Consider the following 181,852-nt stretch of genomic DNA (forward strand, 5'->3'; position numbering starts at 1 on the left):
GCGCCCGGGAAATCCCGAGCGCCTAATCGATTGGCTTGCGCGTCCCGAAGGACAGCCGAGATTACGCCGCCGCTTGGGCCTTAACCAGCTCACGCTTCACTTTGAGCGCACCCGCCGACAGCTTTTCGTCGCTGGTCTTGAGCAGCCAGTTATCCAGCCCGCCATTGTGCTCGACCGAGCGCAGCCCGTGGGTCGACACGCGGAACTTGAAGCTGCGATCCAGCTTTTCGCTCATCAGCGTGACGTTCTGCAGGTTGGGCAGAAACACGCGCTTGGTCTTGTTGTTGGCGTGGCTGACATTGTTGCCAGTCATGCGGCCCTTGCCGGTCAGTTCGCAGATGCGAGCCATGGTCTGTCTCTTCTCGTAAAAATCGGGTCTAAGCTCGGGCCTAGACAGGGAAAGCGGCGCGCATAACGGGGCGGACCCGAATCGTCAAGCAAGTTGCGCGGCTGCGCTGCCCCGGCTAGCCCGGCGATGATGACGATCTGGCCGCTTCCCTTGCCGATGCAACGTGCCCTCGCCGCCGCGCGGGCGGCCGCGCAGGCGGGCGAGGTGCCGATTGGCGCGGTGGTGGTCAAGGATGGGGTGGTGATTGCCGAGGCGCATAATTCCCCGCGCACCGATCGCGATCCTACCGCCCACGCCGAGATTCTGGCGATTCGCCGCGCGGCGCAGGTGCTGGGCGATGAACGGCTGAGCGATTGCGAGCTGTGGGTCACACTCGAACCCTGCGCGATGTGCGCCGGTGCCATCCAGCATGCCCGCATCGCCCGCCTCTACTACGCCGCGAGCGATCCCAAAGGCGGCGCGGTGGAACACGGCGCGCGGGTGTTCGACCAGCCGCAATGCCTGCACCGGCCCGAAGTCTATAGCGGCATTGGCGAGGCCGAGGCGGCGGCAATGCTGCGCGGGTTCTTCAAGGAGCGGCGGTAGAGCATCGTGCTGAAAAGTGGGAACCGGTTTTCAGCTTTTTACGATGCGACAACAAAGGCCAATGTTTCACGTGAAACATTGCGAATACGCCAGTCGAGACAGGGTCTAGCAGGGGTCTAACCGCAGCCTAGACCAGCCTATAACCCCCGCCAGATTTTCGCCGCCGCCCCATCCTTCGCCCCCCATCGCGCCGCCGGGCAGCGCACCGGGCGGAAGGTCTTGGCGTAGCATAGCCGCACTTCCTCCAGCCAGCCGCGTTCGTTCAGCTTAACGCCGATGGCGCTTTCGGGAATGCCCGGATTGGCATCGGCAAAGGCGGCGCGGATGCGGCCTGCGGTGAGGCTGTCTTCGCGGCTGATGCGGTCGTAATCGGGGATGCGTAAAGACTCCCACAGGATGCGCGTGACCTTGAGATACGCGTCAGGGCGTTTGACCATGCAGCTGCCATGCTTGGCCCACGCCCGCGCCACGAGCTGCGGTGAGGGCATCATGCACAGCGCGCTGCGCACCTGCGCCGGGGTCAGCGCCGCGCCCGCATCGCACCATTGCGGCCAGCTTTGCCCGCTTTCGGGCCACAGCCCATGCACCACGAGGCCGAAGCTGCCGTTGCTGCCCGAACATTGTACCGCATGGGCGCGGGCATCCTTGCGCGGTTTGCAGAACTCCGGGCTCCAGCTGAGTGCAAGCGTATAGCCCGTGATCGGCATCACCCGGCGCGGGCCATCGGGCGCAATGCGCGGAACGGTGCTGACCTGCGGCGCGCGGCATTGATAGGCCTGCGCGTGGGCGATGGACGCACTTGTGGCCAGAAGCATCGTCATTGCGAGGAGCCGCAGGCGACGAAGCAATCCATCGACCGATGCGTTCCGCAGGGCCCCCGGTTCATGGGTCGCCGCGGGGCTGCGCCCCTCGCGATGACGAGGGGCTGTGGGGACGTTATTCGAACACCGCAACCTCATCGCCTCCCTTGTGGGCAAACCAGCCACGCGCGTCCGGAGCAAACAACAAGATGACAGCCACCAGAAAGGCCATCCTCGTTCCGTAGAGATTCCAGAAATCGAGCAGGCTCATTTCCATCGTCATGGGCAGGCGAGCGGTGTCGAGTTGCATCAAGAAAGTCAGCGCACCCCACGCCGTCATGATGGTGATCAGCCAGCGCGCCACCCTGCTGCCGAACAGCCAGATCGCCACGACCGGAATGCACAGGATCGTGAACTGCGCCGACAGCAAGACGATCATTTCATCACGCGAAATCTCGGTTCCGAAGAGGATAATTTGATGACGATGCAGCTTTGTCAGGTTGTCAGCCAATTGCCATGCCCCCACGCTCAGGAAGGTGACGGCAAAGACATTGATCGGCCAAGGCCGCGACCCCTTGCGCCACTTCATACCGGCTTGAAATCCAGCCCGATATCCGCCGCAGGCGCGCTTTGCGTCAGCCGCCCGACCGAGACGTAATCGACCCCGCTCGCGGCCTTGGCTGCGATTGTTTCAAGGTTTACTCCGCCGCTCGCCTCGGTCGGCACGCGGCCTGCGACCAGCGCCACGGCCTCGGCCAGCGTTTCGGGCGACATATTGTCGAGCAACAGGTGGTGCGCGCCTGCTGCCAGCGCGGGTTCGATCTGGTCGAGCCGGTCAACCTCGCAGATGATCCGCGCCACGCCAGCATCGCGCGCGCGGGCCACCGCCTCACCAACGCTGCCCGCCACCGCAACGTGATTATCCTTGATCATCGCCGCGTCCCACAATCCCATGCGGTGGTTCTGCGCGCCGCCCTGGCGGGTCGCGTATTTCTCCAGAAAGCGCAGTCCGGGAATGGTCTTGCGGGTATCGAGCAGGGTGCAGGCGGGGTTGCCATCCGGCCCGCGCATCGCGGTGACATAGCCTAGCGTCATGGTGGCAATGCCCGACAGGTGCTGCACGATGTTCAATGCGCTGCGCTCCGCCGTCAGCAGCGCGCGGGCCTTGCCTTCGATCCGCATCAGATCGGTGCCGGCGGGCACCTTGTCACCATCATGCGCGAGGCATTCGATTGTGCAATCGGGGTCGAGGTGACGGAAGAATGCCTCGGCCAGCGGCAGGCCTGCAACGACAATCGCATCGCGGCTGTCCATCACGCCCGAAAACCGCGCATCGGCGGGGATCACGCTCTCCGAAGTGACATCGCGTCCGCCGCCGGGCAGGCCTTCTCCAAGGTCTTCGGCCAGCGTTTCGCGGATGAATTTGGCGAGGTCGAAACCGGGGAGGGTGAAGGTCACAAAACAACTCCGCTCGCCCTGAGCCTGTCGAAGGGCTGTCTTTCACTTTGTTAGAAGGAAAAGCGGTGCTTCGACAAGCTCAGCACGAACGGGGTTGGGGGTCAGTGAACAAATCTGGCCACCACATCCCGGTAAGACCGCGAAACCTTCACTTCCGCGCCCGATTCCAGCACCAGAAAACACTCACCATTGGTGTGTGGCTTCACCTGCCGCACCAGATCGAGGTTGACGATGGTCGAACGGTGCACCCGCTGGAACTTGCGCGGGTCGAGCCGCCGTTCGAGGTCCTTCATCGTTTCGCGCAGCACCAGCGAATTGTCGCCGGTGGAGATGATCATGTAATCGCCCGCCGCCTCGATATGTTCGATGGTGTCAACTTCGACCCGGAAGATCTGGCCGCGATCCTTGATGTTGATCAGCTTTTCAAAGCGATCGGCGCTTTCAGGGGTGGAGGAGGCAGTATCGACGAAATCGGCCGCCCGGTCAGGCGCAACTTCGGCCAGCACATCGAGCAATTGTTCGGCATCTTCGGCCGATTTCTTCTCGGCAAGGCGATGGCGTACGCGTTCGATGGTGTCGGCAAGCCTCTGTTCGTCAACCGGTTTCATCAGGTAATTGACCGCGTTGGCTTCAAACGCGCGGATCGCGTGTTCCTCATAGGCGGTGACGAACACGAACAGCGGGGGTTCGATCTCCATCACGCCCTTGACTACCGAAAACCCGTCAAATCCGGGCATCTGGATATCAAGGAACACCAGATCGGGCTTTTGCGTCTTGATCTTGCGGATCGCCTCACGCCCGTTGGCGCAGGTGTCGATGATCTCGACATCTTCAAACGCGGCGAGCCGCAATTGCAGGCCCTGAACGGCGAGCTTCTCGTCGTCGACGAGGATGGTTCTGATGGTCATGCTGGGGTTCCGAAGTTGCGTTGCGGGGGGGTGATGGCGATGACGTTGTCGCTCGTGCTGGCAGCAGCGGATACCGCCGCTGGCGCAGAGCGAGATTGGGGTTGGGCGGCGTCTTGCCTGATGAATGGAATCTCGATCATCACCGTAAAGCCGCCGCCGGCTTCCGAGCGCGTTTCGAACAGGTGATTTTCGCCGTAGGCCTGCCGCAGGCGGTTGCGGATATTGGCAAGGCCAACCCCGGTGGAGACCGGGCGGCCCGGCACCGGGTTGGCATCGATAACCGCCCGCAAATCGCCATTATCGCGCGTCAGATAATGCAGCGGCTCATCCACGCCGGGGCCGGTATCTTCAACCGTCAAGCGCAGCCGATCACCGATCACCCGAGCGGTGAGCGAGATGCGCGCGCCTTCTTCCTGCGCGCTGACCGCATATTTGATCGCGTTTTCGACCAGCGGCTGCAACAGCATCGATGGCAACCGCGCCGACAAGGCGGCGTCATCAATGTCGAAATGGGTGCGCAGGCGTTCTTCAAACCGCATCCGTTCGATGTCGAGATAGAGCTGCAGCGTCTCGATCTCCTGCTCCAGCGTCACCTGACTGCCGGGTTCCGCCACCAGCGTGTGGCGCAGAAAGCCCGATAGCCGGGTGAGCATCGCATTGGCAGGCCCGGTCTGTTTGAGCAGCACCAGCGTGCTGATCGAATTCAAGGTGTTGAACAGGAAATGCGGGTTCAACTGGTAACGCAGCATCGCCAGCTGCGCGGCGGTTGCCTGCGCTTCGAGCCGTTCGAGCCGGTCAGCCTGCTGTTCCACGGTGAGGAAGAAATTGATCGCGTAATACAATGCGCTCCACCCGCCCAGCAAGGTCAGCGGCAGATAGAGCAAGCCGATCAGCCGCTGCGCAAAGGTGGTCTCGCGGCTGGCGGCGTAATAGATCCCCTGCACCCATGCATCGATCGAGGCGTGCAGCACCACCGCCACCAGCAGCACCAGCGCGGTCAGCCCCCAGGTGACAAACGGCTGTTGCCGGATCAGCTGGCGATAGATCACCGACAGGATCAGGCTGATCGAAAAGCCGGTGATGGTGGTGACAAGGATCAGCGTCAGCAGATCGAGCGGCTGGCCATTTGCCAGCGCCGATGCCGCGCGCAGCAGAAATGCCGCGCCCCAGCCAGCCAGCTGGAGGTTCCAGAACGCCCGGTTCTTGCTCGCAAAGAACGGCGCAGCCTGGATCTGGAGCACTGCCATAGCCGGAACGTCCTAAACGATTTCGCGGCGGTCCGCACCGCAAATCGCGGCGGCGGGCGCGGGCCAGCCACGGTTGGGCGCAGCGATCATTTGCCGGGCTTGGCCGCAAGGCCGCCTGAAGGGTCGATCTCGCGGCGGAAATGCCTTGCCCAATCAGCCCGGCCCTCGCGCGCCATGGCCTCGGCGATGATCGGCAATTCGGCGGCGATGAATGCCGCGCGCTCGTCCCAGCCATCGTGTTTGCGCACTATCAGGAACCCGGCGGCGTGCCGTGATCCCCAGCGGGTCATGAAGGTGACGGCGGCGGCGGGGTCATAGCCCGCATTGGCGAGCAGCCACGGGATCAACCGGTCGGCTTCGCGTTCGATGCGGCGCACATGGCGGCGGCTGCGCCCGTTCCGATCAAGCCACGCGTCATGCCCCAGCACATTATGCGCCAGTTCATGCGCGACCACGCCGGCGAAAACTGCTTCGTCATAGGCGAAAGCGGGAAAATCAATGCCGATCACCACGCGCGCGCCGTCAGCCACGGCGGTCTTGCCTTCGCCCATAAGTTCGAACCGGGTGGTGCACACCTCAACCGGCTGAACGCGCGCTTCGCTGCCATCGGCAAAGCCAACCGCGATGCCGCCATGTTCGGTCAGCATCGCGTCGATATGATCATGCGCCCACACCAGTCGCTGCCAATCCATCGCCGGGCCTGCTGCGGGCCATTGATTGGGATCGAGCCGTTCGAGCCGGGTGATTTCACGGTTGCGGGCAAAGGCACCCGCTCGCGCGGCGGGCGATCCGCGTGCGGCGGTCTGCACCGCAAAGTCACCGTTCAGGCCGATCGCCGTCCGGGCAATCGCGGGCGCGCCGTAACTTGCCATGTCCTGCAATTGCAGCCCGATGGATGGCACCAAGCGGGGGCAGAACCCGGCATTGCCGCGCACCAATTGCCAGCCGACGTCTTGCAGGCGCTGGTCGGCGTCCTGATAGTGAGCAATCGCAGCGCGTTCAGCGGCGTAATCGATCGCGGCCGATTCAGATTGAGCCGAAAGCGGGGCGGCAAGCAGCGCGGCCCCGATTAGCCCCCCAGCCACCCCCCGGCTGGCGCGCATCAGCCCGCCTTGTCCCCGGCAATCGCAGCCTTGAGCTTATCGTAACCCACCGCACCGCTAATCGGCTTTCGCCCCGCAATCCATGCCGGGGTGCCGGTGAAACCGAGCGACTGGGCGAGATCGTAATTGCGCGCGATCTCGGTCGTCACAGCCTGCGACGCCGCATCCGCCTGCGCGCGCGCCATATCCAGCCCCGCCGCCTGCGCAGCCGCGGTAACATCGCCGGTGCTGAACATCGCGTCGTGAAAGGCGCGGTATTTGCCTTGCATTCCAGCGGCAAGCGCCATGCGCGCGGCCTGTTCACTGCCTTCGAAGATCGGCCATTCGCGCACCACGACCATAAGATCGGGATCTTCGGCCACCAGCCGGTTCACATCCTTGAGGCTCGCCTCGCAATAGGGGCAGTTATAATCGGTAAACTCGACCAGCACCTTGCTGCCCGACGGGTTGCCGATCACCACGCCGGGGAAGGGGGTGAACAGTTCTGGCCCCATATCGGCCAGCCGCTTTTCAGCCTCCTGCGCCTCATAGGCTTCGACCATTTGCGGCAACATATCGGGATTGCCGAGCATGAACGCGCGGGTGCGGTTATCGGCGAGGCCGGAATAAGACCACACCGCCGCGCCCGCAAAACCGAACACCAGCGCCAGCAACGCCGTCAGCAGGGTATGACGCAAGGTCGAAGGCGCGGCGTGGTTCGTTTCAGGCAGGGGCGTGGTGGACATCGGGTTTCCGTCAACAACAGGGGGTGGTCATCAGCCTAGCGCCGGTCGCGCAGCTGTTCCAGTTCGCTGCGCGCCTGCAGGGCAATATCCTGTGCGCGGATCCAGTCGGCTGAACCATAGGGCAGGTTCGCCTCGGCCGCCTGCGCGTTTTGCAGGGCCTCGGGATAGCGGCGGCTCATCACCTGCTGTTCGGCGCTGGCCAGCCGCGCGCGCGGAATATCGCCGCGCGCGGCATAGACCACGCCCAGCTGATACCAGGCGAAGGGATTGTAGCGATCTTTCTGCACCGCCGCGCGCAGCACGGTTTCCGCCTCGGCGAAATTGGCTTCATCCTCGGTCGCGATCAGCGCATGGCCCAGCATTCCAGCGATCAGCGGATGGGCGCGGGTGATCTCGGTCGCGCGGCGCAGCGGGACGAGCGCATCACGCGGGCGCCCGGATTCGAGCAGCACCTGCCCCTTGAGTTCGAGGAACCACGGATTGTCAGGCTCGGCTGAAAGCAGCGCATCGGCCTCGGCCAGCGCCATGTCGACCTGCGCATCCTTGTGGTAGGCGTAGGCGCGCGCATAGCGGGCGGGAATGCTGGTGTCGCTCGGCGGGAAATAGGTCAGCGTGCGGCGCGGTTCGGCGAGAAAACCGTAAAGCTTGGCGCGGGCACGCATGAAGCGTTCCTGCAATTCAGGATCGGGGGGAACGCCCCACGCCGGGTCTTCTTCCAGCAGTCCGCGCAAGGTCTGAATCCGGTCGCCCGACAGCGGGTGGGTGCGGGAATAGGCGGCTTCATCCGACTGGCTATAGCCCCGGCGAATCTCGTTGCCGCGCAGCCGTTCGAAGAACTTGAGCATGCCGCGACCAGAAATACCCGCTCCCGAAAGGTAGCGCGCCCCGGCAAGATCGGTCGAAGCTTCCTGATTGCGATTATAAGCCAGAAAGCTGCCCATCGCGGCCTGCTGCCCAGCCATCACCGCACCCAGCGCTGCATCGCTCGATCCGGCCAGCGCCGCACCAACCCCCAGCAACAATGACAGGATGGAGATGTTGGTCGCCGCCTTTGTCCGCTCATTGAAGCGGATCACGTGACCGGCGGTGATGTGGCCCAATTCGTGCGCGAGCACGCCCTGCACCTCGTTGGCGGTTTCAGCTTCGTTGATCAGGCCCGAATGGACATAGATTGCCTGCCCCCCGGCCACGAAGGCATTGATCGAACCATCATTGATCAGCACCACGTCGACATTGTCGGATTCAAGCTCCGACGCTTCGACCAGCGGGGCGACCATGTCGGCCAGCAATTGTTCGGTTTCGGCATCGCGCAGAATCGATTGCGCCGCGACCGGCTGAAACGCGGCCAGCGCGCTCGCCAGCAAAGCGAAGACGTAAGCGACAAGGTTAGGGCGACTGCGCATGCTGCCATACCTACCGCGTTTCTGCCTGAACTCAAACTGAAGCGGTTCGCAAGGTGAACCGGAATGGCCGGAAAGCGCCCTAGGTTCTGCGCCTAGCCAAACAGCTTGCGCGCCGCGCGTTCGATCTGCGCGATGTCTTCGGGCACTTCGGCGAGGATTTCCGCGCAGCCGGTTTCGTCACGGCGGATCAGCGCCAGTGCGAATTCGGGGCCTGCGCCGTCGAGTTCTTCGAGCATGATCGCGTCGAGCGCGCGCAACTGCTGCGCCAGTGCCTCACGCACGGCGGCGGGATCGTCAACCGGCTTGCCCTGCTCTTCGCGGCGCATCCGGCGTTCGGCCTTGACCACCGCTTTCACCCCGCCTTCGGTTTCGGCAAGGAAATCGGCCAACCGCCCGCGTTCAAGCCCGATCCGATGAGCATGGGACAGCACGGCGGCATATTCGGTCAACCGGGTCTTGTCGTAATCATGCCCGAACACCAGCTTGACCACCGGGGTCATCGGCGCACGTTCCTGCACCGTCAGCCCGCTTTCGGCGACCAGTTCGGCATAGTCATCCGGCGCAGCCTCGGCGGCGAGCGCGAAGTCGTAAGCGCGGCTGACCGCAGCATAAAGCGCGCTGCGGCTGCGGTCTTCGGTGGTGTCAGCGGTGCGCGCCAATTCGCGCGCCGAAGCGAGGCAATCGTAAATCCCGGCATCGGCTGGCAGTTCTGCGACGAAAGGCGCGTCATCATCATCGTCATCGGCGGCGATGGCGGCGTAATCCGTATCAACGCTGGCATCGACATAGGGATCAAGCGCGAACTCCGAAGGGTCGATCGCCTTTTTGACCGGCGGTTCGATATAATCGGCGAGGCTGGCAAAGCTGTAGCCGGGGCTTTCGGCCTCGCCTTCGTCCTCGTCATATTCCTCATCATCGTCGTCAAGGCCGAAGTGCCTGAAATCGGGCTGCGGCAGGTCGGCAGGGGAGGCATCCTCCGACGGCGCAGCATCAAGCGGCGCGACATTGGCGAAATCATCGTCACCATCATCCGCATAATCGCTGGAAAGCTCGTCAGAAAACTCGGATACAAACGCAGCAGAGCCGGTTTCGGCGGGCATATCGTCGGCTTCGTGCGCGGGAGAATCCGCCCAATCGGTGACGGGATCAGCGGCGCGTAGCGGCTGTTCGGAGTCCACTTCCAGATCAGCCCCCAGCTCCAGCGCCTGGTCGATTTCGAGCAGCAGTTCATCAGCGGTCAACTGGTCAGCCATTTCTTTCCAGTTGATCACGCCATAGATGAAATCGATCGTTTCATCATCGCTCGAATAGGGCAGCAGGATGCCGCGATACAGGATCGCCGCGCCGCGTTGATTGACGAATTCGGCTTCGAATCCGATCGGGGCCTGATTGGCGAGGATCTGCATGTAGTGATCGGTAATGCGGCTCAGCAACGAGCGCGGCGGCACGTCCGAAAGACGGTTGATCGCCTTGCCGTCAGAACTGCATTCGCGCGCCAGCGTTTCGCCAACGAAACGCACCACCGGATCATCAATCCCCAGCGAGAAATCGAGCAGCACGCTATAGGGGCCGAAATCGGGCAGGTGCGCCGGTTCAAGATCATCGATATTGGGGAACATCCGTTCACCCAGCAGGCTCGCCCAATGATTATAGGCGCGCACCTGCATCCGGCGTTCGTCCTGCCCGATCGCTTCGGGCGGCGACACGCGGTTGCTTGCCGGTTCGGCGCTTTCCTCATCGGATGCGTCCCAGCTCCGATCAGCAGAATCGCCGTGGTCGAAGGTGCCGCGCAGAGTGTCCATGGCTGTCATTCGCCCCTTGTGTGAACAATTACCCGGCCGTTGTGGCGCGGCGTGGTAAACATCACGTTAAGCGATCGGCGGATTTGGCGGGGTTAATAGGCCCTGACCCTAGAGAAAATCCTGACCCTAGAGGAAATAACGCATCCTGATGGAGACGCGGCTGAGGCCTTCTTCAATCTTGAACACCGCATCCTTGAATTTGGGCGGCGCCATCCTGACCGGTGCATCGCGCGAAAAGCCATAGCCTTCCTTAGGCATCATCCCCAGCGCGCGGTCGGCCTTGCCATTGTCATTCTCGTCATGCAGCAGCGCGATCGCATAGTCGCCGGGCTTTACCCCGGAAAAGCGGATCTCGATTGTCTCGCCGGCTGGCACCACCGTGCGGTGCGCGGTCGGATCCTTGATGCATTTGGGGAATATATCTTCGCGGGTCGTCATGCAGGCGCGCACCACGCCTTTGGTTGACCTGAGATCGGTGACGGAAATCACCACATCGCCCGCCAGCGCGGGGCCTGCCGCGGCAAGCGCGCCGCCACCAGCCAGCATCAGCGCTATGAGCCTCATCAAACCGCCGCCTCGCGCCCATGTCCGGCCGCTGCGACGATCCGCTGCGATAATCCCTTGTCGGTGCCGCACAAACGGTCCCAGACGCGGAAATATAGTCCGAAATTGCATCCATATTCCTCATGATGGCGTTCGTGATGGCTGGCCGTTATCAGCCACTTGCCCAATGGCGAATGAACAACCCAGCGCGGAAACATTTCCCACCCCATGTGATTGGTGACCCCCATCACCGTCGCCACCGTCAGCACCAGTCCCAGCATTGCGATATTGATCGGCACGAAAAACACCAGCAGCGGCACCACCACCGCGCCGGTCAGCGCCTCGATCGGGTGAAAACTCATCGCGGTCCACGCGGTTGGCGGGCGGCTTTGGTGGTGGACGGCATGGGCGATGCGGAACCAGCGCGGCTGATGCATCCAGCGGTGTGCCCAGTAAAAACAGGTGTCCTGCACCGCGAGGTAGATCAGCACCGACAGTGGATGATACCACCATGGCAGCGCGGCGAAATCGGCGGTGATGTGCGTCCATCCGAGGTGCTGCCAGCCCCACAACACGATCCCCGCCGGCGTGCCGTAAATCGCTGCCGACAGCATCGACCAGCGCACTTCGCGCATGATCTGCTGCCCGCGCCCGGCATAGAGGCCAGGCCGCACCCGCGCGGTGATAAAGGCGAACAGCCCGCTCGACAGCATATAGCGCAGCGCGACGATCAGCGTCACGGCGCAGCTGACGATCAGCAGCGCAAGCGGGACGGGCAGATCAGGCGGAAGCATGACGGCAGGCTATGGAACAAATCGCTGCGGCGCGACACAATAATATCAGCCGCGCACACCGGTTGCCGCGGACAGCGGGTCGATCAGCCCCGCGTGCCGCCGCATCGCCATCCGCGCCAGCCGTTCAACCTCGACCTTGCGCCGCGCCGGGGCCAGCGGAGCCAGCGCGGCCGGGCGCAGGATTTCGGCATCATAGCCATCGGCAACGATCACGCCGCAGGTTTCGGGCCGGTAAGCCTCGCTCTCCAACGGGCTGCGATCCAGCCCCGGCGGCACCCCCCAGAAGAACCGATCGCAAAAATCGAGGTAATCGGGCCATTTGGTGTCGCCCAGCAGATCAGCCCGCGCAACCTTGATCTCAACGATCACCACCAGCCCCTTGGCATCGATCCCCATCAGATCGGCGCGGCGACCATTGCGGATCGGCACTTCGCCCAGGCACCAGATATCGTTGCGCGCGAACAGCCGCCCGATCCCGCGCGCGACATCGCCAGCGGTCAATCCCGCCAGCGGCGGCGAATCAGCGGATGAAGAATGCGCACCAGCCATGGCGGCAAAATGGAACAGAGTGGGAACGCAGTCAAGCCGGACAGATTTGCGTCAGCCATCCCCATCGGTATGCAGCACCGCCAGCAGCGCGCCGCGTGCGGCATGGAACTCGCGCCACAGCGCCAGCGCCGGGGCGCCGGTGTCCTGCCCCCGGTCAGCAAGCGTCGCCAATGCAGCCATTCCGCTGCCCAGCATCGCCGCGACATCCTCGATCCCTTGGCTCAGCAAGGTGTGCTGCCATGATTTGGCGTTGGCGATCAACTGGCCAAGCGCAGGGGTAATCTGCGCAGGTTCAGCAGCGATTCGGGCGAGCTTTGCCAGCTCCTGCGCCTGCCGGTGGAGGGCAAGCCACTCCGCCTCGATTGCCGCCGCGCCAGGCAGGGCCGAATCTATTCGGGGCAAGGTCGTTTCGGGCGGGAGCGTAGCCATCGGGTAAATCTAACCGCCGCACCTTGCCGATTGGTTAAGCCGGGCCGTGCCAATCCTGCGCCCAGACGAGTCTGGCCGCCGCAAGGGAACAATTGTGTAGCGCCGCGCCCACGCTATTGCTAAGCGCCGCGCCCACAGGCAAAATTGCCGCGCGACGCATGGCCCATGCACCCGTAGCTCAGCTGGATAGAGCGCTGCCCTCCGAAGGCACGTGTCAAGGCCGGTTTTTCGGGCATAAATATTTTCAAACTTCTGTAAACAAGTGATATTTTATACTTGGTGGGGTTGCGCTCAGCGCAAGATGTGTCCGCCGTAAGCAGGCTGTAAGCACATCCAGCGGGCGGCTGCTTTGAACGCGTGCGAGCAGGCACGGATCGCCTCGGTCAACTGAATGAACCTTTAGGTTTCCAGCGGGTCGTCGGAAGTCGTTGACCAACAGGCCCCGGAACGGCTAGTCGGGCGTCGCGAAGCACCCGTAGCTCAGCTGGATAGAGTGTCGCCCTCCGAAGGCGAAGGTCACAGGTTCGAATCCTGTCGGGTGCGCCAATCAATTGAAATATATGGAGAATTGCACTCTCTGGTGCGTTCCGGGTTGTCAGGTTGCAATGTTGTGCCTCAACGATGGAACCGCTCTTAAGGCGCTCTACTTCGACAGGTGCGTTGCAATCCCCGCCAAGATGGCAACGGTAATCTGCAATCACCTAAGGAAGAATGATCAACGGCCGACTGCGCTCCGCAGTAAGGACGGGTCCTCTTTTGGGAAAGAGTCAGCGTAGCCGCTGAGAGTTATCATGACCGCTGCTGGGCAGTTTGTCGCATTGCCGCTCCTATCCGCGAATAGGCCGAAGCCGCCTGTCGGGATTCAAGTACTCGCCGCAGGGCTCCCTGTGGCGCAAATAAAGCGGGAAGCAGGCGCGAGCCAAGACCCGACGATGATACGCGTGCGGATCGCCTTGCTGTGAACGAGGGTGCTCGATTGCTGTGAGATTGCATATGCCAATCGACACAGCGGTGAGGCATGCCATCCCGCGTTGTGGTTAAGGTGGCCCATTAGATGCAAATTTCAGGAATTTCGTGATGACAGACCAGCAGCAGGATCACTGGGAACGGGTTTATACTGAAAAGATGCCCGGCGACGTGAGCTGGTTTCAGCCCGAGCCGAGCGACACTCTCGCAGTGCTCACCCGCTTTGCAGTGCCTACCACACGTGCCTTCATAGATATTGGGGGCGGTGCGTCGAACCTTGTTGATGCACTCCTGGCAAGGGGGTGGAGCGACCTGACAGTGGTCGATATCGCTGGATCAGCGTTGAAAGCATCACAAGACCGGTTGGGCGATGAGTCAGCATGCGTCCTATGGGAGATCGCCGACATCACGGCCTGGCACCCTGCGCGCCGCTATGGTGTCTGGCACGACCGGGCGGTGTTCCATTTCCTGACCGAGCCCGAGCAGCAGGCGGCCTACCGTCAGGCTTTGCTGGCCGGCACGACGACTGATACACTGGTCATCATCGCCACCTTTGCGCCAGATGGCCCGGAAAAGTGCAGTGGCCTGCCAGTCTGCCGGCATGATGCTGCCAGCCTCGCGGTGGCGTTGGGCAGTGAATTCTCCCTAGTTGATGACTGGCGCAGCGAACACCGCACTCCTTGGGGCGCAATCCAGAAATTCAATTGGTGCGTTTTCCGGCGAAACACCGGCTGAGTCTGTCGCATGCAGACAGAACAATTGCTGCTCTGCATATTCCGCAGAACTGTGTAGCCCCGCAAATCCAGCGTGCTTCCTTAGCCTGGTGCACGGCTAACCGTAATGGCAGCAAAGAGGTATGCGGCCTATGGCAGCATCTACATCCTATCGGCGCTGGACTGGTTGTGAATCGCAGAAGGGGTCAGGCCTGACCGTAGGGACGCGATCGGAGTCTGCATTTGCCTGCTTGGCACCTCGGCTATCCTGTGGGGATCTGCCCGACCTGAAAAAGTTCATGCAGTGACAGTGGCTATTCCCCAAACCGTCGGCTATCTCTGGAACGTGCGCATCGTTTTCGCCCTTTTCGCCGCCATGGCGTTGCTCGTGTCCGGCATCCACGCCGGGCCAGCGGAGTCGCACGAGGGCGATCCGCAACATTTCAGCGCGCATCATGCCGACCAGCACGACGAAGGCAGTTCCTCGCAGCCGGATGCAAGCGATCAGTATGGTTCGCACCATCACTGCCCCAGTTTTGCAGCGGTTGATATGGACCCGTGTCAGGATGCTGACTTCGTTGGCAGTGAGCGGTTCAAGCCTGCGGCCATCAAACCACTTGGATCGACCATGCGCGCACCGCCGCTAAACCCTCCCAAGCCCTGACTGCCTTCACCGCGTGCTGGAAAGACACGCGTAATCTAGCAGTTAGCCAAGGGATGTTTCCCAATGAATACGAGAATTTGTGCGACCCTGCTTGCAGGGGTCGCAGGGCTGTGGTCAGCTGGGCTTTCAGCTGAGCCGCTGACGCTTGAGGCCGCGATTGACCGTGCCGTCGGCGCCTCGCCTGAGGTTGTTGCCGCACGGGCATCGGTCGAGGGCGCAAGAGCCGGGATCACGCAGGCCGGGGTCAGACCCAACCCTGTCGTGACGCTTGAGACGGAAGATTTCGCCGGAACCGGTCCCTTCAACGCCTTCGGACAATCGCAGGTGACGCTCACTTATGAGCAGCGCATCGAACGCGGCAACAAGCGCGATGCACGGCTCGCCTATGCAGCGCGCGGGCTCGATCTGGCCGATGCGCAGGCTCGTCAGCGGCGGTTGGATCTGGCCGCGCAGGTGCAGCGCGCCTTCATCGACGTGCAGATTGCCGATCAGCTCGTCTGGATCGCCGGTCGCCGGCTGGAGACCGAGCGCGAATTGCAGGTCGAGGCGCTCCGCCGGGTGCGTGGCTATCGTGACCCGCTGTTCGTCGAGACCCAGATGGCCGCGCGAATCACCAGCGCGGAACTGGCGCTGGAGCAGACCAAGGCCCGTGCGGATGCGGCGCGCGCGCTGCTCGCGTCTTACTGGGGCGGCGATGGCGCGGCGCTGGAAGTGGCCGAGGGCATCGAGAAGCCCGCTTCTGTGAAGCCAACTCTCGCGCATGTCGATGCCTCGGTGCGCGAGGCAGCTGTGGCACAGGCGAGCGCCGGGGTGGTGCTCGAACAATCGCGCGCGCGGCAGGATTACACCGTCGGCGGCGGCGTGCGCTTCCTGCGCGAGACCAATGATGCCGCCCTGGTCGCCTCTGTATCGATCCCACTCGGGCGGTTCGACCGCAATCAGGGCAACATCGCGCAGGCACAGGCGCAGCGGCAGCGGATTGAAGCCGAAGCTGAAGCTGACCGTCTCGCCCGTCTGCGGCGGCTCGCCCAGTTGCGGGCGCAGGCCAGTGCGGCAGCAGCGCGCGCGGATGGCCTGATGCATCAGGTCTACCCGCAAACGGTCAAGACACTCGAACAGGTGCGCGAGGGCTATAATCGCGGCGGCTTCCGCTTTTCCGATGTGCAGGATGCGGCCGATGCGACCGTCACCGTGCAGCAGCAATGGGCCGAAGCGATGACCGAATTCCGCGACGCCCAATCCGAAATTGACCGACTGACTGGCCGCTTCGACGGGGCCGCGGAGACACTTCCATGACTAACATACACATCCTCGTTCGCCTCGCGCCGCTGGCGTTTTTGGCGGGAACGCTCGCAGCCTGCGGCTCTGATCCGCAGCACGCCGAAAACGGCGAGGCCGAAGCCGCCGAAGCGCCCAAAGGCCCGCATGGCGGCAAACTGCTGACCGATGGCACGCTCGGCCTCGAAATCACGATTTTCGAGACCGGACAGGAGCCGCAATACCGCGTCTATCCCTTCCTTGACGGCAAGCCGCTTGATCCGGCCAAGGTCGACCTCGCCATCACCCTTTCGCGCCTCGGCGGCAAAGTGGATCGCTTCGCTTTCAAGCCCGAGGGAGACTTTCTTGCTGGTCAGGGCGTCGTGGGCGAACCGCACAGCTTCGATGTCGAAGTGGTCGCTGCGGTCAATGGCAAACGCAGCAAGTGGAGCTACCAGAATTACGAAGGCCGCACTACGATCACCCCTGAGGCGGCCGAGCAAGGCGGCATCAAGGTGGAGGCAGCCGGGCCTGCCACCATCGGCGACGAACGCGAGCTTTACGGCACGGTCGAGCTCAACCCTTCCGCCCGCTCTGAAATCCGCGGACAATTTCCGGGCCGGGTCGTCTCGGTCACCAAGCAGGTTGGTGATTTTGTAAAGCAAGGCGAACTGCTGGCCCGGATCGAATCTTCGGAAAGCTTACAGGTCTATCCGGTCTATTCCACCGTCAGCGGTGTGGTGGCTGAACGCGGTGGAAACCCAGGCAATATGACCGGCGGGGAGCCGCTTTTCGTCATCACCAACCCTTCTGCGACCACGGTAGTTTTCAACATATTCCCCCGGGATCTGGGCATTGTGCGTCCCGGTATGCGTATCACCGTGGCGTCGCAGGACGGGCGCGAGGTCGGCACTTCGACGCTTGGGCAATATCTGGCCGAAGGCAATCCGCAGGCGGGAACCGCGCTGATCCGTGCCGCAATCCCCAATCGCGGGGGGTGGATCCGGTCTGGCATGGCGATGCGCGGGCGCTTGATCGTCAACGAGCAAAGTGTTCCGCTCGCGGTCCGAACCGTGGCTATCCAGCCCTTCCGCGACTTTCAGGTGGTCTATGCCCGTTATGGCAATGCCTACGAAGTGCGGATGCTGGAACTCGGACGCAAAGGTGCCGAATTTACCGAGGTGCTCGCGGGGATCGAACCCGGCACGCCCTATGTCACGGCAAGCTCCTTCCTTGTGCGCGCGGACATCGAAAAGTCCGGCGCGAGCCACGACCATTAAGGAAAGACCAGATCATGCTTGAACGTATCGTCGGACTATCGATCCGCCAGCGCTGGTTTGTCCTTGCCCTTGTCGCGCTGGTGAGCGCGCTGGGGGTGTGGAGCGCCCTGCGCCTTCCCATCGATGCCGTGCCGGACATCACCAATGTCCAGGTGCAGATCAACACCGAGGCTGAAGGCTTTTCGCCGCTGGAGTCAGAACAGCGCATCACCTTCCCGATCGAGACCGCCATTTCCGGTCTCCCGAAGCTCGAATACACCCGTTCGATCTCGCGCTACGGCCTGAGCCAGGTGACGGTTGTGTTCGAGGACGGCACCGACATCTATTTTGCGCGGCAGCTGGTCAATGAACGCATCCAGCAGGTGAAGAGCCAGTTGCCAGGCGGGATCGAGCCGCAGATGGGCCCAATCGCCACCGGGCTTGGCGAAATCTTCATGTTTGCGATCGAGCCCGAGCCGGGCGCGCGCAAGCCGGATGGCAGTGAATGGACGCCAACCGATCTGCGCACCCTGTCAGATTGGGTGGTGCGCCCGCAATTACGCACCATACCGGGCGTTGCCGAGGTGAACACCGTCGGCGGCTATGAACGGCAATATCATGTCACCCCTGATCCGGTGCAGCTGGCTGCGCTCGGCCTGTCGCTAACCGACGTGGTCGAGGCGCTGGAACAAAACAATGCCAATCGCGGCGCGGGCTATGTTGACCGCGGCGGGGAACAGATCCTGATCCGCGTGCCGGGTCAGGCAGTTAACGAAGCCGACCTCGGCACAATCGTCATCGCCACCCGAGGCGGCGTGCCGATCCGCGTATCCGACGTGGCAGAGGTCACTATTGGTTCTGAACTGCGCACTGGTGCAGCGACCGAAAATGGGCGCGAGATCGTGCTCGGCACAGTGCTGATGCTGACGGGCGAAAATCCGCGCATGGTGGCACAGGCTACTGCCGATCGATTGAAGCAGGTCACCGCCTCATTGCCCGAAGGCATCGTCGCGCACCCGCTTTACGACCGCACGGAACTGGTCGAGCGCACGATTGCCACCGTCGAGAAGAACCTCGCCGAAGGCGCCTTGCTGGTGGTCGTGGTGCTGTTCCTGCTGCTCGGCAATTTCCGCGCCGCGCTGATTACAGCAGCGGTGATTCCCGTGGCAATGCTGATGGCGCTGACGGGGATGTTGGCAACGCGCACCTCGGCCAATCTGATGAGCCTCGGCGCGCTCGACTTCGGTCTGATCGTTGATGGGGCGGTGATCATCGTCGAGAACTGTCTGCGGCGTCTGGGAGAACAGCAGCACCGCCTGGGCCGCCTGCTCAACCGGGACGAGCGGTTCGGGCTGGTCGCTTCGGCCAGCGCCGAGGTAATCCGGCCCAGTATCTTCGGGATCATCATCATCACAGCAGTCTATCTGCCGATCTTCGCGCTCGAAGGGATCGAGGGCAAGACCTTCCATCCGATGGCGATCACCGTGGTGCTCGCGCTGACCGCAGCGATGATCCTGTCGCTCACGCTTGTGCCTGCCGCAGTCGCCATGTTCGTGACCGGCAAAGTCGAGGAGAAGGAGAACCGGGTCATGCGCTGGCTTTCCACGCGCTACGCTCCGCTGCTTGAAAAGGTGCTTTCCCGTCCCAAGCCCGTTGTTGCAGGAGCAGTGCTGCTGATTGCGGTGGCGGGCTTCGGGGCGACGCGGCTTGGCTCGGAATTCATTCCGCAGCTCGATGAAGGCGATATCGCCATGCACGCGCTGCGCATTCCGGGCACCAGCCTGTCGCAGGCGATCAAGATGCAGGAAACACTGGAGGAGCGCATTCGCCAGTTCCCGGAGGTGGAGCGGGTGTTTGCCAAGATCGGCACGCCCGATGTCGCCACCGATCCGATGCCCCCTTCGGTCGCGGACAACTTCATCATGCTGAAGCCGCGGGAGGAATGGCCCGATCCGCGCAAGCCTCGCGAACAGCTCATCGCTGAACTAAATGCGGCCGTCGATCTGATCCCCGGCAACAATTACGAGTTCACTCAGCCTGTCCAGATGCGTATGAACGAGCTGATTGCCGGGGTTCGAGCAGATGTCGCAGTCAAGCTGTTTGGCGATGATCTCGATCAGCTGATTGCCAGCGGGCAGGAACTCGAAGAGATCGTTGCCAGCGTTCCGGGCGCGGCAGACGTGAAGCTCGAACAGGTGACCGGCCTTCCGGTGCTCTCGATCGTTCCCAAGCGCGACATGCTGGCGAGCTATGGCGTCAGCATGTCAACGGTGCAGGATATCGTCTCCATCGCGACCGGAGGGCAGCAGGCGGGCCAGATCTTCGATGGCGACCGGCGTTTTCCGGTGGTGGTGCGCCTGCCCGAGGACCTTCGCACCGACCTTGACCGCTTGACCAATCTGCCCGTCCCGCTGCCCAATGGTGCCTCGGTGCCTTTGGGCGAGCTGGCGGATATTACGCTCGCCGCCGGGCCAAACCAGGTCAGCCGGGAAAACGGCAAGCGGCGTGCAGTGATCACCGCCAATGTCCGTGACCGCGATCTCGGCAGCTTTATCGATGAATTGCAGGGCAAGGTCGACAGCGATATGGAACTGCCCGCTGGTTACTATGTCGAATATGGCGGAACATTCGAACAGTTGCAGTCTGCGGCCACCCGCCTGTCGATCGTCGTGCCGCTGGTGCTGCTGCTGATCTTCGGCCTGCTCTACACCCTGTTCAAGTCGTGGCGCGATGCGGGCGTAGTCTTCACCGGCGTGCCACTGGCTCTGACAGGCGGCATTGCGGCGCTGCTGCTGCGCGATATTCCGTTCTCGATCTCCGCCGGAGTGGGGTTCATCGCTCTGTCCGGGGTAGCGGTGCTGAACGGGGTGGTGATGCTATCGTTCATCCGGGATCTGCGTGAAGGGGGTGAAAGGCTGGCCGAAGCGATCCGGCACGGGGCGCTTGTGCGCCTGCGCCCGGTTCTGATGACCGCTCTGGTCGCCTCATTGGGCTTTGTGCCCATGGCGGTGAATGTCGGCGCCGGATCGGAAGTGCAAAGACCGCTCGCCACCGTGGTGATCGGCGGGATCATCACCTCGACGATCCTGACCCTCCTCGTGCTTCCGGCGCTTTACCTGCTGGTGAATCGCCGGAAAGAGGAGAAGGCCAAGTCGGAACGCGCAGATCCCGCAGGAGTAAGCGCAGCATGAGTGTGAACCATCCAATGGAGTAAGCAGGCAAGCGAAAACCGCGGCGTAAACAGGGTTACGCCAGCGCAAATTGGAATCAATGCAAAATACGGTAAAACAGTGCTTTAGCGTAGATTTTCGTAGTCTGACGTACTCTTTTTGTACCCGCTGCCGAAGGCAGAGGTCACAGGTTCGAATCCTGTCGGGTGCGCCAAGGCCGTGTCCGCCACCCCTTTCGGGAATTTGGTCTTCTCTGCCGGCCGGCCGGCGCGCCAATCCAAAAAATTCGGGGTGGCCCGCCTTTGCCCCTCTCCCTAAACCTCTCCGCATGACCACCGCCCTCGACACCCTGACCGACAAGGAACGCCAGACCCTGCGGCTGATCCTGCGCGGGCATGATGCCAAATCCTCGGCGCGAGAATTGGGGTTGTCGGTGCACACGGTCAACGAACGGCTACGCGATGCGCGGCGCAAGCTGGGTGTAACCAGCAGCCGGGAAGCGGCGCGGCGCTTGCTGGCGGAGGAGGACGAGACCCCCGAATTGCTGGGGGACAAGCCTTTGAGGGATGCTTTGGCGACCCCTCCCGATGCACCAGTAACGGCATCCGCTACCCGGCGGTGGGTGAGGCTCGGCCTCGCCCTTACCTCGATCGGAGTGCTTGCCATGTCGCTGATTCTCGCCGCCCTGTTCCTGCCTGCCTCACCGCTGTCGTTGCTTGCCCCTGCCCCTGTGGTGCCAGTCGCCGCCGAACCTTCGGCCAGCGTCGCCGCGCGTGCCGCCGAGGATTTCCTGATGCTGGTCGACGAATCGCGCTGGGCTGAAAGCTACGCCGCCACCAGCGCGCAGTTCCGCCGCCTCAACACGCTTGCGGTTTGGAGCGAAGTGTCCGAGCGCGTGCGCCCGCCGCTCGGCAAGCTGTTGACCCGCGATCTGATCGCCAACGAATACGTCCCCGCTCCGCCCGAAGGCTACCGGCTGGTCAAGTTCCGCTCGATCTACGCCAATGGCACCGCGCAGACCGAGAGCCTGTCGTTGGCGTGGGAGGATGGCGCGTGGAAGGTGGCGGGCGTTGTGTTTGATTGAGGTGATGGCGGGAGCCGACGGCAAACCCGCCGCCCACCTCAATACATATGCTGGCCGCCGTTGATGCTCATGGTCGAGCCGGTCGTGAAGCCGCCGTTTTCGCTCGTCAGAAACGCCACGCCGCGGGCGATTTCTTCGGCCATGCCGAGGCGGCCGACCGGGATTTTCGCCACGATTTTTTCGAGCACCGCAGGCGGCACAGCGGCGACCATGTCGGTGTCGATATAGCCTGGCGCAATCGCGTTGACAGTCACCCCGAACTTCGCGCCTTCCTGCGCCAAGGCTTTGGTAAAGCCATGAATTCCGCTTTTCGCCGCAGCGTAATTGACCTGCCCGTATTGCCCCGCCTGCCCGTTGATCGAGCCGATGTTGACGATCCGCCCCCAGCCCCTTTCGCGCATTCCGGGGAAGGTTGCCTTGGCCATGTTGAAGCACCCGCCGAGGTTGATGCGCATGACATCGTTCCAGTCGTCAAAGCTCATCCTGTGAAGCGTGCCGTCGCGGGTGATCCCGGCGTTGTTGACGACGATATCGACCGGGCCATGATCGGCGGCGACTTGGGCGCAGCCCGCCATCGCCGCTTCGTGATCGCCCACGTCCCACTTGTAGGCAGGGATGCCGGTTTCCGCTGTGAAGGCTCGCGCCTTTTCCTCATTCCCGGCGTAATTGGCGATGACCGTATGGCCCTGGCGTTGGAGGCGTTTGCAGATCGCCGCCCCGATTCCGCGCGTTCCTCCGGTAACGATGGCAACCCGGCCCATGGCATTCTCCCTTGTTTGCAAGTCTTATGACAAGCAATCTAGCGTTGCCGTAGCGTAAGGGGAAGCGGGGAATAGCTATGCGCGAAAACCGGGGTCAAACGGCGTGCAAGAGGGGGGCAAGGCCCCGTCAAGCAGGGGTCAAACAGGGGTCTAACTGGCACCTAGCCGCAGCAAGCGCGGGTCTGGCAAAGGATCTGAACCAGTCAGCCGCGCTGACCAGCAATTTGCAGCCGATCAGAACTTGATCTGGGTGCCGACGTAGACCGCTTGGCTATCCTGCACCGAATTGGTCAGCGGATCGAGCCGTTCGCGTTGCTGCGAATAGCGCACGCCAGCGGTCACGTTGAGGTTGGGCGAGAGGCTGAAGCTGCCACCCACATCCACGGTCTGCGTGCCAATCGAATCGAGTGTGTTGGGTGATCGGCCCACGATTGGGCGGTCTTCCAGTTCGATCCGCGGCTGCAGGCGGCTGGGCTTCTCATCCGCTTTGGGGCGTGATGGTTCGAACTGCGCCAGATCGGGCAGGCTCATGCTGTTGACATTCGCGCTCAGATCGACCGTGCGGGCAAAGCTTTTGTAACCGCGCGCCGATCCCAGTTGGAACCGGCTGGTATCAAGCGCGGTCAGCCCGATCCCGCGGCCGGGGGCTGCATTAATCGCCTTGCGCACCGAAATCGCCTGCGCGTTTTCATCATCCACCCGCACCGCGACTGTCACCGTGCGCTCGCCCGAGATCGGGGTGGCGCTGGCGGGAGTGAAGCGGATGCCGCGCGCCCGGGCTTTTTCAGCGACGCGGGCGGCAAGTGCAGGATCGACCGATGCCGGGGTGAACACATCAAGGCCCATCGCCGCCAAAGATGCAGCGCGGGCTTCCGCACCCGAACCGGCCAGCGCCAGCCCGGCGCTCGGCAAGCCCAATGCCAGCACGCCGCACAGCACAACCAGCGGCAGCGAATGCCGCGCCTTTGCTGTCCTGTCTGGCCGTGCCTTCATAATTTTGCCTGAACCCCCGTGTAACCCCAACCGGCTTTCACCAGACCATATGCGACATTAACCGAAGCTGAGTCGCATTGGGACCGTTATGATGTGATAGTCTGACATTGCAATGTTGCAATGGTCTTACCGTGCGCGGGCGGATTCCCCTGAACACTGTGGCGCGATACACACAGCAGGCAATGCGGCGCGCAGGTTCAGCGCGGGTAAAGCCGCCGGGCGCCTTTGTCAGCCGGTCTGCGGCGGATGATGCTTGCCGCGCAGGCGTTGAGGGTTATAGAGCGTCACCACGACAGATGATGAGGATTATTCGGCTGTGACACGTGCCAACTCCGCCCTTTTCCGCCCGGCCCTGCGCCGCACCCTTCGCGCCGCGCTGATTGGCGGGACGCTGTTTGCGCTGGCCGCGTGCGGCGGCAGCGATCGCCCGCGCACCGAATTGCAGGCCGCGCAGATCAACACCATCGGGGTCAACGCCTATTTGTGGCGCGCCGCGCTCGAAACGGTCAGCTTTGCGCCGCTGCTGCAGGCGGACAGCGCGGGCGGGGTGATTGTGACCGATTGGTACGCCAACCCGGCCAATCCCAATGAACGGGTCAAGATGACGGTGACGATCCTCGATCAGGATCTGCGCGCTGATGCGCTGCGGGTGGCCGCTATCCGGCAGGTGTCCGACGGCGGAAACTGGGTGGAAGCCCCGGTGCAGGCCGCTACCGTGCAGAAGCTGGAAGACATCATCCTGACCAAAGCCCGCGATTTGCGCCGACAGGCGCTCGCTTCCTCCTGAGACCTTTCGCCCAAGGCCACTGCGTATGACCGACATTCGTATTGATCCGTCCGTCATTGACGGTCGGGGGCGGTTCGATCCGTCCACCGCAGACGGACGCTGGCAGCGCGCCTGGGATGCGGCGGGGACATTCACCGCCGATTCGGACAGCACAAAGCCCAAAAGCTACATCCTTGAAATGTTCCCCTATCCTTCGGGGCGCATCCACATGGGCCATGTGCGCAATTACACCATGGGCGACGTGCTGGCGCGCTATCAGCGGATGCGCGGGTTTGAAGTGTTGCACCCGATGGGGTGGGACGCTTTCGGGATGCCGGCCGAAAACGCGGCGATGGAAAAGGGCGTGCACCCCGGCGGCTGGACGCGCCAGAACATCGCGCAGATGAAGGCACAGTTGCAGCGCATCGGCTTCGCGCTCGACTGGTCGCGCGAGATTGCCACCTGCGATCCCGAATATTACGGCCACGAACAGGCGCTGTTTGCTGATCTGTACGAAGCGGGCCTCGTGTATCGCAAGGAAAGCACGGTCAACTGGGATCCGGTCGACATGACCGTGCTCGCCAACGAACAGGTGATCGACGGCAAGGGCTGGCGTTCGGGTGCCGAGGTGGAAAAGCGCAAGCTCAACCAGTGGTTCCTGAAGATCACCGATTTTGCCGAGGACTTGCTCGCCGGGCTGGAAAGCCTTGAGGATTGGCCCGAAAAAGTGCGGCTGATGCAGGAAAACTGGATCGGCAAGTCACAGGGGCTGGAGTTCAGTTTCGACCTGTCAAACGGGGATCGCATCCCGGTTTACACCACCCGCCCCGATACGATTTTCGGCGCGAGTTTTGTCGCGGTGGCCGCCGATCATCCAGTGGCACAGGCGCTGGCGATGAACAATTGCGACGTCGCCAGCTTCATTGCCCGCTGCAAAAAGGGCGGCACCACGGCGGCGGAACTGGAAACGGCGGAAAAGCTCGGCTTTGACACTGAAATTTCCGCGCGCCACCCGCTCACCGGGGCAGACCTGCCGGTCTATATCGCCAATTTCGTGCTGATGGATTACGGCACCGGCGCGATCATGGGCGTGCCGGGGCATGACCAGCGCGATTTCGATTTTGCGACCAAATACGCCCTGCCAATTACCCGCGTGGTGGCGAACGACCCGGCACGCGCGGACGACCCGTTCAAGGGTGAGGCGGAAGCCGGCGACGGGGTGATCGTCAATTCCGGTTTCCTCAATGGCATGAGCGTTGACGATGCCATTCAGGCGGTGATTACCCGCGCCGAGGGCGAAGGCTGGGGCACCGGGCGCACCGTGTGGCGGCTGCGCGATTGGGGTGTTTCGCGCCAGCGGTACTGGGGTACGCCGATCCCGTTCATCCATTGTGAGGCGTGCGGCGTGGTGCCGGTGCCCAAGGATCAGCTGCCGGTGACGCTGCCCGATGATGTCAGCTTTGATATCCCCGGCAACCCGTTGGAGCGCCACCCGACGTGGAAGCACGTGGACTGCCCCAAGTGCGGGTGCGCCGCGCTGCGTGAGACCGATACGCTCGATACCTTTGTGGATTCCTCGTGGTATTTCCTGCGCTTTGCCAGCCAGCCTGCCGACCGTCCGTTCGACCCGGAAGAGGTCGCCAAATGGATGCCGGTGCAGCACTATATCGGCGGGATCGAACACGCGATTTTGCACCTGCTCTACGCCCGGTTCTGGACGCGGGCGCTCGCACACATGGGGCAGATCGCGGTGAAGGAGCCTTTCGCGGCGCTGTTTACGCAAGGCATGGTGACGCATGAGACTTATAGCGCCATCGAAATTTCTCGTGTCCGTCCGTTCGTCCCCGGTCAATACCAAGATTCTGAGCCACTCGAGTTCAAAAAAGTTGGCGATCAATGGATTGATGTTTCGACTGGGGAGCCTGCTCGAGAACGTGTTGTTTACTTCAGCCCCGATCAAATTCGTCGAGAAGGCAACAAGGCTTTCATTAAATTCAGTGGTGAAGAAGTCGACATCGGCCGCGTCATCAAGATGTCGAAGTCGAAGAAGAACGTCGTCGATCCCGATGCGATCATCGCCCGCCACGGGGCGGATGCGGTGCGGTGGTTCATGCTGTCGGATTCGCCGCCGGAACGCGATCTCCCGTGGTCCGATGCGGGGATCGAGGGCTGTGCGCGCTTCGTGCAACGGCTGTGGCGGCTGTTCAACGCCTATGACGCGGGCGCGACGGGCGAAGACAAGAGCCTCGACCGCAAGGCCCACCAGACCATCGCTGCGGTTGCCGCCGATATCGAGGCGCTGGGCTTCAACAAGGCTGTCGCGCGGATTTACGAGTTGACCGGCGCGGCTGAAAAATCCGCACCCTCGGCCAGCCGCTCCGCCGCGATCCGCGCGCTGGTGCACATGGTCGCGCCGATGATGCCGCATCTGGCCGAGGAAGTCTGGGCAAAATTTATTTATCCTACTGAAAAGTCGAAATTTATTTCAACCATGAGAGACGAGTATTCAGAACTCATCGCCGATGCGCCGTGGCCCGCAGTCGATCCCGCACTGCTGGTCGATGATGAAGTCACCATCGCGCTGCAACACATGGGCAAGCTGCGCGATACCATCACCGCGCCCAAGGGAGCGTCGAAGGACACGCTGGAGGCGCTGGCGCTGGCCTCGGCCAATCTGCAACGCTCGATTGATGGCGCGGCGGTGCGCAAAGTGATTGTGGTGCCCGATCGTTTGGTCAATATCGTTACCTGATGCGCGTTGCTCTCGCCCTTTGTGCCGCCCTTGCCGTGTCCGCCTGCGGCCTGTCGCCGATGTATGCGGGCGGCGGGACTTCGGCGGTGGCGCAAGGGATCGCTGCGGTTGATGTGCCCGCGATTGACGGACGCGACGGGTGGCTGGTCAAGAACGCGCTTGAAGCGCGGCTGGGCGCGGCTGGGCACACCACGCCTGCCTACCGCCTTGACGTGCGGCTTGATGATGCGCTTGAGGCATTGGGCGTGCTCAACGATGATACGATCAGCCGCGAACGCCGGATCTTGCGCGCGCGCTATCAGCTGATCGATCTGGCTACGGACACGGTGCTGCTGGATGCGACCGCCGAATCGGATGCCGGGATCGACGTGGTGAGTTCTGAATATGCTACCATCGCTGCCGAACAGAAAGCGCTTGAAAACCTTGCCGTCGATGTGGCTGACCGGATCGTGACGCAGGTTGCGCTGACGCTGCGCAATCGCGCCGCAGTGAGCCAGTGAAGGCCAAGAACAGCGATTTCGCTCGCGGCCTGCCGCCCGGCACGCAGGCGGCGCGGATGTTCTTCTTCTGCGGCCCCGATGAAGCCGGGGCGAGCGCGGCTGCCAATCGCATCGCCGCCGCGCTACCCGACGCGGGCGACCGGGTGGAACTGACCGGAGCCGATCTCAAACGCGATCCCGCGCTGCTGGGGGACGAGGCGCGCTCCACCTCGCTGTTCGGCGGGCAGCGCCATATCTGGGTGCGCGCCAGCGGAGACGAAGCGCATGATGCGCTGCAAATCCTGATCGAAACCGCCGATGCAGGCGCGGGCGCGGCGGCTCCGGTGCTGGTGATCGCGACATCGGCGACCGACAAATCGCGCACCGCCAAGCTGCTTGAAAAGCGCAAAGATGCGATGGTGGCGATGTTCCACCCGCCCGATCTCGGGTCGGTCGCAGGCGCGGTGCGGGGGATGGCGGACGCGGCGGGCCTGCGGCTGGGCGGCGATCTGGCCGAACGGATCGCGCGCGGGGCCGGGCTTGATGTGCGGCTGGCACAGTCCGAAGTCACCAAGTTGGCGCTCTATTGCGATGCCGATCCGCAGGCTCCCAAGCCCGCCAGCCTTGAAGATCACGCCGCGATTGGCGCGGCGACCGAGGAGGACGGCTTTGCCCCGCTGGTCAACGCGGTGCTGGGCGGAGAGGTGGGCCGGATCGGCGGGGAGGTGCGGCGGATGCGCGAGCTGGGGCTGAACCCGGTCGGCGTCGCGCTCGCGCTCGAAAGGCGCGCTGCGCAATTGGCGCAGATCGCGGCGAAGATCGGCACCAATGGCAAGATCCCGTCGCTCGGGCCAGGCGAGAAAATGCAGCTCGGCATCTTCTTTCGTGAAGAGCGCGCGATCATCCAGCAATTTGAACGCTGGACCCAGCCGGCCGCACGCGGCGGGCGCGAAACCCGGCTCGACCGGCTGATCCCGCGACTGATCGGATTGCACCGCACGCTGCTTGCCAATAGTCAGGCGGCGGAGCTGCTGCTGGCGCAGGAACTGACCGAAATCGCCCGATTTGCCGCGAAACGATAATTAGTTGTGACGAATTGCACGTCGCTGTTGCTCAGACCTTTCCAATCCCCTGTAATTGCCCCTAAGTAATTTCCCTAGGGTTCGTGCCGATTGGAAGCCATCCTGATGAATCAGGTCACGCCGCAACTGATCAGATCAGTGCGGAATGATATTGGTGAAAACAAGATTCCGCCATCGCTGGAGCGGCGGCGGCTGCGCGCCTATATCCTGATGCTCGTGGCGGATGGCGCGCTGCTCAATCTCAGCTTCGCGCTCGCTGCCCTGCTGTGGGAAGGGCGCTGGTGGGAACCGCGCGCGATGTTGGCGGCGCAAGCGATGTTGCCGGTGTTTTTCACCATCGCGCTCTATAGCGGAACTTATGGCGTCAGGGCGCTGTCCGATTGGCTGTTTGCTGCGCGCAAAGTGTTGATCGCGCTGACAATTGCGGCGGCGCTTATCAATTTCCTCGGCTTTTATACCAAGACCAATGAGGATTTTTCGCGCGCCGCGGTGACGCTGGGTTTGGTGTTCACCGCGATCCTGCTGGTGGGGTTCCGGCGATTGGTGGCGGTCGGAATCGCGCATCTCTGGGGCGGACGGATCATCAACCAGTTGGTGATCGATGACGGCGGATCGGGCTTCGCGATGAATGATGCGGTCACGATCGCGGCGGCTGATTATGATCTGGATCCCGCCAGCCATGATCCCTTCATGCTCGACCGGCTGGGCAAATTGCTGCGCAATCAGGACAAGGTGGTGGTCAGCTGCCCGCGTGAACGGCGCGGTGCCTGGGCATTGGTGCTCAAATCGGCGGGGGTTCATGGCGAGATCGTGAGCGAACCCGCCCATGCGCTCGGCGCGATCGGCGTGCATCATTACGACGCGCTGGATCGCACCACGCTGGTGGTGTCGACCGGTCCGCTGGGACTGCGCAACCGCATCCTTAAACGCGGGTTTGATGTGGTTGCAGCATTGGCAGGGCTGATCGCGCTGGCGCCGCTGATGATCGTGGTCGCGGTGCTGATCAAGCTGGAAGATGGCGGCCCGGTGCTGTTCATTCAGCGGCGGCTGGGGCGCGGCAACCAGTTTTTCGATATGCTCAAGTTCCGGTCGATGCGCGAAGAACGGCGCGATCCCTATGGTGATCGGTCAACCGCGCGCGATGATGAGCGGATCACCCGGATCGGCGCCTTCATGCGGCGCACCAGCATTGATGAACTGCCGCAGCTGATCAATGTGCTGCGCGGCGATATGGCGATCGTCGGCCCGCGTCCGCACGCAATCGGCAGCCGTGCGAACGACAAATATTTCTGGGAGGTCGACGCCGCATACTGGCAGCGCCATTCATTGAAACCGGGTCTGACGGGGCTGGCACAGGTGCGCGGCCATCGTGGCGCAACCGAGGTCGAGAAAGACCTTACCGACCGGCTGCAATCCGATCTGGAATATATTGCGGGCTGGTCGCTTCTGCGTGATATCGGCATCGTGATGCGCACCATGATGGTGCTGCGGCACGATAATGCCTATTGATCGGCGGGGGCGGCTGGTTCCTTTTTCGCGTCGCTCCGCTGCGGCACGGTGAAGGTGCCGTTCACCCGGCCATTGCGATCGCCGCCTGCCGCGCTGCCGTCCACGCTTGAAACGCCGCTTTCAAGATCGATCACCAACCGCCCGCCGTTGAGCGTATCGGTGCCGCGGCGCAGGCGGACATTGCCGGCCATGGTGATGATCCGCCGGTTAAAATCATAGATCGCATTATCGCCGCTGGCGCGTTCGTTGCCGCGCGTGACAATCACCCCGCCGGTCGCGGTAATGCGTTGCATTTCGAGCGTGCCGACATCGGTGTAATTGACCAGCATCCGGTTCGACTGGATGGTCAGATCGGCCTGGGTAACGGTGACACCGCCGCTCAGCAGCACCCGGTTTTCGCGGTCGAGCCATTCGATCCGGCTCGCCTGCGTGCTGACCGGCGCGCGCGAATCATGCGCGGCAATGCCTTGCGCGTGCAGCGCCATGCCGCCCGCCAGCGCGGCGGTCAGGGCAAAGCCGCCGATCCCCCAGGCTAGGGCGATGTTACGAAGTGACGCGCGGGAAGTAGGCTGGGTCATTGCGGTATCCTCAACTGGCCGGGGATCATGGTAACGCGCGCGTCGCCTTCAAGCAAAATCTTGCGGGTGGCGAGGTCGGCACGGATCGACCGGGCCGAAAACTCACCCGCCGGGAGCGTGCCCGACACGCCGTCATCCCCGCGCATCTCGCGTGTCCTGAGATCGATCGACACCCCCCGCGCGATCATCGAATAGCCATCGGCACCAACAAGGCGCACCGCGCCATCGATTGCCATGGTTTCGTTTTCAATGTCATAGGTGCCGCCCGGGGCGCTCAATCGCGCTGGCCCTTCGGTCAGCAGCAATTGCGCGACCAGATCCTGCATCCGTACCAAACCTTCGGCGCTGGATGCCTGCACCGCTTCGCCCGCCATTACCGAAAATGGCCGGCCCTGATCGTCACGCCCGCGATACATCGCATTATCGACGCTGAGCCGTTGATCGATCCGCGCGACCTTGTTGCGATCCAGCAGGAAACTGACTTCGCCGCGCGGGCCGAGCGGCGTGATCACCATCAGCGCCGCAACCACCCCCACCGCCATCGGCAGCGCGCGGGCGAGGAAACGCACCATCCGGTCGTGCGATCCGCCGGGCGCCGCGAAATGCTGGCGCCGGCCGCGCAGTTCGCGGGCCTCGGTCGTTTCAATGCGGGGTTTGCCGGTCACCATCGGTCAGGTTTGCGATCCGCGCGCTTACATGTGGCTGAATATGTCGGTTTCCGCCCAGCCTGCCACATCGAGCAACGCGCGGGTGGGGAGGAAATCGAAACACGCCTGCGCCAGCGCGGTGCGCCCTTCGCGTTCCAGCCGCAGGGTCAATTCATCGCGCAGCCGGTGGAGGTAGCGCACATCGGACGCCGCATAATCGCGCTGCGCATCGGAAAGCACCGGGCCGCCCCAATCGCTCGATTGCTGCTGTTTCGAGATATTCTCGCCCAGCAGTTCCTCGACCAGATTCTTCAATCCGTGGCGATCAGTATAGGTGCGCACCAGTTTGCTGGCGATCTTGGTGCAGAACACCGGCGCGGCCATCACGCCAAGGTAGTGGTGGATCGCAGCCAGATCGAACCGGCCGAAGTGATAGATTTTCACCCGCGAAGGATCGCTCAACAGCGCTTTCAGATTGGGCGCATCATAGCTGCTGCCGGGGTTGAAGCGCACCAGATGTTCATCGCCCGAACCATCGGACAATTGCACCACGCACAGCCGGTCGCGGGTGGTGATCAGGCCCATCGTCTCGGTATCGATGGCAATCGCGCTATTGCCTTGGAGCACGCCGGGGGGGAGGTCTTCTTCGTGGAAATGCACAGTCATAGGTGCCGCCCTACGCCGATTGGGGAAAGAGGGGAAGGGCAGAGTGGCGCGACTGCTTATACCGGGTGTAGCAGGGGTGGATGATGGCAGCCGAAACGATCCCCGATAGCTGGCGCAGCGTGCTTGAACCCGTGCTGGCAACCCCGGAGGCGCGGCGGCTGGGCGGATGGCTCACGGCGGAAGAGGCGGCGGGTAAACAGGTTTATCCGCCGCGCGGAACCCGCCTCGCCGCGCTGGCGCTGACCCCGCTGGATGACGTGCGCTGCGTGATCCTGGGGCAAGATCCCTATCACGGGCCGGGGCAGGCGCATGGGCTGGCGTTTTCGGTGCAGGACGGGGTGCGGGTGCCGCCCTCGCTGGTCAATATCTATAAAGAGCTGGAGGCTGACCTTGGCCTGCCGCGCGCCGCGACCGGCGATCTGACGCGGTGGGCGCGGCAGGGCGTGCTGCTGCTCAACAACACGCTGACGGTTGAGGCGGGCCAAGCGGGCAGCCATGCGGGGCGCGGGTGGGATGCGATCACCGATGCCTGCGTCGCGGCGGCGGCGCAGCGCGATGCGCCGACGGTGTTCATCCTGTGGGGCAGCCACGCGCGCAAGAAGGCGAGCCGCATTCCGGCGCTGGCGCGGTCATCACAGCATCTGGTGCTGACGTCGGCCCACCCCAGCCCGCTATCGGCGCATAACGGCTTCTTCGGCTCGCGCCCGTTCAGCCAGACCAACGCTTTTCTGGAACAGCACGGACGCGGGGTGATCGACTGGGGGTTGTGATTACCCTGCTCTTGCGCACTCGATGCAGGTTGTCACCGCGGGGCTGTGTTCCAGCCGGGCGGGCGCGATGTCATCGCCGCATTTGAGGCAATAGCCGTATTCGCCTTCGTCCATGCGGCGCAGCGCCTCGTCAATCCCGCCGCGCTCGGCCTTGCGCCGCCGCGCCTGCGCCAGCGCCATCGCCTGAATCTGCATCGCATCGATGCGCGACAGCCTGCCGACACTGTCCTGATCCAGCGTCACCGGCGCGCGGCCTTCTGCCGACATGGCATCTTCAGCCAGCAGCTCTTCGCGCCGGGCGAGCAGTTTTTCGCGCAGCCGGGCGAGGTCGAGCGCCATGTCAGCGCACAAGCAGAACCGGCACGCGGACGGTGCGGATCATCGTGGTGGTCGTGCTGCCGACGATCAGGGTGCGGATTGGCGAATGGCCATAGGCACCCATCATCAGCATCGCGCCGGGCGTCTGTTCGACCACCTTGGCGATAACGGCTTCGGGCTTGCCGGGTTCAAGCGTGGTCGTGACGTCACGCCCCGCCCCCAGCCGCGTCGCTGCATCTTGCAATGCGCGGCGGTGGGTTTCGGTGTCGGCATCGGCCATGACGATATTGACCGGCATCCCGGCGAACAGCGTCGATGTGACCAAACGGCCCAGCGCGCGTTCGGCAGCCGGGCTGCCATCATAGGCAAACACGATGCTGCGCGGCTCGGTCACTTCGCGTGAGGCGACCAGCACTGGCTTGGTGCTGGCGCGCACCACGCGTTCGAGTTTCGAACCAATATGGCCGGTGGCAAATTCGTGGCTCGCGCCGCGCTTGCCAATCACCACAACGCGGGCGCCTTCTTCACGTTCAAGGATCGTTTCAACGATCCCGCCGTGCCGGTGCAAGGTGCGCACATCAAAGGCGCCCGCTTCGCGCAGGCGTTTTTCCCCGGCGGCGAGCAGCACGCGGCCGCGCTCCACCTTCAGCCGCGCATCGGCGGCTTCCAGATTGACCAGTTCTTCCATCAGGCTGGTCTTGACCCCAAGGCCAATGGCCCCGGACCGATCGCCGCGCGCGGCCACCGCATCGCTGCGCTGAACGACGTGCAGCAGTTCAACCGGCATGGCCAGCCGCTTGGAAGCCCAGGCGGCGAGATCGCAGACGCTGTCGGCATAGCTTGATGCGTCGATACAGGCGAGGACGTGTTCCATGGTCATGATCCTCTCAATGCGCTCCGGGCTGCGTTTGTGCGCCCGGCTTGTCGTGGATGGCATAGCGGTCGATCATCGCCGCGCTCGCCAGGTTAAGCCCGATCACTTCGACTACGGTGCCTTCGCGGCGGAACTTCAGGATCGCCTTGTCGAGGGTTCCCACCGCAGAGATATCCCAGAAATGGGCTTGTGACACATCGATCACCACGTGGTCGAGCACTTCCTTGAAATCGAAGGCTTCGACAAAGCTGTCCGACGATGCAAAGAACACCTGCCCTGATACCTGATAATGGCGGGTCAGGCCGTCAGCCGATAGCTGCGATTCCACCGTGAAGATGCGCTTTACCTTGCTGGCAAAGAACAGCCCCGACAGGATCACGCCCGCCAGCACGCCTTGCGCCAGATCGTGTGTCCACACGGTGATGACGACAGTGACCACCATCACGATGGACGACTGCCACGGATGATGCCGGATGTCGCGGATTGATCGCCACGAAAACGTGCCGATTGCCACCATGATCATCACCGCCACCAACGCGGCCATCGGGATGATCGCCACCAGCGGCCCCAGCACCACGATCAGGAACAGCAGGAACGCGCCCGATACAAAGGTGGATAGCCGCGTTTCGCCGCCGGACTTCACGTTGATCACCGATTGCCCGATCATCGCACAGCCGCCCATGCCGCCCAGAAATCCGGTGAAGAAGTTGGCGATGCCCTGCCCCTTCATCTCGCGCTGCTTGTCGGACGGGGTATCGGTCAGATCATCGACAATCTGCGCGGTCATCATCGATTCCAGCAGGCCAACCGCCGCCATCGTCAGCGAGTAGGGCAGGATGATCTGCAGCGTTTCCAGCGTGAACGGCACATCGGGGATCAACCAGACCGGCAGCGACGACGGCAATTCGCCCATATCGCCCACGGTGCGCACATCGAACCCGGTGTAAAACACCAGCGCGGTCAGCACCACGATCGCAATCAGCGGCGATGGCACGGCCTTGGTCAGGTATGGCAGCAGGTAAATAACCGCGAGCCCGCCTGCGACCAGCGCATAGGTCATCACCGGCACCCCGATCAATTCGGGCAGCTGCGCCATGAAGATCAGGATCGCCAGCGCATTGACAAACCCGGTGATGACCGAGCGTGAGACATATTGCATCAGCACGTTCAAACGCAGGAAGCCGGCAATCAGCTGGATCACGCCCATCAGGATGGTGGCGGCGAACAGATAATCGACGCCGTGGTCGCGCACCAGTGGCAGCACCAGCACCGCGATGGCGGCGGTCGCGGCCGAGATCATGCCCTGCCTGCCGCCGACCAGCGAGATGATCACCGCAATCGAGAACGAGGCATACAGCCCAACGCGCGGATCAACCCCGGCGATGATCGAAAACCCGATCGCTTCCGGGATCAACGCCAGCGCTACGACAATCCCGGCCAGGATGTCGCCGCGCGGGTTCGAAAACCACTCGCGTTTGATGGTATCAAAATTTGGCATGAATGACCTTGTATCGTTATGACGCTCTGCAACGCCCGTTACGCAGACCCGGTGGGCCGCGTCGCGGGATGCAGATCAGGGGAAAGGTTTGTCCCGGGGATAGGCGCCGGGCTGAGCCACCCGGCAGATGCCGGGTCCAGCGAATGTCGCCGCGCGTTAGGCCAAGTGGCTCTATGCTGCAAGTGCGAAGATAAACAAAAAGGGGTGCCGCCTGCACGCGGGCAGGCTAATGCCCGTGGCCATGAACCCGATGTTTGAAGAAATTGACTGGCAGCAGACTCCGATCGGAGAACTGGCGCTGCGGCGACGGCGGCTGAGCAGTGACGGCGAGGATATCTGGGAAATCAAGCTCAACGAAGGCTACCTGATGTCGAGCCAATTCGTCGATGGCGAGATTGCGCTGGCCGATCTGGCGCTGGCGATGACGCGCGGCGATGATCTGGATGTGGTGGTTGGCGGGCTGGGGCTGGGCTACACCGCCGAAGCCGTGCTGCGCGATAGCCGGGTGGCAAAGCTGATCGTTGTCGATCTGATCCCCGAGGTGATCCAGTGGCACCGCGATCACCTGTTGCCGCTGGGCAAGATCGTGGCCGACGATCCGCGCTGCATCCTGCGTGAGGGGGATTTCTTTGCCTTGGCCGGAGCGGCTGAGGGGTTTGATCCGGCCCAGCCGCAGCAGCTGCACGATGCGATCCTGATCGATATCGACCATTCGACCACCCATCTGATCAAGGACACGAGTGCGGGTTTCTACAGCGCCCCCGCCATCGCCGCGATCACGGGCAAGCTGAAGCCGGGCGGCGTGTTCGCGCTGTGGTCAACCGATGCCGAAGATGCCGATTTCGTCGCCGCGCTCAGCCAGAGTCTGATCGATGTGCGGGTGGAGCGGGTGGAGTTTGCCACCCCCTATCGCGAACAACCGGCGTTCAATCTGATCTATCTCGGGCGGCGCCCCTGATCAGACCAGTGCCCACGTGCCCTGCGGCAGATCATCCAGCGTCCATTCGCCAATGCTCCAGCGCACCAGCCGCAAGGTTGGATGACCGACCGCCGCTGTCATGCGGCGCACCTGGCGGTTGCGCCCTTCGGTGATCGTCAGCCGCAGCCAGCAATCCGCCACGCTCTTGCGGAATCGTACCGGCGGATCGCGCGGCCACAGATCGGGCGGATCGATCAGGTCGGCCTGCGCCGGACGGGTCGGCCCATCTTTCAGCGTGATACCCTTGCGCAGCCGGTCAAGCGCGGCGGCATCGGGAATGCCTTCAACCTGCACCAGATAGGTTTTGGGCAGTTTGAACCGCGGATTGGCGATCCGCGCCTGCAACGCGCCATCATCGGTCAGCAGCAGCAATCCCTCGCTATCGCGGTCAAGCCGACCTGCGGGATAGACACCCGGCATGGCGATGAAATCGGACAAGGTCGCGCGCGCGCCATCGCCCGCCTGATCGGTGAATTGCGACAATACGCCAAACGGCTTGTTGAAACGGATCAGCGTCATGCGCAATCGCGCGGTGATGGGCTGCGCTGCGCGATCATGCGCGCGGCCAGCACCAGCGCAAAGGTGGCGAACACGCACCATAACGCCATCCACCACAATTGTTCGGGCAGGGTGATCCCCCGATCGATCAAGGCCCCCGTCAGTCCCGGCCCGATCGCGGTGGCCAGCACCATGCCCGATACGATCAGCGCCCGGATCGAACCCAGATGCGCGGTTCCGTAAATCTCGGGCCAGATCACCCCGAACAAGGTCGAAGTCAGCCCGTAGCTGATGCCGAACAGGAACATGAACAGATAGATTCCGGACAGCGCGGTGATCGATGCCGCCGCCAGGCTGGCGATGAATATCGGCCCAAGGAAAAACGGCAGCAGGCGCACCGCTCCGAACCGATCAACCAGATAGCCGCACACCAGCCCGAACCCTACCGTGGTTATCGCCATCAGCGGGAATGCCCCGGCAAACGCCAATTGATCATAGCCGCGAACCGCGATCAGATGCCCTTGATGGAAGAAGATCGAGGTGCCGATGAACGGCGGGGCGAGCAGGCCCAGCAGCAGCAGGTAGAACACCGGATCGCGGATCACTTCGCCGCGTGTCCAGTTGCGCCGCCCTTCGGCATTGGCCTGAGTGATTTCGGCCTGTTGGGGGATACGCGGCCGGGCCAGCAGGCCGACAATCACCGGCATTCCCACCAGCAGCAGCACAGCCGCCGCAGCGCTCCACGCCCCTTGCCAGCCGATGGCCGCGGCCACCACCACGAACAGCGCCGGCAGAACTGCCTCGCCCGCCTGATGCCCCGGCACCACCAGCGACATCGCCCGCCCGCGATTGGCCACAAAGCCGCGCGCGGTTTCGGTCTGGGCAATATGCGTCATCATCCCCTGACCCAGCAGACGCAGCAGAAACAGCGCGACCATAAAGCCGAGGATATGGGGCGACCATGCAGCCAGCAGGCAGGCAGCGGCCAGCCCTGGAATCACGAATGCTGCAACCACTGCGCCGCGCATCACATCCATCGATCGGCCGATCCACGGCAGCATCGCCGCGCTTCCCAAAGTTGCCGCCATGTAGAGCAGCCCGAATTCACCGCCAGACAGATCGAACCGCGCCTGAAACGCCGCGCCCGACAGACCGATAAAGAAGGTCTGCCCGAATGATGAAAACATCGAAAGCAGAAAGCCCGCCGCCAGCCAGCGGGCGTTGTGGCGCATGAATTGAAGCATGGGTTTGCCCTATACCGAAGTTCGATGAGCCCCGCCTCATCGGACTTTGGTTAAGCCCGTGCGGCGCTTGAGCAATTCCAGCGCGTGATGCGTTAGCATCTCAGCGCGCTGGTATTACGTCACGGACGCGCCCGGCAACAGGAAAAACCGCTGATGGTGACGGAGGCTTAACCGTTGTTATCATAAACGGTTGCCATGGCTGCTTTTCTTAACACGGGCGGGCTCAGGCTGCGCCAGAAAGTCCACGCTGTCGTGGTCAATGATAATGGCGAATTTCTGCTGGTTCGCCCGCACGGCTATCGCGACGGCGAATGGACGCTGGCGGGCGGCGGCGTGGAGCAGGGCGAAACTGTGCATCAGGCAATGCGCCGCGAAATTGCCGAAGAACTTGGGCTGGCGCTCGAAGAGGATTTGGAACAGCTTCCGGTCAGCAACCGCTTTATCTACACCGCCGAACACAAGGCCAAACGCGCGCTCGATCACGATGGTCAGGAAGCCGCGATGTTCGTGGTGCGCCTGCCAAGCGGCGCGTCAATCGCGCTGCAAGCCGAAGAAATCGCCGAAGCGCGCTGGTTCACCCGGGCTGAGGCTTTGGCAGCCTTCCCCGTCAAGAAACAGCGCGACATATTCGCGGCGTGCCTCGCATCACTCGCGGCCTGACCAGCGTCCTTGCGGATTAACCCGCCGCCAGCAGGCTGGCATTGCCGCCCGCCGCGGTGGTGTCGATGGTCATCACCCGTTCGGTCGCGAACCGGGCGAGGTAATGCGGCCCGCCCGCTTTCGGCCCGGTGCCTGACAGGCCCTCGCCGCCGAAGGGCTGGCTGCCCACCACCGCGCCGATCTGGTTGCGGTTGACGTAGAAATTGCCGACCCGCGCGCGGGCTTGCACGAACCGCCGGGTTTCCGCGATGCGGCTGTGCAGGCCGAGCGTGAGGCCGTATCCGCTGGCGTTGATATCCTCGATCACCTGCGCCAACCCGTCCGAACGGAACCGCGCGACGTGCAGCACCGGCCCGAAATGTTCGCGGGCAAGATCGCGGATCGAACCGAGTTCGACTATGGTCGGAGCGACAAAGCACCCCTTGGCTGTTTCAGGCGGCAGCGTCAGGCGCGTGACCTTGCGTTCGCTCGCCTCGCAGCGCGCGACGTGGCGTTCAAGCCGCGCCTGCGCATCGGGATCGATCACCGGGCCGACATCGGTGGCGATGTTGGCCGGATCACCGATGGTCAGCGCTTCGAACCCGCCGCGGATCATCTCCAGCATCTCATCGGCAATGTCGTCTTGCAGATACAGCACCCGGAGCGCCGAACAGCGTTGCCCCGCGCTCTGGAATGAGCTCGCCAGCACATCGCGCACCACCTGTTCGGGCAGCGCCGAGCTATCGACGATCATCGCGTTCTGCCCGCCGGTTTCGGCGATCAGCGTGGCAATCGGCCCGTCACGCGCGGCCAGTGTCCGGTTGATCGCCTGTGCCGTTTCGGTCGACCCGGTAAAGGCGATTCCGGCCAGCCGCGGATCGGCGGTGATCATCTGGCCGACGTGGCCCGCGCCGGGCAGCAGTTGCAGTGCTTCGGGCGGAATGCCTGCTTCGTGGCACAGTTTGACCGCGAAGGCGGCGATCAGCGGGGTCTGTTCGGCGGGCTTGGCGATCACGCTGTTGCCCGCTGCCAGCGCGGCAGACGCCATGCCGATGAAAATCGCCAGCGGGAAGTTCCACGGGGAAATCGTGGCAAACACCCCGCGCCCGTGCAGGGCAATGGTGTTTTCCTCCCCCGTCGGCCCCGGCAGGATGGTGGGCTCGCTGAATTGGCGGCGCGCCTCGGCGGCGTAATAGCGCAGGAAATCGACCGCCTCGCGCAGTTCGAGCACTGCGTCCATCAAGGTCTTGCCCGCCTCGCGCTGGCATAGCGACAGGAATTCGGCGGTGTGCGTCTCGAACAGATCGGCGGCTTCTTCGAGCAGTAGCGCGCGCGCTTCGCCGCCCAGCGCATCCCAGCCGGGCTGGATCGCGGCGGCGCGGGTGAAGGCGGCCTCAACCTCCTCGGCGGTGGCATCGCGGCGGGTGCCGACCACGCTGGCGAGATCATGCGGCATGGTGATCGGGGCGGTTTCGCCGGGGGTGGCCGCCGGGAAGGTCGGCTCGGCCCGCCACAGCGCCCCGTCGAGCGACGCCAGCTGCGCCTGCAACGGCCCGAGCACGGTGGGATCGGACAGGTCGATCCCGGCGCTGTTCAAGCGGCTGCCGAAAATGTCCTTGGGCAGCGGGATCGCCGGATTGCGGCGGGGGCTGAGCGCGGCGAGTTCCGCGACCGGATCGCCGACCAGTTCTTCGGCCGGGATATCGGCATCACCCATGCGGTTGACGAAGCTGGTATTGGCCCCGTTTTCCAGCAGGCGGCGCACCAGATAGGCGAGCAAGTCCTTGTGCCCGCCAACCGGCGCATAGATCCGCACCGGGGTGGGATTGTCGCCCTCGATCCGGCGCAATGCCGCGTAAACTTCCTCGCCCATCCCATGCAGGCGCTGGAATTCAAATGCTTTTGGCTGGCCTGCCGCGTCGCAGCCTGATGCCTCGGCCATCTGTTTGATCGCGGCGATGGTATAGGCGTTGTGGGTGGCAAACGCGCTGTGCAGCACGTCGCCGTGTTCAAACAACCGCGCGGCGCAGGCGAGGTAGGACACATCGGTCGCCACCTTGCGGGTGAACACCGGGTAATCGCCATGGCCGCCAACCTGCGACAGCTTGATCTCGCTGTCCCAGTATGCGCCCTTGACCAGCCGCACGAACAGGCGGCGCCCATGCCGCCGGGCGAGCTTGCCCGCCCAGTCGCACACCGCCACGCCGCGTTTCTGATAGGCCTGGATGGCCAGGCCAAAGCCGTCCCAGCGGCTGCCATCGGGGCGGGCGAACAGTTCATCATCAGCCACCAGCGCCTCGATGATATCAAGGCTGAGTTCGAGCCGTTCGGCCTCTTCGGCGTCGATGGTGAAGTGGATGTCGGCATCGCGCGCGCGCAGCGCCAGCGCCTTGATCATCGGCACCATTGCCGCCGTGGCCGCATCGGCGTGGAGGAACGAATATTTGGGGTAAAGCGCCGACAGTTTCAACGAAATCCCCGGTGATCCGGTGATCCCGGCCCCCGCCTCCCGCGTCAACCGGGTGAGCGCGGCGTCATAGGCCTGCCGGTATTTCTCGGCATCGGCAAAGGTCATCGCCGCCTCGCCCAGCATATCGAAACTGTGGGTGATGCCAGCCGCGCGTTCAGGCGCGGCGCGTTTCAGCGCCTCGTCGATGGTGCGACCGAACACGAACTGCCCGCCAAGGATCTTCATCGCCTGCATTGTCGCGGAGCGGATCACCGGTTCACCCAGCCGGTTCATCGCGCGTTTGAGCACGCTGCCCATGCCGCGTTGATGGGCTTCGGGCGGATCGAGCACCTCGCCCGTCAGCATCAGCGAGAAGGTGGCGGCATTGACAAAGGTGGAGGAACTTTCGCCGAGATGGTCGCCCCATTCGATCTGCCCGATCTTGTCGCGGATCAGCGCATCGGCGGTGGCGGCATCGGGCACGCGCAGCAGCGCTTCGGCAAGGCACATCAGCGCGATGCCTTCATCGGTGTCGAGCCCGTATTGCTGGAGGAATGCGTCGATCCCGCTGGCCTTGTGGGCGCGCGCGCCTTCGATCAGATCGATCGCGAGCGCGGCCGCGCCGCCATGCACCTGCGCCGCCGGGGCGGCCTGATCCAGCCGCTCGGCAATGCAGGCCTCCTCTTCCAACCGATAGGCGCGGCGCAGCGCGGTGCGGTCGATCGGGGCAAAAGCAGGGGCGGTAGCTGTACGGTTAGCCATAAATGATATCACCTGAAACGAGTCGGGTCACAAATCCGCGCCTTGGACGCATGGCGGCGGCGCTTCAAGGCTAGTGTTTGCAGGCAGAACTCCCGGCGCGCTGCTTGATCGCGTGGCATCGCCCGGTTAGCCTGCGCTTCATCACAGGGGGTCACGCCAATGCGAATGTTCTGCTTTCATTGCCGCGATGGCGAAGATGGTGGCCGCCTGCGCGCGATCCACCGCCCGGCGCATCTCGATTTCATCCACGCCAACGCCGATCATTTCGTGATCGTCGGCCCCCTGAAACGCGCCGACGGGTTGATCATCGGCACGCTGCTGATCGTCAAAGCCCAGGACGAAGCCGCCGCGCGGGCGGTGCTCGCGGGCGATCCCTACCTTACCGGCGGGGTCTGGCAGCTGATCCGGGTTGACGAGTTCACCCCGCTGCTGGGGGATTGGGCCTGATTCTAGAATGGCTGGACCGTGCGCTAAACCGGCACCGCCGCGCTGCCGCGCCCGCCGCGCAGGTGGTATTCCTGCGTTCCCCGGTGCAGCACATTATCGACATCGATCACCGCCGAATTGGCATAGGTGAACCCGGCGGAAAGATTGCGATACAGCCGGTCAAAATCGCGCTCCACCGTCTGGCGGTAGAGGTCGTCGAAACTCTCGATCACGAAATAGGTCGGTTGCAGATCGCTGATCACGTAATCGGTGCGCATCACCCGGTCGACATTCAGCATGATGCGGTTGGGGCTTTGCGCCTCGACCGCAAAGCGCGCCTCGGTCGGCCCGGACAATATGCCCGCGCCGTAAGCGCGCACGCCGCCTGCTTCGGCAATCAGGCCAAATTCAACCGTGTACCAATACAGCGCGCCCAGTGCTTTCAGCCGGTTGTAACGCATCGCCTTCCACCCGGCGCGGCCATATTCCTGCATATAATCGGCATAGGTGGGGTCGGTCAGCATCGGCACATGGCCAAACACATCGTGGAACACGTCGGGTTCCTGAATATAGTCGAACGTGTCGCGCGTGCGGATGAAATTGCCAGCGGGAAAGCGGCGGTTGGCAAGGTGCCAGAAGAACACGTGATCGGGGATCAGCATCGGCACGGGAACCACGCTCCACCCGGTGAGCGCGCCGAGTTCTTCGGACAGACGGCCGAATTCGGGCACGCCCCCGCGCCCCAGGTCGAGCCTTTCAAGTCCGTGCAGGAACGCCGCGCAGGCGCGACCGGGCAGCACCTCCATCTGGCGCGCGAACAGATCGTCCCACACGGCGTTATCTTCGGCGGTGTAGGCGGTTTGCGCAGGCTCCAGCCAATCCGCGCCGACATGCTTGGGCTTCGCCAGCGGCGCGGTAAAGACATCGCCCGCCATTTCGGGCAAGACGGTGTAATCAGGGGCAAGATCGGTGAGCGTGGCCATATTGTTTCATATGATACTACCACGCCAGTGCCGCAAGGACAATTGAGGAGGCGAGCATGGGGATGAAGCGCAAGGATTATGAAGCGGCGCTCGAACCGCTGACCCATGAACTGGTGAGCATGGCGCGCTGGGCCAAATGTTGCGGCGCGCGGATCGTGATATTGTTCGAAGGGCGCGACACGGCGGGCAAGGGCGGCGCGATTACCGCGGTGCGTGATAAGCTGAACCCGCGCCAGTGCCGCACCGTGGCGCTATCCAAACCGAGCGAGGACGAGGCGAGCCAGTGGTATTTTCAGCGCTATGTCGCGCACCTGCCGCACGCGGGCGAAATCGTGCTGTTCGACCGCAGTTGGTATAACCGCGCGGGCGTGGAAAAGGTGATGGGTTACGCCAGCGATGCGCAGGTCGATGCGTTTCTGGACGCGGTTCCGGTGTTTGAAAAACTGCTGACCGATGACGGCATCCTGCTGTTCAAATACTGGCTGGCGACCGATCAGGAACAGCAGGAGGAACGCCTGCGCGAACGGCTGGATGACCCGCTCAAACGCTGGAAACTGTCCCCGATCGATCTCGCCGCGCGCGAGAAATATGATACCTACACCGCAGCGCGAGAGGCGATGCTGGCGGCGACCCACACCAAACACGCGCCGTGGCGGATCGTTGATTTCAACGATCAGCGGCGCGGACGGCTGACGCTGATCCGCGATTTGCTCGAACGGGTGCCGGATACGCATGAGGAGCCGCCCGCGATCGATTTTCCTGAACTGGGGCGCAAGCCTGCCACGGAGAAATACGGCGTGCTCAAACCGATTGCGGATTATCCGGTGGGTTAAAGCGCCGCGCTCGCCCCCGTCACCTGCCGCCCGTCATCGGCAAAGGCGGCGAGATCATAGCCCGCGTCGTTTTTGCGCAGCACCAGATGCAGCGGCTCGCCTGCCATCGCGGGGGACAGCCCGCGAAACTGGAACGTGTGCAAGCGGTTCTCACCCAGTTCCTGCGCCGCCAGTTGCAGCAGCAGGCTCGCGATCAACGGCCCGTGCACCACCAGCCCGCGATAGCGCTCGACGGTTTGCGCATAGGGCGCGTCGTAATGGATGCGGTGGGTGTTGAAGGTCAGCGCGGAATAGCGGAACAGCAGGCGTGCGTCCGGCGTCAGGCTGCGGTGCGCGTCCCACCCGGCGGGATCGAATTGCGCCTCGCCCAGAGCGGGCGGCGATAGCGGCGCATCGGCGCTTGCGGCATCACGATAGACCAGCGTCTGCGTTTCGATCACCGCGATCGTGCCGTTCGCGCGCGTGGTATGCTCGACATCGACGAAGGCGAGGCGGCCCGATCCGCCCGGCTTTTCGCTCACCGATGCGACGCAGCTGACCCGCTCAATCACTGACCCGATGGCGATGGGCGCGACGAATTGCATCTTCGAGGAGGCCCACATCCGGCGCGGCATGGGGAAGGGCGGCAGGAAACTGTCCGCGCTATTATCGCGCGCCGGGTGGCCATCCTCGCCCAGATTGGCGGTCGGCGCGTCCGGGGTGCACAGCGCAAAGTGGATGCCCAGAGGCATGATCGCCGGGCGGGGGCGCGGCAGGTCAAAGGTCGCAAGCCAGCGCGCCGCCAAGCTTTCATCCAGCCGGTCGCTGGCGCGAACCTCCCGCCCGATCCACGCGTCGAAACTCATGCTGCACGCTCAAACACCGCCGCGATCCCCTGACCGCCGCCGATGCACATTGTTTCCAGCCCATAGCGCGCCCCGCGCCGATGCATTTCGTGCGCCATGTCGGCAAGGATGCGCCCCCCGGTCGCGCCGATGGGATGGCCAAGGCTGATGCCCGATCCGTTGACGTTGAGGATGTCGCGGCGCGAATCGTCCTCGCTCCAGCCCCAGCCTTTCAGCACGGCGAGCACCTGCGGGGCGAAGGCTTCGTTGAGTTCGACCAGCCCGATATCGTCCCACGAATACCCGGCCCTCGCGAACAGGCGCTCCACCGCAGGCACCGGGCCGATCCCCATGCGCGACGGATCACACCCCGCCGCTGCCCAGCCGCCGAACCACAGCATCGGGGTGAGGCCGAGCTCCTCAAGCTTGTCTTCGGCCACCACCAGACAGGCAGACGCTGCGTCGTTCTGCTGGCTGGCATTGCCGGCGGTGACGATGGCGGCGGGGTCGCGTTTGATATCAAGCGCCGAAAGCTTGCCGAGCGTTTCCATGCTGGCATCGGCGCGGTACCCTTCGTCGTGATCGAAGATTACCGGATCACCCTTCCGTTGGGGAATTGCGACCGGCACCAATTGTTCGGCAAACTTGCCGTCGGCCCACGCCTTGGCGGCGTTCTGGTGGCTGCGCACCGCGAAGGCATCGGCGGCCTCGCGCGAAATGCCGTAATCCTTGGCGAGGTTTTCGGCGGTTTCGATCATCCCGGTAATCACGCCGAAGCGTTCGATCGGCTGGCTCATCACCCGCCCCCGGCTGAGGCGATCATGCAGCGTGATGTCGCCCATCCGCGAACCGCCGCGCGCGGCGAGCGTGTAATGTTCGACGTTCGACATCGATTCGACGCCGCCCGCAACCACCACATCGGCCATCCCGGTCTCGACCATCATCGCTGCCGTCGCCACCGCCTGCACGCCCGATCCGCAGCGGCGATCAAGCTGGAATCCCGGCACTTCGATCGGCAGTCCCGCCGCCAGCCATGCCCAGTGGCCAATCGCCGGCGCTTCGCCATTGCCGTAGCCTTGCGAAAACACCACGTCATCGACCCGCGCCGGATCGATCCCGCTGCGTTCCATCAACGCTTTCAGGATTACCGCGCCCAATTGGCCCGCGTTAAGGCTGGATAGCCCGCCGAGGAACTTGCCCACGGGGGTGCGCAGCGGGGTGCAGATGGCGGCTCTTCTGGTCATGGTCTGTCCTAAATTGTGGTTTTGTCACTCAATGCCACCGTCCCGGCATCGACCAGCTTGGCAATAGCGCCGGGCGATAGCCCCAGCCGCTCGGCCAGCACCTCTTCGGTATGCTCACCCAGAAAAGGCGCAGGGGCAGGGTCGCCCGCGTCGCGCCCCGGCAGGTTGGCAAAGCTGCGGGTGGCGGGATAGTCGAAGCCGCTGGGGTTGGCGGGCGCGGAGCCGAACAGCGGGTTGTCTGCCACCAGCGCCGGATCATTGGCGGCTTCGTAAGCGGTGCGATAGCGTTCGAAGGTGCAGCCCTCGGCCGCCATGCGCGCAGCCAGCGCGGCGTAATCAAAACCGTCCGCCGCCTGCTGGAACAGCGCGAACAGCGCGGCGCGGTGCTGGAACCGGGGCGTATCCCCGTCGGCAAAGCGCACGCCCAGTTCCGCCTCCAGCGCGGCGATACCCTGCTGCAATCCGAATGCCGTGACCAGCCCGCGCCACTGCTTGGGCGTCAAAGCGGCGACCATGAAGCGCACCCCGTCGCGGCTGCGGAAATCGCGTCCGAACGCACCCCAGATCGCATTGCCCAACCGTTCGCGGTCCGCGCCGCGATAGAGCATTTCCGCCATCGCACCCGAATTGGCGAGCGTGCCAATCGCCACATCGCCCAGCGGCACGCGCACCTCGTTGCCCTCACCCGTGCGGCCCCGGTGGTGCAGCGCGGCGAGCATGGCGAAGGCGCAGTATGCCCCGGTGATGAAATCCCACGCGGGCAGCACCTGATTGACCGGCGGCGCGGTTTGCGCGTCCCAATCTTCCGGCCCGCACATCAGCGGATAACCCGAAGCGGCGTTGACGGTGAAATCCATCGCCTGACGCCCATCGTGCCAGCCCATGATCCGCAGCGAGATCATATCGGCGCGGCGCGCCTGTAGTGCCGCGTGGGCAAGAAAGCTTTGTTCGGGCAGGTTGGTGATCAGCTGGCCCGTGGTCGCCGCCAGCTCCACGCACAATTCGCGCCCCGCGCCCGATTGCAGATCGAGCGCGACCGATTTCTTGGCGCGGTTGAGGTTTTCCCAGCTGAGCGAGCGCCCCTCTGCCGTCAGCAAATAGCGGTTGTAATCCAGCCCGCCCGCCGTGTGATCAACCCGGATCACCTCCGCGCCCATCTGCGCGCAGTATAGCCCCGCCGTGGGCGAGGCGACGAAGCTGGAAACTTCGATGATCGAAAGGTCGGAGAGGAGGTTATACATCAGTTCCTCCCCGTTTCGGGGAGGGGGACCATCCGCAGGATGGTGGAGGGGATTCGCCGCCCGGGCCCCGCTATCGGAGAGTCCCCTCCGTCAGCCGCCTTCGGCGTCTGCCACCTCCCCGTTTCGGGGAGGATCAAGAATCCCTCCATTCGCGCAGCATGTGCTTGGCGATCTGGAGTTGCAGGATCTGCGTGGTGCCTTCGTAGATGCGGTAAATGCGGGCATCGCGGAAGAAGCGTTCGGCGTCATATTCGGCGAGGTATCCCGCGCCGCCGTAAATCTGCACCACCCGGTCAACCACCCGGCCGCACATTTCCGAGGCAAACACCTTGAACGCGGCGGCCTTGACCAGAATGCTTTCGCCCCGGTCGGCCCGCGCGGTGACATCCGCCATCATCGCTTCGGCAGCGTAAATCTCGATCTCGCTGTCGGCCAGCATCTGCTGGATCAGCTGGAAATTGGCGATCGGTTCGCCAAATGCTTTGCGTTCATTGGCATAACGCAGCGCCGAATCGAGCGCGCGGCGGGCATAGCCGGTCGCCGCCGCGCCGACCGAAATGCGTCCATTATCAAGGCTCTTCATCGCGAAGACAAAGCCCTTGCCGGTTTCCCCGCCGAGCAGTGCATCGCCCGGCACGCGCACATCATCGAGCATGATGTCGGAAATGTGCGATCCGCTCTGGCCCATCTTCCTGTCGGGCGACCCGGTCGAAACGCCCGGCGCGTTCATCGGCACCAGAAAGGCGGAAACGTGCGCGTTTTTGGGCAGGGCTTCCTTGTTGGTGCGCGCCATGATCAGCGCGACATCGGCGTGGGGGGCGTTGGTGATGTAACGCTTGGTGCCGTTGAGGATCCAGCCATTGCCTTGCGCGTCGGGCACGGCGGTGGTCTGCAATCCGGCGCTATCGCTGCCCGAACCCGGCTCGGTCAGGCCGAAACAGGCGATCTTGCCCGCGGCGATCTGCGGATACCATTCGGCCTTCTGCGCTGCGGTCGCACCGTTTTTCAGCGCGCTGGCAAACATCCCGACATTGATCGAGAAAATCGACCGATAGGCGGGCGCGGCATAGGCCATGATGTTCACCACGCGGGCATATTGCGCCGTGTTCAGCCCCGCGCCGCCATATTCTTCCGGCACTGACAGACCGAACAACCCCATCTCGCGCATCTCGTTCAGGATATCTTCGGGCACGCGATCTTCGGCGATCACCTGCGCTTCGGCCGGGATCAGCCGTTCACGGACATAGCGGGTGAGCTGCTCGGCAAATTGTTCGAACACGTCCTCATCCATACCGGGATTAAACGGTGCGGGAATTGTGGCAGAGACATTCATGGTGTTCATTGTCCTTGGGCGGCGGCGCTCTCGCGTTTCACGACAGGCGCCGGATCATTGCTGACTGGCATTGTCGCCTGCGATTTCGGCAGGGGCCGGTTCGGCTGGGATGGCCTCGGGCGGCAGGCGGCGTTGATCGAGCATCGCCGCTGCCTTGTCGAGCGCCCTGGCCTCGCCTTCGCTGACTCCGCCCGGCGCGCTCGCCCGGTCGCCGCCGCAGGCAGCAAGGGCAAGCGCGAGGCCGAGCGCGATCAGCAGGCGCGGTGCCATTAGTCTTACTCGCTGGCCGCTTCGGCCGCAGCAGCAGCTTCTGCCGCAACATTGGCAGCGGCATCAGCGGCTTGTTCCGCCCCGGCCTCAACTTCGGCGTCAGTGGCAGGCGCATCGGTCGCGGTGGCGTCAGGATCGGCCACGGCCTCATCGGTCACTGCGCTCAACGCTTCGTCAGCGGGCATTTCCACCGTGTCGGCGCTGGCTTCGGTCGAGGCATCATCGGCGCTGCCACAGGCACTCAGCAACAGCGCGGCACCGCCAAGGGCGGCCAGTGGGGCAAAGGTTTTCATCAGTGTCTCTCCTCAGATAGGGTTACGCGCGGGCCGGTGCCCGCAGCCTTGATCAGGGGTGTAGCCAAGCCGGGGGGGCAACGCCAAGTGGCAAATGGTGCTTTAACCATTGGCGGGTAGGATTGCAGGCATGAACTACGCCCGCTCCTTTGCCTTGCTGGCCCTTACCGGGGTTGCCGCGCTGCCCACCGCGATGCTGGTCGCCCAGCCTGTTCCCGGTGCCTTTACCGTGGTCGAAAGCGGGCAGAGTTTCGCCACCTTGCAGGACGCGGTCAACGCCATCGGCAACACCCGCGCCACGATCAGCATTGCGCCCGGCACCTATCGCCAGTGCGCTGTTCAGGAACAAGGCGTCATCACCTATGTCGCGGTTGAACCGGGAAGCGTGACTTTTGCGGGCCGATCCTGCGAGGGCAAGGCCGCGCTGGTGCTGCGCGGCACCGGGGCCGAAGTGCGCGGGATCACCTTCAGCAATCTGGCGGTGGCCGATGGCAATGGCGCGGGCATCCGGCTGGAACAGGGCGCGCTCAATGTCGCCTATGCCCGGTTTGAAAACAGCCAGCAGGGCATTTTGACAGGCGATGATCCGCAGGGGCGCATCTATATCACCCGGTCAACCTTCAGCGGGCTGGGCACCTGCGAGAACTCCGCAGGCTGCGCGCATTCGCTGTATATCGGCAATTACGGATCGCTGACGGTGCGCGAATCGCGGTTCGAACGCGGCACCGGCGGGCATTATCTCAAGGCGCGCGCTGCCGAGGTGGTGATCGAAGGCAACAGCTTTGACGACGCAAACGGGCGCGCCACCAATTACATGATCGATCTGCCCGCGGGCAGCGCGGGCCGGATCGCCGACAACTGGTTCGTGCAGGGGCGCGATAAGGAGAATTATTCGGCCTTCATCGCTCTCGGCGCGGAAGACCTGCTGCATTCGTCCGACGGGCTGGAGGTCGTGAACAACGAAGCGCGTTTCGTCCCCGGCCTGCAGCGCCAAAGCGTATTCTTCGCCGACTGGACGGGTTCGCGGATCGTGATGCAGGGCAACAAGCTGGCCGCCGGGCTGAAGCCATACGAACAGCGTTAACGCTTGCACCTCCGTTGGGGTGGCGTATGCTTCACCCATGACGAAAGCCCGCTCGATCAACCGCTTGTCGTTAGCCGCGCTGTGTCTAGCGGCGGTCGCATTGCTGCTAGGCGTACAGGCACGCGCGGATAGCTGGGCAATGCCCGAGACCGAGACGACGCTCTCCGCCAACGGCCAGTTCCGCTTCACCGTCACCCCCGCCCATATTGGCAGCCAGCTCGACTATTTCCGCGGGGAAGTGGCGGCGGAGAAAAGCGGGATGCCGGTGGAGCGCCCCGCGCCGCTCGGCTTGCTTGAAAAGCGCGATGCGCGGGACAAGTGGCAGCCGGTGTGGGCCGGGCCGCTCGCCAACCCGGTGGCGCCGGTCACCGTGCTGGTGGCCGATAATGGTCGCCATGTCGTCACCTTCGATAACTGGCACAGCATAGGCCACGGCGAGCATGTGGTCGTAATCTACGGGCCGGAGGGCGCGCTGGTGCGCTCGCTCAGCCTGACTGATCTGGTGCCGGAAGATTACATGATCGCCCTGCCGCGCTCGGTCAGCTCGGTCTACTGGAGCAAGGGTGAGGGCTTTTCAGCCGATGGTGCCAGCGTCGTCATCCCCGTGGTGGTCCCGCATGGCGGCGGGCTGGGGGAGGATGTGGAGACCGTCCCCTTCACCATCGCGCTGGCTGACGGGGCGGTGACCTTGCCCCCGGCGGCGCAGTGGGAGTCTGCGCTGGCCGCCACTGCGGCAGTCAGGGCGGCGATGATCGCGGCGGAGGCGAAGTGGCTCGCCGAGCGCAAGGCCCCGCTCACGCCGCCGCAGGGTTGTGAGGAGCAGGATTGGCATGAATACCTGCGCGAGGCGCACGGGCGGCTCAGTACCGAGCCGCCGTTCGAACTTTCGACTTCGACCACGGTGTTGTTCCCGCGCGACCATCCCCGCTACCGCGAATCCGTGAAGTGGCTGCGCGATGAAGTGACAGAAGTTCTGGACTTCCCCACCGACGCCGCCTTCGCCGCGCCCTGCGATCCGGATGGGCTGGTGGCCGCCTTCGCCAAGGCGGCGGCGCGCGTGAAACCCGGGGCAGCGGTCAATTCGACCTTTTGGATCGCCGCGCCTGAGCCGCAGTTCGCCGCCATCGCCCGGCTCGCCACGCCGACGGGAGCGAAGACAGTCTGGATCGACCCAGCCGCCGCCATCCCCCAGCGCCCCGATCGCATCCCCGGCACGCCCGAACATGATGCGGCGATGCAGGCGTGGCAGGACTCGCTCGACGCGGATTTCGGGGTGGACTAGATCAGCAAATGCCCGGACCGGTCGCGCTTGGTCGCCAGATAGCGGGCGTTGTGCGGGTTTTCGGGGAGCTGATGCGCCACCCGTTCGCTCACCGTGATCCCGGCGGCTTCCAGCGATGTCACCTTGGCCGGGTTGTTGGTCAGCAGGCGGATCGTCGTCGCCCCCAGCAGTTCGAGCATCCGTGCCGCTACCGGGAAATCGCGCGCTTCATCGGGCAGGCCGAGCCGTTGGTTGGCCTCCACCGTATCGAACCCCTGATCCTGCAAGCGATAGGCGCGCAGTTTGTTGATCAGCCCAATCCCGCGCCCTTCCTGCCGCAGATAGAGCAGCACGCCCCAGCCGCCTGCATCCTTCGCCTCATGCGCCATTGCGTGCAGCGCGCCGTCCAGTTGCGGGCCGCAATCGCATTTGAGGCTGCCGAGGATGTCGCCGGTCAGGCATTCGGAATGGAGCCGCACCAGCGGCTGGCGGTCGCCGGTCTGCCTGCCGATGATCAGCGCGACGTGTTCGCGCAAATCGGCGGTGGATCGGAAGGCGACGATTTCGGCATCCTCGCTGGCGCTGACCGGCAGACGCGCGCGGGTGATGATCCGCAGCGCGCCGGCGTTCGCATAGGCGGCAAGGTCAGACGGGGCGACCGCAACCGCCTCTCCCGCGTCCGCCGGATCGACCAGAAAGGCGGGCAGGATTCCGGCGATCCGCGCCAGTTCGAGCGCGGCGCGCGCGCTTTCCTCCCACGTCAGGGTCAGCGCCTTGAACGGGCCTTTCAACGGATTGCCCAGATCAAGCGCGGGATCGGCAATCGGCAGGGCATCGCGCAAGTCGAACCGTTCTCCGCCCGCAATCAGCACCGGGGCGTGCGGGGCAGCGGCATCGCGCTGATTAGCGAGTTTGAGCGTCGCCGCGCGCGCCGCCGAAATCAGCATTTGCGGCGCGCTCGCCGCGCTGGCGATGGCGGTTTCGACCGGCAGCAAGGTCGGCCCGCCCGCAAACGCCAGCGGCCAGCCGTGGCGCAATGCGTCAACCGCCTGCGCTGCGCGGCGGGCTGGGGAGGGCGGCTCGCTCAGAGGTCAAACTCCGTGATCAGCGGCACGTGGTCGGATGGCTTTTCCCACCCGCGCGCATCCTCCAGCACCCGGTGCGCGCTCGCCTGCCGGGCAAGGGTGGGCGAGGCCCACATATGATCGAGCCTGCGCCCCTTGTCGTTCTCCTGCCAACCGGGATTGCGATAGCTCCACCAGCTGTAATAGCGCGCCGGGGCGGGCACGTGTTCGCGCCCCAGATCGATCCAGCCGTGGGCGTCCTGAAACCGCCCCAGCGTCTCCACCTCTACGGCCGTATGGCTGACGACCTTGAGCAATTGCTTGTGGCTCCACACGTCGCTTTCCAGCGGGGCTATGTTGAAATCGCCGACGATCAGCGTGGGGCGGTCAAGCGTGTCTGCCCAGCCGGTCATGCGCCCGAGAAAATCGAGCTTTTGCGCGAATTTTGGGTTTACCTCACGGTCGGCCACGTCGCCGCCTGCGGGCACATAGACGTTTTCGACCCACAGATCCTTGCCCAGCACTTCCACCCCGATGTGGCGCGCTTCGCCATTGGCCTGCCAATCGTGGCGGGTGACTTCGCGGATCGGCACGCGGCTGACCGTGGCTACGCCGTGATAGCCTTTCTGCCCGCTTACCGCCTGATGGGTGTAGCCGAGGTTCGCCAGTGCTTCTGCAGGGAACAGGTGGCTCTCGCACTTGATTTCCTGCAGGCACAGGATGTCGGGCGCGGCTTCGGTGAGCAGTTTTTCGATCAGTCCGACGCGCAGGCGGGCCGAATTGATGTTCCAGGTGGCGACAGAGATCATGGGGGCGGACTTAAGCGGCAATCATCCAACATTCCAGCTTTCACTTTATTGTCGCACGAAGGCGCGATAGGCCGCAGCAACTTCAACGGAGCCCTCTATGACCCGCACCATCCTTGCCGCCCTGTTGCTCACCACCGCGACCGTCCCCGCCTTTGCCGAGGAGGCCCCCGCCGAGCCGCGCGCCAAAAACGTCATCCTGTTTATCGGCGACGGCATGGGCATTTCCACCATCACCGCCGCGCGCATCTACGAAGCGCAAAAGCGCGGGGAAACGGGTGAGGAAAACCAGCTGAGCTTTGAAAAGTTCGATCATGTGGCGCTGGTCAAGACCTACAACACCAATGCGCAGGTGCCCGATAGCGCGGGTACGGCCACCGCGATGCATTCGGGCGTCAAAACCCGCATCGGGGTGCTCGGCATCGGGCCGGACGCGGAAAAGGGCGTGTGCAAGGATGCGCTGGCGCACCCGCTGCCGTTGCTGGGCGAAGAAGTGAAGCGGCGCGGGCTGGCGCTGGGCATCGTCACCACCACCCGGCTCACCCACGCCACTCCGGCCAGCGTCTATTCGCGCAGCGCCGACCGCGACTGGGAGGCGGACGCCGCAATCCCCGACGATCAGCAGGGGCAGGGGTGCAAGGACATCGCGCTGCAACTGGCAGAGGCTGATTTCGACGTGGCGCTCGGCGGCGGGACGGCGGTGTTTTACGGCAAGGACAAGGGCGGAATGCGCGCCGATGCAGCGGCTGATCTGCCCGGCGCATGGGCGGCGCGCAGCGGCGGGGTGGTGGTGAAAGACGCCGCCAGCCTCGTCGCCGCGCCGATGGACAAGCCGGTGCTCGGCATTTTCAACCCCAGCCATCTGACCTTCATGGTCGATCGCAAGCCCGATTCGCCCGAACCGACCCTGACCGACATGACCGCGCAGGCAATCGCGCGATTGCAGGCCGATCCTGACGGGTTCTACCTGATGGTCGAAGGCGGGCGGATCGATCACGCGCATCACGGCGGACAGGCGGGCTATGCGCTCGAAGAAGCGGTGGAGTTTGCCCGCGCGGTGCAGTGGGCGGTGGATCACACCGATCCGGCCGAAACGCTGATTCTGGTCACCGCCGATCACAGCCACGTGTTCACCATCGCAGGCTATCCACGGCGCGGGAATGACATTCTCGGGCTGGTGGTGGCACCCAAGGGGCGCGGTGAGGATGGCGGTGACGGGCTATCGCCGGTGCTGGCTGCGGATGGCAAGCCCTATACCACGCTCGGTTATGCCAACGGCCCCGGCGCGCTGCGCGGCGAGCGGACGGTACCTGAAACCGGGGTCGCGGCAAGACAGCAGGCGACCGTGCCCACCGGCGCGGAAACCCACGCGGGCGAGGATGTCGCGCTGTTTGCCACCGGGCCGGGAGCACAGCGCGCGCGCGGGGTGATTGAACAGAACGTGATCTACACAATCATGCGCAAGGCGCTGGGTTGGGAGTAACCCGCAAACAAAACCCCCGACCCGGGGGCGTTGGGTCGAGGGTTCCATTGAGCGTTCGTCACGCTTGTACAAAGCGGTCTTTGCGGAAGGGAGGGCAACAGGGGGGAAACCCACCTTCGAACCGCCTTGTTGACAACAATTAACCGTTGGCGCCTTTCACTGACATGAACACAGCCCCGTTTTGGTCGTTTCCATACAACTGTTCGTCGACGTGCTGCCTATCCGGGGCGACGAGCTGAACGGCGCGGATCGCGGAAGGTGAAGGCGCTGTCTGCCACCGCGATGCCGTAACGCTGGTTGGATAGCTGCACCCGCGTGCGGTGATTCTGCGCGTCCAATGCCACCCAATGGGTCAGTTGCAGTCCCCCCGGCGCGGCCGGATTGCGCACGAAGATCATGTTGATCATCCCGAATTCGGGCTTTTTGGGATCGCGCACTTCAACGCTGAACACGTCAGGGTTGCCGGTCGGGACCAGCTTGCCGAACCGCTTCACATCGCGTTCGGGGTCGAACAATGCGCCGAGCGGTGAATTCTTGATCGGCCAGCGTTCCACCTGGTTCACTTCGTAATCGACGACATAGAGCGACCTGCCGTTCGAAATGACGAGAAAATCGGCGTCCTTGCCGTAATCGAAGCGGATTTTGCCGGGGCGCTTCATCGTCATCACCCCGCGCATGGTGTTGCCAAGCCGATCAGTCTGGGTGAAATCGGCGCGCATCGTGCTGATTTCGCGCAAGGCACCCACCACCCGGTCGAGATCGGCGGAGGCATCGGTGGCAGATTGCGCGGCGAGCGGCGGGGTGATTGCGGTGGTGCCAGCCGGGGCAAGACCAAGCGCCAAAGCCCCGGCCCCAAGACCAAGGATGAGCGCGCGCGCGGATGTTTGAAGCTGTGTCATGCCAAGCCGCCTAAGGCCGCCCGGTTGAACTGTCGATGAATTATCGCGCCCGCCATTATGCGGCGGGCACAGCCAGATCTTACTTGATCTTGGCTTCCTTGAACTCAACGTGCTTGCGCGCCACCGGATCATATTTGCGGAAGCTCATCTTTTCGGTGATGTTGCGCGGGTTCTTTTTGGTCACGTAAAAGAAACCGGTGCCCTCGGATGAGACGAGGCGGATCTTGACGGTGGTGGGCTTCGCCATGGCGGGTTCCTGTCAAATGGGTCGGCCCGCGAAGATGCGCACGGGCTTGAAAAATAAAATAGCGGCGCGCCCGGAAAGCCCGGCACACCGCCACACGGGCGGGCCATTGGGCGAATCAGGGGGAAAAGTCAAGGCGGGAGCTTACCCCGATAGTGACTCAGTTCAGCCCCACCGCCATGGCCGTTTTACCGTGAGGAAAATATGTCCACGATGAAGGTGCAGTCAGCGACGGGGCCCACGATAGCCTTCAGCGTTGCGGTATGAACCGATGCACATGTTGCAATAGGGTTGCAATAGGTATGCCACGCCGCTGGCTGGTTGAGCGAACCTTTGCATGGCTGGGCCGGTGCAGGCGATTGGCTGAAGACTGGGAGAAATCCATCGGAAGCTCAACCGCATGGGTGCACATCGCCTCAATCCGCCTACGCGCATACCGTAACGCAAGATATTGCTATGCTTGATGAACTTTCGAAGCGGGCGCTCAGCATCTCAGCGCGCTGGCATAAGTGACCCATATAATGGTTTACCGACTTTGAACCGCCCCGTAGACAAACATGATGGAGTATAATGCTTTAATCATTGCGCTTATCGGGTTGCTTGGGGTGGGGTCGCAATGGGTTGCCTGGCGCACCGGCTGGCCCGCTATTGCGCTGATGCTGGCGGCGGGGGTTATCGCCGGACCCGTGCTGCGCCTGATTCATCCTGAAGAGACATTTGGCGAACTGCTGGAACCGATGATATCGATAGCAGTGGCTCTGATCCTGTTTGAAGGCGGGCTAAGCCTCAATTTTCGAGAATTGCGCAAAACCGAAGGCGCGGTGACTCGGCTGGCTGTGATCGGCATTCCGGTGGCTTGGACGCTGGGCGCGGTGGCCTGTTATTATATTGCCGGGCTTGTCTGGCCGGTGGCGATCCTGTTTGCAGGCATCCTCGTAGTCACAGGGCCAACGGTGGTCACACCGTTGCTGCGGCAAAGCAATATCGCGCCGCGGCCGCGTGCAATTCTGAAATGGGAAGGTATCGTCAACGATCCGTTTGGCGCACTGTGCGCGGTGTTGACATATGAATATTTGCGGCGGGCCGAACAGGATCCCTCGCTACTGGGGACCATAGTGGCGATGCTGGGCGCGGCTGTGGTTGCCGGCCTGATTGGTTATATCGCTGCGCGCGCCATCGCATGGACGTTCCCGCGCGGCCATGTGCCAGAATACTTGAAGGCGCCTGTGCTGCTGGTGGCAGTGATCGGCACATTTGTGGCATCAAATGCGATCCAGCAGGAAACCGGTCTTTTGGCGGTCACGGTCATGGGAATGGCGCTGGCCAATATGCGCTTCCAAAGCTTGCGCGAAATTCAGCTGTTCAAGGAAAACATTACGGTTCTGCTATTGTCGGGCGTGTTCGTGCTGCTGTCTGCGTCGCTCAATCTTGAGGTTTTGCGCCAGTTCGAATGGCGCTTTTTGGCATTTATCGCGGTTTTGCTATTCATCGTGCGTCCGGCTGCGGTGCTGACCAGCATGGCCTTTTCCCGCGTGCCGTGGAATGAGCGTTTGCTGATCGCGTGGATCGCCCCGCGGGGGATTGTTGCTGTGGCGATTTCGGGCCTGTTTGCGCTCAGGCTTGATGCGCTGGGCTATGGCGATGGTGGGATTCTGGTCACGCTGTCGTTCGCGGTCGTGATCGTGACGATCCTGGCGCATGGCTTCACGATCAAGCCGCTGGCGCGCAGGCTGAAGGTGAACAGCGTTTCGGGCAAGGGCTTATTGATTGTTGGCGCAAATGAATGGAGTTCTGCCTTGGCCAAGGAGGTGCGCAAGCTGGATATCCCGGTGACCGTCGCCGATACTCGCTGGCACAAGCTTGCGCCGCTGCGACAGGCCGGAGTTCAGACCTATCACGGTGAGATCCTATCCGAAACGACGGAAGACCGACTTGATCTGGGGCAGTTTCAGGTGCTGGTTGCGACATCCGATAACGAAGCCTATAACACCTTGGTATGTCAGGAATTTGGACGGGATTTCGGGCGCGATAAGGTATACCAGCTGGGTGAGGCGCGTGATGATGATGATGATCATCGCGCGCTTCCTGGTGCGCTGCGGGGGCAGGCCATGTTCGAAGCTGGGTTGGGCGTTGACGACGTGTTTGCCTGTCATGCGGCGGGATGGAAGTTCCGTAAGACTAAGCTGACCGCGCAATTCGATTTCGAAGCCGCTCGCGCCAAGCTTCCGCAAGGGGCCGAGCTGTTGTTTTTGCTCCGTGCCGATGGACAATTACACTTCTTTACCCATGCATCGCGCCCGTCAGCCGATACCGGTGACATTGTGGTGTCCTACGCCCCCCCCAGCGCGCCCGAAGCGCGCGGTGCCCGGGCCGTAAAACCGGAAAAACCAGTCACAGGAGAGTCGCCTTTATGACGCGCCGCAAACACTGGGCAACCGCTTTAGCACTGGTTGCTGCCCTTGCCGCCTGTCGTCAGGATCCCGGATCATCGCCTACGCCTGAGCCCACGGACGATCCTGCCGCGCAACCGGAACCCGCGCCGCACGCTTCGTCGGCCAAATCGATTTTACGCCCGTCAATGGCCGCGACTGAAAAGGCGCCGCTGGCACCGATTTCACGAACGATCACCTTCGGGTTTCAGGCCAATGGCCTTGACGATTCGGCACGCAGCACGCTCGATCAGTTACTCGAAACCGAGGAATTACAGGCTGGCGGGAGGATTACCTTGCGCGGTCACAGCGACTCCCGCGGATCGGATGAAGACAATCGGCGCGCGTCGATTAAACGTGCTGAAACCGTGCGCGATTACCTTATCGAACACGGCGTGGATAAAGCGCGTATCACAGTTATCGGCTTGGGAGAGGATCGCCCGCTCGAACCCAATTCTCTCGCCGACGGGAGCGATAATCCCGCAGGCCGCGCGCGTAACCGCCGGGTCGAGATTGCAGTGAGCATTCCTGAGCCGAAATTGCCGGTCGATGATTCGACGCAAATCCCTGTTTCCGAAGAGGCGAAGTCACCATCCTCTGCGCCGCCCGCATCAACGCCATCGTAATCTTCGGGCTACGGTCACAATACCAGCAGTGTCGTGCACTTCTGATGCGTCACGCGTGTGCTGCCGCGCAGGTTGGCGGGCGATGTTTGATATTGTCGATCCACACAGCCACCACGTTGCTGATAGCCTACCAAAGCTCCAAGGCCTCGCCGCCTCTGCTGAAAGGCAGGGGCACCTGTGTGGCCGGATCGATGCAATTTCGGAGACCGAGGACGAATACCGCGCGCTTGACATGAAATCCGCTCAGATCCGTCAGGTGGTGCGGAGCACCCCGCTGATATCACCAATCGGCGCTGCTGGGTCGCCCGCGATTGGCCTTCACTGTCCCGCGCACCTTCTTGCCCTTCAACCGTTCGGTCTTGCCCACCCGGTTGAGCCGGGTTTTCGCCCGCCGCTTGGGTTCGGTCTGCGCGTCCTCCAGCAGCGCGGTCAGCTTGGCGCGGGCGTCGGCGCGGTTGGCTTCCTGCGTGCGGTTGGCCTTGGAGGTGATGATCAGATCGCCATTGCCCGCGAGCTTCGATCCCGCCAGCGCCCGCAGCCGCGCGAACACCGGCGGGGCAAGCCGCAGCGCGTAGATATTGACGCGCAGTTCCACCTCGGTCGCGACCTTGTTGGCGTTCTGCCCGCCCGGCCCCGACCCGGCGAGGAAGCTTTCCTCGGCCAGCCGCAGCGCGCGCGTTGTTAGCGGTTCGGCGTCTGGTTTGGGCGCATCGTCATCCATCTTGCGCCCCCAGCGCGGCGAAATCGGCGGGCAAGGGTGCGCGCGCCTCAATCGGGGTTTTGCCGGGGCGGGTGACGGTGAGGCTTTCGGCGTGGAGCATGGTGCGCGCAGCCCCCGGCACCGATCCCGCGCCATAGACCGGATCGCCCAGCAGCGCAGCGCCCAGCCCGTGGAGCGCATGGACGCGCAACTGATGCGTGCGGCCGGTTTCGGGGCGGAATCGGATCAGGCTGTACGGCCCCAGTTCCTGCACCAGTTCCCAGTGCGAAACCGCAGGCTTGCCCTTTTTCGCCGGGATCATCCGCCAGCCGTCTTCGGCCGAGCTGATCTTGGTCAGCGCGAGTTCGATGGTGCCTTGCGTCCCCACCGGATGGCCCGCCAGCACCGCCAGATAGGTCTTGCCGACCAGCCGATCCTCAAACGCTTTGTTGAACCGCGCCAGCGCCTTGGGATTGCGGGCGAGCAGCAGGCAGCCGCTCGTGTCGGTATCCAGCCGGTGCACCGCCACCGGACGCCGCAGGAACCCCATTTTCAGATTGTCGAGATGGTCATCAAGACACACCCCGCCGCGCTTGGGCCGATCAACCGGCAGGCCCGCAGGCTTGTTGATCACCAGCGCTTCGCCGTCTTCGTAGAGAATTGTGATGTCAGGCATGATTTTCCAATAACCGTTCGTGCTGAGCTTGTCGAAGCACCGCTTTTGTCTTCGAGGGTGGTGCTAGAAGTGAAATACGGCCGTTGACCCTGCGCGTCAGCTTCGCTTCCGACAAGCTCAGGGCGAGCGGAGCGGGGTTTAGATCAAGGTGGCCCGCATCAGCCCGCGCAGGCCATTGCCGAGCCAGAAGCCGTGTTGCAAATCATCAAGAGTAAGTTGCGCCTCGCGCGCGCGGCCGTCTGCGATCAGGTTTTCGCGCAGCACACCGGGCAGCAGGCCGAGCGCGGCGGGCGGGGTCAGCAGCGCGCCGTCCGGCCCATCCACGAACAGATTGGTGAAACTGCCCTCTGTCACCAGCCCATCATCGCGCACCAGCACCGCCTCAGCCGCGCCCATACTGTGCGCCGCTGCCAGCGCATCATCGTAAAACCCGCGATCGGAAGTCTTGTGCATCAGCCGCCAGTCCCCGGGATCAATCGGATGGGGCAACGCGGTGACCTTGACCGGCTTATCCAGCGGCGCGGGCAGCGGGGCGGGCAGCGGCGCTGCCTCCAGCGCGCTTGCCCCGCTGCGCGCCACCAGCAGCCGCAGCCGCGCGGGCGCATCGAGTTCAAAGCACAACGCCTGTATCTGGTTGCGCACCGCATGGCGATCAAACGCAAAGCCGAGGATTTCCGCGCTGCGTTTCATCCGCGCCAGATGCAGTTCGAGCAGGGCGATGCCGCTGTCGGGTGCAAACCGCATCGTCTCGATCAGGTCGAACGCGGGTGCGGCAAGATCGGGCGATGCACGGCGCACGAACCCGGCCTTGACCTCGCATTCGCGCCGTTCGGACAGCGCATCGCTATCCGCCACAATCGCCGAGCCGATGCCGAGCACCGCGCTACCCTGACCATTCTCGACCGGGGTGAGGCGCAAGGTGCGGATCGCGACATTGAAGGCCGCGTTGCCATCATCGTCGATCCGGCCAATCGCCCCGCAATAGGCCCCGCGCGCGTCGCGCTCGATTTCGCCGAGCAGTTCCATCGCCCTGATCTTGGGTGCGCCGGTGATCGATCCGCACGGGAACAGCGCGCGCACCAGATCCATCGCGCCCTTGCCGGGGGCGAGCCGCGCGCGCACGGTTGACACCATCTGGTGCACCGTCGGGTAACTTTCTACCGCAAACGGCGCATCCACCACCACGCTGCCCGCCTCGGCCACGCGGGCAAGATCATTGCGCATCAGATCGACGATCATCAGGTTTTCGGCGCGATCCTTGACCGACGTGGCAAGGTCTTGGGCCAGCGCGCGGTCTGCCGCCGGATCGGGGCTGCGCGGGCGCGTGCCCTTCATCGGCTTGACCTTGGCCTCATTCCCCGCAAGCGCCACGAACAATTCGGGCGAAAAGCTCAAAAGCCAGTGCGAGCCATCGAAAATCAAACCGCCATAACCCGCCGCCGCCGCCCCGCGCAGCGCGGCATAAAGCCCCGCCGGGTCGCCGCGATAGGAACCGGCGAGCAGGTAGGTGAGGTTTGCCTGATAGATATCGCCCGCCAGGATCGCCTCACGCAGAGCCGCGAACGCCGCTGTGTATCCGCCGGGCGACAATTGCGGTTCCAGCGGGCCGATGCTGCCCGTGCCTTGCGAGCGCGCCGCCAGCCAGCCGGGCACGTCAGCCGCGGCAATCGGCGTCGGTGCGTCAAACAGCCCCAGCCACACCAGCGGCCCCGCCGCGCCGCTGCGCGCCGCCGCCAGCCCCGCCAGCCTGCCTTCGAGCGCAAGGCCCGCTTCATAGGCAATATACCCCGCCAGCGATCCGCCGCCCGCCTGCCGCGCCGCCTCTGCCGCGTCGAGCGTGATTTCAACCTGATCGGGACGGGCGGCGACAAACACCTTGCGCGGGCTTTCGTACAGCAATGCATCCGCCGCAGCCGCTCCGGCGCGGGCATCATCAAGCAGGACAAACGGCGCAGGGCTAACCATGGCGCGACCCATAGCCCAATTCGCCGCCAAGTCGAGAACTTGACCGCCGCCGCGCGGCCCTGCACATCACCCGCGAACAGGCAATTTCAGGGACGGGCAATGACGGATATGGCAGGCGACATCTATCTGGGGCTGGGCGGGGACGGATCGCGCCAAGCGCTCGCGCTGAGCCGCTCGAACCGCCACGGGCTGATCGCGGGGGCGACCGGCACCGGCAAAACCGTGACCTTGCAAGGCATCGCGGAAAGCTTTTCCGCCGCCGGGGTGCCGGTGTTTGTCGCCGATGTGAAGGGCGATCTGTCGGGCATCGCGATGCCGGGTTCGTCCACCTTCAAACACGCCGCCAGCCTTGAGGCGCGGGCCAAGGAATTGGGCATCAGCGATTATTCCTATGCCGATAATCCGGTGATTTTCTGGGATCTGTTCGGCAAGCAAGGCCACCCGATCCGCACCACGATTTCGGAAATGGGGCCGCTGCTGCTGGCCCGGCTGCTCGATCTGAACGAGACGCAGGAAGGCGTGCTGCAGATCATTTTCCGCCATGCTGATGAAAACGGTCTGCTGCTGCTCAACTTCGCGGATCTGCAAGCCGTTCTGCAATGGGCGAGCGAGAACGCCGCGGAATTGTCGGGCAAATATGGCAATGTCACGCGGCCTTCGGTTGGGGCAATCCAGCGCCAGCTGCTCAGTTTCGAGGCGCAGGGGGCGGGCAATTTCTTTGGCGAACCCGCGCTGGAAATCGACGATTTCCTGCAAGTTGACGAACAGGGGCGCGGCTATATCAATGTGCTTGCCGCCGATCAGCTGATGCGCAGCCCCAAGCTTTACGCCACGTTTCTGCTGTGGCTGCTGGCCGAATTGTTCGAAAGCCTGCCCGAAGTTGGCGACCCGGAAAAGCCCAAGCTGGTGTTCTTCTTCGATGAAGCGCACCTGTTGTTCGACGATGCGCCCAAGGCGTTGATGGACAAGATCGAACAGGTGGTGCGGCTGATCCGGTCAAAGGGCGTGGGGGTGTTCTTTGTCACCCAGAACCCGATTGATATTCCTGAGAAAGTCGCGGGCCAGCTGGGCAACCGGGTGCAGCACGCCTTGCGCGCCTTTACCCCGCGCGATCAGCGCGCGATCAGGGCGGCGGCGGAGACCTTTCGCGTCAACCCCGATCTGGACGTCGAAACGGCGATCACCGAGTTGAAGGTGGGTGAGGCGCTGGTTTCCACGCTCGACGAGAAGGGCGCGCCCACCATCGTCCAGCGCACCCTGATCAAACCGCCGCGTTCACGCCTTGGCCCGGTGACGCCGAAAGAGCGCGCGATCATTCAGTCCGTCAGCCCGCTGGATGGCAAATATGATACCTTGGTCGACCGCGAAAGCGCCGAAGAAGTGATCGCCGCCAAAGCAGCCGATGCCGCCGCCACTGCGGCTGAAGTTGAGGAGCGCGGCGAGGCGGACGTGCGCGGGCAGCCTCGTAAAAGCCCCAATCTGTGGGGCAAGGCGATGTCGCGCGGGGCCAAGGTTGCAATGGGCGGCGCGGCGGGGATGGCGGCGTCAAAAATACTCGGCAAGAAAAGCCGGTCGAACCCGGTGGCCTCGGGCGTTACCTCAGCCGCCGGATCGATCGCGACCGATCTGGCTGGGCCAATCGTGGGCCGGTTTGTGCGCAACCTGATCGGCGGGCTGATGCGCTGAACCTGCACCCGCCCAGACCCGATGTTTCACGTGAAACATCGCGGAACGTGGGGTCTAGGCGGGGTCTGGAGCGACCTAGGCAGGGTCTAGCCCGCCTTGATCGCGCGCATCAATTTTCGGCCGCAGCAACCATGCAAAAGGCGTTCAGCTTGTTGCCATCGGGATCGCGGAAATAGCCTGCAAAAAAGCCATCATCGCCGCGCGGGCCGGGCGCGCCTTCGTCGCTGCCGCCGTGAGCCATGGCGATATCGTAGACCGCATGGACATCCTCCGGCGTTTTCACTTCGAGCGCGACCATCACCCCGTTGCCGACCGTGGCGGGCTGGCCATCGAACGGCACCGTCGCCGCAATCCCCGGCGCGCCGCCCCATTCGCCCCAGGCGATGAAGCTTTCCGTGTCCATCATCCGCCCAACCCCGAAATGCGCGGCCAAGGCGTCATAAAACGCCGCCGCGCGCGGCAAATCATTGGTGCCAACCGTAACGTAACCGATCATATCTGTTCTCCCATCCCCCGCGCCGCCCGCTGCGACTCGCCTATGTCGGAACAATACCAGAACATGCGCGGGTGTCGATGGTATTGTTCTGATCGGATGTTCGGCGCAATCGATGAATGACCGCTCGCGATAAGGCAGCTTTCAAGAGATTTTTGGCATTTTCGGCCTTTCCGGTATCGACCCCGCTTAGGACATTCGGTTGGCCTCTGATAAAGACTGCCGATGCTTTACAGGACAACCGCGGCGCTTATCCTAATCTTGGCCCTGAGCGGGTGCTCTTCGGTCTATGACGTTCGAGCAGTAGTGATCGACGGCAAGGTCGCATTCGTGCCGACCGACACCGACATCTGGGGCGAACCCGATTGCATCTACTCGATCTCGGTCTCAGCGGCGGACGGGCCGTCCACGAACCCCGAAGAAGGCGACAGCCTCGGGATGGTTGAGAATGGGATGTATTGGCATGAGAGCTTCGCCGTCACCTCGTGTGAAAATCCATTCCCGGTTGTCTACGGCGAGCCGCTGAAAGGCCCTCCGTTCCGGGAGAACGATGAGTATGCGGTAAAGGCGAAACCGCTCCGCGTAGGAGTAGTCTATGAGGTCACCACGGTCAGCGAGGGGTCTGCCTCCGGCGTCGGAAAGTTCATGGTGACGGAGCAGCGCAGGGTCGTGAACCTGCCTTATAAATGAAGCGACGAACGCCCGTTTTCCACCCACGTCCAGCCATTGCGAGCAGGGCGGCGTTGTCCTGAAACCTGCCGTGCCGCTATCGTCATTTGCCGGCAGAAACGGGCGTTCATACCACCTCACCACCAGCGCTACAGCGCCGCCGTCTCACGCTCCAGCCACGCCAGATCCTCGCCCGCAAGCTGCGGGGCAATCAGCGCGCGCACCTTGGCGTGATAGGCATCGACCCACGCGATTTCGTCTGCGGTGAGCAGTTCTCGCGCGATCAGCTTGCGGTCCAGCGGCACGAAGGTCAGCGTTTCGAACCCGAGATAGCGGCCTTCTGCGCCTCCAATTTCGCGTTCTTCGACCAGCACCAGATTTTCGATCCGGATGCCGAATGCGCCCGATTTGTAATAGCCCGGTTCGTTCGACAGGATCATCCCGGCGAACAATTCCTGCCCGGTGCCCGCCTGCCCGCCGCCCGGCTTGGCGATCCGCTGCGGGCCTTCGTGCACGCCGAGGAAGCTGCCGACCCCGTGGCCGGTGCCGTGGCCGTAATCAACGCCCGCTTCCCACAGATATTGCCGCGCCAGCACGTCGAGCTGCCCGCCGCAGGTGCCTTGCGGAAATACTGCGCGGTCAATCTGGATGTGGCCTTTCAAGACACGGGTGAAGCGGTCGCGCATTTCGGCGGTTGGCTCGCCCAAACCATCGGGCGTGCCGACCCACACCGTGCGGGTGATGTCAGTGGTGCCGCCGCCGGACTGATCGGCATATTGCCCCCCTGAATCGACCAGATAGATCGAACCCGGCGGGATCGGGATATTGCTGTCCGCGTCGACCTTGTAATGCGGCAGCGCGGCGTGACCGGCGGCGGCAGAGATGGTGTCGAACGACAGATCGCGTAGGCCCGGATCCATCGCCCGAAACTCGGCGAGCTTGGCGGCGGCGGTGAGTTCATCCACCCCGCCCTTTGGTGCCTCCCCTTCGAGCCAGCGCAGGAAGCGCGACACCGCCGCCCCGTCGCGCGCCTGTGCATCGCGGTGGCCCTGTTGTTCGCAATCGTTCTTGATCGCTTTGGCAAGGATCGTCGGATCGCGTTTGAAGGTGAACTGCGCGCCCCCGGCTCGCAGCGCCTGCGCGATCCCGACCACCGCGAAATCGGGATCGAGGCTGACGCTTTTGCCCGCCAGTTCGCCCGTCAGCGCGCCTTCAAACGCGGCGCGTTCGCGCACCGTTACCGCGTTGCCTAGGTGGCGGGTGAGTTCGGGCGTGACTTTCTCTGGCGCGATGAACAGTTCGGCGCTGCCGTCCTTATGCGCGATCACATAGGACAGCGCGACGGGCGTATGCGCCACGTCTTGCCCGCGAATGTTGAGCAGCCACGCAATCGAATCGAGCGCCGGGATCACCACCGCATCATGGCCTTCCTTCGCCAGCCAATCGGCCACCAGAGCGCGCTTTTCCGCCGAGGATTGCCCGGCGCGCGCGTCATCATGCACCATCGCCGCCGCAGGCGAAGGCGTGGGGCGATCCGCCCACACTGCGTCAATCGGGTTGTTTGTTGCGGGCACCAGCGTGATGCCGCGCGGGTTTACCTGACGTTCCAGCGCATCGACCCAGCCCCAGGTGTGCAGCCACGGATCATAGGCGACCTTCGCGCCCCCTTCGTCTTTGGCAGCGCACACCTCGGCCAGCCATCCGGCCAGCGTGTCGGCGGGCACGCTTCTGTAATCGAACAGCTTTTCATCAACCTGCTGGCGCACCTGCACGGTGTAGCGCCCATCGACGAAGATAGCCGCATGATCGAGCGTCACCGCAGCGAACCCCGCCGATCCGCCAAACCCGGTCAGCCAGTTCAACCGCTGAGCGTAATTGCCGACATATTCGCTCATATGTTCATCGCTGATCGGGATGATGAACCCATCTACCCCGCGCCGCTTCAATTCTGCGCGCAGGGCGGTAAGGCGGGCTTCGTGAGTTTGCATCAGCATCGGTTCAATCCTCAGGCGTGGGCGCAGGCTCTTGCCGCGCGGGAATGTATCGTTAGAACCGCCAACATAGGCCCAACCGGGCTGTGTTTCCACCCAGACCTAAGACGGGGACTGCCGCCAATGACCACAAGGATCAGCAAGCGCGCGCTTGCCATCGCGCTTGCCGCCACCACCTTTGCCCCTGCTGCCGCCATCGCCGCCCCCAACGAGGAACAATCCCGCGTGACCACATCTGCCGCCGCACCTGCTACCGTTACCGAGATCAAGCCGCCCGTCGCTGAAAAGCGCGCACACACCTACACCCACCACGGGATCACCATCGAAGACCCCTATGACTGGCTGTATGACAAATCCTATCCGGTGGTGGATGATGAGGACGTGCTGGCCCACGTGAAGGCGGAAAACGCCTATTTCGAAGCGAAGATGGCAGCCCAAGCCCCGCTGACCGAGGCGCTGTTCACCGAAATGCGCGCCCGCATCAAGGAAGACGACAGCACCGTTCCGCAGAAGGATGGCGAGTTCCTCTACTGGAGCGAGTTCGAGGAAGGCGCGCAATATCGCAAGCATTGGCGCAAACCTGCGGCGGGGGGCGAGGCGCAGCTACTGCTCGATGAAAACAGTCTCGCTGAGGGCCTCGAATATTTCCGCCTTGGCGCAGCCTCGATCAGCCAGAACGGGCGGTTTCTCGCGTTTTCCACCGACACTTCGGGCGGCGAACGCTACACCGCGCGGATCAAGGATCTGCAGACCGGCGAGTTGTTGCCCGATGAACTCACCAACCTGCGCGGCGGGCTGACCTGGGTCGCGAATGACACCGCGCTGGTTTACGGCCCCTCGACCGAGGAATGGCGCACGCTCGAAGCCAGGCTGCACGTGATCGGCACCCCGGTTGAGCAGGACGTGACGCTCTACAAGGAAGAAGACCAGTCCTTCGGCGTCGGGGCGGGGCTATCGGCGCAGGAAGACTGGCTGATCATCGCCACCGGCGACAATGAAACCAGCGAAGTGCGCCTCGTCCCGGCTGCCAATCCAACGGCTGAGCCGATTCTGGTGAAGGCGCGCAACAAGGGCGTCGAATATTCGGTCGATGTCAGGGATGGCGAATTGTGGGTGTTGACCAACGACGATCACATCAACTTCCGCCTCGCCAAGGCTGATCTGAAAACGCCCGGCGATTGGCAAACGGTGATCGCGGGTTCGGACGAGTTTTATCTGACCGAATTTGACCTGTTCAAGGATTTCTTCGTCACCGAAGGGCGATTGGGCGGGCTCGATCAGATCCAGCTGCGTTCCTACGCCGATCCGGCCAACATCACCCCGATCACCTTTCCCGAGGCAAGCTATACTGCCGGTCTTTCGGACAATCCCGAATATGCGGTGAGCAAGCTGCGGCTGTCCTATCAGAGCATGGTCACGCCCAGCACCGTCTATGATTACGACGTCGCGACGGGCGGGCTGACGACATTGAAGACGCAGGAAATCCCCAGCGGTTACGATGCCAGCCTCTACACCACGCAGCGCCTCACCGTGCAGGCGCGCGATGGGACGATGGTGCCGGTCAGCATCGTGATGCGGAAAGACCGCGCGGACATCCTCAAGAAGGCCGGGATCGAAGGGCCGGGGCCGCTGCATCTTTATGCTTACGGCGCCTATGGCTACGCCATCCCGCCGGGCTTTTCGACCACGCGCCTTTCCCTTGTGGATCGCGGCTTTGCCTATGCCATCGCGCATATTCGCGGCGGCGATGATCTGGGGCGGCGCTGGTATCTGCAAGGCAAGCTGTTCGAACGCGCCAACACCTTCAACGATTTCGTCGACGCAGGCCGCGGGTTGATCGCGCAGGGCTACACCGCGGAAGGCATGGTCACGGCGAGCGGCGGTTCGGCGGGCGGCGAGTTGATGGGCGCGATCATCAACCAAGACCCCGCGCAATATGGCGCGATTGTCGCGCACGTGCCGTTTGTCGATGTGCTGAACACGATGCTGAACAAGGATCTGCCGCTGACGCCGGGCGAGTGGCAGGAATGGGGCAACCCGATCACCGACAAGGCGGCGTTCGCCTATATCCTGTCCTATTCGCCCTATGATCAGGTGGCGGCGCGCGATTACCCACCGATGCTGGTGACAGCGGGGCTGAACGATCCGCGCGTGACCTATTGGGAACCCGCCAAATGGGTCGCCAAGCTGCGCGAACTCAAGACCGACGACAATCTGCTGCTGCTGAAGACCAACATGGGCGCAGGCCACGGCGGACAATCGGGCCGTTGGAACAGCCTCAAGGAAACGGCGGAGGAGTTCGCCTTCATCCTGTGGCAGATGGGGATGGCGGGGGAGCGGTGAGTAAACCCGCCCACTTCACCCGCACCTTCGTGGCCGCACCGCAGCACATCGATGAGCTCGGCCATGTCAACAACACGGTGTGGGTGCAGTGGATTCAGGATCTCGCCACCGCGCACTGGGAAGCGGCGGCGCGGCCCGAAGACAAGGCGGCGTTCTTCTGGGTCGTGGTGCGGCACGAAATCGATTATCGCGGCAATATCGCCGAGGGCGCGAGCGTTACCGGCACGACGTGGATCGAAGGCCCGGCCCAGGGCGCGAAATCGCTGCGGCGCGTTGAGTTCACCGATGCGGGCGGCAAACGCCTCGTCAGCGCGGCGACCAGCTGGGCGATGATCGACCGGGCGAGCGGGCGGCTGGCACGGGTGCGGCCCGAGGTTCTCGCGCCGTTTCAGGCCGATTAGGCAGCCTTGTCCGCGGCCCTGCGTTTCCGGCGGTTCTTGGGAGCGGTGTTGAATACGGTCAGGCGCGCATAGGCAAGGCGGTTGCGGCCAGCCGCCTTGGCTTCATACATCAGCGCATCGGCACGGGCGTAGAAATCGCTGAACGCCATCTTGTGGCGGTCGCCATCGGCCAGCACGATCACGCCCATGCTGGCCGTCACCGGCAGGCTAAGCCCTGACACTTCCGTGGCAATGCGCTGCGGGATCGCCTGACGCAAAGCCTCGGCGCGTTCCAATGTGCGTTCACCGCGCAGCAGCACCACAAATTCCTCGCCGCCCAATCGCACCGCGATCGAGTTCCGGTCGCCTTCAGCGCGCAGCGCGCCCGCACAGGCCACCAGCGAGGCATCACCGATCTGGTGGCCATGCAGATCATTAATCGACTTGAACCGGTCAAGATCAACCAGCGCAAAGGTATGGAAACCCTGCGCCAACAGCTGATCAAAGCGCGCTTCGATGGCGCGGCGGTTCATCAACCCGGTGAGCGAATCGCGGGTCGAAAGCTGTTCCAGCATCCGCGCCTCGGTCAGCGCAGCGTCACGTTCGCGCCGCAGCGCCAGGAAACGGTCGGCGATGGCGAGGCTGATCACCACCACTTCGATCCCCACCGCGATGTAAAGCATCTGATCAAGGCTTGGCGGGCCGACATACCAGCCCAGCCCACGCAGCAGACGTTCGGCCGTTGCGATGATCACCGGCGTCCACGCCATTGCGATAAAGCGCGCCGAACGGCTGCCGCGCAGCAAGGCTTCGGCCACGGCGGCGCTGATAATCACCAGCACCGGCAGGAAGGCGATCAGATAGGCCTGATCGTCAAACGGCTGGGTCGCATCGAACTGAAAGGCAAAGAACCCCGGGACGATGATGGTGAAATAGCCCACCATGATCGTGATCCGGCGCATCAGCCGCGATTGCGCGCCGCGTTCAAGGAAGGTGGCAAGAAAGATCGCCGACAACCCTATCCCGATGGCCGAGGAAAGCGCGGTGATGATCGCCATCGCCGCCACCGGCACCGTGACAAACGCGGTTATCAGCCCGCCTGCAAAGGTCACATAGACCATCATCGCGGCAACCATCATCGCGTGCAGAACCACAAATTTTTCGCGCAGCACGATGAAGAAATTGACGTCGAACAGCAGCGGCAGAACCAGCATCCCGACCACGAAAGCCAGCAGCAGCATATTGGTTTGCGACCATTCGGCCCGTGACTGATCATGGGTGATCCGCGCTTCGGTTAGCAGCGGCACCGAATGCGGGCCTTCGATCCGCACCATCAGCAGGCTTGTTTGCGGGGTAATTTCGGGCAGCGGCAGCTGGAACACAGGGCCTTCAGGAAAGGGTTGGCCATCGGCCTCGGCAAAGCGCGCTGTCCGCATCGTGCCATCAGTATCGAGCGCGTGGAAGGTGATCGCGTCGAACCGCGCAATCCGGCTGAAAAACTGGCGCGGCGGCAACGCACCTTGCCAGCTATCCGCCTCAAACCGCAGCCAGACTGCGGGCGAACCTGCGCGCCAGCCGTTATCCGAACAGGTCCACGAAGCACGCGGCACCATCGCTTCGGCGGTCTCGTCAAGCGATGTCGCGGCATGGCAGGCAGGCGCGAAGCTGGGCAACGTCCGATCCTCCGCCGACGCCGGTCGGGCGACGAACATCGCCAGCAGCACAGCTGCGATACACAGTCGGATCAGAAGGCGCAGTCTTGCCATGCCGCGGTGCCTATCATCCAAGCTCTTACGATGCTGTTAAGTCGCCCCGCCATTTCGGAGCAAATTTCGCCGCAAGTCATGCGGTTGCGCCATATCAATGGGCTGGCTTGATCGCCCCGGTTTTCGTCATATAGCTGTCATGTTTCAGGCCTACCGCGCCAGTATAGGAACGATCAGGATCAATCATGACACAGCACCGCATCACATCATTTGCCAAGTTCGGCACTGCCATCGCGCTGGCAAGCCTTGCGCTTTCCGCCTGCGATTCGGGCGGTGGCAGCGCGCGCAATTCGGTTCATGCGGTTGGATCGTCGACGGTCTATCCCTTCGCCAAGGTGGTGGCGGAGAATTTCGCCCGGTCGAACCCCGGATCGCCGCTGATAGAATCGACCGGCACCGGCAATGGGATCAAGCTGTTCTGTTCCGGCCTTGGCCCCAACACCCCCGACATGGCCCATGCCTCGCGCCGGATAAAGGCTTCCGAATTCGAAGCCTGCGTTGCCAATAACGTGACAGAGGTCATCGAATTGCAGGTAGGGCTCGACGGGATCGCCTTTGCTTCGGCCAAGGGCGGGATCATGCTCAACCTGTCGCCCAAAACAGTTTACGAAGCGCTTGCGGCCAAGCCCTATGGCAAGCCGCAGACCACCAAAACCTGGAAGGATGTCGACCCGTCGCTGCCGGCCGACCCGATCATCGTGTATGGCCCGCCCAGCACATCGGGCACGCGCGATGCGTTGAAGGAACTGGTGCTCGAAGTTGGTTGCGCCACCAACCCGGAAATGAAGGCGCTCAAGGACAGCGACGAAGACAGCTACAAGCAAATCTGCACCGAAGTGCGCAGCGATGGCGGCTATGTCGATCAGGGGGAACAGGATAATCTGATCGTCCAGAAGATCATCGGCAATCCGCGCACGGTCGGCATTTTCGGGTTCTCCTATCTCGAAGAAAACAGCGACCGGGTGCAGGGGCTGCCGATGAACGGGGTCGATCCGACCTATGATAACATCTCCAGCTTTGCCTATCCGGGCGCGCGCCCGCTGTATATCTACGTCAAGAAAGCGCATATGCGCGCGATCCCCGGCCTTGAAAACTTCATGCAGGAATGGGTCAAGAGCTGGGGCAAGGATGGCCCGTTGGCGAAGATCGGGATGGTGGCGATGCCGCCCGAAGCGATGCAGGTGAATGCCGCCAAGGTCAGCGAGCAGCCAATCCTGACCAAGGAAGAACTCGCCGCCAAATAACCCGCAGTTGCGGCGCGTGTGCGGACCGGGTAATCTGCCGTGATGAGCGCGCGCAAGATTGCCCTGTGGCACACCGCCGGCCTGATCGACGCGGAGACGCGCGACCGGTTGCTCGCCTATGAAACCGCCCATTCCCGCCCGCTGGCATTATGGGCGGTGTTCGGGATCGGCGCGCTCGCCATCGCCTTGGGGCTGGTGTCGGTGGTGGCCGCCAATTGGGAGGACATCCCCGGCCAAGTGCGGCTTGGCGTCCACCTTGCGCTGATTATCGCCGGATTGGCGGCGCTGTTCTGGCGTGAAGCGCGGCTGGCGGCAGCATCGCCGTGGGCGGTGGAGGCGCTGTTGTTTGTCACCGCCGCGCTGGGCCTCACCTTTTTCGGACATCTGGGGCAGGTTTACCAGACATCCTCGCCGCTGTGGAAACCGCTGGCGGTGTGGCTGGCACTGTTCGCGCCGTTATTGCTGATGATGGGCCGCAGCTGGCCAGCCGCGCTGGCGGTACTGGGCGGCAGCGTGTGGTGCGCGTGGGAATATGCCACCGCCAGCACAGATTATGGTGTGATGCGCGATCCGGGCACGGGGCGGCTGTTGTGGCTGGCATTTGTCACCGCACTGCCGGTGGGATTTGCGCCCTTGGCGGCGTGGCTTCGCGCCCGCGGCGCCCGGCCTGATTTCTGGCGGCGGCTGGAGCAGCTGGCATTGGCCTATGCCGTGGCCGGAGCGTCGTTTGCGACTTTCATCGCCAGCATCGGAGAGTTCGGTGATACCCGGATGTTGAGGGATCTGGCGAGCATGGTGATGGGCGGCGCGGTTGCGGTGCTGGCGGGGCTTGGCGTGGTGCTGGCGCGGCCGGGCATCTCGGGCCAGATGGCGGGCGCGATCATTGCCGGCGCGGGGCTGGCGCTGCCGCTGGCTTACGGCGCGAATGATCTGACCGTTCCCGCCGCCGCGCTGTTCATGGCGCTGTGGGTCGGGATCGCGGCTGCGGCACTGACGGCGCATTGGCGCGGCGTGTTTCAGCTGGCGGTGGCGGTCATCGCGCTGCGTCTCATCATCCTCAGCTTTGAATTGGCGAGCGACCTGTTGCTCAGCGGTGCCGGGCTGATCATGGCGGGCCTGTTGATCCTCGGCATCGCATGGGCCGCAGTGCGGGTGTCGCGCAACTTCGCGCCGAAGAATGAAGGGGTGGGCGCATGAACCGCCTGACGCGCTTGGCCGCTGTCGTGCTTCCGCTGATCGGGCTTGCGGGCGTGTGGGGCATGGGCGACCATACCTACCGTCAGGGCACCGAATGGGAGGTGCCGATCCAGGGCTATGACCCGCGCGATTATCTGCGCGGGCACTATGTCGAGTTCAGCTATGATTGGCCGGGGCTGGGTGGATGGCGCGATGCCGGGCCCGAAATGCTGTGCCTTGCAGGTGCGGCGCCTGACCTTGTCAGCGTGACAGTGGCCGAGACGGCGGCTGAACGTGCCGCCTGCGATCATCCGCTGCGCGCCGATCTTTCGGGGGTCTATAGCTGGGATGCGCTGATGCGCGGACGCCTGTATGTCGGGCAAGACCGCGCGCTGGCGCTGGAGGAGGAACTGCGCAACCGTGACCAACGCGGGATCGTCACCATCCGCCAGCGCGAGGATGGCAGCTTCACGCCCATCGCCATCCGCTTCCGTCCGCTGACCCCCGCCGAACAGGCTGAACGCGATGCGCAGGATCAGCCGCCCACCATGCCGCCTGCGATTATGGTTGGATCTAGCGGAAATTCTCGCCCGTAGCGGCGATCCGCACCTTTAGCCCCGCCTGACAGATGTTCTGGATTTCGATCCCGGGATGGGCGTTGACCTCGATCACCAGCGGGCCGTCATTGACGTCAAGCACGATGTCCGCGCCGCAATAGCCCAGCCCCACGGCGGGGCCGCACCTTGAGGCGAGCTCCAGCACCCGCTCCCAGCCCGGAATCTCGAACCCGATCAGATTGACGCCGGTATCGGGGTGATGCGTGATCGGCGTGCCTTTCACCACCGCGCGGGTAATTTTGCCGGTGACCATGTCGATCCCCGCCCCAATCGCGCGCTGGTGGAGGTTGGCCTTGCCATCGGATTCAAGCGTCGGCAGCCGCACCATCGCCATCAGCGGGGTGTAATGCAGGCTGATGACGCGCAGATCGGGCAGGCCTTCGGGCACGATGCTGGCCAGCGCCGGGTCAGCGATGATCAGCGGTTCGATCAGCGCGGCATCCTCCGCTGCGGAATCGCCCGAAAAGCCGCCATCAACCACCTTCTGGATGTGATGCATCACCGCTTCTTCGGTCAGCGGCGCGCCCGATCCCTTGAACCAGGTATTGCCTTCGCGGCGCACCGCCAGGAGAATGCCGTCACCCTGCGATCCGCGTGCGGGCTTGATCGCCCAGGCATTGGGCATGTCGCGGCTCGGCTTGAATTCTACCAGTTTCTGGTGGGTGTCGATCACCGCGACCGTGCCGGTACAGGCGATCCCGGCGGCCTCCAGCGCCACCTTGGCTGCCACCTTGTCACGCGCCCGCTCAATCGCGCTGCGCGGATTATATTTCTGGATCAGCGCGTTGCGCATATTGATCCCGAGAATTTCGTCGATACGGGCAAGCTGCGGGGGGCGCAGTTTGCTGAGCGCGTCATAATTCACCGTCTTTTTGCGTAACAGCCCGAACATATCAAACATCCTCTGCCGTCCGGATGATCCAGGCGTTGTGGATCAGCGGCCGCCCGGATGCGTCAAGACGAGGCGCAAACTGCGCCTCCTTGTTGGGTTTGATCGGTTGCGGAACCCGCCTTCGCCGCCCGGGGGTGAGATCCGCTGGCGAATCGATCACCCAAACGCCGTGGAGCGGAGGTGCGCGTTCCAGCGCTTCCTCCCGGCTGATCGGTTCAAGATCAAGTTCGAGCTGGTCCGGGTTGGCCTTTTGCCGCGCCTGCCGCCGCCGTTCGAGCCAGATCGGCGCAAACCGCCCGATTTCCGAAAGCCGCAGGCCGCGATAGCGGCCAAGCACCGCAATCGCGACACCTGTGAATGCCGGCATCAGCAGCGGAGACCATTCGATCAGCGCCATCGCAAAATCCGATACCATCACGAATTGGATGACCACCGCCAGAATGAAGGTGTTGAACGCCATCTTCGCCGCTGGTTTCGGCCCGTCCTTGTCCCATTGTTTGAACCAGCGTTCGACAACCAGCGCACACACGATCACCGGGAAGGCATCGACCTGCAGCTGGGTATCGAGGATCATCAGCAAGGCCACCAGCACCAGCACGATCAGCGAAATCAGCACGCCCAGAAACCCGACGCGTGTCATCCGCAATTTGAGCAAGGTGGGGGTGACAATCATGCCCGCCAGCACCGACGATCCCAGCACCACCGGCCCCATCACCGGGCCGATTTGCAGGAACGCCAACGCGATCAGCATCGGGGTGAACAGCCCGAACGCCTTCAATCCGATAAAGCTGCGCGCCAGCACCACCAGAAATGCGCCCAGCGGCAACACCATCAGCAGGTTCGATGGCTTCAGCCCCCAGATCGCCTGCGACGTCGCCACCCCTTCGAACGAGGATGGCAGGGCAAAGAAGGTTGAAGTATTGGCAAGGCCAAGCGCCACCAGCGCCGCGATGATCGCGCCGACAGCTATGCCTATGTAGAAAGGGCGCCTGACCTGCGGGGTCGCGCGCTTCCATATCTGGCTGAGTCTGGAGATCAGCTCAGAATGCATATCCAACCGATAATGACAGCCGATAACCCTCGCGTTCGCGGGCAGGTTCGTTGCTGCCGGCAAAGATGTATTTAGCCTCAGCCTCGATGCGCCACTTGCCCGGCCACCACAGCAGTTCGACTTCGGGGGCGACAAGTTTGTCGCGGCGCGGTTCACCATTATCGGTGAGGCGGTTGTCGAACCGGGTGCGGATCACTTCGATGGCCGGGCGCACGCGCAGATCGGGGGTGATCGGGCGAGTGTAGGCAACCCCGGCGGATTCGCGTTCAAAGCCGCGCCGCAGATCATCGGATTTGATCGATTCCGCGCGCAGATCAAACGCCAGATAGTGGTAACGCCCGAACCGGCGGCGATATTCCGCATCAACGCGCGGGCCTTCACCGGTGGTTTCGGCCAGCGCGCCATTTTCATATTCCCGCTCGCGCCAGGTGCCTTGCAGCCTGACGCGGTGCTTGCGATCGGATTCCCACGTCAGCCGGGCAGAACCCTGCCATTCATCGGTGTCGTTGCTTTCCACCGAAACCATGTCATCGAAATGGCGGGCCTGAAGCTGGAGTTCCCAGTCCTTTTCGATATCGGTTTGGACGGTCGCGGTGAACCGGTCGCGGGCAATGTTGCGCCGCGCTTCGCCAAGCCGGAATACCTCGATCCGGTCGGCTTCAAGCCGCAGCCGCACCCCGCGCTTTTCCAGCGCCACCCCAACCTGCCCGCGCACACTGATCGCCTCGCCATCGACGACCAGATCACTATCGCGGGTGGTGGTTTCGGCGCTGACCGTCTGCACTTCGATCCGCGCATCGGGTTCAAGCCGCCAGCCCCCATCTTTCGCCGAAGCAGGGTCGGCAACCAGCACAGCAAACAATGCGGCCATCAGACCGCCGAGCGCGCGCATGGATTGAATCATTGATTTAGCCCCCGTTGACTTACGTGGGGCTACGGCAAGGGTGTTTAGGAATTCCTAACCACGGTCATAAACCATAGTTGGGATCGCTTCCTTGAACGCAAAAGGGGCGGAAGGCCGCTATCGGCCCTCCGCCCCTCATGCCCAAGGTTGTGGCTTGGGCCATGACTTTGGGTCGGGTATTCCGATCAGAAGCGGGCGGACACTTCCACCCCGTAAAACTGCGGTTCTGCCGGGATGAAGGTGGGAATGCCAAACGCGCCGCCGGTATTGCCCGCGTCGAGCAGGTATTTCTTGTCGAATGCATTGCGGATGAAACCGGCAATTTCATAACGATCATCGCCAAAGCTGACGCCGGCCCGCGCATTCACCAGCGTTACCGCCTTTTGTGAGATCAGCGGATTGTTCGGCACTTCGAAGAAGATGCGGCTGCGATGCGTGACGCTGGGCGTGGCGAAGAAGCGCATACCGTTGCCCATGTCATAATCGACGCTGAAACCGCCCGATGCCTGAAATTCGGGCTGCAGGCGGAACCGCGCGCCCGAAAACGCGGGCGAGAACGCGCCGTCCTTGTCGATGCCGCCGTCGATATAGCCGAAATTGCCGAACAGTTGCAGCCAGTCAGTAGCCTCGACCAACAATTCCCCCTCTACCCCAAGGTTCGAGGCGCTGCCCGCGCTTCGCGTCACGAAGGTTCCGGTCGGGTTGCCGCCCGCATCAACTTCCGCCACGCTGACCTGAAAGCCTTTGTATTCCTGATAATAGACGCCCAGTGATCCCGAAACGGGGCCGCTGGCCAGCTTGATCCCGCCTTCGTAGTTCCACACCGTTTCTTGCGGAACGTCAGTCCGGTTGGGGACGACATTGGCCCCGTCGCGCCGCGCACCGAGCTGCACCACTGGCGAACGGCGGCCCTTGGAAATGGTGGCGAACACGTTGACGTCATCGTTGATGCGGTAAAGCGCGTTGAAGCGCGGCAGCCACGCCGTAAAGCTGTCCTTGGCGGTGAAGGTCTGGCCGCCTGTATCGATCTGGCCGGGGATCAGCGGGGCACCGCTCAGTACGCTGTTTGGGACATTGGCAAAGAAGCCCGATTCGCGATCTTCATCAAGGAAGCGCAGGCCCGCGGTCAGCTCCAACGCATCGGTGGCGATCCAGGTGGCGTCGGCGAACACCGAATAGGCTTCGTTGCGGCCCTGATTTTCGAACACCGAAGCGTAGGGGATCGCCTGAAAAGCGCCTGACGTCAAAAGGCCCGTGACTGCCGTTGACGGGACAGAACCGTCTGCCGCGACACAGGGGATGCCGGGGATCAGCGGCGCACCGAACAGGCCCGACAGGCATTGCAGGAACAGCCCTTCCTCGGTCGCGAAGGGCACGTTTTGCGCGCCATCCTCGATGAAGATGTTCCACCCCGCGCTCGCGCGCAGAGCGCTGCCCTGATAGGTAAAGCGGCCTTCGTGGCTGACCTGCCAACCGTCGGCGATCTCGGTGAATTCAAGGAACGGGGCAGCCGTGCCATCGGCGTCGAACACTTCGCGGCTGTCGAATTCGCGGTAGCCGTTGACGGTGGTGAAGGTCCAGTCGTCGGCGAACTGGTATTCGGCGGTAAGGTTGAGGTCGTACACTTCGCGGTTCAGGCCCAACTGATCGTCACCCAACACTGCCGCGCCCGCCGGATTGCCGCCAAGATTGGCGTCCTCGAACGCATTGGCCGGGCCACCCGGTGCGCCTGCGAAGGCCGGGAAGGTGCCCGAAACGAACGGGGTGCCGCCATTGCGCTGCTGGTCATAGGTGGCGATCAGATCGAGCGTGAAATCGGCGGTGGGTGCGTAGCGGATCGATCCGCGCACGCCGAACTGATCCTGCGCATAGAGTTCTTCTTCCTGCGCCGGGTTGAGGTTTTCGATAAAGCCATCGCGGGTGCGCCATTCAAACGCGATGCGCGCGGCCAGCACGTCCGACCCGGCGTTCAGGTGTCCGCCGAGCAATGTCTGGTCGAAATTGCCATAGCCGCCGCGGATCTCGCCTGAAAACCCTTCGCGCGGGCGGGCCGAGACAAGGCTGATCGCGCCCACGGCGGATGCGGTGCCGAACAAGGTTGCCTGCGGGCCTTTGATCACCTCGACGCGTTCGAGATCGTAGATCGCCTGATACGACCCGCGCGAGCGCGAGATGTCGACGCCGTTGTAATAAAGCGTGACGCGCGGGCCTTGCTGCGAGGAGCCGCTGTCCGAAGTGATGCCGCGAATGACAATGCCAGGGTTATTGGCGCTCTGTTCCTGAATCAGCAGGCCGGGGACGTAATTGGAAAGCTCATCCAGATCGGTAACGCCCAGCTGCCTGATCCGTTCGCCGCTGGTGGCGGTGATGGTGATCGGCACGTCCTGAACGCGCTGTTCGACCTTTTGGGCCGTCACAACAATCTGGTTGCCGTATGTCTTTTCATCAGCCGCCGGGCCTTCGGCATCTTGCGCAAACGAGGTCTGAGAGGTGGTGGCAAGCGCGCCAGTCAACGAGGCGGTAAGCGCGATCAACGAGACGCGCGAAAGCGGGGTGCGGAGCATCTAAGCAGGCCCTTCTTGGTGGAGAGAGGCCTTGCCCGTGGCAGGTGTTGGTGACGCGGCGGCGACGGTGTGATGAAGTGCGCGTTACAGCGGATTTACAGTTCCAAGACGTTGCATTCCTGCATCGCCCTACCGATCGACCTTACAGCGGATTGCCATCCCGATCGCGGTAAATCTCGCGACGGCCAACATGGTTGGCGGGGCCGACAAGACCGTCTTCCTCCATCCGCTCGATCCACTTGGCCGCAGTGTTGTAGCCAACCCCCATCTGGCGTTGGAGCCACGAACCCGATGCCTTCTGGTTTTCGATGACGATCTGGCAGGCCTGACGATATTTGCGTTCTTCGGGGTTGTCGGAAGCGGTGAATTCATCCTCGAACCCGAACCCGCCGTCTTCGGGTTCTTCGGTCACGGCGTCGACATATTCGGGCGCGCCCTGACCGCGCCAGAAATCGGCGACGGCTTCCACTTCCTCATCCGAAACGAACGGGCCGTGGACGCGCACCATCGCGCCGGTGTTGGGTTTGTAGAGCATATCGCCCTTGCCCAGCAGCTGTTCCGCACCCTGCTCGCCCAGAATCGTGCGGCTGTCGATCCGGCTGGTGACTTTGAAGCTGATGCGGGTCGGCAGGTTGGCCTTGATCACCCCGGTGATGACATCGACCGAGGGGCGCTGGGTCGCCATGATCAGGTGGATACCCGCCGCGCGTGACTTCTGGCTGAGGCGCTGGATCAGCACTTCGATTTCCTTGCCGATCGTCACCATCAGGTCGGCGAGTTCGTCAACGATCAGCACGATCTGCGGGAGCGGCTGGTAATCGAGCTGTTCTTCCTCGAACATCTGTTCGCCGGTTTCAGGATCGAACCCGGTCTGCACCCGGCGGCCGAGCGGCTTGCCCTTGGCGATCGCGGCGCTGACTTTTTCATTGAAGGAATGGATATTGCGGCTGCTGACCGCGCTCATCATCCGGTAACGCCGCTCCATCTCCTCGACCGCCCATTTCAGCGCGCGCACCGATTTGTGCGGCTCTGTCACCACGGGGGAGAGCAGGTGCGGGATATCGTCATAGGTCTTGAGTTCGAGCACCTTGGGATCGATCAGGATCAGGCGCAATTCGGACGGCGTGAAGCGATACAGCAGGCTCAGCAGGATCACGTTCAGCCCGACCGACTTGCCCGATCCGGTTGTCCCCGCGACCAGCAAGTGCGGCATCGCGGCGAGATCGGCGATAATCGGTTCGCCCGCGATGTCCTTGCCCAGAATGATCGGCAGGCTGCCCTTGGCCTCGGCAAAATCGGCGCAGGCGGCGAGTTCTTTCAGCATCACCATCTGGCGATCCTGATTGGGTAGTTCGATGCCCATGACGGTGCGCCCGGGGATCGGCGCAACGCGCGCGGAAATCGCGCTCATGTTGCGGGCAATGTCTTCGGCAAGGCCAATTACCCGGCTGGCCTTGATCCCCGGCGCGGGTTCCAATTCGTACATCGTCACCACCGGGCCGGTGCGCACGGCGGTAATTTCACCCTTCACGTTGAAATCATCGAGCACATTTTCGAGCAGCCGGGCGTTGCGTTCCAGCGCCATCTTGTCGAGCTTTGGCGCTTTATCCGCGGGCGGTTCGGCCAGCAAATCGAGGCTGGGCAGGTTGTAGGCGGCGAACATATCGGCCTGCGCGGTCTTGGGGGCCAGCGCGCGTTTTGGCGGGGCGGAGGGATCGCTGATTTCGGGCGCGCGGCGCGGGCGGTCATCGGCCGGCGGCGTTGCACCTTTGGCAACGCGGCGCGGGCGGACGGCGGGGGCATCATCGTCATCCCCGGTGAACGCCAACGCGGCGGCGCGCTTGCGACCGGGCAGCGGCAGACGGCGCAGCATCCCGCCCAGCGATCCGCCGCCAAGGAAATCGGGCAGGCTCAGTAACATCCGCCAATCGATCGCGAAGATCCGGGTCAGCAATGCCACCCCGACCGCGAGGCAGACAAACGCCGCGCCAAAAATCACCCAGCCCTGCGCCTCAGCGCCGAACCGCGCCGCCACCGCCTGAATCGCGCCAGCGCCAAGCAACCCGGCCAGCCCCCCCGCCTGCGCGGGCAAGGTGCCGCCCGGCGACTGAAAAGCGAGCGCCAGCACGGCGGCGATCAACGTCATCGCGATCAGCAACAGGCCCGTGGGCAGCCACCACGGCGTGGTTTCGGGCGCATCGCCATTCTCCACATCGCGCCACAGCTTGCGCGCCGAGATATACAGCAGCGGCAACAGCAGCACGCCGGGCAGGCCGAAAATCAGCAAGACCCGGTCGGCCACCCATGCGCCGGGCGCGCCCATCCAGTTGGCGACCTGCGCCGGATCAGCGGCGGTCGACGGGCTGGGGTCGGTCTGGGTGTAGCTGATGAGCGCCAGCGCAAGGAACACCGCTGCCGCCAGCAGCAGCCCCGCGCCTGTCATCTGCGCAAGGCGCCGCAACGACCGGCGCAGACCTGCGCGCCATTCGGCATCGGTCTTGCGACCGGTTTTGCTGGGTAGGGCCGCGCGGCTGGCCATGTGTTTGTCTCCTGCGTGGAACACATCATGAATCCTACGCGAGTCCGGGTCAAGCGATGTGCGACGGACCGTGCTCTCAACTCAACCCATCAATAGCCGCCCAGCGCCGCCAATCGAGTTCGCGGGCACGCTCTGCCGTCATGCCGCCAAGCGCGATCACCGGCATTTCGGCCTGCACGGCGAGTTCGCGAAACTTTTCGGGGCCAAGGCATTCGTCGCCGGGATGCGAGCGGGTCGGGAAGACGGGCGACAGGAACAGGCCGTCGGCCCCGGCGCGGTTGGCAAGCAGGATCTCGCGTGCGTTATGCGCGGCGGCAAGGCGCAGCAGGCCAGGGAGCTTGTCGAGCTTTTCCGGCGGGCCGTAGATTCCATCCGCGCCCCATTCCTGCGCCAGTTCGGCCGGACCGGACAGGATCACCAGATGATCGACCGTGCGCGCGGCTGCGGCAAGTGCATCGAACCGCTGGTGGCGGGCCTTGTCGTCAAGATGGTAGTGCCTGAACACGAAGGCATTGCCGCGCGGCAGGTGTGCGAGCGCGTGCTCCAGCACCGCGTCATTGCGTTCATCGCTCAGCAGCCACAGGGCGGGCAGGGGATTGGCGCGCGTCATCGACCCGCTATAGAGCGGCACCATGAATAATGCAGCCTCCCGCCTCGAAACCGTCCGCGCCAATATCGCCAAGGTGTGCAAGCCCGCGCGGCGCACACCTGCGGATGTCACGCTGATCGCGGTCAGCAAGACCCACGGCCCCGAAGCGATTGTCCCGCTGATCGCAGCGGGTCAGCGCGTGTTCGGCGAAAACCGGGTGCAGGAAGCAGCTGCCAAGTGGCCTGCCCTGCGCGCGGAATATCCCGATATCGAACTGCACCTGATCGGCCAGTTGCAATCGAACAAGGCCGAAGAAGCGGTCGCGCTGTTCGATTATATCCATGCGCTCGACCGGCCGAGCCTGCTCGCCGCGCTGGCCAGGGCGATGGACAAGGCGGCGCGACGCGTGCCGTGTTTCGTGCAGGTCAATATCGGGGATGAACCGCAGAAGGGCGGCTGCCCGATCAGCGAACTGCCCGCGTTCATTGCCGCCGTGCGCGCCGCCGATGTGCCGCTTGCCGGGCTGATGTGCATCCCGCCCGCCGACACCGAAGCCGCGCCGTTTTTTGCGTTGCTGGCGAAGCTGGCGGCGGATCATGGGCTCACCGGCCTCAGCATGGGGATGAGCGGCGATTATGAAACCGCAGTGATGCTGGGTGCAAGCCATGTGCGGGTGGGCACCGCGCTGTTCGGCGCGCGGGGGTAATCCGCCTCAAGCAGCGCAGCGGTAGGCGACAAAAAAGGGCGCCCCGTTGCCGGAGCGCCCCTTGTTGCGGGTGATTACAAACCGCTTAGAACTTGCCGCGCACGGTCACACCGTAAGTCCGCGGCTCGGCCAGGAATGCCGAGAAGGTTTGCTGCGGTGCGACGAACGGCGTGTTGAAGGCAACCTGCGTGTAATCCTTGTTGAACAGGTTTTGCGCCCAGCCTTCGATCGAGAACCGGCCTGCGATATTGGTCAGGCCGATGCGTCCGTTGACGATGATGAAGCCGTCCTGCTCCTTGCCGAACAACAGATCGGAGCCGGTGTTGAAATCATCGACCATGCGCGCGTTGAAGAACACCAGCCCGCGCAATCCGTCGCTCGTCAATTCCGGGGTCCACGAAACGGATGCAGTGGCGGTAACTTCCGGAGCATTCGAAAGATTATCACCCGGCAACAGACGCAAGGCGGGGTCAAGCGGGGCACCGGTATCATCGCCGATCAGGTCATTTTCATAACTGGTATCGGAATAGGTCAGGCCCAGGGTGAAGCCCAGATCGTCCGTCGGATTCACCGTTGCTTCGATTTCGAAACCTTCGGCAACCACGCCGGGTTTGATCTGGTCAAGCGCACACGCGCCAGTCGCTGCGCTCGCGTCCCGATCAGCACCGCCCAGGTTGGTTCCGCAAGAATTGACATTCTGAACCAGAAACACCGATCCGTTGAAGGTGTTCAATTGGAAATTACTGAATTCCTGACGGAAGGCTGCAAAACTAATGCCGAATTCACGAGTGGAGTATTTCGCCCCGATTTCATAGGAATCGACTTTTTCTTCGCCAAATTGCAGATTGCCGACATTCAAATTGGACACATCAAGGAAGACGGGGTTCGCCAGCGCAGACCGATCAAGGTTGAACCCGCCCGCCTTATACCCGCGCGAGTATGACCCGTAGGTCATCAGATCGGGTGTCGGTTTCCAACTGAGCACTGCAGTGCCGGTAAATTCATCTTCGTCACGCGAATCGGAGATATTGACCCCGTCGAGTTCGGAAGTGGAATTGCCCTGGCACGACAGAGCAATCAGGCCGCCGGCGAGGCCAGCCAGTGCAGGCACGCCCAAAAAGCCGTTCATCAGCGCCCGGTTCGCCGGGCAGATGGTGTTGTCGTTACTGAAGGCGCCGCGCAAATCCTTGCTTTCGTCGGTGTAACGAAGGCCCACAGTCAAATCGACAGTATCGGTAAGGTGGACGATATTGTGGGTGAAAATCGCAAAATTTTCACTCGTCTGGTTAAATACATCACCAGTACCGCCAGCATCGCTGATGCTGCCAAGGTTGTTGATCGCCGCGACGAAAGCCGGTGTCGCAGCGCCAAATGCGCCCGCTCCGTTATTCGCACCAGTCAGCGCGGCCATGTTCGGGCCAAAGCAATTTTGCGCGGACGGGTTTACCAGTGCCGGGTTGATGGCGATAGCAATGCGGCAGGCTACAAACGTGCCATACTGAGTGCCAAACCGCAGGTTATCGCGCGTTTCCAGCTTTTCGTGCGAATAAAATCCGCCCACGAGCCAGTCGATCCTGTCGTCAAACAGGGTGCCGTTGAACCGCAATTCCTGGGTGAAGGTCTTGAACTGACGCGCGCCTGCATCTTTGCCGGGCGCCCGAAACAGAATGTCAACCGTCGTATAGTCAGTGTCTGACGCCTGGTTGTTTTCAAATTCGCGATAGCCGGTGATGGACGTCAACTTGATCGGGCCCAAATCCCAGTTGATTTCACCGGAAACGCCGTAATCTTCGGTCTTGCCTTCGTAGGAACGCCCGGCGGTGGGGAAAATATCGCGGTTGAAAGTGTCTTGTGTCAGGCCGCGCGGATCCTGACCCAGCGCCAGCAAAACTGGTACGATCGGGTTGCTCGTGCTGGTCAGGGCAGCGCCGCTGGTGGGACGAGTAAATGGATCAAATCCCGGGCTGATGGTTGCCAGCGGAGCAAAATCAGGCTGGACGAAAGTGGCCGCGCAGCACGCCTCGGTCTTCCTGGAATAGTCGCCAACCAAACGGAGGCTGAAATCGCTGGTGGGTTCGAACAGCACCTGCGTGCGAACCAGATAGCGATCCCGGTTGTTGATATCGGTATTGTTGGTGAGATCCTTGAAAAATCCATCACGTTCAAAAAACACGCCATCAATGCGCGCGGCCACAGTATCGCTGAGCGGCGCATTGACCCCGCCTTCGAGGCGGATGGAATCAAAGTTCCCGTAACTTGCTGCGCCATAGCCACTGAAATCGAATTCTGGCGGCGCGGTATAGATATTGATCATACCCGCCGTTGAGTTGCGCCCGCTGAGCGTGCCCTGCGGGCCGCGCAGGATTTCAATCCGGTCAATCGGGCCAAGCTCGCTCATCGCGTTGCCCGAACGTGACCGGTAAACGCCGTCGACAAACACCGTGACCGAACTTTCAAGGCCGGGGTTGTCGCCCACAGTGCCGATACCGCGAATACGCGCCGATCCATTGGCTTCGTTGCCGGTGGACGACACCAGCAGCGATGGTGCCACCTGGGTCAATTCGCGAATGTCAGTAACGCCCGATTTTTCAAGCATATCAGCCGAAATGGCCGAAATCGCCACGGGGACGTCAGCCAGCGATTGTGAGCGCCCTTGCGCGGTCACGACGATGACGTTGCCTGAATAAGCATCGCTATCTTCTGCGTCGGCATCCTGCGCCAACGCCGATTGTGGCGCCAGAACCATGCCGGCCCCCAGCATCGCAATTGCGCGAAGTGACGTGATACTTTTCATAAATTACCCCTCCCTTGAGAATTTTGTTCTTTGCGTATCGAAATGCAACCGAGACATCCGCAACGCAAACTATTACTCAGCCGCCCGGCAAATTTTCCGGCACCTGTTGCTTCTATGCCTCTTCCATCTCCGCTTGCCGGCGATCACTCGCCGCGTCGAGCAGTGCCGCTTCGATATCGGCCAGCCGTTCGGGCGCTTTTACCTTTTCGCCAGTCAGATCGGTGACATAAAACGTATCCGCTGCCGCTTCGCCATAGGCGGTGATATGCGCCGAATGAACGATCAGGTTGGCCTTATACAGCGCATGGGCGAGGCGGTTGAGCAGCGCCGGACGGTCGCGCGCGGTCACTTCGATCACGGTGAAATTGTTCGACGCGTCATTATCGAACCCGACGCGCGGGGCGACATCGAAGGCGCGCGCGCGCGAATGGGCGAGCGGGCGCGCCGCCAGCTTGGGCACCAGTTCGATCCGGGCGAGCAGCGCGTCGCGGATACCCTTGGCGATGCGGTCCATCTGCGCGGCTTCGCGGAATGGCTGACCGTGCTGATCCTGCACCAGAAAATTGTCGAAAGCATAGCCGCTTTTGGCGGTGTGGATGCGCGCATCGATGATATTTGCGCCCGCCACGTGGATGCCGCCCGCCATGCGGTAGAACAGCCCCGGATGGTCAGCCGCGATCACGCTGACGCGGGTTGCACCGCGCGTCTCGTCAACCTCGCAGTGGATCGAAAGTTGTTCGCCCGCCGCGCGCGCGGCATCATATTGGGCAAGGTTGCTGGCGATGATGTCTTCGGGCTCGGCAATCCAGTAGGCATCGCCCAGTAGCGCACCCGCGCTGTCGACCAGATCATCGCGATCGCCCAGCAGCCGAGCGACCGCATCTTTCCGGGCGGCGACCCGCTGTTTGCGCCCGGTGCCCTTGTGGCCCAGCCGCAGGCGTTCCTGGGTGGCATCGTAAAGCTCACCCAAAAGCTGCGCTTTCCAGCTGTTCCAGGTGCCCGGCCCGACCGCGCGGATATCCACCGCGGTCAGGATCGCGAGATTGCGCAGCCGTTCAAGGCTTTGCACCTCGCCCGCGAAATCCTCGATCGTCTTGGGGTCGGTCAGATCGCGTTTCTGCGCGGTGCGGCTCATCAACAGGTGTTGCAGAACCAGCCAGGCGACCAGATCGGTTTCCTTCTGGTCGAGGCCAAAGCGCGGGCACAGCCGGTGCGCCACATCCGCCCCCAGCACCGAATGATCGCCGCCGCGCCCCTTGGCGATATCGTGCAGCAGCACCGCGACATACAGCGCCCGGCGCGAGGCGAGCTTGGGAAATTCGCGGGTGCCTCGCGGGTGATCGGCGGCGAGCAGCCCGCGTTCAATCTGGCTCAGCAGGCCGATCGCGCGGATGGTGTGTTCATCGACCGTGTAGTGGTGATACATATCGAACTGCATCTGCGCATTGACGCGCCCGAAATCGGGCACGAACCGGCCAAGCACCCCAGCCTCGTTCATCCAGCGCAGCGCAGGTTCGGGGTCTTTGCGTCCGGAAAGCAGGCTTAGGAACAGCGCATTGGCGCGCTTGTCACGGCGCACCTTGCCATCGATCAGCTTGGCATCGCGGCCAGCAAGTCGCATGGTTTCGGGGTGCACTTCCAGCCCTTCGGCCTCTGCCAGTTGAAACACTTCGACCAGCCGCACCGGGTCTTGTCGGAACCAGTCATCGCCCGGCGCGCGCAATCGCCCGCCGTCGACGACATAGCCCTTGAATGCGCGCTTGCGCTGTGTCCACCCGGCAAAGAACCCGGTGCGCGGGCGTTTTTTGGCGAACTCCTCGTCAAGATGGGCCAGGAACACGCCGGTCAGGCTGCCGACCCGTTTCACCTGCAGGAAGTAATACTGCATGAAGCGTTCGACCGCGCTTTTGCCGGGGCGATCAGCAAATTGCATCCGTTCAGCCACGGCGCGTTGCAGATCGAAGGTCAGGCGATCCTCAGCCCGGTCGGCAAGGATGTGCATATGGCAGCGCACCGCCAGCAGAAACCCTTCGGCCCGGCGGAAACTGCGATATTCGGATGCCGTCAGCAGCCCGACGTCGACCAGTTCGGCGGCACTGCCGACGCGGTGGACATATTTGCCGATCCAGTAGAGCGTTTGCAGGTCGCGCAGTGCGCCTTTGCCTTCCTTGATGTTGGGTTCGACGACATAGCGGCTGTCGCCCATCCGTTTGTGCCGCGCGTCGCGTTCGGCCAGTTTCTGGGTGAGAAACTGGCGCTCGCTGCCCTTGACGACCTCGCCCCAGAACCGCGTGCGCAGTTCTTCGTAAAGCACCTGATCGCCCCACACCAACCGCCCTTCGAGCAGCGCGGTGCAGATGGTGAGATCATCCTTCGCCATCCGCATCGTGTCGATCACCGTGCGGCTCGAATGGCCCACCTTTAGGCCCAGATCCCACAGCAGATACAGCATCGCCTCGATCACCTGTTCGCACCACGGCGAACGGCGCATCGGGGTGATGAAGGCGATGTCGATATCTGAATGCGGCGCCATTTCGGCGCGCCCGTATCCGCCCACCGCCAGAATCGCGAGCCGTTCAGCCGCAGTGCGATTGGGGACGGGGTAGAGATGCGTGGTGACGTGATCGTGGATCACCCGCAGCAGTTGATCGGTCAGGAAGGAATAGCCGCTGGTGACATCGTGCCCCGCCGATGGCGCTGCCGCCAGCCTGCGCACGAGTTCGGCGCGGCCATCGTCAAGCGCGCGGCGCAGCGCCTTGACGATATCGCCGCGCGCCCCCTCGCCGCCCGCCGCAAACAGCGCGGCGACCTGCTCTGCCAGGGCGCGCCGGTCAATGATCGCGCGCTGATCGGGGACACGCCGGGGCTTCATGCCAAGGCGCTCTGCATCAGCCCGCCGACCCGGCGTTTGGTAATGCGACCCGCACAGATCAGCGGATCAGGCCGTCGCCGTGGCATTGGTATAACGCGCCTTGACTGCGCGCTTGTCGATCTTCTGCGTGCCGAGCCGGGGTAGCGCCTCGTCAGTGATCCATATCTGATGTTCGAGCGGCACCTTGAACGGCGCGATCCGTTCGAGCAGGAAGGCGCGCAGCTGTCCGGGGGTGATCGCGGCATGACCATCCTTCATCCGGTATACCGCCGCCGGGACTTCGCCAAAGCGTTCATCGGGCAGGCCGAATACCGAACATTCGCCGACATCGTCATGCGCATAGATCGCGTCTTCCACCTCGATGCAGGTGATATTCTCGCCGCCGCGGATGATGATGTCTTTCTTTCGGTCAACAATGAACAGGTAGTCGTCTGCGTCGAGATAGCCCAGATCGCCGGTGCGGAAGAAGCCGTTGTCGGTAAAGGCCGCCGCGGTTGCTTCGTCATTCTTCCAGTATCCGCGGAAATTGGCGACCGATCGGATGCAGACCTCACCCACTTCACCATTGGCAAGTTCATTGCCCGCATCATCCAGAATGCGCAGATCGACCATCGGTTTTGACGGGCGCCCGGTTGAACCCGGCTTGGCGAGGTAATTTTCGTTGAAATTGCCGCAGCCGATGGCGTTGGTTTCTGTCAGACCATAACCGAGCAGCGGGAAGGCACCGGGGAAGGCTTCCTTGATCCGGGTGACGTGTTCAACCGGGCGCGGCGCACCGCCTGCGGCGAAGCTCTTGCACGCCGACAGGTCGTAATTTTCGCGGTCGGGGTGATTGGCAATTTCGTAGCTCATCAAAGGCACACCGACGAAATAGGACACCTTTTCCTCTGCCATCAGCCGGATCGCTAGCCCTGCGTCCCATTTCGGCATCAGCACCAGCTTGCGCCCGATCGCGAAGCTTTGCAGCATCAGCGGCACTTCGCCCGTCACGTGGAACAGCGGCACCGCGACCAGTGCGCAGGGCTGATCGCTCAACACGTCGCCCTGGCTTTCCAGATGCACCTTGGCCATCGCGCTTTGGCAGACATAGTTCATGATGGCGTTGACAACGCCGCGATGATCCGACCACGCGCCCTTCGATTTGCCGGTCGAACCCGAGGTGTAGAGGATGGTGGCCATGTCATCCGGGCCAAGCATGCCCAGCATCGCCATCGCCGCGCTGGTGCCTTCGGGCACGCGCCAGATCTGCGCAAGCCCTTGTGCGGGCTGATTGCTGTGAGTGAACAGCGCGAGCGCAGCCGGATGATCGCGCCCTTCAAGCCGTGCGGCGCGGCCTTCATCGGCCAGCACCAGTTTGCATTCGGCCAGATCGATTGCGTAGGCGAGCTCTTCTCCCGACGAAAAGCCATTGAGCAGCGTCGCGCAGCCGCCCGCCATGATGATCCCCATATAGGCGATGATCCAGTTGGCCGAATTGCGCGCGGCGATACCCACCCGGTCGCCCTTTTCGATCCCGTGATCGTGCACCAGACTTTCCGCCACGCAAGTGGCCGCCGCATAGGTATCGCCAAAGCTGAGCCGCACATCGCCATCGACGAGAAACAGTGCATCTTTGTGTTCATTGGAGAAATACGCAAAATAATGCGCCAGTGTCGGCGGAGCGGCGACGAAGGCAGGCATTTCCACGCCGTCGCGCACAAATGGCGCGGTGGCAAACGGCTGGCCCGGTGCGGTCAGGCCGGTAACGATCGCTTCAAGCGCATTGTCCAGTGGGGTGGGCATGCGGTGTCCTTCCTCTCTCATTTATAAACAAGTCCGGGCGCACATGGAGTGCGTCCCGGGCTGCGTGTCCCAAGCCTTGGTGGCAACCGAGCGCCCCTTCCCCTGCCCCGCGCGCTGTGCCAGAAGCGCCAACGCGGCAAGGGCCATGTCCGGCCCGCCGATACGACTTTCCATTGTCATTAAGAGGTTCGCCCCGTGCTGTCACTACTTGCCGTAAGCGGCGCTGCCGATCCGATCTACTGGGCAGAGCTGGGCCTGCGGCCGGGGATCGATCTGGGGTTTTTTACGCTGCGGTTCTATTCGCTGGCATACCTGATCGGGGTGATCTTTGCCTATTGGCACACATCAAAGATGCTCAAACAGCCCGGCGCACCGATGGCGCAGCGCCATGCCGATGATCTGTTTTTCTATTGCACGCTGGGGGTGATTATCGGCGGGCGGCTGGGCTATGCGGCGTTTTATACAGGGGGGGACACCGGCATCCCCAGCGCCTTCACGGATTTTTCGGGCGATGGTTTTGTCAGTTGGAAATTGCTGCGTTTGTGGGATGGCGGCATGGCGTTTCATGGCGGCCTGCTGGGCGTGGCGGCGGCGATGGCGTGGGTATCATGGCGCGACCGGCTGAATTTCATCCGGGTGGTGGATTATGTCGCGGTTGGCGTGCCGATGGGGATGCTGCTGGGGCGGCTCGCCAATTTCATCAATGGTGAACTGTGGGGGCGGGTGACCGACGTGCCCTGGGCGATGGTGTTCCCCGCCGCCGATGAACTGCCACGCCACCCCAGCCAATTGTATCAGGCCGGGCTGGAAGGGCTGGCGCTGCTGATCATCATGATGCTGCTGTTCTGGAAAACCCGCGCGCGCTATCGCCCCGGCCTGCTGGCGGGGGTATTCACACTCGGCATCGGAATGGCGCGCTTCGTTAACGAGTTTTTTCGTCAGCCTGATGCACAACTGGCTGACTTTGCCGCCCGGACCGGGCTATCGATGGGCCAATGGCTGACTATACCGCTGATACTGACTGGATTGATTGTCGTGTTCTTCGCGCTGCGGAACAAACCGCTGGCGAGCGGGGGCGTGCAACCGACCTGACCGCCGAGCCGGGGGCTGGCGGTGCGCGCGCGTGGAAAAGCGCGCTACGGCTGATCGATCCCGAGCCTGAGGCTGATCGCGAAGCGGCGCGCGCGGCGGCAGAAGCAGCCGCCCGCGCCAAGGCGGACGCCGAAGCCAAGGCGCTTGCCGAGCAGCAAGCCCGTGAGCAGGCCCAAGCCGAGGCGGAGGCCAAAGCAGCTGCCGAAGCGCAGGACAAGGCCCGCCGCGAAGCCAAGGCCAAGTTAGAAGCCGAGGCGCGCGCCCGCGCCGAACGCGAAGCACGCGAACGGGCCGACGCCGAAGCCAAGGCCAAGGCAGAAGCCAAGGCCAAGGCAGAAGCAAAAGCTAAGGCGGACGCTGAAGCCAAGGCTGCCGCCGAAGCCAAGGCTAAGGCAGAGGCCGAAGAAAAGGCACGCAAGGAAGCCGAAGCAAAGGCCAAAGCAGCGGCCAAAGCCAAGGCCGAGGCTGAAGAGCTAGCTCGCCGCAAGGCCGAAGCTGAGGCCAAGGCCGCCGCCGAGGAACAGGCTCGCCGCGAAGCCGAAGCGCGCAAACAAGCCGAAGCCGAAGCGCGCGCCAAAGCCAAGGCCGTCGCAGAAGCAAAAGACCGCGCGGCAGCCGAGGAGAAAGCGCGCCGCGCAGCCGCGGCGCGCGCTGAACGCGAGGCTCGCGAAAAGGCCGCTGCCGAAGCCAAGGCCGCTGCTGAAGCCAAGGCCAAGGCCAAAGCCAAGGCCGAAGCAGAAGCCAAGGCCAAGGCAGAAGCCGAAGAGCGTGCTCGTCTGGAAGCCGAAGCTGCCGAAGCCGCTGCCTTGGCCGCCGCCCAACAAGCCGCCACCGAAGAACAGGCCCGGCTCGAAGCCGAAGTCGCCGCGCGCGCCAATGTTGATGTCGGCAAGACCCTGCGCCGCCTGATCCGCGAAACCGGCCCGATCAGCCTTGCGCATTACATGGGCGAAAGCAACGCGCGCTATTATGCCAGCCGTGATCCGCTTGGCGATCAGGGTGATTTCATCACTGCGCCCGAAGTCACCCAGATGTTCGGTGAACTGGTCGGGCTATGGCTGGCGGATCTGTGGGTGCGGATGGGCAGCCGCAAACACATCCACTATGTCGAACTTGGCCCCGGTCGCGGCACGCTGGCGCGCGATGCGCTGAGCACGGCGGCGCGCTATGATTTCGTGCCGCAGGTGCATTTTGTCGAAACCTCGGCGACCTTGCGCAGGCTCCAGCGCGAGATATTTCCCGGCTGCCATCACCACCACGACCTTTCGACCTTGCCCGATGATGCCCCGCTGCTGGTTGTCGCCAACGAATTTTTTGATGCATTGCCGGTGCATCAACTGGTGCGCTCGGCCGACGGCTGGTTTGAACGGGTGGTCGGGCTGGAAGGCGACGCCTTCACCTTTGGCACAGGCAAGGAGCGGATGGATCACTTGGTGCCATCAGGCTGGGCGCGCGCCAGTCAGGGATCGATGATCGAAACCAGTCCGGCGGCCGTAGCGGTGATGGGCGAGCTTGCGCAGCGCCTGACCAATCAAGGCGGGGCGGCGCTGATTATCGATTATGGCCAGACCGAATTGCGCGCCGGATCGACCTTGCAAGCGCTCAAGGCGCATCAGAAGGTCGATGTCTTCGCGCATCCGGGTGATGCCGATATCACCGCGCATGTCGATTTCGAACTGCTCCAGCAGATCGCCCGTCAGCACGGCGCTGACGTGATGGGGGTGCAGATGCAGGGCGAATGGCTGCGACAGATGGGGATCGATACGCGGCTGGAAGCGCTCCAGCGGCGCAATCCCAAAGAGGCAGACAAGCTCAAACGTCAGCGTGATCGGCTGGTGGAATCAACCCATATGGGCACCTTGTTCAAAGTGCTCGGTATGTGCGGGCGGCGCTGGCCGTTCGGGGTGGGGTTTGAATAAGACCCTGATACTCGGCCTGCTCTAAAGACCCGCTTTTACCGCCAATTGTGCCGCCGCCGCCTTGGGCGTCATTTTCGCCGCATCCTCACGGTCAACCGCCAGATTGGCCTCGCGCATCGCCTCAACACTGATCGCGCCGATCAGCGGGGTTAGCGCGGCGATCACGCCTTGATCCTGCGCAATCCGGGGCGACAGCATCAGCATCGCGTCATAGCTCGGCAGCGCGCCCTTGGGATCGGCCAGCACCACCAGCCTGTCAGCCGTGATCCGCCCGTCAGAGGTATAGGCGCTGATCACATCCGCCTCGCCCGATTGTAGCGCATTATACATGAACGTCGGCGCGAAATTGCGCGTTCCGGCGAAGCGCAAGCCATAGGCATCGCGCACCGCGATCCATTCGGGCCGCTCGAAAAACTCCGGGTCGCCGCCCACCGTCAGACGCGGCGCGACGGCGACCAGGTCGGTGAGCGAGGCCACCCCCAATTCCGCCGCCCGATCTTCGCGCATGGCAAAAGCATAGGCGTTTTCAAACCCCAGACGGCCCAGCACCCTGACCCCGTTGGTGCGCCACTCCCATTCGCGGATGGTTTCATACATCGCCTCACGCCCCGGATTGTCCGCGCGTTTGAGGTAATTCGTCCAGACCGTGCCGGTGTAATCAACCGAGATATCGATGGCGGAGGACGCGACCGCAGAATGCACCACCGCGCTGCCCAGCCCGTCGCGATATTCGACCGCGTAACCCGCCGCCTCCAGCCGAGCGCCGATCAATTGGGCGAGGATATATTGTTCTGAAAACTGCTTGGACGCGATCACGATGCGGCGATCATCACTGCCCGCATTTTGCGCCCACAGCGCGGCGAGGATGCCCAGCATTACCACCGCCATCCCGCCAAAGGTCATCCAGCGCGAACGCCTGGCCAGCCCGACCTCGATCACCCACAGCAGGTTATCCGCCGCCAGCGCCAGCCCCGCGCTTGCCACACAGCCCGCCAGCACCAGCGCCCAGTTCTGGGTTTGCAGACCCGCGAAGATCGGATCGCCAAGGCTCGGCTGGCCGATGGTGGTGGCGAGAGTTGCTGCGCCAATCGTCCACACGCTCGCGGTGCGGATGCCCGCCATGATGAAGGGCGCGGATAGCGGCGCTTCGACCAGCGTCAGTTTCTGCCAGCGGGTCATGCCCACCCCGTCTGCCGCCTCCAGCACGCCGGGGTCGAGATTGGCCTGCGCCGTAACCGCGTTGCGCAGGATCGGCAGCAGCGCATAGAGCGTCAGCGCCATCAGCGCGGGCAGGAACCCCAGTGTCGGCAGGCCTTGACCGAACACCGCGCGCAAGCTGAGCAGCAGCGGGAAGAACAGCGCCAGCAGCGCCAGCGCGGGGATGGTTTGCACCAGACTCGCCAGCCCCAAGGTGATCCGCGCCACCACTGGCGAACGGCTGGCCCACACTGCCATCGGCAGCGCAATCAGCATGGCGAGGCCAATCGCGCTGGCCGAGAGCACCACGTGCGCGGCGAGCTTGTCACCCAGACCGGGGAGGATGTCCCAGATATCGCCCATCAGGCACCCCTATCCTTGGGGCCTTCCATCGCGGCGAGGCGTTCGGCCTGTTCGCGTGGGACAGCGACGAGACCCTGCGCCACGTCGCCGCCTTCCCCCGCCAGCAGCGCACGCGGGGTTTCATCGGCGACAATCCGCCCGCCATCCATCACCAGCACCCGGTCCGCCAGCAGCAAGGCCTCGGCCATGTCATGCGTCACCATCACCGTGGTGAGGCCCAGCGCCCCGTGCAATTCACGCACCTTGTTGCCGAGCGCCGCGCGGGTGACGGGATCAAGCGCGCCGAAGGGTTCATCCATGATCAACAGTTCCGGTTCCCCCGCCAGCGCCCGCGCCACCCCGACCCGCTGGCGCTGCCCGCCGCTGAGTTCATCGGGCATCCGGCACGCCATCGCGGGCTCGAGTTCGACCAGCTCCAGCAGTTCGGCGATCCGTTCAGGTGGCAGTTTCTCGCCCGCCAGCCTTGGCCCGATGGCAATGTTTTCGCCAACCGGGAAATGCGGGAACAGGCCCACCCCCTGAAACACATAACCGACCCGGCGGCGCAGGCGCGCAGGGTTGAGGGCGCTCACATCCTCGCCGCCGAACAGCACCCGGCCTTCGGTTGGCGCGACCAGCGTGTTGACCGTTTTGAGCAGCGTCGACTTGCCCGATCCCGATGCGCCCACCAATGCCACGAAACTGCCCGCCGCGATGTCGCAGGTAACGCCGCCGACCGCAGTGATATCGCCAAAGCGGCAGATCACACGATCAAACAGCAGAATGGGCGCGGCGGCAGTCATCGGCGCGGGGTTAGCGGTGATCAGGCGATTGTGCCAGCTTTGCCCGATTGGCCTTTGCAGCGCTGCTTGCTATGCGCATTGCCAGAACAATCATTACGCAGCCGGGAACAAATCATGCGCGCCACCCCCGATTTCGACTTCCAGCTTGGCGAGGCCGCCGAGATGATCCGCGACACCACCGCGCGCTTCGCCGATGAACAGATCGCGCCCTTGGCTGACCGCACCGACCGTGAAGACCGTTTCCCGCGCGAATTGTGGGAGCCGATGGGGGCATTGGGCCTGCACGGCATCACGGTTGAGGAAGAATGGGGCGGGCTGGGGCTGGGCTATCTCGAACACGTGATCGCGGTGGAAGAAGTCAGCCGCGCCAGCGCCAGCGTCGGCCTCAGCTACGGCGCGCATTCCAACCTCTGTTTGAACCAGATCCGCCGCTGGGGGAATGACGAGCAGAAGGCGAAATACCTGCCCAAGCTGATCTCTGGCGAACACGTCGGCAGCCTCGCCATGTCCGAAGCGGGCGCGGGGTCGGACGTGGTTTCGATGAAGCTGAAGGCCGAGGAAGTTCAGGGCGGGTATGTGCTCAACGGCACCAAGTTCTGGATCACCAACGCGCCCGAGGCCGATACGTTGGTGGTCTATGCCAAGACCGATGGCCACGCCGGATCGCGCGGCATCACCGCCTTCCTGATCGAAAAGGGCGACGAGGGTTTTGCTATCGGCCAGAAAATCAGCAAGGTCGGCATGAAAGGCTCGCCCACGGCAGAGCTGGTGTTCAGCGATTGCTTCATCCCCGAAGACCGCATCATGGGGCCGCTGAACGGCGGGGTCGGCGTGCTGATGAGCGGGCTGGATTACGAGCGCGTGGTTCTGGCCGGATTGCAGCTCGGGATCATGCAGGCCTGCCTCGACACGGTGATCCCCTACCTGCGCGAGAGGAAGCAGTTCGGGAAGCCGATTGGCTCGTTCCAGCTGATGCAGGCCAAGGTTGCCGACATGTATGTCGCCCTGCAATCGGCCCGTGCCTACACCTATGCGGTCGCCAAGGCGTGCGATGCGGGTCAGACGACGCGGTTCGATGCGGCGGGGGTGATTTTGCTCGCGAGCGAAAACGCCTTCAAGGTGGCTGCCGAGAGCGTGCAGGCGCTGGGTGGGGCAGGCTACACCACCGACTGGCCGGTGGAACGCTATATGCGCGACGCCAAGCTGCTCGACATCGGCGCGGGGACGAACGAGATCAGGCGAATGCTGATCGGGCGAGAATTGATTGGAGCAGCAGGATGAGCGACGACGACTACGTTTACGACGAAGCGAGCGGGGAGTGGATGGCTGCGTCCGAACTCGCCGCCAAGCGCGCCGCGGAGGACGCGGTCGAGGTGCGCGATGCAGTCGGCAACCTGCTCGCCGATGGCGATGCGGTGACGCTGATCAAGGACTTGGAGGTCAAGGGCGCGGGCCAGACGCTCAAGCAAGGCACCCTGATCAAATCGATCCGCCTGACCGGCGACGCGCAGGAAATCGACTGCAAATATCCCGGCATCAAGGGCCTTGTGCTGCGCGCCGAGTTTGTGCGGAAGCGGTGAGCGGAAGCCAAACCAAGCTTGTCACCCTGAACTTGTTTCAGGGCCCATCGCGCAAACTGGAACAGTTGTTGCGGGTGGAGAAATGGATGCTGAAACAAGTTCAGCATGACGGAGAAAATTCGACATGACCGCCCCCACCCTCACCACCAAACTCGACCGTGAAAGCCCCGAGGCGAAGGCCCGCTTCGCGCATAACCTCGCGCTGGCGCAGCAGCTTCGCGCCGCCGTGGCCGAAGCCGCGCTGGGCGGGCCGGAGAAGCATCGCGAGCGGCATATCTCGCGCGGCAAGCTGCTTCCCCGCGAGCGGGTGGAGCGGCTGCTTGACCCCGGTTCGCCGTTCCTCGAAATCGGGCAACTCGCGGCGAACGGGATGTATGAAGGTGACGTCAACGGCGCCTCGATCATCTGCGGGGTGGGGCGCGTGTCGGGCCGCCAGTGCATGATCGTGTGCAATGATGCGACCGTGAAGGGCGGCACCTACTACCCGATGACGGTCAAGAAACACCTGCGCGCGCAGGAGATTGCGCAGGAGAACCGCCTGCCGTGCATCTATCTGGTCGACAGCGGCGGGGCGAACCTGCCGCATCAGGCGGAGGTCTTTCCCGATCGCGACCACTTCGGGCGCATCTTCTTCAATCAGGCGAATATGTCGGCGCTGGGCATTCCGCAGATCGCCTGCGTGATGGGGAGCTGCACCGCAGGGGGCGCATACGTCCCCGCCATGTCGGACGAGAGCGTGATCGTGCGCAACCAAGGCACGATTTTCCTTGCCGGCCCGCCGCTGGTGAAGGCTGCGACGGGCGAGGAGATCAGTGCCGAGGATTTGGGCGGTGGCGATCTGCACGCCAAGAAATCGGGCGTGGTCGATCATTTGGCCGAGAATGACGAACACGCGCTCACCATCGTGCGCGATATAATCTCCCACTGCGCCCCCGCGCAGGCGGGGGCCTCCCGCGGGTTGCACGAGATCCCCGCCTCTGCGGGGATTCACCCCGGGATCAAAGACCCCCGCCCGCCAAAGTTCGACGCCGAAGACCTCTACGCCCTCATCCCCGATGATGTGCGCGCGCCCTATGACGTTAAGGAAGTGATCGCGCGGCTGGTCGACGGCAGCGAATTCCACGAGTTCAAGGCGCACTACGGATCGACGCTGGTGTGCGGCTTCGCCCATATCTGGGGGATGCCGGTCGCGATCCTTGCTAATAATGGCGTGCTGTTCAGCGAAAGCGCGGTCAAGGGCGCGCATTTCATCGAACTCGCCTGCCAGCGCCGCATTCCGCTGCTGTTCTTGCAGAATATCAGCGGCTTCATGGTCGGCGGGAGATACGAAGCGGAAGGCATTGCCAAGCACGGGGCGAAGCTGGTGACCGCCGTGGCCACCGCGACCGTACCGAAAGTCACCGTGGTGATCGGCGGCAGCTTTGGCGCGGGCAATTACGGGATGTGCGGGCGGGCCTATTCCCCGCGCTTCATGTTCACCTGGCCCAATGCGCGCATTTCGGTGATGGGCGGGGAGCAGGCGGCGAGCGTGCTGGCCACCGTCCACCGCGACGCCGACAGCTGGACCCCCGATGAAGCCGAGGCCTTCAAGGCCCCGATCCGCCAGAAATACGAAGACGAAGGCAACCCCTACTACGCCACCGCCCGCCTGTGGGACGACGGCGTGGTCGATCCGGTGCAAACGCGCGATGTACTGGGGCTTGCTTTTGCGGCGTGTCTTGAGGCACCAATTGCAGAAGCGCCCCGCTTTGGCGTGTTTAGGATGTGAGGTTTCCGCGTCCGCTCGTCACCAGCGCAAGGGAACCCGTTCCCCTTTCAAGCGCTGGTTCCATAAACAGCAACGGGAGGACAGCATATGGCACTCAACCCCAAGCAGACCGAATTGTGCGAAACAAACACGCATGATTTCACCGATCTCAGGGCGGTCTTCATCAACTGCACCCTAAAACGCGATGAGAATGCCTCGCATACCGGGCTTCTGATGCGTGTGGCGCAGCACATCATGGAGAAGAACGGGATCGCGGTCAGCACAGTCCATCCCGCTTCGTTGCGCATAGCCACCGGCGTGCAACCGGACATGACCGAGCATGGCTGGGAGCATGATGACTGGCCGCAGGTATGGGAAACAGTGGCGGCGGCCGACATCGTTGTTCTGGGCACGCCCATCTGGCTGGGCGAAGAAAGTTCACTGTGCCGTCTGGTTATTGAGCGTCTTTATGCCATGTCGGGAATGCTCAATGAAAAGGGGCAGAGCATTTATTACGGCAAGACAGGCGGCGCGGTGATTACGGGCAACGAGGACGGCATCAAGCATAGCGCGATGACAATCCTGTATGCGCTTCAACATCTCGGCTTTGTAATTCCGCCGCAGGCCGATTGTGGCTGGATCGGCGAGGCAGGGCCTGGCCCCTCTTATGGTGATAAAATCGGAGACGAAACGATCGGCTTCGACAACGATTTCACCCAACGCAACACGACAATTATGACTTGGAATCTGATGCATCTGGCCCGGATGATGAAAAATGCAGGCGGCATTCCCAACCACGGCAACAATCGCAAGGCATGGGAGGCGGGCTGCCGCGCGGATTTCGAAAATCCCGAACACCGCGCATAAGCGGCGAAAGGCAAGCCGTCAGTCGCTTGAATACCTCTCGCATTCCGCAACGTAACTGTTAGTCAGAAACGCTAGCGAAGAGGGGTCAGGCACTTGCTACACGACGAAATCCGCAAGGTCGGCTGGCTATCGCGCATTGTGCGCCGGATCATTCTCGTGATCTATCACCTAAGAGGCTGGAAGATCGACGGCGGCCTGCCCCGCCACCTGAAAAAATACGTGATCGCGGGCGCGCCGCATACTTCCAACTGGGATTTCGTGTTCTTCACCGGCGCGACACACGAAGAAGGTATCAAGCCCAACTTCATGGGCAAGCACACGCTGTTCACCGGCATCATGCGCAACTTCATGCTCGACATGGGCGGCATCCCGATTGATCGCCGCAAAAGCACCAACGCCACCCAGCAGGTTGCGGCCGAATTCGCCGCCCGCGATGAACTGGCGCTGGTGATCGCGGTCGAAGGCACCCGCAAATCGGACGGCAAGTGGAAATCCGGCTTCTACCACATCGCGCGCGCGGCCAATGTCCCGATCGTCCCCGCCTTTGCCGATAATGCCAACCTGATCGTCAGTTTCGGCCCGCCAATGTTGCCGACCGGCAATTATGGCGAGGACTTGCTGAAAATCGCCGAGTGGTTCCGCGCAAAGCTGCCCGATTACGAGCGGTTCAAAGTGCTTGAACAGCAGGCGCGCGATATTATCGCGGGCAAAAACGATGTTTGAACTGCCGGAAACCGCGCTAATCGACCAACCGCCCTGTTTCGCCGCACAAATGGCAAGTCGCGCCCTTTAAGCCTGCGTCCGCTTCGCCTATGTTGCATCCCAGCAAAGGAGGCGCGCTGACCCATGGCTCTCAACCCCACCCTACGCGAGGAAGAGCGTGAGCGGATTGCGCGCCATGTGCTCGATCTGGTGAAAGAGCGCGGATCAGAGATTCCGTGGACTATCGCCATGGCCGAAAGCGGGCTGACCCGCGCACGGTTCGAAGCCCTGTTTGCCGATTATGACGATCTGTTCGATGCGATCGCGCAGACTTGGCTCGCCCCGCATATGGCGGTGATGGAGGAGGTGCTGGCAAGCAATCTCCCGCCGCCGCGCAAGATGTTCGAATTCTTCCGCCGCCGCTTCACCATCTCGCAGGCGCGGTTCCGCGAAGACCCCGAACATTTCACCATTCTGTGCGAAATGGGCGCGGCCAATTTTGAAAAGGTGCGTTCCTATGTCGATCTGGCCGATCACTACCTGTGCGAGCTGATTGCAGAAGCCCAGGCCGAAGGGTTCTTTGCGGGGCTGGAAATTGATGAGGCGCTGTCGCTGATCAACCAGATGATGTCCAACTACACCCTGCCCGATGCGCTGATCTATCTCGGTGAGAAGCTGACCGAGCAGAAACTCGCACGAATCGTCGACACGATGTTTATCGGATTATCGGGCGAGACTGGCCCGGATGCTTCGGGTGTCAACACGCTGAAAGTGGCGTCGTTCTGAAAGCGCCCTAGTCCCGGCGGAACTGCAGCACATTGGCGGGCAGTTTGCGCGGCGGCGGACGCAGGCGCTGTTCGGCGAGCGCATATTTGAGCGCCGCGCCCACCATCAGCGCCGATACCAGCAGGATCGCCGCCGCCCAGAACCAGTGAGGCAGGCCCATTTCCGCAGCGATTTGTCCGGTGTCTGACAGTATCGATTGCCCCTCGATCACGGCCTGTTCGGTGAACAGGTAATGGAAATCGCGCAGCATGCTCATCGCCCCCAGCACACCTAAGAATTGCAGGGTAAAGCGCACGAACCCAGGCGATGCGCGCCATGCAACCAGCACCAACACCGCCGCCACCAGCGGCAGCATGGTATAACCGACTGGCGACCGCACCCAGATCGCCACGCTCGCCAGAATCGCCGCCGCCGATAACCACAGCACGGGGCGCCACAGCCGCGGATGCGCGCTGGCGACGATCAGCAGGGCTCCGACCGCGCTCGGCGCCAATGGCCCGCCTGCCGCAATTGCGGCGAGCGTGAAGCGCGAGGCATCAGCCGCGACCTGGCTCTGCGCGACGCCCGAGCCGCTGGCAAAGATCATCAATTGCTGAAATTGCTGCCCCAGCGCCAGCGCAGTCAGCCCATGGCCCATTTCGTGAAACCAGGTTGTCAGGATGGCGAAGGGATAGATCAGATAGGTGCCAAATGGCAGCGCAGGCAGCATCACCACCACCAGTCCGGCCAGCACCAGCCGACCGACCGCTTCACCCTGACTGCCGGGGGTAACAAGCGATCGCATCGGCCTCAGCCAGCCTCGGCAGGCGCGGGCCCTGCGTCCTTGTCTTCGGCATCCGGAACCCGCCCGGTCACATCGACCGTGATCCGCAGCGCTTCCTCGTCCTCGTCACGCTGTTCGCGCAGGATCGACCAGCTGGCCAGAAACAGTCCGGCCACCAGCGGGCCTAGGACAATTCCCGAAAAACCCGCCATGCTGATCCCACCCAGAGTCGTGATGAGGACGATCCAGTCAGGAATACCAGTGTCGCGCCCGACCAGTATCGGGCGCAGCACATTATCGGCCGAGGAGATGATGAAGAACCCGGTCAGCAGCACGAACAGGCCCTGCCAGTAATCACCGATCAACAGCAGGTATAGTCCCGCCGGCAACCACACCGCGCCCGATCCGATCACCGGAACCAGCGCAAAAATCGCCATGATCACCCCGAACAACAGCGCCGATGGCACGCCCGCAATCATCAGCGTGATCGTGCCGAGTGCGCCCTGCACCAACGCCACCACGCCGGTGCCCTTGATCGTCGCGCGCACGATCCCGAGGAATCGTTCAGCCAGACGTTCGGCAATGCTGCGCTCAACCGGGATCGCCCGCATCACCGTGCGTCCGATCCGCTCGCCATCGCGCAGCAGGAAATACATCACATAAAGCGCAACGCCGAACGACAGGAGGAAGCCGAGCGCGCCGCTGCCGATCGAAACCGCCTGACTGGCAATCATCCCGGCGCTTTCGCTGAGCAATTCCTGTATCCGCGTCTGGACATTCGCCATGTCGGCCCAGCCGCTGCGGTCGATCGCTTCCTGCGCGGTTGACGGCAGCGCGCCGTAAACAGAATTGAACAGCGCGGCCAGATCCACCGGTTGCTGCTGCAAGGCGGCGACCAGTCTGATCGCTTGCTGCGCCACCAGCGCGGCGATCCACAGCGCGGGAACCATCACGACGAAGAAAATCACCAGCAGCGATACCCCCGCCGCCGGATTGCGCCGCCCCCCCATTCGCCGCAGGATATTGCGATATAGCGGCTGGAACATGATCGCTGCCAGCCCCGCCCACAATAGCGGCTGGGCAAACGGCAAGATGATGACCGCCATCAACAGGCTGACCACCGCAAGGATTATCAGGAAGCTTGCGTGCTGCAATTCCTCGGTGCGGTGCGGCTGTTGATTCATGGCCTTCGGTTCGTTCCCTGTAAGTGCCTAAACGTCGAGGTTCGCCACGTTGAGCGCATTATCCTGAATGAATTCGCGGCGCGGTTCGACGACGTCACCCATCAACCGGGTGAAGATTTCGTCGGTGACATCGGCATCCTCGACCTTGACCTGCAACAGCGCGCGGTTGTCGGGATCGAGCGTGGTTTCCCATAATTGTTCCGCGTTCATCTCGCCCAGCCCCTTATAGCGGCTGATCGAAAGGCCCTTGCGACCGGCGGCGAAGATCGCATCGAGCAGCTGCGTCGGGCGGCTGATCGAACCGTCAAACGTGGCGGCAGGCGCGGGGGCGGCTTCCTCAGCCTCTCCGGCCAGCGGATCATCGCTGGCGGGCGCCGCTTCCGGCTCGTCAGCGGCGGCATCGCCTGCGCGCACCAGTTGGACGGGCGAGGCGTAGGCATCGGCCTGCGCCGCGGCGAGCCCGTGGAGCTTGTGGGCCTCGGTGCTGGACAGGAACCGCGCGTCGATTTCGTGCACATCAGTGACCCCGCGCCACAGGCGTTCGAAAATCACCGAGCCATCGTCGCGTAGCGATGCGCTCCACCGGGCTTCACGGTCGCCTGCACCCAGTCGTCCGGCGGCACGGGCTAGTGCCGCAGTCAGCGCCTCTCCCGCCAATCCGGGTTCGAGCGCGCCGACCAGCGCCATCTGTTCGACAATTCCGCTATCATAACGGCGCGGCACGAAGGTCAGCAGGTTCTTCAATCGCAGCGCCTGATCCACCAGCGTGCGCAAATCCGCCCCGCCGCGTGCGCCGTCTGCGGTTTCCAGCACCCGGCCTTGCAGTCCGGCATCGACCAGATAGCGATCGAGCGCAGGCTGATCCTTCAGGTAAACCTCGCTACGCCCCTTGGCGACCTTGAACAGCGGCGGCTGGGCGATGAACAGGTGCCCGGCGCGGATGATATCGGGCATCTGGCGGTGGAAGAAGGTGAGCAGCAGCGTGCGGATATGCGCGCCATCGACGTCAGCGTCGGTCATGATCACGATCTTGTGATAGCGCAGCTTTTCCAGATTGAATTCATCGCGGATGCCGGTGCCCATCGCCTGGATCAGCGTGCCGACTTCCTTGGACGAAATGATCCGGTCAAACCGCGCGCGTTCGACATTCAGGATCTTGCCCTTCAATGGCAGGATCGCCTGCGTTTTGCGGTCACGGCCCTGTTTGGCGCTGCCACCGGCAGAATCGCCTTCGACCAGGAACAGTTCGGACTTGGCGGGATCGCGTTCCTGACAATCGGCCAGCTTGCCGGGCAGGCTGGCGATGCTCATCGCGCCCTTGCGGCTCATTTCGCGGGCGCGGCGGGCGGCTTCGCGCGCGGCGGCGGCGTCGATCACTTTCTGGATGATCGAGCGCGCATCGGCCGGATTTTCCTCCAGCCATTCGCTCATCTTCTCACCCATCAGCGCTTCCAGCGGCTGGCGCACTTCGGAGGAGACGAGTTTATCCTTGGTCTGGCTGCCAAATTTGGGATCGGGCAGTTTCACGCTGACAATCGCGGTCAGGCCTTCGCGCATATCCTCACCCGACAGGCTGACCTTCTCCTTCTTCAACATCCCCGAACGCTCTGCATAATTATTGAGCGTGCGGGTCAGCGCGGCGCGGAACGCGGCTAAGTGCGTGCCGCCGTCGCGCTGCGGGATGTTGTTGGTGAAGGCGAGCACGTTTTCGTAATAGGAATCGTTCCATTCCAAGGCGACATCGATCCCGATGCCGTCTTTTTCCGCCGAGACCGAAATCGGTTCGGGGATCAGTGCCTGCTTGTTGCGGTCAAGATATTTGACGAAAGCCGCGATCCCGCCTTCGTAATAAAGATCATGTTCGAGCACGTCCTCGTGGCGCAGATCGCGCAGCTTGATCCGCACGCCCGAATTGAGGAACGCCAATTCGCGGTAACGGTGTTCGAGCTTTTCGAAATCGTACTCGGTAACGTTCTTGAAGGTGTCGTGGCTGGCCTTGAAGGTGACGCGGGTGCCTTTTTTGAGGCCATTGTCATCGCCATTGCTGGCAACCGGCGGCGCATCGCCGGTGACCACCAGCGGGGCGACCGCATCGCCATGTTCAAACCGCATCCAGTGCGACTTGCCTTCGCGCCAGATCACCAGTTCGAGCCATTCGGATAGCGCGTTGACCACCGACACGCCGACGCCGTGGAGGCCGCCGGAAACCTTGTAGGCATTGTCGTCAGAGGTGTTTTCAAACTTGCCGCCGGCGTGCAGCTGGGTCATGATGACTTCGGCGGCAGACACGCCTTCTTCGGTGTGCATCCCGGTAGGAATACCGCGCCCGTTATCTTCGACAGACACCGAACCATCGGGGTTCAGTTCGATCAGCACGAGGTCACAATGGCCTGCCAGCGCCTCGTCAATCGCGTTGTCGCTGACTTCGAACACCATGTGGTGCAGGCCGCTGCCATCGTCGGTATCGCCGATATACATGCCGGGGCGCTTGCGCACTGCGTCAAGGCCCTTGAGGACCTTGATCGAATCCGCGCCGTAGTCACCCATTTGCTTCTGGTTCATAGGTGTGCTGGCGGGACTGTCGGGAGGGGTTTCGCTCATACCGATCATATAGGCACGAGGGGGCCATTCCGGAAGCCGCAGTGGCCGCTTTCATCCACAGGCGAATTCGTTATGACAGCCTCGAAGTTATCAGGGAGTGCTGACATGAAGAAGCCGATTACCGCCCTTGCGGCTGCCGCTCTGGTCGCTACGCCGCTGGCAGCACAGACGCCAACCGGCACCATGGGCGATTTGCGCCCCGATCAGCAGCAGTTCTTTGCTCTTTACAAGGAGCTGGTTGAAACCGACACCACGGTGTCCAGCGGCAGTTGCACCCAGGCATCGGCGCAGATCGCCACCCGGCTCAAGGCAGCCGGTTTTGCCGATGACCAGATCACCCAGTTCTCGGTTCCCGAGCACCCCAAGGATGGCGGGCTGGTAGCTGTGCTGCCGGGGACGTCAAAGTCGCTCAAGCCGATGCTGCTGCTTGCTCACATCGACGTGGTCGAAGCCAAGCGCGAGGATTGGGTGCGCGAACCGTTCAAGCTGATCGAGGAAGGCGGCTATTATTACGCGCGCGGGATCGCCGATGACAAATTCATGGCCGCAGCCTGGGCCGACACGATGATCCGGCTGAAGGAGGCCAACGCCAAGCCCAAGCGCACGATCAAGCTGGCGCTGACCTGCGGCGAGGAGACCGACACCGCATTCAACGGGGCGCAGTACCTGTCCACCAAAAAGCGCGACCTGATCGATGCCGCGTTCGCACTCAACGAAGGCGGCGGCGGGCGCACCGATGGCAAGGGCCATCTGCTGGTCCAGACCGTGCAGGTTGGCGAAAAGGTCTATCAGGACTACAAGCTGGTGGTGACCAATCCGGGCGGGCACAGCTCACAACCGGTGCCCGACAACGCTATCTACCGGCTGGCGGCGGCGCTCGAAAAGATCGGTGCGCACGAATTTCCGGCCGAGCTCAACGACACCACCCGCGCCTTCTTCGCCAAGGCGGGCGCTTTGCGGCCCGATGCACTGGGCAAGGCGATGGTCGCGCTGACCGAGAACCTCGACAACCCTGAGGCGATGGCGCTGGTCAACCAGGACAAGGCGATGCATTCGATGCTGCGCACGACCTGCGTAGCGACGATGATCGAAGGCGGGCATGCGGTCAATGCGCTGCCGCAGCGGGTCGAATCGAACGTCAACTGCCGTATTTTCCCCGGCCATAGCCCCGCCGAAATCAAGGATCAGCTGGCCGCTGTGGTCGATGACAACGCGGTCGCGATTTCGTTTGCGCGGGCTGACAAGCCGATCGCCACACCCCCGCCGCTCGATCCCGCAATCACCGGTCCGATGGAAGCGCTGGCGGCGAAGTATTTTCCCGGCGTGCCGGTGATCCCGGCCATGTCGACCGGAGCGACCGATGCAGTTTACATCGGCAGTGCGGGGATCCCCACCTACGGCGTTCCCGGCGCATGGGGCGATCCTGACGGCAATGGCGCTCATGGCCTCAACGAACGGCTAGAGGTCAAGGCGGTCTATACCGGACGCGATTACCTGTTCGACCTGGTCAAGGCGTTGGCGAATCCGAAATAGGCGGGTGGTTCACTCCGCCGGTTTGGCGGGTGGCCAGTTGAACGGTCGCCCAAATGCTTCGCGAAAATGCACCTTTCCCTGCCAGATCGTGGCGTCGAACAGCGGCATCATCCCGGCGCGGGTGGCGGCGTCGAACTGGGTTTCGTGGCACTGCGCAGCGGCGCTGGCGGCGGCGAGATCGGCGGGAGTGTAGGCGATGCTTTCGGTCAGCAGCGCAGGGTCGGTGGTGGCCCATTGCGCCATTTCGGGCACCGGCGGCAAGCGTCCGGCGGGGATGCCGACATAAAGCAGCTTGGGGCGGGTCGCGGTGGGCATGGCCTGCACGACCTGTGTGGCAAGCGCGCTCACCATGCGGTGGTCGGCGTGCCCATAGCCGCCATCGGGCCCCCAGGTGAGGATCAGGTCAGCATCGGCGACCTGCGCGGATATTGCGGCAACGAGCGTGTCCGCTTGGGCCACCCTTCCGCGCGCTTCCTGCCATAGCCGCCCGTCACCCCAGCCAAGGTTGTCCACCACCGACACCCCCAGCGCCGTGGCTGCGCACTGCGCCTCTTGGCGGCGGATCTTCGCTAGCTGTTCGCCCGGAGCAAGATCAGAAACGCCCGGCCCGGCATCGCCCGCAGTGGCATGGATGATGGTGACAAAATGACCCTGCCGCGAAAGCGCAGCGAGCGCAGGCGCCATCGGCAGTTCGTCATCAGGGTGCGCCAGCACGGCGGTCACCCGCAAATGCTCGGCAACCTGTTCCTGCGCGCTTCCCACTGCCGGGGCTGTTACCAATGCGGCCAGTGCTGCCACTATTGCTTGCCGGATCATCCTCACCCTCCTTCCAAACCCTTTGCGCTTGGCTTTGGCCCGGTTATGCAGATTTGCATGAACACAGCAATCATGACCGCCCACCTCGCCGAACCCTTCGGCTCCTTCCCCGATATCCTGATGGAATGGTCGCAGATCAAGGGGGATGACCTCGCCCTGATCGACGAGCGACGCGAAGTGCATTGGGCCGAACTGGCTGGGCTGATCGAGCGGCTGGCGGCGCGGCTGGTTGAGACCGGATTGCAGCGCGGGCAATCGGTGGCGATCCTTGGCACCTCCAGCGTTGAGTATGCGCTGGTGTTCCTCGCCGCGGTGCGCGCGGGCGGGGTGGCTGCGCCGCTGACGACCAGCGCCTCGCCCGAACAGCTTGAAGGTATGGCGAAGGACTCAGGCGCGATCCATCTGTTCATCGACGCGGCCAAGTCAGCGGAACTCGGCCCCGATTTCATGGCCGACCTGATCCGCGTGCCGCTGGAAAGCATCGATACGTGGATGGCCCCGCCGGGTGCCCGCGCGCCCGCGTTCACGCCCGACCTCAAAGACCCGTTCAACATCATCTATTCCAGCGGCACCACCGGCATTCCCAAGGGCATCGTCCATTCGCACCAGATGCGCTGGCGGCAGTTTGCGACGACTGGGCTGTCGTTTCTGGAAGCCGGGATAGCTGTCCGCTCGCTCGCTTCGACCCCGCTCTATTCCAACACCACGATGGTCGCGTTTCTGCCGGTGCTGCTGGCGGGCGGCTGTGTGCGGGTGATGGGCAAATTCGATTGCGCCAAATGGCTCGCCCATGCGCAGGCTGACCGCACCACCATCACCATGCTGGTGCCGGTGCAGTATCAACGGCTGATGGATTTTGCGGATTTCGACAGCTTCGACCTGTCGGCGCTCCAGCTCAAATATTGCACCTCCGCCCCCTTCCCGGCGGAATTGAAGCGCGAGGTGCTGCGGCGGATGCCGGGCGCGCTGATCGAGATTTATTCGATGACCGAAGGCGGCGTCGTCTGCCTGCTGGCGTGCCACGAATTCCCCGACAAGCTCCACACCGTGGGCCGCCCCGCGCCGGGCAGCGAGTTGAAGGTTCTTGATGACGATGACCGCGAAATGCCGCCCGGCACGCCGGGCAACCTTATCGGCCGCAGCCTGACCATGATGAGTGGCTACAAAAACCGCCCGGACAAGACACAGGAAGCGCAGTGGATCGATCCTGCCACGGGTGAGGCGTGGATGCGGATGGGCGATATTGGCCGGGTGGACGCCGATGGCTTTGTCGAACTGGTGGGCCGCGCCAAGGACATGATCATCTCGGGCGGGTTCAATATCTACCCCAGCGATCTTGAGGCGGAATTGCTGAAAGAGGCGGGCGTGGTCGAGGCTGCGGTGGTGGGCGTGCCGTCACGCAACTGGGGGGAAAGCCCGGTCGGCTTCGTCGTGCTGAACACTGGCGCGGGCGACTGCGATGCGATCATGGCGGCGGTGAACGCGCGGCTGGGCAAGACCCAGCGGCTCGCTGCGCTCTACACCATCGCCGAAATGCCGCGCAGCCACATCGGCAAACTGCTCAAAAGCGAGCTGCGCGAAGAAGCCGAGCGGCTGGTTGGAGATGCGTTTTGAGCGCCCGCAAGTGCAGCATATATCGCTCGATTAGACGTCAACCATAAAATGCAAGCGGGTTGACGGAGAGCCAATAATTTGCAGACTGCCGACGGGGTTATCGAAGGGGACAAAGCTTTCCACAGATAGGAATTGTAGATGAGGGCATATTCAATTCTGGCCGCTTCCTGCGCGGCATTTGCACTAAGTTCGTGCGGGCCATCTTTCGAGGGGCCGCAATCTGAAGACATCGATCAGTTTCTGGAAATGGAACTGCCCGAAGGCATTGATGCACAGGACATAGAAATTCAAGCATCGCAAAATGTGGGTGACGAAATAGAGCCAATCTATCGTTCGCGCGTAAAGATGAATCTGGTGCTCGAAGAAGACTTCGCGGAAGTGGTGGATTATGTCGGAGAACGCCCGGTTATCAAGATAACCAAGCAGAAGGGCACTGAAATTCCAGCTATATTATTCACGCGGGGCGAACCAATCGGCAGCGATGACTGGAAGGTTGAAAGAGAGAAATTGGAGTTCAAATTTTTTGACGGAAATCCAGTAAGCGCATTTGAAAACCCGATCATTAAGGGATCAAGCGAAGAAAAAACCGCAGTTGAAGCAGCCAAGAAACAGGCTGCGGAAGAAGAGCGCGAAGAGAAGGCCAAGATCGCCGCCGCCCAAAAAGCTTTTGTCGGTAACTGGAAGGCCAGCCAGCCGTTAATGACATATGGATCGGTTTATTCCAGCAATGGCGTCCAGGTCGGGATCAGTTTTAACCTAGGACCCAATACTGATGGATTCGGCAAGGGAACGGGTTCGGTCTATGACTTCAATAAACCATCGGTCGCGGCACGAAGCGACGTGACTTATACGGTCAATGATGATGGTAGTCTTGCGACAGTCACTTTCCTCTCCCGCGCACAACACGAGGCCGTGCCTTGGTATATTTCTCAAGATACGAGCTTCAACCTGACGTCCGACGGCAATGTCACAGTGGGCGGCTATGGCCGCTGGTCCATCAAGCTGTCGAAATAGTGTGCGATGTCCGGGTTGGTTAAAGCCGGTTGAGACGCGGCCACTATTCTAGGGGGGAGGGGGTGGCCGCGTCTCTTTCGCTGCGTGCCCGAACCCTGAGGTGGCGAGCAATCGACTGGGCAGGATGGCCGAGCGAGGGGGAGGGCTGGCCAATCCTGCCGGTCAGGCAGGCGGGCAGACAGGCCGTATCCGGCCAACGCTGCCGAGCGATCATCTCGCAAAGAGAAGGCCGGTTTGGAGAGAGGGGCCCGGCACCCGATCGCTTACGGTTTCAAATGGTGTTCGATTGCATCGAATTCAAATGCGAAAACGCCAAGCTTAGTTGCATGAAGCGCAACAACAGTGTGGTAATACCTGTTGCGGCGCGGACGTTGTGCAGCGTGTCCATCGATGCGCTTCGACAGCGGTGCAAAATATTCCGTCCGCAGCGCAGCAGCGCTGGACAGCGCGGGCTGCCCTGCCGTAATTCGCGCCCATGAACCCGCACCCTTCCCATCCTGCACCCGGCGATTCCCCTGCTTCCGCCAATGTCGTCTCGGATTGCATTCTGATCGTCGATTTCGGGTCGCAAGTGACCCAGTTGATCGCGCGCCGCGTGCGCGAGGCCGGGGTCTATTCCGAAATCGCCCCCTTCACCCAGGCCGAAGCGGCGTTCCACCGGTTGAAGCCCAAAGGGATCATCCTGTCCGGCTCCCCCGCCAGCGTGCCCGATGATGGCAGCCCCCGCGCGCCGCAGATACTGTTCGATGCGGGCGTGCCGATCCTTGGTATTTGTTATGGCCAGCAGGTGATGAGCCATCAGCTCGGCGGCGAAGTGCGACCCGGACATGAGACGGGAGAAGGCGGCGAATTTGGCCGCGCCTTCCTAACTGTAACCGCCGAATGCGCGCTGTTTGACGGGCTGTGGGGTGTGGGTGAACGCCATCAGGTGTGGATGAGCCACGGCGACAAGGTAACGCAGTTCGCCCCCGGTTTCGAGATTGTCGCCACCTCCGACGGCGCGCCATTTGCGGTGATCGCTGACGAAGCGCGCAGGTTCTACGGCACCCAGTTCCACCCGGAAGTCGTCCACACCCCCGATGGCGGCAAGCTGATCGCCAATTTCGTGCGCCATGTCTGCGGGCTGGCGGGCGATTGGACGATGGCCGAATTCCGCAAGACCAAGATTGCCGAAATCCGTGCGCAGGTTGGCGACAAGCGGGTGATCTGCGGCCTGTCAGGCGGGGTCGATTCGGCGGTCGCGGCGGTGCTGATTCACGAAGCGATTGGTGATCAGCTGACCTGCGTATTTGTCGATCACGGGCTGATGCGCATGAACGAGGCCGATCAGGTCGTCACCCTGTTCCGCGATCATTACAACATCCCGCTGGTGCATGTGGAGGCGGAGGAGCTGTTCCTTGATGGCCTCGCGGGTCTTACCGATCCCGAAGCCAAGCGTAAGTTCATCGGCAAGACCTTCATCGACGTGTTCGAGGCCGAAGCGAAGAAAATCGGCGGCGCGGATTTCCTCGCGCAGGGCACGCTTTACCCCGATGTGATCGAGAGCGTCAGCTTCACCGGTGGGCCGAGCGTCACGATCAAAAGTCACCACAATGTCGGCGGTCTGCCCGAACGCATGAATATGCAGCTGGTCGAGCCTTTGCGCGAATTGTTCAAGGACGAAGTGCGTGATCTGGGGCGCGAATTGGGCCTGCCCGATGCTTTCGTTGGGCGTCACCCCTTCCCCGGCCCCGGCCTCGCGATCCGCATCCCCGGCGAAGTGACCAAGGATCGCTGCGATATTCTGCGCAAGGCCGATGCAATCTACCTCGAAGAAATCCGCAACGCGGGGCTTTATGATGCAATCTGGCAGGCGTTTGCGGTGCTGCTGCCGGTCAAGACCGTGGGCGTGATGGGCGATAGCCGCACCTATGATTGGGTCTGCGCACTGCGCGCCGTCACCTCCACCGACGGAATGACAGCGGACGTGTTCCCCTATGACGCCGGGTTCCTGACCCGCGTGGCCACCCGCATCGTCAACGAGGTCAAGGGCATCAACCGCGTGGTGTATGATTACACCAGCAAACCGCCGGGGACGATCGAGTGGGAGTAGCGCGCCGCATTGCGTTCCCCCCTTTCGGCAAAGCGAAGAATCGCATATCGCTTGCACCAATATCCTGTTTGAGAGGTTTTTGCCTGTGATGCAGACTCTTCGTTCCATTGCTCTGGTCGCGGCGCTCACGCTCGGCCTGTCCGCCTGCACTGAACAGGCCAGCGCGCCCGCTGCCGAACAGGTCGCCCCGCTGACCGAAGGCGTATGGACGCTTGATCCGGCGGATTCGCGGCTTTCTTACGTCAGCATCAAGGCGGGCGAGATTGCTGAGGCCAACCGGTTTGATTCGCTGGCGGGCAGCGTTGCGGCCGATGGCACGGCGACGCTCGACATTGATCTGGCCTCGGTCAACACCGGGATCGACATCCGGAACGAACGGATGCGCGAGATTTTCTTCGATGTGGCGGGCAATCCCAAAGCGGTGGTGACGGCAAAGCTTGACCCGGCAGCCTTCGCAGCGCTGGCGGTCGGCCAGTCGATTACCCGTCCGTTGACGGCAAGTGTGGCGATCAAAGGTGTCGAGCAGGAAATCGAGACCGAAGTGCTTGTCACCCGCGTTTCGGCGGACCGCGTCACTGTGGTGCCGACCGCGCCGGTGATCATCAGCACCGACATGTTCGAACTGACCGATGAACTGGGCGAATTGCGCGCGCTGGCGCAGTTACCCTCGATCACGCCTGCGGTTCCAGTAACCTTCACGCTCTCGTTCACGCGTTCCTAAGAGGCAATTTTATCGCAGCTGACGTTACGGCGCGCAGCATTGCCGCGTGCGCTTGTCAAAAGCGGGGTTGAAAGCCTCCGCCAAACAGGCTTGTGTCCTACCCCAATGCAGCCTTGCACGGGAGAGCACACGCCATGAAAACCGCCATCACCGAAATGTTCGGCATCCAGCATCCGATTATTCAGGGCGGGATGCACTATGTCGGCTTTGCCGAAATGGCGGCGGCGGTGTCCAACGCGGGCGGGCTGGGGATCATCACCGGGCTGACGCAGGGCTCGCCAGAAAAGCTCGCGAACGAAATCGCGCGCTGCAAGGACATGACCGACAAGCCGTTCGGCGTGAACCTCACCATCCTGCCGACCCTGACCCCGCCCGATTATCCGGGGTTGGTCAAAGCGGTGATCGACGGCGGCGTGAAGGTGGTTGAAACCGCCGGGCGCAACCCGGTCGACCTGTTGCCGCATTTAAAGGATGCGGGGATCAAGGTGATTCACAAATGCACCAGCGTGCGCCACAGCCTCAAGGCGCAGGATATCGGCTGCGATGCGGTGAGCGTCGACGGGTTCGAATGCGGCGGCCATCCGGGGGAGGACGACGTGCCCAATTTCATCCTGCTGCCGCGCGCGGCCGATGAACTCGAAATCCCATTCGTTTCCAGCGGCGGGATGGCCGATGGCCGCAGCCTGATCGCCAGCCTTGCAATGGGCGCGCAGGGGATGAACATGGGCACCCGCTTCATCGCCACCAAAGAGGCCCCGGTGCATGACAACGTGAAGCAGGCGATTCTCGCCGCGAGCGAACTGGACACGCGGCTAGTGATGCGCTCGCTGAAGAACACTGAGCGTGTGCTCAACAACGCCGCTGTCGAACGGCTGATCGTCAAGGAAAAGGAACTGGGCGATGCCATCACCATCCAGGACATCTTGCCCGAAGTCGCCGGGGTTTACCCGTCGATCATGATGGAAGGCGATATGGACAAGGGTGCGTGGAGCTGCGGCATGGTTGCCGGGCTGATCCACGATATCCCGACCTGTCAGGAACTGATCGACCGGATCATGCTTCAGGCCGAGGAAATCATCGCCCGGATGCAGGCGATGGCGCGGGGTTAGAGCAACCTCGGGTCAACCTTCGCCGGGCACATCCGCCTTGACCCGAGTATAGGGCACGAAATCGTCGAAGAAGACGACGCCGGTGAAAATGCCGCTAAAGGGATCAAAGGTGGTCGCGTTATCGACCCGGCATAGTTCGCCAGAAATGAAGCGGTTGATCACCAGCGTGTCGTTATCGTCAATCTGCTCGGGCGCATCGGTGCGCTGGACATAGATCGTGTGGCCCCGGCCATAGACGTAAGCGGTGCGATCAATGGTCTGCATCTGCGCGGTGCGCTGGGTGCGGATGCAGCTGACCGGCTCGCCTGCGACCCGGCCTTCGAGCAGCTTGGCGAGCCGCTTCTCGCCCTTGGTCATCGGCGCTGGATCAGCCTCTGCCTCAACTTCCGGTGCGCCCTCGGTCTGGGCGGCGACGGGCCAGGCGAGGCCAAGCGCAAGTGTGGCGGCGAGACCGCCGATCATGGCGCGGGAACGGACAGGCAAACGGGGCATCGCACAATCTCCTTGCAGAGTTAGCGGGACAATACCGCTGCGTGCCTGAACCGGCGCTGAGCGAAATCAGGCGCGCGCCGGACTGGCCCCCGCAGCTATATCGGGCAAGGCCGTCTGATCAGCGCCGTCGGCCGGGCCGCCGCGCAGTACGAACCGGCGGTCGCAATAGCCGCAATCGACATAGCCATGCTCGTCAATCTCAAGGAAGACGCGCGGGTGGCCCAGCGCCGCCGGACGATAGCCAGCGCCGCCGCGGATGCCGCTGGAACCATCGCAGCTCACACGCCGCGTATCGACCAGCAGGACTTCAGGTGGGGGAATGTTCATGGAACCAGCCGATACAGGGCGAAGGCGCTGAGTTCAATTGCCTTTGAAAGGCAGCTTGCCTAGGGCTGATCCCATGACCGCAGCACCCGCCATCCGGATTGAAAACCTCGTCAAACGCTATGCCCCGGCCAAGGGCGCAAACGGCACGACGATAGAAGGCAAGCTGGCGCTGGGCGGGGTCAGTTTCGATGTGCCCGAAGGGTCGATCTTCGGCCTGCTCGGCCCCAATGGCGCAGGCAAATCGACGCTGATCAACATCCTTGCCGGGCTGGTCAACAAGACCAGCGGCGCGTGCGAAATCTGGGGTTTCGACATTGATCGCAACCGCCGCAATGCCAGCCGATCAATCGGGATTGTGCCGCAGGAAATTGTGTTCGACCCGTTTTTCACGCCCTATGAAGTGCTGGAAAATCAGGCGGGGTTCTACGGCGTTCCCGGCGCGTTTCGGCGCAGCGAGGAACTGCTGGCGGCGGTGCGGCTGGCGGATAAGCGTAACGCCTATGCCCGCACGCTGTCGGGCGGGATGAAACGGCGGCTGCTGGTGGCCAAGGCGATGGTGCATTCGCCGCCGATCCTGGTGCTGGATGAACCCACCGCCGGGGTCGATGTCGAACTGCGCCGCCAATTGTGGGAGCTGGTCAGCGAGCTGAACCGCGAGGGGGTGACCGTGGTGCTGACCACGCATTATCTCGAAGAGGCCGAGGAATTGTGTGATCGCATCGCCATCATCAACCACGGGCAACTGATAGCGAACAAACCGACGCAGGAACTGATCGGCATGGCGCGCGAAAAGATAGTTGCGGTGACTGTAGCCGATGATCTGGCCGCCGCGCCCGCGCATGAGGCGTTTGTGAAGGCCAGCTGGGACGGTGCCCGCGCAGTTGAAGTGACCTATGACAAGGATCGCCTCAGCGCCGGACAAGTGCTCGCGATCTTGCAGGAACAGGGGCTTACCATCGAAGACGTCACCACCCGTGAGGCGGATCTGGAAGATGTGTTTGTGCAGTTGACCGGCACCGCTGGCTGAACCGCGCGGCAGCCCGACGGCGGCCTCAGTCCTCGCGTTTGCGCCAGTCGCGGTGTCCGTGCCGCTGAACCGGCTCCCCGCAATGACGGCAGGTGCCGACATAGTGCCGCCCGTCCCAGGCCACCTCACGGCGCAAGGGCTGGTGGCGGCCCACCCGGCATCCGAAAAATGAAAATACGGACACGACAGCCATGCTCCGGTGAGAAAATCGTAACAGCCAGCAGGCGTGTTTAGCGATGATCGACCGCATCAGACACTGCTGATGCGCGGGGGTCATCAGGACAAAACAGCAGGCTGCACTGCTACCTTCGCATGATCACTACCTTTGGTTCCTTAAGCCTGTGTTACAAAGCATCGCGCTTGCTCCACGCAGCGTTGCGCGTCATGGCACGGACATGACAAAGCAGGATGCAAGCGGGCACGCGCATGACGTGGTGGTTATCGGTTCGGGCGCGGCCGGGCTGACGGCGGCGTTGGCGCTGGCGCAAACGCGGCGCGTGCTGGTGCTGGCCAAAGGCACGCTCACCGGCGGATCAACCGCCTGGGCGCAAGGCGGGATCGCCGCCGTGCTCGATACTGGCGACACTTTTGAAAATCACGTGCGCGATACGATGGTGGCGGGCGCGGGGCTGAATGACCGCGCGACGGTCGAATTCGTGATCGAGCGCGCGCCGCAATCCATCGACCGCCTGTGCGAATTGGGCGTGCCGTTCAACCGCGATGCTGATTCGCTCCACCTGACGCGCGAAGGCGGCCATTCGCACCGCCGCATCGTCCATGTCGATGATGCGACCGGCTGGGCGGTGCAATCGGCGCTGCTGGCGGCGGCCAATGCCAATCCCAATATCACCCTGCTGCCGGGCCGCACCTGCATTGACCTGATCACCGATCGCCACCGCGAACAGTTTTCGGCCGCCGGGCGCGTGTGGGGGGTCTATGCGCTCAACGAAGAAACCGGACACGTCGAACGCCATGTCGCGCGCGCGACCGTGCTGGCGAGCGGGGGTGCGGGCCGCGTCTATCAATTCTCGACCGCGCCGCGCGGCGCGACCGGCGATGGGATTTCGATGGCGTGGCGGGCGGGCGCGCGGGTTTCCAATATGGAGATGATGCAGTTCCACCCGACCTGTCTTTACAGCCTTGAAATCAAGAACTTCCTTATCACCGAAGCGGTGCGGGGCGAAGGTGGGCGGCTGATCAACCCGCGCACCGGGCAGCGGTTCATGGAGCTATATGATGCAGAGCGCATGGAGCTCGCCCCGCGCGATGTCGTCGCCCGCGCGATCGATGCCGAGATCAAGCGCCACGGGCTCGATTACGTCCATCTCGACATCAGCCATCAGCCCGCCGATTTCGTGCAGCGACACTTCCCGACGATTTACGACAAGCTGCTGACCATCGGCATCGACATGACCATGGCGCCAATCCCGGTGGTGCCCGCGCAGCATTACACCTGCGGCGGGGTGGTGGTGGACTTGGCCGCGCGCACCGACATGCCGGGCCTGTGGGCGGCGGGGGAATGCACCGAAAGCGGGCTGCACGGCGCAAACCGGCTGGCGTCGAACAGCTTGCTCGAATGCTTCGTGTTCGGCGAGGCTGCGGCGAAGGACATCCTTGCGCGCTGGGACACATTGGAAGCGCCGCCCGCGATCCTGCCGTGGGACGAAAGCCGCGTCACCGATTCGGATGAGGAAGTGGTGATCAAGCAGAACTGGACCGAAATCCGCCGCTTCATGTGGAATTATGTCGGCATCGTGCGGACGACCAAGCGGCTGGAACGCGCCGCCCACCGCATCGCCCTGCTGCGCCGCGAGGTGGATGAATATTATGGCAGCTTCCGGGTGACGACCGACCTGATCGAATTGCGCAACCTGCTGCAATCGGCGGAACTGATCGTGAAATCCGCGCTTGCCCGCAAGGAAAGCCGCGGGCTGCACTACACGCTGGATTATCCCGAACTGGCGGATGAGCCGAAGGATACGGTGCTGGTGCCCTAATGCGCGAACCCAATTGCAAACCCCAAACTTCAAATCCGTTCGCCCTGAGCTTGTCGAAGGGCTGCTTTTCCCTTCAGAGCCTGGGCTGAAAGAAAATGCGGTGCTTCGACAAGCTCAGCACGAACGGATGTAGGGGAATTCGGACAGGGTTCATCTGTGCGGCGGTAGTAGCGCGCGCAACATCTTTCAAAGGGGCGCCGCGATGACGAAGTTTCTGGGTTTGCTTTGCCTTGCCGCCCTGATCCCCACCGCAGCGACCGCCCAAGACTCCGCCCCCAGCGAAAACTCCATCGTCGTCACCGCGCAGCGTTCGGGCGCGCCGATGTGGACGATTGATACGCCCACCGGCACCATCATTCTCGTCGGTGAGATCCGGGCGATCCCGAAAACGACCCCGTGGCAGCCTGACCGGTTAAAGGATGCAACCGGGCAGGCGCAGCGCGTGATCCTTGGCGCGCGGCCCAAGATTTCTCCGGGTGATATCCTGCGGCTGATGTTCAGCGGCTCAAAGTTCACCAAGCTGCCCAAAAAGACTGTCGCCAGCGATTACCTCGACGACGCGCAATGGGCGCGGCTGGAGGCGCTGGGTGAGGCGCACAAGGAAGATTATGCGCGGCAGAGCTTCCTGTTCACCTCATTCGAGATGCTGCGCAAGGAATTGCGCTTTAACCGCGACACCGCCGATGATGCGTCGGACGTGGTGAGCAAGGCGGCGGACAAGGCGAACGTCCCCACCACCCGCGCCGCCACTTTGCGCGGTGAGGATATTATCGACAACCTCGCCGATGCGCCGCCTGCCGCGCACATCCGCTGCCTGACTGCGGCGATGGATGCGCTGGAAATCGGCTCCGATATTGTCGAACAGCGAGGGAGCGACTGGCGGCGCTATGATATCCCGGCGGTGATGGCGAACCCGTTGGAACAGGCGTTGGGACAGTGCTGGCCTTGGGCAGACGAGACGTTGGGCAGCGAATTGCGCACCATCTGGGTCGACAATATCACTGCGGCACAAGGGCAACCGGGAGTGACGCTCGCGGTGGTGCCGCTGCGGGTGCTGGCAGAGACCGACGGCGTCCTCGACCGGCTTTCCGCGCAAGGCCTCGACATCAGCGGCCCGGCGTGGAAGTAATCGCGTAACGACAACAAGCGCGAGAGGCCACGTCACCTATGCCGACCATCACCACGCCGAACACCCGCATCGAAATCTTCTATGAAGACCACGGGAAACCCGAAAACGAGGCGATCCTGTTGGTGATGGGATTGGGCGCGCAATTGACGCTGTGGCCTGATGAACTGGTTGATGCGCTGGTGGGCGATGGGTTCCGCGTGATCCGTTACGACAACCGCGACATCGGCCTCTCCCAGAAGATGGAAGGCGCACGCGCACCCTCGCTCGCCACGCAGGTGCTGCGCAAGAAGTTTGGCTGGCCTGCCAAGGTTCCCTATACCCTCACCGACATGGCGCATGACGGGATCGGACTGCTCGATGCGCTGGAGATCGACACCGCGCATGTTGTGGGCGCATCGATGGGCGGGATGATCGCGCAGCTGATGGCGGTGCATCATGGCCCGCGCCTGCGTTCGCTCACCTCGATCATGTCGACCACCGGCAATGGCAAGCTGCCACAGGCCGAAAAGCACGCGATGGACGCGCTGGTCGCGCCCTTGGCCGCGATGGATGAAGAAACGCTGGTGGCCCACGGGCTCAACATCGCGCGCAATATCGGCAGCCCCGGCTTTCCGTTCGATCCGCAGCAGCAACGCGAAAAGGTGCTGCGCAATGTCCGCCGTAGCGTCTATCCCGCAGGCCTGCCGCGCCAACTGGCCGCGATCATCGACGATGGCTGCCGCCGCTCGCGCCTCGCCGATGTGCGGGTGCCGACACTGGTGCTGCACGGCGAGGATGATCCGCTGGTCAAGCTGGCGGCGGGTGAGGATACCGCGCGCCACATCCCCGGCGCGCGGCTGGTAACGATCCCCGGATGGGGCCACGATATCCCGATGCCGCTGATTGATCGGATTGCGGGTGAGATCGTCACCCACGCACGCGGTGTTTGAGGTCGGCGGGGATTGGGGTGGATACGGCAGAGTCGGGACGACCGGGATCAGGCCGGAAGCGCAAGGTGCTTCGCGCCGAAAACCGCCTGCCAGCTTTCGATTTCACCCACCACTGCATCATCCACCGCGTGCAGGAGTTCGGCGGCGGCTTCATAGCTGAGCGCCGTGTCGGTGCCTGACAACAGCAAACCGATGCGCGTTTCGACCTCACCCAACCGTTCTGCCGCCGCGCGCGAAATCGCTCCGAACCGCTCGAAATCGCCGAAATAGCGCACCCCGGCGATATTCGCGCCGAGGGTTGGAAAGGCGACGCCAAAGAAGGTGAAGAGCGGCGAAAGGTCGCTCGCCCAGTCTGTGGGTGCCACGCCCGCGAGTGCCGCGAATTTGAGCAGCAGATAGGCCAGAACCGAAATTACCGCGAGCAGAAAGCTGGCCCCCGCCAGCCGGTCAAGCCGGTGGTGAACGCGTTCCAGCCGCGCGGCCTTGACCTCATGATAGGCGCGCTGGGCCGCGACATGGGGAAGCACTACTCCTTCAAGGCAGGCGCGCAGATAGGCGCGGGTCAGACGGATTCGGGGCAGACCGGCTTCACGCAGCGCGTGGCGAGCGAAATGTTCGGGCCATTCGGCTTCGTGCCCGCGTCCGCCTTTTCGTGGCCAGCGCCCCGTCGGGCGTGACACGCCGAGCAGCAGCAGGCCGGGCGCGTGGCGCAGATATTCGGCAACCCGCCGCATTTCGAACCAGCGCCGGTGCCAGCCAAGGCGCGATCCGGCAAGCGTGATAACCAGAATCCCCGCCAGCAGCAGCAGTTCGGCCGAGGCAAACACCCATTTCACCTCCGCAAGGCCGAACGGGTAGAAGGCTAGGCCGATGATCACCGCCAACGCGGCGAGCACGAAGTTGACGCACATGCCGCTGCGATAGGCATCGGAAAGACGGCTGGCGATGCCATCAGCCCGGGCGAACATGGGCAGCAACACTCCGCGCAGCCGGGCTACGAGCAGAGGGTCTGCGCCCGGCGCCGCCTCCGCCGCCGCCAGCAAACCGGCTGCACTGCCGGTGCTGATGGCATCGGGTGCCTCGTATTCGATCCGCATCCGGCCGGGGATCAGGGTGCCTTCGCCAAACACCCGCTCGATCAGGCGATAGAGACTGAAGGCGAAACTGGAGCGGGCGCGCCACTGTTCGCGCCTTGGCCCCTGCGGGTGCCAACCTTGCGCCACCATCGCGGCGCGAATGGTCGCCTCAAGCCGCGCCTGTCGCACCGCATCGGGGGCGTTGTTGCGTTCGGGATGCCCAAGCTCCTCTGGCCGGGTCAGGATCGACCATTCTTGCGGCGCGGTCGGATCAATCAGCAACACCGGTGTGCCCATTTCCAGCGCGCTGATGATCGTGTGGCCGGTGCCGCCCGGCAGATTGGCGATCTTGCCATCCCACACCGCGACCACAAGATCGGTGCGTTCGATCATCACCCGCCCGGCGAGCGCGACATTGCCCGAAACAAGCGCTTCATAGGAGCGGGCCGCGTCGCGGTCTTGCGGATTGGTGAGGGTCGCCAGCAACAGCGTTTCGATCTGCGCATCGCGATCGGCCAGTTCGAACAGATGCGCGCGCGCCGTGATCGACCGGATTGCAGCGGCATGCGCCTCCACCTGCGGATCGGCGGCCGGCTGCCCGCGGCATAGCGCGGCGGCATCGGCCGGGGTCGTCGGATGGGCGTTGATCGCAAGGTTGAGATCGGCCCCGAACGGCATCGGCACCACCAGTTCCCACCCGCGCGCCAGCGCCAGTTCGCCAGCCACCTGATCGGTGCCGTCAACCAGCAGGCTGTGCAGTCGCACCGCGCCCTGATTGCCGCGGAGGCCTGCCGCGATCCCCTCGATCCGTGCGAACAGCCTGGCCAGCGCATCCGTGATCGCTGCGCTATTCGCGGAAAATGCAGGATTGGTGGCGCGGTGGCCGGTGACCCCCAGCGCAAGCCGCGGCTGCCATTCGGCGTCGGGATCTGCAAAAGGCGATGAGGGCATAGGCGGTCTGTCCTTCTTTGCCGGACAGGCCGGATGGGGCAACCTTAACGTGTAGTCTTGCACGCTTACAAGGGGCGATGCGCGCCTGCCCACGGTTTGACGGGACGCGCAGGAGGGCGCATTATTCCGTTGGGGAATCGGGGGGCGTGCGGTGATAGGACGGATTGCGATAGTGATGGGCGCGTTGCTGGCGCTGGCGGTTCCCGCAGCGGCGCAGGCGCAGGTGCCGCACGATTATCCGTCAAGCAGTGAAGGTTGGTACCGCGCTGATCCGGACCGACCGGAAGCTGAGCGCGCACGCGACGAGGCCGAAGCCGCGCGGGCCGAAGCTGCCTGCGATGCGGGCGACCTTACCGGATGCGCCGCGTTGGGCCGGGCATACCGGGATGGTGCGGGCAGGCCGCAGAATCGCCCGGTGGCCGAATTGCTGTTCCGTCAGGCCTGCGACGGAGGCCAGGCAGAAGGCTGCTTTGCGCTGGGCGCGCAATTGCGAATGGTCGACAATACCGGCGCGCAGGACGAAGGCATGATCGCGCTGCGGCGCGGCTGCACCCTCGGCGCGTCTGAGGCCTGTGACGCGCTGGCAGGCATCATCGCCTCCGAGAACGAACGCGTCGAAGAACTGCAATCGCGCATAAACGATTGCCGCGCGGGGGACGTCCAGTCTTGCGACCTGTTGGGCGGGCGCTACGCTGACAAAACAGAGGATTTGACGCCTGAACTGCGCGATACGCTCAATCGCGGCTGCAACGCGGGGGCGGCCTTTGCCTGCCAGACGCTCGGCAGGGCGGTATTCGCCGAGGGTCGCGGGCTGCCAGAACACCGGGTCGAGGCGCAGGCCCTGTTCGACCGGGCCTGCGCGAACGATCGCGATTTTTGTACCATAGCGCAGCAGATCCGCGACCGGCCCGCCTTGTCCGCCGGTTGCGCAAACGGGGGCATGGCCGATTGCGCCGCACTCGGACGGATTTACACTGCGGAATGGTCACCGCTGCATTCGCCGGCCGAAGGATTGGGGCTTCTTGGGATGGCGTGCGAGGGGGGCGAGAGCGAGGTTTGCCGCGATGCGGCGCACATGGCGCTCATCGACCCCTCACCCGAAGCTGCGGCCCGGGCGGAACAGTGGTATGCCATCGGCTGCAATGGCGGCATTGAGGGCGATTGCGTGACTCTCGGCCTGCGCCTGACAGACGAAAACCGCCTGTCGGAAGATCGTGCGCGCGGCTACGCCTTGCTTGTTGACGCGTGCGAACGCGGCCTGCCCAGACTCTGCGACGAATTGTACAAGCGCGCCGGGTCTGATCCCGAAGCGCCGCTGCTGGCAGCGGACGACCGCTTTGGCCCGCCGACCGAGCCGACCGACCCGGCCGAAGAGGCCCGCCGGGTGGCGGAATCGCTCGCAATCGAGGCGGAGAATGCTCGCTTCGATCCTTGCCGATATTCGTCGGTAAATTTCCGCGGCGCGGTCTATCTCGATACCCTCTGCGATACAGTGCGCCGGGTCAGCAGAGGTTATCAGCTTCGGCCAGGGCAGGCGCCATGGCAGGCGTTGCTGTGGCGCCCGGCCCAGATGGGTGGGCAAAACCTCGCACCCGGGCAGCGGGTGGCCTGCGGCGGGTCGCTGATCGCTGAGGGCTGGGTGCTCACCGCAGCCCATTGCATCACGGACAAGGACGGCAAGTCCTTGATCGGATCAGGGCACCGCATCCGGCTCGGGGTCTATAACCCACAAGCCGACGAGGGGGTCAGCTACCCGATCCTGCGCGCCGTGGCGCATCCCCGCTATCACCAGCCGAGCCGCGCCTTTGATATTGCGCTGATCCGGTTCGACCAGCGCGCGGGAGAGAAAGGCGCGGCGACCAATGCCATCGCCCGCATCCGGATCGATCCGCTGCCGCTCGACCAGCGCAAGATCAATGCCGGGATGCCGGTCTATACCTATGGCTGGGGGCTGACCGAGTTCAGGGGCCAATCGAGCGATCATCTGCGCGGCGCAAGGATGCACCTGGAAGATCCCGAGGCCTGCACGAAGCGCACCGAGTTCCGCGGATCACTGCTCAATGCCGTGCTGTGCGCGGCAGCGCCCGACCGTTCGCAAGCCTGCGACGGAGACAGCGGCGGCCCGCTCATCTCTTATGACGACGAACGCCGCATTCCCACGGTGATCGGGGTGGTCAGCGCCGGCGAGAAATGCGGATCGACCGGGGTTCCCAGCCGTTACACCCGCGTGGCAAAGGTAAGCGAATGGATCGCTGACGTCATGGCAGGCCGCACGCCCGCGCGGCGACGGTAGCCTTGTGCGGCCCGGCAGCACGCCAGGCCGCACGAAGTCGAACCTTATTCAGCGGCACCGTCCGCCGATGACGCGGCAGGGCCGATCGGATTGCTGTTGGTTTCGGTTCCTTCGGCAGCAGCGGCCGCCGCCTCAAGCGCCGCAGCGTCTTCGTCTGTCGTGGTTTCGTCAGTCACGGCATCACCTTCGGCCGTGCCGGTTTCTTCGGCCACATCTTCGGACACGGGCTCGGTCGTTTCGCCGTTGCATGCAGCCAGCCCCAACGCCGCGCCGGCCAGAACGGCGGCAGTCATGATCTTCTTCATGGTATTTCCCCCTCGATTGCCCCGGATGGGCGGCAGAGAGCTATCACGAGGTTAGTTGCAAAAGCAATTCATCAAACCGTCGCTCTCCCCTCAGTGGATCAAGCAGCGGGTCGTTCGGTGCCCACAACAGACCCGGATCGGTCGCACTCAAGGCTTTTTCCAGAAGCGCCAGCGCCTTATCCGCCTCACCGCGCTGCGCATGCACCTGCGCCCGCTGGTATCGGCTGTCCTCGTATTCGGCCACCAGCGATGCAAGCGCCGCGTCCGAACCTGCCGCATCGCCAACCCGGTGCGAGGCAATCGCGATAGCGGTGAGAGCATAGGCCTTCCCCTGCTCCGCCTTCGCAGCGACCAGCGCGCCCGCTGCATCGCCCTGCAACAGGCGCGCGATGGCCATGGCGAACTGCGCGCTTGCAATGCTGGGATTGAGTTCGACCGCGCCCTGCATATGCTTGATCACGCTAGCATAATCGCGTGCAAACAGGGCAATATACCCGGCCGTGCGGAACGCCCGCGCATTGAGGGGATCGAGTTCGAGCACCTGCGCGATCATCCGCACGGCGAGCGCCCGGTCGGTGCCATAGGCATGAAAACTCGCCGCTGAGCGCAGCACATCGGCATCGCCGGGAGCAAGGCGCTGGGCGGCCTGATAGTGCGGCAATGCCGCTCCCGGTTTGAGCTGGCCATTGGCGAGCGCAAAGCCAAGCGCGAGATGCCCCCGCGCGAGGCGCTGTTCGAGCGCAAGCGACCGTTCGGCCGCGGCAATGGCATCGGAAAACAGCTTGCGCGATTCCTCGCCATCGCTGGCGGCATTATTGGCGATCGCCGCAAGCATCGTCGATCGCATGGCGTGGGCTGCGGCAAAGTTTGGATCTTCGGCGATCGCCGCTTCGAACTGGATCAGCGCCGCCCGGTCGGTCGCTGCCCCGGCAGACAGATCATAAAGTGCATGACCCCGCAGGAACGCTTCGAAAGCGGCAATATTCTCGGTTCCGCCGACATCGCGCTGGGCCGCGATACTGGTCTTCAGTTCATCGTCCGAAGCCACCGTTGCCACCAGCGATGTGGCCACGGTTTCGGCGATTTCCGACTGGAGCGCGAAAACATCCTCCACCGCGCGGTCATAGCTTTCGGCCCAGCGCACCAGCCCGCCATTGATCTCGACCAGCTCGGCCGAAACGCGCATCTGTTCCGAATCGCGCTGCACGCTGCCGCGCAGGATGTGATCGACGCCCAGTTTGCGGCCGATGGCGAATTCGTCCTCGCCCGCGATCGCGCTGGAGGACGTTGGCGCAGCGACCTTGAGCCGCGGGTTGCGAACCAGCACCGCGCGCAGTTCATTCGACAGGCCGTCGGAAAACCACGCCTTGCTCTTGTCTCCGGTCAGATTGGAAAAGGGCAGAACCACCATCGACACCGCGCCAGCCGCAGCCGGGGTGAACAGGCCTATGGCCCAACCTGCGGTGATTGCCGCCGCTCCGGCAAGTCCCGTTCCGCCGATCAGTGCGGCCCGCCGCGACAGCACAGGGCCGCTGACGGGAATGGCCGCGGCCGCCAGCGGGGATACGGGCGCGGGGCCGGGTGCGGTTTGGCCTGCCTTGGAACGCACCGCCGCAAGGATACGCTGCGCTTCTTGCGCCGCCGGATCGCCCGACCAACCCGCGATGTCAAGCAATTGGAACTGGCGAAAGCCCAGCGGTGCCATGGTGCCATCGAGCGATAGCGGCACGAGGCATCCGCGCTCGCGTCCGCGCTGGGCCTCGTCGCGGACCCAGTGCGAGACAACCGACTGTTGCGACCACAGCACCACTACGCAATCAGCGGATTCCAGTGCCGTTTCAGTGGTGACAAGGTAGTTTTCGCCGCCTTCGAGCTTGCCATCCCACCACACGTCGAAACCCGCAGCCTCAAGCAGCGTGATGACCGGACGCGACCGGTCGAGATCGACGCGCGAATAGCTGACGAAAACCGACGGGCGCTGCCCGTTCCGCGTCTCATCAGCGTCAATCCTGCCCACCATTGCGCCGCCCCTGTTTTTCCCTTCCCTATCAATACATCGAAAACCACCGCCGCGCCAAGCAATCAGCGACTACTGCGTCCCGCCGCTGGCGATTGACCGGGGCTGGGGAGAAGCTGTCATCGTCACCCCAGCGAAAGCTGGGGCCCAGGGCCGCAAGTGACAGTGCTCGCCGCGTGAGAACCCAGCTTCCGCTGGGATGACTGATGGTAGCAGATTTTGGCATCGCGCCGTGTTGATTGGAATGACCAGGAAAGGGTGGTTAGCTGCCTTGCTCAGCAGCAGCCCGAGTTTGTGACAGAAACAAAGCAGGTAGCGGCCCGAGAACAGCTAAAGCACTCACAACAACGATGACAGGATCGGGTTGTCCGATAATTACGAACAACCAGATTGCCGATACGGCGAGCAGGTTGCCGGCCCTAAGCCAGATCGAGCCAGCCAACCTGCGACAAAGTCCGTTCGCGAGACACAAGGCTGCGAGCGGCGTGAGAAATGCAGCCCAGAAGGCCAAGAGCCAAACATCTTCCGGCTCTTCGGCGTAACGGCTCATTCCATGCGCCATTGAACCGATTGCGAGGAGCGCAGCAAGACACAGCGTGACGCCCAGCACCAGGTTGTAACCGCGGATGAGTGTCATCGCACGAATTTACCTTGTTCCACGATTTCCGCAACGGGGTAGCACCCGAAGGCAGCTTTCGGTGCTCAAATCACGAAAGCTGCCTTCGTTCCATCAGCGCGGCAGTTCGCTGACCCCCATCAACGCTTCATCGACGCTGCGTGCGCATTGGCGGCCTTCGCGGATGGCCCATACCACCAGGCTTTGCCCGCGCCGCATATCGCCGCAGGCGAAGACGCCGGGAACGCTGGTGGCATAGCTATCAGTATCGGCATCGACATTGCCGCGCGGGCTGAGCGCCACGCCTGCCTGTTCGAGCAGCCCGGCCTTCTTCGGCCCGACGAAGCCCATCGCCAGCAGGATCAGATCGGCGGGAATCGTGAATTCACTACCCGCAATTTCCTGCATCTGGCCGCCCGCCCATTCAACGCGGACGCATTCCAGCCCGGTCACCGCTTCGCCGTCGCCGATCACGCGTTTGGCCAGCACCGCCCAATCGCGCTCCACGCCTTCCTGATGGCTTGACGAGGTGCGCAGTTTCATTGGCCAATCGGGCCAGGTCAGCGCCTTGTCTTCCTTTTCCGGGGGCTTGGGCATGATTTCCAGCTGGGTGACGCTGGCGGCGCCCTGCCGGTTTGATGTGCCCACACAGTCGCTCCCGGTATCACCGCCGCCCAGCACCACCACGTGCTTACCAGTGGCGAGCAGGCTTCCGCGCGGGGCAGCGCGCAGCTCATCGTCGCCCGCAACGCGCTTGTTCTGCTGGGTCAGGAACTCCATCGCCAGCCGCACGCCGGTCATTTCCGCGCCGGGGATGGTCAGCGGGCGCGCATCTTCCGCGCCGCCGGACAGCACCACTGCATCAAAGTTTTCCTGCAAGCTCTTGAACGAGATGTCGACGCCGACTTCCTTGGAGGTTTTGAACGTCACCCCCTCGGCTTCCATCTGCTGGCACCGCCGGTTGATGAGGTGCTTTTCCATCTTGAAGTCGGGGATGCCGTAACGCAGCAAGCCGCCGATGCGGTCGTTCTTTTCGAACACCGTGACGCTGTGCCCGGCGCGCGCGAGTTGCTGCGCACAGGCCAGCCCCGCCGGGCCGGAGCCGACCACCGCCACCGATTTGCCGGTCTTGTGCGCGGGTACCTGCGGGCTGACCCAGCCTTCTTTCCACCCGCGATCGATGATTGCGCATTCGATCGATTTGATCGTCACTGGCTGATCGACGATGTTGAGCGTGCAGGCCGCCTCGCACGGGGCGGGGCAGATGCGCCCGGTAAACTCGGGAAAATTGTTGGTAGAATGGAGCATCGCCAGCGCGCGCTTCCAGTCCGCTTCGTAAACAAGGTGGTTCCAGTCGGGGATCAGGTTGTTCACCGGACAGCCGTTGTGACAATAAGGAATCCCGCAATTCATGCAGCGCGAGGCCTGGCCCGCCAGCGTGCCTTCATCCGGCTGGATGATGAATTCGCGGTAGTTCTTCAACCGCTCCTGCGGATCGAGATAATCCCGCTCGCGGCGGTCCAGCTCGAGAAATCCGGTTTCCTTGCCCATTGTAATGTCTCGTTCCTGAAATCTATTCTGCCGCGACGCTGGCGGCTTCGTGGCGTTCCGCTTCCAGCCGCTTCAGCGCTGCCGCATAGTCGCGCGGCATGACCTTGACGAAGCGCGTCAGCGCCGCATCCCAATTGGCCAGCAATTCACCCGCCAGCTTGCTGCCGGTGTGGAGTTGATGGCGCTCGACCAGAATGCGCAGGCGTTCGGCATCGTGACGCAGCATGTCGCCCATGCCGAAATCATTGACCGAGCGCGGACGCTGCGTGGGGCGGCCCGTTCCTTCCTCGGCATCGGGAGCCGCCGAAATCGGCAGCAGATCGACCTGTGCGTGATTGACGAGGCTGGAGAAGTCGCCGTCCGGATCATAGACATAGGCGACCCCGCCGCTCATCCCCGCAGCGAAATTGCGTCCGGTCTTGCCCAGCACAACCACCACGCCGCCGGTCATGTATTCGCAGGCGTGATCGCCTGCGCCTTCGACCACGGCCAGCGCGCCCGAATTGCGCACGGCAAAACGTTCACCCGCGACGCCGTTGAAATATGCCTCGCCTGCCACCGCGCCATAAAGCACTGTGTTGCCGACGATGATGTTGTCCTGCGCGGCGCGCGGCGCGGTTTCGGGTTGGCGCACGATGATGCGTCCGCCCGATAGCCCCTTGCCAACATAGTCATTGGCATCGCCAACCAGATCGAGCGTTACCCCGTGGGCGAGCCACGCGCCGAAGCTTTGCCCGGCCACCCCGGTCAGATTGATGCGGATGGTGTCGATCGGCAGGCCTTCATGGCCATATGCCTTGGCAATTTCGCCCGATAGCATTGCGCCAACCGTGCGGTGGACGTTGCGCACGGTGCGGGTGATCTGCACCGGGGTTTTGGTATCAATCGCGCTGCGGCAATCGGCGATCAATTGATTATCGAGCGCGCCTTTCAGCCCGTGATCCTGCGTCGCCACGTTGCGCAGCGACGCGCCGTTCTTCAGTTCCACCTGGTGGAGGATGCGGCTAAGGTCGATCCCGCGCGCCTTCCAGTGGCGCTGCATCCGGCTGGTGTCGAGCCGGTCGACCCGGCCCACCATCTCGGCCACCGTGCGGAACCCCATTTCGGCCATGATCGCGCGCAGTTCTTCAGCGACGAAGAACATGTAATTGACCACGTGTTCGGGCTGACCGGTAAAGCGCGCGCGCAGCACCGGGTCTTGCGTGGCAACGCCGACCGGGCAGGTGTTGAGGTGGCATTTGCGCATCATGATGCACCCGGCGGCGATCAGCGGCGCGGTGGCAAAGCCAAACTCGTCCGCGCCGAGCAGCGCGCCAATGGCGACATCGCGGCCGGTGCGCAGCCCCCCATCGACCTGCACCGCAATGCGGCTGCGCAGGTCATTGAGCAGAAGCGTTTGCTGGGTTTCGGCAAGGCCGATTTCCCACGGACTGCCCGCGTGGGTCAGGCTGGTCAGCGGCGATGCGCCCGTCCCGCCGTCAAAGCCCGAAATGGTGACATGATCCGCGCGCGCTTTTGACACGCCCGCCGCGACCGTTCCCACGCCGACTTCGGACACCAGCTTCACCGAAATCCGTGCGACGGGGTTCACGTTTTTCAGATCGTGGATCAACTGCGCCAGATCCTCGATCGAATAGATGTCGTGGTGCGGCGGAGGCGAAATCAGGCCCACGCCCGGGGTCGAATGGCGCACCGCGCCAATGCGCTTGTCCACCTTGTGGCCGGGCAATTGCCCGCCTTCACCGGGCTTTGCGCCCTGCGCCATCTTGATCTGGATATCGTCCGAATTGACGAGATATTCGGTGGTCACGCCGAACCGGCCAGAGGCGACCTGCTTGATCCGGCTGCGCATCGAATCGCCATTGGCCAGCGGGGTAAAGCGGAATGGTTCCTCCCCGCCTTCGCCGGTATTTGAGCGCCCGCCGATACGGTTCATCGCGATGGCAAGGGTTGAATGCGCCTCGTGGCTGATCGATCCGAAGCTCATCGCCCCGGTGGCGAAGCGCTTGACGATTTCAGCTGCCGGTTCAACCTCATCAAGCGGGATTGGCTGGTCGGCTTTCTTGAATTCGAGCAAGCCGCGGATTGTCAGCAGGCGTTCGGATTGTTCATTGATGCTGGCGGCAAATTCTGCGTAATTTTTCGGGTCATTGCCGCGCACTGCATGCTGCAATTGCGCGACGTTTTGCGGGGTCCAGGCGTGTTCTTCGCCGCGCAGGCGGTATTGGTAAATCCCGCCAGCATCGAGCATCCCGTCATACAGCGGGTTGTCGCCGTAAGCCTGCGCATGGCGGCGCAGCGATTCTTCGGCGACTTCGGCCAAGCCGATGCCTTCGATGGTGGTGGCGGTGCCGGTGAAGAACTTTTCGATGAAGGCGGATGACAGCCCCACCGCATCGAAAATCTGTGCCCCGCAATATGACTGATAGGTTGAAATGCCCATCTTGGACATGACCTTGCGGATGCCCTTGCCCACGCCCTTGATGTAGTTCTGCTGCACCTTGGCGGGCGTCAGATCAGGGTGCCGCTTGGCGCGCAGCGCTTCGAGCGTTTCAAAGGCGAGGTAGGGGTTGATCGCTTCCGCGCCGTAGCCTGCCAGCACGCAGAAATGATGCACTTCGCGCGCTTCGCCGGTTTCGACCACCAGCCCGGTCTGCATCCGCAGGCCTTGGCGCACCAAGTGATGATGCACCGCTGCGGTTGCCAGCAATGCGGGCATCGGCACGCGGGCCTCGCTCTGCGCGCGGTCGGACAGCACCAGGATATTGTGATCCTGCAGCACCGCTTCTGTCGCGGCCCAGCACATTTCCTTGATCGCCAGTTCGAGGCCATCAGCCCCGCTCGCGGCATCCCAGGTGATGTCGATGGTGGCGCAGCGGAACGCGCCGTCGAGCGCCTCTTCGACCGAGCGGATCTTGGCCAGATCTTCGTTGGTGAGGATCGGTTGATCGACCTCCAGCCGCTTATGCGTCCCGGCGTCGCGGCCTAGCAGATTGGGGCGCGGGCCGATCATGCTGGTGAGGCTGGTCACCAGTTCTTCACGGATCGGATCGATCGGCGGGTTGGTGACTTGCGCAAAGTTCTGCTTGAAATAATCATACAGCAAGCGCGCACGGTTCGACAGCACCGCGATCGGCGTGTCGGTGCCCATTGACCCAATCGGATCATCGCCGTTCACCGCCATCGGCTCAAGGAAGCGGCTGATGTCTTCCTGCGTGTAGCCGAACGCCTGCTGGCGCTCCATCAGCGTCGTTTCTTCGGGTGGGATGGCGGCAAGTTCGGGGACGATATCGGTGATGTCTTCCAGCTTGTACTGCGCCTGTGCCAGCCACTTGGCATAGGGCTGGGCATTGGCGAGGTCGGCCTTCAGCTCGTCATCTTCGATGATGCGGCCCTGTTCCAGATCGATCAGCAGCATCTTGCCGGGTTGCAGCCGCCATTTGCGCACGATGTCTTCTTCAGCAAATGGCAACACGCCGCTTTCCGATGCGAGGCAGACGATGTCATCCTTGGTCACGCAGAACCGCGCAGGCCGAAGGCCGTTGCGATCCAGCGTCGCGCCGATCTGGCGGCCATCGGTAAAGCATACTGCGGCCGGGCCGTCCCATGGTTCCATCAGCGCGGCGTGATATTCGTAGAACGCCCGGCGCGCAGGCGTCATCAATGCGTTGCCGCTCCACGCTTCGGGGATCAGCATCATCATCGCGTGGGCAAGCGAATATCCGCCCGCGATCAGCAGTTCGAGCGCATTATCGAGGCAGGCCGTGTCGGATTGCCCGTGCGGGATGATCGGCCACATTTTGTCGAGATCGGGGCCGAGCAGGTCGCTTTCCATCGTGCGGCGGCGCGCGTTCATCCAGTTGACGTTGCCGCGCACGGTGTTGATTTCGCCATTATGGGCGATGAACCTATACGGGTGGGCCAACCGCCAGCTGGGGAAGGTGTTGGTGCTGAACCGCTGATGCACCAGCCCCAGCGCCGATACGCAATCTGGATCGCGCAGATCATCGTAGAAACTGCCGACCTGCGTTGCCAGCAGCAGGCCCTTGTACACCACCGTGCGGGTGGAACAGCTGGGGAGATAGGTATCGGTCAGACCGGGCAGGCCGTGCTTTTCGGCGAGCTGGGCGAGCGGGTTCTGCACCTGTTTGCGGATGGTCAGCAGCTTGCGTTCAATGGCGTCCTGATCGGCACAGTCCGGCCCGCGTGCGATCACCGCCATTTCGATCACCGGCATTGATGCGATCACCGCCGCGCCGAGGCCATCTATCGTGGTTGGCACAGCGCGCCAGCCGACAAAGCGCTGGCCTTCCTTGGCGGTGAAGGTTTCCATCCGCGCCTTGACGAAGGCGCGCGCCGCATCGTCCTGCGGCAGGAAGCACATGGCGATCCCGTATTCGCCCGGCGCGGGCAGATCGTGTCCCTGCGCGTCGGCCCATTTGCGAATCAGCGGATCGGGAATCTGGATCAGCAGCCCCGCGCCGTCCCCCAGCAGCGGATCGGCGCCCACCGCGCCGCGATGATCGAGCTTTTCGAGAATCTCCAGCGCCTGCGCGATGATGGCCTGACTTTTTTCGCCCTTGATATGCGCAACCATGCCGACGCCGCAGGCGTCATGTTCGTTGGCGGGGTCATAGAGACCCTGGGAGGAGGGGTATCCCATGGCAAAGTCCGATCTGTCAGATGTCGACAGGTGCGTATGGTGGCGAAACGCCTGACGCACGCTTGGCGACGATTATTCCGGACAAGATTTACCGCAGGCGGCCTACCTCACCCGATTTCGGGCTTCTCATGCCGACGCGAAGCGGGTTTGGCAATGGCTTTGCGTGAAGTATTATTTCTCGCAGAGGTATTCAAACTATCATTAGATTGCGTAACCTGCATCAGCTCGCCGGATTGCTTGCAGCTTTTGCGCCTATTACCCGGTTCAGGCCGCGCCGCGCAGTCCTTGCAGCCGGGCGATAGCATCGCGCAGCGGCTCACCCTCAGGGGCCGCGCCGCGCTCCCCGCTCAGCGCCGCCAGCGCCTTCATCGCTTCGGCCAATGCGGCTTCGCGGGCGGCGATGTCGTGGCGGTTGCCCGCTGTGCCGGGGGCAGTGGTGCGGTGTTCGTGCAGTGCGCCAGCAAAGCGTTCAACCATCTGGATAACGCTCAATTCCTGCACTGGCATCGCGCGCAGACGCGTTAGCGCGGTGGTGCCGGGGTTCGCGGCTGGAGATGGGAGTGTGGCCACCTCCGACTTGGGTGAGGGCTGGACAGGTTCCGTTTCGACGTGGGGTGCAAGCGTGGCCGCGTCATCCGCGATCGGTGCGGGCGATTCTTCAACCCACACCGCGTTACGGCCCGGCAGTTGCGCGAATTCCGCCAGATCAAGCGCGCGCGGCGGCGGCAGTGCTAACACCGGCGCGTCTGCGACAGGAGAGGGCGCAGGCACAGGCGGGGCAAAGGGCATGGTCTCCAGCGGTTCGTCCAGGCTGGCGCTGCCAAGTTCGTGCTTGGGATCAATCGCGCGGACATGGCTTGCCGCGCGCGCGACGAGCGAGGGCGCATCGGCGCCGGCCCGTTCCGCACGGCTGGCGCGGCTGGCAATCATGAACAGCGCGCCGCCAAGCAGCAATGCGCCGCCGATAGCCAGCACGATCTGCGCCTGCTGTCCAAGCAGCATCAGAACAGTGCCTTTGCTGAACTGTGCGATCAGGACAGGGGGCATGACCATAATCGAAAGTCCGGCCAGCGCCGCCCCCCAGACACCAAGCATTGGTGCAAAGGCCGGATGCGACGACAGCTTGCGCGGCCTGCGCTGCGTCGGTTGATCCTGCTGCCCCGTGGTCATTTGCGTGTCATCCCGCTGCTTGCGATGCGGCGCGTGCGCCGGACGTGCTGTTGTTTAGGCTCCGGGCTAACAAAAGATGGTAAACAGAAAGATAATTATGCGCATTGGCGGCCCAATCATGGTGAGCGCGCACATGGGCCTCGGCGCGATTGCGCATTGCGTCCCATCCTTCGCGCGCATCCAGCAGGCCTGCGAGCGCCGCAGCGCAGGCGGCGGGATCATCGGGCGCGAACAAGGTGCCGGTATCGCCATCGTTGATCAATTCGCGGTGCCCCCCCACGCTTGATGCGGCCACCAGCCGCCGCTGCGCCATCGCTTCCAATGGCTTTAACGGGGTGACCAGATCGGTCAGCCGCTGCGCCTTCCTCGGATAGGCGAGCACATCCACCAGCGAATAATAGCGTTCCACCTCACCATGCGGAACGCGTCCGGTGAAGATTACCACTTGTGGATCGGGCAGGGCCGCCGCCGCCGCGCGCCACGCGGCGTCCATCGGCCCCGCGCCCACCAGCAGCAACCGGGCCTGCGGGTGCGATTGCCTGAGCAGCGGCATCGCGGCGATCAGATCATCGACGCCTTCATAGGCATAAAAGCTGCCTATATAGCCGATCACCGGGGCTTCCGGGTCAAGTTCGAGCGTCCCGGCCAGCGCATTGTCGTGCGGAATTGGCTGGCCGAACAGCGACAGGTCAACGCCGTTGCGCATCACTGTGATCTTGCCCGGCGCAATGCCGCGCCGCGCCAGATCATCTTTCAACCCTTCGCAGATGGTGAACAGCGCATCGGCGGTTTTCGCCACCCGCGTTTCCAGCGCGCGGGTGAGGCGGTATTTGATGCTGCCTTCGCTGCCGGTCAGGTTGCCGACCGCGGCATCTTCCCAGAAGGCGCGGATTTCATAGACGAACGGGATCCCCAGCGCGCGCGCAGCACGTTGCGCCGCCGCGCCGCATAGCGCGGGCGAATGGGCGTGGATGATATCGGGCCGCCAGTCTGCCGCCAACGCGCGGATTGCGCGGTCAAGCGCATTGATTTCGCCCAGCTCGCGCAGTGCCGGCGGGCCTGCGGGAAGGCCTGCGGTGCGATGGAAGGTGAGGCCATCGGCAATCTCGGGCGATCCGCCGCCAGCAGCCTCAAGATTATGCCGCTGCCCGGTAATCCCCCGCACCTCCAGCCCCAGCCCTTGCTGCGCCTTCAAAATCGCGCGGGTGCGGAACGTGTAGCCGCTGTGGAGCGGCAGCGAGTGGTCAAGGACATGGAGCACGCGGGTCATGGCCCCAGCGCTTACCGCAGCTGTGCTTAACGCCGCGTCAACTGCATCGGTATAAGGATGAGGGGTATCGCGGCCCGGAGCCACCTGAGATGATCGATTATTTTGCGCTAGCGCTGGGTCATGGTCTGATTGCCATTGCGTTGCTGCGGCTGGTGCTGCGCGATGGGCTGGATACCGATCCGCTGATCGAACAGATGACATCCGACACCAAGGCCAATCGCAAGGCGAATAGCGGGACGGCCCGCAACGCCGCGCGCCGCGCGCGCAAGCCTGATGACCCCGCGACGCAGCAGCACGGCGATAGCGCGTAACCCATGCTCGACCTCGCCTTCCTTGCTTTCATTGGATATGTGCTGGTGCTCGGCATCCGGCGCCCGTTTCTGTGGGTGCTTCTGTATGTCTATATCGACATCCTCGCCCCGCAGCGGATCGGCTATTCGATCATTGCCAGCCTGCCGGTTTCGCTGATCGCGTTTGCCGCTGCGTTTGGCGGATGGCTGGCGCTGGATCGCAAACAAGGCGCGCGCTTTACCACCCGGCAGGGGCTGATGCTGGCGCTGCTCGCCTATTGCTGGTGGACCACCGGAAACGCCGATTTTCCCGCCGAGGCCGCAACCAAGTGGGATTGGGTGTGGAAGGCCTTGCTGTTTGCGATCTTCCTGCCGTTAACGCTCACCACTCGCGCCCGGATCGAAGGGCTGGCGCTGGTGCTGGTGCTGGCGATTGCCACCATCGTGATCGGCACGGGGATGAAGACCGTGCTGGGCGGGGGCGGGTATGAAAACCTCAAATTCTTCGTCAACGACAATAGCGGCATCTATGAAAGCTCAACCCTGGCGACGGTTGCGATCGGGCTGATCCCGATGATCTGGTGGTTTGTGCGGCATGGGACGGTGTTTCGCCCGCACTGGGCGGTGACGGCGTTCGCGGCGGCGCTGACCTTTGCCTGCCTGCTGGTGCCCATCGGAACCGAAGCGCGCACCGGATTGCTGTGCATCGCCGCGCTGGGTGTGCTGATGCTGCGTTATACCCGCCACCGCCTGCTGTTCATCGCCGGGGCAGGGGTGCTGGGCCTCACCGCGCTGCCGTTCCTGCCGCAAAGCTATTACGAACGCATGGCCACCATCACCGCGCCGGGCGGCGATGAAAGCGCATCGACCCGCGTGGCGGTGTGGCAATGGACGCTCGATTACGTCGATGAAAAGCCATTTGGCGGCGGGTTCGATGCCTATCGCGGCAACCGCTTTTCCTATGTCATGCCGGTTAAAGAGGTCGCCGGAAACACCACCACCTTGGAATACAAGGAAGTGGTCGATGAAGGCCGCGCGTTCCATTCTTCGGTGTTCGAGATGCTGGGCGAACAGGGCTGGCCGGGGCTTGCTATCTGGCTGGCGCTGCACGGGCTGGGGCTGTGGCAGATGGAGCGCATCCAGCGCCGCTGGCGCGGGCGTGAGGATGAGGCGGAACGCTGGATCGCGCCGTTTGCGGCGGCCTTGCAGATGGGCGCGGTAATCTATCTTGTCGGCGCGCTGTTTCAGGGGATTGCCTATCAGCCGGTGATGCTGATGCTGGTCGGTTTGCAGATCGGGCTGCATTCCTATTGCCAGCGGATCGATTCGGCGCGGGCGTTGCTGGATCGCAGCACCGCGTGCAAGCAGGCGGCCGGCGGCAAGATGCGCGGTGCCGTAACGGCATAATCGCCGCCGTTGCGCTCCCCCCGATGATGCGCCATGACACTGCCGCACAAGCAGCGCGGCGGGCACGGGATCTCGTCGGCGCAAACGCGAAGGAGGAGCCCGATGACCCCGCAGGAATTGGCCGCCAAGGTTGGCGAGAATATCGGCACCAGCCAATGGGCCGAAATGAGCCAGGAACGCATCAACCAGTTCGCCGAGGCGACCGGTGATCACCAGTTCATCCATGTGAACGAAGACATGGCGAAGATGACCCCGTTCGGCGGCACCATCGCCCACGGCTTCCTCACGCTGTCGATGATCCCCTACCTCAGCGCGAACAGCGATATGCCGCGCATTGACGGGATCAAGATGGGTGTGAATTACGGCGGCAACAAAACCCGCTTCATCGCCCCTGTGCGATCGGGCAAGCGCATTCGCGGCCACTGGAAACTTCTGGAAATGGTCGAAAAGCGCCCCGGCCAGTGGCAGCAGACCGCCGAAATCACCATCGAGATCGAAGGCGAGGAAAAGCCTGCGCTGATCTGCGAATGGATCACGCAGTTCTTCGTTTAAGGCCTGTGTGAGCCCGATGTGTGTTCCCGCGAGAGCGGGAACTTCATTCGGGACGGCGCAGACGCCAGAGGCCTCCGCCCACGCGGAGGCACACCCTCTAGAATAAAGGAATACCTCCCATGTCACGTGAAGCTGTTATCGTTTCCACCGCCCGCACGCCGATTGGCCGCGCATACAAGGGCGCCTTCAATGCCACGCCCGGCGCCACGCTTGGCGCCTACAGCCTCGCCCCCGCGATTGAACGCGCCGGGATCGAAGCGGGCGCGATTGATGATGTGGTGTGGGGCACGGTGCTGACCCAGGGCACGCAGGCGGGCAATATTGGCCGCCAGGTCGCGCTGCGCGCCGGTTGCCCGGTGACGGTGTCGGCCCAGACCATCGACCGCCAGTGTTCATCGGGCCTGATGGCGATTGCCACGGCTGCCAAGCAGATCATCGTCGACAACATGGATATCGTCGTCGGCGGCGGGCAGGACTCGATCTCGATGGTGCAGACGCCGGAAATGCGGGTGTCGCCCGACCGTTCGCTGATCGCGATGCACAAGGATGTGTATATGCCGATGCTTGGCACGGCGGAAACCGTCGCCAAACGTTACGGCATCAGCCGCGAATCGCAGGACGAATACGCGCTCCAATCGCAGCAGCGCACGGCCGCCGCGCAGGCTGCCGGATATCTCGATGCTGAAGTCGTTCCCGTCACCACCACCATGGCGGTGAAGGACAAGGAAACCGGCGAAGTCAGCCATGTCGAATTCACCCTGACCAAGGACGAAGGCAACCGCCCGTCGACCACGCTCGAAGGGCTGCAATCGCTTCAGCCGGTGATGGGGCCGGGGATGTGCATTACCGCAGGCAATGCCTCGCAATTGTCGGATGGTTCGTCGGCCTCAGTGCTGATGGAAGCCAAGCTGGCCGAACAAAAGGGGCTTCAGCCCTTGGGCCGCTATGTCGGCATGGCGGTGGCGGGCACCGAACCTGACGAAATGGGCATCGGCCCGGTCTTCGCGATCCCCAAACTGTTGAAAGCCACCGGCCTGAAAATGGACGACATCGGCCTGTGGGAGTTGAACGAGGCCTTCGCGGTGCAGGTGCTCTATTGCCGCGACAAGCTCGGCATCAATAACGATATCCTCAACGTCAATGGCGGCTCGATCTCGATCGGCCACCCCTATGGCATGACTGGCGCACGCTGCACCGGTCACGCGCTGATCGAAGGCAAGCGTCGCGGTGTGAAATATGTCGTCGTCACCATGTGCATCGGCGGCGGCATGGGCGCGGCAGGCCTGTTCGAAGTTTTCTGAGGGAAGGGTTTCTCAGCAAGAATAAAGAGCGGCGCGGGGGGCGACTCCCGCGCCGTTTTCCGTAAGCATTTCAGCGCGCTGGTATTACGCCTCCAGCTCGATGTCCCAATACAACCAGTCGCGCCAGGTTTCGTGGAGGTAATTGGGCGGGAACAGCTTGCCGTGCTGCTGCAATTGCCAGCTGGTCGGGCGGATCGGGGTGCGGTGCACGGGCATCGCCGCCTGTTTCGGGGTGCGCCCGCCCTTTTTCATGTTGCACGGCGCGCAGGCGGTGATGATGTTTTCCCACGTGGTGCGCCCGCCCAATCGGCGCGGCATCACGTGATCAAAGGTCAGATGATCGTGGCTGCCGCAATACTGGCACTGAAAGCGATCACGCAGGAACACGTTGAAGCGCGTGAAGGCGGGAAATTCGCTGTGCTTCACATATTGTCTGAGCGCGATAACGCTCGGGATTTTCATGTCGAGGTTGGGCGAATGCACCTCGCGTTCGTAGCTGGCGACAATATCCACCCGGTCGAGAAACACCGCCTTGATCGCCGTCTGCCACGGCCACAGGCTGAGCGGGTAATAGGACAGCGGGGTGTAATCGGCATTCAGCACCAGCGCCGGGCACGCCGACAGGTTGCGCGCCGGATCGCCGTCCGCGCTGCGGAACTGGGCCGCCTTTTCGATCAGTTCGGCATTGAACACGGTGCGCGTTCCTCCCTGATTGACTGGATCATGGCGTGCCAATCTAAAGAGTCAAACCCATGACAGGATGACTATCCACAGTGGCCTCCTGTGGACAGGCGGTGGGCAAATCTGTGGATGACGCAAGGTTATGTCCTGTGGCATGGCTGGCGCGATGCAGAATTGCGCCCCTTTGGTGACCCGGTTTGCGCCAAGCCCCAATGGGCGGCTGCATCTGGGCCATGCGCTGTCCGCGATCATCGCGCATGATCTGGCGAGGGCCAGTGGCGGGCGGTTCCTGCTCAGGATCGAGGATATTGACGGGCCGCGTTCACGCCCTGAACTGGCGGAGGAATTTCGCCGCGATCTGGCATGGCTGGGGCTGGAATGGGAAGAAGTGTCCGCGCAATCGACCCGGCTGGAAAGCTACGCCGCCGCCGCCGAAACGTTGCGCGCGCGCGGACTGCTGTATCGCTGCACCTGCACCCGCAAGCAGATCGTCGATGCCGGGGCGCAGGCGGGGACAGATGGCCTGATATATCCCGGAATCTGCAAGCATAACCCGCCTGACCCGGAGCTGCCTTCGGCGTGGCGGCTCGATGCAGACGGGGCGCTGGCGCAAACCGGCGCGCTGGTGTGGGAGGATGATTTTGCCGGGACAATCCCGGTCGATCTGTCCGGGCTGGGCGACGTGGTGCTGGTGCGCAAGGATCTGCCCGCCAGCTATCACCTTGCCGTCACGCTCGACGATGCGGCGGACGGCGTGACGCTGGTGACGCGCGGGGCCGATCTGTTCGCGGCGAGCCACGTCCACCGCACGCTTCAGGCGCTGCTCGGCCTGCCCGTGCCGCGCTGGCACCACCATGCGCTGTTGACTGACGGGGAGGGCCTGAAACTCGCCAAGCGGCGCGGTTCGCCAGCCTTGGCCGAACGGCGGTTGGCAGGCGAGGATGGGCTGGTGCTTGCCGCGCAATTGCGCTTGCAGCATTTGCGGCTTGGAACCTGACGCGCAAACGGCCATTATGCACCCATGAACTATGTCCTTGTGCCCGTGCTGCTCGTCCTGATGGGGCTTGTCGTCTTTTCGCTGATCCGTGGGATCATTGCCTTCCTCAAGACGACCAGGATCGATCTTGAAACCGGCGAGGGTAAAACCGCCACTGATATGCAGCTCGCCCAGAACAAGGCGATGTTTGCGCGGATCAAATATCAGGCACTGGCAATCGTGGTGGTGGTGATCATCCTTGCCGTCGCGCGCTGAGGCCTATGGTCAAGCTCAACAAGATTTACACCCGCACCGGGGATGATGGAACGACCGGGCTGGTCGATGGATCGCGCCTGCCCAAACATGCAGCGCGCATGGAAGCGATCGGCGCCGTTGACGAGGCGAATGCGGCGCTGGGTTTCGCCTTGCGCAAATTGAGCGGTGCGCCTGCCGATAGCGTGTTTCGCATCCAGAACGATCTGTTCGATCTGGGCGCCGATCTGGCGACCCCTGCGGAAAATGACGATTTTTCGCCAACAGACATGGTGCTGCGGATTGTGCCATCGCAGGTTGCATGGCTTGAAGAACGGATCGACGCGCTCACCGCAGTGCTTGCGCCGCTCACCAGCTTTATTCTCCCCGGCGGGACAGAGGCGGCTGCGCGGTTGCATCTGGCGCGCACCGCGACGCGCCGCGCCGAACGCGCGATGACCGCGCTGGCCGCAACAGAGCCGACCAATCCGGCGGCGCTGCGTTATATCAACCGGCTTTCGGACTATCTGTTCGTGTTGGGCCGCGCCGCCAATAATGATGGTAAGGCGGACATAAAGTGGGTTCCCGGCGCCAATCGCGATTGAGAACGCAGCTAGTCAGGCCGCACCTTCCCCGCTAGGGCGAGCGCTTTGCTGCACTTGCGAAGGAATACACCATGCGCAATATCGCCGTCATCGGCGCCGGTCAGATGGGAACCGGCATCGCTCAGACTGTCGCCGCCCAAGGCATGAAAGTCATGCTGTCGGACGTTGACCTCGCCCGCGCTGAAGCGGGCAAGGCCACTGTCGAAAAGGCGCTGGTCAAGCTGATGGGGCGCGGCAAGATCGAAGCGGGCGAGGCCGAGGCGCTGCTCGCCCGCATCACCCCGGTTGCCGATTACGCACCGATGGCCGAGGCCGATCTGATCATCGAAGCCGCGACCGAGCGCGAGGAAATCAAGAACGCGATTTTTCAGGCGGCGGGCAAGGTGCTTTCAGCCGATGCGATCATGGCATCGAACACATCATCGATCCCGATCACCCGTATGGCCAATCATTCGCCCGATCCGGCGCGCTTTATCGGGCTGCATTTCTTCAACCCGGTGCCGGTGATGGGGCTGATCGAGGTGATCCCCGGCCTTGCCACTGCGCAGGCCACCACCGATCGCGTGACCGAATTCGCGCGCGAACTGGGCAAGGAAGTGGTGCTGAGCCAGGATGAACCCGGCTTCGTCGTCAACCGCATCCTTCTGCCGATGATCAACGAGGCAGTGTTTGTGCTCGGCCAGTCGACCGCGGGGATCGAGGATATCGACAAGGGCTGCCGGCTCGGCCTCAACCACCCGATGGGGCCGCTGCAACTGGCGGATTTCGTGGGCCTGGACACCTGCCTCGATATTATCAACGTGCTCTACATGACCACCCGCGACACCAAATATCGCCCCGCGCCGCTGCTGGTAAAATATGTCGAAGCCGGATGGCTGGGCCGCAAGACCGGGCGCGGGTTTTACGATTACACGGGTGAGGCGCCGGTTCCCACGCGGTGATGCCCGCGCTTGGTCAGCGCTTGTTGGCGGGCAGTGCGCGCTTCCATTGATACAGCAGGTCGAGCGCCTCTCGCGGGGTTAGTGCATCCAGATCGGCGGCGCGCAATTGCTCTGCCAGCCGTTGTTCGGGCGACGCCTGCGGTTCGGGGCGCAGCGCGGCGAACAGCGGCAGATCGCCCAGCCCGGCGGCAATCCCTCCGGTGGCTTCGCGGGTGGCCTCAAGCTTTTCAAGCACCGCCTTGGCGCGTTCCACGACAGCATCGGGCACCCCGGCCAGCCGTGCGACCGCAAGGCCATAGGAACGATCCGCAGGGCCTTCGGCAAGTTCATGCAGCAACACCAGATCGCCCTGCCATTCACGCGCGCGGACATGGTGCAGCGATAGCGCCTCACAAGTCTCCGCCAGCCGCGCGAGTTCGTGATAATGGGTGGCGAACAGGCAGCGGCAGGCGATGCGCGAATGCACCGCTTCGGCCACCGCCCATGCCAGTGCCAGGCCATCATAGGTCGATGTGCCGCGCCCGACTTCATCAAGGATCACGAAACTGCGCTGGGTCGCCTGCGCCAGAATCGCGGCGGTTTCGACCATTTCGACCATGAAGGTGGATCGCCCGCGCGCCAGATTATCCGCCGCACCAACCCGGCTGAACAGGCGGTCGACCAGCCCTACGCGCGCCGCCGTGGCCGGGACAAAGCACCCCGCCTGCGCCAGCAGCACGATTAGTGCGTTCTGCCGCAGGAAGGTTGATTTACCGCCCATGTTCGGCCCGCCGATCAGCCATAGGCGGTTATCCTGAGCCAGAACACAGTCGTTGGCCACAAACCGCTCGCCCGCCTGCGCCAACGCGGCTTCGACCACCGGATGCCGCCCGCCGGTGATGGTAAGGCCCGTGTCTTCGGCAATCTCCGGCCGGCACCAGTCGCTTTCGGCCGCGCGTTCGGCATTGGCGGCAGCGACATCGATCCGGGCGAGTGCGGCAGCGGTCGCGGCGATGCTTTCACGTGCAGCGGTGATTTCGGCCACCAGCGCTTCGAAATGCGCTTCTTCGGCAGCCAGCGCATGGCCGCCCGCTTCGGCGATGCGTGCGGCTTCCTCGTGCAATGTCAATGAATTGAACCGCACTGCGTCCTTCATCGTCTGGCGATGGGTGAAGCCGCTATCGGGTGCCATCAACCGGTCGGCATGGCGCGCGGCAACCTCGATGAAATAGCCGAGCACGCCGTTGTGGCGAATCTTGAGCGTGGCGATCCCGGTTTCGTCGCGGTAGCGGGCCTCCATCGCGGCAATTGCGCGGCGCGCATCGCCCGATGTGGCGCGCAATTCATCAAGCCCAGCGTCATAGCCATCGGCGATATAGCCGCCATTGCTGCGTTCGGTCGGGGGCGAGGGCACCAGCGCGCGGCCCAGCAAATCGGTCAAAGCGCCGTGGCCGGTCAGGCGGGCGAGCATATCATCGAGCAGCGCGGGGCGATCAGGCGCGCCCGAAAGCCAGCGATGCAGCCGCATTGCCTCGCTCAGCCCATCGCGCAATTGACCCAGATCGCGCGGGGAGCCGCGCCCCGCCACCACCCGGCCAAGCGCGCGGCCCAGATCGGGGATCGCGCGCAAGCCATCGCGCAATTGCGCGCGCTCAATCGGGCGATCACGCCAGAATTGCACCAGCGCCAGCCGCGCTTCGATCGCGGCATGGTCGAGCAGCGGGGCGGACAGGTCTTCGGCCAGCAAGCGCGATCCTGCGCCGGTAACGCAGCGATCCACCGCGCCGATCAGGCTGCCGTTGCGCCCGCCCGAGGTGGATTCGAGGATTTCGAGGCTGGCGCGCGTCGCCTCATCCATCGCCATCCCAGCCTCGGCGGTGCGCCGCACCGGGGGTAGCAGCAAGGGCAGGTTCCCGCGCCCGACATGGTCGAGATAGGCGATCAATCCGCCTGCCGCCGCCAGCATCGCGCGCGAAAAGTCTCCAAAGGCATCCAGCGTCGCCACCGCGTGCAGCGCCTTGAGCCGATCTGCCCCGGCATCGCTGGCGAAGGTGCCGCGCGGGCGGAAAATCGCCTCGTCCGGCCCATTTGCCCAATCTTCGGGCACCACCACTTCGCTTGGGCCAATCCGCGCCAGCGCCGCGCCGAGCATTTCGGGCGCGCATTCCTCCAGCACCATTGCGCCGGTTGAAACATCGCAGGCGGCGATCCCGATTGATCCGCGCAGTTCCGTCAGCGCCACCAGCACATTGGCGCGGCGCGGTTCGAGCAAGGCTTCTTCAGTCAGCGTGCCCGCTGTCACCAGCCTGACAATCGCGCGGCCCACCAGCACCTTCGATGATGGCGTGCCTTCGCGCTTGGCGCGCGCCTTGGCTTCGTCGGGCGTTTCGATCTGTTCGGCAATCGCCACCCGGCAACCCGCCCGGATCAGCCGCGCAAGATAGCTTTCCGCCGAATGCACCGGCACGCCGCACATCGGGATCGGCTGGCCATCATGTTCGCCGCGCGTGGTCAGCGCGATATCGAGGATTGCCGCCGCGGCCTTCGCATCTTCGAAGAACAGCTCGAAGAAATCGCCCATCCGGTAGAACAGCAGCGCGTCGCCCGCGTCCTCGCGCAGCGCGAGGTATTGCGCCATCATCGGGGTGGGTTTGGATTCGGTGGGCGCGGCCATAGCTGCATTGCCTAGACACCAGCGTTGCGATTCGGAATGTCTGCCCTTACGGATGTCCCCGGAGTTGCGTCATTTCCGCCCTTTCGCGGTGCCGCCCTCCTCGCTAAGCGGGGCGCGGATTTCGCCAAGCGCACACAAAAAGGGATCAGGCACCATGGCCGAAGAGAACAAGGGTGGCTTCACCACCCGCGAGGCATTGTTCTATCACGAGACGATCCGGCCGGGTAAGCTGGAGATCGTCGCGACCAAGCCGATGACCTCGCAGCGCGATCTCAGCCTTGCCTATTCGCCGGGCGTCGCTGCGCCGGTTGAGGCCATCGCCGCCGATCCCGCGCTGGCCGCGCGCTACACCGCCAAGGCCAATCTGGTCGCGGTGATCACCAACGGCACCGCGATCCTTGGCCTTGGCAATCTCGGCGCGCTTGCCGCCAAACCGGTGATGGAAGGCAAGGCGGTGTTGTTCAAACGCTTTGCCGATGTGGATTCGATCGACATCGAACTCGATACCGAAGACCCCGAAGCCTTCGTCAATGCGGTCGCGCTGATGGAGCCGACCTTTGGCGGCATCAACCTTGAAGATATCAAAGCGCCCGAATGCTTCATCATCGAAGCCGCGCTGCGCGAACGCATGAAGATCCCGGTGATGCATGATGATCAGCACGGCACCGCGATCATCACAGCGGCGGGCCTGCTTAATGCCTGCCACCTGACCGGGCGCGACTTCAAGGACGTGAAGGTGGTGGTCAATGGTGCAGGCGCGGCGGCGATTGCCTGCACCGCGTTGATCAAGGCGATGGGTGTGCGCCACGATAATGTGATCATGTGTGACCGCACCGGCCCGATCACGCCGGGCCGCGCAGACGTGGATCAGTGGAAAAGCGCCCATGCGGTCGCCACCACCGCCACCAGCCTTGAAGAAGCCTTGGTGGGCGCGGACATCTTCCTCGGCCTGTCAGCGGCCGACGCGCTGAAGCCCGAATGGATGCGCAAGATGGCGGACAGGCCGATCATCTTTGCGATGGCCAACCCGGTGCCCGAAATCATGCCTGACGCTGCCAAGGCCGTGCGCCCCGATGCGATCATCGCTACCGGGCGCAGCGATTTTCCCAATCAGGTCAATAATGTGCTGGGCTTTCCGTTCATCTTTCGCGGCGCGCTGGATGTGCAGGCGACCACCATCAACGAAGAGATGAAAGTCGCTGCAGCCGAGGCGATTGCCGAACTCGCCCGACGCAGCGTGCCCGAAGAGGTCGCGTCCGCCTATGGCAAGAACCAGAAATTCGGCACCGATTACATCATCCCCGCCCCGTTTGACCCGCGCCTGATCGAAGTCGTGTCGTCCGCCGTGGCCAAGGCAGCGATGGATTCGGGCGTGGCCCGCGCGCGGATCGACGATTTCGACGCCTATCGCATCCAGCTGCGTTCGCGCCTCAACCCCACCACCTCGGTGCTGAGCGGGGTTTACGAAGTCGCCAAGGCCAACCCCAAACGCATGGTTTTTGCCGAAGCGGAAGAAGAAGTGGTGCTGCGCGCCGCGATCCAGTTCCGCGATTTCGGCTATGGCACGCCGATCCTCGTGGGCCGCACCAAGGCGGTGGTCGACAAGCTGCATCAGCTTTCGGTGTCCGATCCCGGCAGCTTTGAAATCCAGAACTCGGCCGATAGCGAACACGTGCCCGCGATGGTCGATTTCCTCTACAAGCGGCTGCAACGGCGCGGCTTTACCGAACGTGACGTGCGCCGGATGGTCAATCAGGAACGCAACGTGTTTGCCTCGCTGCTGGTGGCGCTGGGCCACGGGGACGGGATGATTACCGGCATGACCCGCACCTTTGCGCAAACCGTGCGCGAGGTGAACCTGGTGCTCGATCACAAGGACGGCGCGGTGCCGTTCGGCGTTCACATGATGATCGGCAAGAACCACACCACCTTCCTCGCCGATACCACCATCAACGAACGCCCCAACGCAGCCGAACTTGCCCATATCGCCCGCGAAACCGCAGCGGTTGCGCGGCGCATGGGGCATGAACCGCGCGTTGCGTTCCTCAGCTATTCGACCTTCGGCAACCCGTCGGGCCAATGGCTGGGCAATATCCGTGAAGCGGTGGCGATCCTTGATCGTGAGGAGCCCGGCTTTGAATATGAAGGCGAAATGGCCCCCGATGCCGCGCTTAACCCCAGGGTGATGGAACTCTACCCGTTCAGCCGCCTGTCCGGCCCGGCCAATGTGCTGATCATGCCGGGGCTGCAATCGGCCAACCTTTCGGCCAAGCTGCTGCGCGAACTGGGCAGCAACGCCACCATCGGCCCGATGATGATCGGCATGGAAAAGCCGGTGCAGATCGTGCCGATGACCGCGACTGTGCCCGATGTGCTGACGCTGGCGGTGCTGGCGGGCGCGGGGGTTGTGGGGTAAATACGCCCCCGCCCTAGGCGGCGAGGCGCCAGCGGTAGGTTACGTTTACCCGATCGGACAGCAGCATAAAGGGCATCCACACCGCGATGCTGATTGCCACCTTCTGGAGGTTGCCTTCTAACAGGCTGACCAGCGGTTCCACCACATTCGCTGGCAAAGACCCGATCTGCGAAATCTGGTTCGCGATCATGATCTGCATGACCATATCGGTCAGCCACACGAACAACAGCATCCGCGGGAACAGCGGGATGTTGCGCAGCGCCATGACAAAGGCGACCATGTAGAAGAAGTTCATCACGATCACGTCGAGCGCCATCACCACGAACATCGTCATCGCCCAATCGGGGGCCAGCGCGCTCATCGCGGGGATTGCGAAGAAAAATTCGCCGCTGCGGATCACCACGTTGATCATCAACCCGATCAGCAGCGATGCGAGGAAGCCGACCGGGCCGAACATCGGATGCTGGCTGGCTTCAGCCGGGCTGACACGCCGCCATTTGCCGATGAAGGACAGGTGGAAATCAGGCCGTTGGCGCGCATATTCGCTGGAATAGGCGCTGCGGGCGATCAGATAGCCTGCAATCGGGGCGATGATGATCGCGCCATAGACCAGCAGCATCGGCACTGCGTCTTCGGCGTGATCCACCGGGGTGGCGGAAAAGGTCATGCGCAGCGCGGCGGCGATGCCGGCAAAGGCCACCCATCCGGCGGCGAGCCACACCATGTTGCGCGTCAGGAACGGCGGGATGGCGATGCTGCGCTGATAGAGCGAGTGGCTCCACCCGGCAAACCAGCTGCGAAAAGAACGGGATATTGCGTCCACGTTAGCCAAGGTTTCCTCCGACCGGTTTTTCACCCCGTTCCCGATTCGCGAATCGGCGCGGTGGCCGATGGTGATTCGGGGTGGGAGACAAAAACCGGTTTAAAATGAAACACCTTCCGAACGGTTAATTGATACATTAACCTTGCGGGTTAACGAAGGGATTTGTTAACTTATTGTTAACTAACCAACTTCATTTTATGGTTGAAAAAGCGTTGACCCCATGCCGCAAACCGCAGCATTATAAGGGCGTTCGGGGGGAACTGAACACACGGGATCACGGTCAACGTGCTCCTGCATAACAAAAAAATGGTCGTGTATCCCGTAACGGGAAGTTTCCTTCGGCAGGCGTCCCGCCGGCGAGACCGGTCTGGCGTGTTTTCAATCGGCCATGTTGGCCACTGATACGTAAGGACTGTACCATGACTAACCTGATCAAGAATTTCCTTAACGACGAAGCCGGCGCTTCGGCTGCTGAATATGCTCTGATTCTGGCGATCGTCGGCAGTGCTATTGCTCTTGCCGCTGTCACCCTTGGGGATGCGATTGCCGAAGCAATGGACGATGCTGCTACGCTGATCAAAGAGCCCCCTGCAGCCCCTGCGCCCTGAGAATAATGAAATAAGGGTCCATGCGGCAACCGCTGCATGGACCCTTATTCGATTTGTTTTTTGATTGGGGGGCGGCAGTTGCAAAACCGGAACATCTTTATCGTCATCGGCGCTTTGGTGATCGCCGCCTTTGCCGTATTTCTGGTCAATGCCTATCTGACCGGCGTTGAACAGCGGGTTGAAAAGCAGGCAGAGGCGCAGGAGTTGACGACTATCGTCGTCGCGACCCAGCCGCTCGATTTCGGTGATCCGCTCACGCCTGAAAATGTCAGGCTCCAGAATTTCCCCGCCACTTCGGTGCCGCAGGGCGCGTTTACCACCATCCGCGGCGCGCTCGCCGATAACCGCGTGGCGCTGCGCCCGATTGTGCCGGGCGAACCGGTGCTGGCTGACAAGGTCAGCGGCGCCAGCGGCAGAGCCGTGCTCGCCGCCAAACTTCCCGAAGGCATGCGCGCTGTCGCGATCCCGGTAACAGACGTGACCGGGGTTTCCGGATTCGTGCGCCCCGGCGATACGGTGGACGTGTTGCTGACCCGCCAGATCCCCGGTGACGGGGCAGAGGCCGCCGATCTGATGTCAGACATCATCCTTGAACGGGTCAAAGTGCTCGCCATCGATCAAATCGCCAACGAAGGCGCAACCGAAGCGCAGGTGGGCAAAACCGCCGTGCTGGAAGTCGATCCGCTGCAGGCCCAGCAACTGGCCATCGGCACCAAACTGGGCACGTTAAGCCTGGCGCTGCGCAATGTTGAATCGCTGGAAGAAGCCAAGGGCCGCACCCTGACCAACCGCGATGTCGGCAATTCACGCCTTTATATCCGCAAACGCCCGACGCAGCAGGCATCGGCAATGGCCCGGCCCGCCGCGATGGCGCAGCCCGGCAGCCCGATGGCGCGGCCAATGCCCAGCGGGCCAAGCATGACGATTTATCGCGGGGTTGAAGGCCAGGCCTACCCGGTCAACCTTCTGGGGGGGAGATAGGGATCATGAAGCATATTCTGGCAGCAGCCCTGCTGGCATCAGCCGCGCTGGTCGCGGTTCCTGCGCAGGCCCAATCTTCGGGCGCGGACATTCACGCCGGCGAAATCGAAGTGGCGATCAATAAAAGCCAGATCGTCACCGCCGACCGCGCGATTGATCGCGCAATGATCGGCAGTGAAGCGATCGCCGATGTCCTGCCGGTGTCCGACCGGTCAATCTATATCCTCGGCAAGTCAGTCGGCACGACCAGCCTGACGCTGTATGACAAAGCCAATCGCGTGATCGCGGTGATGGATATCTCGGTCGGCCCCGATGTCGATGCCTTGCGCAACCAGTTGGGCCAAATGTTTCCCGGTCAGACAATTGATGCGCGGCTGACCAATGGCAAGCTGATGCTGTCCGGCACGGTCAAGGATGCAGGCGTCGCCAGCCGCGTGGCCCGCCTTGCCAGCGCATTTGCGGGCGATGACGTGATCAATATGCTGTCACTCGGCAGCCCGCAGCAGGTGATGCTGGAAGTCCGCTTTGCCGAAGTGAACCGCACGGTCGGCGAAAAGCTCGGCGTCAGCGGCTTTGCCAACTCGCTCGGCGGCAGTTTCCGCGGCGTAACCGGCGGCGGTGCCTCTGCGCGCTCGGATGGGTTGGGGGGCAATCAGCTCGGCATTGATCCGATCCTCGACCAGTTCGGCATTTTCAGCGCGCTGTTTTCAATCGGCGATGTCGATATCGAAGCCTTCCTCAACGCGCTTGAAGAACAGGGCATGTCGAAAACCCTGGCAGAACCGACACTGGTTGCGCTGTCGGGTGAAAAGGCATCCTTCCTTGCGGGCGGCGAATTCCCGATCCCGGTTGTGCAGGGCGGCAATTCCGGCGGCGGGGGCGGCGGCACGGGTGGTCAGGCGATCACGGTGGAGTTCAAATCCTTCGGCGTCAGTCTGGGTTTCACCCCGACCGTGCTGGGCGACAATCTGATCAACCTGATTGTGGAGCCGGAAGTCAGCTCGCTCGACCCGTCGGCTTCGGTGACGATCAACGGCCTGACCATTCCGGGCCTGCAAACCCGGCGCGCGTCGACCACGCTGGAACTGCGCGACGGGGAAAGCTTTGTTCTTGGCGGGCTGCTGCGCACCGAATTCCAGACCAATGTCCAGCAACTGCCGATCCTCGGGTCGATCCCGATCATCGGCTCGCTGTTCCGGTCAACTCAGTTCCAGAAGGGCGAAACCGAACTGCTGATCGTGGTCACGCCGCGTCTGGTGCGGCCGATCCGCCCCGATCAGGTGCGGCTGCCAACCGATCGCGTGGCCGATCCCGATGCGGTTGAAACGCTGTTGTTCGGTCAGGATTACAAGCCGCAGACGCTGCCACCAAGCGCGCCTGCGGGGCAACCGCGCACTCAGGGAGACGGCTATGAATACTGATCGCATTGTTCTGGCCATCGCGGGCAGCGTGTTGCTGACCGGCTGCGCGACCTACGGCAATCTTGACGGGGCCTATGATCCCGAAGCGTTTGGAGAGGCGAACCGGCAGACCTATGCCGCGATGGTCGTCAATCCCGAACCGGTTTACACCGAAGACGCGACCCACAGCGGCGAAAAGGCGGCGGATGCGATTGATCGTTATCGCGAAGATGCGGTCAAGCTGCCCGAACGCCTGTCGACTTCGGAAGTTCCCGAAGGCGGATGAGGCAGAGGGGCAGGTCCATGATTGCAAAGCGACTCTTCATCGATTTTGCAAAGGCGCGCGATGCGGCGATTGCCCCGCTATATGCGCTCGCGTTGTTCGGGCTGATCATGATCGCCGGGGTCGGCTGGGACTATAGCCGCATGGCGACGATGGACAGCGAGCTGCAGAACGCCGCAGATCAAGCCGCGCTGGCCGCTGCGACGCAGCTGACGGGTGTGACGGGGGCTAGGGCCAATGCGACGGCAGCTGCCACAAACTTCCTCGCCACCGCGGGCAGCGCCTGGGCCAACGAAACCAAGCTGGCCAATGATGAAGGTGGCCGGACGGTCGGAGGACTGACATTCGAATTTTTCCAGAGCTGGAACCACGCGACCGACGTTCCCGGCCCGGCGGCGACCACCGATGCCAATGCGCGCTATGTCAGGGTGACTGTCGGTGGACGCGAGGCATTTTACGCGCTGACCGCGATTGGCGGGCTGGCTTCGTCCGGCCTGATGGGTGCCAGCGCGGTGGCGACGCTCGAAGCTTCCGCGTGCAACGTCCCGCCGCTAATGGTCTGCGCGCCTACCGGCAATTCAGGCTGGCCGACGGCCAGTGACATCGGCAGCGCGGTCGACATGCGCGAAGGCCCGCAAAACGCTGAGAATTTCACGCCCGGCAACTTCGATCTTCTCGATATCGACTATGACAGTCTGTCACAGAACGAACAAAACCGGACGTTGGGGCTGAATTCGGATCTGCTCGGTTGCACCGGAGAGCAAATCACAACGGAGCCAGGCCGGCGCGTTCCCCAGAACACTGCGATCAACACCCGCTTTGGCATATATCCGAACGGCAACAACTTCGCTTGTCGCGCCAACGGGGATTTCTGTCCCGGCGACGTGACCCGCAACGATTTGGTGCGGCAGGTGACGGTGAATGGCAATGGCAACAACGCGACCTGTGAGAATACCGCTGGCGGCGATCTGATACCCTTTACAGATATCCCCGGCGGCGCTGTGCCCAAGCAAGGCTTCCCGCTTGATACGTGCCAGACGCTCGGCCTCGCCGGATGCCTCAGTTTCGGGGATGGTGCATGGCCGGTGGACACCTATCTGAACGATATCCACGGCACCACATCGGCATCGATCCCCGGTCTGGATGCGGACGGGAACGGGAAGATTTCGCGCTTTGAAGTCTATCAGTGGGAACGCCAGGTCGCGTCGCGGACCGCGCCGCGTGAACTGGCCCGTGTTAACACCACATCGCCGACCAGAACCACGCTCTATTGCTCTGCCCCGCGCCCGATCGAAGGAACGCCGGTTGTGCCTTCGCCCACGCAAAAGGATCGCCGTATCCTGACCGTGGCGGTGGTCGACTGTGCAGGCCAAGGTGGCCGGTTTGATGTCAACACCTTCAGATTTGTGGACATGTTCTTGCTTGGCCCAATGACTGGCCAAACGGGTTCGTCAGAGCTCAAGGCGGAAATCATGGGCCCGGCACGGCGCGCCGACGGTGGCAGCGGGTTCCAGAACTTTGGCCGCAAGAAACCGGTGTTGGTGCAATGATCCGCCGTTTCACCCGAAACCGCGTGGGAACCGCCGCGACCGAGTTTGCGCTGACGTTGCCATTGATGCTGGCGCTGATTTTCGGATCGATGGAGGCCGGGCATTTTTTCTGGACGCAGCACAAAATCGTCAAATCGGTGCGCGACGGCGCGCGCTTCGCCTCGCGGCTCGATGTCGAACGCCTGTGCGCTGGCGATGCCACGCTGCTGGCGGAAATTCAAAACGTCACGGCAACGGGTCAATACGCAACAGGCGGCACGTCCAAAGTCCCCGACTGGGAGTCAGCGGATGTCCAAGTTGTTATAGAATGCGATGAATTCGTTGACACCGGAATCTATGCCGATCTTGGTGAGGGAGGCCCGATGGTTACTGTCGATTCAGGCCCGGTCGCCTATCCTTCGATCCTTTCCGGGCTGGGCTTTATCGATGACACGATCAACCTCTCGGCCAGGTCGAGCGCGGCGGTGATGGGCATATGAAGCGCCTTTTGATCATGTGGCGCGACAGGCAAGCCGCCTCGGCAGCGGAATTCGTGCTGGTTCTGCCCGTGGCGCTGCTGCTGCTGTTCGGCATCATCGATGTCGGCAATTACGCATGGACGCTCAACGAGTATGAAAAGGCGACCCAGATGGGCACCCGTCATGCGGTGGTCAGCAATATGGTTTCGCCGGGGCTTCGAGACGAGCTCTATGTCGGTAAGCCGTATTGCGGCACCCTCCCCCTGCGGGCTGGCGACCGGATTTGCCGGGAAGCATTGGGCGCGCTCGAATGCAGCAGCACTGGGTGCCAGTGCGTTGGCAACTGTCCGGGCAACCTTGCTGTTGATTCAGCCGCATTCACCGCTCTGGTTACACGTATGCAGGCCATTCAACCCGACATAACACCAGGGTCGGTGCGTGTCGTATATCAGGGATCAGGGCTGGGTTTTGCAGGGGATCCCAACAAGCCTGAAATTGCCCCGCTTGTCACCGTACGAATCGTAGATGCGACGTACACGCCCATCAGCTTGTCGCCTTTCGGCACCACAGTTCCTTTACCGGACTTCTCCTATACTTTGACGCTCGAAGATGGAGAGGGTGACCCTCCCGTCTAGAGCTGAAATGGATAACCACATGACCAAGTCTGAAACTCTCACCCTGTTCCGTCGCCTGCCAACGCGAATGTGCGCTTGCGTGGTGGCGTCAGAGGATGAGTTGGCGCATCTGGAAAGCCAATTCCCCGAACAGTTCCGGCAGATTTTCACCAGCGTTGCCTTGCCAACCAACGCTGCGCTCCCCGCGCTTCCCGTAACGCAAAGCACCGTTCTGGTGATCGAGGTCAATCCGGGGCTGCCCGGCTCGATCGGGCGTATCGAACGGGCGCGCTCCCGATATCCCGACCTGCCGATCATCGCCGCGGTCGAAAGCCTTGATCTCAGTAAGGTTCGCACGCTGATGCGGCTGGGCATCAAGGATGTGGTCGCGCTGCCCTTCAACGCCGATGAACTGCTTCCGGTCATCATCGACCTTAGCACCCAGTTTGCTAATCAGTCGGCCGGTCTTGCCCCGATGCAGGCAGTGGTTCACTCGTCCGGAGGGATTGGGGCCAGCACGGTCGTTTCGCATCTCGCGGCCGCGATAACCGAACAGAACGAAGACGCGCGCTGCTGCATTGTCGATCTCGATTGCCAATTTGGTGAGCAGGCCAGCCTGTTCGGCGTCTCGCCCAGCACGAGTGTGGTTGATTGCCTTGATGCCGGCGACCGGCTCGATTGGGACATCATTGCCAATGCCGTGACCAACGTCCGGCCCAGGATCGACCTGCTGGCCGCCCCGCGCGACATTCCGCCGCCGGAAACGATCGATGCCGACCAGTTGCTCAGGCTGCTGACGATGCTGCGGCAGAATTACGATCACGTGCTGCTCGATTTCCCGGCCGGGTGGACGAACGCCGGTCTGTCGGCCGCATGTGCATGCAACCGCCTGCTGCTGGTCGTGGATCAATCGGTGCGCAGCATCAGCCGGGCAAGCAAGACCATCGCGCTGCTCGACAGCGTGGATGTCGCCCCAGGCAATGTCACACTGGTGGTCAATTGCGCTGAAAAACGCCTGTTTCAGGTTATCGGCGCGCAGGCCGTCGGTGACACGCTAGATCGGGAGATCGCCGCCGTCATTCCGCTGGTGAAAACCGGCCTGCAAGAAGCGCAGGTTCGCGGCTTCCTGTTCAGCGAAGAGGAGCCCCGCAGCGCCTTTGCCAAAGCCTTTGCCCAGCTGGCCGAAACTGATTTTTCGGACGGTGAACAGTCATGAAATGGTCCGTCAAGAAGACTGGCATTCAGACCGAACAGCCGATTGATCCGGAACAGCCTTATGTCGCCCCGGTTACTGAGGCCGCGCTGTTCCACGATGAGGCGCAGGCCGCCTTGCTTGAGCTGAAGATTTCGATCCACCGTTCGCTGCTCGACAAGATCAACCTTTCCGCGCTGGACAAGCTACCGCGCCCGACCATCCGCGCAGAAGTCGCCGAAATCATTGGCGAGATTCTGGCCGATCAAAAGGAAAAGCTGAACCGCGCCGAACGTGAAGCGTTGGTCGATGATGTGCTGGACGAACTGCTTGGCCTTGGCCCGCTTGAACCACTGCTTCAGGACGAATCGATCACCGATATTCTGGTGAACGGCCCCAAGACCGTGTTTGTCGAGCGTTTCGGCAAGCTGGAGCGCGCCGCGACGATGTTTCAGGATGAACGCCATCTCATGCGGATCATCCAGAAAATCGTCAGCGCGGTCGGTCGCCGGATCGATGAATCCTCGCCATTCGTCGATGCCCGGCTGGCAGACGGATCGCGTGTAAATGCGATTGTCGCTCCGCTTGCGGTTGATGGGTCGCTGCTTTCCATCCGCAAGTTCGCGAAGAAGCGGATCGGCATGGATCGCCTGGTCGAATTCGGAAGCCTTACCCCGGCAATGGCGGATATCCTGCGCGCGGTGGTCGCCATGCGCCGTAATGTCCTGATCAGCGGCGGCACCGGTTCGGGCAAGACCACCCTGCTCAATGCGCTGTCATCATTCATTGATGGCAGCGAACGCATCGTCACCATCGAAGACAGTGCCGAACTGCAGTTGCAGCAAGAACATGTGGCAAGGCTGGAAACCCGACCCTCCAATATCGAGGGTAAGGGTGAGATATCCCAGCGCGATCTCGTGAAGAATGCGCTGCGTATGCGCCCAGACCGGATCGTGGTCGGCGAAGTCCGGGCTGGCGAAGCATTCGATATGCTTCAGGCCATGAACACCGGCCATGATGGATCGATGACCACTGTCCATGCCAACACACCCCGCGATGCGCTGGCGCGTGTTGAGCAGATGATTGGCATGAGCGGTATCGACATGCCGGCCCGGTCGGCCCGCGCACAGATCGCATCGGCAGTCGATGTGGTGGTTCAGGTCGGCCGCCTGTCGGATGGTCGGCGCAAGGTGATGAGTGTCTCGGAAGTGACCGGCATGGAAGGCGACACCATCACGATGCAGGAAATCTATCGCTTCAAGATGACGGGGCGGACCGAGAATGGCGACGTTCTGGGTCGGTTCGAAGCGACTGGCATCAGGCCTAAGTTTGCCGCCGATGCGGCGACTGCCGGGATCAACCTCAGCGCCGATCTGTTCCGCCCTGAACACGGGGCAGAGACAGCATGACAGATGCCTTTCTGAGATTGGGAATCCTGCTCGCGCTGTTCGCGACAACCTTTATCGTGGTGCAGGCGGTTCTCAATGTGGCCTGGGCCCGCCGTTCGCGGTTGAATACCATCAATCAGCGCTTGAAGTTGATCAGTGAAGGCCGCAGCCGAGACGAGATCATATCGGTTCTTCGGAAGAACACAGGTAGCGATTTTTCCGCTTTCCCGCAGCCGTTGGCCAGTTTGTTGGCGGCGCTGGAACGTTCGTTGCGTGCCGCCGGAGTGCCATTTGCAACCAGTCTGGTCGTTTTTGCAATGGCGGTTGCTTTCGGACTGCTGGTTGCCGTGATCGGAATCGCGGCGGCGATGAGCGGTTTCACCATGTCGGCGGGCACAGTTCTGCTGATCGTCACGCTGTCCTTTTGTGCTGCCGTGCTGCTGCCCGTGCTGGTGGTGAACGCCTTGGCGCAAAGGCGTCGCAAGCGGATGGAAGAACAGTTCCCGATCAGCCTTGATGTTTTCATCCGCGCGCTGCGTGCAGGCCACCCAGTGGCTTCGGCCATCGATCTCCTCACCCGGGAAATGCCCGATCCGATAGGCAGTGAATATGGCCTGGTGGCGGATGAGGTGTCCTACGGAGCCGAGCTTGCTGACTCACTCTCGAATATGGCGGAAAGGTGGGGGCTTGAAGATATACGAATGTTCGTCGTCTCACTGTCGGTGCAGAATGAGACCGGCGGTAATCTGGCTGAAATCCTTGAAAATCTTGCGTCTGTCATTCGCGCCCGCGCCAGCCTGTTCCTCAAGGTTCGTGCGTTAAGTTCGGAAGGCAGGATGACAGGGTGGATATTGACGATCCTTCCGGTCGGAGCTTTCCTGTCGTTATTTGTTGTAAACCCAGCCTTCTACCTCGATGTTGCAGATGACCCGGCCTTTATCATCGGCTTTGTTGGCCTTATTGTGATGTATGCCATTGGGTTTGCGACGATCCGCATAATGATCAACATCAAGGTCTGACGGCGATGATTGATCTTATAGCAAGCAGCCCCGTCATAAAGACTGCCGTATTGTTCGGCATCTTTGCGGTCATTGCATTTTTTGCCTTTGTCGGTTTGAATCTCGCGCTCCGCCGGCGCGATGAGCGGATTGCCCTTGAAAAACTGGTTGCCGTGCGGCCGGATCAGGGCTTTTCCGGTAGTCTGCGGAGCGACCGGAACACCAGTGCTTGGGCACGCATGGCCCAGAGGATCGAACAAGCCGGGCTGAGCCTCGCTGACTCCAAGGATGACCGCCTCAGCGCCAAGCTTAAGGAGGCAGGGTATAGCAGCGCCTCGGCACCCCGTATCTTCACCTTGATCCGGCTTACACTGGTGTTTGCGCTCCCCGCGATTGTGCTGACGGTGATGTTTTTCACGGTTGAAAGCCCAGGATTGGGTGCAATTTATGTAGTTGGTTCTGCATTGGGATTGGTCGGTCTTTTTCTGCCGAATCTCGTCGTCAGCGCCAAAGCCGATCGCCGTAAACAGGCCATTGTGAATGGCTTTCCCGATTGCCTTGATCTGATGCTCGTTTGTGTCGAGGCGGGGCTAGGGATTGAGGCGGCAATGGATCGCGTTGGCCGTGAGGTCGTGCAGGCGCATCCGCAGGTTTCCGAACTGCTTTCCGCCACCGGGCTCCAGCTGCGCGCAGGGGCATCGCGCGCGGAGGCTTTCCGAAGCCTTTCCGAAACCGCAGGCGTGGATGAAATCCGGTCGTTTGCGACGCTGCTGATTCAGTCGGACAAGCTCGGTACGAGCTTGGGCAGCACACTTCGCGTCTATGCAGAAGAAATGCGCGAGAGGCGCAGAATGCGCGCCGAGGAAAAGGCGCACCGGCTACCAGTTCTGATTTCAATACCCCTGGTGGTTTTCATGTTGCCGGTGATGATCGGGGTGCTGATGCTGCCCGCCGGCATACGGGTTGTCCGTGAACTTGCTCCAGCATTGACAGGAGGATAGCGATGAAAGTTTGGGCTATAGTCGGCGCGACATTGTGTCTGGCAACTGCGGGATGTGCATCACTCGATTTCACCCCGCGATCCAAGACCGCGCAGCAGACCGATATGAGCGCATATTTTGCTGAACGCCTTGAGGTTGGCCGCGCCCATCTGGCGGCGGGTCGCCCGACCAAGGCGATCGAAGCCTTCCGGCAGGCTTCCTACAATCATGCGCTGGCACCCGAGGCATTCAATGGGATGGCAGTGGCCTATTCCACGCTGGGCCGTGACGATGTCGCCCGGGATCTTTTTGTACGGGCGGCCGAGCTTGACCCGACCGATCAACGCTATTGGCGGAACCTTGCGCGGGTGGACGAGCGGATCATGCTGGCCAAGCAGACTCCGCGAGCAGTATCCCCCGCAGTCGAAGCTACGGTGGTTGCTCCAACTGCTACGGCGGCGGCGGAAGAAGATGATGTGCCGCAGGCGCGCCCATTGAGAATGGCCAAGGCCAAGGAAGTGTTCATCCGCACACTCCCGGCCAGCCAGGCTTCGGGGGCCAAGGTTCCGGAAAAGAAGCTGGAAGGCGCAATCGTCAGATCAGCTATCTTGGTAACCGCGCCGAGGCCGCGATCCAATTATCCGATCCGGATCAACGTGACGCCGACCCGGAAGATTGCTGCCGCATCGCGGCAGACCGAAGGCACAGCATCGCTGCCAATCCGCATCTTCCTCAACAAAAATTGAAGTTGATCGGCTGACCCGTGCCTCCTTTCGAGACCTTTGCCTTTCTGCTGTTGGCCGGCCTCGCAGGGTTTGGGGCCTGGACTGATATTGCCAACCGGCACCTTTCCAACTGGCTTAGCCTTGCGACATTGGTGGCCGGGTTGGTGTTTGCCGCGATTGGCGTAACGCCTACCGATTTCCTGAGCCATCTTGGGCATTTCGCCGTCGCCTTGGCGATCGGTCTAGCGCTGTTTGCCGGGGGTGTCTGGGGCGGGGGTGACGGCAAGTTCTATGCAGCGGTCGCAGCATGGTTCCCGATCAGCCTGTTTTTCAATTTGATTTTCGCGATCTCGATGGTTGGTTTGGCAATGCTGATCGTTATGTTGATAAAATCCCGAGGGCGCCTGTTTCGCAAGGACACAAAGGGTGTGCCCTACGGCGTTGCGATTGGCATGGGGGCGCTGGTCGCGCTTGGGCAGCAGATTTGGTAAAGCGTCACCTCTTTCACGGATTGCGCCAGATGGCGCGGACAGGTGCGATCGTCGCGCTGTCGTTCCCGGCTTACCTTTCCGCAGAGGATGCTCCAGCCTCCGTGAGTAGTGCGCCGTCTGCCGACAGCGAACGAGCAGACGCGATCAGTCCAACCTATTCACCGATCAGCATTGCCACACCGGTAGGGAAAATAAGCCTAGCAAAGGCTGGCGACGAACTGGGTGAGCGACGGTTTGAGGCCAGGAGTACCGCGGCAGGTGCAAGCGTCGTGTCATTTTCAAGAACTCGGCCGCGCCGGAACGCCAGCGGAATGCCATTGATCGGCTATCCGGCAGGGCTCCCATTGAACAATGGTCGGCTTTCCAGCGGTTTCGGCTACCGGTTCCATCCGCTTTCCGGACGTTATCAGCCCCATGCAGGGGTTGATCTGGCTGCGCCGATGGGGAGTCCGGTGGTCGCAACGGCTGACGGAATAGTCGGGTTGGCCGGTTGGATGGGAGGCTATGGCCTGACGATCCAGGTCGACCACGGAAAAGCTATCCAGACCCGCTATGCTCACCTTTCAGCGACGTCAGTAACGCCGGGTCAAAGTGTCAAGCAGGGGCAGATCATCGGATTTGTCGGTTCGACGGGCCGGTCAACTGGCCCTCACCTCCATTACGAGGTTAGAGTCTCTGAAGTGGCAATCGACCCCCTGAATTGACGAAGGCAATTTGCGGGCGCTTAAGCAATTCCAGCGCGTGATGCGTCAGCATCTCAGCGCGCCGGTATAAATAAGCGAGCTCAATCCCCGGCCATATCACCCGGCGTGCCCAGATGGGGGGCTTCATGCGTGGCCCAATCGGTATCGGCTGTCGGTGGTGCGGGCCGGCCGGCCGGGCCAGCCGCTTCGGACGCTTCACCCAAGCGCAGGCGGTGGAGGTGCACCTTGGCGATCAAGTTCGCTGAAATCGGCGCGGTCACGAACAGGAATACCGAAACCAGAAATTCATGCGTGGTCCACTCACCGCGCACCAACTGGAAATAGGCCACCGAACCGAGCAGCATCCCGCCCAGGCCCAAAGTTGTCGCCTTGGTCGGGCCGTGCAGCCGCTCCATCAGCGAAGGCAGGCGCACCAGCCCCCAGCTTCCAATCAACGCAAAACTGCCGCCGATTACGATCAGCAAACTGACAATAACCTCGGCGAGAGACAGCGGCACGCTCATTCGATGATATTCCCGCGCAGCAAAAACTTGGCATAGGCGACGGTACCGACAAATCCGACCATCGCCAGCAACAGCGCGGCTTCGAACGATGAGCCGCTGCCACCTGCAATTCCGGCGAGCACGATGATGCCGATGATGTTGATCACCATCGTATCAAGCGCAAGGATGCGATCCGTGACGCCCGGCCCCTTGAGCAATCGCCAAAGGTTCAGCGCCAGCGCCAGGCCGAGCGCCGCAAAACCAAAGCCGAGGGCATATTCGATCATACGAAGATCCTCATAAGCCGGGCCTCGTAGCGCAATTTGACCTTGGTGATCTCGCTCGCCGGGTCGGGCGCGTGGAGCGCGTGGACGAGCAGATATTTGCCACAAGCCGACACATCGCTCGACACCGTTCCGGGGGTGAGGCTGATCGTCCCGGCGAACACTGTAATCGCTTCAGGCGAGGTCAGTTCAAGCGGTATCGCCAGCCACGCCGGGCGCAAATCGCGATTGGGTTTGAACAGGATAATCGCCGCAACCTCGAAATTGGCGATGATGATGTCCCACACTACAAGCCCGAAATAAACAAGTGCGGACAGGTAGCGCACCTTGGGACGTCCCGGCCACCACGGTGCGGTGAACAACGGGATGACAAAACCCAGGACCAACCCCAGGAACAATGCGCCAAAGGTGAGGTCGCCCACCATCACCATCCACATCGCCACCAGCAATACGCTGAGGCCTGGATGCGGCAACAGACGGCTCATTGCGCAACCTCACCCAGCACTGCGCGGGCGGATAATGCCGGGTCGAGCGCCTGCGCCGCGGCGGCGTTGGCATAGGTGCTGGCCCAACCCGCTCCGGCGGATAGCGCTGCCAGCAGTGCCAGCGCAATCGCAGGTGCGACAAGATCGGCGCGTGTGGCGGCAGGCGCAGTCGCCTCGCCACTTTGTCCCTGTTTCCAGAACAGCGTGCTGCCCACGCGGGCAAAGCCGATAATTCCGAACAATGTCGTGACCAGAATTACCCCCCACGCCCAACCCCAATCGGGCAGGGCAGTCACCGATTTCAGGATCATCAGTTTGCCGATGAAACCTGATAACGGCGGCAGACCGGTTGCCGCGATGGCAGCGAGCATGAACATCAGGCCCACTGCGCTACGGTCGGCAAAATCAGGGCCGGGACTGGCATTATCAGCAAACCCGCCTCGCCGTCTCGCAACCACGTCGGCTACCAGAAACAGCGCCGCCGCCGCGATTGTCGAATGGACGAGATAATAGAGCGCCGCTCCCAATGTTGCCGTCTGCCAGCCCGCCACCGCGATCAATAACGTACCGGTTGATCCGATCACCAGATAGGCAGCCTGTTCGGACAGGCTGCGGGCCACGAACACGCCTGCAAAGCCGATACCTGCGCTTACCATCGCTGCCGGAAGCAGATAAGGTGCCGGAACCCAAGCCGCAGCGCCCGCGCCATCGCCAAACACCTGCGGTACAACCCGGATCAGCGAATAGACGCCGACCTTGGTCATAATCGCAAACAGCGCCGCCACCGCCGGGGTAGATACGGCGTAGGTCCGCACCAGCCACAGATGCAGCGGCGCGACCGCCGCTTTCAGCGCAAACACGCTGACCAGTAGCAGCGCGGCAATGCGCAGCAGGCCCTGATCCTCGGGCGCCAGTGCTGCCACTCGTAGCCCCATGTCGGCCATGTTGAGAGTGCCGGTCAGCGCATAGAGCAACCCCAGCGCGATCAGGAACAGCGATGACCCGACAAGGTTGACGACCACATATTGCACCCCGGCCTTCAACCGCGCCGGACCTTGCCCGTGCAACATCAGCCCGTAAGAGGCGATCAGCAGCACTTCGAAAAAAACAAACAGGTTGAACAGGTCGCCGGTCAGGAACGCGCCGTTCAATCCCATCAGCTGGAACTGGAATAGCGGGTGGAAATGCCAGCCCTTACGGTCAGCGCGAGTCACCACCGCGTGCAGCAGTGCGATCAGCGCGAGGGTAGCCGCCAGCACCAGCATCATCGCCGCCAGCCGGTCTGCCACCAGAACAATGCCGAACGGCGCGGGCCAATTGCCCAATTCGTAGGCGAGGATGGTCCCGTCGCTGACCTGTGTCATCAGGGCGATCGCGGATGCCAGCATGGCGATGCACGACACCAGCGAAATGTTGATGCCCAGCGATCGCCGCCGCCGCATCACCAGCAGCGCGAACGGCGCGGCAAGCGCTGGAATCGCAACCGGCAGGATCGGTAGATGATCGGCGAGCGTCACGGGTGCTCCCCATGCGTGTCATCACTGGCGAGGCCGTCCTGCGCATCGCCTGTCACCGTGTCACCATCAACATGGTCGCTGCCGCTTTCAAGGAAGCTGCGCAGCGCCAGGATCACCACGAACGCGGTCATGCCAAAGGTTATGACAATTGCGGTTAGGGCCAGCGCTTGTGGCAGCGGATCGGTATATTCGGCCACTGCCTTGTCCCAGATCGGTGGACGGTTCAGCACCAGCCGTCCTGACGCAAACAGGAACAGGTTGACCGCATAGGACAGCAGCGTGAGGCCCAGCACCACCTGAAACGTGCGCGCACGCAGAGCCAGAAAGATGCCACCCGCCACCAGCACCCCAATCGCGCTCGCCACCAGAAATTCATAGGTCATGGCGCGTCCTTTCCGTCCGCCAACGTGGCGGCATGGGCCCGGGCGGCACGCTGCGCGATATGGCTCAGTTGTGCGAGCGCCAGCATCACCGCACCGAATACGGTCAGGAACACGCCGACATCAAACAGCATCGCGCTGGCCAATTCAAACTCGCCAATCAGCGGCAGTGTGAAATAATCGAAGGTCGATGTAAGGAAGTTCGCTCCAAACACCACTGCGCCCAACCCGGTCGCCATCGCAGTCAGCACGCCCCACGCGATCAGGCGATGCTCGCTAAACCGCCGCCGTGCATCCGACCAATCAAATCCGGCAGCAAGATATTGCACCAGGAACGCAATCGCCACCACCAGCGCCGCGATAAAGCCGCCGCCAGGCTGGTTATGGCCACGCAAGAACAGGAATATCCCCACCGTCAGCGTCAAAGGCAGGACGATGCGGCTGGCCATGAGCAGCATCATCGGGTGGCGTTCGGGCGAATGCGGCATGTCTTCGCGCCAGCGCCGCAACCGCGCGCCTGCTGCGCCGACTGCCGTGGTATCCAGAAGCGCAAAAATGCCCAAGCCAGCGATGCCGAGCACAATGATCTCGCCCAGCGTATCAAACGCGCGGAAATCGACAAGGATGACGTTGACGACATTGGTGCCGCCCCCGCCGGGCTTGGCATTGGCGAGGTGATAGGCCGCAATGCTCGCGCCCGGATCGCGGGTCAGCATCGCCCATGCCACCCCGCCGATCAGCACACCGCCCACAATCGCCAATGCGCCATCGCGCCATTTGCGCGGCGCAGCCGACAATAGTGGCGGATCTTTGGGCAACAGGTTGAGCGCCAGCAACAACAGCAGGATGGTAACGACCTCGACCGAAATCTGCGTCAGCGCGAGATCAGGCGCGGAAAACCGCACGAAGGCAAGGCTGACGATCAGGCCGATCACGCTGATGTAGATCAACACCCGGAAACGGTTGCGCGAATCGTTCACCACCGCGGCCGTCGCCGCGATCAACAGCACCCAGGCAATGATTGCCGGGGCCGAGGCGGGCAGGCCTAGGCGCGTGCCAGTGAACACCCCGCCCCCGGCCATCGCCCCATCGATCACCAGCGCGATAATCACGACGAAAATCGCCAGCAGCATCCGCTGCAACGAAGGTGTGTGCGTCGTGACAATGGCCTTGCGCACCCAGATGTTGGCAAAGTCTAGCGTGGCTTCGAATATGCGCTTGGCATCGGGCAGGCGGGCGCGTTCCCACATTTCCAGCAGGCGCGCGTGCTGCCACAACAGGAGCACACCGCCCGCCACTGCGATGAGGCTGAGGATCAACGCAAGGTTGACGCCATGCCACAGCGCCAGATCAAATTCAGGCGCCGCGCCGCCGATCACCGCGCCCGTCACTGCACCCACCAGCGGCCCGGCCAGCAACATCGGGACCAGCCCCAGCAGCACTGCCAGCAGCGTCAAGGCAGCAGGTGCAGCCCACATACCAAAGCCCGGATCATGGGCGCGCGCGTAAGGCTCGGCCTCGCGTGGGTGGCCGAAAAACAGATGTCCGGCCAACCGCAGTGAATAACCGACCGAAAGCGTTGCCCCGATGGTTGCCAGCAGCGGCACCAGCCATGGCAGGCCTAGGAGCACCAGATCGGGCGTCTGATACAGCATCAACTCCTTCGATATGAACCCGCCCAGCGGCGGCAGCCCGGCCATTGATGCGGCGGCAAGGGTGGCGATCAGCGCGGTAATCGGCATCACCTTGGCGAGTCCGCCCAGCCGCCGGATATTGCGTGTGCCGGTTTCATGCTCGACGATCCCGGCGCTCATGAACAGCGCGGCTTTGAATGCGGCGTGGTTGAGGATGTGCAATACCGCAGCCATCGCCGCCATCTCCAGCGAGAACCCCAGCAACATCACCAGCAGGCCCAATTGGCTGATGGTGGAATAGGCAAGGATGCTTTTCAGATCATGCCGGAATAGCGCCACGCCCGCGCCAAACACCATCGTGGCGAGGCCGACGCTACTGACGATCACGGTGAAAGCTTCGGTCCCCGCCAGCACCGGCCACAACCGCGCCAACAGGAACACACCTGCCTTCACCATCGTTGCAGAATGCAGGTAAGCGCTGACCGGGGTGGGCGCTGCCATCGCGTGGGGCAGCCAGAAATGAAACGGGAACTGCGCCGATTTGGTGAAACAGCCCAGCAAAATCAGCCCTAACATCACCGGGTAAAGTGGCGAAGCACGCACCACATCGCCGCGCTCAAGGATTGTTGCCAGATCAAACGATCCCGCGATCAGCCCCAGCAGCACCATGCCACCAATCAGCGCCAAACCCCCACCGCCAGTAATCGCCAGCGCCATGCGCGCGCCCTGCCGCGCTTCGGCTTTGTGCTGCCAAAACCCGATCAGCAGGAACGACGACAGGCTGGTTAGTTCCCAGAACACCAGCAGCAACAATACATTGCCCGCGATCACAATGCCCAGCATCGCGCCTTGGAACAGCATTAGGCTGGCAAAGAACCGACCGGTCGCCTCTCCCGCATAGAGATAGAAATGGGCGAAGATCACCACCAGGAGGCCAATGCCTAGGATCAACCCGCCAAACAGCAGGCCGAGCGGATCGACCATCAGCGTCAGATCCAGCCCCAGCGAAGGCACCCATTGCCACGATGCAGACGGAACATCGCCGCCGATCACCGGCCCAGCCAGCATCACCAACAGGCCGAGGCCAAGCGCACTGGCCCCGCCCGCAATGCCCGAATGCACCGCGCGCGAAGCGTCGTGCAGCAGCGCAATCACCAGCGCGGCAAGAAACGGCAGCGCCACCAGCGTAATAAGCGTCAATGGTATCGCCATTGGCGGCCCCGGTGGTCCTTCCGTCCGAAAAATGCGTTCGCGATTGCGTCTGATGCGCGTAGCCCCGCGACAAACATGGCGCAAGGACAACCCATCTTGTTTGTCACCTATCGGCCCTCTGGCGTTCCCGCTATCCAATGCCTGCGCTTGGCCTGCCCCAACCAAAACTGTGCTTGTCTTGCGCGGTTCTGCGTGTAGCTGCAAATTATGCGCAGCCTGACCCATCTTGAACGGCTCGAAGCCGAAAGCATCCATATCTTGCGTGAAGTCGTGGCCGAGGCGGAAAAGCCGGTTATGCTTTATTCGGTAGGCAAGGATTCAGCGGTGATGCTGCATCTAGCCAAAAAGGCGTTCTACCCAGCGCCTCCGCCGTTTCCGCTGCTGCATGTCGACACCACCTGGAAGTTCAAGGACATGTATGCCTTGCGCGAAAAGGCGGCGCGCGATGCCGGGATGGAGCTGCTGGTCTATCACAACCCCGAAGCCAAAGCGCGCGGGATCAACCCGTTCGAACACGGCCCGCTGCACACGGATATGTGGAAGACGCAAGGGCTGAAACAGGCGCTCGACCTTCACGGATTTGATGTTGCCTTCGGCGGCGCGCGGCGTGATGAGGAAAAAAGCCGCGCCAAAGAACGCGTGTTCAGTTTCCGCACAGCACACCACGGCTGGGATCCGAAAAATCAGCGCCCGGAACTCTGGAACCTTTACAACACCCGCAAAAAGAAGGGCGAAAGCATCCGGGTGTTCCCGATCTCAAACTGGACCGAACTCGACATCTGGCAATATATCATGGCCGAAAATATCGAGATCGTGCCGCTGTATTTCGCCGCCCCGCGCCCGACTTACGAATATGAAGGCGGGCTGTTCATGGCCGATGATCTGCCCCGGCTGGAGCAGGCGATGGGCCACAAGCCCGAAATCACCACGCGATCCATCCGGTTTCGCACGCTCGGCTGCTTCCCGCTAACCGGCGCGGTTGAAAGCACCGCCTCTACCCTGTCCGAAGTCGTGCAGGAAATGCTGCTCACCACCACCAGCGAACGCCAGGGCCGGGTGATCGACAAGGACGGCGGCGACGCCAGCATGGAGAAGAAAAAGCAGGAGGGCTACTTCTGATGACCACGCCTTCTTCGTTCCAGACCGATGCACTGATCGCAGAGGATATCGACGCCTATCTCACCGCGCATCAGAACAAGAGCCTTCTGCGGTTCATCACCTGCGGCAGCGTGGATGATGGCAAGTCCACCCTGATCGGGCGTCTGCTGTATGATTCCAAGATGATCTTCGAAGATCAGCTCGCCGCGCTCGAAAGTGACAGCAAACGCCACGGTACCCAAGGCGAAGAGATCGACTTCGCGCTGCTGGTCGATGGCCTTGCGGCGGAGCGCGAACAGGGCATCACCATCGACGTCGCCTACCGCTTCTTCGCCACCGAAAAGCGCAAGTTCATCGTCGCCGATACGCCGGGGCATGAACAATATACTCGCAATATGGTGACCGGCGCTTCGACCGCCGATCTTGCGGTGATCCTGATCGATGCGCGCAAGGGGGTGTTGCAGCAAACGCGGCGGCACTCTTTTCTCGTCCACCTGCTCGGCATCCGGCACGTAGTGTTGGCGGTGAACAAGATGGATCTGGTCAGCTATGACCAGACGGTGTTTGACGCAATTGTGGCTGATTACCGAGCGTTTGCGACCAGCATCGGGATAGGCGCCTTCACCGCGATCCCGATTTCGGGTTTCAAGGGCGATAATATCACGGCTTCGCCCTCGGCCAACACCCCATGGTATGATGGCCCGGCGCTGATCGAGCACCTTGAATCGGTGGAGGTGGACGCCGCCGCCGCGCAAAGTCAGACGTTCCGAATGCCGGTGCAGTGGGTCAACCGCCCCAACCTCGATTTTCGCGGTTTCGCCGGATTGATCGCCAGCGGAACCATCCGCGCTGGTGATGCGGTGCGGATCGTGCCGTCGGGCAAGACCAGCACGGTCAAATCAATCGTCACCTTTGCGGGCGAACTGGACGAAGCGGTCGCGGGCCAGTCGGTCACGCTGACACTGGCTGATGAGGTCGATTGCAGCCGCGGCGATGTGATCGCGGCTGCGGGCGATCCGCCGCAGGCATCCGATCAGTTCAGCGCAACTCTGGTGTGGATGGACGAGGAGGCGTTGAAGCCGGGACGCGGCTATTGGCTCAAACTTGGCACGCAAACCGTCACCGCGACGGTTCAGCCGCCCAAATACGAGATAGACGTCAATAGTCTCGAACATCTGGCGGCCAAGACGCTGGGCCTCAACGCCATCGGCGTGGTTGAATTTGCCACCGATCGCCCGATCGTGTTTGAGCCCTATGCGGAAAGTCGCCAGCTGGGTGGGTTCATCCTGATCGACAAGTTCACCAACGCGACCGTCGCTGCGGGGATGATCGCCTTCAGCCTGCGCCGCGCCGATAATGTCCATTGGCAGCCGACCGCGATCACCCGCGATGATCACGCGAGCATGAAGAACCAGCGGCCGCGTGTGCTGTGGTTCACCGGGCTTTCGGGCAGCGGCAAATCGACCATCGCCAACGAAGTCGAAAAACAGCTGTTCGTGATGAACCGCCACACCTTCCTTCTGGATGGCGACAATGTCCGCCATGGTCTCAACCGCGATCTGGGCTTTACCGAGACCGACCGGATCGAAAATATCCGCCGCGTGGGCGAAGTGGCGAAGTTAATGGCGGATGCTGGGCTGATTGTGCTCACCGCGTTCATCTCGCCGTTCCGCGCCGAACGCCAGATGGTGCGCGACATGCTGGAGCCTGGTGAGTTCATCGAAATCTTCGTCGATACGCCGCTGGAAGTGGCCGAAAGCCGCGATGTGAAGGGCCTCTACAAGAAAGCGCGCGCCGGGCAGCTCAAGAACTTCACCGGGATCGACAGTCCCTATGAAGCACCCGAAAATCCCGAAATCCGGGTCAATACGGTGGATATGACACCCGAGGAGGCGGCACGGTTCATCATTCAGCAGATCTTGCCGCTCAAATGAGCAGTGGGGCAGGATTGAGCGACGGCGAATTGGCAGCGCGGTTGGCGCAGGCTGCGGGGCATTTGCTGGTGGATGTGCGGGACAGCGGGCTGCTTGCCGGCAAAGCGCTTGGCGCGGCAGGCGATGCGACGGCCAACCAGTTTTTGTGCCACGCGATCCGCGCCGCCCGGCCCGATGATGGCCTGCTGTCGGAAGAGGAAAAGGACAACGCCGCACGCCTGACCCAAAGCCGGGTGTGGATTATCGATCCGGTCGACGGCACCCGCGAATATGGCGAGGCCCGCGCCGATTGGGCGGTCCATGTCGCGCTTGCGGTTGATGGGGTCGCGGTGCTGGGTGCGGTGGCGCTGCCCGGACTGGATGGCGGGGTGGTGCTACGCTCGGACGCGCCGACGCCGCTTGCTCCGATGGCCCCCCAACCGCGTTTTGTCGTCAGCCGCACCCGGCCCGCGCGCGAAGCCGAGGCGGTGGCTAATGTGCTTGGCGGAACGCTGGTGCCGATGGGCAGCGCGGGGGCCAAGGCGATGGCGGTGGTGCGCGGCGAGGCCGAGGTCTATCTGCATTCGGGCGGGCAGTACGAATGGGACAGCTGCGCGCCGGTTGCCGTAGCGCTGGCACACGGGCTGCATTGTTCGCGGATCGACGGATCGCCGCCGGTTTACAATCAAGCCGATACCTACATGCCCGATCTGTTGATCTGCCGCCCCGAATGGGCGCAGAAGGTGCTGGCTGAAGTCGCCAAGCTCAGCTGATCAATCGCCTTCGAATTCCATCAGCGCGCTGACCGCTATCCCGGCATCGCGTAGCCGCGCTGCACCGCCAAGGTCAGGCAGGTCGATCACGAACAGCGCCGCTTCGATCACCGCGCCCGCCTTGCGCAGCAGCTGCGCCGAGGCCAACGCCGTGCCTCCGGTGGCGATCAGATCATCGACAATCACCACTTTCTGCCCCGGCTCAATCGCGCCCGGGTCCATTTCCAGTCGATCGGTGCCGTATTCAAGCGCGTAGTCGATGCTGATGGTCGCGATCGGCAGTTTGCCCGGCTTTCGGACAGGCACGAAGCCGACACCAAGCTGCACCGCCACTGCCGCGCCGAAAATGAATCCGCGCGCTTCCATCCCCGCAATCTTGTGCGCGCCTGCCACATCAGCCCACTCGGCAAGATGATGCACGCTCGCCGCCATGCCCCGGGGGTGGCCGATCAGCGGGGTGATATCGCGGAACTGGATGCCATGCTGGGGGAAATCGGGAACCGTGCGCACCAGCGCCTTGAGCTCTGCGGGAGAGAGATGCGGAGGTGTCATGTCAAAAGGCCCCTTTGCGGCACGTTAAAAGCAGAACGCCCCACCATCCGCAGGGGACGATGGGGCGTTCTTGGCGTTTACATTGAACGGGAAGACTTACTTCTTCTTCGGCTTCATCCCGGCCCAGATCTGCTTGTACGACAGGAATGCCAGCGCTGTTGCGAACAGCAGGAAGCCGAGCACAAACCAGCCGGTCTGCTTGCGCTCGACCAACGAAGGTTCTGCCGTCCAGGTCAGGAACGCTGCAACGTCGGTCGCCATCTGCGGAATGGTCGCCTCGGTTCCATCAGCATAGGTTACCTGGCCGTCAATCGCGAGCGGCGGAGCCATCGCGATATTGACGTTGGGGAAGTGCTTGTTGAAATACAGGCCAGCCGGGGTTTCAAAACCGACCTTGGCGGCCTTTGCAGCATCAGGCTCTCCATAACCGGTCAACAGGTCATAGACGTAGTTCGATCCGTCAGGCCGGGCCTTGGTAATCAGCGAAAGGTCGGGCGGGATGGCATTGTTGTTGGCTGCTGCGGCGGCGATCGCATTGGGGTAAGGCATCGGGAAATGATCGGTCGGATTACCCGGACGGGTGGTGTTTTCACCAGTGTTCGGATCGATCCCCGGCACCGTCCAGCTTTTCGCTTCGGCTTCTACTTCCGCTTCGGTGTAGCTGAGCTGCCGCAGGTTGCGGAACGCCACGAACTTCAGGCTGTGGCACGCCGAACAGACTTCTTTGTAAACCTGATACCCGCGCTGCAGTTGGGCAACGTCCCAAGTGCCAAGCGGGCCGTCAAACGAGAAGCCGTCTTCAGGCCCGACGCCATGTTCATAGAAGGCATAGGAAGGCTGCTGTTCCGGTGCAGGGCCGAATGCGAAGTTCATGAAACCTGGCACCAGCGACCACAGCACCAGCACCGCAGTGATGGCGAGGCCGGCGATGATACCTCCGAGGCGAATAGTCATGACCGAACTCTTTCTGGTTATCGGATCAAATTGCGTGAGAACTGCCCCGACCGATTACTCGGCCGGCTTATCCTTGCCGGTCACCGCTTCGGTGATCGAGAAGGGCAGCGGCTTAGGCACTTCGATCTGGCTTACAATCGGCAGGATCACGAGGAAGTGCAGGAAGTAATACGCCGTGAATATCTGGCTGAACATGATGTAGGGCTCTTCCGCGTGAGCACCGCCAAGATAGAACAGCGCTGCCATGGTCGGGATCAAGCCGAACCAGAAGAATTTGCGGAACAGCGGGCGATAGTGGCCCGACCGTACCGGGCTCTTGTCCAGCCACGGCAGGATAAACCACACCAGGATCGATCCGAACATCGCGATCACGCCGAGGAGTTTCGCCGGGATCAACACAATGCCGGTAAACGGGATGGTGAGATCGCCCGTGAAGGCGCGCAAGATCGCGTAGAAGGGGTAGAAGTACCATTCCGGCACGATCAACGCCGGGGTTGAGAGCGGGTTGGCCTCGATATAATTGTCCGGGTGCCCGAGTGCGTTGGGCAGGAAAAATACCATCAGCGTGAAGAAGATGAGAATCACGCCCAGCCCGAAACCATCCTTCGCCGTGTAGTAGGGGTGGAACGGCACGGTGTCCGATTCCTGCTTCACTTCCACACCGGTCGGGTTTGACGAGCCGGGGATGTGCAGCGCCCAGATGTGCAAGATCACAACCCCAGCAATCACAAACGGCAGCAGGAAGTGCAGCGAGAAGAAACGGTTGAGCGCTGCGTTATCAGGAGCAAACCCGCCCAGCAGCCAAACCTGCAGCGGCTCACCCACGATCGGGATGGCGCTGAACAGGCCGGTGATCACCTGCGCCCCCCAGAAGCTCATCTGGCCCCACGGAAGCACATAACCCATGAAGGCGGTTGCCATCATTAGCAGGAAGATCACCACGCCCAGCAGCCAGATCATCTCGCGCGGGGCCTTGTAGGATGAATAGAAGAACCCGCGGAAAATGTGCAGATAGATCACAATGAAGAAGAAGCTTGCACCGTTGGCGTGGGCGTAACGCAGCATCCAGCCGTAGTTGACGTTGCGCATGATGTGTTCGACCGTGCTGAAAGCAACCCCGGCATTGGCGGCATAATGCATCGCCAGAACAACCCCGGTAACAATCTGCACTACCAGGAAGAACCCGGCGAGCACGCCGAAATTCCACATGTAGTTGAGATTGCGCGGCACCGGATAACCGGCGCCAACCGCATTGTAGACGAGACGCGGAAGCGGCAATTTCTCGTCAAGCCACTTGGTGAAAGCGGATTGCGGCTCGTACTGCTTTGCCCAGGCGAAACTCATAGCGTTCTCTCGAATTGATCGATGTTACGGATCGGATAGGTGTTCATTGTCATTCTGTTATGCGGGATCAGCCGATGCGGACTACGGTATCGGACGTGAACTCGTATTCAGGCACTACCAGATTGAGCGGTGCCGGGCCTTTGCGTATGCGCGCTGCGGTGTCGTAATGCGAACCATGGCAGGGGCAGAAGTAGCCACCATATTCGCCGCGGTTCTCGCCTTCGCCTGCGCCCAACGGCACACAGCCCAGATGGGTGCAAACGCCCATTGTAATGAGCATGTCTTCATGCCCTTCCTTGGTTCGCTCAGCCAAGCTCTGCGGATCGCGCAGAGTAGAAATATCAACCGCGTTGGCCTCGTCTATCTCTTCCGCCGTGAGGCGGCGAACAAACAGCGGCTGCTTGCGGAACATCGTCTTGATGGCCTGCCCCGCCTCGATCGCACTCACATCGACTTCGGTGCTGCCCTGCGCCAACACGTCGGCCGAGGGGCTCATCTGGCTCACCAGCGGAAACAGTAGCGATGCCCCGCCTACGCCCGCTGTGCTCAATGCAGCGATGTGAATCCAGTCGCGACGGCGGATGCCATCTGCGCCTTCCGTCATTTCCGAGGCACCTGCGGGAGTGGTCGCACCGCTCATTTCAGCCATCGTCAAATACCCTGCTCGTGTTGCCGCGCGGTTGTGATGCCTTGCGCAGCGTGGTGTTCCAGATCCGAAAGCTGGCGCCTCCGGCTTGATCTGCTTAATTGGTCCCTGCTCCGGACAGCATGAGCGTTTGCTACCCAACCCACCCAGAACTCGCGGGGGCAATTAACGGCAATCGCTCAAAAATCCAACTGTGTTTTATTCAAGGCCTGTTCGTCAGTGTGCAAACTCGCATCAGGGAAGGGCTATCATGCTGATTTGTCTTCCATAATTACCTTCGCCCACTTGGGTCGCGCGGCGGTAGGAATGGTAATGCGCAACGTCGCAGAGCGTATCTCGGCCGATATCAGCAATTTTATCAATGCCAGCATCGGTCAATTTTGTGACGATGTGGCCTGGAAGATCAAAATACCAGCGCACAATGCCTTCACGCTCCGGTGCGGGCGCAAAAAAGCGGTTCGCGGCGACATCGAATTGCGCGCGGAAAGCGGCGTCAACTTCGTAGCTGGCCTGCGCGATGGTCGGCCCGATCACTGCTGCGATTGCATTTCGCCGCGCGCCAAGGCGCTCCATCGCGGCGACGGTATTTGCAATCACTCCGCCCACCGCGCCGCGCCACCCGGCATGGGCCGCGCCAATCACCCCTGCCGCGCGGTCAGCCAGCAAGATGGGCGCACAATCAGCGGTAACGATGCCTAGCACGATGCCGGGCTTGGCAGTTACAACCGCATCGACCACCGGGCGACCTTCGGCAGCATCATCCCAAGCATAATCCACTACCACAACATCGGGCGAATGCACCTGATGCGGCGCGGCCAGCCGCCCGCCAGGCAGTATCGCATCTGCCGCTTCCGCTCGCAGCTTTCGCACATCCGCAGCATCGCCCGGCCCGCCAAAGCCGAATTGATGCGCGCCGCCTGCACTGCCGAAAAAGCCGTGCGGGATGCCTTCCAGCAGCACTGAACGCTCGATGGCAAAGGGGGGCATCTCAGCCATCGAGGCTGCGGCTGACCTGTTCAAACGTATCGCGCGAGAGGTTTCCTGCCGCCGCGATCCGCTCAAGCTCGCCCTTCATTAACGCCGCGCGCACCGACTCGATCCGCCGCCAGCGCCCGAGTGACGGGACAAACCGCGCCGCCGTTTGCGGGTTGATCGGATCCAGCGCGAGGATCACGTCCGCCACCATCCGATAGCCTTCGCCGCTGGCTGCATGGAAGCCCTTGGGATTGCCCGCGAACGCCATGTGCAGAGAACGCACCCGGTTGGGGTTCTTCATGGTGAAGTCCGGGTGTTCGGCCAACTTGCGGACCTGCGCGATCACATCGGGGTGGAGCGAGAGCGCTTGCAAAGTGAACCACTTGTCCACCACCAACGGGTTGTGCTGGTAGCGATCATAGAACGCCGCCAGCTTCTCTTCGCGCGCGGGATGATCGAGCCCGCACAGTACCATCAGCGCGCCTTGCCGGTCGGTCATGTTGTCCGCCGCGTCATATTGCTGCGCGGCAAGCGTGGCGGCGCGCGCCGGATCGGCGGCCGCGATCAGCGCGAGCGCCGCAGTCTTGACCTTGCGCGCACCCCGTCCCGCCGGATCATCGAGCGTGACCGCCGAAGCGCGCGCGTGAAGCGCCAGCAGATCATCTGCCAGCGCGACGCCGATGGCCGCCTTCAACCCTTCGCGTGCAGCGTGGATCGCGCCGGGGTCGGCCAACCGGTCGCCTGTGGCCATGACTTCGAACAGGTAGTTTTCTGACGGCAGCACCATCAATTCACCGCGCATCGCATCATCGAGCGCGGTGTCAGCGATGCTCGACCGGAACGCGCCGATGATCGCCGCCTCGCCTGCGGCCTTTTCGTCGACCGACAATTCGCCGCTCGCGATTCCGACGAGGTGACTGACAGCGAGTTCCTGCAAGGCTTCGGAACGGGCGAAGGGATCGTCATCCTGCGCGGCGAGGAACACGAGGTCTTCGCGCACCAAAGCTCGATCAATCACCACCGGGGCGGTGAAGCCGCGGTTGATCGACACCACCGGATCGGGCCCGGCGAGCGGGAGGGTGAAGGTCTGCTCCGCGTCGGTGAGCACGATCAACTGTTCTGCCCCCAGCATGCCGCCCCGCGAATGCACGACCACCCGCAGCGGGATTGGCATCGGCGCCTTGTCGGGCTGGCCGGGGGTGGGGGGCACGGTCTGCCTGAGCGTCAGTGTCAGCGTGTCACCATTCAGCGCCTGCGACACTACCACACGCGGCGTGCCGGCCTGTGAATACCACCGGCGGAACTGGGTGAGATCAAGCCCCGCTCCGTCTTCGATCGCACGCACGAAATCCTCACAGGTCGCCGCCTCGCCATCGTGGCGATCGAAGTAGAGATCGGTGCCTTGGCGGAACCGCTCCAACCCCGCCATCGTCCGCATCATGCGGATGACTTCGGCACCCTTGTTATAGACGGTGGCGGTGTAGAAATTGCTGATTTCGCGGTAAGAGTCGGGCCGGATCGGGTGGGCAAGCGGCCCGGCATCTTCGGGGAACTGCGCGCCGCGCAGGATGCGCACATCCTCGATCCGCTTGACCGCCTCACCCTGCATATCCTGCGAGAACAATTGGTCGCGCAGCACGGTGAAGCCTTCTTTCAGCGAAAGCTGGAACCAGTCGCGGCAGGTCACGCGGTTGCCCGACCAGTTGTGGAAATATTCGTGCGCAATCACGCCTTCGACTGCGTCAAAGTCGCCATCTGTCGCGGTATCGGGGTCGGCCAGCACGTATTTGGTGTTGAAGACGTTGAGCCCCTTGTTCTCCATCGCTCCCATGTTGAAATCGGACACGGCGACGATGTTGTAGAGATCAAGGTCATATTCGCGCCCGAACACGTCCTCGTCCCACTTCATCGCTCGATGGAGCGATTCGAGCGCATGGTCGGTGCGCGCGAGGTCATCGGCCCGCACCCAGATGTTGCATTCGACTACGCGGCCCGATTGTGTGGTAAAGGGTCTGGAATTGGCCACCAGATCGCCCGCCACCAGCGCGAACAGATAGGACGGCTTGGGCCAGGGATCGTGCCATTCAGCCCAATGGGTGCCATCGCCGTTCACACCCTCGGCCACGCGGTTGCCGTTGCACAGCAGCACCGGGAATGCCGATGCGTCGCCCGCCATCCGCACGGTATAGGTCGACAGCACATCGGGCCGGTCGGGGAAGAACGTGATGCGGCGGAAGCCCTCGGCCTCGCACTGGGTGCAGAGCATCCCGTTCGAGGCATAGAGGCCCATCAGCTGGGTGTTCGCGGCAGGGTCGATGGTGGTGACGATTGCGACCGTGTGCTTGTCGCCGGGCAAGGTGAGAACGAGATCGGGGCCGTCCATCTGCCAATCCGCAGGCGCGCCGTCGATGGTGGCGTTGAGCGCGGAAAGGCTGTCGCCGTTGAGGCGCAGTTCGCGGCTGGGTTCGGCGGCGGGGTTGCGTTCGACCGTCAGGGTCGCCGTGACCTGCGTCGCCTCAAGCCCCAGCTGGAAGTCGAGATGCGTCGTCGGCACGCGCCACGGGTATGGTCGGTAATCCTCGCGGCGGATCACCGGGGGATCGTGCGGGGTCGGCGCGGCATCCGCGAGTTCGGGGTTGCCGTCTGGGGTGGTGGGGGTGGTTGCGATATCCATGCCGTGCCCTTTACCCGTTCGTGTTGAGCGTAGTCGAGACACATTCGCCCGACCTCTCGACTTTGCTCGGGGCGAACGGCAAGGTGAGAGGCATGAGCAATCTCCTGATCTTTGGCCTCGGCTACACAGCTACGCGCATTGCCGCTGCGATGCGGGAGCGCGGGTGGCGAGTCGATGCTACGGGCCGCAATGGCAACCTCGAATGGATGGATGCCATTGCCGTGCTTGAGCGCATGGACAAGGCGACGCATATCCTATCTTCGGTTCCGCCAGACCGGTCATCCGGGATCGATCCGGTGCTGGATTTCTACTATGACCAGTTCGAGGGGCAGTGGTTAGGTTACCTCTCGTCGACCGGTGTTTACGGCGACAGACAAGGCGCATGGGTGGACGAGGCGACGCCCACAATTGCGCAATCGGGAGAGGGCCGAAGGAACGCCCGCGCCGAGGCTGACCTCGCATGGCTGAACATGAGCGCGCGGGTGTTCCGGCTGCCGGGGATCTACGGGCCGGGGCGCAGCGCGCTCGACCGAGTGAAGGAGGGTAAGGCGCGGCGGATCGATTTGCAGGGGCAGGTGTTCAGCCGCGTCCATGTTGATGACATTGCCAGCGCCGTCGTCGCCGCGCTGACACAGGACGCACCGCCGGGTGCCTATAATATTGGCGACGATCTGCCGTGCAGCGGCAATGAAGTGACCGAACACGCCTGCCGTTTGATGGGCGTGGCGCCCCCCCCGCTGGAGACGCTGGCGAACGCAAACCTCTCGGAAATGGCGCGCGGATTCTACATGGAGAACCGCCGCGTCGCCAACGGCAAGGCCAGGCGGGTGCTGCGATGGCGACCGCAATTCCCGACCTATGTCGAAGGATTAGCGATCCTCATCTAATTCGTTATTGCGAGGTGCCTAGCGTCATTTCCCTTTGCGATGGGGAAACCGGCGAACCTATGAGCACGCTCATCATCGGCGGCGGTTCTATCTCACGCGAACCGGACGAAACGCGGGAAGCCTTCGAAGCGCGGGCTACAGCGGGCGCGCCAGCCGCCATTTCCGTGCCTGCCAATGGGCGGGCACTTGTGCCGGGGAAAACCCCGCAATGGGCGCAAAGCGCGCTGGTGCTGCGAAAGCTAAAGGCGAAGCATGGGGACGGCTGTTAGCTAGGCATCAAGCACGAAACACAGCTTGGTCGGGCCAGCCGCAAAGTGCGCCATAGGAAACCCCGCTTAAGGTCTTCACGGCAGACCAACCGAAGACCTGAGTCTGTCAAAGACTTGATCTGTTTTACAACGTTCGTCCTCGACCCCGAACCAACCCACGCAATGTGGATATTCGCTTACCTGACGGGCGCTGGTTTGAATCAGAAAGCCAAGATGCACGAAAAAGCAGGAGAGAATTACGCTAACGATAATGGCGGTTTGCTGTCCACACGTCATGTCATTTATCCTATGGAATGTTAACTAGTGGATTGACCGGAACGAAAGAGTCCATTTAGGGATTCCCAGAGGCTTGCCGACGTGCGATTCAGGGAGGATGCGCGATGGTATCACTTTCT

General features: G+C 62.8%; 160 protein-coding genes, 1 tRNA gene, 2 pseudogenes and 1 other annotated feature. Of the genes and pseudogenes, 80 read left to right on the top strand and 83 right to left on the bottom strand.

The window, feature by feature from the left end; genetic code table 11:
- Positions 1–61: 61 nt before the first annotated feature.
- Positions 62–349 carry a 50S ribosomal protein L28 gene (gene rpmB / locus ABIE62_RS08060; protein ID WP_354325056.1) on the bottom strand — a complete coding sequence of 96 codons (288 nt, stop codon included), beginning with the start codon at positions 347–349 and terminating at the stop codon, positions 62–64.
- 129 nt (positions 350–478) lie between these two features.
- On the opposite strand from rpmB, the gene ABIE62_RS08065 reads away from it, so the two are divergent.
- The gene (locus ABIE62_RS08065) at positions 479–934 is read left to right on the top strand and encodes a nucleoside deaminase (RefSeq protein ID WP_354325301.1); all 456 of its coding nucleotides are present in this window, start codon (positions 479–481) and stop codon (positions 932–934) included.
- A gap of 137 nt (positions 935–1,071) precedes the next feature.
- On the opposite strand, the gene ABIE62_RS08070 is transcribed toward ABIE62_RS08065, so the two are convergent.
- The 13 genes from ABIE62_RS08070 to ABIE62_RS08130 form a co-directional block, all read right to left on the bottom strand.
- Positions 1,072–1,755, bottom strand: a complete 684-nt coding sequence (locus tag ABIE62_RS08070; RefSeq protein ID WP_354325058.1) for a ribonuclease T2 family protein — start codon at positions 1,753–1,755, stop codon at positions 1,072–1,074.
- 115 nt (positions 1,756–1,870) lie between these two features.
- Positions 1,871–2,323 carry a hypothetical protein gene (locus tag ABIE62_RS08075; RefSeq protein ID WP_354325059.1) on the bottom strand — a complete coding sequence of 151 codons (453 nt, stop codon included), beginning with the start codon at positions 2,321–2,323 and terminating at the stop codon, positions 1,871–1,873.
- Complete coding sequence (nadC, locus tag ABIE62_RS08080) at positions 2,320–3,192, bottom strand: carboxylating nicotinate-nucleotide diphosphorylase (RefSeq protein WP_354325060.1); 873 nt, start codon at positions 3,190–3,192, stop codon at positions 2,320–2,322. Before nadC ends, ABIE62_RS08075 begins: the two co-directional genes overlap by 4 nt.
- 101 nt (positions 3,193–3,293) lie before the next feature.
- Positions 3,294–4,100, bottom strand: a complete 807-nt coding sequence (locus ABIE62_RS08085; RefSeq protein ID WP_354325061.1) for a LytR/AlgR family response regulator transcription factor — start codon at positions 4,098–4,100, stop codon at positions 3,294–3,296.
- On the bottom strand, positions 4,097–5,347 hold the full coding sequence (locus ABIE62_RS08090) for a sensor histidine kinase (protein WP_354325063.1): 1,251 nt from the start codon (positions 5,345–5,347) through the stop codon (positions 4,097–4,099). The genes ABIE62_RS08085 and ABIE62_RS08090 overlap by 4 nt, the downstream gene beginning before the upstream one ends.
- An 86-nt stretch (positions 5,348–5,433) precedes the next feature.
- A complete protein-coding gene (locus ABIE62_RS08095; RefSeq protein WP_354325065.1) occupies positions 5,434–6,450 on the bottom strand; it encodes a M48 family metalloprotease in 1,017 nt (338 codons plus the stop codon).
- Positions 6,450–7,175 carry a DsbA family protein gene (locus ABIE62_RS08100; RefSeq protein WP_354325066.1) on the bottom strand — a complete coding sequence of 242 codons (726 nt, stop codon included), beginning with the start codon at positions 7,173–7,175 and terminating at the stop codon, positions 6,450–6,452. Before ABIE62_RS08100 ends, ABIE62_RS08095 begins: the two co-directional genes overlap by 1 nt.
- Positions 7,176–7,210: 35 nt before the next feature.
- Complete coding sequence (locus ABIE62_RS08105) at positions 7,211–8,578, bottom strand: M48 family metalloprotease (RefSeq protein WP_354325068.1); 1,368 nt, start codon at positions 8,576–8,578, stop codon at positions 7,211–7,213.
- 92 nt (positions 8,579–8,670) lie between these two features.
- Positions 8,671–10,380 (bottom strand): PAS domain-containing protein, encoded by a 1,710-nt coding sequence (locus ABIE62_RS08110; protein WP_354325070.1) that lies wholly within the window; start codon positions 10,378–10,380, stop codon positions 8,671–8,673.
- A gap of 126 nt (positions 10,381–10,506) precedes the next feature.
- On the bottom strand, positions 10,507–10,944 hold the full coding sequence (locus ABIE62_RS08115) for a DUF2141 domain-containing protein (protein WP_354325072.1): 438 nt from the start codon (positions 10,942–10,944) through the stop codon (positions 10,507–10,509).
- The gene (locus ABIE62_RS08120) at positions 10,944–11,717 is read right to left on the bottom strand and encodes a sterol desaturase family protein (RefSeq protein WP_354325074.1); all 774 of its coding nucleotides are present in this window, start codon (positions 11,715–11,717) and stop codon (positions 10,944–10,946) included. The genes ABIE62_RS08115 and ABIE62_RS08120 overlap by 1 nt, the downstream gene beginning before the upstream one ends.
- A 45-nt stretch (positions 11,718–11,762) precedes the next feature.
- The gene (locus ABIE62_RS08125; protein WP_354325076.1) at positions 11,763–12,266 is read right to left on the bottom strand and encodes an MmcB family DNA repair protein; all 504 of its coding nucleotides are present in this window, start codon (positions 12,264–12,266) and stop codon (positions 11,763–11,765) included.
- Between the two features lie 51 nt (positions 12,267–12,317).
- Positions 12,318–12,695, bottom strand: coding sequence for a hypothetical protein (locus ABIE62_RS08130; RefSeq protein ID WP_354325078.1), 378 nt, complete (start codon positions 12,693–12,695; stop codon positions 12,318–12,320).
- Between the two features lie 469 nt (positions 12,696–13,164).
- Between ABIE62_RS08130 and ABIE62_RS08135 the strand changes: the two genes are divergently transcribed.
- The 7 genes from ABIE62_RS08135 to ABIE62_RS08165 all read left to right on the top strand — a co-directional run bounded on the left by ABIE62_RS08135 (position 13,165) and on the right by ABIE62_RS08165 (position 21,808).
- Positions 13,165–13,241: transfer RNA gene (locus ABIE62_RS08135), tRNA-Arg, on the top strand.
- 531 nt (positions 13,242–13,772) lie between these two features.
- On the top strand, positions 13,773–14,396 hold the full coding sequence (locus ABIE62_RS08140) for a class I SAM-dependent methyltransferase (RefSeq protein WP_354325080.1): 624 nt from the start codon (positions 13,773–13,775) through the stop codon (positions 14,394–14,396).
- A 288-nt stretch (positions 14,397–14,684) separates the two neighbouring features.
- Positions 14,685–15,038 (top strand): hypothetical protein, encoded by a 354-nt coding sequence (locus tag ABIE62_RS08145; protein WP_354325082.1) that lies wholly within the window; start codon positions 14,685–14,687, stop codon positions 15,036–15,038.
- Between the two features lie 63 nt (positions 15,039–15,101).
- Positions 15,102–16,334 carry a TolC family protein gene (locus ABIE62_RS08150; RefSeq protein ID WP_354325084.1) on the top strand — a complete coding sequence of 411 codons (1,233 nt, stop codon included), beginning with the start codon at positions 15,102–15,104 and terminating at the stop codon, positions 16,332–16,334.
- Positions 16,331–17,575: an efflux RND transporter periplasmic adaptor subunit gene (locus tag ABIE62_RS08155; protein ID WP_354325086.1), complete on the top strand. Its 1,245-nt coding sequence runs from the start codon at positions 16,331–16,333 to the stop codon at positions 17,573–17,575. The genes ABIE62_RS08150 and ABIE62_RS08155 overlap by 4 nt, the downstream gene beginning before the upstream one ends.
- Positions 17,576–17,589: 14 nt before the next feature.
- On the top strand, positions 17,590–20,745 hold the full coding sequence (locus tag ABIE62_RS08160; RefSeq protein WP_354325087.1) for an efflux RND transporter permease subunit: 3,156 nt from the start codon (positions 17,590–17,592) through the stop codon (positions 20,743–20,745).
- 307 nt (positions 20,746–21,052) lie between these two features.
- Positions 21,053–21,808, top strand: coding sequence for a helix-turn-helix domain-containing protein (locus tag ABIE62_RS08165; protein WP_354325089.1), 756 nt, complete (start codon positions 21,053–21,055; stop codon positions 21,806–21,808).
- A gap of 38 nt (positions 21,809–21,846) precedes the next feature.
- Here ABIE62_RS08165 and phbB read toward each other — a convergent pair whose 3' ends face one another.
- Both phbB and ABIE62_RS08175 read right to left on the bottom strand, forming a co-directional pair.
- Positions 21,847–22,569 (bottom strand): acetoacetyl-CoA reductase, encoded by a 723-nt coding sequence (gene phbB, locus ABIE62_RS08170; protein ID WP_354325091.1) that lies wholly within the window; start codon positions 22,567–22,569, stop codon positions 21,847–21,849.
- Between the two features lie 234 nt (positions 22,570–22,803).
- Positions 22,804–23,562 (bottom strand): hypothetical protein, encoded by a 759-nt coding sequence (locus ABIE62_RS08175; RefSeq protein ID WP_354325093.1) that lies wholly within the window; start codon positions 23,560–23,562, stop codon positions 22,804–22,806.
- Between the two features lie 352 nt (positions 23,563–23,914).
- Between ABIE62_RS08175 and ABIE62_RS08180 the strand changes: the two genes are divergently transcribed.
- From ABIE62_RS08180 to ABIE62_RS08200, 5 genes are all read left to right on the top strand, one after another.
- Positions 23,915–24,349: a DUF3576 domain-containing protein gene (locus ABIE62_RS08180; protein WP_354325302.1), complete on the top strand. Its 435-nt coding sequence runs from the start codon at positions 23,915–23,917 to the stop codon at positions 24,347–24,349.
- A 25-nt stretch (positions 24,350–24,374) separates the two neighbouring features.
- Positions 24,375–27,080 (top strand): leucine--tRNA ligase, encoded by a 2,706-nt coding sequence (gene leuS, locus ABIE62_RS08185; RefSeq protein ID WP_354325095.1) that lies wholly within the window; start codon positions 24,375–24,377, stop codon positions 27,078–27,080.
- Positions 27,080–27,580, top strand: coding sequence for an LPS assembly lipoprotein LptE (gene lptE / locus ABIE62_RS08190; RefSeq protein ID WP_354325097.1), 501 nt, complete (start codon positions 27,080–27,082; stop codon positions 27,578–27,580). The genes leuS and lptE overlap by 1 nt, the downstream gene beginning before the upstream one ends.
- A complete protein-coding gene (locus ABIE62_RS08195) occupies positions 27,577–28,641 on the top strand; it encodes a DNA polymerase III subunit delta (protein WP_454184728.1) in 1,065 nt (354 codons plus the stop codon). Before lptE ends, ABIE62_RS08195 begins: the two co-directional genes overlap by 4 nt.
- 105 nt (positions 28,642–28,746) lie before the next feature.
- On the top strand, positions 28,747–30,150 hold the full coding sequence (locus ABIE62_RS08200) for a sugar transferase (RefSeq protein ID WP_354325098.1): 1,404 nt from the start codon (positions 28,747–28,749) through the stop codon (positions 30,148–30,150).
- On the opposite strand, the gene ABIE62_RS08205 is transcribed toward ABIE62_RS08200, so the two are convergent.
- The 3 genes from ABIE62_RS08205 to ABIE62_RS08215 are packed head-to-tail and all read right to left on the bottom strand — an operon-like array spanning position 30,144 to position 32,041.
- On the bottom strand, positions 30,144–30,728 hold the full coding sequence (locus tag ABIE62_RS08205; protein ID WP_354325100.1) for an LptA/OstA family protein: 585 nt from the start codon (positions 30,726–30,728) through the stop codon (positions 30,144–30,146). The two genes, ABIE62_RS08200 and ABIE62_RS08205, sit on opposite strands and share 7 nt — an antisense overlap.
- Complete coding sequence (lptC, locus tag ABIE62_RS08210; protein ID WP_354325102.1) at positions 30,725–31,396, bottom strand: LPS export ABC transporter periplasmic protein LptC; 672 nt, start codon at positions 31,394–31,396, stop codon at positions 30,725–30,727. Before lptC ends, ABIE62_RS08205 begins: the two co-directional genes overlap by 4 nt.
- Positions 31,397–31,420: 24 nt before the next feature.
- Positions 31,421–32,041, bottom strand: a complete 621-nt coding sequence (locus ABIE62_RS08215) for a ribonuclease D (RefSeq protein WP_354325104.1) — start codon at positions 32,039–32,041, stop codon at positions 31,421–31,423.
- An 83-nt stretch (positions 32,042–32,124) separates the two neighbouring features.
- On the opposite strand from ABIE62_RS08215, the gene ung reads away from it, so the two are divergent.
- The gene (gene ung, locus ABIE62_RS08220) at positions 32,125–32,811 is read left to right on the top strand and encodes a uracil-DNA glycosylase (RefSeq protein ID WP_354325306.1); all 687 of its coding nucleotides are present in this window, start codon (positions 32,125–32,127) and stop codon (positions 32,809–32,811) included.
- Here ung and ABIE62_RS08225 read toward each other — a convergent pair whose 3' ends face one another.
- The 3 genes from ABIE62_RS08225 to ABIE62_RS08235 are packed head-to-tail and all read right to left on the bottom strand — an operon-like array spanning position 32,812 to position 35,501.
- Positions 32,812–33,150 (bottom strand): TraR/DksA family transcriptional regulator, encoded by a 339-nt coding sequence (locus ABIE62_RS08225; RefSeq protein ID WP_354325105.1) that lies wholly within the window; start codon positions 33,148–33,150, stop codon positions 32,812–32,814.
- Position 33,151: 1 nt separating this feature from the next.
- A complete protein-coding gene (locus ABIE62_RS08230) occupies positions 33,152–34,003 on the bottom strand; it encodes a universal stress protein (protein ID WP_354325107.1) in 852 nt (283 codons plus the stop codon).
- A 13-nt stretch (positions 34,004–34,016) separates the two neighbouring features.
- Positions 34,017–35,501 (bottom strand): SulP family inorganic anion transporter, encoded by a 1,485-nt coding sequence (locus tag ABIE62_RS08235; RefSeq protein ID WP_354325108.1) that lies wholly within the window; start codon positions 35,499–35,501, stop codon positions 34,017–34,019.
- Between the two features lie 86 nt (positions 35,502–35,587).
- Positions 35,588–35,642, bottom strand: a sequence feature (sul1 is cis-regulatory element that is thought to sense ions involved in sulfur or methionine metabolism; They are found in Alphaproteobacteria).
- Positions 35,643–35,751: 109 nt separating this feature from the next.
- Between ABIE62_RS08235 and ABIE62_RS08240 the strand changes: the two genes are divergently transcribed.
- Positions 35,752–36,459: a polyamine aminopropyltransferase gene (locus ABIE62_RS08240; protein ID WP_354325109.1), complete on the top strand. Its 708-nt coding sequence runs from the start codon at positions 35,752–35,754 to the stop codon at positions 36,457–36,459.
- Here ABIE62_RS08240 and ABIE62_RS08245 read toward each other — a convergent pair whose 3' ends face one another.
- Together ABIE62_RS08245 and ABIE62_RS08250 are read right to left on the bottom strand one after the other, a co-directional pair.
- Positions 36,460–36,999 (bottom strand): pseudouridine synthase, encoded by a 540-nt coding sequence (locus tag ABIE62_RS08245; RefSeq protein ID WP_354325111.1) that lies wholly within the window; start codon positions 36,997–36,999, stop codon positions 36,460–36,462.
- Positions 36,996–38,222 (bottom strand): MFS transporter, encoded by a 1,227-nt coding sequence (locus tag ABIE62_RS08250; protein WP_354325113.1) that lies wholly within the window; start codon positions 38,220–38,222, stop codon positions 36,996–36,998. Before ABIE62_RS08250 ends, ABIE62_RS08245 begins: the two co-directional genes overlap by 4 nt.
- 195 nt (positions 38,223–38,417) lie before the next feature.
- Between ABIE62_RS08250 and ABIE62_RS08255 the strand changes: the two genes are divergently transcribed.
- Positions 38,418–38,882 carry an NUDIX domain-containing protein gene (locus ABIE62_RS08255; protein WP_354325115.1) on the top strand — a complete coding sequence of 155 codons (465 nt, stop codon included), beginning with the start codon at positions 38,418–38,420 and terminating at the stop codon, positions 38,880–38,882.
- A 16-nt stretch (positions 38,883–38,898) separates the two neighbouring features.
- Here the strand turns inward: ABIE62_RS08255 and putA are convergent, their stop codons facing one another.
- On the bottom strand, positions 38,899–42,072 hold the full coding sequence (gene putA / locus ABIE62_RS08260) for a bifunctional proline dehydrogenase/L-glutamate gamma-semialdehyde dehydrogenase PutA (RefSeq protein WP_354325116.1): 3,174 nt from the start codon (positions 42,070–42,072) through the stop codon (positions 38,899–38,901).
- Positions 42,073–42,231: 159 nt separating this feature from the next.
- Between putA and ABIE62_RS08265 the strand changes: the two genes are divergently transcribed.
- Positions 42,232–42,519 carry a YciI family protein gene (locus tag ABIE62_RS08265; RefSeq protein ID WP_354325118.1) on the top strand — a complete coding sequence of 96 codons (288 nt, stop codon included), beginning with the start codon at positions 42,232–42,234 and terminating at the stop codon, positions 42,517–42,519.
- A 23-nt stretch (positions 42,520–42,542) separates the two neighbouring features.
- Here the strand turns inward: ABIE62_RS08265 and phhA are convergent, their stop codons facing one another.
- Positions 42,543–43,481, bottom strand: coding sequence for a phenylalanine 4-monooxygenase (phhA, locus tag ABIE62_RS08270; protein ID WP_354325119.1), 939 nt, complete (start codon positions 43,479–43,481; stop codon positions 42,543–42,545).
- A gap of 56 nt (positions 43,482–43,537) precedes the next feature.
- Here phhA and ppk2 point away from each other — a divergent pair, with 56 nt between their 5' ends.
- Complete coding sequence (gene ppk2, locus ABIE62_RS08275; RefSeq protein ID WP_354325121.1) at positions 43,538–44,314, top strand: polyphosphate kinase 2; 777 nt, start codon at positions 43,538–43,540, stop codon at positions 44,312–44,314.
- Here ppk2 and ABIE62_RS08280 read toward each other — a convergent pair.
- From ABIE62_RS08280 to ABIE62_RS08305, 6 genes are all read right to left on the bottom strand, one after another.
- Positions 44,311–45,159, bottom strand: coding sequence for an HTD2 family dehydratase (locus tag ABIE62_RS08280; RefSeq protein ID WP_354325123.1), 849 nt, complete (start codon positions 45,157–45,159; stop codon positions 44,311–44,313). The genes ppk2 and ABIE62_RS08280 overlap by 4 nt on opposite strands.
- Positions 45,156–46,382: an acetyl-CoA C-acetyltransferase gene (locus ABIE62_RS08285; protein ID WP_354325125.1), complete on the bottom strand. Its 1,227-nt coding sequence runs from the start codon at positions 46,380–46,382 to the stop codon at positions 45,156–45,158. Before ABIE62_RS08285 ends, ABIE62_RS08280 begins: the two co-directional genes overlap by 4 nt.
- Before the next feature lie 8 nt (positions 46,383–46,390).
- Positions 46,391–47,623, bottom strand: coding sequence for a CoA transferase (locus ABIE62_RS08290; protein WP_354325127.1), 1,233 nt, complete (start codon positions 47,621–47,623; stop codon positions 46,391–46,393).
- Positions 47,624–47,756: 133 nt separating this feature from the next.
- Positions 47,757–48,965, bottom strand: a complete 1,209-nt coding sequence (locus ABIE62_RS08295; RefSeq protein WP_454184727.1) for an acyl-CoA dehydrogenase family protein — start codon at positions 48,963–48,965, stop codon at positions 47,757–47,759.
- Between the two features lie 45 nt (positions 48,966–49,010).
- On the bottom strand, positions 49,011–49,226 hold the full coding sequence (locus ABIE62_RS08300; RefSeq protein WP_354325129.1) for a hypothetical protein: 216 nt from the start codon (positions 49,224–49,226) through the stop codon (positions 49,011–49,013).
- 5 nt (positions 49,227–49,231) lie between these two features.
- Positions 49,232–49,519: a hypothetical protein gene (locus ABIE62_RS08305; RefSeq protein ID WP_354325131.1), complete on the bottom strand. Its 288-nt coding sequence runs from the start codon at positions 49,517–49,519 to the stop codon at positions 49,232–49,234.
- A gap of 130 nt (positions 49,520–49,649) precedes the next feature.
- On the opposite strand from ABIE62_RS08305, the gene ABIE62_RS08310 reads away from it, so the two are divergent.
- Together ABIE62_RS08310 and ABIE62_RS08315 are read left to right on the top strand one after the other, a co-directional pair.
- The gene (locus ABIE62_RS08310) at positions 49,650–50,603 is read left to right on the top strand and encodes a right-handed parallel beta-helix repeat-containing protein (protein WP_354325133.1); all 954 of its coding nucleotides are present in this window, start codon (positions 49,650–49,652) and stop codon (positions 50,601–50,603) included.
- Between the two features lie 37 nt (positions 50,604–50,640).
- Positions 50,641–51,885: a hypothetical protein gene (locus tag ABIE62_RS08315; protein ID WP_354325134.1), complete on the top strand. Its 1,245-nt coding sequence runs from the start codon at positions 50,641–50,643 to the stop codon at positions 51,883–51,885.
- Here ABIE62_RS08315 and ribA read toward each other — a convergent pair.
- Positions 51,882–52,901, bottom strand: a complete 1,020-nt coding sequence (ribA, locus tag ABIE62_RS08320) for a GTP cyclohydrolase II (protein ID WP_354325136.1) — start codon at positions 52,899–52,901, stop codon at positions 51,882–51,884. The two genes, ABIE62_RS08315 and ribA, sit on opposite strands and share 4 nt — an antisense overlap.
- 47 nt (positions 52,902–52,948) lie before the next feature.
- Entirely contained in the window at positions 52,949–53,737 is a 789-nt protein-coding gene (locus tag ABIE62_RS08325) for an exodeoxyribonuclease III (protein ID WP_354325138.1), read from the bottom strand.
- Between the two features lie 97 nt (positions 53,738–53,834).
- On the opposite strand from ABIE62_RS08325, the gene ABIE62_RS08330 reads away from it, so the two are divergent.
- The gene (locus ABIE62_RS08330) at positions 53,835–55,217 is read left to right on the top strand and encodes an alkaline phosphatase (RefSeq protein WP_354325140.1); all 1,383 of its coding nucleotides are present in this window, start codon (positions 53,835–53,837) and stop codon (positions 55,215–55,217) included.
- Positions 55,218–55,435: 218 nt separating this feature from the next.
- On the opposite strand, the gene ABIE62_RS08335 is transcribed toward ABIE62_RS08330, so the two are convergent.
- Together ABIE62_RS08335 and rpmG are read right to left on the bottom strand one after the other, a co-directional pair.
- Entirely contained in the window at positions 55,436–56,116 is a 681-nt protein-coding gene (locus ABIE62_RS08335; RefSeq protein ID WP_354325141.1) for a LolA family protein, read from the bottom strand.
- A gap of 79 nt (positions 56,117–56,195) precedes the next feature.
- Entirely contained in the window at positions 56,196–56,363 is a 168-nt protein-coding gene (rpmG, locus tag ABIE62_RS08340; protein ID WP_017664380.1) for a 50S ribosomal protein L33, read from the bottom strand.
- A gap of 299 nt (positions 56,364–56,662) precedes the next feature.
- Between rpmG and ABIE62_RS08345 the strand changes: the two are divergent.
- The 4 genes and pseudogenes from ABIE62_RS08345 to ABIE62_RS14710 all read left to right on the top strand — a co-directional run.
- Positions 56,663–56,824, top strand: a pseudogene (locus tag ABIE62_RS08345) (transposase); the annotation flags it as partial.
- Between the two features lie 96 nt (positions 56,825–56,920).
- The gene (locus ABIE62_RS08350; protein WP_354325309.1) at positions 56,921–58,774 is read left to right on the top strand and encodes a cation:proton antiporter; all 1,854 of its coding nucleotides are present in this window, start codon (positions 56,921–56,923) and stop codon (positions 58,772–58,774) included.
- Between the two features lie 164 nt (positions 58,775–58,938).
- Positions 58,939–59,415, top strand: coding sequence for an OmpA family protein (locus ABIE62_RS08355; RefSeq protein WP_354325144.1), 477 nt, complete (start codon positions 58,939–58,941; stop codon positions 59,413–59,415).
- 82 nt (positions 59,416–59,497) lie between these two features.
- Positions 59,498–59,674, top strand: a pseudogene (locus ABIE62_RS14710) (hypothetical protein); the annotation flags it as partial.
- Between the two features lie 21 nt (positions 59,675–59,695).
- Here the strand turns inward: ABIE62_RS14710 and arfB are convergent.
- The 3 genes from arfB to pabB form a co-directional block, all read right to left on the bottom strand.
- A complete protein-coding gene (gene arfB, locus ABIE62_RS08360; protein ID WP_354325146.1) occupies positions 59,696–60,136 on the bottom strand; it encodes an alternative ribosome rescue aminoacyl-tRNA hydrolase ArfB in 441 nt (146 codons plus the stop codon).
- Positions 60,129–60,791, bottom strand: coding sequence for an RluA family pseudouridine synthase (locus ABIE62_RS08365; RefSeq protein WP_354325148.1), 663 nt, complete (start codon positions 60,789–60,791; stop codon positions 60,129–60,131). Before ABIE62_RS08365 ends, arfB begins: the two co-directional genes overlap by 8 nt.
- A gap of 138 nt (positions 60,792–60,929) precedes the next feature.
- Positions 60,930–62,756, bottom strand: a complete 1,827-nt coding sequence (gene pabB, locus ABIE62_RS08370; RefSeq protein ID WP_354325150.1) for an aminodeoxychorismate synthase component I — start codon at positions 62,754–62,756, stop codon at positions 60,930–60,932.
- A gap of 99 nt (positions 62,757–62,855) precedes the next feature.
- Between pabB and ABIE62_RS08375 the strand changes: the two genes are divergently transcribed.
- A complete protein-coding gene (locus tag ABIE62_RS08375) occupies positions 62,856–64,442 on the top strand; it encodes a helicase HerA-like domain-containing protein (protein ID WP_454184726.1) in 1,587 nt (528 codons plus the stop codon).
- A 109-nt stretch (positions 64,443–64,551) separates the two neighbouring features.
- Here the strand turns inward: ABIE62_RS08375 and ABIE62_RS08380 are convergent, their stop codons facing one another.
- Complete coding sequence (locus ABIE62_RS08380) at positions 64,552–64,938, bottom strand: VOC family protein (RefSeq protein WP_354325151.1); 387 nt, start codon at positions 64,936–64,938, stop codon at positions 64,552–64,554.
- A gap of 303 nt (positions 64,939–65,241) precedes the next feature.
- On the opposite strand from ABIE62_RS08380, the gene ABIE62_RS08385 reads away from it, so the two are divergent.
- On the top strand, positions 65,242–65,625 hold the full coding sequence (locus ABIE62_RS08385; protein ID WP_354325153.1) for a hypothetical protein: 384 nt from the start codon (positions 65,242–65,244) through the stop codon (positions 65,623–65,625).
- Positions 65,626–65,753: 128 nt separating this feature from the next.
- Here the strand turns inward: ABIE62_RS08385 and ABIE62_RS08390 are convergent, their stop codons facing one another.
- A complete protein-coding gene (locus ABIE62_RS08390; RefSeq protein ID WP_354325312.1) occupies positions 65,754–67,598 on the bottom strand; it encodes an aminopeptidase P family protein in 1,845 nt (614 codons plus the stop codon).
- A 120-nt stretch (positions 67,599–67,718) separates the two neighbouring features.
- On the opposite strand from ABIE62_RS08390, the gene ABIE62_RS08395 reads away from it, so the two are divergent.
- Together ABIE62_RS08395 and ABIE62_RS08400 are read left to right on the top strand one after the other, a co-directional pair.
- Positions 67,719–69,938, top strand: a complete 2,220-nt coding sequence (locus ABIE62_RS08395) for a S9 family peptidase (protein WP_354325154.1) — start codon at positions 67,719–67,721, stop codon at positions 69,936–69,938.
- Complete coding sequence (locus tag ABIE62_RS08400; RefSeq protein WP_354325155.1) at positions 69,935–70,339, top strand: acyl-CoA thioesterase; 405 nt, start codon at positions 69,935–69,937, stop codon at positions 70,337–70,339. The genes ABIE62_RS08395 and ABIE62_RS08400 overlap by 4 nt, the downstream gene beginning before the upstream one ends.
- Here the strand turns inward: ABIE62_RS08400 and ABIE62_RS08405 are convergent.
- Entirely contained in the window at positions 70,336–72,084 is a 1,749-nt protein-coding gene (locus ABIE62_RS08405; protein WP_354325157.1) for a sensor domain-containing diguanylate cyclase, read from the bottom strand. The genes ABIE62_RS08400 and ABIE62_RS08405 overlap by 4 nt on opposite strands.
- A gap of 185 nt (positions 72,085–72,269) precedes the next feature.
- On the opposite strand from ABIE62_RS08405, the gene ABIE62_RS08410 reads away from it, so the two are divergent.
- The 3 genes from ABIE62_RS08410 to ABIE62_RS08420 are packed head-to-tail and all read left to right on the top strand — an operon-like array spanning position 72,270 to position 75,100.
- Positions 72,270–73,328: a substrate-binding domain-containing protein gene (locus ABIE62_RS08410; RefSeq protein ID WP_354325159.1), complete on the top strand. Its 1,059-nt coding sequence runs from the start codon at positions 72,270–72,272 to the stop codon at positions 73,326–73,328.
- Between the two features lie 42 nt (positions 73,329–73,370).
- On the top strand, positions 73,371–74,525 hold the full coding sequence (locus ABIE62_RS08415) for a DUF2157 domain-containing protein (RefSeq protein ID WP_354325160.1): 1,155 nt from the start codon (positions 73,371–73,373) through the stop codon (positions 74,523–74,525).
- The gene (locus tag ABIE62_RS08420; RefSeq protein WP_354325161.1) at positions 74,522–75,100 is read left to right on the top strand and encodes a GDYXXLXY domain-containing protein; all 579 of its coding nucleotides are present in this window, start codon (positions 74,522–74,524) and stop codon (positions 75,098–75,100) included. Before ABIE62_RS08415 ends, ABIE62_RS08420 begins: the two co-directional genes overlap by 4 nt.
- Here ABIE62_RS08420 and ABIE62_RS08425 read toward each other — a convergent pair.
- The 6 genes from ABIE62_RS08425 to ABIE62_RS08450 form a co-directional block, all read right to left on the bottom strand.
- Entirely contained in the window at positions 75,078–76,022 is a 945-nt protein-coding gene (locus ABIE62_RS08425; RefSeq protein ID WP_354325162.1) for a sugar-transfer associated ATP-grasp domain-containing protein, read from the bottom strand. The two genes, ABIE62_RS08420 and ABIE62_RS08425, sit on opposite strands and share 23 nt — an antisense overlap.
- Positions 76,015–77,064: a 7TM domain-containing protein gene (locus ABIE62_RS08430; RefSeq protein WP_354325314.1), complete on the bottom strand. Its 1,050-nt coding sequence runs from the start codon at positions 77,062–77,064 to the stop codon at positions 76,015–76,017. Before ABIE62_RS08430 ends, ABIE62_RS08425 begins: the two co-directional genes overlap by 8 nt.
- Positions 77,054–77,968, bottom strand: a complete 915-nt coding sequence (locus ABIE62_RS08435) for a hypothetical protein (RefSeq protein WP_354325163.1) — start codon at positions 77,966–77,968, stop codon at positions 77,054–77,056. Before ABIE62_RS08435 ends, ABIE62_RS08430 begins: the two co-directional genes overlap by 11 nt.
- Before the next feature lie 185 nt (positions 77,969–78,153).
- Positions 78,154–80,532 (bottom strand): TonB-dependent receptor, encoded by a 2,379-nt coding sequence (locus ABIE62_RS08440; protein WP_354325164.1) that lies wholly within the window; start codon positions 80,530–80,532, stop codon positions 78,154–78,156.
- Between the two features lie 142 nt (positions 80,533–80,674).
- Positions 80,675–83,071, bottom strand: a complete 2,397-nt coding sequence (locus ABIE62_RS08445; protein WP_354325165.1) for an FtsK/SpoIIIE family DNA translocase — start codon at positions 83,069–83,071, stop codon at positions 80,675–80,677.
- Positions 83,072–83,147: 76 nt separating this feature from the next.
- On the bottom strand, positions 83,148–83,705 hold the full coding sequence (locus ABIE62_RS08450) for a thiamine phosphate synthase (protein ID WP_354325166.1): 558 nt from the start codon (positions 83,703–83,705) through the stop codon (positions 83,148–83,150).
- Here ABIE62_RS08450 and ABIE62_RS08455 point away from each other — a divergent pair.
- Positions 83,704–84,366, top strand: coding sequence for a YggS family pyridoxal phosphate-dependent enzyme (locus tag ABIE62_RS08455; protein WP_354325167.1), 663 nt, complete (start codon positions 83,704–83,706; stop codon positions 84,364–84,366). The genes ABIE62_RS08450 and ABIE62_RS08455 overlap by 2 nt on opposite strands.
- Before the next feature lie 85 nt (positions 84,367–84,451).
- On the opposite strand, the gene ABIE62_RS08460 is transcribed toward ABIE62_RS08455, so the two are convergent.
- The 3 genes from ABIE62_RS08460 to ABIE62_RS08470 form a co-directional block, all read right to left on the bottom strand.
- Positions 84,452–87,160, bottom strand: coding sequence for a TonB-dependent receptor (locus tag ABIE62_RS08460; protein ID WP_354325168.1), 2,709 nt, complete (start codon positions 87,158–87,160; stop codon positions 84,452–84,454).
- 112 nt (positions 87,161–87,272) lie between these two features.
- Positions 87,273–90,032, bottom strand: coding sequence for a [protein-PII] uridylyltransferase (locus tag ABIE62_RS08465; RefSeq protein ID WP_354325170.1), 2,760 nt, complete (start codon positions 90,030–90,032; stop codon positions 87,273–87,275).
- A 66-nt stretch (positions 90,033–90,098) separates the two neighbouring features.
- The gene (locus ABIE62_RS08470; protein ID WP_354325171.1) at positions 90,099–91,814 is read right to left on the bottom strand and encodes a class I adenylate-forming enzyme family protein; all 1,716 of its coding nucleotides are present in this window, start codon (positions 91,812–91,814) and stop codon (positions 90,099–90,101) included.
- Between the two features lie 195 nt (positions 91,815–92,009).
- Between ABIE62_RS08470 and lgt the strand changes: the two genes are divergently transcribed.
- Both lgt and ABIE62_RS08480 read left to right on the top strand, forming a co-directional pair.
- Positions 92,010–92,906 carry a prolipoprotein diacylglyceryl transferase gene (gene lgt, locus ABIE62_RS08475; protein ID WP_354325172.1) on the top strand — a complete coding sequence of 299 codons (897 nt, stop codon included), beginning with the start codon at positions 92,010–92,012 and terminating at the stop codon, positions 92,904–92,906.
- On the top strand, positions 92,810–94,825 hold the full coding sequence (locus ABIE62_RS08480; RefSeq protein ID WP_354325173.1) for a class I SAM-dependent methyltransferase: 2,016 nt from the start codon (positions 92,810–92,812) through the stop codon (positions 94,823–94,825). Before lgt ends, ABIE62_RS08480 begins: the two co-directional genes overlap by 97 nt.
- Before the next feature lie 21 nt (positions 94,826–94,846).
- On the opposite strand, the gene ABIE62_RS08485 is transcribed toward ABIE62_RS08480, so the two are convergent.
- Both ABIE62_RS08485 and ABIE62_RS08490 read right to left on the bottom strand, forming a co-directional pair.
- On the bottom strand, positions 94,847–96,385 hold the full coding sequence (locus ABIE62_RS08485) for an ABC transporter permease/substrate-binding protein (RefSeq protein WP_354325176.1): 1,539 nt from the start codon (positions 96,383–96,385) through the stop codon (positions 94,847–94,849).
- On the bottom strand, positions 96,385–97,167 hold the full coding sequence (locus tag ABIE62_RS08490; protein WP_354325177.1) for an ATP-binding cassette domain-containing protein: 783 nt from the start codon (positions 97,165–97,167) through the stop codon (positions 96,385–96,387). Before ABIE62_RS08490 ends, ABIE62_RS08485 begins: the two co-directional genes overlap by 1 nt.
- 114 nt (positions 97,168–97,281) lie before the next feature.
- Here ABIE62_RS08490 and ABIE62_RS08495 point away from each other — a divergent pair, with 114 nt between their 5' ends.
- The 6 genes from ABIE62_RS08495 to ABIE62_RS08520 all read left to right on the top strand — a co-directional run bounded on the left by ABIE62_RS08495 (position 97,282) and on the right by ABIE62_RS08520 (position 102,849).
- Positions 97,282–98,448 (top strand): isovaleryl-CoA dehydrogenase, encoded by a 1,167-nt coding sequence (locus ABIE62_RS08495; protein WP_354325179.1) that lies wholly within the window; start codon positions 97,282–97,284, stop codon positions 98,446–98,448.
- On the top strand, positions 98,445–98,747 hold the full coding sequence (locus ABIE62_RS08500) for an alkylphosphonate utilization protein (protein WP_354325181.1): 303 nt from the start codon (positions 98,445–98,447) through the stop codon (positions 98,745–98,747). Before ABIE62_RS08495 ends, ABIE62_RS08500 begins: the two co-directional genes overlap by 4 nt.
- Positions 98,748–98,871: 124 nt before the next feature.
- Positions 98,872–100,515 carry a carboxyl transferase domain-containing protein gene (locus ABIE62_RS08505; protein WP_354325183.1) on the top strand — a complete coding sequence of 548 codons (1,644 nt, stop codon included), beginning with the start codon at positions 98,872–98,874 and terminating at the stop codon, positions 100,513–100,515.
- Between the two features lie 87 nt (positions 100,516–100,602).
- Entirely contained in the window at positions 100,603–101,361 is a 759-nt protein-coding gene (locus tag ABIE62_RS08510) for a flavodoxin family protein (protein ID WP_354325185.1), read from the top strand.
- Between the two features lie 93 nt (positions 101,362–101,454).
- Positions 101,455–102,084: a lysophospholipid acyltransferase family protein gene (locus ABIE62_RS08515; RefSeq protein WP_354325186.1), complete on the top strand. Its 630-nt coding sequence runs from the start codon at positions 101,455–101,457 to the stop codon at positions 102,082–102,084.
- A gap of 123 nt (positions 102,085–102,207) precedes the next feature.
- Positions 102,208–102,849 (top strand): hypothetical protein, encoded by a 642-nt coding sequence (locus tag ABIE62_RS08520; protein WP_354325187.1) that lies wholly within the window; start codon positions 102,208–102,210, stop codon positions 102,847–102,849.
- A gap of 7 nt (positions 102,850–102,856) precedes the next feature.
- Here ABIE62_RS08520 and ABIE62_RS08525 read toward each other — a convergent pair whose 3' ends face one another.
- From ABIE62_RS08525 to gyrB, 3 genes are read right to left on the bottom strand one after another with little or no spacing between them, the layout of a single operon-like run.
- On the bottom strand, positions 102,857–103,633 hold the full coding sequence (locus ABIE62_RS08525) for a M50 family metallopeptidase (protein WP_354325188.1): 777 nt from the start codon (positions 103,631–103,633) through the stop codon (positions 102,857–102,859).
- 5 nt (positions 103,634–103,638) lie between these two features.
- Positions 103,639–104,796, bottom strand: coding sequence for an AI-2E family transporter (locus ABIE62_RS08530; RefSeq protein WP_354325189.1), 1,158 nt, complete (start codon positions 104,794–104,796; stop codon positions 103,639–103,641).
- 27 nt (positions 104,797–104,823) lie between these two features.
- A complete protein-coding gene (gyrB, locus tag ABIE62_RS08535; protein ID WP_454184725.1) occupies positions 104,824–107,397 on the bottom strand; it encodes a DNA topoisomerase (ATP-hydrolyzing) subunit B in 2,574 nt (857 codons plus the stop codon).
- 105 nt (positions 107,398–107,502) lie between these two features.
- On the opposite strand from gyrB, the gene ABIE62_RS08540 reads away from it, so the two are divergent.
- Positions 107,503–108,930, top strand: coding sequence for a M20/M25/M40 family metallo-hydrolase (locus tag ABIE62_RS08540; RefSeq protein WP_354325191.1), 1,428 nt, complete (start codon positions 107,503–107,505; stop codon positions 108,928–108,930).
- Positions 108,931–108,939: 9 nt separating this feature from the next.
- Here the strand turns inward: ABIE62_RS08540 and ABIE62_RS08545 are convergent, their stop codons facing one another.
- Complete coding sequence (locus ABIE62_RS08545) at positions 108,940–109,746, bottom strand: PIG-L family deacetylase (protein WP_354325192.1); 807 nt, start codon at positions 109,744–109,746, stop codon at positions 108,940–108,942.
- 57 nt (positions 109,747–109,803) lie between these two features.
- Between ABIE62_RS08545 and ABIE62_RS08550 the strand changes: the two genes are divergently transcribed.
- The 5 genes from ABIE62_RS08550 to ABIE62_RS08570 all read left to right on the top strand — a co-directional run bounded on the left by ABIE62_RS08550 (position 109,804) and on the right by ABIE62_RS08570 (position 116,296).
- Positions 109,804–111,360 carry a class I adenylate-forming enzyme family protein gene (locus tag ABIE62_RS08550; protein ID WP_354325194.1) on the top strand — a complete coding sequence of 519 codons (1,557 nt, stop codon included), beginning with the start codon at positions 109,804–109,806 and terminating at the stop codon, positions 111,358–111,360.
- A 138-nt stretch (positions 111,361–111,498) separates the two neighbouring features.
- Complete coding sequence (locus ABIE62_RS08555; RefSeq protein ID WP_354325195.1) at positions 111,499–112,374, top strand: hypothetical protein; 876 nt, start codon at positions 111,499–111,501, stop codon at positions 112,372–112,374.
- Between the two features lie 475 nt (positions 112,375–112,849).
- Positions 112,850–114,466, top strand: coding sequence for a glutamine-hydrolyzing GMP synthase (guaA, locus tag ABIE62_RS08560; RefSeq protein WP_354325197.1), 1,617 nt, complete (start codon positions 112,850–112,852; stop codon positions 114,464–114,466).
- 88 nt (positions 114,467–114,554) lie between these two features.
- Positions 114,555–115,187, top strand: coding sequence for a YceI family protein (locus ABIE62_RS08565; protein WP_354325199.1), 633 nt, complete (start codon positions 114,555–114,557; stop codon positions 115,185–115,187).
- A gap of 134 nt (positions 115,188–115,321) precedes the next feature.
- On the top strand, positions 115,322–116,296 hold the full coding sequence (locus tag ABIE62_RS08570) for an NAD(P)H-dependent flavin oxidoreductase (RefSeq protein WP_354325201.1): 975 nt from the start codon (positions 115,322–115,324) through the stop codon (positions 116,294–116,296).
- A 12-nt stretch (positions 116,297–116,308) separates the two neighbouring features.
- Here ABIE62_RS08570 and ABIE62_RS08575 read toward each other — a convergent pair whose 3' ends face one another.
- Together ABIE62_RS08575 and ABIE62_RS08580 are read right to left on the bottom strand one after the other, a co-directional pair.
- Complete coding sequence (locus tag ABIE62_RS08575; protein ID WP_354325202.1) at positions 116,309–116,788, bottom strand: hypothetical protein; 480 nt, start codon at positions 116,786–116,788, stop codon at positions 116,309–116,311.
- A gap of 66 nt (positions 116,789–116,854) precedes the next feature.
- A complete protein-coding gene (locus tag ABIE62_RS08580) occupies positions 116,855–117,115 on the bottom strand; it encodes a zinc-finger domain-containing protein (RefSeq protein ID WP_354325204.1) in 261 nt (86 codons plus the stop codon).
- Between the two features lie 73 nt (positions 117,116–117,188).
- On the opposite strand from ABIE62_RS08580, the gene ABIE62_RS08585 reads away from it, so the two are divergent.
- The gene (locus ABIE62_RS08585; RefSeq protein ID WP_354325206.1) at positions 117,189–118,142 is read left to right on the top strand and encodes an ABC transporter ATP-binding protein; all 954 of its coding nucleotides are present in this window, start codon (positions 117,189–117,191) and stop codon (positions 118,140–118,142) included.
- A 25-nt stretch (positions 118,143–118,167) separates the two neighbouring features.
- Here ABIE62_RS08585 and ABIE62_RS08590 read toward each other — a convergent pair whose 3' ends face one another.
- Complete coding sequence (locus ABIE62_RS08590) at positions 118,168–118,326, bottom strand: hypothetical protein (protein WP_354325207.1); 159 nt, start codon at positions 118,324–118,326, stop codon at positions 118,168–118,170.
- Positions 118,327–118,537: 211 nt separating this feature from the next.
- Between ABIE62_RS08590 and nadB the strand changes: the two genes are divergently transcribed.
- The 3 genes from nadB to ABIE62_RS08605 all read left to right on the top strand — a co-directional run bounded on the left by nadB (position 118,538) and on the right by ABIE62_RS08605 (position 122,197).
- Entirely contained in the window at positions 118,538–120,139 is a 1,602-nt protein-coding gene (gene nadB / locus ABIE62_RS08595; protein WP_354325209.1) for an L-aspartate oxidase, read from the top strand.
- A 202-nt stretch (positions 120,140–120,341) separates the two neighbouring features.
- Entirely contained in the window at positions 120,342–121,268 is a 927-nt protein-coding gene (locus ABIE62_RS08600; protein ID WP_354325210.1) for a TraB/GumN family protein, read from the top strand.
- Positions 121,269–121,306: 38 nt separating this feature from the next.
- Positions 121,307–122,197, top strand: a complete 891-nt coding sequence (locus tag ABIE62_RS08605) for an alpha/beta fold hydrolase (protein WP_354325212.1) — start codon at positions 121,307–121,309, stop codon at positions 122,195–122,197.
- 47 nt (positions 122,198–122,244) lie between these two features.
- Here ABIE62_RS08605 and ABIE62_RS08610 read toward each other — a convergent pair whose 3' ends face one another.
- Entirely contained in the window at positions 122,245–124,224 is a 1,980-nt protein-coding gene (locus tag ABIE62_RS08610) for a hypothetical protein (protein WP_354325214.1), read from the bottom strand.
- A gap of 175 nt (positions 124,225–124,399) precedes the next feature.
- Here ABIE62_RS08610 and ABIE62_RS08615 point away from each other — a divergent pair, with 175 nt between their 5' ends.
- Positions 124,400–126,517, top strand: coding sequence for a trypsin-like serine protease (locus ABIE62_RS08615; RefSeq protein ID WP_354325316.1), 2,118 nt, complete (start codon positions 124,400–124,402; stop codon positions 126,515–126,517).
- A 44-nt stretch (positions 126,518–126,561) separates the two neighbouring features.
- On the opposite strand, the gene ABIE62_RS08620 is transcribed toward ABIE62_RS08615, so the two are convergent.
- The 7 genes from ABIE62_RS08620 to ABIE62_RS08650 form a co-directional block, all read right to left on the bottom strand.
- Positions 126,562–126,822: a hypothetical protein gene (locus ABIE62_RS08620; protein ID WP_354325216.1), complete on the bottom strand. Its 261-nt coding sequence runs from the start codon at positions 126,820–126,822 to the stop codon at positions 126,562–126,564.
- A 43-nt stretch (positions 126,823–126,865) separates the two neighbouring features.
- Positions 126,866–128,842, bottom strand: coding sequence for a TIR domain-containing protein (locus tag ABIE62_RS08625; protein WP_354325218.1), 1,977 nt, complete (start codon positions 128,840–128,842; stop codon positions 126,866–126,868).
- Between the two features lie 259 nt (positions 128,843–129,101).
- A complete protein-coding gene (locus ABIE62_RS08630) occupies positions 129,102–129,476 on the bottom strand; it encodes a hypothetical protein (RefSeq protein WP_354325220.1) in 375 nt (124 codons plus the stop codon).
- Positions 129,477–129,569: 93 nt separating this feature from the next.
- A complete protein-coding gene (locus ABIE62_RS08635; protein ID WP_354325221.1) occupies positions 129,570–131,006 on the bottom strand; it encodes a glutamate synthase subunit beta in 1,437 nt (478 codons plus the stop codon).
- Between the two features lie 22 nt (positions 131,007–131,028).
- The gene (gene gltB / locus ABIE62_RS08640; RefSeq protein ID WP_354325223.1) at positions 131,029–135,669 is read right to left on the bottom strand and encodes a glutamate synthase large subunit; all 4,641 of its coding nucleotides are present in this window, start codon (positions 135,667–135,669) and stop codon (positions 131,029–131,031) included.
- Positions 135,670–135,933: 264 nt separating this feature from the next.
- On the bottom strand, positions 135,934–136,839 hold the full coding sequence (locus tag ABIE62_RS08645; protein WP_354325224.1) for a hypothetical protein: 906 nt from the start codon (positions 136,837–136,839) through the stop codon (positions 135,934–135,936).
- 7 nt (positions 136,840–136,846) lie between these two features.
- The gene (locus tag ABIE62_RS08650; protein ID WP_354325226.1) at positions 136,847–138,109 is read right to left on the bottom strand and encodes a TIGR04063 family PEP-CTERM/XrtA system glycosyltransferase; all 1,263 of its coding nucleotides are present in this window, start codon (positions 138,107–138,109) and stop codon (positions 136,847–136,849) included.
- A gap of 89 nt (positions 138,110–138,198) precedes the next feature.
- On the opposite strand from ABIE62_RS08650, the gene ABIE62_RS08655 reads away from it, so the two are divergent.
- The 4 genes from ABIE62_RS08655 (at position 138,199) to ABIE62_RS08670 (ending at position 141,659) form a co-directional block, all read left to right on the top strand.
- The gene (locus ABIE62_RS08655) at positions 138,199–138,420 is read left to right on the top strand and encodes a hypothetical protein (protein WP_354325228.1); all 222 of its coding nucleotides are present in this window, start codon (positions 138,199–138,201) and stop codon (positions 138,418–138,420) included.
- 3 nt (positions 138,421–138,423) lie between these two features.
- Entirely contained in the window at positions 138,424–139,806 is a 1,383-nt protein-coding gene (locus ABIE62_RS08660; RefSeq protein ID WP_354325230.1) for a DUF5935 domain-containing protein, read from the top strand.
- 102 nt (positions 139,807–139,908) lie between these two features.
- Positions 139,909–140,358: a MaoC family dehydratase gene (locus tag ABIE62_RS08665; RefSeq protein ID WP_354325231.1), complete on the top strand. Its 450-nt coding sequence runs from the start codon at positions 139,909–139,911 to the stop codon at positions 140,356–140,358.
- 119 nt (positions 140,359–140,477) lie between these two features.
- Positions 140,478–141,659 carry an acetyl-CoA C-acyltransferase gene (locus tag ABIE62_RS08670; RefSeq protein ID WP_354325233.1) on the top strand — a complete coding sequence of 394 codons (1,182 nt, stop codon included), beginning with the start codon at positions 140,478–140,480 and terminating at the stop codon, positions 141,657–141,659.
- A gap of 84 nt (positions 141,660–141,743) precedes the next feature.
- On the opposite strand, the gene ABIE62_RS08675 is transcribed toward ABIE62_RS08670, so the two are convergent.
- Complete coding sequence (locus ABIE62_RS08675) at positions 141,744–142,352, bottom strand: HNH endonuclease (protein ID WP_354325234.1); 609 nt, start codon at positions 142,350–142,352, stop codon at positions 141,744–141,746.
- 142 nt (positions 142,353–142,494) lie between these two features.
- Between ABIE62_RS08675 and gluQRS the strand changes: the two genes are divergently transcribed.
- The 4 genes from gluQRS (at position 142,495) to ABIE62_RS08695 (ending at position 145,114) form a co-directional block, all read left to right on the top strand.
- Positions 142,495–143,337: a tRNA glutamyl-Q(34) synthetase GluQRS gene (gene gluQRS, locus ABIE62_RS08680; protein WP_354325235.1), complete on the top strand. Its 843-nt coding sequence runs from the start codon at positions 142,495–142,497 to the stop codon at positions 143,335–143,337.
- A gap of 24 nt (positions 143,338–143,361) precedes the next feature.
- Positions 143,362–143,592, top strand: a complete 231-nt coding sequence (locus ABIE62_RS08685) for a hypothetical protein (protein WP_354325237.1) — start codon at positions 143,362–143,364, stop codon at positions 143,590–143,592.
- Between the two features lie 5 nt (positions 143,593–143,597).
- The gene (locus ABIE62_RS08690) at positions 143,598–144,173 is read left to right on the top strand and encodes a cob(I)yrinic acid a,c-diamide adenosyltransferase (protein WP_354325238.1); all 576 of its coding nucleotides are present in this window, start codon (positions 143,598–143,600) and stop codon (positions 144,171–144,173) included.
- A 71-nt stretch (positions 144,174–144,244) separates the two neighbouring features.
- Positions 144,245–145,114, top strand: coding sequence for a 3-hydroxyacyl-CoA dehydrogenase NAD-binding domain-containing protein (locus tag ABIE62_RS08695; protein ID WP_354325240.1), 870 nt, complete (start codon positions 144,245–144,247; stop codon positions 145,112–145,114).
- 13 nt (positions 145,115–145,127) lie between these two features.
- Here ABIE62_RS08695 and mutS read toward each other — a convergent pair whose 3' ends face one another.
- Positions 145,128–147,767 carry a DNA mismatch repair protein MutS gene (gene mutS / locus ABIE62_RS08700; RefSeq protein WP_454184724.1) on the bottom strand — a complete coding sequence of 880 codons (2,640 nt, stop codon included), beginning with the start codon at positions 147,765–147,767 and terminating at the stop codon, positions 145,128–145,130.
- Between the two features lie 154 nt (positions 147,768–147,921).
- On the opposite strand from mutS, the gene ABIE62_RS08705 reads away from it, so the two are divergent.
- The gene (locus ABIE62_RS08705) at positions 147,922–150,183 is read left to right on the top strand and encodes an NADP-dependent malic enzyme (protein WP_354325242.1); all 2,262 of its coding nucleotides are present in this window, start codon (positions 147,922–147,924) and stop codon (positions 150,181–150,183) included.
- Positions 150,184–150,196: 13 nt separating this feature from the next.
- Here the strand turns inward: ABIE62_RS08705 and ABIE62_RS08710 are convergent, their stop codons facing one another.
- Positions 150,197–151,006 carry a DUF2569 domain-containing protein gene (locus tag ABIE62_RS08710; protein WP_354325244.1) on the bottom strand — a complete coding sequence of 270 codons (810 nt, stop codon included), beginning with the start codon at positions 151,004–151,006 and terminating at the stop codon, positions 150,197–150,199.
- Positions 151,007–151,425: 419 nt separating this feature from the next.
- On the opposite strand from ABIE62_RS08710, the gene ABIE62_RS08715 reads away from it, so the two are divergent.
- The 14 genes from ABIE62_RS08715 to ABIE62_RS08780 all read left to right on the top strand — a co-directional run bounded on the left by ABIE62_RS08715 (position 151,426) and on the right by ABIE62_RS08780 (position 163,378).
- On the top strand, positions 151,426–151,614 hold the full coding sequence (locus ABIE62_RS08715; protein ID WP_354325245.1) for a Flp family type IVb pilin: 189 nt from the start codon (positions 151,426–151,428) through the stop codon (positions 151,612–151,614).
- A 78-nt stretch (positions 151,615–151,692) separates the two neighbouring features.
- On the top strand, positions 151,693–152,595 hold the full coding sequence (gene cpaB, locus ABIE62_RS08720; RefSeq protein WP_354325246.1) for a Flp pilus assembly protein CpaB: 903 nt from the start codon (positions 151,693–151,695) through the stop codon (positions 152,593–152,595).
- 5 nt (positions 152,596–152,600) lie between these two features.
- Positions 152,601–154,016: a type II and III secretion system protein family protein gene (locus ABIE62_RS08725; protein WP_354325248.1), complete on the top strand. Its 1,416-nt coding sequence runs from the start codon at positions 152,601–152,603 to the stop codon at positions 154,014–154,016.
- Positions 154,006–154,281 carry a hypothetical protein gene (locus ABIE62_RS08730; RefSeq protein ID WP_354325250.1) on the top strand — a complete coding sequence of 92 codons (276 nt, stop codon included), beginning with the start codon at positions 154,006–154,008 and terminating at the stop codon, positions 154,279–154,281. The genes ABIE62_RS08725 and ABIE62_RS08730 overlap by 11 nt, the downstream gene beginning before the upstream one ends.
- A 17-nt stretch (positions 154,282–154,298) precedes the next feature.
- Positions 154,299–155,828 carry a pilus assembly protein TadG-related protein gene (locus ABIE62_RS08735; protein WP_354325252.1) on the top strand — a complete coding sequence of 510 codons (1,530 nt, stop codon included), beginning with the start codon at positions 154,299–154,301 and terminating at the stop codon, positions 155,826–155,828.
- A complete protein-coding gene (locus ABIE62_RS08740; protein ID WP_354325254.1) occupies positions 155,825–156,307 on the top strand; it encodes a TadE/TadG family type IV pilus assembly protein in 483 nt (160 codons plus the stop codon). Before ABIE62_RS08735 ends, ABIE62_RS08740 begins: the two co-directional genes overlap by 4 nt.
- Complete coding sequence (locus ABIE62_RS08745; protein ID WP_354325255.1) at positions 156,304–156,921, top strand: TadE/TadG family type IV pilus assembly protein; 618 nt, start codon at positions 156,304–156,306, stop codon at positions 156,919–156,921. The genes ABIE62_RS08740 and ABIE62_RS08745 overlap by 4 nt, the downstream gene beginning before the upstream one ends.
- A 19-nt stretch (positions 156,922–156,940) precedes the next feature.
- Positions 156,941–158,116 carry a CpaE/TadZ family protein gene (locus tag ABIE62_RS08750; protein ID WP_354325256.1) on the top strand — a complete coding sequence of 392 codons (1,176 nt, stop codon included), beginning with the start codon at positions 156,941–156,943 and terminating at the stop codon, positions 158,114–158,116.
- Positions 158,113–159,501 (top strand): TadA family conjugal transfer-associated ATPase, encoded by a 1,389-nt coding sequence (locus tag ABIE62_RS08755; RefSeq protein ID WP_354325257.1) that lies wholly within the window; start codon positions 158,113–158,115, stop codon positions 159,499–159,501. Before ABIE62_RS08750 ends, ABIE62_RS08755 begins: the two co-directional genes overlap by 4 nt.
- Positions 159,498–160,499 (top strand): type II secretion system F family protein, encoded by a 1,002-nt coding sequence (locus tag ABIE62_RS08760; protein ID WP_354325259.1) that lies wholly within the window; start codon positions 159,498–159,500, stop codon positions 160,497–160,499. Before ABIE62_RS08755 ends, ABIE62_RS08760 begins: the two co-directional genes overlap by 4 nt.
- 5 nt (positions 160,500–160,504) lie before the next feature.
- On the top strand, positions 160,505–161,479 hold the full coding sequence (locus ABIE62_RS08765) for a type II secretion system F family protein (protein WP_354325261.1): 975 nt from the start codon (positions 160,505–160,507) through the stop codon (positions 161,477–161,479).
- 2 nt (positions 161,480–161,481) lie between these two features.
- A complete protein-coding gene (locus ABIE62_RS08770; RefSeq protein ID WP_354325263.1) occupies positions 161,482–162,204 on the top strand; it encodes a tetratricopeptide repeat protein in 723 nt (240 codons plus the stop codon).
- Between the two features lie 17 nt (positions 162,205–162,221).
- Positions 162,222–162,674, top strand: a complete 453-nt coding sequence (locus ABIE62_RS08775; RefSeq protein ID WP_354325265.1) for an A24 family peptidase — start codon at positions 162,222–162,224, stop codon at positions 162,672–162,674.
- A gap of 311 nt (positions 162,675–162,985) precedes the next feature.
- Entirely contained in the window at positions 162,986–163,378 is a 393-nt protein-coding gene (locus ABIE62_RS08780) for a M23 family metallopeptidase (protein ID WP_354325267.1), read from the top strand.
- 80 nt (positions 163,379–163,458) lie between these two features.
- On the opposite strand, the gene ABIE62_RS08785 is transcribed toward ABIE62_RS08780, so the two are convergent.
- The 6 genes from ABIE62_RS08785 to ABIE62_RS08810 are packed head-to-tail and all read right to left on the bottom strand — an operon-like array spanning position 163,459 to position 169,372.
- Positions 163,459–163,881, bottom strand: coding sequence for a Na+/H+ antiporter subunit G (locus tag ABIE62_RS08785; protein WP_354325268.1), 423 nt, complete (start codon positions 163,879–163,881; stop codon positions 163,459–163,461).
- Complete coding sequence (locus ABIE62_RS08790) at positions 163,878–164,147, bottom strand: K+/H+ antiporter subunit F (protein ID WP_354325269.1); 270 nt, start codon at positions 164,145–164,147, stop codon at positions 163,878–163,880. The genes ABIE62_RS08785 and ABIE62_RS08790 overlap by 4 nt, the downstream gene beginning before the upstream one ends.
- On the bottom strand, positions 164,144–164,629 hold the full coding sequence (locus ABIE62_RS08795; RefSeq protein WP_354325271.1) for a Na+/H+ antiporter subunit E: 486 nt from the start codon (positions 164,627–164,629) through the stop codon (positions 164,144–164,146). The genes ABIE62_RS08790 and ABIE62_RS08795 overlap by 4 nt, the downstream gene beginning before the upstream one ends.
- Positions 164,626–166,146, bottom strand: coding sequence for a monovalent cation/H+ antiporter subunit D (locus ABIE62_RS08800; RefSeq protein WP_354325273.1), 1,521 nt, complete (start codon positions 166,144–166,146; stop codon positions 164,626–164,628). The genes ABIE62_RS08795 and ABIE62_RS08800 overlap by 4 nt, the downstream gene beginning before the upstream one ends.
- Positions 166,143–166,529 carry a Na+/H+ antiporter subunit C gene (locus tag ABIE62_RS08805; RefSeq protein WP_354325275.1) on the bottom strand — a complete coding sequence of 129 codons (387 nt, stop codon included), beginning with the start codon at positions 166,527–166,529 and terminating at the stop codon, positions 166,143–166,145. The genes ABIE62_RS08800 and ABIE62_RS08805 overlap by 4 nt, the downstream gene beginning before the upstream one ends.
- Positions 166,526–169,372: a monovalent cation/H+ antiporter subunit A gene (locus tag ABIE62_RS08810; protein ID WP_354325276.1), complete on the bottom strand. Its 2,847-nt coding sequence runs from the start codon at positions 169,370–169,372 to the stop codon at positions 166,526–166,528. The genes ABIE62_RS08805 and ABIE62_RS08810 overlap by 4 nt, the downstream gene beginning before the upstream one ends.
- 207 nt (positions 169,373–169,579) lie before the next feature.
- Here ABIE62_RS08810 and cysD point away from each other — a divergent pair, with 207 nt between their 5' ends.
- The 3 genes from cysD to ABIE62_RS08825 are packed head-to-tail and all read left to right on the top strand — an operon-like array spanning position 169,580 to position 173,156.
- A complete protein-coding gene (cysD, locus tag ABIE62_RS08815) occupies positions 169,580–170,491 on the top strand; it encodes a sulfate adenylyltransferase subunit CysD (RefSeq protein ID WP_354325278.1) in 912 nt (303 codons plus the stop codon).
- A complete protein-coding gene (gene cysN, locus ABIE62_RS08820; protein WP_354325279.1) occupies positions 170,491–172,404 on the top strand; it encodes a sulfate adenylyltransferase subunit CysN in 1,914 nt (637 codons plus the stop codon). Before cysD ends, cysN begins: the two co-directional genes overlap by 1 nt.
- Entirely contained in the window at positions 172,401–173,156 is a 756-nt protein-coding gene (locus ABIE62_RS08825) for a 3'(2'),5'-bisphosphate nucleotidase CysQ (protein ID WP_354325282.1), read from the top strand. Before cysN ends, ABIE62_RS08825 begins: the two co-directional genes overlap by 4 nt.
- On the opposite strand, the gene ABIE62_RS08830 is transcribed toward ABIE62_RS08825, so the two are convergent.
- The 6 genes from ABIE62_RS08830 to pepN form a co-directional block, all read right to left on the bottom strand.
- Positions 173,157–173,708: an adenine phosphoribosyltransferase gene (locus ABIE62_RS08830; RefSeq protein WP_354325283.1), complete on the bottom strand. Its 552-nt coding sequence runs from the start codon at positions 173,706–173,708 to the stop codon at positions 173,157–173,159.
- A gap of 96 nt (positions 173,709–173,804) precedes the next feature.
- Entirely contained in the window at positions 173,805–174,662 is an 858-nt protein-coding gene (locus tag ABIE62_RS08835; RefSeq protein WP_354325285.1) for a cytochrome c1, read from the bottom strand.
- Positions 174,663–174,716: 54 nt separating this feature from the next.
- Positions 174,717–176,006, bottom strand: a complete 1,290-nt coding sequence (locus tag ABIE62_RS08840) for a cytochrome b (RefSeq protein WP_354325286.1) — start codon at positions 176,004–176,006, stop codon at positions 174,717–174,719.
- A gap of 67 nt (positions 176,007–176,073) precedes the next feature.
- On the bottom strand, positions 176,074–176,646 hold the full coding sequence (gene petA, locus ABIE62_RS08845) for a ubiquinol-cytochrome c reductase iron-sulfur subunit (RefSeq protein WP_354325320.1): 573 nt from the start codon (positions 176,644–176,646) through the stop codon (positions 176,074–176,076).
- Positions 176,647–176,886: 240 nt separating this feature from the next.
- Complete coding sequence (gene pgeF / locus ABIE62_RS08850) at positions 176,887–177,648, bottom strand: peptidoglycan editing factor PgeF (RefSeq protein WP_354325288.1); 762 nt, start codon at positions 177,646–177,648, stop codon at positions 176,887–176,889.
- Positions 177,641–180,301: an aminopeptidase N gene (gene pepN / locus ABIE62_RS08855; protein WP_354325290.1), complete on the bottom strand. Its 2,661-nt coding sequence runs from the start codon at positions 180,299–180,301 to the stop codon at positions 177,641–177,643. Before pepN ends, pgeF begins: the two co-directional genes overlap by 8 nt.
- A gap of 92 nt (positions 180,302–180,393) precedes the next feature.
- Here pepN and ABIE62_RS08860 point away from each other — a divergent pair, with 92 nt between their 5' ends.
- Together ABIE62_RS08860 and ABIE62_RS08865 are read left to right on the top strand one after the other, a co-directional pair.
- Positions 180,394–181,188, top strand: a complete 795-nt coding sequence (locus tag ABIE62_RS08860; RefSeq protein WP_354325291.1) for an NAD-dependent epimerase/dehydratase family protein — start codon at positions 180,394–180,396, stop codon at positions 181,186–181,188.
- A gap of 59 nt (positions 181,189–181,247) precedes the next feature.
- Complete coding sequence (locus tag ABIE62_RS08865) at positions 181,248–181,457, top strand: hypothetical protein (RefSeq protein WP_354325293.1); 210 nt, start codon at positions 181,248–181,250, stop codon at positions 181,455–181,457.
- The last annotated feature ends 395 nt before the right edge of the window (positions 181,458–181,852 follow it).

The sequence above is a fragment of the Porphyrobacter sp. MBR-155 genome (genome assembly GCF_040547625.1).
Classification (GTDB): domain Bacteria; phylum Pseudomonadota; class Alphaproteobacteria; order Sphingomonadales; family Sphingomonadaceae; genus Erythrobacter.

Bases quoted from the DNA above. Each gene is read 5' to 3' on its own strand.
- ABIE62_RS08840 (WP_354325286.1), bottom strand. From the start codon at position 176,006: ATGAGTTTCGCCTGGGCAAAGCAGTACGAGCCGCAATCCGCTTTCACC.
- ABIE62_RS08265 (WP_354325118.1), top strand. From the start codon at position 42,232: ATGCGAATGTTCTGCTTTCATTGCCGCGATGGCGAAGATGGTGGCCGC.
- ABIE62_RS08585 (WP_354325206.1), top strand. From the start codon at position 117,189: ATGACCGCAGCACCCGCCATCCGGATTGAAAACCTCGTCAAACGCTAT.
- ABIE62_RS08445 (WP_354325165.1), bottom strand. From the start codon at position 83,071: ATGGCCAGCCGCGCGGCCCTACCCAGCAAAACCGGTCGCAAGACCGAT.
- ABIE62_RS08175 (WP_354325093.1), bottom strand. From the start codon at position 23,562: ATGAAGGCACGGCCAGACAGGACAGCAAAGGCGCGGCATTCGCTGCCG.
- ABIE62_RS08100 (WP_354325066.1), bottom strand. From the start codon at position 7,175: ATGTCCACCACGCCCCTGCCTGAAACGAACCACGCCGCGCCTTCGACC.
- ABIE62_RS08630 (WP_354325220.1), bottom strand. From the start codon at position 129,476: ATGACACTCATCCGCGGTTACAACCTGGTGCTGGGCGTCACGCTGTGT.
- ABIE62_RS08480 (WP_354325173.1), top strand. From the start codon at position 92,810: ATGGCTGACTATACCGCTGATACTGACTGGATTGATTGTCGTGTTCTT.
- ABIE62_RS08620 (WP_354325216.1), bottom strand. From the start codon at position 126,822: ATGAAGAAGATCATGACTGCCGCCGTTCTGGCCGGCGCGGCGTTGGGG.
- ABIE62_RS08200 (WP_354325098.1), top strand. From the start codon at position 28,747: ATGAATCAGGTCACGCCGCAACTGATCAGATCAGTGCGGAATGATATT.
- ABIE62_RS08485 (WP_354325176.1), bottom strand. From the start codon at position 96,385: ATGGGCGATATCTGGGACATCCTCCCCGGTCTGGGTGACAAGCTCGCC.
- ABIE62_RS08670 (WP_354325233.1), top strand. From the start codon at position 140,478: ATGTCACGTGAAGCTGTTATCGTTTCCACCGCCCGCACGCCGATTGGC.
- ABIE62_RS08520 (WP_354325187.1), top strand. From the start codon at position 102,208: ATGGCTCTCAACCCCACCCTACGCGAGGAAGAGCGTGAGCGGATTGCG.
- ABIE62_RS08765 (WP_354325261.1), top strand. From the start codon at position 160,505: ATGATTGATCTTATAGCAAGCAGCCCCGTCATAAAGACTGCCGTATTG.
- ABIE62_RS08140 (WP_354325080.1), top strand. From the start codon at position 13,773: ATGACAGACCAGCAGCAGGATCACTGGGAACGGGTTTATACTGAAAAG.
- ABIE62_RS08580 (WP_354325204.1), bottom strand. From the start codon at position 117,115: ATGAACATTCCCCCACCTGAAGTCCTGCTGGTCGATACGCGGCGTGTG.
- pgeF (WP_354325288.1), bottom strand. From the start codon at position 177,648: ATGGCTGAGATGCCCCCCTTTGCCATCGAGCGTTCAGTGCTGCTGGAA.
- ABIE62_RS08380 (WP_354325151.1), bottom strand. From the start codon at position 64,938: ATGATCGGTTACGTTACGGTTGGCACCAATGATTTGCCGCGCGCGGCG.
- ABIE62_RS08570 (WP_354325201.1), top strand. From the start codon at position 115,322: ATGAAAACCGCCATCACCGAAATGTTCGGCATCCAGCATCCGATTATT.
- ABIE62_RS08325 (WP_354325138.1), bottom strand. From the start codon at position 53,737: ATGATCTCTGTCGCCACCTGGAACATCAATTCGGCCCGCCTGCGCGTC.
- phhA (WP_354325119.1), bottom strand. From the start codon at position 43,481: ATGGCCACGCTCACCGATCTTGCCCCTGATTACACCGTCTTGCCCGAA.
- ABIE62_RS08075 (WP_354325059.1), bottom strand. From the start codon at position 2,323: ATGAAGTGGCGCAAGGGGTCGCGGCCTTGGCCGATCAATGTCTTTGCC.
- ABIE62_RS08465 (WP_354325170.1), bottom strand. From the start codon at position 90,032: ATGAAGCCCCGGCGTGTCCCCGATCAGCGCGCGATCATTGACCGGCGC.
- ABIE62_RS08420 (WP_354325161.1), top strand. From the start codon at position 74,522: ATGAACCGCCTGACGCGCTTGGCCGCTGTCGTGCTTCCGCTGATCGGG.
- ABIE62_RS08470 (WP_354325171.1), bottom strand. From the start codon at position 91,814: ATGCCCACCCCACTGGACAATGCGCTTGAAGCGATCGTTACCGGCCTG.
- ABIE62_RS08085 (WP_354325061.1), bottom strand. From the start codon at position 4,100: ATGACCATCAGAACCATCCTCGTCGACGACGAGAAGCTCGCCGTTCAG.
- ABIE62_RS08860 (WP_354325291.1), top strand. From the start codon at position 180,394: ATGAGCAATCTCCTGATCTTTGGCCTCGGCTACACAGCTACGCGCATT.
- ABIE62_RS08810 (WP_354325276.1), bottom strand. From the start codon at position 169,372: ATGGCGATACCATTGACGCTTATTACGCTGGTGGCGCTGCCGTTTCTT.
- ABIE62_RS08825 (WP_354325282.1), top strand. From the start codon at position 172,401: ATGAGCAGTGGGGCAGGATTGAGCGACGGCGAATTGGCAGCGCGGTTG.
- ABIE62_RS08665 (WP_354325231.1), top strand. From the start codon at position 139,909: ATGACCCCGCAGGAATTGGCCGCCAAGGTTGGCGAGAATATCGGCACC.
- ABIE62_RS08160 (WP_354325087.1), top strand. From the start codon at position 17,590: ATGCTTGAACGTATCGTCGGACTATCGATCCGCCAGCGCTGGTTTGTC.
- ABIE62_RS08610 (WP_354325214.1), bottom strand. From the start codon at position 124,224: ATGCCCTCATCGCCTTTTGCAGATCCCGACGCCGAATGGCAGCCGCGG.
- ABIE62_RS08715 (WP_354325245.1), top strand. From the start codon at position 151,426: ATGACTAACCTGATCAAGAATTTCCTTAACGACGAAGCCGGCGCTTCG.
- ABIE62_RS08365 (WP_354325148.1), bottom strand. From the start codon at position 60,791: ATGCCTGACATCACAATTCTCTACGAAGACGGCGAAGCGCTGGTGATC.
- ung (WP_354325306.1), top strand. From the start codon at position 32,125: ATGGCAGCCGAAACGATCCCCGATAGCTGGCGCAGCGTGCTTGAACCC.
- ABIE62_RS08120 (WP_354325074.1), bottom strand. From the start codon at position 11,717: ATGCTTCCGCCTGATCTGCCCGTCCCGCTTGCGCTGCTGATCGTCAGC.
- ABIE62_RS08125 (WP_354325076.1), bottom strand. From the start codon at position 12,266: ATGGCTGGTGCGCATTCTTCATCCGCTGATTCGCCGCCGCTGGCGGGA.
- ABIE62_RS08705 (WP_354325242.1), top strand. From the start codon at position 147,922: ATGGCCGAAGAGAACAAGGGTGGCTTCACCACCCGCGAGGCATTGTTC.
- ABIE62_RS08505 (WP_354325183.1), top strand. From the start codon at position 98,872: ATGACCGCCCCCACCCTCACCACCAAACTCGACCGTGAAAGCCCCGAG.
- ABIE62_RS08435 (WP_354325163.1), bottom strand. From the start codon at position 77,968: ATGATTCAATCCATGCGCGCGCTCGGCGGTCTGATGGCCGCATTGTTT.
- lptC (WP_354325102.1), bottom strand. From the start codon at position 31,396: ATGGTGACCGGCAAACCCCGCATTGAAACGACCGAGGCCCGCGAACTG.
- ABIE62_RS08215 (WP_354325104.1), bottom strand. From the start codon at position 32,041: ATGACTGTGCATTTCCACGAAGAAGACCTCCCCCCCGGCGTGCTCCAA.
- phbB (WP_354325091.1), bottom strand. From the start codon at position 22,569: ATGGGCCGGGTTGCCATCGTTACCGGAGGAACGCGCGGAATCGGGGCG.
- guaA (WP_354325197.1), top strand. From the start codon at position 112,850: ATGAACCCGCACCCTTCCCATCCTGCACCCGGCGATTCCCCTGCTTCC.
- ABIE62_RS08305 (WP_354325131.1), bottom strand. From the start codon at position 49,519: ATGAAAACCTTTGCCCCACTGGCCGCCCTTGGCGGTGCCGCGCTGTTG.
- ABIE62_RS08575 (WP_354325202.1), bottom strand. From the start codon at position 116,788: ATGCCCCGTTTGCCTGTCCGTTCCCGCGCCATGATCGGCGGTCTCGCC.
- ABIE62_RS08685 (WP_354325237.1), top strand. From the start codon at position 143,362: ATGAACTATGTCCTTGTGCCCGTGCTGCTCGTCCTGATGGGGCTTGTC.
- ABIE62_RS08460 (WP_354325168.1), bottom strand. From the start codon at position 87,160: ATGAAAAGTATCACGTCACTTCGCGCAATTGCGATGCTGGGGGCCGGC.
- ABIE62_RS08150 (WP_354325084.1), top strand. From the start codon at position 15,102: ATGAATACGAGAATTTGTGCGACCCTGCTTGCAGGGGTCGCAGGGCTG.
- ABIE62_RS08455 (WP_354325167.1), top strand. From the start codon at position 83,704: ATGAATAATGCAGCCTCCCGCCTCGAAACCGTCCGCGCCAATATCGCC.
- ABIE62_RS08415 (WP_354325160.1), top strand. From the start codon at position 73,371: ATGAGCGCGCGCAAGATTGCCCTGTGGCACACCGCCGGCCTGATCGAC.
- ABIE62_RS08330 (WP_354325140.1), top strand. From the start codon at position 53,835: ATGACCCGCACCATCCTTGCCGCCCTGTTGCTCACCACCGCGACCGTC.
- ABIE62_RS08625 (WP_354325218.1), bottom strand. From the start codon at position 128,842: ATGGTGGGCAGGATTGACGCTGATGAGACGCGGAACGGGCAGCGCCCG.
- ABIE62_RS08745 (WP_354325255.1), top strand. From the start codon at position 156,304: ATGAAGCGCCTTTTGATCATGTGGCGCGACAGGCAAGCCGCCTCGGCA.
- ABIE62_RS08110 (WP_354325070.1), bottom strand. From the start codon at position 10,380: ATGGACACTCTGCGCGGCACCTTCGACCACGGCGATTCTGCTGATCGG.
- ABIE62_RS08300 (WP_354325129.1), bottom strand. From the start codon at position 49,226: ATGGCACCGCGCCTGCTGATCGCGCTCGGCCTCGCGCTTGCCCTTGCT.
- ABIE62_RS08500 (WP_354325181.1), top strand. From the start codon at position 98,445: ATGAGCGACGACGACTACGTTTACGACGAAGCGAGCGGGGAGTGGATG.
- ABIE62_RS08795 (WP_354325271.1), bottom strand. From the start codon at position 164,629: ATGAGCCGTCTGTTGCCGCATCCAGGCCTCAGCGTATTGCTGGTGGCG.
- ABIE62_RS08295 (WP_454184727.1), bottom strand. From the start codon at position 48,965: ATGAACACCATGAATGTCTCTGCCACAATTCCCGCACCGTTTAATCCC.
- petA (WP_354325320.1), bottom strand. From the start codon at position 176,646: ATGAGCGGTGCGACCACTCCCGCAGGTGCCTCGGAAATGACGGAAGGC.
- ABIE62_RS08390 (WP_354325312.1), bottom strand. From the start codon at position 67,598: ATGCTGATGCAAACTCACGAAGCCCGCCTTACCGCCCTGCGCGCAGAA.
- putA (WP_354325116.1), bottom strand. From the start codon at position 42,072: ATGGCTAACCGTACAGCTACCGCCCCTGCTTTTGCCCCGATCGACCGC.
- ABIE62_RS08615 (WP_354325316.1), top strand. From the start codon at position 124,400: ATGGGCGCGTTGCTGGCGCTGGCGGTTCCCGCAGCGGCGCAGGCGCAG.
- rpmG (WP_017664380.1), bottom strand. From the start codon at position 56,363: ATGGCGAAGCCCACCACCGTCAAGATCCGCCTCGTCTCATCCGAGGGC.
- arfB (WP_354325146.1), bottom strand. From the start codon at position 60,136: ATGGATGACGATGCGCCCAAACCAGACGCCGAACCGCTAACAACGCGC.
- ABIE62_RS08130 (WP_354325078.1), bottom strand. From the start codon at position 12,695: ATGGCTACGCTCCCGCCCGAAACGACCTTGCCCCGAATAGATTCGGCC.
- ABIE62_RS08530 (WP_354325189.1), bottom strand. From the start codon at position 104,796: ATGAATCAACAGCCGCACCGCACCGAGGAATTGCAGCACGCAAGCTTC.
- ABIE62_RS08690 (WP_354325238.1), top strand. From the start codon at position 143,598: ATGGTCAAGCTCAACAAGATTTACACCCGCACCGGGGATGATGGAACG.
- ABIE62_RS08510 (WP_354325185.1), top strand. From the start codon at position 100,603: ATGGCACTCAACCCCAAGCAGACCGAATTGTGCGAAACAAACACGCAT.
- pabB (WP_354325150.1), bottom strand. From the start codon at position 62,756: ATGGTTAGCCCTGCGCCGTTTGTCCTGCTTGATGATGCCCGCGCCGGA.
- ABIE62_RS08785 (WP_354325268.1), bottom strand. From the start codon at position 163,881: ATGAGCGTGCCGCTGTCTCTCGCCGAGGTTATTGTCAGTTTGCTGATC.
- ABIE62_RS08635 (WP_354325221.1), bottom strand. From the start codon at position 131,006: ATGGGCAAGGAAACCGGATTTCTCGAGCTGGACCGCCGCGAGCGGGAT.
- ABIE62_RS08655 (WP_354325228.1), top strand. From the start codon at position 138,199: ATGATCGATTATTTTGCGCTAGCGCTGGGTCATGGTCTGATTGCCATT.
- ABIE62_RS08835 (WP_354325285.1), bottom strand. From the start codon at position 174,662: ATGACTATTCGCCTCGGAGGTATCATCGCCGGCCTCGCCATCACTGCG.
- ABIE62_RS08235 (WP_354325108.1), bottom strand. From the start codon at position 35,501: ATGCCAAATTTTGATACCATCAAACGCGAGTGGTTTTCGAACCCGCGC.
- ABIE62_RS08645 (WP_354325224.1), bottom strand. From the start codon at position 136,839: ATGACCACGGGGCAGCAGGATCAACCGACGCAGCGCAGGCCGCGCAAG.
- ABIE62_RS08695 (WP_354325240.1), top strand. From the start codon at position 144,245: ATGCGCAATATCGCCGTCATCGGCGCCGGTCAGATGGGAACCGGCATC.
- ABIE62_RS08490 (WP_354325177.1), bottom strand. From the start codon at position 97,167: ATGACTGCCGCCGCGCCCATTCTGCTGTTTGATCGTGTGATCTGCCGC.
- ABIE62_RS08450 (WP_354325166.1), bottom strand. From the start codon at position 83,705: ATGGTGCCGCTCTATAGCGGGTCGATGACGCGCGCCAATCCCCTGCCC.
- ABIE62_RS08240 (WP_354325109.1), top strand. From the start codon at position 35,752: ATGTTTGAAGAAATTGACTGGCAGCAGACTCCGATCGGAGAACTGGCG.
- gluQRS (WP_354325235.1), top strand. From the start codon at position 142,495: ATGGCTGGCGCGATGCAGAATTGCGCCCCTTTGGTGACCCGGTTTGCG.
- ABIE62_RS08805 (WP_354325275.1), bottom strand. From the start codon at position 166,529: ATGACCTATGAATTTCTGGTGGCGAGCGCGATTGGGGTGCTGGTGGCG.
- leuS (WP_354325095.1), top strand. From the start codon at position 24,375: ATGACCGACATTCGTATTGATCCGTCCGTCATTGACGGTCGGGGGCGG.
- ABIE62_RS08310 (WP_354325133.1), top strand. From the start codon at position 49,650: ATGAACTACGCCCGCTCCTTTGCCTTGCTGGCCCTTACCGGGGTTGCC.
- mutS (WP_454184724.1), bottom strand. From the start codon at position 147,767: ATGGCCGCGCCCACCGAATCCAAACCCACCCCGATGATGGCGCAATAC.
- ABIE62_RS08280 (WP_354325123.1), bottom strand. From the start codon at position 45,159: ATGAGTTTCGACGCGTGGATCGGGCGGGAGGTTCGCGCCAGCGACCGG.
- lptE (WP_354325097.1), top strand. From the start codon at position 27,080: ATGCGCGTTGCTCTCGCCCTTTGTGCCGCCCTTGCCGTGTCCGCCTGC.
- ABIE62_RS08165 (WP_354325089.1), top strand. From the start codon at position 21,053: ATGACCACCGCCCTCGACACCCTGACCGACAAGGAACGCCAGACCCTG.
- ABIE62_RS08755 (WP_354325257.1), top strand. From the start codon at position 158,113: ATGAAATGGTCCGTCAAGAAGACTGGCATTCAGACCGAACAGCCGATT.
- ABIE62_RS08605 (WP_354325212.1), top strand. From the start codon at position 121,307: ATGCCGACCATCACCACGCCGAACACCCGCATCGAAATCTTCTATGAA.
- ABIE62_RS08660 (WP_354325230.1), top strand. From the start codon at position 138,424: ATGCTCGACCTCGCCTTCCTTGCTTTCATTGGATATGTGCTGGTGCTC.
- ABIE62_RS08410 (WP_354325159.1), top strand. From the start codon at position 72,270: ATGACACAGCACCGCATCACATCATTTGCCAAGTTCGGCACTGCCATC.
- ABIE62_RS08865 (WP_354325293.1), top strand. From the start codon at position 181,248: ATGAGCACGCTCATCATCGGCGGCGGTTCTATCTCACGCGAACCGGAC.
- rpmB (WP_354325056.1), bottom strand. From the start codon at position 349: ATGGCTCGCATCTGCGAACTGACCGGCAAGGGCCGCATGACTGGCAAC.
- ABIE62_RS08255 (WP_354325115.1), top strand. From the start codon at position 38,418: ATGGCTGCTTTTCTTAACACGGGCGGGCTCAGGCTGCGCCAGAAAGTC.
- ABIE62_RS08725 (WP_354325248.1), top strand. From the start codon at position 152,601: ATGAAGCATATTCTGGCAGCAGCCCTGCTGGCATCAGCCGCGCTGGTC.
- ABIE62_RS08750 (WP_354325256.1), top strand. From the start codon at position 156,941: ATGACCAAGTCTGAAACTCTCACCCTGTTCCGTCGCCTGCCAACGCGA.
- ABIE62_RS08650 (WP_354325226.1), bottom strand. From the start codon at position 138,109: ATGACCCGCGTGCTCCATGTCCTTGACCACTCGCTGCCGCTCCACAGC.
- ABIE62_RS08115 (WP_354325072.1), bottom strand. From the start codon at position 10,944: ATGAGGCTCATAGCGCTGATGCTGGCTGGTGGCGGCGCGCTTGCCGCG.
- ABIE62_RS08335 (WP_354325141.1), bottom strand. From the start codon at position 56,116: ATGACACAGCTTCAAACATCCGCGCGCGCGCTCATCCTTGGTCTTGGG.
- ABIE62_RS08430 (WP_354325314.1), bottom strand. From the start codon at position 77,064: ATGCATTCTGAGCTGATCTCCAGACTCAGCCAGATATGGAAGCGCGCG.
- ABIE62_RS08285 (WP_354325125.1), bottom strand. From the start codon at position 46,382: ATGACCAGAAGAGCCGCCATCTGCACCCCGCTGCGCACCCCCGTGGGC.
- ABIE62_RS08545 (WP_354325192.1), bottom strand. From the start codon at position 109,746: ATGATCCGGCAAGCAATAGTGGCAGCACTGGCCGCATTGGTAACAGCC.
- ABIE62_RS08740 (WP_354325254.1), top strand. From the start codon at position 155,825: ATGATCCGCCGTTTCACCCGAAACCGCGTGGGAACCGCCGCGACCGAG.
- ABIE62_RS08495 (WP_354325179.1), top strand. From the start codon at position 97,282: ATGCGCGCCACCCCCGATTTCGACTTCCAGCTTGGCGAGGCCGCCGAG.
- ABIE62_RS08290 (WP_354325127.1), bottom strand. From the start codon at position 47,623: ATGTATAACCTCCTCTCCGACCTTTCGATCATCGAAGTTTCCAGCTTC.
- ABIE62_RS08565 (WP_354325199.1), top strand. From the start codon at position 114,555: ATGCAGACTCTTCGTTCCATTGCTCTGGTCGCGGCGCTCACGCTCGGC.
- ABIE62_RS08550 (WP_354325194.1), top strand. From the start codon at position 109,804: ATGAACACAGCAATCATGACCGCCCACCTCGCCGAACCCTTCGGCTCC.
- ABIE62_RS08735 (WP_354325252.1), top strand. From the start codon at position 154,299: ATGATTGCAAAGCGACTCTTCATCGATTTTGCAAAGGCGCGCGATGCG.
- ABIE62_RS08095 (WP_354325065.1), bottom strand. From the start codon at position 6,450: ATGCGCGCCAGCCGGGGGGTGGCTGGGGGGCTAATCGGGGCCGCGCTG.
- ABIE62_RS08440 (WP_354325164.1), bottom strand. From the start codon at position 80,532: ATGCTCCGCACCCCGCTTTCGCGCGTCTCGTTGATCGCGCTTACCGCC.
- ABIE62_RS08355 (WP_354325144.1), top strand. From the start codon at position 58,939: ATGGCCGCGACTGAAAAGGCGCCGCTGGCACCGATTTCACGAACGATC.
- ABIE62_RS08830 (WP_354325283.1), bottom strand. From the start codon at position 173,708: ATGACACCTCCGCATCTCTCTCCCGCAGAGCTCAAGGCGCTGGTGCGC.
- ABIE62_RS08090 (WP_354325063.1), bottom strand. From the start codon at position 5,347: ATGGCAGTGCTCCAGATCCAGGCTGCGCCGTTCTTTGCGAGCAAGAAC.
- ABIE62_RS08555 (WP_354325195.1), top strand. From the start codon at position 111,499: ATGAGGGCATATTCAATTCTGGCCGCTTCCTGCGCGGCATTTGCACTA.
- gyrB (WP_454184725.1), bottom strand. From the start codon at position 107,397: ATGAGCGAAACCCCTCCCGACAGTCCCGCCAGCACACCTATGAACCAG.
- ABIE62_RS08105 (WP_354325068.1), bottom strand. From the start codon at position 8,578: ATGCGCAGTCGCCCTAACCTTGTCGCTTACGTCTTCGCTTTGCTGGCG.
- pepN (WP_354325290.1), bottom strand. From the start codon at position 180,301: ATGGATATCGCAACCACCCCCACCACCCCAGACGGCAACCCCGAACTC.
- ABIE62_RS08070 (WP_354325058.1), bottom strand. From the start codon at position 1,755: ATGACGATGCTTCTGGCCACAAGTGCGTCCATCGCCCACGCGCAGGCC.
- ABIE62_RS08770 (WP_354325263.1), top strand. From the start codon at position 161,482: ATGAAAGTTTGGGCTATAGTCGGCGCGACATTGTGTCTGGCAACTGCG.
- ABIE62_RS08245 (WP_354325111.1), bottom strand. From the start codon at position 36,999: ATGACGCTGATCCGTTTCAACAAGCCGTTTGGCGTATTGTCGCAATTC.
- ABIE62_RS08065 (WP_354325301.1), top strand. From the start codon at position 479: ATGACGATCTGGCCGCTTCCCTTGCCGATGCAACGTGCCCTCGCCGCC.
- ABIE62_RS08600 (WP_354325210.1), top strand. From the start codon at position 120,342: ATGACGAAGTTTCTGGGTTTGCTTTGCCTTGCCGCCCTGATCCCCACC.
- ABIE62_RS08790 (WP_354325269.1), bottom strand. From the start codon at position 164,147: ATGATCGAATATGCCCTCGGCTTTGGTTTTGCGGCGCTCGGCCTGGCG.
- ppk2 (WP_354325121.1), top strand. From the start codon at position 43,538: ATGGGGATGAAGCGCAAGGATTATGAAGCGGCGCTCGAACCGCTGACC.
- ABIE62_RS08230 (WP_354325107.1), bottom strand. From the start codon at position 34,003: ATGGAACACGTCCTCGCCTGTATCGACGCATCAAGCTATGCCGACAGC.
- ABIE62_RS08405 (WP_354325157.1), bottom strand. From the start codon at position 72,084: ATGGCAAGACTGCGCCTTCTGATCCGACTGTGTATCGCAGCTGTGCTG.
- ABIE62_RS08250 (WP_354325113.1), bottom strand. From the start codon at position 38,222: ATGCTTCAATTCATGCGCCACAACGCCCGCTGGCTGGCGGCGGGCTTT.
- ABIE62_RS08225 (WP_354325105.1), bottom strand. From the start codon at position 33,150: ATGGCGCTCGACCTCGCCCGGCTGCGCGAAAAACTGCTCGCCCGGCGC.
- ABIE62_RS08760 (WP_354325259.1), top strand. From the start codon at position 159,498: ATGACAGATGCCTTTCTGAGATTGGGAATCCTGCTCGCGCTGTTCGCG.
- ABIE62_RS08205 (WP_354325100.1), bottom strand. From the start codon at position 30,728: ATGACCCAGCCTACTTCCCGCGCGTCACTTCGTAACATCGCCCTAGCC.
- ABIE62_RS08395 (WP_354325154.1), top strand. From the start codon at position 67,719: ATGACCACAAGGATCAGCAAGCGCGCGCTTGCCATCGCGCTTGCCGCC.
- ABIE62_RS08375 (WP_454184726.1), top strand. From the start codon at position 62,856: ATGACGGATATGGCAGGCGACATCTATCTGGGGCTGGGCGGGGACGGA.
- nadB (WP_354325209.1), top strand. From the start codon at position 118,538: ATGACAAAGCAGGATGCAAGCGGGCACGCGCATGACGTGGTGGTTATC.
- ABIE62_RS08780 (WP_354325267.1), top strand. From the start codon at position 162,986: ATGCCATTGATCGGCTATCCGGCAGGGCTCCCATTGAACAATGGTCGG.
- ABIE62_RS08730 (WP_354325250.1), top strand. From the start codon at position 154,006: ATGAATACTGATCGCATTGTTCTGGCCATCGCGGGCAGCGTGTTGCTG.
- cysN (WP_354325279.1), top strand. From the start codon at position 170,491: ATGACCACGCCTTCTTCGTTCCAGACCGATGCACTGATCGCAGAGGAT.
- ABIE62_RS08155 (WP_354325086.1), top strand. From the start codon at position 16,331: ATGACTAACATACACATCCTCGTTCGCCTCGCGCCGCTGGCGTTTTTG.
- ABIE62_RS08315 (WP_354325134.1), top strand. From the start codon at position 50,641: ATGACGAAAGCCCGCTCGATCAACCGCTTGTCGTTAGCCGCGCTGTGT.
- cysD (WP_354325278.1), top strand. From the start codon at position 169,580: ATGCGCAGCCTGACCCATCTTGAACGGCTCGAAGCCGAAAGCATCCAT.
- ABIE62_RS08350 (WP_354325309.1), top strand. From the start codon at position 56,921: ATGGAGTATAATGCTTTAATCATTGCGCTTATCGGGTTGCTTGGGGTG.
- ABIE62_RS08525 (WP_354325188.1), bottom strand. From the start codon at position 103,633: ATGCGATCGCTTGTTACCCCCGGCAGTCAGGGTGAAGCGGTCGGTCGG.
- ABIE62_RS08540 (WP_354325191.1), top strand. From the start codon at position 107,503: ATGAAGAAGCCGATTACCGCCCTTGCGGCTGCCGCTCTGGTCGCTACG.
- ABIE62_RS08425 (WP_354325162.1), bottom strand. From the start codon at position 76,022: ATGTTTGATATGTTCGGGCTGTTACGCAAAAAGACGGTGAATTATGAC.
- gltB (WP_354325223.1), bottom strand. From the start codon at position 135,669: ATGGGATACCCCTCCTCCCAGGGTCTCTATGACCCCGCCAACGAACAT.